Origin of the sequence: Paenibacillus algicola (assembly GCF_005577435.1) — a bacterium.
Lineage (GTDB): Bacteria > Bacillota > Bacilli > Paenibacillales > Paenibacillaceae > Paenibacillus_AQ > Paenibacillus_AQ algicola.
This window is the reverse complement of sequence record NZ_CP040396.1, coordinates 4273357-4475055: the sequence shown is the minus strand read 5'-3', so window position 1 is coordinate 4475055 and position 201699 is coordinate 4273357. Positions and strand designations below refer to the sequence as shown.

Below are 201699 nucleotides of genomic sequence, written 5' to 3'. Positions count from 1 at the left end.
AACCGTCACTCCTTTAAATCTCCAAATCCGGCGCCAGGCGCCATAGTACAATTGTCGAAAGAAAATGAATGATGTAGATTTATCCCCAGAGCTAGACCTTTATAAAAACAAAAAAAGATGGATAAATTGAAATTGTTCACAACTTTATCCACAGCCTGTTAATAATATGATGGGTACATTCACATATTCACATCCAAAAGTAATATCATCATAGCAAAAGAGCGCCCTGTTTTCAATGCATGGAAGGAATTTATCCACAAATTCAAGACGTTGTGCATAATTATTATTCACACCACTATATATTGTTTATAAGCTGTTCAGCTTTCGACATCTTTTGAGGAAGAGCGATAAAATTTGTACACAGCTTGTCCGGAACAACGGGGAGGAAATGGGGATCATGTCGTCCTGTGGATGAATGGAGTCGTGTGTGTGCCTGTGGGTAACTGAGGATCATGGGTTGAAAGAAGTGTTTGTGACGGGAGCAAAAAAAAGCGGCGGCCGCACCGAAGTGCGGCCGCCGCTTTTGGATGAATAGCAGGGGAGTCTTGAAATATTAGAAGCCGGCTTGCTCCTGGCTGCGCTGAAACTCCGCAATGGCCTCATAATCCTCTTCCAGCTTGCGTGAAATACGGATGAAAATCGGAAGCAGCTTCTTATAGACAGCGGCGTTCTCTTCTACCGGCCGATGCTCAAAGGTGCCGCCAACCATCTGGCTTACGATGTCGAGGCTGCTGCTGCGGCCGGTGGCGTACAGGCCCAGCACCACCGCTCCGAGACAGGAGCTTTCATAGCTTTCCGGCACGATCACCTGCTGATCGAAAATATCGGCCATCATCTGCCTCCAGATGGGGGAGCGGGCAAAGCCGCCGGTGGCATGAATGATGGACGGGCGGCCGACCTGTTCCTCCATGGCTAGCAGGACGGTGTACATATTGAAGATGACGCCCTCTAATACGGAGCGGATCATATGCTCCTTCTGATGATTCAGCGTCAGGCCGAAAAAGGAACCGCGGGCGTTAGGATCCCACAACGGGGCCCGTTCTCCGGTGAGGAAGGGGTGAAACAGCAGTCCATTGCTGCCTGGCGGCACCCGCTCCGCGATTTTGGTCAGAACATCATAGGCGCTGATGCCCATCCGTTTGGCCGTTTCGATCTCCGAAGCAGCCAGCTGATCACGCACCCAGCGGAAGATCATTCCGCCATTGTTCACCGGTCCGCCGATCACCCATTTGTTTTCGGTGAGCGCATAGCAGAAAATACGCCCCTTGGGATCGGTCATCGGCTGATCCACCACGGTACGAATTGCCCCGCTTGTGCCGATCGTGGCGGCTACGACGCCAGGCTTGATCGCATCGACGCCCAGATTGGACAGCACACCATCGCTCGCTCCCACCACAAAAGGGGTAGAGGGGGAGAGCAGCATGGCTGCGGCATAGCCGGCATTCAGTCCCTGCATGACATGTGTCGTCGGTACGAGCTCTGAGAGCTGTGACTCCTGAATGCCAGCAATGCGCAGCGCTTCCTGATCCCAGCGTAATGAATAAAGATTCATCATCCCCGTAGCGGATGCAATAGAGTGATCGACGACATATTTTCCAAACAGCTTGTAAAAAATATATTCCTTAATCGAAATAAATTTCTCCGTCCGCTCAAAAATTTCTTTCTCATCCTGGCTCAGCCACATCAGCTTGGTGATGGGAGACATGGGATGAATGGGTGTGCCGGTTCGGAGATACAGCTCATGGCCGTTCATCTCCTTCTTCAGGCGACTCGCCCAGTCCGAGCTGCGGTTGTCCGCCCAGGTAATACAACGGGTTAACGCTTTCCCATCCTTGTCCATCGCGATTACACTGTGCATAGCGGAGCTGAAGCTGACGAACATAACCTCTGAAGCATCAATGCCGCCCTGCAGCATGACGTCCTTCACGGAAGCAATAACCGCCTGAAAAATCTGCTCCGGCTCCTGTTCAGCAATTGAAGGAGTCGGTGTGAGCAGGGGATATTCTTCACCGGCCTTGGCGACAAAATCACCATTGTCCTTAAACAGTACCGCTTTCGTGCTGGTCGTTCCGATGTCTACGCCGATCATATATTGTGATTTCACAGCTTCATTACCTTCCTTTACTGAATGTTTAGTAGAGTTTAGTGATATGTATACTTGTCGACAACCTGAAAAGCAGTGTAGAGACTGATGAACAGCATTCTGCATGAGGGAACGCCTGTTGCGACCTAGCCGGGAAAGCTTTGATGGAGGGTACGGCGTGAATCTTCAAAATATTCCTTCACCGCAGCCTGCAGCCGGACCTCATCGCGGGATTTCAGTGAGTCCAGTAAAAGCCGGTGCTTGTGCAGCACGGCTTCAAGCCGGGTGCCGCCTTCCTGAAAAATCCGCTCGGTTGTAATGAGCATCACCGTCATAATGATGGGCCGAATGCTTTTCCATAAATGCAGCATCCGCTGATGCTTCGCCTCTAGAACCACCATCTCATGAAATGCTAAATCCTGAAAGGAAAATTCCACGGGATCGCGGTGCCTGGCGGCTAGCTCCATCCGGTCTAAGATGTGCTGAAGCTGATCCATCCATACGGTGTGACCGTTCATCAGCATCCGGCTCTGCACAAAGCTCTCGATCAGGTACCTGACATCATAAAGCTCCTCAACATCCTTTTGACTCATACCCTGTACCACCGCGCCCATTCGCTTCAGCGTGATCAGGCCTTCCGCCGACAGCGTTCTGAACGCTTCCCGCACAGGAGAACGGCTCGTTCCGAAATGACCCGCAATCCGGTTCTCTGACAACACGTCTCCCGGAGAAAGCACGCCTTTAATGATTTGCAGCCGGAGCTCGCAGGAAATTCTCTCCCCAAGCGAAGCGCCCTGCAGCCAGCTTACTGGGTATTGCACATTCATGAGCTTCCATCCATTCCTCTTTTTAAAAATAGGGATACCCTATTTTACCACACCTTGCACAAGGGCGCCGCAGCCAGGATCAAGTCATCACTGTCGCCGTATATCAGACTTTACACGTTCGGTCATATAGAACGAGTGATACCTTACCTAGACTGCCAACTTTAAATGACGACCCTGGTCTATAGCTTGTAGAAGGGATCAGGCTGCTGGCTTGAACCAGCTACGCAGCCCGGACATAGCATCCAATTCCGAAAAAATAATTATCCACATGGGGATAATTCTAAACATTGCCGGAAGGGGGGCTGAAGCTGTGGAAAACTTTTTTGGAGCGGGAGAGATACGAGCTTACTTTGGGCATTGACTTCAGTGATTTAGTATGATTAAATATATAAAGGCGTTTTCTGTGAGATGTATGGAATGTTTTCAATTGCGACGATCTCTTGAATGAAGACCGTTTATGCTTGAATATGACAAGATCAGATTCCTGTAAGGGGGTGCAACCATCATGAAACAGACTTTTAAACCGAATGTAAGCAAGCGCAGCAAAGTTCACGGCTTCCGTAAAAGAATGAGCTCCAAGAATGGACGTAAAGTACTGGCTAACCGCCGTCAGAAAGGCAGAAAAGTACTGAGCGCTTAATGCTGGGCCCTGAAGACCACTGCGGTGGTCTTTTTTTCTTGAGAGCATGGCAGCAGTCTTATAAAAGAGGAAGGACCGTTTATAAAGCTGCTGCGGTGCCGATACTATTTTATATAGTAGAAACTTGCCGGAGGCAGGGAATATTACATTTCCTTCATTACGAGCCGGCAGACCGGGAGAGACGGATGGAAAAGAAGCTGCGTTTACGGAACCGGGCCGATTTCAGCCGCGTTTATCGTCATGGTAAATCTTTTGCCAACCATCAGTTTGTGGTGTATTGGTCCCGCAAAAAAGAGGTTGAGCAGTTTCGCGCGGGGGTCTCGGTCAGCAAAAAGGTGGGCAACGCGGTTGTCCGCAACCGGATGAGGCGGCTGGTCAAAGAAATTGTGCGCCATCATCAGGATGAAATTATAGAGCAGATCGATCTGATCTTCATTGTCCGTAAGGGAGCCCTCGGCAAAACCTATCAGGAGCTGGAGAAAAGTGTACTGCATGTGTTGCGCAAATCGTCACTGTTAAAGGCTAGGAAGCGGTGAGGTTGTGTTTATTTGTGCATATAAATATGGTATGATTTACGTTGGAATGGAATGGTTAAGAGAGGGGTTATGAAGTGTCGCTAACAAAGACAAGACGAGGGAAATGGATCCTCCTCACCGCTTTGCTGGTGCTGTCCATGACGGTGCTGTCGGGGTGTGCTCCTGGTGAAGACCAGATGCGCAGTATTGACGACCTGAAGAATGGGGGCTTCTGGCAGAGCAATGTCGTGTATTACTTTACTCTAGGTCTCGACACCTTTGCCGATTGGTTTAACGGGGAATACGGTTTATCCGTCCTTGTCATGGTGTTGATTGTCCGCACCTTGATCCTGCCGTTAACGCTGAAGCAGGTTCGCAGCTCCAAGGCCATGCAGGCTATTCAGCCGGAGCTGATGAAGATTCGCGAGAAGTACAAGGATCAGCCGGAGAAGGTTCAAATGGAAACGATGAAGCTGTTCCAGGAGAACAAGGTAAATCCGATGGCAGGCTGTCTGCCGCTGATCGTACAGATGCCGATCTTTATCGCGTTATATCAATCCATCTACTTTAACGGACCGCTTCGCTCCCATGAATTCCTGTGGATGCAGCTCGGTGATCCGGACAAGCTGTTTATTTTGCCGGTGCTCGCTGCTGCAACAACGTACCTGCAAACCAAGATGATGATGAAGATGAACCCGTCTCCTCAGATGGGTGTGATGCAGTTCATGCTGTTCGTATATCCGATTCTGATCTTCGTGATGTCGTTCCAGTTCCCGGCGGCACTGCCGTTGTACTGGTTCTACAGCAATCTGTATACGATCGTGCAGAACTATTTCTTATACCGCAACAATGACAAGACTGTACTTACCGCGAATGTAGCGGCGGCCACAACTTCCTCCGTTCAGAACAAGAGCAAAGGGCCACGGAACGGGAAAAAGGGGAAAAAAGGAGCCAAGAAATCAAGATGAATAAACTCGTCGCAACAGGAAAAACCGTTGAGGATGCTGTCAACCAAGGACTTGCCCGGCTGTCTGCCAGCCGGGATCAGGTATCGGTTCAAATTTTAAGTCAGCCGTCCAAAGGATTCCTGGGATGGTTCAGCCGGGAAGCGAAGGTAGAGCTTACCCTTCAGGCTGAACCTGCCCGCGGCGACTCACTTGATCCCAATAAGGCATATGCTTCTACCCAGGATGAAGCAGCAACAGCTGTGGAAGTCCCGGATGCTTCTGAAACAGAGGCAGCTGCAGACCGCGCGCCGGCAGTATCCCCGGAAGCGGCAAAGGATAACGATCCCTTTGAGGAGGCAGTAAGCTTTCTCATAGAGACCGGAAAGGCGATGGGGCTGAGTATTACGGTGCACGTGGAGCACGGCCATGATCAAACGACCCTGAACATTTCCGGGGATGATCTCGGCATGCTGATCGGCCGTCGCGGCCAGACGCTGGACGCGCTGCAGTATCTCGCGAACATTGTAGCCAACCGCTACGCTGACCGCTACCTGCGAATCGTACTGGATGCCGAGAATTTCAGGGCCCGCCGGCAGAAGACGCTGGAGGGACTGGCGGACCGGCTCGCGAAGCAGGCAGTCAGTACGAAGAAGGAAGTGGCGCTGGAGCCGATGCCGGCTTCAGAGCGCAAGATCATTCATGCACGACTGCAGAATCACGCTGCTGTGAAGACGTACAGCAAGGGTGATGAGCCGAACCGCCGTGTTGTTATTAGCAGCCGGCGATCGTAAAGAAGATTCCATCGCAATGACTCCTTGACCAGTGAAGGGGTCATTGTTTTTTTAAGAAGACACAAAGGCAGGCTGAACAAAGAGCTTTAAGATGACAGGATAACGGCGAATTAGCCGATGATGATATAGAGAACAGGGGGCTTTACAGCATGCTCAGTGATACAATTGCGGCGATATCGACGGCAGTCGGTGAAGGCGGCATTGCTATAATTCGGGTCAGCGGACCTGAGGCTATACAGGAAGTGGAACACATTTTTAAGAGCAAAACCCCGCTGTCTTTAGCGGAATCTCACACAGTTCACTACGGTCATATTGTAGAGCCGGAGCTTGGAGAGAAGCTTGAAGAGGTGCTGGTTACTGTGATGCGTGCTCCCCGGTCGTTTACGACTGAGGATGTGGTAGAGATCAGCGCTCATGGCGGCGTTATCGCCGTTAAACGGGTTATGGATCTGCTGCTCCAGCGCGAGGTGCGGCTGGCCGAGCCGGGAGAATTTACGAAGCGGGCGTTCCTGAACGGACGCATTGATCTGTCGCAGGCGGAGGCGGTCATCGATCTGATTCGTTCGAAGTCGGACCGTGCTTTTTCCGTGGCGCTCAAACAGGTGGAGGGCAGTTTGTCCCGCCGGATTCAGGACCTCCGATATACGCTGGTGGAGACGCTCGCCCATATTGAAGTCAATATTGATTACCCGGAGCATGATGTGGAGTCCTTGACCTCCGTGTTCATCAAAGAGAAGAGCGAGATCGTCATGAATGAGATTGACAGATTGCTCAAGACGGCGCAAGAGGGAAAAATCCTGCGCGAAGGCATCACCACAGCGATTGTGGGACGCCCCAACGTCGGTAAATCCTCTCTGCTGAACACACTCGCCCAGGATAATAAAGCGATCGTAACGGATATACCGGGCACTACGCGCGATGTTATTGAGGAGTTTGTGACGATTAACAATATTCCGCTGAAGCTGCTGGATACAGCCGGAATCCGTGAAACGATGGATGTGGTGGAGAAGATCGGCGTCGAGCGCTCCAGACATGCTGTGAACGAAGCGGATCTCATTCTGCTCGTCCTCAATGCCAGTGAGCCGCTGCACGAAGATGAATTGGCATTGATGGAACAAATACGCGGTAGACAATGCATTGTGATATTGAATAAAATGGACTTACCTCAGCAGCTGGATCTGGATATTGTGCGGCGATATTATGCCGATGAGCTGATTGTGCCGATGTCGGTGAAGGCGGAGGAAGGTATTGATTCCCTGGAGGAGGCCATTTCCGGACTCTTTTTCAGCGGGAAGATTGAAGGCGGCGATTTGACCTATGTCAGCAATGTCCGTCATATTGCGCTGTTGAAGAAGGCGAGAAGATCGCTTCAGGAAGCCTATGACGCGGCTGATCAGATGATTCCGATTGATATGATCCAGATTGATGTAAGAATGGCCTGGGAGCAGCTGGGCGAGATCCTGGGTGAAGCGGTTGGCGATTCCTTGATCGACCAGATTTTCTCCCAATTCTGTTTGGGAAAATGATTGTAAACCCACATGATTTTGGGATATATGACATGACTTAGGGGCTGAGAATGACAGCCTTATATATAGATTGATCTGAGTTTCGTGAGTCAGTACAACAATATGAGGAGGATATACCATGAGTTATGCAGGTGGCACTTATGACGTGATCGTCGTTGGTGCAGGCCATGCCGGTGTCGAAGCTGCACTTGCTTCTGCCCGCATGGGTGTGAATACGTTGATGGTAACGATCAATCTGGATATGGTTGCATTTATGCCATGTAATCCATCGATTGGCGGACCGGCGAAAGGTCATGTGGTGCGTGAAATCGACGCTCTAGGCGGTGAGATGGGCCGCAATATTGACAAGACCTTTATTCAAATGCGGATGCTGAATACGGGTAAAGGTCCGGCTGTGCATGCGCTGCGTGCTCAAGCGGATAAGTTCTCTTATCAGCATACGATGAAAGAGACGATGGAGAAGGAAGAGAAGCTCACGCTTCGCCAGGGCATGGTGGACCGTCTTCTTGTCGAGAATGGGGAGTGTGTCGGCATCGTGACTCAGACCGGCACGGAGTATCGGGCGAAGTCGGTCGTGCTGACGACAGGCACTTATTTGCGCGGCAAGGTCATTATGGGCGAGCTGATGTATGAAAGCGGCCCTAACAACCAGCAGCCATCGGTCAAGCTGGCAGAGCATTTGCGGGAGCTTGGATTTGACCTGGTGCGCTTTAAGACGGGGACGCCGCCGCGAGTCCACAAGGATACGATTGATTTCTCCAAGACAGAAATCCAACCGGGGGATGATACACCCAAGTTCTTCTCTTATGAGACAAAGGGCTCGGACAATGAGCAGCTGCCTTGCTGGCTGACCTACACGTCACTGGATACGCATCAGATTATTAATGATAACCTGCATCGCGCCCCGATGTTCTCCGGTGTTATTGAGGGCACGGGTCCGCGTTACTGTCCATCGATTGAGGATAAAATTGTCCGTTTTGCCGATAAGCCAAAGCATCAGATTTTCCTGGAGCCTGAAGGTAAGAATACGAAGGAGTACTATGTTCAGGGCCTGTCTACGAGTCTGCCCGAGGATGTGCAGTTAGCGGTGCTCCGCTCCATCCCGGGGATGGAAAAAGTGGAAATGATGCGTAATGGCTATGCGATTGAATACGATGCGATGGTGCCGACTCAGCTGTGGCCATCGCTGGAAACGAAGCGCCTGCCGGGTCTGTTTACTGCAGGACAGATCAATGGCACCTCCGGCTATGAGGAAGCAGCAGGGCAGGGGATTATGGCAGGCATTAACGCTGCACGCAAGGTACAGGGTAAGGAAGCGGTCGTATTGAGTCGTTCCCAGGGCTACATCGGTGTTCTGATTGATGACCTGGTTACGAAGGGGACGAACGAGCCGTACCGCCTGCTGACCTCACGGGCAGAATACCGTCTGCTGCTTCGCCATGACAATGCCGATTTGCGTCTGACGGAAATTGGTCATGAGATCGGGCTTGTGTCCGAAGACCGCTATGCGGCCTTCCTGCGCAAGAAAGAGCTGGTCGAGCAGGAGATCGAGCGTCTGAAGGCAGCAAAAGTGAAGCCATCGGAAATAAATGTCTTGCTGGAGTCTGTGGGCTCAGCCCCAATCCAGGATGGAAGCACGCTACTCACCATTTTGCGCCGTCCAGAAGTAACCTATGGACTGGTCGAGAAGCTGTCCCCCTCGGAGGCAGAACTGGATGAGGAGATGAAGGAGCAGGTAGAAATCCAGATCAAGTATGCTGGTTATATTGAGAAGCAGCTAGGTCATGTGGAGCGCCTGCAAAAGATGGAGCAGAAGAAGATTCCGGAAAATATTGAGTATGAGGACATTCATGGTCTCGCGATGGAAGCAAGACAGAAGCTGAACAAAATTCGTCCGATCTCCATCGGCCAGGCCTCGCGGATCAGTGGGGTTACCCCGGCAGATATCTCCATTCTGCTGGTGTACCTGGAGCACTATAACCGGGTAACGGCTGCGAAAGGAACAGCTTAAATGATGGATGACATTCAGGACCATTTCAGTTCTCTATTGAAGGAGCAAGGGATTGAAGTCAGCGCTGCTCAGCTGGAGCAGTTTGAGAGCTACTACCGGATTTTGGTGGAGTGGAATCAGAAGATGAATTTGACGGGCATTACAGAACGGGATCAGGTGTACACGAAGCATTTTTATGACTCGCTGAGCCTGGCCTTTCATCTGGATGTGAAGTCGATATCTACACTTGCGGATATTGGCTCAGGAGCAGGATTTCCCGGCATTCCACTCAAAATTGCTTTTCCTCATATCAAGCTGACGATTGTGGATTCGCTCAACAAGCGTATTCAGTTTCTGAAGCATGTGAGCGAGCAGCTCGGTCTGCAGCAGGTAGAGCTTATTCACGGCAGGGCAGAGGAGGTTGCTCGGAAGCTGCCTTACCGCGATGGGTTTGATCTGGTGACTGCACGAGCCGTTGCCCGCATGACCCTTCTCAACGAATTCTGTCTCCCCTTCACGAGAGTTGGCGGTCAGTTTGCCGCTATGAAGGGCAGTGATCCTGCAGAAGAAATCAAGGAGGCTTCCCGAAGCTTAAAAGAGCTTAGAGGGAAGCTGAAGAAGGTGCACTCCTTCACCTTGCCGGTTGAAGAATCTGCCCGCCACATTGTCATTATTGATAAAACGGCCGCAACACCTGCTAAATATCCGCGAAAGCCGGGTATGGCAGTGAAGTCGCCGCTGCTATAGGAGCACCCATTAGAGAATGTTTCACGTGAAACATTCTCTTTTTTTATTGCTGATTTATGGTCGTCAGGAAGAGAGGGAGTGCCGTTAAGTGAATGGAATAGATGGCATTGTCACAGAAATGAAGGAAAAAAAGGGGAGACTCTAGAATAGGATTATCGTACAATTAGTGATAGAATAGAGTGGTAGATTGAAAGCGGAATATGTCTCTGTGCATTAGAATAGATGACTTTGAGCTTGAAGAGGCTGATCGTTCTAAAGAGTGACAATTGAGACATTCACAGCTTCATGATCAATTTGTACTGTGTCGCGCAGCTAATAGGATAGATCGTTGAACCATTTCATACAACAAGTGGAACCATGAGTAATATCAGGCAAGGCAGGCCGCGCAGGAAGCAACCGGAGCAGACACGCTTCGCAGCGTGGCAGCTGTCCATGCAATCATGAAATTAGGTGGTTATATACGGGATGAAAGAACAATTTTCGAAGTTATTTGGTTTAACGGCGGATCGGTCTCCGGGGGATGAAATTAAGCAGATACCAGTCAACGATGTGGTCAGCAGTCCATATCAGCCGAGAACCATTTTTGATGATGAGAAGATTGATGAGCTGCTTCAGACGATCCGGACTCACGGCGTAATTCAGCCGATTGTTGTGCGCATGCGCAATGGGGTCTATGAGATTATTGCTGGTGAGCGTCGCTGGCGGGCGGTGAAGAAGCTGGGTCTGGAAACTATACCGGCGATTATCCGGGATTTCAATGACTCTCAGGCCGCCTCGATTGCCTTGATTGAGAACCTGCAGCGAGAGGGGTTGACCTCGATTGAGGAAGCGGTTGCTTATCAGAAGCTGATTGATCTGCATCAGTTAACTCAGGAAAGTCTGGCACAGCGTCTGGGCAAGAGCCAGTCCACAATTGCGAACAAGATCCGTCTCCTTCAGCTGCCTGAAGACGTGAAGAATGCATTGATGGAGCGCAAGATTACGGAGCGTCATGCCCGTGCACTGCTGTCTCTGGATCAAGAGGAAACTCAGCTCAAGGTGCTGGCGGAGATTATTAGCAAGGAACTGAACGTGAAGCAGACGGAGGCCCGGATTGCTTTATACAAGGAAATGACGAAGGCGAAGAAATCAAAGCGTATTTCCTTTAGCAAGGACGTTCGATTGGCATTGAATACAATCCGTCAGTCCATTGATATGGTGTCCGGTTCAGGCATGTCGATCAAGACGACAGAGAATGATCATGAAGATCATTACGAGATCGTGATTCAAATTCCTAAGAGATAAGATGCAAATGGCCATTATAACGAATTCAAAAGCTTGAGAAGCCATGAATGGTGTGTCCCTGGGAAGGCAGGCCGTACGGGCGGGGTGAGAATCTGACCCAAGCCCGGCGGTGACGTATGACGGCTTGGCGGTCATGCTCCTGGAACGGGCGAGGACAGCATGGATTAAGACAGCAAGGCAGGAATTTGGAGATCATCAGGCCTCCTGCAGCCCATTTGAAGAGTCTTCCTACATTGAGGTGAAGTAAGTGTCAAAAACAATTGCGATAGCAAACCAAAAGGGAGGAGTCGGTAAAACGACGACCTCTGTAAATCTGGGTGCAGGGCTGGCTTCCATCGGCAAGCGGGTGCTGCTGGTGGACATTGATCCCCAGGGCAATACGACAAGCGGTGTCGGGATTAATAAAGCGGATGTGGAGAACTGCATTTACGATATCATTATTAATGATGTGCATCCGAAGGATGCGATCAAGCCGACGAACATAGAGGGACTACATATTATACCGGCGACCATTCAGCTGGCAGGAGCGGAAATTGAGCTGGTTCCGACGATATCCAGAGAGGTTCGCCTCAAGAAGGCTCTATCTCTGGTGAAGCCGATGTACGATTATATTCTGATCGATTGTCCACCCTCGCTGGGGATCCTGACGATTAACTCCTTGACTGCAGCCGATTCCGTCATCATTCCGATTCAATGTGAATATTACGCGCTAGAAGGATTAAGCCAGCTGCTGAACACGGTTCGGCTTGTCCAGAAGCATTTAAATACGTCGCTGCAAATTGAAGGTGTTCTGTTGACGATGCTGGATGCACGAACGAATCTAGGCATTCAGGTCATCGAGGAAGTGAAGAAATATTTTCAGGAAAAAGTGTACCGGACCATTATTCCGCGCAATATTCGTTTGAGTGAAGCCCCGTCGCACGGTCAGTCGATTATTACGTATGATCCCCGCTCTAAAGGGGCGGAGGTATACCTGGAATTGGCAAAGGAAGTGGTTTCTTATGAGTAAACGTTTGGGAAAAGGGCTGGATGCGCTGATTCCTTCCTTGTCGATTAACGAGGATGACAAGGTTGTTGAGATCCCGCTCAGTCAGCTTCGGGCTAATCCTTACCAGCCCAGAAAAACGTTTAATGATGAGGCAATCCAGGAGCTCGCTGAATCCATTCGTCAGCACGGTGTCATTCAGCCGATCATAGTCCGCAGTGTCTTGAAGGGCTATGAGATCATTGCCGGTGAACGCCGCTTCAGAGCTTCCCAGTATTGTGGTAAAGCAACGATTCCAGCTGTAGTTCGAGCCTTCAGTGATCAGCAGGTTATGGAGATTGCTCTGATTGAGAATCTTCAACGGGAGAACCTGAATGCAATGGAGGTGGCGGTAGCGTATCAGGGATTGATGGAGCAGTTCTCCTTAACGCAAGAGGAGCTGTCCCTTAAGGTGGGTAAATCTCGCTCTCACATCGCTAACTTTCTAAGGCTGCTATCTCTGCCCGATGAAGTGAAGGAATATGTTTCACGTGGAACACTGTCTATGGGACATGCTCGCGCTATTGTCGGCTTGAAGGAGCCCGCGCTAGTGAATCAATTGGCAAAGCAATGTGTACAGCAGGAGTGGAGCGTCAGAGAGCTGGAGGAAGCGGTTCAGAATGTAGACCGTAAAGCTTCCGAGAAGGAAAAGGCGCTCAAGACCAAGAAGCGGGACCCCTTCATCGATCATATGGAAGAGAACCTGAGGGAGCATTTTAAGACAACGGTGAAGATTAAGCACAACAAGGACAAGGGCAAAATCGAAATTAACTATTACAGCAAACAGGATCTGGAACGATTGCTGGAGCTGTTAGGAAATTAACAACGAAAGCGGAATATCACATCTGGATGGAGAAAGGCATGTCGGTGTTCCTGAAATGCAGAGGAGCCGAGATGTCTTTTTCTCTGGAATGAAGAGGAGGTGGATGGGCTTCGTGATTTATCTAGATCATGCAGCGACCTCATGGCCGAAGCCACCGGCGGTAATCCAAGCGATGAAGAAAGCGATGGATGAGGCTGGAGCAAATCCAGGGCGGGGCAGTCATAAAATGGCCGTTCAAGCCTCACGCGTGCTGTTTGGGACCCGCCAGAGTCTGGCAAGCCTGTTTGCAGTGAACAATCCCAATGACATCATCCTGACCTCCAACACAACCTCTGCGCTAAACCTGGCTATAAAGGGATATGTGAAGCCGGGAGATCATGTCATTGCTACAATGGTGGAGCATAATTCGGTGCGGCGGCCGCTGGAGTATTTAAAGCGTACGGCAGGTGTTGAAGTGGACTATGTTACGCTCAGTCCAGAGGGTGAACTGGAATTATCGGCTCTAGAGCGAGCCTTCCGCAGTAACACCTCACTGGTCGTCTGCAGCCACAGCTCCAATCTGCTGGGTTCCATTCTTCCGGTTGCGGAGATGGGTGCCTTGGCTGAGAAGCATGGGGCTGTGCTGCTGGTGGATGCCGCTCAAAGTGCTGGCATGCTGGACATTGATGTGAAGCAAATGAACATCGGGATGCTGGCTTTCCCCGGGCATAAAGGACTAATGGGACCGCAAGGAACCGGCGGGCTGTATCTCTCTCCGGAGATCGAGCTAGAGCCTCAATGGCATGGAGGCACAGGAGGGCAGTCAGAGGCCCCAGAGCAGCCCGATGTTAGGCCTGACCGTTACGAGGCAGGGACCCCGAATACTGCTGGCTTTGCCGGCCTACAGGCGGGTATAGAGCAGGTGCGGGCGTGGACGATCGAGAAGGTCTACCGGCACGAGTGGGAGCTGTCACAGCTTATGCTGGAGGGGCTGGGCTCGATCCCGGGCGTAGAGCTGCTGGGACCGGGCGCAGGCAAGCCACGGACAGGCATTGTATCCTTTGTGACGGAAAGAATGGACCCGGCGATGCTGGCCTTTCGATTAGATCGGGAATATGAGATTGCCGTCAGATCCGGGCTGCATTGCACCCCGCTGGGACATCAGGCAGCCGGAACGGAGCGCAGCGGGGCAGTGCGGGCAAGTGTAGGCATGGGGACGAGCAGGCAGGATGTCCAGACGTTAATCCAGGCTGTGAAAGAAATTTTGGCATAGACCGCAGATTTTGATGGGAGAAGGAATGAACAAGCATGTCTGAATGGAATGAATGGATTCTTGAACAGCTTCACTGGGTCGCAGCGGGAGCCGTTCTAGTCATCCTGCTGCTATGGATCATCGTGTTGGTACAAGGCTTAAAAATACGCCGCATGTCTAAAAAATATAATGCCATGATGTCCGGCAGCGGCGTAGAGGACCTGGAGTCACTGCTCCTCAATCTCAAGATTCAATTGGATGCTGTCGAGGAAGAGCAGGGGCAGCATCGTGAACACTTGGCAAGCGTTGGGACTGCGCTGCTCGGGATCAAGACCCGAACCGGTATTGTTCGTTACAATGCGTTCGGTGAACGCGGGAACGATCTGAGCTTCTCCCTTGCGCTGCTGAGCAAGAAGGGAGACGGTTTGGTGCTGACAGGGTTATATAATCGGGACAATTCCTTTGTATATGCCAAGCCGGTCAAGAACAGCGAGTCGTCACATACTCTTTCCCCGGAGGAGAAAGAGGCTATCCGTCTTGCGCTGCAAGAAGATTAGAGCGATGCCAGTCTTTCATTGCACAGAACAAGCAGCTCGCGATAATATCGGATAAACGCATAACGAGACTCAATCTTGTATTTTGCAGAACAAAATACTCCATAAAGCCGCCGACGTTCACGATACCTGTAATATGGATATCGCCAACCGGCGGCAATTCTTTATTTACGCCGGCTCCCGGCTTCAGGGGACCATCGCTGATCTGGATGGAACCGACACTTGCAGTTTGGCCTAAACATGCGTCTACACCGATAATATAGGGGTTATCGTACGTACTGTAGATCATGCTCAGTGTATCCTGCAGGTTCATGGCATGCACAGGATCATCCAAGGTTCCATACAGATGAAACATGCTGCTGTGATAGCGGGCCAGGGCGGTGCCGACGAGCGGTCCGAGACAGTCCCCTGTCGAGCGATCCGTTCCGATACATACAACCACCAGGGGACGGCAGCCCACCCCGGCTGATAAATGATAGAGCAGACGATGAATCAGAGCAGGGTGGATTTCAGGGTCGCTATGTGATAATTTCAAGCTGGGTGTAGTCGGAAGGGACGGGCTGTTTACGGGACGTTTCATGGAATCTTCCTTTCGTCTGCAAATGGTAGTATCAGTATATGGATGGCGGCTTGTTTTTATACTTGGTATAGGGGTAAAAAAAGAAAGATTGCAATATTCAATAGAGGGGTATATTAGGATAGAGAAGGGATGCAGGATGGAAGGATTATTAATTATTGCGTTTGATTCTACACAGCAGGCGCTGCGTACAGAAATGCTGCTGGAGTATAAGGACATTGATATGGACATATTTCCAACGCCCAAAGAAATAACAGCGGGCTGTGCGCTCTCGATCCAGTTTCCGGAGACGGAGCTGGAGGAAGTGCAGTCCATCATCGTTTCTGAACAGGTTGAGATCAGGGGAATCTTCAAGCCTCTTTCTAATGGAGGCTATTCAAGCATCTAAGACTTCAAAGTCAGAGGGGTAGATAGCCAATGGTGCAGTCTTCAATGTTGACCATTCAGCAGAAAGCAGAGAAAACGGTGGATGAGGCTCTCAGTATAGGCGAGCGATTCTGGAACAAAATGAGTGATCCGGATTTATGGCTGGCCATTGCTTTTGGAGCCATACGGATTCTGGTCATTATCCTTCTTACGCGTCTTATTATCGGGGTCATCAACCGGCTGATTCAGCGGTTTCTGGAGAATCAGCAGAAGAGTCGGATTAGTGTGAATCCAAGGCGCTTTGTCACCGTGGGAGAGCTGCTGCGGAATGTCACGTCCGTCGTGTGCAACTTTGTAATGATTCTGCTGATTTTGTCAGAGTTTAACTTCGATCTGGGGCCGCTGCTTGCCGGTGCGGGAGTGCTGGGACTTGCAATCGGCTTCGGGGCGCAAAGCCTGGTTAAAGATGTGATTACGGGATTCTTTATTATTTTTGAAGATCAGTTTGCGGTCGGCGATGTGATCAAGAGCGGAGAGTTCCGGGGCACTGTAGAAATGATTGGTCTTCGTACAACACGGATTAAGGGCTTAGGCGGAGAAACCTATATGATCCCGAATGGGTTGATTACAAGCCTGACGAACTACTCCTTGTCCAACTCCCTCGCGGTAGTGGATCTGCCGGTCAAGAATGAGAAAAGTGTGCAGGATACACTGGCTTTAATTAAACTGGCACTCACAGGTCTTGAAGAGCAGGTGGAGGCGATCAGAAGTCAGCCTGAGGTGCTGGGTGTTCAATCTCTTACGACAGCTGAATATGTCGTTCGGATTGCAGCGGAGTGCCGGCCTAATGGTAAGGAAGAAGTGGAGCGGGCTATGCTGCAGGCCATCAAGGAAGCGATTGAAGTGAGAGAGCTAAAGTCGATGGAGGGTTAAGACGGACAGGGCGTGGCATAGTGCGTTTTAAAGATAACAGCAAGTGAAGGGGTTTAAGAAAAAGGGGGATCTGGAGATGGAGCGGAAGGTGTTCCAGCTGGGAGATATCGTACAAATGAAGAAGCCGCATCCCTGCGGCAATAATGAGATGGAAGTTATACGGATGGGGATGGATATCCGCATCAAATGTACAAAGTGTCAGCATAGTGTAATGGTGCCAAGACTGAAGTTTGAGAAAAATATGAAAAAGGTGCTGCGCTCTAAGGAACAGCCTGCTGACGAGGGAACGCTGTAGGTTAGCGGGATCGGCGGCGCCGTGCTGGCGCCGCCGCCAAGGTGGCCGATCCACCAACCAACCCTTTGACAAGCTAAGCATTCCATGATACAATAAATCTTGCTGTGGAAAGGTACCCAAGAGGTCCAAGGGGGCTGACTCGAAATCAGTTAGGCGTCGCAAGGCGTGCGTGGGTTCGAATCCCACCCTTTCCGCCACTTATGTTACAGCCCGCTGTTATACAGCTTACAGTACGGTATGTGAGGCGTAAGCTGATCGATTTACATACGATAAGGCGCTAGCTGATTGCGAAGCACGCCTTAATAATTCCGGAATACTCTCTACGTGATTATCGCGTAGGGGGTATTTTTGCGTTATAGACAAAAAAACGGACGTAAGACGGTAAATATGCGCAATCCAATAATTAACGTTGGTCCTCCGTCATATATGCTTGCAGAGGCGGTCGACTTCGTAATAAAGGAGCGTACGATACGCGGCTATATTCAGAATATGGACCACTCCAAGAATGTTCGAGTGAACAAAGAAAAGGCCGCAGAGCATTCTTTAATGATATGTACCTTAACTTTGGAGTAACTGACGACCCTATAGGCCAAGGCACAAAGGCAGTTTCCCATGGATATTGGAAACGTCCACATAATCCGATAAAAAAGTATAGGTAAATACGCGGCCCTAGTTTTTACAAATAAAATGAAAATAGAAGAACAGCGGTCCTTAGACCTAATCAAACTAAATTTTAGTTGAGGAGAAGATGAAAGATGAAAAAGGTTTTGCTCTCGGCATTAGCAGCGATCACGCTATTAACGGGTAGTTATACGTCAGCACCACCTAAAGTGGAAGCAGGGGTAGTGGATACCGCAAAGGACATTATTACTGCCGTTACTGCGAAGTTTAAAGATGTGAAGGGTCATTGGGCTGAAAGTATTATCGCCAAGGCATATGATCTGGAGTTGATTTCTGGGTATAAGGATGGTTCGTTTAAGCCGAATGGCCAAATCACTCGTGCAGAGTTTGCAGCCATCCTCAGTCGTACTACGAAGTTACCTACGGTAACAAATAGCGAACCGTTCGCTGACCTGAAGGATCATTGGGCCGGATTTGCCGTCAATCAACTTGTCGCGCAAGGTTTTATTAACCCAAGTGATTATCCAAACGGATTTAATCCGAACACAAAGTTGACTCGCTACGAAATGATGAAATGGATTTCTAATGGGCTTATGAATTCCAATGACTCATTTAAACAGGCTTTTCAAGACACGAAAAACACGTTGCTTCCTACACCAGAGGCCATTCGCAGGGAGATTAGTGCTGACAAGGTTCCGTACCTTGCGTTGGTCCGTGGCACGGGAATCGTAGGTGGATTTGAAGACGGAACTTTGAAACCGCAAAATACCACAACCAGGGCGGAGGTATCTGCAATCCTTCTCCGTTATATGGACGTAGAAGGAAAAAGTGCATCTGCTTACCCTGAACTAAATGAACTGAGAGAGGTTGGGACAACTGGCACCAATCTTATCTCCCTCACCGGGTATCACTATACCGAAGGAAGCTTTTCTGATATCCGGAATACTCAAATTACTCTTGCCAATAACTCAGCACGATTAAAGATAAAAAACATAATCGCTGTAGATGCAAAGACTGATGATCTTAAAGGTGTATATTCCACATTATTCTACCCTAAAGTTGAAAGTCATCAAAAAGGGAAATTTATCACCTATGCGAACCTTGATATGACCTCATTAATCGACAAACCTGTCGGTAACATCTATAGTCAAGGACTTACATCGAGACTGATTTCTTTCAATAGAATTACTGATACAGATTACGTAAACTCGGTGGGAATTAAAACCTTCCCTCAAAGTGCACTATCGTATTTTAAGAAGAACGTGGAGAATTCGCTCTGGACGACAGCATTCCTAATGCCAGGTAGGGGTTATTTCATCACGAATGATAATCAAGATACCGTTGCAATTTATGAATAAGAGGTAAGTGGGTGAATTGACAATGAAAAATAGTAGAGACCGTGGTTCCTTAAACATGTTATCGTCGCTGAGAATCTTTGCTCATGTGTTTTAGGAGTAGACAGCGATGTCCAGGTGGCCGATCCGTCCCGCCAAAGTCTCAAACTATCACTGCTAAGGTTCGTTCTGTGCCTGTTTCGGCGAACCCTGGAACATACTGGTACAATTGGACAGTGGAGGGTCGGTAACAGTTTCAAATGCGGGAAATCGAAATGATCCGTTACATGCGAATGAACAAGTAATACCATATAGTGTTGATCTTTCAAACTATCTTGCAACTCCATGGGACGCACAACGTTAGTGCACAGGTGTTTTTGCATGTAGTCACATTAAGCATAACAAAGAGAGGCCCTTTCAGGCCTCTCTTGCTGGTTAGACGGTGCATGTGATGTTGTCGAATCAGAACTAACACATGCTGCGATACTTCGGTGAAGAGCATTTCACTTGTCCAGTGGTCAAGCTTTCAGCTAATTCCCTCCGCATGCTTTAAGTGCAGAGCTGGATCCTATGCGTAATTCGGCTGAATCATCCAACGGAACCACACCTCTCTCATTGCACCGCCTGATTATATTGTGACCCGTTTGACGCAGATTATACGTGCCTCAGCGCAATTATTTGGGCTGGACGTGACGTTTGTTTTTCCATACCCGATCTTCATTGGATACATCCGGGAAGGTGTCTCCTGCCTTCATCGTGATCTGATGGGGGTCCTGGATCCCCATGATATGGTCATTCTCTCCGACCTCAATATAGATACCATTGTTAGGCGCTTTGTCACCGCCACGAAATTTGCTGCGTTCACCCATCATGCATCGCCTCCTAATTTAGGATATGAATATTACCGCTTTAGGATTTCCCGGAAAGGGCAGCCTGATAGCAGGAAAGAAGAGGCAGTCCCTGAAAAGATCTTATGTAAAAAGGGAATATGATCGAAAGAAGGAGCAGAGGCTTCAGAAATAATCATGCTAAAATGGCAATTATCCTTGCTTTTCGATTATCCGTTCTGGTATTATATTATGGTGCGAGTTTACGCTCGCTCCTTGCTCCCAACCTGGATTGGGGGCCGAAGTCCATAAGGAGGTGAAAGTTATGCGCAAATACGAAGTGATGTACATTATTCGTCCTGACATTGAGCAAGAAGCTGTTCAAGCTGCAGTCGAAAAATTCCAAGGCATCATCTCCAACGGCGGAGAAATTACGAAGCATGATGTAATGGGTAAGCGCCGTCTTGCGTATGAGATCAAGAAATTCCGTGATGGTGTTTATGTTCTGGTTAACTTTACTGCAGAGCCTGCAGTCGTTACCGAGCTTGAGCGTATCATGAAAATTTCTGACGAAGTAATTCGTTATCTCATCACAAACGACGTAGCCTAAGACGTGGGTTTGTAATTGAATTCGTTCTAAGGAGGGGATTGGATTGTTGAACCGTGTCATTTTGATCGGCCGGCTAACCCGGGATCCTGAGCTGCGTTATACACCAGCAGGGGTTGCGGTCACTCAGTTTACGCTTGCCGTAGACCGTCCGTTTACTGGACAAGGCGGGGAACGCGAAGCGGATTTCATCCCGGTAGTAACCTGGAGACAGCTCGCGGAAACCTGTGCGAACTATCTGCGTAAAGGCCGTCTGACGGCTGTAGAAGGACGCATTCAAGTACGGAATTACGAGAATAACGAAGGTAAGCGTGTATACGTGACTGAAGTTATTGCAGATAATGTCCGTTTCTTGGAATCGAACCGTGACAGCGGCGGAGGCAGCGGACAACGTGAGGAATCCACGTACAACGGAGGAAGCAGCAATAGCGGCGGAAACCGGGGGAACAGTGGAGGTTACTCGCGCAACAATCAGGATCCTTTTTCCGATGAAGGAAAACCGATCGATATTTCGGATGATGATTTGCCATTTTAATAAGGAAGGACTGACTACACATGGCTTTCAAGCAAAGAGAAGGCGGAGACAACGACAAAAGACCGGCACGCCGTGGCGGCCGCAACAAGCGTCGTAAAGTATGTTTCTTCACTGTGAACAAGATCACTCACATTGACTATAAAGATATCGATCTCCTCAAGAAGTTCATCAGCGAGCGCGGCAAAATTTTGCCACGTCGTGTGACTGGAACTAGCGCGAAATACCAGCGTGCACTGACGATTGCGGTTAAACGCTCCCGTCAAATCGCATTGCTTCCATACACTACAGAGTAATAGACTCTGTAGAACGAAACAGTCTGCCATTGCGGCAGGCTGTTTTTTATTTCTTTTTGTAGACGCCCATCCGGGTTCCATTCCTCTCTTGTCTATCCCAAGTAGACAACCGGACATGCCATGTCACGCTGGAGCAGTACCTTATACATAGCGGCAACTCATGGCATCCCTGGCAGATGCTTTGCGACCGTAAACAAAGTATAGAGATGAGTAGACATTCGAGGACCAAGATCCGCTCCATTAAAGGAAGAATGGGGATTCCTAAAGATGAAATAGGAGTACCGTCAAAAATTTTCCTTCATTATATATGCCCTCAAACTAACCTCAGTCTGAATGCTGGGGTTCACCCCATAAACATGGTCTCTGACCCACACCTTCCATTGTATCATCAGTGTCCACTCAGGAAGGACATTCACAGCACATGCATAGAATTCCTCATTTATCCAAATGCTATGGAAAAAAAGGAGGACAACATCATGTGCAGACGCTTTTCCATGTCCGCGTCGCTGGACGAGATTCAGAATCATTTTGACATCAGACGGGTCATTTACCCTTACAAGAGCCGGTACAATATTAGCCCGATGCAGAGCATGCCGGTGATGATGCTGGATCACTTGGGTAATCTGGTGCTTGATGAGTATCGCTGGGGGCTGGTGCCCTATTGGGGGAAGGATGCGGTTAATGCGGACCTTCAGACGGTCTATGCCAACCCCACCTATAGCAAGAAGACGGTAGAGCAGCGCCGCTGCGTCATCGCTTGTAACGGACTGTACTACTGGAGAACGGTAGGCAAGCGAAGATATGCGGTGCGCGTTGTGACTGAGAATCACGAACCCTTTGGTGTAGCCGGCTTGTACGAGGTATGGAGAAACGCGAAGGGCGAGGAGACCCGCACCTCCACCATGCTGATGACAGATGCGAATGTGGCGATCCGCGAGTTTGAGCCGCGTATGCCGGCGATTCTGTCAAGCGAAGGCATCGCGGCCTGGCTGCAGCCGGAGAACGCCAGCATTCAGCGGCTGCAGCGCCAGCTCAGAACGTACGAGGCACCGATGAGCATGTATCCGGTAACTCCACTGATCGCCAATGATTTGCATGACCATCAGCAGTGCATTGAGGAGATGGACCTAAAGGCAGCATGGGTGAAATCGGTGTAGGACTCAGCTTCAGATGAGGAGGAGCTCCAGCGGCATTGGGGCTCTTTTTTCAGAATAATGAATTAAACGTTACACCGACAGATACAAAAGAGAACCTTTACCGCGTAAACGATGAAAATCCACACCAGAATTTTACGCAACATTTAATCTTTCTTTACATCGTCAAAATAATATGCAATTTACCAGCCAGTTTATGTTATATTAGTTAACACAGAAGTTCAAAAAAACTCAAATTGAAATGAAAGGGAGATGTATTTGCGGATAATAAGCTGCCGTTTCTGAAAACACGGAGGATCTTCATCCAGATTTATGCTCATAGAAAGAGTCTTAAAGTCGCACTGGGAAACATTTTTTATATCAAATTTCAAAAAAGTGATTGACGTCATCTAATTTTACACGTATCATAACATTAATTTTACAGAATAGAAGATATGTGAATGTCTTTGCAACTAATTGACCATTGGTATATTTTCTGAACTGTAAGGGGAGTCATGATTTCACCGTCGTCAAGCTTTCGCTTTGTCATTATGTATGGATAATTTCTAAATTATCCTGAGAAATGATAAGCACCATTATTTTGAAGGAGGATTAAGCATGAAGAAAAGAATGTCGCTGCTGCTGGTAATGCTGTTGATGGCTGTTTCTGTATTGGCTGCATGCTCCGGCGGCAACAGTGCTGAAGAGTCAGGGGACACTGGAACACAGCAAGAGGCGCCTGCTAACAACGAAGGGGAAAACACAGAGGAACCTTCCGAAGGCGAAGAAGAAAGCTATGGTTATTTCGAAGCAGAAGATCCTTCTGCAAACCCGACTACCGCTACAGATCGTACAGATACACTGATCATCGGTATGACTTCTCCAAAAGGGGTATTCAACCCTTACTTCTGGCAAACGGCGTATGACAAGTACGTTGTAAACACCATCTTTGACACTTTCCTGGAAGTTTCCGGTGACGGTACTTACACAGAGAGCCTGGCAGAGAGCGTGGACGTGTCCGAGGACGGCCTGAAGTACACCTTCAAGCTGAAGCCAGGTGTAACGTACACTGATGGCACGCCAATGACCGTAAACGACTATGTATTCGCAATGAAGATTATGCTTGATCCAGCTTACGATGGTGAGTCCGACATGATGTCTATGAAAATTGTGGGCTCCAAGGAATATAAAGAAGGAGATGCTACTGAAATCTCCGGTATTAAAGTCATTGACGATCTGACTGTAGAAGTGACTGTAGAAGAAGCTACAGCGTTGACTCGTGACTACCTGGGTGATGTTGCCCTGATTCCTCAGCACTACTATGGCAAGGACTTCAAAAAAGGCGACATGGATTCCCTGAAAACTCTGCATGACAAGCCACTGGGCAGCGGTCCTTACATTATGACCAAGTTCTCCCCAGGACAAGAGGTTGTATTCGAAGCGAACGAGAACTACTTCAAAGGCGCTCCGAAGATCAAGAACCTGGTTTACAAAACAACAACAGATGAAACTATGCTTCCAATGCTGCAGTCCGGTGAAATCGACATGGACATGATCACAGTAAGTGAAGATAACGTAGAAGAAGTGAAGACCATGGGCTTCCTGGATCTGAACATCTTCCCTACGAACGGTTACGGCTATGTAGCATTTAACCACAATGTAGAGAAGTTCCAAGACCAAAAGGTTCGTCAAGCTCTGATGTACGGTCTAAACCGTGCAGAGATCGTTGAAAGCATCTACGGCATTTATGCCAACCCGCTGAACATTCCGGAATCCAGCGTCTCTTGGGCTTTCACTGATGAGAACGTAGAAACTTATGATTTCGATCCGGAAAAAGCGAAAGAATTGCTTGCAGAAGCAGGCTGGGCTGCAGGTGCAGACGGCGTCCTGGAGAAAGACGGACAGAAATTCACCATCGACTTCTCTGCAACAGCAGACAACCCGGTTGTAGAAGCACTGCTTCCAATCATGACTGCAAACTATCAAGACCTGGGCATCGAAATCAAAGCAGAAACGCTGGACTTCAATGCCATCATGGACAAGAAAGACCAAGGCAACTTTGAAATGTTCTTCGCAGCATGGGGACTGACTCCAGATCCGGACAACACCGTTTATATTACAGATGGTGCACAGAACGATACTGGATACTCCAATGCTACAGTGGATGAGCTGATGCAAAAAGGTAAAATGGAGCTTGGCGGTCCTGAAGCACGCGCTGAGATCTACAAGCAAATGTACCAAGAAATGAACAAGGATCTTCCGAACCTGTTCCTGTATCAAAGACGTGATGGCTGGGCGATCAATAGCCGTGTAAACGGTCTGGACATTACCGCCTATAAGGATTTCCCTTACAGCCTGTATCAAGCAACACTTGAATAATAACATCTAGGAAGGATATGCTCAGTCCGCGAGGACTGAGCATATCCACTTATATGCCGGGAGGAAAGATTATGAAGCAGTATATCATCCGGAGGCTGCTGCAGATGATCCCGACACTGATCGGGATTTCCATACTTGTCTTCGCCATATCCGCTATGGTGCCAGGCGACTATATCACTGCAAAGAACAGTCCGAGTATGACGGCTGAGAAAAAAGCCGAGCTTCGGGCTATTTATGGTTTGGATAAGCCGCCGGTTGAGCGTTATTTCACCTGGGCCGGAAACATGGCAACAGGAAACTTTGGAGACTCACTCCAGCACAAACAGCCTGTAACAAAAGTAATTGATAACTATGTATGGAACTCATTCATTATTGCATTTGCCAGCTTGGTGTTAAGCTGGATCTTGGCTATATTTGCCGGGGTGTTCTCGGCTAGATTTCAGTACTCCTTTTTTGATAAAGTTGTAACGCTGCTAGTCTTCTTATTTATGTCTCTACCATCCTTCTTTATCGGTCTTCTGCTCATTAAGGTGTTCTCGCTGGAACTGGGCTGGTTCCCTGTCGGCGGAATGACAACGGCCGGCTCCAAAGCGACGGGCTTCGGGTATATTTGGGACGTTGTTGAGCATGCCTTCCTGCCGGTTCTGGTATTGACGATGCTTAGTACAGGAAGCTTGACCCGTTATTTCCGGACAAGCATGCTGGAGGTTATTCGTCAGGACTACATCCGTACCGCGCGTGCGAAAGGCTTAAAGGAACGGACAGTAATATTCAAGCATGCGCTGCGTAATGCCATGCTGCCTGCAATTACGCTGATGGGCTTCGAGCTGCCTGCATTGTTTGGCGGTGCGATTATTCTGGAGAGAGTCTTCGTATGGCCGGGTATTGGCCAGGTTTATCTGGAATCCATCAACGTGCGTGACTATCCGTTCATGCTGGGCTTCACCATCTTTTTGGCCGTGCTGACTTTGATCGGAAACCTGATTTCCGATGTATTGTATGGCGCCGCAGACCCAAGAATCCGTTTAAAGTAGGAGGAGATTATTTTGTCCCTGGAGGCTGCACCTCTTGATACGAAAACCCAAGTCCCTGTAAAGCAGCCGGATTCTCCGTGGAGAATTGCGTTTCGCCGTTTTGCGCGCAATCGTTTGGCTGTGATTGGACTTTTGATATTAGTGTTTATGTTTCTGTTCAGCTTCGTGGGACCGTGGTTCTCACCCTATGAGCTGAATGATTATAACGTCAAGAACAAGAACCTGGCACCTAATGCCGAGCACTGGCTCGGTACAGACAAGCTGGGCCGGGATATCCTGCTGCGCCTGATGCTGGCAGGCAGAATCTCTCTGACCGTAGGCTTGGTAGCGACGGGGATCTCCATCCTCATCGGCGCTACACTGGGCGCACTGGCTGGCTTCTATCGCAAGCTGACGGACACCGTGATCATGCGTCTTGCGGATATTTTCATGGCGCTTCCATCGCTCCCGATCCTGATCATCCTGGGTGCGATTCTGTCTGACCTGAAGGTAGACCCGGCTGACCGGATCTACTTCCTGATGCTGATTCTCGGTATTCTGGGCTGGACGACAATTGCCCGCCTCGTGCGCGGACAAATTCTGACCCTGCGGGAGCAGGAATTCATGCAGGCGACAGAAGCACTCGGTCTGCGGGACCGCCGGAAGATCTTCCGTCATTTGATGCCGAATACAATTCCGATTATTATCGTTACAGCTACACTGGGTGTCGCGGGGGCCATTATTTCCGAATCGGCGCTCAGCTTCCTGGGTATTGGCGTGGTACCTCCGACGCCGTCATGGGGAAATATGATCTCGGCTGCCAACAGCCTGATTGATTTCCGCAAAAGACCTTGGCTTTGGATTCCGCCCGGTATGTGTATCCTCATTACCGTGGTGGCGATCAACCTGATCGGTGACGGTCTCCGTGACGCTCTGGATCCAAAAATGAAGAAGTAGGAGATGCGCTCATGGCAAAAGATTTAGTAGAATTTCGCAATTTAAAAACGCATTTTCATACATCTGCGGGCACTGTCAAAGCCGTTGACGATGTCAGCTTCAAGATACGAGAAGGCGAAACCGTATGTGTGGTCGGTGAATCCGGCTGCGGCAAAAGTGTAACGGCCATGTCACTGATGCGGCTGATTGATACACCGCCAACGGGTGGAGAAATCCTGTTCGAAGGCAAGGACCTTCTGAAATTAAATAAAAGTGATATGAGCCAGATTCGCGGGAACGAGATTGCGATGATCTTTCAGGAGCCGATGACGTCCCTGAATCCCGTGCTTACGATCGGGGAGCAGATCATTGAACCGATCATGCTGCATGAGCTGGTGAGCAAGAAAGAAGCTCGCACTCGTGCCATCGAGCTCATCAACCTGGTCGGCATTCCGCGTCCGGAGAAGATCTATGAGTCCTATCCGCATGAGCTGAGCGGCGGTATGAGACAGCGGATCATGATCGCGATTGCGCTGAGCTGTAATCCGAAGCTTCTCATCGCGGATGAGCCGACAACGGCTCTTGACGTGACGATTCAGGCTCAGATTCTGGATCTGATGCGTGATATCAAGAAGAAATTCAACACATCCATTATGCTGATTACGCATGACCTGGGTGTTGTGGCCGAAATGGCAGACTACGTGGTAGTTATGTATGCCGGCAAGGTCATTGAGCAGGCACCGGTGATCGAGCTGTTCCAGAATCCGAAGCATCCGTACACCAAGGGTCTGCTGAAGGCTAAGCCGATTATTAACCAGCGCCAGGAGCGCTTGTACTCCATTCCGGGCTCCGTACCGAATCCGGTCGATCTTGGCAACAACTGCCACTTCCATGACCGCTGCGAGTTCTGCATGAATATTTGCGTGGAGAAGGAGCCGCCGCTCGGTACAGACCCTAATGGTCATAAAGTCGCCTGCTGGCTGTATGAAGAGGAGGGGAAAGCACAATGAGTGAAGTACTGCTCGAGGTCGATCATCTTAAAAAATACTTCCCCATCCACGGCGGCGTGTTTCAGCGTAAAGTCGGTGACGTAAAAGCCGTTGATGACGTCAGCTTCTCGATTCGCAAGGGCGAATCCTTCGGCCTGGTTGGCGAATCCGGCTGCGGCAAGAGCACCATCGGGCGGACGATTCTTCGCCTGCTGGAGAAGACGGAAGGCAAGGTCATCTTTGACGGCAAAGATCTGCACAGCCTGTCGAAGGAACAAATGCGCGAGATGCGTACGAAGATGCAGATCGTATTTCAGGATCCGTTCAGTTCCCTTAACCCGAGAATCAAGGTCGGGGAAGCGATTGGCGAGGCGCTGCTGGACCACAAGCTGGTTAGCCGCAAGGACCTGAAGGCGAAGGTCATTGAGACCCTGCAAATTTGCGGACTGGCCGATTATCACTACGACCGGTTCCCGCATGAATTCTCCGGTGGTCAGCGTCAGCGGATCGGGATTGCCCGCGCGCTTATTATGAACCCGGAATTTATCGTAGCGGACGAGCCGGTATCTGCGCTGGACGTATCCATCCAGGCACAGATTATTAACCTGCTCAGTGATCTGCAGCGCGATAAGCAGCTCACGTATCTGTTTATCTCTCACGATCTCAGCGTGGTAGAGCATCTGTGTGACCGGATCGGCGTTATGTATCTGGGCTCTATGGTGGAAATGGCGAGCAAGGATGAGCTGTTCCGCAATCCGCTGCACCCGTACACCAAAGCGCTGCTGTCAGCGATTCCGGTGCCGGATCCCACTTTGAAACGGGAACGCATCGTGCTGAAAGGCGATATCCCGAGCCCGGCGAATCCGCCGTCCGGCTGCAAGTTCCACACCCGCTGTCCGCTGGCGTCGGACATTTGCAAGCAGCAGGTGCCGGAATACCGGAACATGGGCGACGATCATTTTGTAGCCTGCCATTTTGCATAAATATATTCATAGGTTTTGAGAGCAGCGGCGAATCCTCGCCGCTGTTTTTTGTGTTCTGGCAGCGCCCATGCTCCTGCTGTCCAAAAAAACTTTAAAAAAATGTGAAAAAAAGAAGACCAAAACCGCTTTTCAACCGTCTATATAGTATGGAGGGTTACGCGATGAGGAAAAAGTGGTTTTGGGTTGTGATGATGATGTTGATTGCTTTCCCGGCAGGCTCACTGATGCTCGCCGGTGCCGATTCCGGCAAACGGCCACAGACGCAGGCTAAGGCCGTCGTACTGCTGGATCTGCAGAGCGGCCGGATATTGTATAGCCATAATCAGAATGCTCCACTGCCTTCAGCGAGCATGCCGAAGTTGATGACACAGCTGCTCGTGCTCGATGGCGTCCGTTCAGGTGTTATTCACTGGGAGGACAAGGTAAAGGTCAGCCTGGCAGCGAGTCAGTCCCAGGGCAACCGCCTGCGGCTTCAAGCCGGTGAGGTTGTGACGGTGCAGGAGCTGTTTCAAGGCGTCGCGTTCTACTCTGCCGAGGATGCAGCAATGGCTCTGGCGGAGCATATGTCTGGCACGGAGAAGGATTTTGTTCACCTGATGAATCAGCGCTCCCGGGAGCTGGGATTATCGCCGCAAACGGTATTTTATCCATCCGCACAGGCACAGCAGAAGCACCCCGGCAAGGACGGAAGTAAGCCGGCTGCAAGCAGCACCCGAATGACTGCGGCAGATACAGCCCTTTTGGCGGCTCATCTCATTACGCAGTACCCCGAAATTCTGGACACCTCAAGCCAGACCCAGATCAAGATCGCGGGCAAGGACTTATATTTAAGCAGCAACAACTGGATGCTTCCATCCATGGCCGGTCCCTATGCCTATGAAGGAACAGACGGACTGAAGGCCGGCTACTCAGAGCAGGCGGGGTATTGCTTTACAGGCACAGCCCAGAGAGGCGGCACCCGCCTGATCGCTGTCGTGCTCGGTACGGGCAGCAGGGAGCAGCGGTTTGAAGAGACGCGGAGGCTGTTTGATTATGGCTTCAGCAAGAATATGACATTGCAAGAGCGGCTGAACGACTGGCTCCATCCGGAGAAGGCGACGGCTGCTCTTTTTTAATCTATGGCAGGTACGTAATTGTGGATGAATTATGGAAGTTTTACCGATCCCTTCACAGGAAGACTCAACATCGTTTACAATAAAAGTGATGCCCCGGCGGATGGTCTTGCAGCCTGCAATGAACACGCCGGTCATGATGCGTCATCAGGGCGCATATTCGTTTAATGAATGAAAGGAGGCGGCGAAAGAGTAGCTTCCGCAAACATGGAAATCAGTCAGCCCCAAGCTATTATTTTATAAAAAAAGAAGGAATATAACTCATGAAGAGGAAAATGATATATATCACCCTGGCCGCAGTTATGCTGCTCGGCGGGCTGGCGTTTCTGTTTCGCTCCCAACTGACCGTGCTGGCTTTTGACCTGTTCATGGCTGATAAGGTGGAGAACTCGCTGCAGCACTCATACAAGCCGCTGCAGAGCGAGCAGGCCCCGGAGCCGGCGGTGATGCAAAGCGAGCCGTTCAGCGTCATGCTGCTGGGAAGCGATCAGCGGGAGGATGAGCCGGCACGCTCCGACACGATGATTATGGCGGTGGTACGTCCGAAGGAATCGAATATATTGCTGATCTCGGTCCCGCGGGATACGTATGTGGAAATGGTCGGCCGCGGACATAAAGACAAGATCACGCATGCCTTTGCCTTTGGCGGCCATCAGATGGCGCTGGACACGATGGAAGCATTTCTGGATGAGGACATTAATTATTATGCATCGATTAACTTTCAGGGCTTGAAGGACGTCATTGACGCTATGGGCGGCGTGGAGCTGCCGATTGGCAAGGACATTGTGAACAAAGGCTGGAATCACGATAAGTTCACGATCAAGGCGAATCAGCCTGTCTATTACGGAGAGGATGCGCTCAATTACGTGCGCTACCGTGAGGATAGTGATTACAACCGGACGAAGCGGCAGCAGGTATTCCTCGATGCCGTAGCCAAGCGGCTGAAGGAGCTGGATCAGATCAGCAGAGTGCCGGAGTATATCGAGGTTATGGGAGAGAACTTCCAGACGGATATGCAGCCTAAATTTATGGTGGACCTGGCGAAGCAGCTCATGGCTGGCGGCAAGCCGGAAATGACGACAATGACGATTATGGGTGAAGGTGTGCGCTATGGCGGCGTTTTTTATAATGAAGCTTATGAAGAGGATGTTCAGCTTGCCAAGGATATGATCGACAACTGGATGAACCCGGACACGCCGGAGTCCCAGCTCATGAAGCCGGAAGCAGAAGTCGAGGAACAGTCTCAGCAGCAGAACACTGTAGAAGCGGAAGAATAATGAAGCAGGCCGGATCATACGGACTGATATAGTGCAGGATGAGTTAAATCAGCAGTCCGGATTGTCTGGCTGCTGATTTTGTGTCCTGTAAGCCGATATGTGTTGGAGAAGGATTTCAATAATAAAGCGCTTGCAAATTCACGCCATACGGTGGCGTACGGTCGCATAGATTGAAAAAAGAGCGACGGCGGACATCTGAACAAGAGCGTCCGTGTTTAGAAGGAGGATTCAGGAATTATGAATATCGCGTTTTTTTTGCTGCCGAAGCAGGAGGTTGTCTGCCTGACTTGGGATTCCACGCTGCGGCAAACGCTGGAGCGGATGGAGTACCACCGATATACGGCGGTGCCGATTCTGGATAAGGACGGACAGTATGCGGGGACAGTGACGGAGGGAGATCTGCTGTGGTACATGAAAAACTCGGATGGCCAGATCACGTTTGAGAATTCCTCCCGATTCTCGCTGCGAGACGTTCCGCTGCGGATGGAGATCAAGCCGGTCTCGATCGAGGCGAATATGGAGGATCTGATCAACCTGGCGAAGGTGCAGAACTTTGTACCGGTAGTGGATGATATGAACCGCTTTATCGGCATCGTCCGCCGCAGCCAGGTCATTGAATATTGTGAAAAATTCGTTTCCCGGGAGCCTGCCGCTGAATCCAGCGGGGCCTCGTCCTGAAGACCATGAGCCAAGAATCGGGCCTGCGACCGCACTTTGAAATTCAAGCGGCGCAGGCTCGTGCTGTATGTTCGGGGTTGCTGCTCCCCGCTCGCTTGATGTGGGGAAGGCGCTTTTATGCTATAATCAGCAATAAAGCTTTTTCACGGGAGAGATGAGGCTTGCCAAAGGATTTGGATGTTGCCAAGAGAGCCAAGGTCATTGAGTGGCTGAAGACGGAGGTCGTTGACAATGTGTCCCGGCTGTTCAAGGCCTTGTGGGAAGGAAGCACCGGTAAGGTTGGGGATAGTCTGGCCAGCCTCATGATGAGCTCTTACATACTGGGGCGCAGACTGGGAATGTCCTACAAGGATTTGGATGGGCTCCTACTTGAAAAGCTAAAAAAACACCAGCAGGAAGGCCATCAGCTGGAGGACTGGTATCAGGATATTTCAGCACTCCAAGAACATTTGCGTAAGAGGTGAACCTATTGAAACAGCGCTTTGCGCCTGCAGTCTGGAGCATCATTTATTTACTCTTGCTGCTGTCGTTACTTACACCGTTTTCCATGGTAACTGCATTTCTGCTCGTTGTGCCGGTTGCCGTTCTATTCGCTGCACTGCCTCTAAAATTATTCATGCTCCACATCGTGCCGGTCTGGCTCGCAGTGGCTTTGATTCACCCGATTTTTCTAGTTATGGCTGCGTTCTTCCTGGTTCCGGGCGTCATTATGGGACAGCTGTACCGTAAGCAGGAGCCGGCGATGAAGGTGCTCCGCTACGGCCTTGCGGCGCTGCTGCTGGAGCTGGTGCTGCTGTTAGTAGTCGGAACGGCGTTTTTCCAGCTGGATGTGAACCAGTATGTAGATGAGATCGTCACCATGACCACGCAGCCTCTGGAGGATATGGGCAGCAGCGGCGCTTTGACTGGAGGCCTGACTTGGACAGCCGAGCAGAGCGAAGCCATTAGCCGCATGACCCAGATGATGCTGCCGTTTGCCATGATTCTCAGCTCGCTTCTGATTGTTGCTATTACGCATGCGATCGCTCGCCCGGTGCTGAACCGGATGGGGGTTTCGGTACCGGCGCTGAAGCGTGCCAAGGACTGGAGACTGCCGCGCTCGCTGATCTGGTATTACCTTCTGGTCGTCATTCTGGATTTTGCGAGTCAGGATTCGGACAGCCGGTTCCTGGAGGTCATTGTCGTTAACGCCACGCCGCTGCTGCAGCTGTGCTTTATGATTCAGGCGCTGGGCTTCTTCTTCTTTCTGGCCGATAACCGGAAGTGGCATCCGATCCTTCCGATCCTGTCAGCCATTCCGATTGTTCTGTTCCCGCCGATGCAGATTATCGGCATTCTGGATCTGGTGTTTCCGCTGCGCCAGGCATTTAGTAAAAACAAAAGATAGGGTGATCAGTCATGCCTAAATTTCTACAGAAACGCTGGCACGGCTATTATACCGTCTGGGCGTTTGCTCTGGTCCTTTTGCTCGTGATTTTCATATCGGCTTATAATACCTGGCTGGGCTTGATCGGCCTGTTCCTTTCCCTGGCCAGCGGCTACGGCATGCTGAAGGCGGAGATGAAGGCGCGGCGGGATCTGGTGGAATACATCGGAGATTTATCCTTTCGCATCCGCAGGGTGGAAGGGGAGGCTGTAAGCTCCCTTCCCTTTGGCATAATCCTTTATAGTGAGGACAAGACGGTAGAATGGAGCAATCAGTTCGTCGGGGGGATGTTTCCGCACCGCAATCTGGTCGGAATGCCGCTTGCAGAGCTGTTTCCGGAGCTGGTGGATACGCTGCGCGAGAAAAAGGAATCCAAGGAAGGCCTGCCCAAGGAGGTTCGGCTGGAGCTGTCGCATGATGAGGAATACTACGGCGCTACTGTCATACCGGACGAGCGGCTGATTTACCTGGATGAAATTACGGAGCTTGTGAATCTGCGTCAGACCTATGAAGAGGAACGGCTCGCCATCGGGATTATGATGATGGATAACGTGGATGAGGCCAGTCAGGGCATGGATGATCAGCAGCGGACCGCGCTGCTCGCCAGAGTTAGCAGTCAGGTCACGGATTGGGCGCGTGAGTTCAATGTGTATCTCCGGCGGCTCTCCTCCGAGCGGTTTCTCATGATGCTGAACAAGCGGTCTTTGGATGCGCTGGAGAACAGCCGGTTCGTGATCCTGGATGAGGTGCGGGAAATGACCGCGGATCTGAAGGTGCCGCTGACGCTGAGCGTCGGGCTGGCTTTTGGCGCCGATGATGTCACAGAGCTGGGTCAGCTGGCGCAGTCCAGTCTGGATATGGCGCTGGGGCGCGGCGGCGATCAGGCCGCGGTAAAAGCAGGTCAGCGCCTGTCCTTCTACGGCGGCAAATCGAACGCCGTGGAGAAGCGGACCCGGGTGCGCGCCCGAGTCATCTCACACGCGCTTCGCGATTTGATGCAGGAGAGCGACCGCGTCATTATTATGGGCCACAAGCTGCCGGATATGGACGTGATTGGAGCGTCCATCGGGGTGCTGAAGGCGGCGCAGCTGTACAATGTGGAGGCGCATATCGTGCTGGAGGGTCTGAATCCTGCCGTGCAGCGCATTATGAACGAGGTGCGCAAGGAGGAGAAGCTCTCCGGACGCTTTATTTCTCCGGAGCAGGCGCTGCAACTGCTGACGCCGCACTCCCTGCTGGTGGTGGTAGACACTCATAAAGCGTCCATGACGATGGAGCCGCGCCTTGTGAAGCAGGCGAGCAGGGTCGTTGTCATCGACCATCACCGGCGGGGCGAGGAATTTATAAACGATGCCGTACTAGTCTACCTTGAGCCTTACGCCTCCTCGGCCTGTGAGCTCGTGACCGAGGTGCTGCAGTATATTCATGAGCGGGTGTCCCTGACGCCGCTGGAGGCGACCGTGCTGCTGGCCGGCATTACCGTGGATACGAAGCATTATTCGCTGCATACAGGCTCGCGGACCTTTGAGGCCGCCGGGTTCCTGCGGCGCCACGGAGCGGACACCGCTTTGATTCAACGGGTGTTAAAAGAAGATTTGACAGAATTTATCGCTAAGGCAGAGATCATCAAACATGCTAGAATGGTATATGGACATATCGCGCTCGCCGTGACGCATTCCGGGCAGCAGATTTCACAGCTGCTTATTGCCCAGGCCGCCGATATGCTGCTAAATATGACCGATGTCCAGGCTTCCTTTGTCATTAGCGAGCGGACCGACGGACGGATTGGCATCAGCGCCCGGTCGATGGGACGCATGAACGTACAGATGGTGATGGAGCGGCTGGGCGGCGGCGGCCATCTCACCAATGCAGCGGTACAGCTGGATACAACGCTGGAGCAGGCAGAGGTGCAGCTGATGGACGTGCTGGCTGATATTGAAGCGAAAGAGGGGTTATTTGAATGAAGGTTATTTTTATAAAAGATATGAAGGGCCAAGGCAAGAAAGGCGAAGTGAAGGAAGTATCTGAAGGGTATGCAACGAATTTCCTGTTTCCACGCGGTGTGGCGCGTCCGGCGACGGACGGCAACATGAAGACGCTGGAGCAGCAGAACCTGTCCGAGGAGAAGCGCAAGCAGCAGGAGAAGGATGAGGCGGCAGCGCTCGGCAAGAAGCTGGAGGATATGACGATTGTGCTGAAGGCGAAATCCGGGGAAGGCGGCCGCTTGTTCGGCGCAATTACGAGCAAGCAGATTGCAGAGGCGCTGGCAGCCCAGAAGCTGAAAATTGACAAGCGCAAGATTGAGCTAAGCGATCCCATCCGGACATTGGGCGTTACCCAGGTACCGGTGAAGCTTCACCCTGAGGTGAAGGCGACCCTCAAGGTACAGATTACGGAGGAATAATGAGCGGAGAAGCTTATTTCGATCGGGTACCTCCCCAGAATCTGGAAGCAGAGCAGGCGGTGCTCGGCGCGGTGCTGCTGCAAAGTGAAGCGCTCATCACCGCGATGGAGCGGGTTCAGAGTGAGGACTTCTACGACAAGTCGCACCAGATGATCTATGAGGTCATGGTGCAGCTGGGCGAGGAAGGCCAGCCGATCGACCTGGTAACCCTCACCTCCAGGCTGCAGGATAAAGGGCAGCTGGAGGAGATCGGCGGCGTCAGCTATTTGGCGAAGCTGGCACACGGGGTACCCACCGCTGCGAACGTAGATTACTACGCCCAGATGATTGAGGAGAAATCGATGCTGCGGCGGTTGATCCGCACGGCGACTCAGATCGTCAGCGAGGGCTATACCGGCGGGGAAGATGTGTCGGGCATGCTGAGCGAGGCGGAGCGCCGCATTCTCGAAATTTCCAACCGCAAGTCGGGCAGCGGCTTTATTGCCATCCGGGATGTGCTGATGGAAGTGTTCGAGAAGGTAGAGACGCTTCACCAGAACCGCGGGAATACGACCGGCATTCCATCCGGGTTCGTGGATCTGGACAAGATGACGAGCGGCTTTCAGCGAAACGACCTTATTATCGTCGCTGCGCGGCCGTCCGTCGGCAAGACTGCCTTTGCGCTGAACATTGCGCAGAATGTCGCCATTCGTGCCAAAGAGACCGTCGCCATCTTTAGTCTGGAGATGTCTGCACCGCAGCTCGTGCAGCGGATGATCTGCGCCGAGGCGAACCTGGATGCGGGCGTCATGCGGAATGGAGATTTCAAGGGCGATGAGGACTGGTCGAAGCTGACGATGGGCATTGCAGCCTTGTCGGAGGCGGAGATTTATATCGACGATACACCAGGGGTAACGGTGGCGGATATCCGCGCCAAGTGCCGCCGCCTGAAGAAGGAAAAAGGGCTCGGCATGATTCTGATCGACTACCTGCAGCTGATTCACGGCCGCGGCAAGGCCGGAGAGAACCGCCAGCAGGAGGTATCTGAAATTTCCCGTACACTGAAGCAGATTGCGCGGGAGCTGGAGGTTCCGGTCATTGCCCTCTCCCAGCTCAGCCGGGGTGTCGAGCAGCGGCAGGACAAGCGTCCGATGATGAGTGATCTGCGGGAATCCGGCTCCATCGAGCAGGATGCCGACATTGTCGCCTTCCTGTACCGGGATGATTACTACAATCAGGAGACCGAGAAAAAGAACATTATCGAGATTATTATCGCCAAGCAGCGTAACGGCCCGGTCGGCACGGTCGAGCTCGTGTTTCTCAAAAATTTCAACAAGTTCGTCAATTATGAGCGCACGCATGCCGACGCCTTTGCAGCCGGATAGCGGCCTGTCCCAATTCCGAACAATCGTACATGTAAATGTGCGATTGTTCGTTTTTGATTTGACATAAAAAAAAGAGGCTGTTACACTGGTATTGCTGCCCAAGGGCGGCAGATCTGCGGCAGGTTGAATACGGTCCCAAGAGACCGGCTGCTGCGGCTACGTTCAGATTTTTATGTAGATGTGTATATGATATGAAATAATAAATAATATATGGTGAACATCACCGGGCGGAGGAATGAATATGTCAACGGTAGTCGTTGTGGGAACACAATGGGGAGATGAAGGAAAAGGGAAGATCACGGATTATCTGGCGGAAAGCGCTGACGTGGTGGCCCGCTACCAGGGCGGTAATAACGCCGGCCATACCATTCTGATTAATGATAAGAAATTCAAGCTGAGCCTGATCCCATCCGGGGTATTTTATACGGATAAGATTTGCGTCATTGGCAACGGCATGGTAATTAACCCGGCAGCACTGCTGGAGGAAATTCAGTACATTCACGAGAACGGCTTCAGCACAGACAATCTGGTGATCAGCGACCGCGCGCATGTTATTATGCCGTACCATATGGTGCTGGATGCGCTGGAAGAGGACCGTAAGGGACCGAACAAGATCGGAACGACCCGTAAAGGGATCGGCCCGTGCTATATGGATAAGGCGGCTCGTAACGGCATTCGGATTGCAGATCTGATGGATGCGAAGGAATTCGAGCTGAAGCTCCGCCATCTGATGAACGAGAAGAATCAGGTGATTACCCAGGTGTACGGCGGTCAGGCGCTGGACGTGGAAGAGGTACTGACAACCTACCTGCAATATGCCGAGCAGATTCGCCGCTATGTCAAGGACACCTCTGTTGTCCTGAACGATGCGATTGACGATGACAAGAAGGTGCTGTTCGAGGGCGCTCAAGGCGTTATGCTCGATATTGACCAGGGTACATACCCGTATGTGACGTCCTCCAACCCGTCGGCTGGCGGCGTATGCATCGGCTCGGGGGTAGGCCCGTCCAAGATTCAGCAGGTGATCGGGGTTGCGAAATCCTACACGACGCGTGTGGGCGATGGACCTTTCCCGACAGAGCTGAACAACGAGATCGGTGACTTTATCCGGGAAAAAGGACATGAGTACGGCACCGTGACCGGCCGTGCCCGCCGCGTCGGCTGGTTCGACAGCGTAGTCGTCCGCCATGCCCGCCGCGTCAGCGGCATCACCGGACTGTCGCTGAACTCTCTCGACGTCCTGAGCGGACTGGAAACGGTGAAAATCTGTATCGCTTACAAATACCGCGGTGAAGAGATCACGCATTATCCGGCAAGCCTGAACATGCTCGCCGAGTGTGAAGCGGTATATGAGGAGCTGCCAGGCTGGAGCGAGGACATTACCGGTGCGAAGACGATGGATGACCTTCCGGAGAACACTCGCCGCTATGTTGAGCGTGTCGCCGAGCTGACCGGTATTCCGATTGCTATTTTCTCCGTTGGCCGTAACCGGGAGCAGACGAACCAGATTGCACCAATCTACGTATAATGACGGTAACACTGCCGTGGACGTGAGCTTCTAGGGTCATGGCAGCATCAATCAAGATCTAAATGTAAAAGGCCTGCTTCGGATGCTTATGCTTCCGGCGGGTCTTTTTTTCGGCCGTCGATTGCGCATAAAAAATGGTTCCCCTAGACAACTTAAGAGGTTGAACCTTCAGTCGTCCGTCCATACTGAGTAGAGAGGAAGGACGAGCCGTGTACAAGAAGTACACGGGAAGGAGGGGAGTTATCTATGCGCATGCTGCGATGGCTGATCAAAATCAGCGTGGCTGCGGTACTCATCAGCAGTCTGACGATCCTGACGACAGGATGGATCGTCAGCACGTATCTTCAAGCCGTGCTGACCAGCTTCAATATCGAGCTGGAAGGACAGCCGCTGGGCTTCGGAGGAATTGTCAGCTCGATGTTCGGCTCCGGGAGTGACAAAGACCATCAAGAGCAGGGTGGCAGCGGAGCCGAGGCCGAAGCTCCTGCCGACAGCGTACCTGACGCCCCGGCAACAGATGGGGAACCGGCGGAACCTGGTGGCGGGCCGGGAGCAGATGTTCCTGCCGGCAGCGGCAGTGAGGCGGGGGATCATGATGAGGCACCGGAAGGCTCGCTGCCCGTCATGGGCAGCGTGGAGAAGGAGCCGGGCACACTGGAGGATCAGGAAATTGTCATGAGCCCGGATGATTTAGGAGAGAAGAAGAGCAGCCTGACGCCGGACGAGAAGGAAGAGATCTTCACGCTGCTGATGACCAAGCTGCCCCAGTCCGAGATGCAGCGGATTTCTGCCGCGATGGAGAATGGATTAACGGCTTCGGAGCTGGAGGAGATCGAGAAGGGCATCTCGGCGTATTTGAGCCCGGAGGAATTCAAGAGATTGATGGATATACTGAAATAGCCTGATGAAGAAGGAAGCCTGCTGAAAACGCAGGCTTTTTGTCGTTTTTTGCAGACTTGCTTCGAAACTTCGTGCTGTGGTACAGTTAACGAGGCAGTAAAAAGTTAAAATTTTGACACCTTTAAAGCAATCGTTGCAGAGACGCAGCTTAATGATAGAATATAACGGTTTCTTACATGGGATGTACAAGGAATAAAGGAGAACAGTATGAAGCGTTTCCAGATATTCAAGTGGGTTCAGCGTCTTCAGGACCGTTTGAAGACGTCATCCGCTCCATCAGAGGGGCTGCAGGAGCAGCATGGGCCACCCGTATCAAAGGCGAAGCCTGACAACAGCGCGGCTACTCCGGCTTCAAGCTCAAAGCGCCGGAAGCTAAAGGTTATTTATATTACAGCTGGGATTCTGCTGGCCGCAGGCGGAGCGTTTCTGGGGGGCCGGGAGTATGTCAATGCGAATACGGTTCCCTTTTATCAGGTCTACGTTCATGGAGATCTGGTAGGTGCCATCAACAGCGATGACGAGCTGGAGAAGCTGCTGGGGCTGAAGCAGCAGTATTATGATGAGAAATACCCCGGGGTAGATATGGTGCTGCATACGGATGCCATAACGACCCGGATGGAGCGGGATTACAAGCCGGAGATCCACGCCGAGGAGACGCTGGCGAAGCTGGACGGGATGCTGAAGGCATACGCCCGCGGCGTGGAGCTGAAGCTGGATGGGCAGACGGTCGCTATTGTGAAGGATCAGGCTGCCGCACAGGCTGTGCTGGAGGCAGCGAAGGCCAAATATGCGCCTGCAGCTAACGCTGCTAAAGAGAAGGCCGGCAGCTCTGCCAAGGCGGCGCTGCCGCTGCAGAAGACGAGCGCCGGCTCCAGCGCTGCTAACGCCTCTGTCTCTATTATGGAGGAGTTCTCGGTATCGGGCGTCAAGGCGGACCCTAACAAGGTGCTGGATGTCAAAGCGGCTGTTGCTGCATTGACGACAGCGAAGGAGCAGCCGATCACGTACACGGTGCGGGAGGGAGATACCGTATCCTCCATCGCCCAGGCGCACAGCATGAGCAGCCAGGAGGTATTCCAGCTGAATCCCGGCCTCGAAGAGAAATATGTGGGGATCGGTATGGAGCTGAAGCTGACCTCGCCGAAGGCACCGCTCACCGTCCGCACGGTAGAGACCGTGACAGAGGACATGCCGAGCAAGCCGGAGACGATTGTGCGTACCAGTGACGAGCTGCCGCTTGGCAAGCGGAAGGTCGTGCGTCCCGGACGGGATGGCGTCAAGGAAGTGAGCTATATCGTCACGAAGGAGAATGGCGAAGTTGTTTCCAAGCAGTGGGTGAGCCAGGAGGTGACGGAGCCGGCTCTGCCGGAGGTCGTATATAAAGGCACCAAGGTCGAGAAAAAGACCGTGGCCGCAGCTTCTGCGTCTTCAAGCAAGATGTTCGCCTGGCCGGTGAGCGGTGCGCGCATTACGAGCGCTTACGGCCCGAGATGGGGAAGCAAGCACGAGGGCATTGATTTGGTAGGCGGCAGCACGATTATGGCCTCGGCGCCGGGTAAGGTTATTTTTGCAGGGACCCAAGGCAGCTACGGCAAGGCCGTCTTGATCGACCATGGCAATGGCTATCAGACTCTATATGGACATCTGAGCAGCATCTCCGTTTCGGTCGGCCAATCTGTAAGACAGGGCGGCAAGGTCGGCATAATGGGCAGTACAGGGCGCTCCACCGGCGTACATTTGCACTTCGAAATTCGCAAGAACGGAAATCAACTAAACCCTATGCAGTACCTATAACTTGTGATATACTGACACTACCAAGCACGACATAAGCCATTTTTGGTTTTATATATCATAACTTAACCAGAGACAACCGCTCCCGCCAGGGGCGGTTTTCTCATTGTAAGGAAGCTTTCTGAGTGACTGCGCTCTGAGCAGAAGGGATCCCCGCCCTCCCTGATGTCAGGGACAAGCAGGTATGGTAAAATAGGGTCAACTACGGCTCAAGTGAAGGGTTGGGGTGAACAAGCACATGCAGGGAACGATTCTGGTGGTGGATGATGAGCAGCCCATCGCTGATATTTTAAAGTTTAATCTGGAAAAAGAAGGCTATGACGTCATCTGCGCGTTCGATGGCATCAGTGCTGTGGAGCTGGCGCTGTCCCGTCATCCGGACCTGATGCTGCTGGATCTGATGCTGCCGGGCAAGGATGGCATGGACGTATGCCGCGAGATACGGGCTGCCGGCCTGCAGACACCGATCATTATGCTCACCGCGAAGGACGGGGAGATTGATAAGGTGCTGGGGCTGGAGCTGGGTGCGGACGACTATGTGACCAAGCCGTTCAGCACGAGAGAGCTGCTGGCCCGGGTGAAGGCCCAAATGCGGCGGCAGCACAAGAGCCCCTCGACAGAGCAGAACGGCACGGCACCGGGCGGAGAAGAGCAGGGGCTGCGGCTGCTGGAGCTGTTCATTGATACCGACATGTATATGGTCTACAAGAGCGGGGAAGCGCTGGATCTGACCCACCGCGAGTATGAGCTGGTCTATTACCTGGCGAAGAACGCCGGCAAGGTGATGACACGAGAGCATCTGCTGCAGGCGGTATGGGGCTTTGAGTATTTCGGCGATGTTCGTACCGTGGATGTTAGCATCCGCCGTCTGCGGGAGAAAATTGAAGAGAATCCGAGCAAGCCGGAGTATATTTTGACCAGGCGGGGGCTGGGCTACGTGATGCGCAGTCCCAAGAAGTGAGCCTGTCCATGAAGTGGCTCTCCTTCTTCCGCACGATTCAGGCGAAGGTCATTATTATTTATGTGCTGCTCATTCTGATTGCGATGCAGCTGATCGGTGTGTATTTTGTCAGCGCGATGAAAAATTCACTGACAAGCAATTTTACGACGGATTTGCAGGAGCGGGCGGAGCTGATGTCTGTCCTGGCCGCGAAGACGCTGGCCGGCGGAACCGATGGTGAGGAGGATCCCGTAGAGAGCCTGCAAATTATGGTCAACAACCTGTTTAATCTCGATGGCGCTGAAATTCAGGTGCTGGATGCGACGGGGCGCGTGCTTACGACTTCCCTGTCCTCCCAGGCGGAGTATGTCGGGAACAAGAACACCCAGACGGTGGTCAGCCGCGCGCTGCAGGGGATTCGCGATAATGAAGAGAACATTCTGGATGATGACGGTATCCGCAAGAAGGTTGTGGCGAAGCCGGTCATTTACAATGGCAAGATCGTCGGAGCCATCTATATTGTAGCGAGTATGAACGAGCTGTATGAGACGATGCAGTGGATTAATAATATTTTTATATCCGGGATCTTGCTGGCATTGGGACTGACGGCGGTGCTCGGTGTCATTCTGTCGCATACGATCACCCACCCGATCAAAGAGCTGACAAAGCATGCACGGGCGGTGGCGGAAGGACGCTTTACCGAGAAAACACCGGTGTTCGGCAGCGACGAAATCGGACAGCTTAGCCAGGCCTTCAACTATATGACGAGCCGCCTGCGGGAGGCGCTCTCCCAGAACGAGGAGGAGAAGGAGAAGCTGGCGTCCATTCTGACCAACATGAGCGATGGCGTGATTGCAACCGATGAGGCTGGGCGCGTCATTCTGATGAATCGGCGGGCGGGGCAAATGCTCGGCGTCGAGGGCGAAGAGCTTGCCGGACAGGAAATATCAGCCCTGCTGGGCCTTGCCCAGCAGGAGGGAGATGCGCTCTCCCGGGGAGAAGGGCTCGATTCCCGGCTACTGGAGATTGCGCCGCGCGAAGGGGACCCGGCGCTGACGATGCGGGTGAATTTTACACCTATTCACCGGCGCGACACCGGCATTACCGGCACGATTGCGGTGCTGCAGGATGTGACGGAGCAGGAGCAGCTGGAGTCCTCCCGCCGGGAATTCGTAGCGAATGTGTCGCATGAGCTGCGCACACCGCTGACGACGATCAAGAGCTACACGGAAGCGCTGGGAGACGGCGCGCTGGAGGATACCCAGCTGGCGTCCCGATTCGTGAACGTTATTCAGAACGAGACGGGGCGGATGATCCGGCTCGTCACGGATCTTCTGCATCTATCCCGCCTGGATTCCAAAGAAGCCGCGCTGCGCAAGCAAAAGGTGGACATTGTGGAAATGCTGGAGGATGTAGAGGACCGGTTCTCGTTTCAAATGCAGCAGAAGGACATTACAGCCGTTATTGATGTGAAGGAGGGTATCTCTCACGCCATGCTGGACCGCGATGGCATTGACCAGGTGCTCGACAACCTCATTTCCAATGCGCTGAAATATACCCCGGACGGGGGCAAGATTACGATGGAAGCGGCTTTAACAGGACAGGGTATGCTGTCCCTGTCAGTCAGCGATACCGGGATCGGGATTCCGAAGAAGGATTTGGAGCGGATTTTTGAACGCTTTTACCGGGTGGATAAAGCCCGTACCCGCAATATGGGCGGAACGGGTCTGGGTCTCTCCATTGCCCGGGAAATTGTACGGGCTCACGGGGGCCATATTACGCTTCACTCCGAGCTGGAGCAAGGCACCAAGGTAACCTTTACGCTGCCGCTGGTGGTGGAAGGAGGCAAGAGCGCATGATGGAGCGCGTGAAGACGGCATTTTTGGCTTTTTTGGTGCTGTGTAGTCTGATCCAGAGCTATTTCCTCATCTACCGCCTGCCAGGCAGTGAATCGGTCGTGCAATCGGGAAGCTCCTACATCGAGACAGACGAGATGGGACCGGAGGAGCGGACCGAGAATCTGATCTATCCGAAAAATATGGTCGTTCACCTCGGGGAGGACAAGCATACGGTGTTCTATCCCGGCCAAATGTTCTATGACCTGATCTATAACCGGATCAAGGGACGCACGTTTGACAGCTTTCAGCGGCGGAGCGTCAGCAATATGGACTGGTCTGCCCTTCGCCGTGCGACACAGGGAATTGAGCTGAACTTCGGCTCCGGCATGCCGGTTACGCTGCTGCAGCGGGTGATGCAGATTACGCCGGACTCCCTGTTCGAGGGAGAAAGCATCCACAAAATGTGGCTGTACAGCGTAGAAGGCGAGCCGAAGGTGCATGTGCTCTTTTTCAGTACGGAAGGAAATGTTGTGTATGAAGCGGCTCAGGCCGATTTAACAGCGCAGGATATCGGTCAGCTCGTGGATTTCGGGCAGGATTGGGTGCCGTATACGCTAAGCGAGAATGCTGCCTACTATATTCCGGAGGAGCCGCTGCCGATCGTCTCGCTGGAGCTGACGATGAACAGCTATACGGTAGAGCAGATGCAGCGAAGCCTGTTCTTTGACCCTGGCATCACGCGGAACATTCGGGAGCGGGACGGCTCGGAAATCTACACAGACGGCAAACGGAGCCTCCAGGTGGATGAGAGCCAATACCGGATTAACTATACAGATCCCGCCGCGCCGCCTACCGGCGAGAACAATCCCGGGCGGGACGTACTGACGGCGATCAGCTTCGTTAATCAGCACGGAGGCTGGAGCGGCAGCTATCGGCTGAGCCGGACGCAAGACGTTCAGGACAGCCGCCGGGTCGAGTTTCAGCGGTACGATCTCGGTCTTCCCGTACTGGACACCCCGGGACTGAACTACGGCCTTATGACGCTGGAGCTGCAGCAGGGGACGGTGACCTCTTATGAGCGTTCACTCCTGTATGCAGAGCCGGTAGAGAAGGAGAAGCGGCTGGATCATCTGCCTGGCGGTGAGGATTTAAGGCAGGTGCTGTCACAGCTGCCGGACAATGTGTCCATTGCCGGCCTGCAGCCCGCCTACCGGCCTGCCTTGACCGGGAACACCCTCGTGCTGACGCCCGTCTGGGCCGTTGTACAGCCCGATGGCAGCTTGACGGATCTTAGTGGACTGTAACGGCAGCGGTCAGAACCCTGCTGCGCAGCAGCCTTGAACACACCTAGCGAGAAGGAGGACGGAGGATGGATTGGGGACGGGCCAAAAACGTATTGATTTACGCCTTTCTGCTGCTCAATCTGGTGCTGGGCTACCAGCTCTGGATGGATATGCGCGATCGGGCGGGCGCGAGTCCGGACTTTACCTCCTTGTCCGGGGCGACCCAGCGCATGATGGAGGAGAACCGGATTCAGGTGCTCAGTCCCATCCCGGCGGAAACGCCGCAGCTGCCCAAAATATCATATACCTACCGTCCCGGCGCACAGGGTGATCCGGTGCCGCTGGAGCAGCCGGTGGATACCCGGCTCATCTACGGAGAGCCGAAGGAGCTGCAGAGTGCGATCGGGAATCAGATTGCGGATCTGGAGCAATACCGCCATGATCCGCAGTCAGACCGGGAGAGTACATTCGTCTACCGGCCGCTCGTACATGGCCAGTGGCCGCTGTTTAATGTAGAGCTGGAGCTGTTTCACGAGAGCCAGAAGATTGAATTCTACCGTGAGCCGGTGCTGGAGATCGAGCCGACAGGAGATGTGGAGGAGCAGAAGGTGCTCTCGGCCTCCAAGGCGCTCAGTACGCTGATCGAGCGGAATGTGATCCCGCCGCGTTCGTCCGTGAAGGACATCCAGCTGGGGTACTACGGGCAGATGTTCGATACGGAAGTGGAGCTGGCAGCTCCTGCATGGCGGTTTACGCTGGATAACGGGGAAATGATTTACGTTCAGGGCATCAGCGGGGACGTGTTTACACCGAAGAAGCCATAAAGCAAACATAAAGGGAGTGGAAGAAATGGCGATATCTTTTTCCGTACTGTCGAGCGGCTCTACAGGCAATGCGACGATCGTCCGGAACGAGGATACGACACTGCTTATTGATGCCGGCCTCAGTGCCCGGCGCATTGATGAGCTGCTGAAGGAGCGGGAGATGTCCGGGGAGGAGATCGACGGCATTCTGGTCACGCATGAGCATTCTGACCATATTAAGGGTCTCGGCGCAGTCGCGCGGAAATACAATCTGCCGATCTATGCCAATGAGAAGACCTGGGAGGCCATGAACCGCTCGATTGGCAACATTGCGGAGGAGAACCGGATTGTGCTGCAGAGCGATGAGGTGAAGGATTTCGGCACCCTGCGGGTAGAGCCGTTCGAGATTTCCCATGATGCGGCCGAGCCCGTAGGCTACTGCTTCTATGACGGTGATCAGAAGCTGGGGGTCGCTACCGATCTCGGCTATGTCAGTGACAAGGTAATGCGGGCGATTGAGGGCTCGGATGTGCTCGTGATGGAATCGAACCACGATATCGAGCTGCTGCGCATGGGCCGCTATCCGTGGAACACGAAGCGCCGCATTCTCGGCGATCTGGGGCATCTGTCCAATGAATCCGCGGGCGAAGCGCTCAGCGAGCTGCTGACCGGCGATACCAAGCGGGCCTATCTTGCCCATCTGAGCCGGGATCACAACATGATGGACCTCGCCAAAATGACCGTGCGGGACACGATGGAGGACCGCGGCTGCTTTTTCAAGGACAGCGAGTTCAAGCTGTGCGATACGTACTATGACCGCTCTACCCCATGGGATGAGCTGAAGAAATAGATATTATAATTCATAGCATGAATGACAGGACATCACCCTTTCCAGGACGATGGCAATGGTAGTGGCAATGGCAATGGTAGTGGCAATGGCGGACACCCCTTTATGTTCGGAGTAGGAGCTCTTACTGCGGATGGAAAGGGGTGTTTATTCAGGTGAAGCAGGAACCTCAGGAATGCGACTGGAGGATGACGCGAGATCACTATAAACTGGATGTAATTTACATAAAATATTACACTCGCTTGACACAGAAATCACGGTCAAAGACCTGGTGTTGTGGTACAATGAACGAAGTACCGGAAGGTTGAAGAATACCGGGAAGAAATGACCACCGGGCAAGGAAGCATGCCGATTGAGGGCTTGTTTCTTTTTTCGTCCCTGGACTGGTAAAATTATGGTTGAAATGCAAGGAATTGATAGATGCTTCTGCAAGGCTGAACGGTGGTAAAGAATAGGTAAGAAGTACGCTTTTTGAAGTGGCAGCTATGAACAGTGCAACTTTTTGGCGGATGTAACAGTTATATAATAAGTACATATATTTTCGGACGGGACCAAAGGGGGAGCGGCCATATGGGGTTGTTTGATGATGATTTTTACTCAACGAGAGTATCCGGACGGGAGAGCAGGGAACTGAAGAAGGCCCCGGCCCCGGCAAAATGGCGCGTCAGCCGCCGCCGTAAACCGCTGTCTACGCTTCAAATTTCCGCGATCAGCTCGGTATGCAGTGCCCTGATTGCGGTGCTGCTGTTCAGTCTGCTGACCGGACATTCCACCGGCTCATCCCCGGCTGCAGGCCTGAGCGGCCATGAGCTTACCCCGACGAACGGCGATCCTTACGAGCGCCTGGTGAATGCAGCTGCCAAGGTAAGGCCCTCGGTCGTCAGTGTTGTCACCCATAAGGACCCGGAACCGGTGCTTCCGGAGGAGCAGGAGCTGGCTCCAGATGAGGCCTCCCCGGAGGATGAGTCGTGGCTGGAGGAGCTGCCGGAGGATTTTGATTTTGGAGAGAATTTCGATTTCGGTGAAGAGTTTGCTCCGGAAGGCGGGATGGAGGAGAACTCGCTGGGGTCGGGTGTGATTTTTAAGAAGATAGAGAACAAAGCATATATCGTGACGAACAACCATGTGGTGGAGGGCGCTGACCGGCTGGAGGTCGTGACGGTGACCGGCGAGAGCAAGGATGCGGTGCTGATCGGCACCGATAAGGTGAGTGATCTCGCCGTGCTGTCCATTGACAGCAAGGGTATCGGTGAGGTTGCCGAGCTGGGAGACTCCTCCAAGCTGCGCCTCGGCGAAACGGTGTTTGCGATCGGCAATCCGTTGGGACTGGGCGATTCGCTGACGTCCGGCATTATCAGCTACACGAACCGGGTCATCCCAGTCTCCTTGAATCAGGACGGCGTGTATGACTGGGAGGCAGAGGTCATCCAGACGGATGCCGCCATCAATGAAGGCAACAGCGGCGGCGCGCTTGTGGATCTGAACGGCCGCGTGATCGGAATTAACACGATGAAGATTGCGGAATCCGGCGTGGAGGGACTGGGATTTGCCATTCCGGTCAATGACGTGACGGAGATTGTGAAGGAGATTATGATGACCGGCAAGGTGGCGCGCTCATACCTCGGTGTCTACACGGTAGACCTGGGCAATCCGTACGCCCCTCTGAGCAAAAAGGATCTGGAAGAGCTGAAGCTGCCGAAGGATGTGCAGGAAGGCGTTGTCGTCCTGGATGTGCTGGGACCGGCCGAGAAGGCAGGACTGAAGCTGAATGATGTGATCACTCAGTTCAACGGCAAGCCGATTACGACCACCTTGGAGCTGCGCAAGTTTCTGTACCACGAAACGAAGGTCGGCGACAGCCTGAACGTGACGCTTTACCGCGAGGGCAAGCAGCAGGATTTGAAGGTGAAGCTGGAGGAGAAGCCCGGGGAGTAGGAAATAGCGGAGCTGTTCCTGCATATGCGCGGGTCGAGCCTCGAATTCCCTCTCCGCGCGAGACCGGCACCGGGTGCTGTTGACAGCGCGGTGCAGGGGGATGCCTGAGATTACGGGTTTCTTTTTAAGGTGACGTGTGTTAGAACTGAAGAGTGGCCATACTGTGAACAACAGGGATGACAGATCGGAATACATGCGACTTGGGATGGACAGAAAGGGATGCTTACCATGTACGTTGTGTGCAAAGAGCACGTAGAATTGGCAATTGAGAATTTTGTAGACGAGTTTGAGGACGCTCCGGACATTGTGGATCTGAAAGAGACCGAGTTCTCCGATTGGGATCCTCCCGTCAAGTGCGTGGAGTGCGAGCGGCATGCGGAGTTTCTGGTAGTGTAGCTTTGCAAGGCCTCTGGGCTTCAGGACGCGAAAGAGAGCGTCAGGCGTGTAAGCCAAGTCATAGAATAGATGAGGGGAGAGCGTGCTTGGGCGCTCTTTTTTGTTTTGGGGATGGGAATGGGAAGAGTGGGGTTGTGCAGGTGCGTTGGAGAGGGAGAGTATGGAGCGGGGTACAGCGTCAGTGTGAGATTGTGAATGAGAACGAGTGAGCCAATGGCTGCGGCAGCAAGGTGTTGGTTGGGTTGGAGAAGGAATGTGTGTGATTGAGAGAGTGAGAGGGACGAACGAGAGAGTGAATGGCTACGGCAGCCAGAAGTGGCTGGGTTAGAGAAGGATCCTATGAGTGTGGCTGTGATTGAAAAGGAGATGTGTACATATGCTGATTCAGATTATCGGTGTGGGCAAGCTGAAGGAGAAGTATCTGGTGCAAGGCATTCAGGAGTACGCGAAGCGCCTGACGCCGTATGTGAAGTTTGAGGTGCTTGAGGTGCCTGACGAAAAAGCACCGGATTCCCTGAGCGAGGCTGAGGTCGCTCAGGTGAAAGGGCGCGAGGGGGAACGCATCCTCGCGCTGATCCGGGAGAGCGCGCATGTGATCGCGCTCGACATTGGCGGCAAGCTCTGGAGCTCGGAAGAGCTTGCCGCTGAGCTTGACCAGCTCGGCACGTATGGGACGAGCCATGTCGTGTTTGTCATCGGCGGGAGCCACGGGCTCGCCGATGGGGTATTGCGCCGCGCGCAGCGGCGCTTGAGCTTCGGGCGCATGACGCTGCCCCATCAGCTCATGCGTTTGGTGCTGGCGGAGCAGGTGTACCGGGCGGTGAAGATTAATCGGGGGGAACCTTATCATAAGTAGGGCGAAATTTTAGGCGTGTACAACCTCTGAAATAAGGACAAACCTCCAGTATATTGATGCTGGAGCGTTTGTTTTTTACTCAGCTAATATAAATTTTTGCGATAAGTTTTGATTATTTAGCGGTATCAGTTGACTTGCGTAAGACATCGAATTTTTTGATCTCAGAGCTAATGAATTTCTTAATTGAACTCTTTGTATATTCAATATCTAAGAGGTCTGAAATTGCATACGTGAGGATATTTTTTTGATTTACATTTAGGAGCAATGTAGGCTCAGATACTACCTCGTAGTCAGGTGAGTAGAGATATTTTCTATACTTGTGAAGGGGCTTGTCTTGATTAATTTCCTTTTTGGATGTGTCGACAGTATAACGACCTTTTTTATTCTTTATTTTTAAGTTGTTGATGACTAACACATCAACGTGGAAGCCATTTGTAAGTTTGGCAGAGGCAATTTTACAAGGGTTGTTCTTCAATTTTTTTGAGATCGCATAGATTATCGATTCTGTATTTACTGTTTTCCGGGTTAATTTTATACTCGTTACTTCAGTGCTTTCTTTTTTTGGAACAATTTTAATAAGCATATACTTTCATCTCCCCGCAGTGTTGTTTTTATTTCTTGTCGATTATAGTATGATTACAATATCACAGTGCCTAATTTGTTTCAATATAGTTTTAAAATATATAACTAATCTCGTGGAGGGTGAGATGAAAAAATCAACGTTGTTAAAATACTTGGAATTTGCAGCACATTGCGATTTAAAAGCTAAAGATTATAAGGTTTTACTTTATTTATTGTCTGATCTTCTAACCATGGAAAAAATCATGATAAACCAAAATACGACTGCTGAGGAACTAGGACTTACTAAATCGGATGTTTCAAAAGCGCTTAGAAGACTTGAGAAAAATAAAATACTGTATTTTGACTGGCTTTCTGAGAGAAAGAAAAGTATCGGACTCGTTGAGCACGATGATGACGAATTGGATGAATTGATTGCTGAGAAAATTGAGGAGAAGGTCTCATTACTTGATGAATGGGAGTATTAATTTCAGTTCGTTTCTCGAAAAATGTCGAAATAGTGTGGACCAACATGCGCCTGACAAGATGCATTGATCAGATGATGGAAGACAGTCGAACCGCTCTGGTACAGGAAAAACCCCTTCCGCTGTCGCTTCAGCGGGAGGGGCAACGCTTAAAAAATGCATCTGCAATGACTTGATTTTTGGTGCTAAGGAACAGATGAGTGAAATTAAAGAATACAATTTAGAAAGGTATTGTCTTTAGTTCTTCCATGCACTTATCCTTTTTATATCCCATGTTTTCAAGAATTTTGTATTCTGCGATTTTACGAAGTCCACCCACATATCTACACAATACAATTTCCTGCCGAGATGACACAATAACATGTAGGAGACACTGTTTGACGATTTTCAGTTTAGTAACTGCATCATCATCATTTATACAGCCTACATAATTCCATGTTGCACTGGTGATATTACTATCTTTCAATGCATTTCTATATGGTATATTTCTGTACCTCTCGTCCTTATCTAGAATGTTAGTAAGAATTCGATCAGCTAAAATTGACTCCTCAATCAACATCGTTCTAGCAGGTCTTTCTTCCCAATGATGCGTTCCAACACCTAACCCACGATCTGTTCGAACGCTAGATGTCAGTTTTTTATGCACATACTTGATGATAATCTGCTGCCATTCTTCTGGATATTCTGCAGCTGTAAAAGATGAAAAGTAATTGTCCAAAATACTACTTTCTCTAGAATATGCATTATCCAGATCGGTGCGGAGTCTGTAATTGTCTTTTGTCATAACTCTATCATGGCGTTCCGCAATTACATCCTCGACAGTATATTTCTTTTCACCTGCACCAAGGCCATGCACAGGAATATTCCTCATGATATTCAGCACAAATTCTTCCGCCTGGTTCCCTAGTTCAGAGACTGTTTTTTTGAACTCCTCATCTTTACTGGTTTCATCTTCCGGTTTGAATGCTTCCAGAAGTTTTCCTTTTACATCTTCAAGAAAAAGTTCTTCCGGAAGAGTAATTCTGTCACGACTCATTGTCGGAAAAAGGATGCAGTGACTTGTTGGATCTAAAACATCTAATTCTGTAGAAATAATGTTTCCTTTTAGATCCTTAAACAACTCACTGAACGCGGCCATATCTTTACGTATTGATAATCGCTCGTCTTCATATTCCTGTTTTGTAAAGAGGATTGCTTCTTTCTTATACAAAAAGACAGCTTTACTGGTTGCAACATCTGCTTTAATTTCTGTAACAATTTTCCGTAGCGTCTGTGATTCATCGCTATTTTCTGGTTTTAATAAAAACAAGTAAATATCAGATTTAGCAATTTTGGATGCCTCTACATTACCAGATACGCCTGGTGTATCCACAATCTCGATGACCCCAAGACCACACTCTCTAAGAATCTCTTTACAAAAAACACTCGGTCTTTGAAAAGTATCAATATATGTGTTACTGTTTTTTCGATTCGGATAACGTTCTTCTACTACTCTAATTTCCCTAATGACACCTTCAATTTCAACCATCTTTTCGATATTATCCTGCCAATATGGTTGATCAACGAGAGACGATACTCTCTCCCTTAATTTCTTCAACTCGTCATCATCATCATCTGCTAGATAGATACTATTGAAATCTGAATGGAATACATAATACTCCAATGTTATATACTCGGAGATTTTAATATAGATCGGGCAGGCAGTTTTATCAGCACTATTTCCACAAAACAGGTAAACAAAGCCTGTTCTATCATAAACAAATCTTGAATTAAAGAACGACTTTCCACCGCGTGCACGACCTATTATTGCCATGCGCTTCGAGGACATGTTACCTGTCGAAATCACGTCATATCCATCACCGAACTTCTTCTGGAGATAGGTAACGATATCCTCAGCTTTCCAAATCGGGCCAGCAGACGTTTCATTATAAGGTTCGGGGAAACTTGAATCACGAGTTCTCCAATTCGAAACGTTGCTGTTACTAGTCCCGCATAATTTTGCTACATCGCTTAATGCTAACAAATCCTTTTCAATAATCACCGCAACGCCTCCTGTTAATTTTGTTCACAACTTTTATGAACTTTGTTCACAAATGGTTTAAGTGCAATATAAACCAATTGGTGGTAGATGTCAATTAAAAGTGCTTGAAATTTTTCGCCTCACTTGATATAACGCGAGGTAGAGTTCATGATACCGAATGCAAAAGCTTTCAGGTAGGCATTAGAAACCAACTTCTCAGTAGCACGGGATCGCAGTCAGGAGCTTGGATCAGAATAGCCCTTGCTCCTTGAGACTACAATATCGCTCATGACCGATAATCACATGATCCAGTAAGTCGATTCCCACAACTTCTCCTGCCTACACGAGACGCTAAGAAAAAGAGGAACGCTTGTTGCTTTGGGAGATACAGTTACTGAATTAGACAAGTCAATTGTTTATGAAGTAGTGAGCGTAATGTATCCTGGTGACGGTTCGGGAAATATAACCTTATACCCAGCTTTAAAGTGTTCAGACTCGAATCAAAATGTTGCACAATTAATCGATTCCATTTTGTAGGAGGATTTGTAATGGCTGACTATATTGAGGGTCCAGAAACATTAGAAGTGTTAGGGCTTTTTAGTCTTGGCGAAGGAGGTACTCTATCCGAAAGTAGGGCATTTGCTGATTCCAATCTATCGCTTACTTCATTAAGGGTATTGAACGATGGAAGTACCGCCCCACTGATTGACCGTATAAATTGAAATAATAAGTGAAGAGCAATTGTTCATTTCCCCCGAGGCAGTTGCACAAATTGCGATAGGTCTCATACATGGACATGTTATACTTTATGGGCCACCTGGTACAGGAAAAACCAGTTTAGTACGTGTGCTAGCCAAATTGTTTCGTACTAATATACCTCAAATTTGGACGGCCAATCCTGAGTGGACAACTTTTGATGTAATAGGAGGGTTATCTCCTGCTATTATCGGCGGCAAAGAAGTAATAATGGGGAAGCTAGGTGAAGTTACCGGGGATATGGTTCGTTGCATTGAAAATATAAAAAATTATGATGAAAAATAATAAAGATAATTTTCAAGCAGCTTGGTGTGTCATCGACGAAATGAATCGTTGTGATATTGATAAAGCTTTTGGGGATTTATTTACTGCCTTAAGTTCTGGTGATATTGAGAATAAACGAATTAACTTACCGTTTATGCAACTTGATAATGAAAAGCACTTATATGTCCCAGGTAGATTTCGCCTAATTGGGACAATTAATACATATGATAAAGATTTCATACAAGATTTTTCTGTGGCACTTTCGAGACGGTTTCGTTTCTTCCCGATTGATATCCCAGCAAAAGTTAACATAAGTAAAGAGTTGGAGTTACTTTGGGATAAAGCAAAAGGTACGATTCTACGCCGAATTGCAGAATGGGGAGTGACTGAAACAGCTCTTAATGACCTTAGAACTGCTCTGGAAAGTGTTAATGGGGTGAATTACTGGAATGAATATGAAGCACTAATTGATTATATTCGGTGGAGTCAGGATGTGGGAGTTCCTATAGGTTCTTCGCAAGTAATGGAAGTGCTTGTTGGATTAGTTACACAACTATTTATTTTCGATAAAGCAGCGCTCGTTACTACTCCGAGAGATGATGCGGAAAAAGTATCAGCACAAGAGGCTGTGCTGGAAGCTTTAGATCAGTCAATAGCCGAATCTCTAGTAAAACAGTTCGATTCCAATTCTATAGCTGGTCTTAATGAACTAATGAAGCGGTTAAGTACATCGGCGATTAAATTCAAAACTACAGGACCAACTTTAACGGAGCTACGTCGCCTAGTTAAGGAAAACGAATTAATATGAATCGCAGATTTACTGAAGACGAGCTGAAGACAATCGCAATTGAGGGACTACCTTTCGTAGGTCAGTGGCTAATGTCTGGTTCCGGTGCTCTAAAAGAGATGATGACTCTAAGAGAGTCAGGTTCGGAATTGGCAATGGATTTAGAGACAATAAGATGTATTATTCGAATAAGATTTCTACTAAGTCAATCCGAGAAACTATGCACATTGTTTAAACAGATTGAGCACAGGGCTTCGAGCCATCGAGTAACAAAACGTGAAAATGCAGTTGGTTTTATCAAAGGAAGGCTTGATGTTCCTTCATATATTAATCAACGTCATATCCGTAGGGTGCCTAGGGTCTGTCAATATGTTTGTGTAAACTCCAAATCAAGAGTACCCCCTGTTAAGAGAAGGTGGCTCTTTAAGGCAAGTGCTGGCCAATCCGTTCAGGATAAAACACGGATCGTTGAAGCAGGATCTGGCCCCAGTTTTGGACACGACCTGTCCACTTGCGAGTCACATCGACCGTCACTAAATAGAGCATTTTGAGAAGAGATTCATCCGTAGGGAAGATGCTTTTCCCTTTCGTCACTTTATGGAGTTGGCGGTGGTAGCTCTCAATCATATTGGTCGTATAAATAAGCTTGCGAAGCTCAGGCGGGTACTTAAAGAACGTGGCAAGTTCTTCCCAGTTGTTGCGCCAGGAACGGACAATGAGTGGATATTTGGCGCCCCAGATCTCCTCAAACCGATCCAATTCCAGCAGAGCCATCTCCTCTGTTGTGGCCTTGTAGATGGGCTTTAAATCCGAGGTCACCTTCTTGAGATCTTTGTAGGATACATAACGGGTGGAGTTGCGGATCTGGTGGATGATACATTTTTGGATTTCCGTGCTGGGATAGCATGCTGAAATCGCTTGTGAGAAGCCCGTAAGGTTATCTACACAAGTAATAAGAATGTCCTGAACGCCGCGATTTTTCAATTCATTGAGCACACTGAGCCAGAACTTTGCAGACTCATTCTCACCAATCCACATGCCAAGGACGTCTTTGTTTCCATCCAAATCAATGCCAATGACCATGTAAGCAACCTTGTTGACAATAGCCCCATCCTGTTTCACCTTGAAATGAATGGCGTCCAGAAATACCACAGCGTACACGCCCTGCAAAGGCCGATTCTGCCACTCTTTCACGAGAGGGATAATCTTGTTGGTCACGTTAGAGATGAAGGTCGGAGAGACATCGAGGCCGTACAGCTGCTGCAGATGGTCCTGAATCTCACGAGTGCTGATGCCTTTAGCATAGAGGGCGATAATCTGGTCCTCAATACCGGTCACATTGGACTGATGCTTCTTGACCACTAACGGCTCAAACTCGCCTTCACGGTCTCGAGGAACCAAGATTTCCTGCTCACCATATTCACTGGTGATCTTCTTTTTACTCTTGCCGTTTCGGCTGTTTGTGGTTTGCTTGTTCTTCACGACATGCTTTTCGTAACCCATATGCTGGTCCATTTCGGCCTCCAGCATCTCCTGAAGTGTTTCTGCAAACAGCTCTTTCAAGGCGTTTTGTGCATCCTGCGCGGTCACCAGATTATTCTCCTTAATGAAAGCCCGCAGCTGTTGTTTATCCCAAAGTCCCATGTGTGCTCCCAACCTTTCTACTATGTTTCATTTTAATAGTTTTGGGAGTTTACACAATCTATTTTACAGACTCATAATTCCAACTGATGGAAAGAATCTAAGGCACAAACAACTTCAGAGCATATGGGAATCTTTTTCCATTCAAGAGGACGTTCTACCAAGACCTGAAATAGGTGGTAGAATACATGAGTTAGTGGATTTAAGGAACTCCATCGCTCATGGAAATGAATCATCCTCGGAAGTTGGTAGAAGATTCACTCCAGATGATCTTCAGAAAAGGTTTGAAAATATTAATGAATATTGTTCTTATATTATTCTGGTGTTCCAAAATTATATTGAAAAAAAGCATTACTTAAAAACGGTATAAATCACTCGTAAGCTGAACTCGCCTTATATTATAGAAGCCTATAACTATAACGACGAAAAGAACGAATACACCCTCGAGTATGCCAATGGGGGAACGCTGGCTGATTATATACGTGACAATAACACTAAATTGGCGATGAAGGAGCGGCTTAAGCTTATTGGTCAGCTTTTTAGTGCTTTCATCTATATTCATGAAAAGGAAATGCTGCATCGCGATATTAGCTATCATAACGTTCTGATCCATCACTTTGATGAGATGTGGACAGTACTTAAAGTATCGGACTTCGGTTTAGTCAAAATCCCAGAAAGCTCTTTAACAAGTAAGGATTCCAGTGTTAAGGGCTCATTAAACGACCCTGATTTAACAAAAGTGGGATTCGCAAACTACGAAGTGCGACATGAAATTTACGCTCTCACTCAAGTTGTAAATTTTATACTTTGTGGGAAAAAGCATGGAAACGGGATTTACAATAAGAGCGAGGCGGTTAAGGAATTCCTTCTTAAAGGACTGGCAGCAGATATCGATGCACGCTTTAGTTCTGTTAAGGAAATGGCTGCTGCATTTAGTAGACTGAAGCATGAACTGTTGATTTAACTGCTCGTTAGATAATTATATGAAGTCTGTGCTCAAGTAAAGGGGCTTTTCCGGACAAAGGAAAAGCCCCTTCCGCCATGTTGTCAGTAGAAGGGGCTACGCTTAAAAAATGCTTCTCGGTCTCCTCGTTGAAGGCGAGCTCGACGCTGCCGACGCGCTTCCTGTCGTCCAGCGTGATCCTTTTCACTATCAGGTGCAGCAGGGTCTTACGCTGCGGGAACGGCGAGTGGCGGAGGAGGACGTGGAACCGGCCCATCAGTGAGCGAACGAGCTCGTAGGAGACGGGCTCGGCCTGGTCGTATCGGAGCTCCAGCTGCAGCTTCTACCTGCTCTATTTTTATTTATCTTTTGTGAATGTCTGTTTGTTAATTTCGCCTTTAGAATGATACGCCCAATAATACCAAAAGTGAATTAGCCTGACTTATGATAGGTGGGGACATATCATATTAAAGGCGAATCATAGTAACGCACAAGAAAGTACTATGATTCGCCATTACAGATGTAGTTGAGAGGACGACAACTACGTTTCTGACCTTTCCATCTCATATAACATTCTTTCCATAAGAGAATGAACCGTTGTGAAAGGATTCATTTTCTGGATGTCTTTTTCCAAACTAAGATTTTGATTCTTGAAACGTTCTTCGAGAGCGTATGCATGCGAAATCGCATTTCTTAAGTTATCGCCATTTCCAATGATCTGTCGAATAAGACCAGAGTCAGCTTTTGTATACTCTTTACCTAATGCAGCCTCTAGCCGATTCCCAACTTTTGTTTTTGTATCTGAGTAGATGGGTTCGACCTGTTCAAAATGCATAAGTAACCAGGTTTCAAATAACAGATTCGTTAGAGACAGTATATAATTATTAGTTGACGAGAGCATATCAATGATAACCCGCTCAATATCAGTTGGAGCATCGCAATCGAAAACAAGATGCTTTTCATACAGTGCATACTTACGAAGGTTAGTCTCCTCTTGCAAAAACTCCTCAGCGAAATTCAATACTCTTTGGGCGTTACCTTTTGCTGGGATGGATTCTATATCTAGATGTGCAAACTTATTTTGATTCCTGCGAATGATGTCAGCAAAATGCTCAAAATATAAGACCTCGGTAGGGCCTTCGCAGATAAGAAGCACCTTACCTAAGTTGCTAGGACGAGTTTCGATTTGTCTTGGAACGGAAGGATTTAACCGGGCGATGTCAGTCACCACCATTTCCATTCTCTGCTGATTGGAAAATAGGGATTGCTCCGTATTTCCCGCTGAAGTAGTCCTTGTTGTAAGTGGCATCTTGCCGGACCGTTTTCAAGTCAGCTAAAGAATATATCGTGGAGGCACCGAATTCATTCTTGTCAACAAACAGAATTTCATCTCGACGGAACTGGTCTTTATTCAAGATAGATGTATCATGAGTAGTAAAGATTAGTTGAGCTTGATTTTGATTCTTATCAGATTGGAATATATCAACAATGAATTTTGTAAGTAACGGGTGGAGTCTGGCTGACAATTCATCAATAACAAAGACCCCCCCTTTTTCAATTAGTGTTAAGATCTCCTGTATGAATGAAAGAAACCGCAATGTCCCAGATGATTCTTGAGGAAGGTCAAAAGCTTTGCTGCCTACCCTTAGGCCTGCTTCATTATACACAGAATGTATCGTTTTAATTAAAGGTTCTTGTTCTTTTTGTCCCGTTTTCTTATTTAAGACCCACTCTTTTTCAATTTTTATATCGTCAATTCCTACATCGATTTTTCTTATATATTCAGCTACCTTTGAACGAAACATGTCATCTTGAACAAGACGCTTGGAATGTGACCATGAATCTACTGTGCCTTTGATACTGGATTCGAGAATTAATTCAAAGTGGACATTAAATCGGTTACGAAAATAGTCTTTGAAACAATCAACTGTTTCTTTCATCTCATCAGTTGCAAAATAATCAAGTACAGAAAGATAAAGACGATCTTCGCGATATTTTTTAAAGTTTTTTAATTGAGCCTCGTATTTTTTACCAAAAGAAATCCCCTTATTATCACGGTCAAATACATTAGTATTATCCACAGTAAGCCATTCTGATAAGATAAGTGATTCTTGAATGGAGAAACCGTATTGAAATAATTTATTTTGATGAAGGAAAACCATTTCTAACTCAATACAGGAATCATTATTTTCGCTTAGCAAGAAAGGTTGTATTGATGTCAATTTTCTTGAGTCTAATTCTTCATTCATGTGCTCAGACTGATTTCCTTGAAATAGGTGGCTAAAAATTATCCGCTCGTACCAGTGCATAGCACTAATAAGGTTTGATTTGCCGCTCGCATTAGCTCCATAAATCGCTAACGTTTTCAATAAGTTTACTGAATCATGCTTTATTATGTGTGAAGGGTGTTGGGTATATGAAGTAGCGCGCATATCTAAAACGACCTCGTCACGAAACGAAGAAAAGTTTTTACATCGAAACATAACTAGCATAATACCACCTCCAAAACAAACTAACTTCGAAAAAATCTCTGTTATCAGTTATTATATATGATATGTCCGAAAAATAAACCTAAAATTACGAAAAAATCTAAACCGGGATATGTAATATCAATAAATAAGCAAGACTTCTCTATAGAAGTCTTGCTTATACTCAAGATCATGCATAAGATGTCATTTTCCAAAAGGCACCTTTGTCACAAGAGTTAATAGGTGGAAATACTTCGCCGTTCTCCAGCCTAATTTTCATTTCTTCGGCTGTTGGCCTAGGAGAGTTTGTTCCATCGGTGTAACCATCCCATGCGTAGTATGCATTTGCGGGAGAACGTTGTCCTGTTTTATAGCGATCTCCGATTGCCATAATTTATCACCTCCTATAAATACGGAAAATGGGAATATGTGTTCTTATAAATTGTATCGATAAACGCAAGAAATAGCAAATACGTATGTTTTTTATTCATGATGATTTAGCCTTAGAGATGATCTGCCGAACCGTATCACAACCAAGGCGAAATTTTCGTGTGATGGAGAGGGAGTTTAGGATAACGATTAAGAGTTGTTCTTTTCAAAAAAAGGAACGAAGAATTGTCAAGGAGATTGATTCGTACAAGAAAGTCTGTCTAATGGTTATATCTGAAATTTCAAAGAAGGTGGTAAGCTACTATGGCAAGGAATTTAAGAATTACGCTACCATTAACTTCAACACCCAGGACTTTAGCTATTTTAGATCTCAAGGGATTAAAGTCATTTCTGTACCTAAGTGAAAACCATGCCGTGAATACGACCTCACCTCGACTTAGAACGTCTAAAGAAAAGCAACTTTTTTGGGCACAAGTTGTTGCGAAGCTCTGCTCCATTCTGTCTATACTTATATTTGAAAGGAAGGGTTGAGATGGAGTGGCTGGAGCGGATGAATCGGGCAATAGACTATATTGAAACAAACCTGACTGCGGAGATTGAGCTGAAGGAAGCCGCCCACATGGCCTGCTGTTCTTCCTATCAGTTTCAACGAATGTTTTCGTTCATTACAGATGTGACACTGGCGGAATACATTCGACGGAGACGGCTGACGCTAGCTGCGCTGGATCTACAGCACGATGGTCTGGCTAAGGTGGTTGATGTCGCGCTTAGGTATGGTTACGAATCTCCAGTGTCGTTCGCGCGGGCGTTCCATGCGCTGCATGGAATCACTCCAACAATGGCCCGTCACGAAGGGATTGCGCTTAAAGCCTATCCTCGTCTGTCCTTCCTTATCACAGTTAAAGGGGCAGAGGCGATGAATTATCGGATTGAAACAAAGGATAGCTTTGAAGTGTTCGGCATTGAAGGTGTATTTCGCTTAGATGGTGGCGGTGAAGTTCCGCAGACTCCCGCGAAGTTGTGGGAGCAGAGCCATGCAAATGGAGAAGTGAAACGGCTTGAAGCGAATGCAGGGAATTTGCCATCGTTTGTCAGACAAGAGTTATATTCTGTAAATGCGATATGCGGCTACCGGAAGACCGGACAGGACACGTTCCCGTACATGCTTTGCGCCTTCAAAGACGAAGACAGCAATACGGACGGGTACACCTCAGTTACTATTCCCACGTATACATGGGTGATCTTCCCGTCAGATCCACATCCTTGGGAGCAGTTCGGCGAGACGATCAAATTACTCTATAAGCGTATTTATACCGAGTGGCTTCCAACCGCTGGATATGAACAAGTGGATGGGATTCAATTTGAAATGTACGGTGCGAAGGACGGACTCAACTATTTTGAGCTCTGGTTCGCAATTCAAAAAGTGTGACTGGTGTAGAAGAGGATAAGTAAATGGTCTAACAGCGATGCACTGACAATTGACATGGTATGCTTAGCATAATCTTGGATCAAAAATCGAGCCCACTTCCCTCTAACCTCAAGCCACCCTATACTAAAAAAAGCAACGTGCCTGCCCTATTTAGGACCAGCACATTGCTCCTGCGCATCAATATGGATACATCAGATTAATTTGTCCTCATTGTACTTAGCATCAAGCTTGTTCGCCACATACGTTTCATAAATCTCTCGCTCAACAGGATCATCTACGATATACACTTCGATCTTCACGACTTCATTTCGGTGATTCTTGATGGGCGAGACGGTATCCTCAAAGTGCTTCTTAATCCGCTGCCGCAGCTTCCGGGCCTTTCCGACAAAGAGCAGCTCATCCTGGTCGTTATAGAACATGAAGATGCCGCCTTTTTCCCTGGTGATGAGGTGGAAGTCCGTAAATCCGTAAATATGGCTCAACTCCGGATATTCTTGCTTGTAGATCGTTACTTCTGGGGTTGGAATCGTAATCGTTATCAGCTTTATCACGTCCTCTTTCCGTATAGAATGTTATCGTACCACAATCCCCCTCATTCGTCTCTTACAGAATAGTCTGCGCTAGGTCTTGAAAAAATAAGCGGCACCCATGCAGTCATACATGAAAGCAGCATGCATAACCCTTATCAAACCCGCAGTCTCAAGCATTGAATTTAGCAGCAAACAGTGTTAATCTGAGGTGCGGCAGACCCCCACAGTGGAGAGGCTGCAGCACTTCTAATCAACCCCATTTCAGCTACCAGGAAAGGTAAGACCATGATTAAAGTTGAACATTTATCCTTCTCGTTCCCGCAAAAGGAACTGTATACCGACATTTCGTTCACGCTCGAGGAAGGGCAGCATTGCGCCTTTATCGGAACCAGCGGCAGCGGCAAAAGCACCCTGATCGAAATTCTGATGGACCCGGACAAGCATGTGTTTGACGGCAAGCTGGAGATCGATCCCAGCTGTCGAATCGGGTACGTTAGTCAGTTCTCGCAGGTGGACCCGGCAACGGACATGACCGTTTTTGAATATATGAGTGAAGCATTTACAAGGCTCCAGGAGCAGCTTAACGCAATTTATGCTGAAATGGCGACCACTCATGATATGGATTCCCTGATGGAGAGATACCAGCTCACGCTGGACGCGCTTGAATCCATGGGCGGGGACGATGCGGAGAGCCGGATTCATAAGAAGCTGAATCTAGCCAATCTGGCGAAGCTCAAAGACGTTAGCGTAACCTCGTTAAGCGGCGGAGAGTTCAAGCTGATTCAGGTCATGAAGGAGATGCTTACAAACCCGGACCTGATGATTATGGACGAGCCTGATGTGTTCTTGGACTTCGAAAATTTGAATGCGCTCAAAAAATTAATCAACTCCCACAAAGGCATGCTGCTCGTCGTTACGCATAACCGCTATCTTTTAAATCATTGCTTCAACAAAATCATTCACCTGGAGAATACAGAAATTCAAGAGTTCGACGGAAGCTATATCGAATACCATTTCTCGCTGCTTCAGACCAAAATCGAGCTGCAGGAGATCGCCGCCGCTGAAGCCGAAGAGATCGAGCGATATGATCACATCATTGACAACCTCAGAGCGATCGCGACTTACAATTCAGAAGCATCCCGAGGCCGGGCGTTAAAGGCCAGAGTGAGGTTCCAGGAGAGACTGGAAGTGCGCAGGATCAAAGCGCCGTTCGTCGAGATCAAGCAGCGTGATATCCACTTCGGGCTGGAGCATGAAATGGAAGACGATGTACTCGTAAAAGTAGATCACTATAGCGTGGCCTTTGACGAGCTGCTGCTGGATAACGTGCACTTCGAGATCAAATCCACGGATAAGGTCGCGATCATCGGTCCAAACGGGACCGGGAAGACGACGTTGCTGCGGGATATTTTCCGAAACCAGCATCCGTCGATTCAAGTCCACAAGGATGCCAAAGTGGCGTACTTATCTCAGCTTCAAGGCGAAACACTGGAAGATGCCAACACGATCCTGCATGAATTCATCGACGCCGGATTCAACACGTATGACGAGGTCAGAGCGTATTTAGCGAGCTACGGCTTTGAGGGAGAGATTCTTGAGCAAAAGATCGAATCGCTGTCCGGCGGAGAAAAAAATATACTCCAGTTGGCCAAGGTCGCGGCCAGTCAAGCCAATCTGCTGCTGCTCGATGAACCCACAAGCCATCTGGACGTCTACACACAGATCGCGCTCGAAAAAGCCATCCTTAACTATAAAGGTGCGATTCTAATGGTCTCGCATGATTTCTATTCCGTCGTCAACGGGATGGACTATGTGCTGATCGTGGAGCATCAGACCATCCGTAAAATGAGTATGCGAAAATTCAGACAGATGATTTACGCGAGTCATTTTAATAAAGACTACCTAGAAACGGAGCAAAAGAAAAAGTCCGTTGAAATGCAAATCGAATTGGCCTTGAAAGAGATGGATTTTGAGCTAGCCAAGGGATTGGTCGACGAGCTGGAGGGATGGATCAAGCGGCTGTCTGCGCTCTAATCGCTCTCGCTCTAGTGTGCGCCACAAGCTTGGAACATTCCGGCAAGAATCATAGAATATTGGACAAGAGGAGCTCCGCTATAAGCGAAGCTCCTCTTGTTAAACTTACTCGAACAACGGAACGTTTGGCTCGAGCTTAAGGTTATGAACGATCATGGAATGCAGCTGCCCCCGGTGATGAAACAGGTGTGCCTGAGTATCCAGCAGCCATTCGTAGCGCGAATGAACCACTCCAAAGTACGAAGTTCTTTCCTGAAGCAGCTCTTCTTCGCTTAACTTGGCTATGCCTTCTTTTAGATAAGCATAATTGTGAAGCAAGGCCTCAGTGATGGCTTTCCGATTGACTTCGGGCTCAGCTTCTTCGTAGAATTGATCCATCTCCTCCTCTGAAGCTCCTGCACCGATCAGGAAATCAGCTTTACATATTACCGACATATGCGAGAGTAACTCACCCATCGACCATTTTCCTTCCGTCGGCCTAAAGTTCAGGTCTTCTTCGCTGAGCATGTCGATCAATTTGACGATAGAGTGTATTGCCAAATCCATCTCTTTCAAAACACCCATACAATAAACGTTCATCTCGTATGCTCCTTTGGTAACCATGTAGTCCGTTTTTATTTCAAGCCTAACCTACGGTAATATTATGTAATAAAATCCGCTAAATAAATAGATGGTCATTGCTATTTGAAGATAGGAGGCTTCGGTTACTGTGAAACAGAATAAATACGATGATTCAGAATTTTTCGAAAAATATAGTCAGCTGCCTCGCTCGCTTGGCGGGCTGGATGCTGCTGGAGAATGGAGCACCTTCCGCGGACTGCTTCCGGAACTGCGTGATCAAAGAGTACTTGATCTTGGCTGCGGCTTTGGCTGGCATTGTCGCTATGTGCGCGAACGTCAGGCCAGGTCCGTCATTGGTGTGGAGATCTCGGAGAACATGTTAGAGCGCGCTAAAGCAATGACCGTCGATCCTCAGATTGAGTATCGGCATCTCGCCATTGAAGACATTGATTTTGCGGAAGAGGAATTCGACGTAGTCATCAGTTCGTTAGCGCTTCATTATGTGGAGTGCTTCGACACGATCTGCCGTAAAGTGTATCACTGCCTTGCACCTGGAGGGACTTTCGTTTTCTCGGTTGAACATCCGATCTTTACCGCGTTAGCTGCCCAAGACTGGTGCTACAGCCCGGATGGTGAGAAAGTTCATTGGCCTGTCGATAACTACCACAAGGAAGGATTACGGCAGTCCAATTTCTTGGAAAAGAATGTAGTCAAATACCATCGTAGTGTTGCCACCCAAGTCAATGCATTAATAGATTCCGGTTTTAGACTGACAAGGCTTTCCGAGCTTCAACCGAGCCAAGAGATGCTGGATAACAATCCTGCCTGGCAAGAAGAATTCCGCCGCCCCATGTTCTTATTAATTTCAGCAGTGAAGAGCTAGGATAGAGCGTAGCGTATCCTCCGCATTATTACGCCTTCTTCAATACATCGAAACCAATTCCTTCGTATAGGCATGGCGCTCCTCATGAAATAACTGCTCCCGTGAACATTGATCGATCAGGCGGCCGTCCTTCATCACGAGGATGCGCGGGCACATTTGATAGACGGCCGCGAGATCATGCGAGATGAACAGATACGACAGCCCCAAGCTTTCCTGCAGGGAGGATAGCAGCTTAAGTACAGCACCTTGGGATAAGACATCGAGGCTGGCGGTCGGCTCATCGAGGATCATTAATTCCGGCTCGATGCTGATGGCCCGGGCGATGGTGACCCGCTGGCGTTGACCGCCGCTTAATTCATGCGGGTACCGGCTGCCAAGCGAGGCCGGGAGTTCAACGGCTTCCAGCAGCTGCTGCACATAACGGTCCAGGGACGGTACTGTAAAATGCTTCAGAGCAAGCTCCTGCTTAAACTGTTCATAGGGATCGACTAAGCTATCCCTGACGGTCAGCTTGGGATTGAGTGCGGCGGCCGGATTCTGCAGCACGATCTGGATATGCCGGCGCAGCGGCCGCAGCTTGCGGCCGTGCAGCTTTTCCATATGAACGCCGTTCAGCAGGATCTCACCACGGTCGATGTCCTCTAAACGCAGCAAGCAGCGGGCCAAGGTGCTTTTGCCGCAGCCGCTTTCCCCGACCAGTCCCAGACTTTCCCCGCGCTGCAGTTCAAAGGACATGTTATGCACCGCAGGCTGGCCCTGCTGATAAGACTTGGTTAACTGGTTCACTGTTAACAAGCTCATTCCGGATTCACTTCCTTCAGACCGGAAAGAAGGTAGCCCTTCGGGGTCGGTAATGTAGGCGAGCTTTGAATCAGCATTCTCGTATAAGGATGCTTGGGGTGGTCAAGAAGCACATGCTTGCTGCCCGACTCCACGATCTCCCCTGACTTCATGACGGCAATGCGGTCGGCATACCGCTTCACATGACGCCAGTCATGCGTAATGAACAGAATGGTGCAGCCGGTTTGCTGCTGCCTGCTGGCCAGTAGCTGCAGGATGGTATGGCCGGATACGCTATCCAGCGCGGTCGTAATCTCATCGGCAATCAGCAGATCCGGTGAGAGCAGAAGGGCCAGCGCAATGGACACCCGCTGCAGCTGCCCTCCACTTAGCTGAGAGGGATAGCTGCTATAGAGCTCTTCTCCTAACCCTATAGAGACCAGGGCCTCCAGCGCCTGACGCTTCCGGTCTCCAGGGGAGGCTGTCGTATGCGTCTTCAGCACCTCGTCAAAATGCTGCCCAATCCGGCGAAACGGCGTAAAGGAGCCATGGTAATCCTGGAACACATAAGAGATGGAGCGTCCGCGCAGGGCGCGAATACGCTCTGGGGCCATGCCCAGCAGCTCCTCACCTTTGAACTGAATGCGGCCGCTGGCGGTCAGATTCGGAGGAAGCATCTGTCCGAGAGCCTGTGCGAGCAAGGTTTTGCCGCTGCCGCTTTGTCCCACCAGGGCATACCACGCGCCCTTCGGAATTGAGAGGGAGGCCTGCTGAATGATATTCTGCTGTCCGCTGCGTACGGTGAGCTGGTCTATGGACAGAATCACGGCTGCACCTCCTTTTTAACATCAAAATAATCTCTGAAAAAATCACCAGCGAGGTTCGCCGCCAGCACCACGGTAACTATCGCCAGTCCGGGGTAAAGCATAAGCTCGGGCCTGGATTGAAAATAAGGGCGGGAATCATTCAGCATAGCTCCCCACTCCGGGGATGGCGGCTGAACGCCCAGGCCAATATAGGAGAAGGCGGAGATGAGCAGTATGATTTTGCCCAGATCCAGGCTGGCCATGACGAGAACGTTGCCCATGATATGCGGAAGCAGGTGCTTGTACATGATGCGAACATCCGATAAGCCGTGGCTTCTCGCCATGAGAACATAGTCCTTCTGTGATTCTGTCAGGATGGTGCTGCGCACCAGGCGGGCGTATTTAACCCATTTAATAATGACGACGGCAAGAATCAGGTTATGGATGCTGGCACCAAGCAAACCGGCGAGCAGAATCGCCACCAGGGTATCCGGGAATGACAGAAAAGCATCGGCAATCCTCATGAGGATGCGATCGGTAAGCCCCCGCCGATAGCCGGACAGCAAACCGATGGGAATGCCGATCAGCAGGGAGGCTGCTAACGCGAGCAAACTGTAGCCGACAGTCTGCATCCCGCCCAGCAAGAGCCGGGTTAGTACATCCCGTCCCAAGTGATCGGTGCCCAGCGGATGAAACCAATTAGGGGCTGACAGTTTTTGGCTTAAATCGGTCTGATTCGGGTCATGCTGCAGGTACAGGAATGTGTAAAGGGCTGCGGACATCATCGCAAAGATTACAATTCCTAATACAATGAAGCGCCAAGTGTGCTTATGGAAGCTTTTGATCCTGATCATGGTGAAATGTCCTTTGCTTTCAATGTCAGCTTCGATGTCAGTTCCGGATTCAAGAAGCGATACGACAGGTCCACTGCAGTATTCACGATGAACACAACGATCCCCATCACGAGAATATATCCTTGGATCAGCGGGTAATCACGCTGTTTAATCGCGTCTAGAGCCAGCTTGCCGATGCCCGGATAAGCGAATATCACCTCAATGACAACGACGCCGCCAATCAGGCCGCCAAGGCTGACACCAAATACAGTAATGACCGGAGGCAGGCTATGGCGCAGTGCATGAACGACAAACACGCGGGAAGGAGACAGCCCGCGCGACCTTGCTGCAGTGATGAATTCCCGGCTTAACGAATCCAGCAGACTGGAGCGCAGCAGCCGGACGTAGACGCCGGACATGGCGATGCCCAGCGTGAAGGAGGGCAGCAGCAGTGAGGTGAAGCCATCTCTCCCCATCGTGGGCAGCCACCCGAGCCGGACACCAAACAGATCGACGAGCAGCAGGCCGAGCCAGAAGCTGGGGATCGCTGCTCCTAGAATGGACAAAGCTCTGCTTGCATGATCCAGCCAGCTGTTCCGGTATAACGCAGCCAGTGACCCCAGCGGAATAGACAGAAGCAGCATGACGAGCAGCGAGCTGAAGGTTAATTCCAGCGTGGCGGGCAGCCCTGTAAGGATCATCTCCATGACCGGCTGCCCAGTAGCATAGGATTCCCCGAAATCCAGCCTGATGAAGTTCAGCAGCCACTGGCCGTATTGAACGAGCAGCGGTTCATTGAACCCCATGTCCTCGCGAAGCGCCTCCAGCTGCTCCTGGCTTACGGCCAGCTCATCCACCTTCAATAGCTGAAGGACCGGATCGCCCGGAGCAAGGCGAAGGATTAGAAAGCTGATGAAGGTAATGAAGAGGAGCAGCATCAGCATTTCTGAGAATTTACGAAAAAGCAAAGAAATCATAGATTCACATCCAGCTTGTTCGTGATCATGTAGTATTCACTTTTGGACGTCACCCAGTTCATAACTTTGTCTTCGTTATAAGCTACAATGGTGGCCGGATGGAGGACAAATGCGTTGTACACCTGATCCCGGACATAATTAGCGGCCGCTTCAGCTAGTTCAGCCCGCTTCTCTGTATCCACGGTAACGTTCAGCTCATCAATCAAGGCAGTCAGCGCCTTATCTTCAGTCCCGCTGAAGTTCAGCGCTCCCGTAGGATGATAGGTGGCATTCAAATAATAGCCCGCATCTCCGCGGGGAGCTGTCAGGTTACTGTATGTGGCAATGTCCCAATCCCGATTGGAAGCCATATACTCTTCAGGGGTATCAATCTGGCGAATATTCACCTGAATGCCGATCTCTTTAGCATCGGATTGGAATACCTGAGCAATCAGCGGCAGATCCGCTCTAGCAGAATACGTCAGCAGGGTGAGCTCGAGAGGCTGGCCCTCTTTTTGCATACTGCCGTTCTGAAGCGTATAGCCTGCCTGGCTCAAATAGTGTACCGCGGCGTCTTTACCTGATTCCAGGCTGTTGCTGCTATAGGACGGCGCGAACGGAAGTGAAGGCAGGAACGGGCCCACGGCGGTCTCGCCGTAACCCAGCAGGATCGACGCTACAATCTCCTCCCGGTTAATCAAAGCATCAACGGCGCGCCGGACATCAATATCCTGCATGGTGCTGCGTTCCAGGTTCATAGTCATCTGGTGCACCCGGAAGGTAGCTGTGGAATGTACCGCAATGCCTTTTGCTTGATCCAGCATCTCCAGTCCATTGACCTCAGGACGATAGACAATATCGACTTGTCCCGACTGCAGTGCCAGCGAGCGGGCATTGGCATCTTCATTGAACATAAAATCGACAGTATCCAGCGGAGATGCGCCGTCCCAATATTGATCATAGCGGACGAGCTCCAGCTTGCTTCCGGGGGAGAAGGATTTCAGCTGGAAGGGTCCTGTACCTACGGGACGATTCACGAAGTCGGTTTCTGTTACATCTATAATAGAAGTGTTCGGGTGGACCAGCTCGGATATAAATTCAGGAAAAGGCTGCACCGTCTTGATGCTCAGCTTCTGTCCGTCCGCTTCAATGGTATCAATCTTCAGGGCATTCTTGATCGCCACACTTTCCTTCAGCGCCCGATCCAGCGAAGCTTTGACGGCTTCTGCCGTCATCGGTTTACCGTTCTGGAAGGTGACGTCCGGGCGCAGCTCAATGCTCCAATGCTGTCCGTCCTCGCTGTCCCAAGACTGAGCGAGCCACGGCGCTACCGTAAGCTGCTCCTCGTCCAGCTTGACCAGAGTTTCCGTGATGCCTGCGTTGAGCGGGACATAGCTGGAGCCGAGGTGGGGGTCTAACGAACTTGTAGAGAAATTATAAAGGAAGCGAATATGCTTCTTATCTTCTGAAGAACCGGGCTCAGAGGTACGGGCTTGTCCGCATGCGCTTAGCAACGAAAGGGAAAGCGTAAAGATAAGGGTGAGTAAAATCTTACGGGGGTTCTTCATGTTCAAGATGTTCAAGATTGTTGCCTCCTAGAAGTAATGGTTACGATTAGGATTTGATTATAATGTAATCATTACGATTAATCAATGTAATCCATAGAAGGGGAAGGTTCAGTGAATATGATTCAAGCAGGAGCGCCGAGCCTTTTCCTTCTGGGAGCGTCTCGGATTTCACGTCATGACAGAGGAGTATCATGAATGGCAGCTTATGCATATGGGGCAGCACTTGCGTAAGTACGCATGGCCTTCATCAGAGGGATAAGGAAAAAGAATATGGAAGCAGCTGAAACTATTGTTCATCCTTCCATATAGTGCTACACTACCATATAGTGGTACATTAGTACCTAATACTTGGTAAAGTGAGGAAGTACATGAAGAAGCTATTGCTGTTACTACTGTCGGTTTCCTTCTTATTCGTTTCGATGCCTGCATCTGCAGCCAGCCCGATTCGAGTGAAGGTGAACGGAGCCCTGCAATCCTATGACCAGCCGCCGGAGATGATTAATGGAAGTGTCCTGGTTCCCTTGAGAGGGATATTTGAGTCCCTTGGCGCAAGCTTGAGTGTAACCGGTAAAAATATTAAAGCCGTTCATAAGGACACCGTCGTCCATCTGACCATCGGCTCCGCTGCGGCCACGATCAATGGTGCAGGGGTCAAGCTGGCGCAAAAAGCAGTCGTGATGAACGGTCGAACCCTCGTCCCGATCCGCTTCGTCAGCGAAGCGCTCGGTGCAGAGGTGAAGTGGAGCAGTGCCGACCGTATGGTATCTGTATCCAGCCGCGGAGCTGCGCAAGCAACCCCGGAGCCTGTACCACCGGCTGCCGTTCCAATCGAAGACATGAGCAAAATTGATCCATTGAATGAAAAGCTGTACAAAGGCCAAGCCCTGGTTACGTTTTCATACGATGACGGTTTTCTGAGTTCGTATAACAATGCACTGCCATTGCACTCGAAGTATAACATGGCGGGGACGTTTAATATTATCGGGGGTAAGGTTTACTCCGGCGAACAGAGATTTATGAACAGCTCCCAAATCTGGGCCGCGCATGATCTCGGGATTGAGATTGCATCACATACACAGACCCATCCGTTTTTGACGAGCAGCACGGAAGCGGAGATCCGCGAAGAGTTTAAGACCAGCAAATTTATATTAGAAGATTTAGTTGGAGAGGTGTCCACCATTGCGATCCCGAACTCTGACTATAATGATGCGGTGAGAGCCATCGCGGTAGAATACTTTGATGGTGTTCGTGTCTATAACAGGGATACCAACCGCGCGGACAACTACGATCCGCACTGGCTGAAATCCTTTGCTGTTGTGAATACGACAGAGTTCTCCACGATTCAGGGCTGGATCGATCGGGCGATTGAAGAGAAATCCTGGGTCATTATTATGCTGCACGGTATTACAGAAGAGCGTTTAGGGGAATATGAGACGACTCCGCAAATTCTGGGGCAAGTGATGCAGTATATTAACGATCAAGGAAAAGACAAGATTATGCCGGTAAGCACCCGGGATGGCGTACGATTGATGAATAAGGAATTCAAATAATACGGAGATCAAGTAACACGGAGCTTATGCAATATCAGCCATGATATGAACGACATGGCCTGGGCTAGAAATCAATAGCGCCCTGTGCGCTCCCATGAGAATAAAGGGGATGCTTCTCCCAAGTGCGAGTCTGATGAGACCAGCAAGCACTTGGGGAGCATCCCCTTTTTTACGGCGTCAAGATTTATTGATAGGCTCCTGAAGAGTAGGTTACCTCATAGCTGTGGCTGTAGACCTCGAAGATAATCCCGAAGGGATCCTCCACATAACACATTCTGTACGGCTTCTCATTCGGATAATATTCTCGGATAGGCATTCTTTGCTTGCCGCCATGGTCCACGATCTTTTGTACCAGCCCTTCAATATCTGGATCCTGAACACAGAAATGGAATACGCCCGACTTCCAGTACTGAAAGTTATGGTCCGGCTTCTCGTGATTCGGAAATTGGAATATCTCGATTCCAATCCCATCGGAGGTCACCATATGTGCAATACGGAATGACCCCCAGCCCTTGCCGAATACGTCGGAGCACATGATTCCGATCGCGGTATCGTTGTCCTCCACAATGTCTGACGGCGGCATAACGACATACCAGCCCATCACGTCACGATAAAAGGTGACGGCTTGCTCTACATCGCTCACGGATAAACCGATGTGTGAAAATGCTCTTGGATAAGTCATGGTTCATCTCCTTTATCTTTAGCGGTTGTTGATTGGCCTAAACCTCCATAGTATATACGCTCGGGCTTGCCGTCAAACGGCGGCGGTGGAATAATTCCTATGACCTGTTTACGGTGTCCACTCATCATGCACGATCCCGACGAGGGAGCGGTCCATATCGTTCTTCTCGAACACAAGGCGAAGGCTGCGCCAGTCGATACCCTCGTATTGGGGATCAACCCCATCAATATAGAACTCTACATAATCATGCGTTTCTTCAGGGTACACCTCGTTCAGATTGTTCACGGTCGTCCCCTTGCCGATGGACTGGTTGACATGGACCTCCGCATCCTCCAGGAAGCGGGCATCATACACAAATTGTTTGTGGTATTCCGCGTAGGGCAGCTCAATGACATGTCCGCTTCCCGCGAAATGCCCCCACACCCGGGCTGTATCTCTGGACAGGGCCTCAGTCAGCTCCTCCCGGCTCAGCGTCTGGTCGTTCTCGAGATCGACGTGCGCATAAGGAGAGAAGCGCACGCCCTTCTCCGGGTGAGCCCAGGCCGCCACAGCTTCCATATCGCCTGACTTCAAGGCTCGCATTACGGTGACAGCAGCCTCTTTGGCTGTCGGGGGCATGCCCTCGTCAGGTGCTTTTTCCTCATCCGGTTTCTCAGCCGATGGCTGATCGGACTCCTGATCCCGCTCTTCCTCCGCGGCGACTTCCTCATCCGGCACTGCGTCGGGGCTTTCCGCCGGCGGGTCGGATGGACTTTCTTGCTGCGGGGGAGGCGGCGCTCCTTGGGGGCTTTGCGCTTCACTGCAGCCACTGAGCAGCAGTGCCCCGGCAAACACAGCCATATATCCGTATCTGTTCATGCTTCTCATCCCCTTTCTTCTATTATAAGCTGTAACTAGACGCGGGTTTGTTCCTTTTTACCTTCACCGAGTGTTGCCTTGTGCATCATTAACCACTCCCCAGATCGTATAAGCACCGGCCAAAGGGGCTTAGAGTCCCTTCATCTTACCCCGCACCAGCGAGAACAACGGTTGCCGCTAGGGCACGAATATGATATATGTAACACAAACTGACAACATTCGCGTTTTGTAGAGGGAGATGGGTTGGGTTGCTGTCGTTAATCAATGATCTGTTTATCAATCTTTGTGTTCTTATTGCGTTGATCTTTATTTACTTACAAATCAGATGGAGGTTTGTTCCGCTGGGGCAGCATTTTCAACTCTACCCGGCTGTTGTCGATGGGGTCGCGGGAGGGGTTCTCGGGTACGTGTTGATGAGCTTTTCCATCCAAGTCACGGCAGAAACGATCGTTGATCTGCGGTTTATCCCACCGATGCTGCTCATTTTGTTCGGAGGCGTGATGTCAGCGGTGGTCAGCGCCGTCCTCATCATCGCGGGTCGATTTGAATTCGGATTTACAACCTCGGCGGTAGCGGCGATGGTTCTGATGGCTATTCTGGTGATCGGATTTATATGGGTTCAGCAAGTACATCGAAAAAAATATCCCGACCTGAATCAATACAAGCAAGGCTTGCTGATGATTATTTTTTCCAACGTCGTATTTAGTGTAATTATTACTTATTTGGTGCAGGACGCCACAATTCTGGCCTCTTTAATTCCTACCTACTGGGTTATTTCGATGATCGGCGGCCTGACCTCCGTGTTCTTTGTGGAGTATATTCTGAAAACCCAATACCTGCTCCTGAAATATGAAAAAGAATCCACGACCGATTTCTTGACGGGTCTCAATAATGTGCGTCAATTCGATGCAATCTGGAATGAGCTGATGCACCAGGCGATGGATAAGAAGGAGCGGCTGTCGCTATTTATCATCGATATTGATCACTTCAAGCATGTGAACGATACATACGGCCATCCGATCGGCGATAAGATCTTGGTCGAGCTGGGAAAAATCCTGAAGAGCACCACGCGCTCCTTCGATGTCGTCTCCCGAAACGGCGGCGAGGAATTTTCGGTCATTCTGCCGGACTGTCCTCATCCACAAGCCCTGGACATTGCAGAGCGGGTTCGGCAGACGGTAGAGGCGCACTCTTTTCCAGTCTCATCCAAAGAAAGGATCAACATCACCATCTCCATCGGCGTGGCCACGTACCCGGAAACCGTGGGCGATCCCAACCAGATGGTCGACAGCGCGGACGAGTGCTTGTATGAAGCCAAGCGCGCAGGGCGCAACCGGGTGTGCGGGAGTTATGAGGGGAAATAATTGCGAAACCAGAAGTATGTAGAAAAAGAAATGGCAACAGGAGGTCTGCACAACGATGAATGAAATTGTGGATATGACCCTGAGAGATTTCATGGACCAGCATGTGAAGGTCATGGAGCCTACCCTCTTTTTTTCAATGGCACTGCAGATGGCAGACCTCATCCATGAGCGGCACCAGTGGTCTGCAGGCCCTTGCGGGATTGACCCCGAACAGATCGGCTTGCAAAGGGACTTGAGCGAAGCGAAGCTCTATTGGCTAAATTCACCGCCGGAGATCTCGGAGCGGAGATATGCTTATATGTCTCCAGAGCAGACCGGACGCATGTTCAGGCAGCCGGACCATCGGAGCGATCTGTACGGGCTCGGCGTTCTGTTCTACGAGTGGCTGACCGGAGAGACGCCATTTCAGGCCGCCACGATGCATGAATGGACCCATGCTCATATGGCGATGCTGCCCGTTCCGGTGGTGTCCAGGCAGAGACAGGTCCCGAAGATGCTGAATGATCTCGTAATGAAGCTGCTCGCCAAGTCGCCGGAGGAGCGGTATCAGAGCGCGCGCGGGCTCCAAGATGATCTCCGGATCTGTGCTGATGCCTGGGTTACAGAGGGAACGATTGCTTCTTTTTCACTGGGGGCTCTTGATGATCGGAGTGTGCTGCGTCTGCCTTCCAAGCTCTATGGCCGGGATTCGGAATGGCAGGCGTGGCAAAAGATATACGGCCGCTCCATTCGCGGCGCCAAGGAATTGCTGCTCATCGGCGGCCATACAGGAAGCGGCAAATCTGCACTTCTGAGAGCGTTTCAGAACGATGCATCGCAACAGGGGGGCTACAGCGCGTCAGGCAAGTGTGAGCCGCTGCTGGAATCGAAGCCCTATGCTCCGTTTATAGCGGCCGTGACGAAGCTGATCCGGCAGAGGATGGCTGCAGGTGAAGCGCAGCGGGAGCCATGGAGAAGAAGGCTTCTGGACGCCGTAGGAAAAAGCGGAAGCGTTCTGGTTCAGGTCATTCCTGAGCTATCCTGGCTGCTGGGAAAGCATCAGCCCCTGGAGCCCTTGTCTCCCCTGGAGGCGACGAACCGTTTCCGAAGTCTGTTCGGCAAGGTGATTCAGGCATTTGCGGATGAGAAGCACCCGCTGGTGCTGGGGCTGGATGATCTGCAGTGGGCGGACTCCGGCACGCTTCATCTGCTGTCCGAGCTGTGGCAGCACTCTTCCCTGAAGCATGTTGTCATCATCGGTACGTATCGGGAACATGAGGTAAGTCAGGGGCACAAGCTCCAGGAGCTGCTCTTGAAGACCTCGGAAGCAGACGCAGCCGGGGTTTCGGTCATGAACGTTCACGGCCTCACCTATCACGAGGTTCTGCACTACCTCTCCGACTTGCTCCAGGAAGAGGGCGATGCACTCCAGCCGTTTGCGGATGTACTGTACCGGCAGACGGCTGGTAACCCGCTGTATATCCACAAGATGGTAGAGACCTGCCATGAGAAGCAGTGGCTGTGGTTCCATGCGGATGAGATGTGCTGGAGATGGGACCTTCAGGCGATGACTGAAATGGCCGGCTATGGACAGGTAGCGGATCTGATCCGCAGCCGGGTGCAGGATCTTCCCGCACCTACTCACAAGGTTTTGCGTGTAGCGGGTTGCCTTGGTGCGTCGTTCGAGCTGGACAAACTCGCGCTCGTGACAAAAGACAGTCTGGAGCAGCTGATCCAGGCTCTGTCGCCCGCGGTAAGCGAGGGATGGCTTATGCCGGAGCCGGGCCGAATGAGATTTCTCCATGATCAGGTGCAGATGGCGGCCTATGAGCTGAATCCGGAAGAGCTGAAGGCGCAGGCTCATCTGGACATCGGCCGCTCACTGCGGGAATCACTTCACGCCGAAGGGGATGAGGAGCGGCTGTTTGAGGTCGTGCATCATATGAACCTGGGCCGGGAGCATATTGCAGAGCAGGCAGAAGCGGAGCAGCTGGCGGTCCTGAATCTGAGATCCGGGATAGCTGCTAAAGCTGCAGCTGCCTATGGACAAGCGCTGGAGCTCTTGACAGCAGGGGTGCAGCTGGCAGAGGCAGGAGGCTTGGCAGAGCCGGACTGGCTGTATGTTCAGCTTCTGCTGGAGCGTAGTGAATGCCTGTATTTCTGCGGACAATGGAAGCAGGCTGAAGAGGATCTGCATCAGCTGCTTCTACATACTGAGGCTGTAGAGGTACGAGCACGGATTTACACGATTATGATTATGATGTATGCCTTCCATCGGAGCCTGGAGAAGGCGGCAGACACCGCGCTCCATGCCATGCAGGAATTCGGCTTCTCCATCCCCTCCTCCACATCCCGCGCCTCCATTCTCCTGGAAGTCGCCCGCACCCAGCTCGCGCTTACGCATAAACGCATGGAGCTGAGCACCCTGCCGAGCCAGAATGATGCCGCGCATCAAGCGCTGTCTGATATTGTGATGGTCTCGAGCACTGTGATTTATGTCGTGAACCCGGAGCTCGCAGTCGTCATGTTCGCCAAATACGTACGGCGTTCCTTGCAGCAGGGTCTTGGGGATGCATTCGCTATTGCACTGGGCTCCTATGCTATTGCGCTGGCCTTCGGCCTTAGAAATGACAAGCAGGCGCTGCATCTTGCCGAGACCGCCTGGCATTATGCCGAGCAGTCGGACAGCCTGCTGCTGAAGGGCAAGATTCGGCTGATTACTGCGCTGGTAAAGCAGCATGCCCAGGCCGAGCAGATTGCACCTCTTTTTCAGCAGGCTGTACAGCTGAGCCTCGAATGCGGAGATCTCGTGAGTGCGGGCCATGCAATGTCTTGTCACGTGATGGTTTGTGATGGGGAGCTCAAGCACCTGGACCGTCTCGTGCATGCCTATGAGGAGCAGTACGGACAAGTGCTGGATCAAATCACATTACGAGTGCTGTATATCTCTAAACGCTACGTCGAGCTGCTGCAGCATGGCATTGAAGGACAGGCGCTGCAATTCCGTATCCCTTATATGGCGGAGGAGAAGCTTCACCCCGGAGCAGAGGTCGGCCGTCAAGAGAAGGGCAATTGGTTCTATTATTATACATGCAGGCTGGAGGTCGCCTTTATTTACTCCCGGTATCCCGAGGCGGTGACTCTGGCCGAAAAGGCCGGGCGCTTCAAGAGAGAAATTATGGTGACGATTCATCAAAAATATAGCTTTTATCATGCCCTTGCCCTCATGGCCGAAGCTGCGCCATTATCCAGACTGCAGCCGGATCAGCGAACGACCCTGCGCCGATTGATGAACCGGATGCGAGCATGGAGCAAGTCCTCGCCAGACACGACACTGGTCAAATACGAGATCATGCAGGCCGAGTACGCGAGAGTGAGCCGCAAGAACGAGAAGGCATTACGCCTTTACGACCTGGCGATCGAGCATGCCCGGCAGGCCGGCGATGCTCGGGAAGCAGCCATTGCGGCGGAATTGGCTGCGTGCCTCTGTCGGCGAATGGGGGATCTAACCTCGGAAGCAGCCTATCTGCAAAAAGCTTGCGAAGCCTATGCGGCTTGGGGCGCATTGGGAAAGGTGAGGCTGCTGCAGGCTTCACACCCTGCGCTGACGGTTCAAGCATCCGGCGAAGCGGAGCAAGGCGAAGCCCCGGACTTACAGCCAAGCCTGAAGCTCGCTTTGGCATCAGCAGCTCTTCATAGTGCTAATCTCGGCAGGGAGCTCGATTTGGAGCTGCTGCGGCAGATGGCGGGTCTTTCGCATCACGATCACTCCGAGCGGCGCCTGCCGGAGAAATTCCTGCAGCTGGCGCTGCATACTACCGGCGCCGAGCGGGGAGTAGTCTTGTTATGCGAGTCCGGGAGGATGACGGTTGAAGCGAGACTGGAGCTGAACGGAGGAGGGCATGGCTGCGAGATCCAGGACTGCTACGCATCCAGTGTGGTTCAGTTCGTTCAGCAGACAAAAGAACCGGTCGTCGTGAGCGATGCCAGGAGCAGCATATTTGCGAAGGATGACTACATTGTGCAGCAGAAGCCGCGCTCCATGCTGTGCATGGCGATTCGGGATGCTAACCATCAGGAGGGCATTCTGTATCTGGAGAACAATTTAACGGCGGGTGCTTTTACCAATGAGCGGGTGGATATGCTGGAGCTTGTATTTTCGCGAATGGTGTACGGAGAGCTGAAGCAGCTGGGGCGTCTGGAACGTGACGTTCAGAAGCCGCAGGCCATGAAGGCACAGACGTCTGAGCCAGCCGTATTGGTCGATCCGTTGACCCGCCGGGAGATGGAGATTGTTCAGCTGCTTGCAGAAGGCTTGTCCAACAAGCAGGTCGCGGCCTCTCTCCATATCACGGAAGGGACGGTAAAATCTCATGTGAACCGAATCTATGGCAAGCTGCAGGTGAACAGGCGTGTGCAAGCCATTCAAAAAGCAAGAGAGCTTCAGCTCATAGAATAAATGCATAGGGTCATGCAAGCAGGTGTTTTTTTGTCGAAACTATAACTTTCGGTAGATGCGGTAAACCCTCTCGAACTCTACGATGTAGGTAGGAACAGAAGCAGGCAGCCTACAATATCGTCTAGCGGGAGGATTCAATTTGAAAACATGGTATACGCGCTATATTAGTCTATTATTGCTCATTTGCATGACGGTATCGCTGCTGCCGGCCGAGGCAATGTCCGCCTCCATAGGCACGGTGAATTCATCCGGCTCAGCACAGGGGGTGCCGGAGCCGCACATCAACTGGCATGATGTCTCTTTGGCTCCTTCGAGTTTGAGCTCAGAGATCAAACCATCGTTTCAGGATGTGAAGGCGGCAGACTGGTATTATCCTGCCGTTCAGTATGTGCAGCAGCACGGTATTTTCAGCGGGACAGGCAACGGGAACTTCACCCCTCAAGGCACAATGACAAGGGCCATGTACATCACCGTGCTGGGGCGGATTGCCGGGGTTGATATCAGCGGCTATACGGCTCCGGTGTTTGAGGATGTACCGCCGGACTCCTGGTATGGACCTTATGTGGCCTGGGCCGTGGAGAAAGAAATAACGACCGGGACAGGCGGCGGCAGGTTTTCCCCGGAGGGGATCGTGTCCAGGGAACAGATTGCTGTGTTGACGCTGCGGTATTTTGAAACAGTCAACGTGCATTATGAGAAAAACGGCAGGATCGAGACGAAGCCGAAGGATATCGCTGCGATTTCTCCATGGGCCGTCGATGCTGTCATCAAGCTTTGGCAGGCTGGCGTGCTTAAGGGCGATACCCAAGGCCGATTCAATCCCAAAGCCAAAGCAACCAGAGCAGAAGCTGCGGTTCTCAGCATGACGAGCCATGAGGTGATTCTGGCCTTCAAAGAGCAGGAGGAAGCTGCAGCGCCGCCCGCAGTACCGGAAGCTCCGGCTATTCCTGCGGCGCCATCGCCAATCGTTGAAAGCCCGGGCAATCCCGGTGGCGGCAGCCCTTCGGCATCGACATACATCATTTCATTTGAAACGAATGGAGGCACTGCAATCCAGAGCCTGTCCTATGCAGCAGGTGCACCGGTAAGTCAGCTTCCGGTTCCTGTGAAGGCCGGGGCTATCTTTCAAGGCTGGTTCAAAGATGCCGCGCTGACTCAGCTGCTCCGGGATGGAGAGCCGGTGACAGGCAGTATGATGCTGTATGCCAAGTATATCGACAGCGTTCATGAAGCGGTGCAGAGTATTCCAAGTGTCACGGTGCTGGATCAGTCCCCCCGTTTCACGCTGGGGATCCAGGAAGCTACCGGGTCCCTGACGGCCGAGCAGGTGAGGGCAGGCATGACGTTTGAAGCCCCGGCGAATCCAGGCTTTGCCGGTATTCAGGTGACCGGCTCGCAGGGCACATTTACGGCAGCGGCCCAGGAAGGGGCTTTTGAAGAAGGGAATACATATCAGGTTACGCTAACGGACGACAAGCTTTCTTTTACCGGACAGGATCCCTCGACGCGGGTTTATGTCTTTAGCATTAGCAAGCAGGAGGTTGCGCAGCTGCCTCTGAATCCTAAGCTGATCTATGTCCCGGCCTCCGAAGTGCAAGGCATGTCCCGGGAGGGGACACCCATGTCATTACATTCGGTACCGGTGATGCGCGCCAGCGTGACGAACGGTGGGGCGGCGCTGTCAGCGGCAGATGTTACGAACGGGACGTTTAACTATGCCGGCAGCATGAGCATTGACGTGGGAGATACAGTGTCCATTTACGAAGGGACTCGGCCCGATCAGCGTACGGTTAACACGACCGAGGCCGATAACGGTGAAGTCGCGTATGTAGAAATTACAGCAAAGAATGGAACGACCTATACATACACCAGCGCTGATGCGGAGGAGGTGCTGCTTAAACCGGATGTGCTGCCTGTCAGCAGTGCTTCGGATATAGACGGCGATCCTGACAATAACTCTATTACGGTAGATCACGCTGCGCTCAATTTTCAGGACAGCAAGTATGCACCGCTGGGACTCAGTGAGCTGACTACCGTACAAGAAGGGGATTACATCGCCTTTTACGAGGGAGAATTCGGAAGTCAGTCCAGCTCTGCGGGCTACGCCAGAATTACCTCTGTCACCTCAGCAGGTTCAGAGGATATTATTACCTATACTGAAGTGACCTCTGAGGACATTGCGAGTGCGCTGGATTTCTATCAGAAGCAGCGTATAGATGGCGATGAGCTGTTAGAGGATGCCCAGGAGGAGAGGCTTGAGGCGCAGATCAAGCAGCAAGCGATCGAAAGCGGATTTGTACAGGAGGCCGCTGATTATCTGTCAACCATGGCTCTGCAGACCGACGGGTTCAAGCAGCGGTATGATGAGCGCAGCATCGCGGCATCCAAAGGCTCAGATATTGAGGTTAGTGTGGAGAATCTGACCGTTGTGCCTTCCATCGGCACGAAGCTGAAGCACTTCCCCGGACATACCGGTGCTAGTGTAACACTTCAGGTACAATGCGATATTATCATTGATACCGATGAGGGCAATGATGACAGCTTTATCATCCACATGACGAGCACATTTGAGGAAGAGATCCGCTTTGAGCTCGGGATCAACGGCGATACTCAGGTGAAATGGTACTGGTTCATTCCGATCATTCAAGACTACACCATTACCGCCAATCTGGATGCTTATACGTATACAGGCATCAATATTACAGCAGAGATGGGCACCATCGAAAAAGATAAAGGCCCGGACTGGTCACAAGCCAGCGACATCACGAACATAGCGCAGCAAATGCAGGCGCTGATGGATGGCGTGCAGATGAAGGAGACATTAAACGCGTCAACCCTGAAGCAGATGTATCAGGAGCTGCTCCAGAACGAGACCGAGTGGGTACCGCTCTTGAGCCAGGAGCTTCTGCAGCAGAAAAAGAGAATCTGCTATGGCGTGATCGAAATCGAGTTCACGGTCAATTTCGTCATCAGTCTGAATCCCAATATTACGCTCGGCAGTGATTTCGGCTATAAAAGTGCGAAGCGGTATTCCGTTACTGTACGTGTACTGAGCAGAACGGGTGCCAGCAATACGGTCAGCTTGTCCGGAGATGGCGAATATCATATCAAGCTGTATGTACTGGGAACGCTGGGGCTGCGGGCAGGCATCCAGATGCAGCTGAAGGCTGGCCTGTTCAGTGTCGATTTGAACAGCGTCGGGTTTGAAGTAGAAGCAGGGCCTTATTTGAAGCTTATGGGGTATTTTTACTATCAGCTGGTGTATACAGCGGCAGCCGGGACACAGACCCAATCCGCGGGAGCCATGTATATGGAGATCGGGATTTACCTGGAGTCTATTTTTGCAGCTCAGCTCGGAAATGGAGCTCTTTCAGCGCAGGTTCCGCTCTATTCCAATGAGTGGCCGCTCTACTCTGCAGGATCGCAGCTGAGTGTGGATGATTTTGTATATGTGCAGGAGGATACGCCTGTGATCCAAATGGTCAAGCGGCTGGAAAGTGAGAGCCTGCCATCCCGGCTGTTTACCATGAGTGCGATGGATTTGAAGTCGGGAGAGGTGATCGAGAAGGTCTATGATGCATCCCAGTTCACCATCGAGATGACAAACCCTGAATTTAAGTATGATGCGGCCAAAAATGTAATTACGGTGACGACGAACAAAGGGGCTACGCATGGAGAAATGGTGCTCACCTGGAAGCAGGCGCCGTTAGCGTTCACCTCCGCGCCCATCAAGCGGGTCGTTGAATTGAGCTGGATTAACAATGATTATACGAAGTTTCTGCAATTTTACCCGGGGAATGGAGATTCTTCGCTCCTGCTGAGAGGTCAGTATAATGAGAAGATAGTGCCTCCGGCGCCTCCGGTGAGGGCTGGTTATACGTTCAAGGGCTGGTACACAGAGGATGGCAAAGAGTTTATTGTCCCTGACCGGATGCCCGAAAATCCGGAGTGGCTGTACGCCAAGTGGGAGCCGAGAACCGATACACCGTATAAGGTCGAGCATTATTTGATCGATCCCAATACGAATGAAGCTTCCCTTGCAGCTACAGAGAATTTGAAGGGGACCTCAGGGACGGAGCTCCGCATTTCCTCCAATAAATATCAAAGTGAAGGGTATTTGTCCGGATATGTTGGAGGTGTATACATCAAGGGAGACGGCTCGACGGTAGCCAAAATCTATTATGAGCGCCATTATGCAACGCTTACCTTCAGCCTGGGCTACCGGGATTCCCGCGGCAATGAGTTGTTCACAAGGTCGATCACCGCGAGAAACGGGAAGAACATTTCGACGCAAATCCCGGGGGCGTTCAGAGCGGGATACACATTTACAGGCTGGTCGTCAGCAGTGCCAGCGGTGATGCCGACGAAAGACATGACGTTCACGGCGACCTGGCGAGAGAATGAGGATACCCCTTATAAGGTGGTGCATCTGCTTCAGGATCTGCCAATTCTTAGTGCTAATGCTGCGGGTCAGGTAAGCTATACCGATGCTCTGACTTACAGCGTCGCGGAATCCAATTCGTTTAAGGGGACGACGAATGCGGCCATTCAGGCAGCCCCGAAAAGCTTCGATGGCTTTACGTATGACAGCAGTGCCCCGAACACCTTGACTGCAAGTACAATTAACGGGGACGGCAGCAGTGTGTTAAGGCTGTATTACAAACGGAACCGATATCAGGTTACATTCGATGGGAACGGCGGTGCCCTGTCCAGCTATCCATCCATGATTCCACATGGAGCCAGTATACGGACCCCGTCGGCTTACCGCCAGTATGCGCAGTTCGAAGGCTGGTCGCCGGAGATTCCGGCTGTCATGCCGATGAGAGATATGACCTTCCAGGCGGTGTGGACATTTGCCGACGGACTTTACCTCGCCTATCACTCGAAGGAGACGCTGCAGGGCGGGGCGTATGAGCCGCTGGACAATCCGGAGAAGCTGTACGCTCAGGCAGGCTCAACCGTAACGGCAGCGCCAAAAGAGTACGTGGGCTTCACCTATGACACCAGCGTGCCGGAAAGTGTGTCCAGCGGCACGGTCAATCTGGACAGCACCAACCCGCTTCGCTTGAAGCTCTATTACAAGCGGAACAGCTACAATCTGACCTTTGATGCGAACGGAGGGACAGGCGGCTCGGTCATCCCGGTGAAATACGGAGCGTCAATCCTTGCATCAGACATTCCAAGACCTGTGGTTACCCGGGAAGGGTATTTGTTCCGGGGCTGGATTCATCCTGATCCGCCAGCGATTATGCCGGCTCAGGATGTCACATTCATCGCCGATTGGAGTCTGGCTGCTCAGGTCGCTACGGCCGATATCAACAATACGGCTCCGGCAATTGGAGATACCCTTGCGGTTACGGTTCGTATGAGTGACAGCAGCTCGCCAGACGGTCAGGTGATCTATCAATGGCAGGTAGAGACGGCCGTCGGCAGCGGAGTGTATCAGAATGCTGTCGGTTCTGGCAGCACAGCAGCAAGCTACACCGTCACCGCCGCAGAGTCACACAAGAGGCTGCGCGTCGTTGTGACCGGTGTCGGTCAGGCTGTGGGAGAACAGATTAGTGCCGCGACCGAGCCCGTACTTGTTCTCGTTACCGGTGTTACGACAGATCACGTACAGCCTGCCGCCGGGGAGGCTGTGACCGCCCTTGTTACGATGAATGACGGTCAGCCTGCGGGCGGGCGTATCAGCTATCAGTGGCAGGTGGAGACGACTGCAGGAAGCGGGAGCTATACCGCAGCTGCCGGGACAGGGAACGAGAGTCCGGTTTACACGGCAGCGGCTGACGATGTAGGAAAGAAACTGCGCGTAGTCGTGTCGGGAGTGAGTCCCGTGGCGGGATCACACACAAGTACAGCAACCCGGGCAGTAGCCGCAAAGGTATCCCGGGTTACGATCGATAATACGACCCCATCACTTGGGGACATCCTAACGGCTGATGTCGTGATGAGCGACAGCAGCATCGCAGGCAGCCAGGTGTCTTACCAGTGGGAGGTTGAAACGACAGCAGGCAGTAGCATCTATCAGCAAGCGCACGGGGCAGGCAGCAATACGGCAAGCTATACAGTGGCTGCCGCTGATTCGGGCAAGAGGCTTCAAGTGACTGTTCGAGGTGTAGATCCGGCAATCGGCACGGAGACTGCCGTCACGAGCGCGGTTACGGTACGTGTACTAGGTGCAGTCATTCAACCCTCAGATCCATGGGTGGGCACCACCATTCATGCCGATGTGACCATGGCAGACGGACTTCCGGCAGGCAGCCGGGCTGCCTATCAGTGGCAGGTGGAAACGGCCCCTGGAAGTGGAGTCTATCAGGATGCATCCGGTCAGGGAAGCAGTACGTCAGCCTACATGGTTGCCGCAGCAGATGGCGGTAAGAGGTTGCAGGTTGTCGTAACAGGCATCCATCCCGGAGTCGGTACGGTCATTAGCGCTGCGACGAATGCAGCTACGACGTCCCCAGCGGATGAGTTTATTTCGAATGCGAAGGCAGCAGGGCTTACCAGCATCACCAAGCTGTCCAGCACTGAAACGGTTGTTGCCAGCGACCATAGCTTGAGTGCCAGTCTGCGGGTGCCTGCAGGCATTACGATGAACGTCAACGGTAATCTGCGAGTGCTTGCCGGTACTACCCTTGCCATTGATGGAACGGTTCACGTTTACGGCAATTTGGGCGAGCTTAGAAATTCAGGCACGGTTCTCGTCGAAAGCAGCGGTACAGTCGTCATCAATTCTGGCGTCAGCAATAGCGGGACCTGGACCAACAACGGCACGATTCAAATTCCAGCGGGACAGGGCGGGACCATGCGGTCGGAATACAGCTCCACGCTGAATGGATCAGGCCGCATGGATGTGTCCGGCAGATTAGAGTTTGACTTTGCCAATGTTAATCTGACGGGCCCGGTAGAGTTTACCTCATCTGCGCTGCATGTCGTAAACGGCTTTTCTGTCATCAGCAAAGATCCTTCTTATCTGACGCTGTCTACAGGTGCAGGTGTGACCTTAACGTATGTAAACGGTGTAGCCGAGTATACGTTGAACGGCAATGCGACCGTAATGGTTAACTTTAGCATAAAGCCTGACCAAAAATACTTGATCGCAAGCACTTCAGCCCTTCGGATTGTGAGCGGCCGCACGCTGACCATTGATGCCGGCGCCCTTATGGTTAACCAGGGGACACTGACGAACGATGGCACCATCACGAATCATGGAACACTGAATTCAACCCAGGGTACGATCGTCAACAATGGCTCTATAAACGGCAATACACCAGAGACATAGGCTTCACCCCAACACAACCAGGATGTCCTCCTGCCGCTAACGCGGTCGGAGACATCCTGTTTTTGTGCGGGTTGCCTCGCTTTATCTGTGATATTGTGGAAGAAACGTTCAAACGGAGGAAAAGTAAACCGAACCTTTTCCCGGCATCCGGCCAATATAAGGTGAAGTTCAGTATATAGGGAGGGCCCCCCATGAAGGAAGTGAAGATCCAAGAGTTGTTAACGCGGATGCTGCAAGAGGAAGACTCTGCGTTCGAGGAGTTATACAGGGAAACCCGAGAGGATGTCTACCGGATGGTGGCATGCTTGATTCCGAACCGTCAGGATGCGGTGGAAGTTGCCAATGAGGTATATGTCCAATTATGGAGGTCTTATCGTGACTATGATCACACTCGGCCGTTTCGCTTCTGGCTCCACGGCATTGTGATTCGAGTGAGTAATCAACACCGGAGAAGCCTGTGGCGCAGCTTTCGCCGATATGATGTGCTGAAGCGGGCGATGTCCACAGCCCCGGCACAGGACGAGCCCATAAGCCGTCTGGAGACGAAGGATGAGCTGCTGGAGCATGTTATGAAGCTGTCAAGTAAACTGCGCACCGTAGTAGTGCTGCGCTGCTATCACGATTACAGTTTGGAGGAGACGGCCTCGCTGCTGCAGGTTCCGGTCGGGACCGTCAAATCGCGTTACCACGCTGCAATTATGAAGCTGCGTCAAGAGTGGAATCACATTTCAGATGAAAAGGTGGAGAGTACACATGACTATCGAGCAACACATTCGTAAGTCCCTTGGGCATTATGCGCACAGCATCGACGTTCCATCAGAGCTCGATGCAGCCGTTGCCAGGCATCTTAACAAAAGATATAGAGGCCGAAGAACCACACCCTTCCGGCGTGCGGTCCTTGTGGCGCTGATCAGTGTTTTTGCAGTGACGGCCACAGCCTTTGCGGCCAGCCCAGAGCTGGCTGATCGGATTTATGGTTCATTTGCAGAGCTGAAGAAGACGGTCGTGACGGTGACCATGCAGGAGTACCAGAAGCTGGGTATGAAGCTCGGCGGCGCGAAAAAAACACTGGGTGAGGATTACCCTGCCTTCGAGCAGCAGTTAAAGCAAGTGGTCGCTGCCAAGGTGGAGTATGCCAACAAGCATTATCAGATCGACTTTCTGGCTCTGCCGCCCGAGACCTATACGGAATTAAAGATGCTGTATGCAGAAATACAGCCCTATCTTGACCAGCTGAATGGCCAGCCGATTGCTCAAGAGGTGCTTAGTGCTGAACAGTATGATCGCTACATGGAAGCACAGCTGCAGAGGGAATCAATCCTGGCTCAGTCGGGGGTCAATCCGAGCGATGGACCGGTGGAGCTCGGTGAGCTGCCGGTCGAGCTGCAGCCTGCGTATAAGGAGGCTCAGCAGACGATTTTCGAGCTGGAAGAGAGCATGAACAAGGGAAAATAAAAGCTATCATTCAGGAAAGAGGCACTCTCAACAGAGTGCCTCTTTCCACTTTACATATGAATCTATTATGATAAAGATACTACATAGATCAATCTCCATACCATCCAATGTATAGGAGGAAATGATGAACGATACGACAGCAGAGCTGGAATATTTTCAAGAGATCAAGCAGGAGCTCACTTACTACTGCTACAGAATGCTCGGATCCATGGAGGATGCCGACGATGCCGTGCAGGAGACGCATATTCGGGTATGGCAGCACCGGAGCTCATTTCGAGGGGAAGCCTCCTTCAAGACCTGGGTTTACCGGATCGCCTCTAACCTGTGCCTGGATAAGCTCAGGCAGGCGAAGCGCCGGATTCGTCCCGTGGATCATTTCGATCCCGCTGCCGACATTGTAGAGCCCCGCGATACGCTGCCGCCTTCCCAGTGGGTATGGCCAGCCCCGGATTTGGCGGAGAATCCGGAGGACCGGATGATTCGAAAGGATACGCTGCAGATCTGCTTTATTGCGCTGCTGCAGGTCCTGCCTCCCCGTCAGCGGGCAGTATGGATCTTCAAGGACGTCTTTGAGTGGCCCACCAAGCACATTGCTGAGGCTCTGGACATGTCTCCCGCTGCGGTAAACAGCGCACTTCAGCGAGCAAGAGCGGCGCTGGATCAGGAGCAGCTCCGCTCGGATGAATATGCCAGGACCGGCATGGAGCCGGATCAAGAGCTGCTTAACAGATATGTAGACGCATTTGAGCAGTTTGATATAGATACTCTGGTGGCGTTATTCCATGAGGAGGGCCGCATGTCGATGCCGCCGTTCAATATGTGGATCAAGGGCAGAGAAGATCTGCGTCAATTTTTCTCCCTTACGCGGTGGCATTGTGAAGGGTCCCGGTTTATCCGGACCACGGCCAATGGTGGCGTTCCTGTATTGGCGCAGTATGTACCCGGCCGTATCCCAGACGTTCTCGTTCCCTGGGGCATTCATATGCTGGAGGTGCGGGAGGGGCATATTGATCATGTTCAGAATTTTATTCATACGCCTTTATTTAGAATATTTGGTCTTCCACTCGAAATACAGCGATGAATTTTCACCACACCATACGTCTATAGGAGTGAGAGCTGTATAAACCAACAATTTGATGAAAGAGGTGTTGATCCATGAACAATCCATCTGCTCCTAAAGTAACGGTAGAAGCGACGGTTCAGGCTCCGATTGAGAAGGTATGGACGTATTGGACCGAGCCGGTCCACATTATGAAATGGAGCTATGCGACGGAAGAGTGGCATGTGCCGAAAGCGGAGAATGACCTGCGGGAAGGCGGGGCTTTCCTCAATCGGATGGAGGCGAAGGACGGCAGCATGGGCTTCGATTTTGATGGTGTATACGACACTGTGAAGCCTCATCAGGAGATCACCTACACGCTGGGAGACGGCAGAAAGGTTGAAATTCTCTTTGAGGATCAAGGTGGCGTGACGAAGGTCGTTCAGACCTTTGAAGCAGAAGCCACGCACGCTGTGGAGATGCAGCAGCAGGGCTGGCAGGCGATCATGAACCATTTCAAGCAATATACGGAGCAGGCATGAAGATGAAGCTGGTTCCATACATCACATTAGAGGGGCGAGCGAAGGAAGCGATCCAGTTCTACAAAGAGGTATTTCACGCCGAGGTGCTCTCCAGCATCACGTACGGTGAAATGCCGGGCATGTCTAATACATTTACAGAAGAATTAAAGGATCTGGTGGCGCATGCCAAATTAAAAATCGGTGATACAGAGCTTATGCTTTCTGATGCGCCAGCCGGATCACTGTCACTTGGAACGGGAAACCGGGTTACTATTTGTATTACGACGCACGCTGTCGAGCATGCTAGGGATATTTATGAAGCTCTGCGGCAAGGCGGGCAAGTCAATATGCCTTTCAGCGAAGAAGCTTTCAGTCCTGGGTTCGGTGATGTCACAGATCCATTCGGCGTAACTTTCCAGATTTATACGGAAATTGAAACCTTCTAAATAAGTTCTGGAGTCGGCCTGCTTAGGGCTCGACTCCTTTCTTTTTGCTTGAGTAAATCATGGTATAATCAATGAACGGAGCGCTCCAAGCCGGTAATGCTAAGCTATGAAAAACGTTGTCTACACAAAGAGGTGTGTTTATGAATGAACGAAGTTTTCAGGATTACCAATTAAGCGAGGATATTCTCCGCGCCTTGGATAATTTGGGATATCAAATGCCGACAGAGGTTCAAAGCAGTGTAATTCCCTCTGCGCTTAAGCAGAAGGATATGACCGTGAAATCCCGCACAGGAAGTGGGAAAACGGCAGCTTACGGCATTCCAATCTGCCAAATGGTAGAGTGGGATCAGAATCGGCCGCAGGCCTTGATTTTGACGCCGACGCGAGAGCTTGCCGATCAGGTTAAGCAGGATATGATGAATATCGGGAAATACAAACGAATCAAAGCAATTGCGATTTACGGCAAGCAGCCATTTGCTAGACAGAAGACGCAACTGACATACAGAAATCATGTGGTTGTGGGCACGCCAGGACGGATTATGGACCATATCGAGAAGCAAACGATCGATCTGGAGCAAGTGAGATTTCTCGTGATTGACGAAGCCGATGAGATGCTAAACATGGGATTTATTGAGCAGGTGGAGAAAATTATCCGCGAGCTGCCCAAGAATCGGTTGACTATGCTGTTCTCCGCCACACTGCCAAAGGATGTCGAGAATTTATGCCACCGATATATGAACCATCCGTTGGATATTGAGGTGAAGGCAGGCTCCGAAGCGACAAATCAGATTGAGCATTCGTTATATATGGTAAAGGATGAGGACAAGCTTCAGTTACTCCGGGCAATCACCGTGATCGAGAATCCGGATCGTTGTATTATTTTTTGCCGAACGCAGACTAGAGTCGAGGTCGTTTATAAAGAGTTGGAAAAACAGGGATATCCCTGTAACAGAATCCATGGAGGCATGGAGCAGGACGAACGCACTCAAGTGATGAACAAGTTTAAGTTAGGACACTTCCGCTATCTGATTGCTACGGATGTAGCCGCAAGAGGGATTGATATCGAGAACATCAGTCACGTCATGAACTATGATCTTCCATTGGAGAACGAGAGCTACGTACACCGCACGGGTCGAACGGGAAGAGCCGGGCAATCCGGGAAAGCGATCTCCTTTGCCAAGCCGAATGAAGAGAAATTCATTCTGAATATTGAAGCCTATATCGGGTTTGACATCCCTAGGAAATCAAATCCATCCGCAGAAGCAGTGACACGGGGAAAGGCGGCTTTTGAAGCGAAGTCAGGGAAGCAGCCATCGATTACAAAAGGCCGCGGCTCTCGCCTGGGGCAGGATGTAATGAAATTGTATTTTAATGGCGGAAAGAAAAAGAAGATCAGAGCTGTGGACTTTGTAGGTACTATAGCCAAAATCGAAGGTGTGTCGGCAGCGGACATTGGGATTATTACCATAGAAGATCATGCTTCCTATGTGGATATTCTTAATGGCAAAGGCCGAATAGTGCTTCATATGATGAAGGATACGACCGTTAAAGGGAAGCTTCTCAAGGTGCAGGAAGCGAACAGAAGCTAACATTTAAATGAGGCAGCAAGAGAAGGTCCCGGGAGCGATGATAACTCTCCGGGACCTTTATAGTTTCTCTATCCAAACCACAGTACAGGTAATGTGATAAAAAAAAGAGGTTGCTATTATTTTGGATCCTGCTATACTTTAAAAAGAAATTGTCATTGATAATAATTATCATTATCACTGATAACCGGGACATCGCGATGAGTTTCGAAAGTATACATACGAAGGAGAGGGAAAGAGAAATGAAAAAGTTCAAATTTAGTATTGTAATGCTGGTGTTCGTACTGGTGCTGGCGGCATGCTCCACCGGGAACGATACGACAGGCAGTACAGAAAGCAACAGCGCCAGTGAGAATACAAGCACCACCACGACCACCGAAACGACGCCAGCCGCCACAGAGCCGGCTCAGCCAACGACCGTTGAAATTACTGATGCTCATGGCAAGGTTACCGTGCCTGTAAATCCCGAGAACGTTGTCGCGCTGGACAACCGGACGTTTGAAACGCTTGCGAACTGGGAGATCGAGCTGGCTGCGGTTCCTAAAGGCGTTATGCCTGCGGACTCCCCCTATGTAGCAGATGAGGGTGTTCAGGACATTGGCAATCACAGTGAGCCCAACCTGGAGATTCTGGCGGCTGCCAATCCGGAGCTAGTCATTGTAGGGCAGCGGTTTGCTGATTACTATGAAGATATCAAGAAGCTGGTGCCGAATGCAGTCGTCATCGATCTGAACTTCGACGTCTCTGCCGAATCCGGCGCCCCGGGTGACAACCTGGTCAACGGACTGAAGGATGCGACGCTGAAGCTGGGACAGATTTTTGACAAAAATGCAGAGGCAGAGCAGCTGAATGCTGAATTCGATCAAGCTATTGCAGATGCAAAAGCAGCCTACCAGGATACCGAAACGGTAATGAGCGTCATTGTTTCCGGCGGCAACATCGGCTTCTCGGCTCCGGTCTCTGGACGCGTCTGGGGCCCGATGTACGAAATCTTCGGATGGACATCGTCCCTGGACATCGACAACACCTCGTCGGATCACCAAGGGGATGAAATTTCTGTAGAAGCGATCGCGCAGAGCAATCCGGATTGGATTTTTGTCCTGGACCGTGATGCTGCTATTAATTCAACCGATCCAAAGGTTCCGGCTCAGGATGTTATTGATAACGCCCCGGCGCTTCAAAATACAACCGCGGTCACTGAAGGAAATATCGTCTATGCACCGAATGATACGTACACGAATGAGTCCATTCAAACGTACATCGAGCTGTTTAACAATCTTGCTAATAAGCTAGCCGAGTAGTATAAAGGAGCACGCTATCGTGTCTAACCATATCGTCATGGGGGCTGAGAGAACATCTCAGCCCCATCTTTCTAACCATAATAAAATATGGAGCACGCCTTTTGTCCTGGCGGTCATTACGGTCCTCATCCTGGGCGTAATCTCTCTATTTACGGGCGTCTACGATATTTGGGGTCAGGAGGACGGCTGGGAAATGTTCTGGATTACCCGGGTTCCGCGGACGATTGCGCTCATGCTGACCGGTGCCGCCATGGCGATGTCTGGGCTGGTCATGCAGCTGGTGACTCAGAATCGCCTGGTAGAGCCCACAACAACCGGAACGATCGAATGGGCGGGTCTGGGCCTTCTGGTCGTATATGTGCTGATTCCTGCGCCAACTTTGGTTGAGCGGATGACCGGTGCCATTTTGTTCTCCTTCGTCGGCACGATGGTTTTCTTTCTATTCTTGAGGCGGGTGCGGCTGCGTTCGTCCTTGATTGTGCCTATTATCGGGCTTATGCTGGGCGCCGTCATCTCGGCGGTCTCTACGTTTATGGGTCTGTTTTTTCAGATGCTGCAGGTCATTGAAGGATGGTTCGTCGGCTCTTTCGCAGCGGTACAGGCGGGAAGATATGAGTATCTATGGATTATTGTCATCATTACGATCCTGATCTTTATCTTTGCTAACCGGCTGACGCTGGCAGGCTTGGGAGAGGATGTGGCGACGAGTCTCGGGCTGAATTATAACCGGCTTATTATACTAGCGAATGCGTTGATTGCGGCGGCGGTGGGCATTGTGGCTGCGGTGATCGGTAATCTGCCCTTCCTGGGATTAATTGTGCCGAACATCGTCTCGATGTTCCGGGGGGATGATCTCAGAAGCAATCTGCCGTGGGTATGTGTGCTGGGCATGGGCACCATTATGCTGTGTGACATTATTTCGCGCACGATTATCATGCCGTTCGAGGTACCGGTGTCCTTAATTCTGGGAACATTAGGTGCGGTTGTATTTATTGCGATTTTACTGCGGCGCCGCAAACCGAGGAGGAGGCCACGATGAACACCCATGTAAACACTTCGGCCTCTCGCAGCGTCAAGGCTGCCCGATCCGTGAGCGCCTTTCGCTCCCCCAAGGAACAAAAGCGCTACTGGCTGCTGCTTACCAGCCTGATGATGCTAGGTCTGCTGTCCACTTACGGACTTCTCGTATATAACAATCCGGTGCCGGTAGACTCGCCATCGTTCATTCCGGTCGTCGAGAGAAGAATTGTCGCTGTCGTGGCCATGCTGATCGCGGCCGTATGCCAAGGGCTATCGACAGTAGCTTTTCAGTCCATTACGAACAATCGGATTATTACGCCTTCGCTGCTTGGCTTCGAAACCCTGTACTCTACGATTCAGACGAGCACGATCTTCTTATTTGGCGCGGGAACCCTGGTCAGCTTTACCGGTACCGGTCCGTTTCTGCTTCAGGTGGGCATCATGGTCTTGATGAGCTTGATCCTGTACGGGTGGCTGCTCTCCGGTAAATACGGCAACCTGCAGCTTATGCTTCTGGTCGGGATTATCATCGGGGTGGGTCTCAGATCTGTCTCCACGTTCATGAGAAGAGTGCTGACGCCATCGGAATTCGATGTGCTGCAGGCAAGGCTGTTCGGCTCGGTCAACCATGCGGATGCTGCATATTTCTCTATAGTCATTCCAATGGTTCTTCTCATTGCCGTGCTGCTGTTTGTCAGTGCAAAAAAGCTGAATGTGTTATCGCTCGGGAAGGATGCCGCCGTTTCTGTGGGCGTCAAATATCAGCCGAGCATCATCTATATTCTGATCCTGGTCGCTATTCTGATGTCCATCTCTACGGCGCTGATCGGCCCCTTAACCTTTTACGGCTTTCTGGTGGCCATGCTTAGCTATCAAGCGGCGCCAACGTATGATCACCGATATATTTTTTCGATGGCGCTGGCGGTAGGCTTCTTCGTCCTGACAACCGCATATTTCTTGATGTATCATGTGTTTGATTCGCAGGCTGTCGTCTCGGTCATTATCGAGCTGTTCGGCGGCATACTATTCTTAATCGTACTTTTAAGGAAGAGGGCGCTATGATCCAAATCAATCAGGTTAAAAAATCATACACCGCTCAGGTCCACATTGGTCCTTTGAACCTTGAGATTCCCAAGGCGGGCCTGACCTCTTTAATCGGTCCTAACGGTGCCGGAAAGTCAACCACGCTGCTGATGATCGGTCGGCTTCTGAATATGGATGAAGGCCAGATCCAGGTGGCGAATATGGATGTGTCCACATCCAAATCCAAGGACCTGGCGAAGATCATTACAATTTTGCGGCAGGAAAATCACTTTGTGACGCGGCTTACTGTAAGGCAGCTTGCCGGCTTCGGACGCTTCCCGTACTCCAACGGGCGGCTGACGAAGGAGGATGAGCGGATTATCTCCAAATATATTGATTTTCTGGACCTGACCGAGCTGGAGGACCGCTATCTGGATGAGCTCTCAGGCGGTCAACGGCAGCGGGCCTATGTCGCCATGGTGCTGTGTCAGGAAACGGAATACGTGCTGCTGGACGAGCCGCTGAACAATCTGGATATTGCCCGGTCCGTGCAGATGATGCAGTATTTAAGGCATGTAGCGGATGAATTCGGCCGAACCATACTGACCGTAATGCACGATATTAATTTTGCGGCTAAATACTCCGATAGCATCTGTGCGATGAAGCATGGGCAGATTGCGGCGTTTGGTACGGTAGCGGAGATCATGAAGCCGGAGCTGCTGACGGATATTTTTGAGACGAGGATTGAGATTATTCAAGGTCCGTACGGGCCGATCGCGGTGTACTGAATGTACAGCGAGGCTCTCCACAGCCATCCCTTGAGAGGGGTGGCCTGACCCCGGAGAGGTGAGCCTCTGAAGCTTCAGAAGCGTTAAGTCCACGCCCATAAAAATCCATCACGATCCCAGGCGATGCGGCCGCCATGAAGCTTGCGAAAAGCCTTTTTGACCTCCTTGGACAGTGAGGCATTGCCGTTCTCATTGACAAAGACAAAGCTTTCCCCGAAATGCGCCTTCACATAGGCAATGGCATCGCTTTGATGCAGCTGCCCCGTAGATCTGATCTCCTGCACCATCCATGCTGCGACCTCTTGAGCGGTTGCTTCCATGCTGCTGCTCCTCTCTAATGACTAGTATTCTCCTTTAATAACTAAAAAAGATCCCCGGATCGTTCCAGCCAGCTTGGACTTTTGCCTCGCAAACTTGAATCGTCCTTCCAGCTCTGCCGGGATCTTCATCCCTTCGAACCTGAAATCGTGACGTTTGAAGCGGTGTCGCCGCAAATTCCAGCTGACGTTCTTCCTTTAGAATTCGCTGGACATATTCCAACGTATCCAGGCTCTCTTTGGCCTGCAATACGGTAAATTTGTGCTTTGGGTTGCTAGGTACAGCCTCATTATATATGAAGTGCTGTAAATAGGAATACATAAATCTTTAGAGCAAGGACGGAGACTATTTAGCTTGGGGAAGTGATGAATCCTTGATCTCAGCAGTGGCTTTGTTGCATGATGTACTACATTTCACTTCAAGAAAACATTTCTTTAATACTCGAGTGATACAGTGGTGGAGGGGCAAATCGGAGTGTCCATGGCTGAAAGGTGGGTCGGCAGCCGCTGTGCTTTAGTTTCATGAGAAGCTTTCTTTATGATAGTATAGACATAGGCAAGCGTCGATTTTATCAGGAAAGGAACGAAAGGCATGATTTATATATGGATCGTTCTTGCAGCAGTTATTTTGGGAGCGGTGTTGTTTATGAGCCTGCATCCTGTGTTTGGGGGCAGTCCAACTCGGGGACAGGTGGCCCGGTACAGCGAGATGAAGAACTATACCGGTAACCGGTTCAGAAACCTGGAGACGACCCGCATGAGCATGAATGTCTCGGATTTATTGTCCATGACGAGGGATTCAATGATCGGGAGGAAGGAGCGTACGCCCAAGGCTGCCCTGCCCATGGTTAAGACGGATTGGAGCCGTATAGATCGTGCAGAGGATCATGTGACATGGTTTGGGCACTCCGCTTTTTTACTTCAGATGGATTCCAAGCATATTCTCGTTGACCCCATGCTCGGTATGATGGCTTCGCCGGTCTCCTTCGCAGGAAGTAAGCGGTACAGTCAGGATGTGCTGCAGATGATACACGAGCTTCCGCCGATTGATGCGGTTCTGATTACGCATGACCATTACGATCATCTGGACTATCCGTCGATCTCCAAGCTGCGGCATAAGGTCCGTCATTTCTTCGTGCCCTGCGGTGTCAGCGCACACCTAATCCGCTGGGGGGTTCCGGAGGATGCCATTACGGAATTGAACTGGTGGGAGGAGCGGGAGTTTGAGGGCCTGCGCCTTGTGCTGACACCGTCGAAGCATTTCTCGGGCAGGGGATTGCTGAATAAGGACACGACTCTTTGGGGAGGCTGGGTCATCCTGGGACAACGGACGCGCGTATTCACGAGCGGGGATGGCGGATACGGGGCTCACTTTAAAAAGATCGGGGAGACATACGGCCCCTTTGACCTGGCGCTGATCGAAGGCGGTCAATATGATCATCGCTGGTCTTGGGTTCACATGACTCCCGAGGAGGCCGTGCAGGCAGCAAGGGATGTGCAGGGCGCGCAAATGATGCTAATCCACTGGGGGGCATTTACCCTGGCTTATCACGGCTGGACCGAGCCGATCGAGCGTGCGCTGCCAGCTGCGGAGCAGCTGAACATGAAGCTGGTTACTCCCCGGCTGGGCGAGACCATTCCTCTCATTCAGCAGGATAGAGGCGAGGCGTCCGGGTGGTGGAGAGACGTTGTAGAGAAGCCATAAACAAACAATCCGATCGGATACAGCAGCACTAGCAGGAAGCTCCATTCAGAGATGAATGGGGCTTTTTGATGCGCTTTTTACAGAAACCGGCCTCATATTTAACATCGCTATGACCTGAGCCTAGCTTTTTTTCACTATGATAGATGAAGTGAACGCTCACATGGAATCTTTGAAATCGCCATGATCGTTGCAGTTGTGGGCAGACCAGATCAAGCAAAGGGGAAGGTGTGCAAAATGATAAATTCAAGGCTGCCCAGAAAAAGAAAACTCGGCTTCATCGCCGGGCTGCTTGTGTTTGTCCAGCTTGTAGTCAGCTTTGGGGGCGTGCATGCAGCAGAGGAGAGTGCTGTCGGTCCCGATACGATTTTGATTCACCAGGTGTACGGAGGTGGCGGCAAGAGCGATACACCGATCAGCCATAGCTTTATTGAGCTGTACAATCCGACGGAAGCGCCGATCAGCCTGGAGGGCTGGAAGATAGAATATTCATCTCTACGCAGCGCGGGGAACCCCGGCACCACGGCTGGGGAATGGGTGGCGCTGGAGCTTAGCGGCATCATTCCATCACATGCTTCTTATCTAATTCGGGGGGCGGCTGAAACGACCAGTGTCAGCCTGCTTCAGATGGATTCCTTTGATCTAGATTGGACAGGCCGTTATATCGACAATGACCAATATAATGTGCGTCTTGTGAACGGCAGCGGTGGCGTCGTGGATCAAGTGACTGTGAAGGAAGCGGGTAAGGACGGGGTCGAAGGCCAGGTAATCCCGTCTATCTCCAAGCAAAAATCAATCCGGCGCATTAATTTTAACGATACAAATCAGAACAACACCGATTTCGAGGTTCTGGAATACAAAAGCCAGACGCCGGAATTCATAGCGTTACACCGTCCCCGCAGCCTGGCTGACGGAGCTTGGGGGCTGACGGCGCCGACCGAGCCAACTCCGAATCCGGTACCCAACCCGGCGCCAACTCCGCAAATCCCTGCAGTGCCAGCCGTGGGCGGAGAGCCGGCGGTCCCTGGTGGCCTATCTTACTGGGGCAGCTTCTTCACGGGCAGCCAGAATGAGGACGGCGGCGCGGCCGAAATCGTCAAGTACAACCCGGATAACGGAAATATGTATCTAGTCAACGGTAATGCTCAGACGATCGACATCATCAGCCTCGGAGATTGGAGTGCTGGCAGCGCGTCCTTTTCACTGAAGAAGCAGGTGAGCCTGAGCAGCATGATTCCCGGCTTCACCTTCGGAGATGTGACGAGCGTTGATATCCACACCGGGCACCAGCTCATTGCAGTCGCTGTTCAGGAACAGGATTACGCGAAGAATGGTGCTGTGCTGCTGCTAAATTATGATGGAGATTACGTGACCCATCTGGAGGTAGGCGTACAGCCGGATATGATTACCTTTACGCCGGACGGGCAGTATGTTCTGACTGCCGACGAAGGGGAGCCGCGCAGCGGCTACGGACCGGGAGCCGTAGATCCTAAGGGCTCGGTGTCCATCATCGACCTGCGTGACGGCATCAACAGCGCCAAGGCGGTTCAAGTTACCTTTGAAGCTTGGGATGCAGCCCGAGCTGAGCTGGTGAATCATCAGGTTATTTTGAAAAAGAACACCCTGCCTTCTGTCGATCTGGAGCCGGAGTACATTGCGGTCGCAGATAACAGCAAAACGGCCTATGTGACCCTTCAGGAAGCCAATGCCGTTGCGGTGCTGGATATCGGGAGCATGAAGTTTACGAGCATCAAGGGACTCGGATTCAAGGATCACAGTCTTCCTGGCAACGAGCTGGACATCCACCGGAACGGCCAGATTGAAATCCATAATTACAGCGTATTCGGTGCGTACATGCCGGATGGAGCCGCTACGGCAAACATTGGCGGCGTGACCTACCTGCTGACCCCGAATGAAGGAGATGCGAGAGAGTGGGCAGAGTATGCGAACATCGGCAGCACTTCGGTAAGCGGCGGTTCCATAGATACACTGAAGAATGAAGAACATGACGGATTAGAGAATGACAAGACGTACATTCTGGGCGGTCGCTCCTTCTCCATCTGGAATGCAGAGACGCTGGAGCTGGTGTATGACAGCGGGAGTGATTTTGAAAAAATCACAGCGGAGCGCTATCCGCATCAGTTCAACGTATCCAATGACAATCTGACGCTGGATCACCGCAGCTCCAAAAAAGGGCCGGAGCCCGAGGATATTAAGGTGCTGGAGGTAGAAGGCAAGGTGTATGCCTTTATCGGGCTGGAGCGGATCGGTGGAATTATGGTCTATGATATTACGAATCCGGCTGAGGCTAAATTTTTCGATTACATGAACACCCGGGACTATAGCGCCAAGATTAAAGGAGATGTCGCGCCGGAAGGCCTGGCGGTCATTAAAGCGGCCGACAGCCCGACCGGATATCCGCTGCTGCTGGCTGCTCATGAGGTCAGCGGAACGGTCGCCGTGTATCAGCTTCATCAGGGCTATGTGGAGCCGGACAACGATGTGCGTCCGCTGAAGCTGGACGTGCAGAAGTCCACCGCATCCGGCATGTCGGTCTATCAGTATTCGGTATCACAGACTCCGGGCGCGCCTGTCTACAGCTCAGGCTATGATCTTGTTGTTCAGGTGTATGAGGGTGCAGACTACACAACGCCGGGCCTGACGCTGATCAAGCATGTCCAGAACGGAACAGACATGGTTTCTGAAGAAATTCGTATCGGCCAGAACAAGAAGGTCAAGATTATGGTGGTATCTGCCGTGGACGGCGAAAACATTCAGGTGCTTGCCGATGCTTACGGGGTGCAATAAAGATGAGAAATCTACAACGAAGAGGAACAGGCATGCGCAATTGGGTCGCTGCCTTGGTGATGGTTACATTCGGCGCAGCTTGCCTGCCGCCTGCCGCCCACAGTTCAGCACTTCTGCCTGAGGCAGGCGCGGTTTCGGCCCCTTTACAGGCCGTGAGCCAGGCATCCACGCTGACGCTGGAGGCTCCGGCACAAGCTGCAGCGGGTAAGGAGCTTGTCTTTTCCGGAGGGTCCCATTCCTCCGATGTTATTCTCACTGTGCGCAATACGGCAGGTGAAATACTCTATTTCGATACCGTAAAGACGTCATTGAACCAGTATCGCAGCGCGATCACCGTCCCGTCGGCTTGGGCTTCGGGTTCATACGAGGTGTCTGCTGCCTCTGGCGACAGCCGGGTGACCCGGCCGTTAACGATCCTGGCCTCCAGCCCGCAACATCCCAACAACCCAGATACAGGCTCACCGGGCGGGTCCACGGGCAGTCCCGGTCCAACCGGGATCGCCGTCCCCTTCGCCGTCCCTGCCGGGACAGACCGGAGTTAGCCCGGATGGAGCGAAGGTGTTCCTTCAAGTGCCTGGAAGCCAGGTGAGCGGAGTCACGAAGGCCGTCGTCTCTGGAGATCAGATGAAGTCGCTGATTGAGCTGTGGAAGCAGGATGCCGGAAGTTCTTCCAAGAAGAGAATGCTGGAGCTTCAGCTGTCTGCAGGAGCGGCATCAGCTAACCGGGTCTCCCTGGAGCTGCCGGAAGGTACAGCCGCCTTGCTGAGCGGCAGCGGAATCCCCCATTTGTCCATCACCACGCCTCTTGCACAGCTGTCGATGGACACGAAAGTGATTCAGGCCTTCCAAACCCAGGTGCGCGGAGCCATGCAGATTGAGGTGTCCAAGATCGAAACCGCTGCAATGCCAGTCCTCGTGAAGACGGTGACAGGGAATCGGCCTGTACTTGATCTAAGCATCCGTCACGAAGGAGGCACCGTTGCCGACTTTGGCGGCGGCACCGTCAAGGTGTCCATTCCATATTCGGCTGCAGCGGGCGAAGTTCGTGACGCTCTGGTTGTATATCATATTGCCGAGAACGGCACCCTGACGGCCGTACCAAATGGATGGTTAGATTCAACCAACGGGATGTATACCTTTGCCGTTAAGCATTTCTCCATTTATGGGATCGGGTATAACAAGCAGGAGTTCCGTGATGTTTCCGGGTGGTCGCAGAGTTATGTTACGTACCTGGCCGCGCGTGGTTTGGTGCAGGGCTATGGAGCAGACCGCTTTCAGCCTGGTTCTTCCATGACACGAGCGGAGTTCCTGAGCGTGCTCGCGAGGATGTCCGGGGACAGCCTGAGCATTGCCGGGGAGCAGCCGTTCAAAGATGTGATTGCCAGTCACTGGTATGCGGACATTATTCACTGGGCTTCCCGTGAAGGTATTGCTTTGGGCAAAGGCCCGGATACCTTCAAGCCTCATGATCTCATCACCCGGGAAGAGCTGGCCGTCATGCTGGGCCGCTATGTCCGGCATATCGAATATGAGCTGCCTGTGCCGGACGCCGAGGGCAGTCTCGAATCGTTCCGTGATCGCAGCGCGATCAGTGCCTGGGCGCAGGCGGATGTCGAGCAGCTTCAACGTGCAGGTATGATTCAGGGCACGCCGGGTGGATTGTTCCAGCCGAAGGCGGCTGCAAGCCGCGAGGAAGCTGCGAAGCTGCTGGCGCTGCTTCTGCAGGGTATGAGTAAGTAAGACAGTAAATGATAGGTCGAAATTTCACAGCCCCTCTGCACGTTCAGTCGTGCAGGGGGGCTGTGTTTTCGTTGCTTGTGAGTATTTTGTGAGTATGCCTCTGTATAATTGTCGAAATATACATGATTCTGATGTTTATTGTCGTAATAGTGCTATATAATGGAACTAAAATCAGAAGAAGAGTTACTCCTGCCGTGGAATGAAGTCAAATTTAACAAAAGCGAGCTGAACACAATGGCTGAACTATCGATTATTATTCCGGTGTACAATGTGGAACGTTATATTCGTAAATGTCTGGATTCGATCCAGCAGCAATCCTATGCGGATTTTGAATTACTGCTGGTGGATGATGGCTCGCAGGACGAGAGCTTCTTCATCTGTCAGGAATATGCGCAGCGGGACAGCCGAATTTCTGTATTTCAGCAGCATAATCAGGGTCCGTCCGCGGCCCGTAATCTGGGTATTCGCCACGCGCGCGGGAATTATATTTCCTTTATTGATGCCGACGATTACATTATGCCGACGATGTTCGCGGAGCTTATTCACGGAATGAAGGAGAGCGGGAGTGATCTGGTGATCAGTCCAATGACGGTTGAGTATGTGTACTTCAAGAACAAGAGAATGCTGCGCCCCGAGCTCGCCTTTGACGGCAAGATCAGCATCTCGAAAGAACATGCTGCAGAAATTCTTTCTCTGTTTGAAACCGCACTCATTAACAGTCCCTGTGCGAGACTCTATAAAGCTAGCATCATCCAGGACCATGATATCAAGATGCCGGATGGAGTTCATTATGCGGAGGACCTTATTTTTAATATAGAGTATCTGAAATACTGCCGCTCGGTGTTTATTCTGAATCAATCCCTGTACTACTACACGAAGAAAAAAGAAGGCTCCCTCACGACCAGCTACCGCCCTCAGCAGTTTCACTCTGTCAACCTGGCACATGATAAGGCGCTGGAATATTTGCTGGGGAGCGTTGGCATTCAAGGGGAACTGGAGCCGAAAGCGTATTATATTTTCGTGCCGAATACGATCATCAGCTTCATTAATCTGTTCTATAAAGACTGCCCCCTGACCCGGTCCGAGAAGCTGGCATATATCCGCAGCATCCTGAACGACCAGAAGGTGATGGACAAGATCGATAAGGCATACAAGCCGGGGCTTCTGCCTCAATTGTACAAGACGCTGCTCCAAACCAGGCGTACCCGGTTCGTGTATTATACCTGCAAGCTATACCGCTATTACAAGCTTTCGCTTCAGGACCTCAGCAGGAGGACGTCTTGAGAAGCGTTCGTTATATTTCCTGCGACGAACAGACCGGTTACGGAACGGCCGCGGCCGGTCTGATCACTGCGCTGAAGGCCGCCGGCATCAGGGTAGAGCAGACCTTGATCCGCTCCGGACGCGTGAACCGCGGCGGCATTCTGGTGCGGGAGGAGCGCTTCCCTGCCCGAGCCTCCGCCGAGGCGGTGATCATTCACACCGTGCCGGAATATTATCCGTACTGGCTGGAGAAGACAAGCCGCACGCACCCGCACGCACCGGTCTGGGGCTACACCGCCTGGGAGACCGATCGCATTCCGCCGCACTGGGCGGGACTGCTGAACCGGCTGCACGGCGTGTTTGTGCCAAGTCAGTGGAACCGGGAGGTGCTGCTGGCTTGCGGCGTGGAAGTGCCGGTGGTTGTGCTGCCGCATGTGTCAGAGTTTGGTGGGGCGACCCCGCACACAGCGCCAAGTCATGATCTGCAAAAGGTGCTTGCAGAGGCGGAAGGCCGCTTTCTCTTTTATAGCATTGGCATGTGGAATGAGCGAAAGAACCAGCCTTTGCTGATCGAGGCTTTTCGGGAGGAGTTTCACCAAGATGAGAAGGCCGTCCTTCTCTTGAAGACAGACGCCTTGGACTGGACGACCTGCCGCCGCAGCTGGAAGAAGCTGTTTCTCCGGCCGACCTTTGACTCCAGCAGCTCCAGCTTGAAGAAGCTGACGGAAGCGCAGCCTGAAGGAGGACGTATACTGCATGTGACGAAGGAATGGTGTGCCGGCGATCTCGCCTGGCTGCATCAGCAGGGAGACTGCTTCGTCTCCTGCACGCGCGGCGAAGGCTGGGGTATGGGCGCGTATGAAGCCGCCTGGTACGGCAAGGCCGTTGTGATGACCTCCCACGGCGGACAGCTGGATTATTTGTCTCCGGAGGATGCTTATCTGCTGCCGTTCCAGCTGGAGCGTGTGGCCACCGCGTTCGGCAAAGGCTCCTATACCCAGGAGCAGCAATGGGCGGCCGTGGACAAGCAGGAGGTACGCAAGGTATTACGGGCAATCTATCAGGACCCGTCCCGGGCGAAGCATAAAGGCGAGCAGCTTCGGGACAAGGTGTCGCGTGCCTTCCATCCTGAGCGTATTGCCAATACATGCATAGAGGTGCTTTTTCCATGACGATGATTCCCAAGGTGTTTCACTTTGTGTTCGGCTTGAAGCCGCAGACCGAGCCCTTCCATCTCTCGCACTATATGGCGATTGCCTCCTGTATAGAGGTGAACCGGCCGGAACGGGTGTATTTTCACTATGAGCACCTTCCGTATGGGGAGTGGTGGGACCGTATCAAGGATTCCCTGGTGCTACACCCCATTCAGCAGGATGAATCTATGGCCGCCTATGATTATAAAGACCCTTCGCTTGAGCAATACCGTTATGCGCACCTGTCTGACATCTCCCGGCTGGAGATGCTGCTGGAATACGGCGGGGTGTATGCAGATATTGATACGATGTTTGTGAGGCCGATTCCGGAAGAGCTGTACCGCCATCCCTGTGTCATGGGCCATGAAAAAGTGGATCTGAACGTTTCCGCTGCCCGGGAAGCCGGCGGCTCGCTGTGCAACGCTTTGATTATGGCGGAGCCGGGCTCGCGCTTTATTCAGTACTGGCTGGATTCCATCATGCAGGAATTTGACGGCTCGTGGAGTGCGCACTCGACGTTTCTGCCGTACCGGCTCAGCCGCAGCTTTCCGGAGCTTGTTCATGTGGAGCCGGAGTCGTCCTTTTTCCATCTGGACTGGAGCCGGGAGGGCATACGCCGTCTGTTCCACCAGCAGGTGGAGCTGCCGGAGAATGTATACAGTCTGCATTTATGGAGCCATCTGTGGTGGAACAAGGAACGCAATGATTTCACGTATTTTCATGCAGGGCGATTGACGCCGCATTTTATCGCGCACGGCAGCAGCACTTACAGCGCGCTGGGACGTCCTTTTTTGCCGCAGGATGAGGTTTATGCACGGAGCGTGTATCAGAGAGAGATCTGGAGAAATCGGGTGGAGAACCTGGCTCTTTTCTTCCGCCGCATACAGAGGGCATGGCATGACTGAGGTGTTGAAGCTGAAGGCGCAATGCTACCGGCTGCGGGAAATTTATGCAGCGGCTCCAGCGGCGCTGAAGTCCAGGCTGCAGCTGGCACTGGGACTGGCCTGCGTCCTGCCGGCTGTGGATCTATTGATCGTATACGTGACCTACGTCCTCGTTATGACGCTGCAGGCAGAGCCTGCCGCGATGGGAGGATGGTCCTTCGGGCAAGAGGATCTGTCTGGACTCATGGGGCTGTTCATTGGGGTAACGCTCCTCAGGCAAATCCTTGAATATATTTCCGTGTGGCAGTCCCGCACCTTCACCCAGCGTTTGTACCGGGAGTATTCGAGCCGGCTGTTACATATGTACATGAATATGTCCTGGAAAGATTTCACCGCCGGGACCCGAGCCGTGAAGGCAAAGCATCTGACCGCAACGGCGCTGGACAGTGCATTTTCGTACCAGGTGTTTTTTAATTTTATCGGCTCGGTCATGAATCTGGTGCTGCTGGCGGGAACGATGCTGGTTCTGGCTCCGGGAGCGGTGCTGGCGGGGCTCGCGGTGCTGCTGCTGTTCGGCCGGCTGACGAGCCGGGTGATGAAGCCCCGGATCAACCGGGCTGCCCATGAGCATAACGTGCATGAGCAGAGCTATTATAACCGCCTGCATGAGAATCTGAATTTGTTTCGGGAGATTCGGGTATTTGGAGCCGAAAAGGTGATGGAGGAGCGGGCGGTCAAGGAGCTGGACCGGCTCAGTCAGGCCAAGATCTCCCTGTCGGTGCTGCCGCATATCCCCAAAATCGCTCTGGAATCGCTGTTCACCCTCGCCATCGGACTCGGCATTCTGTACGTTATTTCGGTCGATCAGGCTGGCACACCGCAGCTTATTGCCGGCCTGGCGTCGTTTACCATTTTGTCCCGCCGATTGATTCCGTCCATGTCCCTGCTCATTTCCTCCTACGCCGAGCTGGAAGGGACACACAGCCAGCTGAGTATCCTGAAGCAGGAGCTTGCACAAGGGGAGCAGGGAGCTGACGCTCCTTCTCACAGCGTGTCCCTTCAAGAGCCGGAGCTGCTGAGACTGGAGGGAATTTCTTTTGCCTACGAAGACGACAGGGCGATGATGAAGCAGCTGTCTGTGAGCATCTGCGAGGGTGACCGCATTTCGATCTCCGGGGATTCCGGCCGGGGCAAAAGCACGCTCATGATGATTCTCGCCGGCTTCATCCCGCCCTCTCGGGGGCAGGTGCGTACCTCACGGAGTATAGAGCCGGGTGCAGGGGGGATTGCGTATGTGCCGCAGGAAACGGCGCTGCTGAGCGGGACGATTGCGGAGAATATCAGCTTTACGCAGGAGAGGGCGGATGAGCAGAGGATGATGAAGGTGCTGTCTCTGGTGAAGCTGGAGAGCCTGGTCCGAAGCTTGCCCCAGGGGCTCAACACGCTGGCCGGGGACAACGGCATCCTCCTCTCTGGCGGACAACGGCAGCGGCTAGGCATCGCGCGGGCGCTGTATCATCAGCCGCGTCTGCTGCTGCTGGATGAAGCGACCTCCGCGCTGGATGAAGAGACCGAGCGGCAGGTGATGTCCAGCATTTGTCATGCCATGGGAAAGGGCGCGGTTGTGTTCATCTCGCACCGAAAAGAAAATGCTAAAGCGTTTGCCACCCAGGTCATTGAGCTATAGAGGAAGGGGAGTTTCCATGGATCTGCTGACATCGCGGCCGAGCTTGGCAGTTTGGCCGCCGGAGGTGCCTTGTTCACAAGGCCGGAGGAGAGTGCCTCTGCCACCTCAATACCGGCGCAAGACAACGCATAATGCCCTGCCTCTGGCAGGCCCGGACAACGTGACGGACTGCGCCGCGCCGCGTCCCCGGCTATTGCTGATCTCTCCGGTGTTTCCCGATCCGAACGGAGCCGGCAGAGAGAAGCGGGCTTGTCAGTGGACACAGAAGCTGGAGGAGAGCTATGAGGTTCATATGCTTGTCGTTCTCTCAGGCAGTCAGGCTCCCCCTGACCATGCCATGCTGAGGCTTCACCCCCGGCTTCGCTATATCCATGCCAGCCCGAAAGAGCACTCCAGGGGAAAGCAGCTATGTCAAGCGCTCGTGTCTCTGTGCAGTGGACAAATCTCTCATGCCTCTCTGTCCGGCTGGCCGACAATGGGAGAGGAAGAGCAGGAGCAGCTAAGACCCTATTACAGCGGTATGAAGCTGGACAAGATTGTATGCTTCCGGCTCTACCTGAGAGAGTACGCTGTATACCTGCAGCGTTTGACAAGCTGTCCGGCGATGGAGCTGGACCTGGACGATATGGAATCCTCGACGCATTACAAAATCGCGCGCTTGTACCGGCAAGAAGGGCAATGGCCAAGATCTCTCCTCTATATGCTTCGGGGAATGCATTTCAAGCGGGAAGAGGAGCGCATGGGGCGCGACTTTGAAGCCGTGTATGTCTGCTCGGAGGAGGATCAGGCCCTGCTCCAGCACAGGCTGCCGCAGCTGCGCCTTCATGTCATGCCTAACCGTCTGGCCGGCACGCCGGTGCGCCTTCCGCTTCCGGATACGCCTCGCAGCCTGCTGTTTATCGGCTCGCTCGATTATTTCCCGAATGAAGAGGCGGTCTCCTGGCTGCTTCGGGAGGTGCTGCCCCGCCTGAGAGGAGTCAATTCGGCCTGGACACTTCATGTAGCGGGACATACGAGCAGCGAGGACCTGCGAAGACGGCTGAATGACAGTGAGGGCGTCCATTACTATGGACGGGTTGAGCGGGTTGAAGAGGTATACCGCCCAAGCTATATCGTCGTCTCTCCGCTTCATGCCGGCGGCGGCACAAAGCTGAAGATTCTGGAAGCGATGGGCTTCGGGCGTCCGATCGTGGCTACAGGGGAGTCGGTATACGGGCTAGGCTTAACGCCGCAGGAGCATTATGTGCCGGCCGAGACCGCCGAGGAGTTCGCGGCGGCCTGTGAGCGGCTGGCGGAATCGCCGGAGCTGGCCTTTCGTCTCTCGGATCAGGCGCGGCAGGTATTCATAGAGAAGTATACGTTTGAGATGACAGACTACCCGGGCGGGTCGAAGTCGTCACTGTAAGCTTACGCAGCAGGAAAGTGAGGTGGGAGTGGGACAACATGAAGGTATTGATAGATCCGGAGATTTTTTTCTATGGCCGGTGCGGCATGGTCCGCTACTATAGCGCGCTGTTTCAAGAGCTGGAGCGAAGAGGGGTAGAGATGGATCTGCCGCTGCTGCGGTCACAAAGCGACTTTATCTCGGGCAGGCTTCAGTGGCTGGATCGCGCCAAGCCGCTTCTGGACCGACTGCCTTATGGCGGCAAGCTCTATACGTTCGTAAACAAGATGTCCAAGGCGTGGTACCGCCAAAAGGTGAAGCAGGGACATTACGATGCGCTGTTCATGACGTCGCCCGTGTTCGAGGATTCCTTTCTGAACGACCTGCCTGGTGGCAAGCCTTCCTTCATGGTCGTCCACGATACGATGCGCTGTGTGCTGGGTCCTGACGGATTGTATGATCCTGCAGGCAGTAATGCCGATCGGCTGGCAAGCCTGATCCACCGGGTGAGTAAGGTGTTTGCCATTTCGCATCAGACCGCGCAGGATATCGTGTCTTTGACGGGGACAGAGCAGCCTCATATGACGGTGATCCATACCGGGAATTTGCTGTCCATGAAGGCAGAAAGAGCAGTAGAGGGCCTGCCTTCCCGGTATTTGCTGTTTGTAGGAGACCGTACCGGCCGCAAAAATTTCCGTTTCCTGCTGCACTCTCTCTCCCGCTGGCTGCGGGAGGAGGAGAGAGACCTGCAGCTGGTCTGTACGGGACCAAGCAATCCGTGGGAGCAGGATCTGCTGGGACGTCTCGGCCTGCAGGAGCGAGTGACCTTCGTGGAAGCGCCGGATGAGGTGCTGGTGTACTTGTACCGCCATGCGGAGGGATTATTATTCCCCTCCCTGTATGAAGGGTTTGGGCTGCCGGTGCTGGAGGCCATGTCTCTCGGCTGTCCGGTGGTTACCTCCGGTCAGGGCGCTCTGCTGGAGGTCGGAGGTGAGGCTCCGATCTATGTAGATCCCTGCGATGCGGCCTCGATTCTGGAGGGCGTGAAGCAGCTGATGCAGGATGAACATCGGCAGCAGAGGATAAAGGCCGGGCTGGAGCAGTCTCGCAGGTTTACCTTGTCTCGCATGGCGGATCATTTTCAACAGGAAATGGAAGAAGTGCTGCGAGGCGGTGACAGAGTAGAGCGTTCAGGGCAGGAGGAACAGACATGATCGCCTTTTGTACCGTCATTACAATGGACTATATGGACCAGGCTGCGGTGCTGTTTCAATCGCTGGCGAAGCACCAGCAGGACTACCAAGGCTTTGCGCTGGTGATTGACGCCGATTCCGTAAGCGACCTCCCTGCGGACTTGCCGTATACGGTCATTCTGCTCGAGGAGCTGGACATTCACAATCTGGACCAGATGGTCATTTACTACAATGCATTTGAATTGTGCAATGCGGTAAGGCCATCATGGATAAAGCACCTGATGCTGCATTACAACAGCAGTAAGGTCATCTATCTGGATTCCGACATTTATGTCACCTCGTCGTTCGACGAGGCGCTGAGCCTGCTGGATACCTGCCTGTTCAGCTTCACACCGCATATTACGAAGCCGCTGCCGCTGGATGGTCAGCAGCCGGATGATCTGCAGCTGCTGCAGGTAGGGCTGTATAACAGCGGCTTCTGGATGTTTAGGCAGCATGAACGCTCTTTAGAAATGCTGGACTGGCTCATCAGCCGGTTTGAAATTTACTGCTTCGATGACTTGAGCCGGAGAATGTTCTGCGACCAGAAGCTGCTGCCTATGCTGGTCCACCACTACGCCGAGGATTTCAGGAGGCTGGATGCGCCCCAGTACAATATTGCGCACTGGAATATGTTCCAGCGGGAGCTGTACCGTGAGGATGGCCGGTATTGGGTGGACGGAAAGCCGGTCGTATTTGTTCACCTCAGCGGGTTCAAGCCAGAGCAACCCAAGGTGCTGACACACCATCTGCACCGCATGAGTCCGGAGCTGCTGGAGGTCATCCAGCCTCTTCTGCAGGAATATGCCAGCCTGCTGACTCGCGCCGCCGCTGTGTTACAAGAGAAATCGGTCCCGGAGCCTAGGGGCTCCAAGCGGCTTGGCCGATCGCCAATCCCCGAAGTCACCAGGGAATACAAATACCTGCGCGAGCCTCGGACGGGATGGATTCTGACGGATTTTCGCAGAAGATATTATTTCCAGCATCGAAGTCTGGAAGGAGTTAAGAGACTGGAGCGGCGGGCATGGTTAAAGAAGGCGATAAAGCGCGGTCTGATCGGCTGGATTATCCGGCGATAACAGAAATTTAAACAAACAAGCAGCCCCGCCAAAAGTGCTTCCACTTCGCGGGGCTGCTGTTATAGAGAACCGGCACGGCGCCTGTGACGAACCGCTAGTCCGCAGCGTTACAGGCCTGCGTAACGCGCCTGTCTATTATAGCTGTCCGGGTGTTCCCGGACTCTAGTGCATACCTTGTCCCGTTTGCGGGGCCTTGGTGTACCCGTTCAGCATGCTGTTCATATCCTGCTGCATCAGCTGCGGCACCTGATAGTAGCCATGCTTGTTCTGATACAGGAAGATCTCATAGCTCATCTCGATAAAGTTCGGCACACTGTCCGCCATAATGCGGCGCAATACCGGGTTAGTCATCTCCAGCGCGGTCATGGCGAGCAGGGTAGACATGGCTTTCGTGTTGCCTAGCATATAAGCCGACAGCCCCTGATCAGACAGCTGATTGACCGAGGCATTCGGCTTCTTCGGCTGGCTGGGCTTGATGCCGTACACGATCTCGTTATTCTGCGTCATTGTATACTGCTGCGTGGGCACTCTTGGGTCCTGCCCTGTGGAGAAGGAGTCTACCATAGTGTTGTACGCCTGAATGACGAAGCTGTGCTGCCGCTCGTTGATTCCCTTCAGCTCAGGGTCCTGGATGTGCTGCTGGTACATTTGATACTGATCCAGCATATTGATCATGCCGGCCAGCACCTCATGAGCGTCAAAAATCTCATGCCCCCCGTGATTGTTAAACTGCGATGTGCCGGGCTGCATGTTCGGTGTCATGGCGGACTGGGGGCTGTTATTCTGCATATGCATGGATGGTGTGTTCCTCCTTGAGTTGAGTGATGTTCCCCTCTATCCTCTCCCGGTTTCACATATCCATGCATGAACATTGTGTACATAAAATAACGCTCTTGAGCCACGATAAAAGCAGATCAACTGAAGAAAGGCAGGTCAAATCATGCTACCCACCAAGCCCATTCAGCCCAGCTGCACGTCCGAGCACGGCGAACTGGAGGCCGTGCTGCTATGCTCGCCATCGGTACTGGATGTTCCGGATTTACAAACGGCAGAGGATGTACAATGGAATGCGCCTGTCGATCAAGCCAAGGCTCATGAAAGCTTTGCCAGCGTGCGGGATACCTTACGGGCCGAAGGCGTCCATATTATTGATTATTCTACCGAGCTGACGGAGGAGGAGAGCCAGCTGAGCCGGCAGCTGATCAATCGGTTTTTTGTGCGGGATCTGGCCTGTGTATTCGGCGAGATCATCCTTCCAGGCGAGCCGGGCATCTCTATGCGCCGGCCGGAGTATATCCATGCACACCGGCTGCTGGAGACATGGTTCCCGAAGCAGTTTCACATCACGGCTAACAATAATATGCCTGCCCTGGAGTTTGGCGATTGCCTCGTGCTGAACCAGGATGCCGTCTGGATTAACGTGGGCCTTAGATCCAACGTCACGAGTGTAGACGTGATCAAGGATACCCTGTTTCAGGCCGGCTTCTCCGAGATCGGTATCATAGATCTGCCGCGCCGTCCTGATACCCTGCACCTGGATATGAACTGCAATGTGGCTCATGAGGATCTCATTCTGTCCAAAAGCTATGTGCGCTACTTTCCTCTTCATGTGCTGACCCGAAGCGGCGCGCGGTACGAAATGCCGGAGCAATTCCTGAAGCGCCACGGCTTTGAGGTGTACTGGATCAAGGACTGCAAGACCGTACCGGATATTAACTTCCTGAATGTAAATCCCGAGACGCTGCTGATCAGTAAGGATGCACACAAGCAGATGCTGACTCGCCATGACAAGCTGCACAAGAAAAACATTATTGAAGTGGACGTCACAGAGCTCGAAAAAGGCGGCGGCGGCATCCGCTGCATGACACTGCCCCTGGTGCGAAAAGCTACTTGAGAATACGGGATATGGTTTGCTTCATCCGGTTGAACGGGCATTTGGACGGGCTGCTGTTATCATCGCTGAGAAAATATTGCTTCCATTCATGATTGTCATCCTGGCCGTACCATTTCAGATCGGGATGACCGGGGAACCCGTCGTATTCCACCAGACGCTTGCGGATCAGCTGCTTCATCTTGCGACCCAGCACGGTGGAGGCGTTCATCTCATCAAACACCCAGCGGGGCTGAAACGCCAGCAGCATGCCCGGAAAATGACGGCTTCGCCGCTCCACATGCGCCGGGGTCGCGCAAAATGCAAAGTAAGGCTCCCCCTGAAAACAGAACTCCCAGCCCGGGTCGGTCGGATCGGTCGGGATGCCTTCGGGCCACTCCCGGGGATCCAGTGAGGTGACCTCATTCAAAAGCTTCCAGAACAGCGACCGATAATCCTCGACAGTGCTATCCTGCAGCAGCTCTTCTGGCGTCTCCACAAATACCGCTAATGAAGCGTAGTTACCGGTGCTGCGGGATATTTCGCCGTAGGCTCCGAGCGCCTGAGCCAGCTGTTCGGCCGAGCCGGGATTCCGGGGATCGCCGATAAATGCGTACCGCAGATGATTCATCAGAAAGCCCTGTCTTCCCGGAATGCAGGGATACGTATTGTCACTGTCCGCAATGATGGAGGCGAAGGATGTGAAGGCTTCCCGCTTCCAGGGAGGCAGGGTGTCCAGCTGCGCCTCCAGCTCTTTTTTATCCACGAGGATTTCCACTTAGTATTCCCTCCTTCTTTATACCGATACGATATTAAGAAGGGGCGGAATGGGTGACTGTCTATACATAGGTTTTTCAATGGGGAGTCGAAACAGAAGATTTGAAATTCACCGAGATAGGAAAAATTTACTGTTGGAGTGCCGAATTCTGTAGTAGACTACCAATGTTAATTTGAACAATGCTTGCTGAATCGCTAGCTAGAGGAGAGGACAACATGATGAAAAAGCTTATACTGCCCATGATGGCGTCTGCTGTACTGCTTGCAGGGTGCTCGTCCGGGGATACGGCTTCCCTTGAGAAAGAAGTGGAAGATCTGAAACAGGAGGTCGCGGCGCTCAGAGACATCCTCGGCGTCACACCGGTTGTGTCCGCAGGGGGAAGCGGGGACCAGAGTGAAGCCAAAGCTCCAGCCGGAAAGGGTGAATACGTGGCAGGACAGCCTTTTGAATTTGAAGGTGTAACATATACCTTCACGGTAGGTGAGCGCCAATCGCAGTTAAGCGATAAGGTGCCCGCGGATGACGGCAAGGAATTTTATATCGTGAATGCAGACATTCATAATACAAGCAATGAGGACTATGCTTACAGCCAGGCCAGCTTTAGCGTGGTCACCTCATCTGGTGAAATAGAAGACAATTATTTCTTCATCGATACAAAAGATCAACATGATGAGCTGGGTCATGGCGATCTGGCACCGAACGGAAAGAAATCGGGATGGATCGCGTTCCATATCCAAAAGGGCGACCAGCCGTCCGAGCTTCGATACGAAGCCAGAACCTTTGCCGAGAACAGCAAGTTCAAAGTCCAGCTGCCATAGAACAAGAACCTCCCTTGCGGATGACGGGTCAGAGCGTGAAACCCGGTGCAGGGGAGGTTTTTTCATGCTTCTCAAGGCGCTGTCGCGGGTGACTAGATGCTGAGCATACCGACCAAAGGCCAGATGCTCTTGACGACGTTCATTCCGATCTTGATCATCGGCATATAACGGTTGACCGTATTGAACAGGCCGCCCATGCCGCCCGCCGCGCCTGCTCCAGATGGATTTGCCGTTGCGCTGCTCTCCGGCGTTCCACCGGGATTGCCCTGCGGCGGGCGTCCCGGAGGCCCGAACACTGGCCCACCGGGGTAGCCCCCGAACGACGGCCCGCCAGGGCCGGGGCTTCCCATTGGCGGGCGCCCGCCGTATCCGAACGGGGTGAGGCCGGGATAGCCGCCAAACATCGGCCCTCCTCCTGTGAAGCCCGGCATCGGACCGAACAGGCCGGAGGTGGATGCCCGTTTCTTTGCGCGTTTCTTCGATTTGCGTTTGCGGGGATTGGGGTGTCTCGGCGGGCTTCCCGTGGCCTGAGATAAGGTGACATGCTTCTTGGTTAGAGTCTCCAGGGTTCCGATGCAGTAGCTTCCATCGTCCAATAGCAGACAGACCGGCTGCCCGATCCACTGCTTTGCTGCTGTGTACGTCACTACACTTCCTCCTTTCTCGCCAGTACACCGGTTACATGAGCATTTTATTCGAATCAGCGCACACTTGTATGGACGCTTGTACGTAGCGAGCCAAAGGTTGGGCCGCGGCGGCAGCACAATCCTGAGGATAAGGTTGCCAAAATCTCACGGTTTCGTTATGCTACATTTAGAGCTGAATAGCGCGGGTGCTGGATGAAGTCCGGCTGAGATGGAAGCCTTGTGCTCCGGACCGTTCATCTGATCCAGGTAATGCTGGCGTAGAGAAGTCCATTCGAATTGTTCAAGCCATTCGTGTATTCTCGAATGGCTTTTTTTGCATATTTCAGCGTGTAGATCTGCTGCATGAATATCCAGCACAGAAAGGAACATGAGTATGAATGAGCGTTATTCCAGGCAGATGCTGTTCCCGCAGGTGGGTGCTGCAGGTCAGGAGAAGCTGCAAGCCAGCAGGGTGTTGATTGTCGGCATGGGGGCACTGGGCACGGTACTGGCGAACCATATGGTCCGCTCGGGGGTAGGCCATGTACGTATGGTGGACCGGGATTATGTAGAGCCCAGCAATCTGCAGCGGCAGATGCTGTTTGATGAAGAGGATGCGGCGCAGGCGCTGCCCAAGGTGATTGCGGCCCGAAATAAGCTGGCGCGCATCAACTCCGAGATCCAGATTGAGGCCGTATTCACGGACGTAACGCCTGATAATGTGGAAGGGCTGCTGGAGGGAATGGAGCTGGTGCTGGACGGCACGGACAACTTCCAGACCCGCTTTCTGCTGAACGATGCCTGCTTCAAGCAGGGCGTTCCTTTTGTATATGGGGGAGCGGTCAGCTCGCGGGGCATGAGCGCCATTCTGGTGCCGGGCGTTACGCCATGCCTGCGCTGCTTCATCCAGTCCGCAGACTCTGGCGGCCAGACCTGCGATACGATCGGGGTCATCTCGCCCATCGTTGATATTGTGGCTTCCTACCAGGCGGTGGAGGCGCTGAAATATCTCGTCGGGGACACCGGGGCGCGGCGAGAGAGCCTCATTACGATGGACGTGTGGCATAACCAGTACCATGCCATGAAGCTGGGCAAGGCCAGGGAGCAATGTCCATGCTGCGGACTTCATGAATATCCTGCGCTTACGCAGGAGGCCAATACAGAGCTCAGCCTGTGCGGCCGGGAGTCGGTACAAATCTCGGGCCACGAGCCGTTCTCCCTGTCGGTGTGGGAGGAGCGGCTAAGACCTGCCGTGCGTGAGCTGAAGGTGAATGAGTACTTGCTGCGGGCGTCGTTAGCCGATGGGGAGCGGCTGGTGCTGTTCGCCGATGGGCGGGTGCTCATTCAGGGAACCGATGATTTGGTTCGGGCGAAGAGTCTGTATGCCCGTTATGTGGGCCATTAAACAATCGTGACAGGGGAGAGGAAGCAAATGATGCCAGATTTCAGGCTGTACGCTATTACAGGCGAGAATTTTCACCCTGGACGGAGCCTTCTTGAGGTCATGGAGGAAGCGATTCAGGGAGGAGCCGATATTATTCAGCTTCGGGACAAGACAAGTCATAAGGATGAGCTGCTGCAAAAAGCGAAGGCGCTGCGGGCACTGACGCGCAAATACGGCATCCCGTTTATCGTGAATGATCATGTGGAGCTGGCTCTTGAAACCGATGCCGATGGCATTCATCTGGGACAGGGAGATATGCCGATCCTGCAGGCGCGTCAGCGGGTAGGGAACAAGATTATCGGCATTTCTACCCATGCGGTGGAGGAAGCGCTGCTGGCGGGACAGCAGGGAGCAGATTACATCGGCGCGGGGCCGGTGTACGCGACACAGACTAAGGCGGACGTGGTGGCTCCGGTCGGACTATCGTATATTCGCGAGGTGGCGGAGAAGAGCCGGGTCCCGTTTGTAGCGATTGGGGGCATTAAGCTGAGCAATGTGGACGAGGTGATCCGTGCGGGCGCAACGCGCATCTGTGCCGTCAGTGAAATTGTCGGCAGTGAGAATGTGGCGGGCACGTGCCGGGCATTTTTGGCCAAGCTGGATCAAGGAGGCCAAGGAGTATGAAGCTGATAATTAACGGCGGCGAGCGTGAGGTGGATGCCCGGACGATGGCGGAGGTGATCGACCGGCTCGGCCTGAGTGGCAAGCCGGTGGTGGCCGAGGTGGACGGCCATGTGCTGGTGGCCGAGGAGTGGGAAGCTTTTCCGGTTTCGCCGGGCATGGTGATTGAGCTGGTTCATTTTGTGGGAGGGGGCTAGAGATATGCTCAAGGATACATGGCGTATTGGAGAGTGCGAGATGACCTCGCGCTTCTTTCTCGGAACAGGGCTGTTTCCGAGTCCGTTCGTGCAGCAGGAAGCGATTGCGGCTTCGGGAGCCGAGGTGCTGACGTTTGCGATTCGCAGAGTCAATCTGGAGTCGGTGGAGGATGACTCGATCCTGCAGCATGTGGAGCCGGGTTCATTCACGTTTCTGCCCAATACATCGGGAGCCCGTACCGCCGATGAGGCAGTCCGGATTGCAAGGCTGGCGCGGGCGTCCGGTCTCAGTGACTGGGTTAAGGTCGAGATCAGCGCGAGCGACAAGACCCTGCTGCCAGACCCTATCGAGACGCTCCGGGCGACAGAGCAGCTGGTCAAGGAGGGCTTTACGGTGCTTCCTTATATTTCAGATGACCCCGTCATCTGCCGCAGGCTGGAGGAGGCGGGGGCGGCCGCGATTATGCCGGGCGGAGCGCCGATCGGCACGGGCCTGGGCATCCTGAATTCGTACAACCTGGGCCTGATTATCGAGGAAGCATCGGTTCCGGTCATTGTGGACGCAGGCCTTGGCACCGCGAGCGATGCAGCGCTGTCGATGGAGCTGGGCGCCTCTGCGGTATTGATGAATACGCCGGTAGCGAAGGCCAAGGATCCGGTCGGCATGGCGCTGGCGATGAAGCTTGCGATTGAGGCCGGGCGGCTGGCCTACCTATCCGGCCGGGTGCCGAAGAAGCGCTATGCATCTGCAAGCAGCGGCCTGGAGTCCATGATGCTGAAGCCTGCTTCGGCCGGCGACTTCGGGAGCTAGGAGGACCCCATGAACGATTGGATCATTATGGGCGGCGGCATTGTCGGCTTATCCTGTGCGCTGGAGCTGCGGCTTCGCGGAGCCCGTGTTCAGCTGCTGGAGACCGGAATCTGCGGCGGCCAGGCCTCCGGCGCGGCGGCTGGCATGCTGGCCCCGTATTCCGAGAATCCGGAGTATCCGGATGAGTTCTTCATGCTCTGCCGGGAAAGCCTGGACCGGTATCCGGCCTGGCAGCAGCTGGTGCGTGAGCTGTCGGGCCGCGATTTTGAATATACCGCCTGCGGCAGCCTGTATGCGGTCTATCATGAAGCGGATCTGCTAGGCCTCAGAAGCCGCATGAATTGGCAGCGGGAGTATGGCTCAAGCGCCGTTATTTTGCAGGGAGCAGAGCTGCGGGAAGCGGAGCCCGGCTTGTCGCCTCAAGTGGCAGCCGCACTGTGGACACCGGAGGAGAGCCATATCTATGCACCGGATTTTGTGGCTGCGCTGAAGGATGCTTGCCTCAAGGCCGGGGTTCTCATTCGGGAGGGACTGGAAGCGGTGCAGCTGAAGGAATGGGAACAGGGCATCAAGGCAGTGGCCCAGGGTGGAGAAGTCTTTCAGGGAGACCAGCTGCTGGTCTGCACGGGAGCCTGGGCAGGCGAGCTGGCAGATGAGCTGGGCATTCGGATTCCAGTTCAGCCGATCCGGGGACAGATCTGTGCGTATGCCTGGGGAGAGGAGCGCACGCCCCTGCGCCACATGGTGTTCTGCAATCAGGGCTATCTGGTGCAGAAGAGCAATGGGACTCTGGTGTGCGGAGCTTCCGAGGATATTGCGGGGTTCGATACCAGCGTGACGGACAAGGGCATCCAGCGCCTGCTGAAGTGGAACAAGAAGGTGCTGCCTGCTCTGGAGCAGGCCGAGCCGTTCCACCGCTGGGCGGGCCTGCGCCCGTCCACGCTGGACGGTCGCCCGCTGCTGGGCCGCCTGCCCCAGGCGGAGCGCGTGCTGTTTGCGGCAGGGCATTACCGCAACGGCATTCTGCTGAGCCCCGTCACCGCGGCACTGGCGGCCGATTACGCGGAGGGCAAGGAAATGCAGGCTTGGCACGAGGCGTTCCGGCCAGACCGGTTTGGAGCAGCCACCCGGGCTTAGTGAAGCGGTGAACGTTCTTTATAAGGTGGAGAAATGAGGCTCTTGCGTTGCGGAGCACAATCTCCGCCTTTTTTTAGCTGTATCGGTACCCCGGGTTCGATATGTCAAGGGTCTCGCTATATTTTACCGACGAATCAGATAAGGCATCCGGGAGCTATGCTATGATTGTCAGGAGCACAACGATATCTGAGGGTAGGTTGAGGTAGCAATGAATCGATTAACCATAGGCATGTTCGCACATGTGGATGCAGGCAAGACCACACTGGCCGAGCAGATGCTGTACCATACAGCGAGTATTAAGGAGCGGGGGCGTGTCGACCATCAGGATGCGTACCTCGACAGCCATGCTATTGAACGGGCACGGGGCATTACGGTGTTTGCCGATCAGGTGATGATGACCTATCAAGGGACGGTCTATGATCTGGTAGACACCCCGGGACACGTCGATTTCTCCCCGGAGATGGAACGGGCCGTGAGCATTATGGACGCTGCCATTCTGGTGGTCAGTGCCGTTGAAGGGGTGCAGGGCCATACCGAAACGGTATGGCAGCTGCTGCATCAGCACGCTATTCCGGTGTTCTTCTTCATCAACAAAATCGATCGGGAAGGCGCAGATGTCGCCCGGGTGATGGACGAAATCCGGCAGCATCTGACCCGGGATGCCCTGCTGCTGGAAGGGCCGCTAGATGACAACAGCCTCAGCGAGTCGGAGACTCTGCTTGAACAGCTGGCCGAGCGGGATGAGGAGCTGCTGGAGGCGTATTTGGCCGGAGAGCGGGACGGGGCCTTCTGGCTGCAGGCACTTCAAGGCCTGGTGAGGGGGCACCGGCTCTTTCCGTGTGTCCAAGGCTCTGCGCTGCAGGATCAAGGGATACAAGAGTTTTTAGAGCAGCTTCATCTGCTCGCCACAGCACATTATAACGAGGCGGCCGACTTCGGAGGACGCGTCTACAAGATCCGCCATGATGACAGCGGCATCCGCTGGACGTATATCAAGGCAACGAGTGGGATCCTAGCGGTGCGTGATGAGCTGCGTTGCTGTGTGGAGGCGAGTGATCCGTACGAGAAAGTGACACGTCTGGCAAGAGTTAACGGCAGCAAGCTCCAGATGGTCGAGCAGGTCCGGGCTGGCGAGCTGTTCGCGGCCGCCGGGCTTTCCTGCCCAGCGGCCGGGGATGGTGTAGGCATTGTGAAGAACAAGCTGCATTATGATATGGTGCCGACACTGACCTCCAAGGTGATATTTGAGGCATCGCTGAACGTGAAGGAGGTGCTGCAGGCCTTTTACATGCTGGATGCCGAGGACCCTTCGCTGGCCGTCATCTGGGAGGAGAGCCTGAAGGAAATCCATATTCATGTGATGGGAGTCATTCAGCTGGAGGTGTTGCAGCAGCTGGTGGAGGAACGTTTTGGCTTACGAGTGAGCTTCGGTCCACCGGAAATACTGTACAAGGAAAGTATTATGGAGCCGGTCATCGGCTACGGTCATTTTGAGCCGCTTCGGCATTATGCGGAGGTGCATCTGCGGCTGGAGCCGGGAGCGCGGGGCAGCGGTATCACATTCGAGAGCGTCTGCCATGTCCAGCAGCTCAGCAGCGGGCACCAGAATCTGATCCGGACGCATCTGTATGAACGGGAGCATCATGGCCTGCTCACTGGCATGCCGCTGACGGATGTGCATATTACTCTGCTGCAAAGAGCCGGTCATCTGGAGCATACCCATGGCGGCGATTTCCGGGAAGCGACGTTCCGCGCGCTGCGGCAGGGGCTGGAAAAAGCGCATAATGTGCTGCTGGAGCCGTATTACGATTTCAAAATCAAGGTGGAGCTCGAAGCCATGGGACGAGTGCTGTCGGATGTTCAGCGGTGCTCCGGCACCTTTGAAGCACCGGAAATGTCGGCTTCCCATGTCGTCATCCGGGGCAGGGTGCCGGTGTCTACGTTTATGAATTACAGCACGGAGCTGGCTTCGTTCACGCACGGCAAAGGGGTACTGCAGCTTCGGTTCGGCGGCTATGGCGACTGTCATAACGAGCAGGAGGTCATTGAGCGCAAGGGCTATATTAAAGAGGCTGATCCGTTGTATACTTCCACCTCGATTTTTTGTGCGAAAGGCAGCGGATATGCAGTTCCTTGGTTTGAAGCGGAGGCTAAAATGCACCTGCTGTAGCCACAAAAGCCAAGATGAAAAACATCAAAAAACAGCCTCGAGGCAGCAATCCTGCGTTCGAGGCTGTACTTGTTCTACGGCTGCATGCCGTTATCAATCCGGTTCATGAACTCTTCTGCCGCACTGTAGCCCAGCTGCTTCAAATACCAGCTGTTCGCAGCAGCTTCAATCAGGCCGCCGACGTCGCGGCCGGGCTGCAGCTGAATCTCGATGTAGGGAACCTTGACGCCAAGATAATCGCTGTACTTCTGCTCGACCTCCAGCTCATTGTTCAGCGCCCGGTCCTGCCAGGACGTCAGCTCGATATCCAGCACGATGCGGGATTCATCCTGAAAGGCCGTGCGTCCGTATTGCCGCACCACATTAATGAGACCAATGCTGCGCAGCGCGAGAAATTCGCGGGACGTCTCGTTATGAGTACCCAGCAGGGTAGCCGGTCCCAGCTTCTTCAGCACAACAATATCGTCGGCGACCAGCCGGTGACCCCGGCGGATCAAGGTGTGGGCGGTTTCGCTTTTGCCAATGCCTGATTTGCCGCGGAGCAGAATACCGATGCCTGCCACATTGAGGCAGACCCCGTGGATGGAAATTTCCGGTGCGAGCTCCTTCGTCAGATAACGGTCGAGCTTCGCGATAAATTCGGTCGTGGACTCTTTCGTCCGCAGCAGCGGAATGCCTTCCTCCTCACAAAACAGTGTAAGATACGGAATATCCTGCTGATCAGCCGTGACGATAAAGCAGGGTGGATGATAATGAACAATATTCCGGATATGCAGCACGCGCTCCTCCACCGTGAGCGTGAGCAGATAGGTAATCTCCTTGCGTCCAAGCACCTGTACCCGTTCCATTGGAAAAAAATCAAAGTAACCGACAAACTCCAGCCCCGGCCGGTGCACTTTGGAGCGGGCAATGCTTCGGTCGGTATGACCGCTTCCAGCCAAGACCTCCAGTTGAAAGGCGTTGGCCAGGCTCTGAACCGTGATGGATTTCATGGTGACTCCCTCCTGCAGCTTGTCTTTCTTCTCACTTCCCTATATTCCACAGCCAGGACGCAGATTCCTGCCGGGTTCACGTTCTTTGCAGGAGCGGTCCGTGCTGGTCTGGACGGCAGAACATGGTATAATCACAGCAACAGCACTAACATGTAGGAGGCAAAGGGATGAGAGAAGAGCTATTGACACAGCTTGAGGACTGGCATGAGGAGGACGAGTTCCAGCGCATTGCAGAGGCTATTGAAGAGATTCCGGTTGAAGAACAGGATTATGAGCTGATCAGCCAGCTCGGCAGAGCGTACAGCAACCTGGAGCGCTATGAGGATGCCATTACCCAGTTTCTGCGGATCGAGGAGGAAGGGCAGGAGGATCCCTTGTGGCATTACCGGATCGGACTGGCCTACTACTATGCGGAGCGCTATGATGAAGCCGAGCAGGCCTTTCGGGAAGCGGACCGCCTTGAGCCGGGCGATGAGGATACGCTGGAGTTTCTGGAGTGGATTGAACAGGAGCGGGAAGCGTCTGCGGAGCCGGACCTCGATGAAGAGGAGGCAGAGCCCGCCGAGCAGGCTGTGACAGCCGGAGCTCCATCCTTCCGCACCTATCAGCCGGCGGCTGCGCTGGACCTGGAGAAGGACCCGCTCAGCTTCTGGAACGATGACGCTCCGGCGGCAGAGCTGTACCGATCAGACACTCCCTCAGAGGAGCTGATCGCTTCCGTGGAGGAGGAGCTGGTCTTCAAGCTGCCAGAGTCCTACGTGTCCATGATGAAGCTCCACAATGGCGGAGCGCCCCGAAACCGGTTCTACCCCGTGGAGGCTGCGCCGGGACAGGCCATCGAGATCACCGGCATCCTTGGCATCGGACGGGAGAAGAAGCACTCTCTGTGCGGCTCCTTTGGCAGCCGCCATATCATTGAGCAGGGCGGCTACCCTGAAGTCGGAGTCGTGATCGGCCAAGGTCCTTCAGGCTATGATTGCATCATGCTGGATTACCGCGAGACCGGCAATGACGGCGAGCCGGCAGTGATCCATGTGGATCGGGGTCATGGCTATGCGGTGACGAAGCTGGCCGAGAGCTTTGCGGATTTCATCAACAGGTGGGCCCGGGGCTAAGCCGAGGGGGATAGAAGCTCCTTATTCTTGTATACACCGTGCGTGAACAATAACAGGCTGTCTCCCAAGGGTTTTAGGTCCCGGGGGACAGCCTGTCCGCAATTAAGGGGTCAGTACGTCGAAGCGGACAGCTGAAACAGCCGGGCGACCTCTCCGATGCGAAATCGATTTTTCATAGTCACAATGCTCCTTGGGTGTACAGGTTCAATACTTTAAGGTGAAGTGGAGGGATGCAGCATGGCGCTGTCACAGGTTGATCATGATGGACGGAAGGATAAAATGCAAGTCGCCCGCTTGGCCATGGGCTGCTTCTGGTCCCCGGAGGCATTGTTCGGTGCGCTGCCAGGCGTCATATCCACCCGGACGGGCTATGCCGGCGGCAAGCTGAAGGGGCCAACCTATCGGCAGATGGGAGATCACAGTGAAAGTGTGGAGCTTTATTTTGATCCCGGCCTGATTTCTTATGAGGAGCTGCTGCGTATCTTCTGGAGGCATCATACTCCAGAGGTCATTAATGACTATAAGGGCCGGCAGTACCGCTCTCTGCTTCTGTACAGTGGAGAGAATCAGCGGAAGGCGGCGCTGGATGTTTTGCAGGAGCTGGCAAGCGCAAGCGGCAGAGCGCCTGCAACGGAGCTTCTGCCCTTTGAGGCCTTTTATCCTGCCGAGGATCGGCATCAGAAGTACTATTTGAAGCGATTTCCGGATGCGATGGGTAAGCTGGAGCAGCACTTTGCTTCTCTGGAGGACCTGCAGCGCTCTACGCTTGCAGCACGGTTAAACGGCCTGGCGAAGGGCTTTACGAACCGGGAGCGCATCCTGCTGGAGCTGCAGCAGTGGGATGTGAGCGGTGAGGAGAAGGAGCGGATACAGCGGCTGATTACCTCGATCCGGTGGTAGGTAGCCTGGAGCAAGGAAGCCTCATTGGCTTCCACGCATAGAAGCAAGCAGTGCAAAGCCCCGCGGGACCGCCCTAAGATCATCAGATCCAGGGACGGCCCCGCGGGGCTTGATCGGTTTACAGTCCAGGCAAAATGCCGGAGAACAGGCTAAGGACAAAGACGGTAGCCAGAGCGGTCAGGCCGGCAATGAAGCCGCCGAGCGTCCAGGCTTGAAGCGTCTGCGGCACGGTCAGCTTGCCGAAGCGGCTGACTACCCAGAAGCCGGAATCGTTCGGCAGGGACAAGCCGATGCCGCCTGCACAGATGGCGAGACCGAGCAGAATCGGGGATACGCCCAGATCGACAGCCATCGGTCCGAGGATGCTGGAGGTGGTCACAAGAGCCACCGTCGCCGATCCCAGCGAAGCACGCAGAATTTGCGAGAAGATAAAGGCCAGCAGCAGGACTGGAATGCTCCAGCTCTGCATCGTCTGAATCAGATAGTCGCCGATGCCGCTCTTGTTAATGACGGCTCCGAACGCTCCGCCGGCTCCTGTAATCAGGATAATGATCCCGGCCGAGTTGATAGCCTCAGAATAGAGGCGGCTGTAAGGAATCGAGATATAAGGGCGGAGCAGGAACAGAGCAGCGAATACACTGATCAGCAACGCGACATTTTTCTCACCGACGAAGCCGAAGAAGCTGGAAATGGACGTATCAGGCAGCAGCAGCTTGGACACGGTGTTTGCCAGAATGAGTACGATGGGTAGCGCTAACATAAAGAAGCTGAGGCCCGTGCCGATTTCCTTCTTCGGCTGGTCTGCGGGATCGACCGCAATTTCTTCCATGTCTCCGGAATGCTTCATGCGCTTGCCAATCAGCATCCCGTACAGGTAGCCGCCCACCAGTGTGGCGGGAATGGCCACGATGATGCCGTACAGGATGAACAGGCCAAGCTCTGCGCCGGTATTCTCCGCAACGACCAGCGGTCCGGGAGTCGGAGCAATCATGTTATGGGAAACGATAAGGCCGACACCCAGCGCGGTGACGAAGGAAACGACCGTAATGCCGGTCTTGGAGGACAGACTGCGAATCAGGCCGCTCAGAATGACAAAGGCAGCATCAAAAAATACAGGGATCGATACCGCGGTGCCTGTCAGCGCAAGACCGGCGGGAGAACGCTTCACGCCGAACACCTTCAGCACGGACTGGGCAATTTTCTCCACCGCTCCGGACGCGCCGAGGAACTGGCCGAAGATTACGCCAAGGCCAATCAGAATCCCGACGCCGGTCAGCGTGTTGCCGAAGCCGGTCGTTACGGTGGATGCCACTTCATTCAGCGGCATGCCAATGACAAGAGCAGTTACGAGGGCGACGCTGACGAGCGCGAGAAAGGGCTCGATTTTTAACTTCAGAATGGCAAAGAACAGTGCCGCCAGCGATAACAGGAAAATAACAATGAGCAGGTTACCAGTAACCATGGATAAGCCCCCTTAAATATGAGTCAACGTATATTACGGCTGGTTCGTGCCTTCCAGCATGGCTGCAACATCCCGCAGCGTTGTAACCGCCCCGACATTGCCGGGAAAAATAATGTAAGGCAGATGAGGGAATTTGCTCTCCTCCCCTGTCGTCCATACCGGGATGCCGGGAGCTACCTGCCCGGCTACCGTCGCTCGGCGAACGCCCAGGCCATTCGTGCCGATATCACTGGAGGTGATGCCTCCCTTGGCGATCAAGTAACGCGGAGTGACGGCAAAGCGCTGGACAATGGAGGTTACCGCGCGGGAAATATCGACCGACAGCTGCAGCTCCTTCTCCTTCATGTTCTGACCCAGGTCAAGCCGCTCGCGCCGCGTATAAATGACGGTGGTCACACCGGCCTGAACCTTCTCTTCCGCTTCCCGCTGAACACGGTCAATTTCTTCCTGAAAGTCTTCCGGCTCCAGTACGAGATGGGCATCCAGCTCCAGAAAATGCAGAGTGGATAGCTCTTTGAGCTTCTCCAGCTGATCGGTCGTCTTCTGCACATGGGACCCGATCATGATGAGGCCGCCGGTGGAAGCTTCTGGATTTACGAGCTCGGGTGCGGTAAGCAATGGCCGGAAAGAGATGTTCCCGATCACCTTGGTGAAGGCTGCCGCTGTGCGGTACAGGAACGTCTTGCCCTGGCGCAATGCGCGCATGAGAGCGATAGTAAATACACGCACGTCCTGCTCCTCAGCGGCATCGACCACGACCTTGTTGAAGCGACTCACATTCATGAGTAGAGACGTGATCTCGTCGATCGCCAGACTGCGGATCATGGAGAGCGGAATCAAGGTGACGTCCTTCGCAGAAAACCGTCCGTCCGTCTTCTCTTCTACATATTCCGCAAGGGAGCTTGAGCGGTAGCCGAAGGTGCGGTCTTTCGCAAATTCGGTTTCGCCCGCCGGAATCAGCTCATCCTCCTGACGTACATAATGCACGCCTTCAAGCGTTAGCCGTCCGCCTTCAAAGAAGAAGGGAAGCAGGATTTCGCCGTCGATAGGATTTCCTTCTCCTTGCAGCGTCTCATACAGCACCTCGGTCTCCAGCGGATAATGCCCTCTCAGCGTGGAATCTCCCCGGCTGATGAGCAGGAAGGGCTGATTCAGCTTGCGGCTGACTGCGGCCGCGCGCTCCGCGATATCCTGATGCACCTGGCGCGTCTCCTCTTCGGAGAAGGCGCGGGAGTTCGTCAGAATAAAGAACAGGCTGCCAGGCTCAAGAAATCCTTGCTCGATCGATGCCTCGCTCCAATCGGTGTACACGGACACGCCGTGCACCGTCTGGACTCCGGTCGGATCATCATCCAGCACGATAATCTGGTGCTTGAAGGAAGAGATCTCTTTCTCCCAAAGCGCCTTCACCGCATCCGGAGAAAGAGAAGGGTAACGGGACAGGGCTGTACTGGCCTGGATCCTCATTGGCTGTCACCGGACACTTGGAAATTGGCAATTTTCTCATAGTATTGGACCAGACCGCCGTGATCATCCGCAGCCTTTCCATCCGCCTTCAGGGAGTGGAACATTTCCAGCACCTGACTGGTGAGCGGTAATGGAACGCCGATGGCATGCGCAGTGTCCATGACGTTCGTCAAGTCTTTCGCGTTGATGTCAATCCGTCCGCCGGCTACGAAATTACGCTCCAGAATGAGCGGCACCTTGGCATCCAGCACGGCGCTTCCAGCGAGACCGCCGCGGATGGCTTCATACATCTTCTGCAGATCAATGCCGGCCTTAGCTGCCAGAATGAGCGCTTCGGACATGGCTGCAATATGGACATTGACCAGGATCTGATTCGCCAGCTTGGCCGTGGTTCCGCAGCCATGCCCGCCAACGAGCGTAATATCCTTGCCCATATGCTCCAGAACCGGCTTCGCCTGCTGGAAAGCGCTTTCCGGTCCGCCGACCATAATGGCCAGCGTGCCGTCTACGGCCTTCGGCTCGCCGCCGCTGACCGGCGCATCCAGCATCTCCATGCCTGCAGCCTGCAGTGCATCGGCAATTTCCTTCGATACGACAGGAGAGATCGAGCTCATGTCTACGACGATGGCTCCCGGCTTCGCGCCGTGAATAACCCCGTGCTCACCCAGGATTACGCTCTTCACATGCTCCCCGTTCGGCAGCATCGTAAAGATCAGCTCACTCTGCTCGCCGACCTCCTTCGGAGAAGCTGCGGCAATAGCACCGCTTGCGGCCAGTTCCTCAACAGCGCTTACATTAATATCGTATACGGTCAGCTTATAGCCGGCGCGGATCAGATGCTGTGACATCGGCTTTCCCATGATGCCAAGTCCAATAAATCCAATTTTCACAGAAATAACCTCCTTAGTACTATCCATAGATTCTGCTTCGAACATATCGTCCGGCAGATTTATTTGTTATCGCTTACAAATGATATTGTACACAAATATAAATATTTTGTATACAAAAATATTTAAAAAGTATACATATTTTATTCTGTTAAACATTATGTCCACGCATTATACTGGAAATGACAGGCTTTTTTTCAAGCTGTATGACTTCCTAAGGTGCTTTCTCTTGAGGAATGGTAATGAAGTTCAAGTTCAATGAAGAATGAAGCAGGTTCGTCACAATTGACAATTAAAGAATATAAGATTTAGGAGACGACAAGGCATATGATCAAGAAGTCATCTGTAGCGTTTATCAAAGCCTACGAAACGATCCGGGACCAGATTCTGAACGGCGAGCTGCCGCGAGGCACCAAGCTGATTGAAGAAAAGCTGGCTGAAGAGATCGGGGTCAGCCGCACCCCCGTGCGCGAATCCATCCGCAAGCTGGAGCAGGAGGGCCTGATTCAGCAGAAAAGAGTGGTGAATCCCACGGAAACGGATCTGCGCAACCTGTTTCAGGTCCGCATATTGTTGGAAGGCTTTGCCGCGCGCAGTGCCGCGCAATTTCTGGGCGAAGAGGAGCTGGTGGAGCTTCGCAGCTGCGTCGATATCGGACGCCATGGAAGCCCGGAGGAGATTATGACGGCGAACGCGCGCTTTCACGATATTATTGTCCAGGCTACACATAACCCGTTCATGATTGATACGATTGCAAGAATGCAGTCGATCATTTACCTGTTCCGCAAAACGGTCGTGTACCACAAGCGCCCCTTCCTCATTGATGAGCATGAACAGATTTGCGAGGCGATCTCGTCCCATGACGGCGACCTGGCTGAGCGGCTGATGAAGGAGCATTTGCAGTCGGATCTTGAGTTTTGCATTCATTTATTGAAATAGCTGTATCTGAAGCGTCCTCTATATTTGCGGGAGGGCGCTTTTTTATGTTTTTTTTACAGCTTTAACGCAGATCTTTACCCTTTGTTTATGGAGATCCGTATTATGATGACCTCAGCAAGCCATGGAGGACAACAAGGTCATCCGCTTGCAGGGCACTATCCATATAGCTGGGACTGGAAAGGAGAACAATCAGATGCGGGATGTGAGAACAGAGGGGGAAGCTGTATTTACGCTCGTATCCGCTCATACACGAGCCGGGCTGGCATTCGTACAGACGTTAGCAGAGCATCATATCCCCGTGGCTTTGCTGAACGGAGGCCCGGAGGAATGGGCAGGCTTGGCATCCATGGCAGAACATGAACGGCTGCTGATTTCTGTGAACGCCGCCGATTCTTTTCCCGCCTATCCCCCAACGCCCATCGGCAGCGTGTTTCTCTTCGAGAATTCTCTGCCCATGATCTGCAGCTACCTGCAGTCCATTAAAGGCTGGACCGGGAATTCGATTTATGTGATTACGGAGCATTGCCGCTACCGTACTCTTTACAGTCAGCTGGGTGCGGATTATGTCATTTACAGTCAAAGCGGGGACGTATCCTTTTTGCTGGATGCTGTCCGCTAAATGAAATCGGGAGGAAGCTTATATGCTGGATATCATGATGGTGCTATGTCTGCTGCTATTGTTTACGCTGGTGTGGGGACTGCTGAGTTGGGCGAAGAGAACAACAGAGGAAGGGAGCTGGACCTCGTGATGTGGCTTCTGGGCATTGTCACTTTCTTGGTAGCCGTATACCTGGTATATGCGCTGATTTCACCCGAGAAATTCTAGGCAGGATCTGAAGAAATGGAGCTGAAAATATGTTTGCATTGCTAAGCATGGGTATCACGCTGGGCCTTGTGCTGCTGTTGGCTCAGCCGGCCGGGCACTATATGGCTTCTGTTTTTAATGATGCTCCGTCTCGGCTGGACCGCTGGTTTCGCTGGATTGAGCGTCCCCTGCTGAGTCTGGGCGGAGTGAAGCACAGCAACCAGACCTGGAAGCAGTATGCCGGGTCTGTGCTAGTCAGTAATTTGGTCATGATCCTGATGGTGTATACACTGTTCCGCTTGCAGCAGTATTTGCCGCTGAATCCTGCAGGGATCCCCAACATGGAACCGGCGCTGGCTTTCAATACAGCGATCAGCTTTATGACAAATACAAATTTGCAGCATTACAGCGGGGAGAGCGGCTTATCTTATTTCTCCCAGATGGTTGGGATTGTCTTTATGATGTTTACCGCACCGGCTACGGCATTGTCTGTATCCATCGCTTTCATTCGGGGGCTGGCGGGTCTGCCTCTAGGGCATTTCTTCTCTGATCTGGTTCGCTCGATTACCCGGATTCTGCTGCCCGTGTCGTTTCTGTTCTCCCTCATCTTTGTTGCGCTGGGGGTTCCTCAGACGCTCGATCCGCCTGCGGTCGTTCAGACCTTGGAGGGAGGAGTGCAGCATATTGCCAGAGGGCCGGTCGGATCTTTTCTTTCTATTAAAGAGCTGGGCAATAATGGCGGCGGCTTTTTCGGAGTAAATTCAGCGCATCCGTTCGAGAATCCGAATGCGCTTAGCAACGCTCTTCAGATTATTCTTATGCTATTTATCGGCACAGCACTGCCCTTCACTTATGGAATCATGGTAGGCAGCATCAAGCAGGGAAGGATTCTGTTCATGTCGATGGGCCTGCTGTTTCTGCTGCTGCTGGGTGGTGCCCTGGGTGCGGAAAGTCAGGGTAACCCGGTGTTCGACAGCTATGGCTTTCAGCAGGCCGGAAGTATGGAAGGCAAAGAAGCCCGGTTCGGCATTGCCCAATCCACACTGTACGCTGTCGTTACGACGGCCTCGGAAACGGGTGCAGTCAACACGATGCATGATACCCTAACCCCGCTGGGGGGGATGGCTGCTCTGTCTGCTATGCTCCTGAATACGGTCTTTGGCGGTGCAGGTGCCGGGCTGATGAACGTATTGATGTATGTCATTGTAGGCGTTTTTTTGTGCGGCTTAATGATCGGGCGTACCCCGGAGTTTCTCGGTAAAAAGATTGAAGCGCGTGAAATGAAGCTGCTCGCGGTCACCTTGCTGATTCATCCTGTGCTTATTCTCATCCCCACTGCGGCAGCACTGGCGGCAGTGCCGGAAACGATATCCAATCCCGGATTTCATGGCATTACACAAGTGCTTTACGAGTATGCCTCGTCTGCAGCAAATAACGGCTCCGGCTTTGAGGGGCTTGCGGATAATAATCTCTTCTGGAATATGTCGACAGCAGCGGTGATGTACCTTGGCCGGTTCTTGTCAATGATTACGCTGCTGGCGGTCGCCGGTTCGCTGGCCTCCAAAGCAAGAATTCAGGAAACCTCGGGCACTCTCCGTACAGACAGCCGAGGGTTTATGGTTATTTTGTTGGGAACCGTCCTGGTAGTAGGAGCTTTGACCTTTTTTCCGGTTCTCGTACTGGGTCCCATCGCAGAGTATTTAACGCTTTAACCATGATTGTCTGGAGGACATCCGAATGAAAAATGAGACCTTTAACACCAAAGCGCCCCTGCTGCGCAACGCCTTGAAAGAATCCATGATTAAGTTGAATCCAGCCGTTATGATCCGTAACCCGGTCATGTTTGTCGTGGAAATCGGCTTGCTGATTACCTTGATCCTTGTGATCGCCCCGGATGTATTCGGAGGAACCACATCCCGGGGGTTTAACCTGGCTGTAGCGCTTATTCTGCTAAGCACACTGCTGTTTGCTAATTTCTCGGAGGCTCTAGCGGAAGGGCGGGGGCGGGCTCAGGCAGACGCCTTAAAGAAGACCAAGCAGGATCTTCTGGCCCGCAAAATAAGCAGCAGCGGCGCAATTCAACAGGTGCATTCGTCAGAGCTGCGAAAAGGAGATATCGTGATTGTCTCTCAGGGAGAGTGGATTCCGGGAGATGGTGAAGTCATCGAGGGACTGGCCTCCGTGGACGAATCAGCCATTACTGGAGAATCCGCGCCGGTCATTAAGGAATCCGGGGGCGACTTCAGCTCGGTGACTGGCGGAACACGAGTAGTGAGTGATCAGATCAAGATCATGATGACCGCTGACCCCGGAGAGTCTTTTCTCGATCGGATGATTCTATTGGTGGAAGGGGCTAAAAGACAAAAAACACCTAATGAAATTGCACTAAACACAGTATTGACCAGCCTGACGCTGGTGTTCCTGATGGTGGTCATTACGATCCCCTGGATCGCGTCTTATGTAGATATCCGGCTGGAGGTGCCGATTCTGATCGCCTTGCTGGTTTGCCTTATCCCTACCACGATCGGAGGGCTCCTGTCTGCCATCGGGATCGCTGGTATGGACCGTGTCACCCAGTTTAATGTGATTGCCACTTCCGGCAAGGCGGTTGAAGCATCCGGTGATATTCAAACGGTCATTCTGGATAAGACCGGCACAATTACGTACGGTAACCGGATGGCCAGCGAGTGGATTCCCGTGGGGGACAGTGATGAGCAGTCTCTGGCACGATGGGCAGGCATCTGCTCCTTCATGGATGATACCCCGGAGGGGCGCTCGGTACTAGCGCTGCTGGATACACAAGGCATAGCTCTGGATATGACGGCTTACAAGGAAGCGGAGTGGATTCCGTTCAGCGCGGAGACTGCAATGAGCGGCGTCCAACTGGCGGATGGCCGCAGCATTCGAAAAGGCTCTGTACAAAGCATCAAGCGGTGGGTTCTTTCTCAAGGCGGGCTTGTGCCCCAAGATCTGGAGCTTAAAGCAGAAAAAGTGGCTCGCGCAGGTGGAACGCCCTTGGCGGTGGCAGTGGATCAAACCATATACGGACTTATTCATTTGAAAGATACTGTTAAGCCAGGGATGAGGGAGCGGTTTGAGCAGATGCGCCGCCTTGGGATCAAGACCATCATGTGTACAGGCGATAACCCCGTGACGGCAGCAACGATTGCATTGGAGGCTGGGGTAGATGACTTTATCGCAGAGTGCCGGCCGGAGGACAAAATATTAGTCATCCGCAAGGAGCAATCGGAGGGCAAGCTTGTGGCGATGACCGGTGATGGTACCAATGATGCGCCGGCATTAGCTCAGGCAGATGTAGGCATTGCCATGAACAGCGGGACGGTGGCCGCGAAGGAGGCAGCCAACATGATCGACTTGGATTCGGACCCCTCCAAGCTGATCGAGGTCATTGCGATTGGCAAGCAGCTGCTGATGACCCGAGGAGCGCTGACTACGTTTAGTATTGCGAACGATATCGCTAAATATTTTGCAATTATTCCCGCTATGTTCATGATCGCGATCCCTGAGCTCGAGTTGTTGAATGTGATGAGGCTGGGCTCGCCGCAAACGGCGATTTTGTCCGCGCTGATCTTCAACGCCGTGATCATACCGCTGTTAATTCCGCTCGCCACGAAGGGCGTAGCTTACAAGCCGATGTCATCCTCCCGGCTGTTGCAGCGCAACTTGATTATCTATGGCCTGGGCGGGGTTGTGGTGCCTTTTATCGGGATCAAACTGATTGACGAAATCATCTCATTATGGATATGAGAGAGGAGAACGCTATGAAAATGGTATTGTCCAGTATCCGTCTGAGTCTGTCCCTTATGCTGTTATGCGGCCTCGTCTATAACGTCGCGGTTACTGTGATTGCACAGACGATGATGGCGAAGCAAGCGGACGGCAGTCTTATTTATAATCCGCAGGGAACCGCAATCGGATCAGAGTTAATTGGTCAAAGCTTCACGGACCCATCCTGGTTCCAGGGACGACTGTCTTCTATAGAATACGCTGCTGAGGGCTCGGGAAGCCCCAACTATGCGCCTTCTCATCCGGAGCTGCACCGCCGGATGCAAGAGCTTTCTCTGGAATGGAGGAAGAGTAACCCGGACGCAGGGGAGAGCGGCCTGCCCCAGGAGCTGATGACGAACTCGGCCTCCGGCCTGGACCCTCATATTCATCCCGAAGCCGCGCGGGCTCAGGTGCCCCGCATCAGCGAGCTCAGAGGCCTGTCGGACTCGGTGCTTTATCAGCTGATCCGGGAGCACACTTCGGGTCGTCAGCTTGGATTTTTGGGTGAGCCGGTTGTGAATGTGACTTTGCTCAATCTGGCGATGCAGGAGCTGAATTAAGCCTGCCATCGTGGTCGGTCTGAACGGGTTTATTTTTGATAGTAGAGTAGGTGACTTGATATGGAAGCCTTCCGCAGGAAATCACCGGAAGAAATTCTGCAATCCATTCAGGCCTTGCATAAAGGAAGACTGAAACTCGTGATCGGTCCTTTTCGCGGGGCAGGCAAAACCTATCAGATGCTGCTGGAAGGACATACTCTGCTGAAACAAGGCATTGACGTTGTCTTCTGTACAGCCACCAGCCTGCGCCATCAGGAAACGATGGAGCAGCTCGGTGAGCTGGAGCAGATTGAGGGCATTGCCTGGATGCGGAATGGAACTCTTCAGAAGGATCTGGATCTTGAAGCCATCCGGAAGCGCCGTCCAGAGGTCGTGTTAATTGATGAGCTAGCTCATCAGAACCGTCCTCAGGCCTTGCTCCCTACACGCCTTCAGGAGATCGAGGAGCTGCTGAGCCAGGGCATCAGTGTCATTACAACCGTAAATGTATTCGAGCTTCATGGTTATGCACAATGGGCGCAGCAGCTTACGGGCATGGTAATTCGGCAAACCGTATCCAGCCGCATTCTGGACATGGCGGATGAGCTTCGTCTGATTGATGTCACCCCGGAGACCATTCTGGCCCGCCTGGCCGACGGCACCCTTGTGACGGAGCACCCTGAAGCCGCCTGGCATGAGCCCGGCCACTTAGCCAAGCTGAGAGAGCTGGCACTGCGGCTGGTAGCGGAAGAGGTTAACGAACGGCTGGTAGAGCACAGGAAGGAGCAGGGGCTTGGGGGACCTTCCGGAGCCTCGGAGCATATTTTGGTATCTATACAGTATCACTGGAACGGATCGATCTATATACGGCGGGCGCAGCAAATCTCAAAGCGGCTGAATGGCCGTTTGTCCGTGGTTACATTTGTACATGCTCAGAAGCCGCTCACCCCTGACCAGGAAACGTTCAAAAGCTCGCTGCTGAAGCTGGTGCATAAATTACAAGCGGGCTTTGAGGAGCTTCAGCTGCCTTCAAGGAGACAGATTGCGAGGGCTCTCGTTGATTATGCGCATAAGCATGGGGTGACCCGAATTGTACTGGGGCATTCCCGGCAAAGCACTTGGCAGGAGCTGATCAGGGGTTCAGTGGTTCATGCACTGCTGGACCGACTTCAATATGCAGATCTGTACTTTATGGCGGATACAGCAGAGAACTACGGAGAGCGGATTCTGCCAGCGCCCAGCGTGACTGCACCTGCTCATCACTCCTACCGGCGTCTTAGCGGACTTGAAATCCAAGAGCGCATTCATCAGATTACGCGGGGAAAATTTAAGGTTTATATCGGTGCCGCCCCAGGTGTAGGCAAAACGTACACCATGCTGAAGGAAGGAAATTTGTGGAGTGAGAAAGGCATTAAGGTCGTGGTGGGATTCTTGGAGACCCATGGACGACAGGAGACGGCGGATCAAGTCGGACGCCTGCCGGTCCTCCCACGAAAGGTCATCGCTTACCGCGGGGCTCTGCTGGAGGAGCTCGATGTATCGGCTATCTTGGAGTGCAATCCCGAGGTCGTGTTGATTGATGAGCTGGCACACAGCAACGTACCGGGAAGCAGCAACCAAAAGAGATATCAGGATATTCAGGATATTCTGAACGCAGGCATTTCGGTCATTTCTACAATGAATGTACAGCACCTTGAGAGTCTTCAAGACCGAGTGGAGCATCTGACGGGTGTCAAGGTGCGGGAAACGGTGCCTGATGGCTTGCTTCAGCTCGCCGATGAGGTTCAGCTGGTGGATGTAGCACCGGACGCCCTGCGTCAGCGGATACGAGAAGGCAAAGTATACGCTATGGACAAGGTAGAGCAGGCGCTGCAGCATTTTTTCAAAATGGGCAATCTGATTGCACTGCGAGAGTTGGCCCTCCGGGAGCTGGCGGATGATGTAGATGAACGGCTGGAGGCCTGGGAAGAGGGCTATTCCCTGAGGGGGCCCTGGCGGGGGCAAGAAGCTATTCTGGTCGTGCTGACCCCGAATGAGCACGCAGAACGGCTGATTCGTCACGGCTTCCGTATTGCCTTTCGGCTGAAAGCCAGCTGGCGCGTCTTGCTGGTTACCACGCAAGAGCTTACGGCAGAGCAGAAGCAGCGCTGCCTGAAGCTGGAGGAGCTTTCCGAGCGTCTTGGCGGCAGGTTTGAGGTGCTGCAAGCGAAACATCGCCGTGAAGCTGTTCGGGAGCTGTTATATCAGGCCCGCGCCTGCTGCTGCACTCAAATTGTCATTGGGCATACCCCCGGATCAGGAGGATCCGGCGTGCTGTCGCGAAGTCTGGTCAAGCCGCTCTTGAAACATGCACGACATCTGGATATTCTGGTCGTTCTGCAGACGGCTGGAATTCATCAAAGAATCATGAACTAGCATTTGATGGGCGCACCGTATCGAAAAGATTGCCATATTGACATAAAATGTATATGATGTTGCTGACGCTGGTTCGAGGTGGGAATGATATGAGTTATCGAAGAACAGCAGGTGCATATGCCTGCGTCACTTTGCTGGTGGCCAGTCTTACTTTCTTGCTATGGATGCTTGGATTTTCCTTTGATCTGGTCAATATTGCCCTGATCTATTTATTACCGGTCCTCTTGAGCGCTGTTTATGCGGGCAAGGGACCTTCTTTGTATGCGGCGGCTCTGAGCGTCCTGGCTTTTGACGTTTTCTTCGTGCCGCCGGTGCTGAGTGTCACCGTGGAGGATCTGCGGTATTTGATTTCGTTTGTTATTTTTCTTGCGGTGGCCGGATTGACAGCCAGCCTGGCAGACCGGTTAAAGCAGCAGCTGCAGTACGCCAAAAGAAGAGAAGCACAAACGGCCCTGTTATTGGCACTTAGTAAGGAGATGGGCCAGCTGACAGAGATTCCGTCTCTGTTGGCCAGCTTATCGGCACAGATTGCACGGCATGTGGAATGTGAAACTGCCTTTTACCTAGTCCATGAAGGGCGAGGACTGGAGCGGGTCGTTCAGGCGCCGGGCTTCTCCCGCTGGGAGGTTACGGAGAAAGAAGCCGTCCTTGCAGAGTGGGTGTTCACGCATAGAACGACAGCAGGCCGGGGCGCGGAGACTTTACCGGAGGCATCCGGTCTGTTTCTGCCGATTTCTTCTGAGGACAGCATCTTCGGCGTCATGGCGGTGAACTTGAAAGGGAAAAAGCTGGCGGAAGATGCACGGCCGCTGCTGGAGGCACTGGCAGGCTTGGCGGCCAACACCATGGCCAGAATCCGGCTAAGCGAGGAGGCCAAGCTTGCCCAGCTGACAGCAGAGTCAGAGAAGCTCCGTAACGCCATCCTGGACTCGGTCTCCCATGAGCTTCGGACTCCGCTGGCGACCATTACCGGCTCTGTGACGGCTCTCATTGAGGGGGAGCGCATCTTCTCTTCCAGCGACCGCTTAGAGCTCCTGAGCACGGTTGAAGAAGGGGCGAGGCGTATGAACCGCTTGGTCTCCAATCTTCTAGGGATGGTACAGCTCGAAAGCGGCATGCTGCAGCTGAGGCAAAGCTGGTGCGACATCGAAGATATTGTCGGCGTGGTGCAGCATCAGGTGAAGGAGCTTCAGCGGAACCGGATGCTGCACATTAGGCTTCAGCCGGATTTGGGATGGCTTCGCGGGGACCAGGGACTGCTGGAGCTGGTGCTGGTCAACATTTTGAGCAACAGCTTCAAATATTCCCACGATTACAGCCTAGTGACTGTAGACGTTCGCTTGGAGCAGGGCTCTATGAATATCAGGATTGCTGATGAAGGGATCGGGGTTGATAAATCCGACCAGGAGAGGATTTTTGATAAGTTTTACCGTGCCAAGCATAGCCAAAATGTACCGGGAACGGGGCTTGGCCTGGCTATTTGCAAAGGAATTATTGATCTTCACGGGGGGAGCATTAAGGCCGAGACGAACGATCAACAAGGACTTACCGTGACCGTTCGCCTTCCGGTTCATGACCGCTGCACGGCGGTGCCCCTCGTACCATAAACCAGGAGTGAAGCTTGATGAGTACCGGGCAAGGAGCCAGAGTGCTGATTATTGATGATGAGCTGCAGATTCGAAGGCTGTTAAACGTGGCGCTGCAGGCTCACGAATACGAGGTTGTTCAAGCGGAGACGGGCATTCAAGGCCTGGAGAAGGCTTCGACCTGCCTTCCTGATCTCATTCTGCTGGATTTGGGTCTGCCTGATCTGAGTGGATTGGAAGTGATGGAACGGCTGCGAGAGTGGACAACGGTTCCGATTATCGTGCTGACAGCGAAGGAGCGGGAAGAAACGAAGATTGAAATGCTGAACGGAGGAGCAGATGATTACGTTACAAAGCCCTTTGGCATGGGGGAGCTTATAGCACGCATTCGCGTCGCCCTGCGCCATGCAGCAAGGACCGCTCAGGAGCCGGTGCTGCAGTTTGAGGGCTTGACCCTGGATTTGGCACATCGACATGTCGAGCTGGGGGGAAAAAGAATCAAGCTTACGCCCACAGAATACGATCTTCTTAAAGTGTTGGCTTTGAATGCAGGAAGAGTCATGACGCAGCGGCAGCTGCTGCAGCAGGTGTGGGGCAAGCATCATTATGAAGCGGAAAGTCATTATCTGCGCATTTATGTCGGCCATCTCCGAAAGAAGCTGGAGCAGGACTCTACCCGGCCTCAGTACATTGTTACTGAACCGGGCATCGGATATCGGTTTATGGAAAGAAAGCATAGTGACTAGCAGGCTCTTAAACAAGCACATCACATGCTAGAGGCATAAACTATAATGATAGCCAGGTCTAATGCAGAGGCTAGACATAGACGATATTAGAGTAGAACACACAATTTAAGGAAAATGGTGAACAGACATGCGCAGATTAAGTATTATCTTGAAGTTCTCCCTTGCGATGACCGCATGGTTTGGGCTGACCGGGGCGGAGGCAGCCTCCCGATTTGACCAGTCGACGACGATCTCAACCTGGCTGTGGGATACGGCCACCATTGTAGAGGAAGAGCAACAGGAGACCGTGATCTCCAATCTGGTCAGTCACCATGTGGATGTGCTCCAGCTTCAGATTCAGACTGATATTCAGCTGGAGGTGTATCAGCGATTTATCCGCAAGGCTCATGCGGCCGGCATTGCAGTCCATGCTCTTGACGGCAGTCCGTATTGGGCGGACCGGAATGGTCCCAAGCTGCAGCAGGCTTTTTTGTCATGGCTGACGACATATCAGAACCAGGCCGCTCCGGAAGAAAAGTTCAAAGGCATTCACCTGGACGTGGAGCCTTACGGCCATGACAAGTACGAGCAGAAGAAGAACATGCTGTGGACAAACTACCAGACGATGATGCTGACCTTTAAGGACTATACGGACCGGCATGATCTCGTGTTCGAGATTGATATTCCGTTCTGGCTGTATGGCATTCCATATAACAATCAATATGGCAAGGGCAATGTCGCAGAATGGGTTTGCGGCCATGTGAAGCATATTACAATTATGGCTTATCGGGATACGGCCTTCCTGAATGATGGCGTTGCAGGAGTCGCTGCGGCAGAGATGAAGCTGTTTCGCAAGTATGGGGTACAGGGCGTGATTGCCGTCGAGACCGGCAAGCTGCCGGAGGGGAACGACTTCGTGACCTTTTATGGAGATGGCAAGGAATATATGTATGGACAGCTGGAGCAGGTTTACCAGAAATATAAGAAGGATCCTGCCTTCCACGGGATCGCGATTCATCACTATGAAAGCTGGATGGAAATGAAGTAGTTGTTTTCAGAAAAAGTTTGTCAATCTGGTATTAAATGATGTTTTGGCATACTTATTCACATCTTCGCATATTGACACCTGAGTCCTACTACCTATAAGATGTGGTAGGAGGTGTCTTATGAAGTCGAAAGCTAGATATATATTACTGATCTTGTCTATTTTTCTGGCAGGGCTTGTGACTGCCGTTGTCCTTATACCTGAGAGAAATTCAGATGTCACAACCGATGATCAACCCGAAAAGATCCGGTTTCCCTATGTCAGCAAAGTGGAAAACGGTTCTTTTCATGTGCGCACAAATGCGGGCTGGGAGCCGTTTTTCGTCAAGGGTGTCAATATTGGGGCCGGCAAGCCGGGCGCCTTCCCGGGTGAGCTGGCGATTACCTATGAGGAATATCTTCGCTGGTTTCAATACATATCAGACATGAATGCCAATACGATTCGTGTGTACACCACGCTCAGACCACAGTTCTACAATGCGCTGCTCGATTTTAACCAGAGCAATGAGGCTGCCGGCAAGGATCCCCTGTACCTCATTCACGGGGTGTGGGTAGATGAGAATGACATCCTGACGATTGAGGATGCGTTTGGCGAAGAAGACAAAATTGTGAATGATGTGATCCGCAGCGGGAAGGAAATCGTAGATATTTTACACGGTGACCGCTATCTGGCTCCGAACAAGGGGCATGCAGATGGAACGTATACATCGGATGTATCAAGCTATGTGATCGGCTGGATCCTGGGGATCGAATGGGAGCCGGCTTTTGTAGTGGGCACAGATGAAAATAATACAGCACGTGACCAATTTGAGGGCAAGCACCTTTTTACAGAGAATGCCTCCCCGTTTGAAATTTTCCTGGCCGAGATGGGCGACGGCATTATGGCCTATGAGCAGGAGAAGTATGGAATGCAGCGTCCGGTGGCCTTTTCCAACTGGGTTACTACCGATCCGCTGACGCATTCAAGCGAGCCTTATCCGAACGAGGATTTGGTAGAGGTTAATGTCGAGCATATCAAGACCAAGGAATCCTATGAGACGGGGATGTTTGCATCGTATCACGTGTATCCATACTACCCGGACACCTTTAGCTTTCAGAAGGAATACATTGAATATATGGATGAGCGGGGACAAGCCAACCCCTACCGTGCTTATCTGGAGGACCTGAAGCAGGTGCACAGCATTCCGATTGTCATCTCCGAGTTCGGCATTCCAGCCTCCCGCGGTAAGGCTCATGAGAACAGGGTGACCGGCTTTAACCAGGGCTTTATTGATGAAAAGACCCAGGGCGATATGATTATGCACATGATGACCGATATTCATGATGCAGGTCTCGCCGGAGGCATTGTATTTGCCTGGCAGGATGAATGGTTCAAGCGAACCTGGAATAACAATGATCTGGATTTGCCGGACTCCCGTCCGTTCTGGAGCAACACGCAGACCAACGAGCAGCATTTCGGCCTGCTGGCGTTTGACCCGGGCAGCCCGGGCAATCTGGTGGAGGTAGACGGAAATGCGATGGAGTGGCAGGGGGAGAAGCCTTTTTACGAGGATGAGCGGCTGAAGCTGTACGTCCGGAGTGATGAAGCTTATATGTATTTTAGGGTGGAAGCCGAGAATTATAATTTTGAGCAGGATACGCTGCTGCTGCCGATGGACACGATATCGGGGCAGGGCAATGACGGGATGAAGGATATGAAGGTATCCTTCAGCGAGGCCGCGGATTTTGTGCTGCAGATTCAGGGGCCGGACAACTCGCGCCTGCTTGTCGATGCCTATTATGACAATTATTATTTCCGCTATGCGGTGCTGACGGATCTGTTAGAAAGACAGGCTGAATATCATACCAAGAACTCGGGCCTGTTCAATCCCATCTTCCTTGCGCTGAACAAGCAGATCAAGATTCCGACAAGCGGAGAAGTTATTCCGTTTACCGGCTATGAGACGGGGAAGCTGCTGTACGGCATCAGCAATCCGGAGCATCCGGAGTATAACTCATTGAGCGATTTCTATTACCAGGACGGCCAGCTGGAGATCCGTATTCCATGGCAGCTCCTCAATGTGATGGACCCTTCGCGCAAAATGATCATGGATGACATGCATGCACGTGGAACCATCGCTTCATTAAAGACAGACAGCTTTCACATTGGCATTATGCAGCCTGATGAGAATGCCCCTTCGAACGTGCCGATGTCCCGCTATACCTGGGAGGATTGGGAGCGACCTAGCTACCATGAGAGGCTGAAGCCGTCCTATTATATTTTGCAGGAAGGCTTTAAGGGCCTGTCCACGGTAAAGGAGTAGGAAGACATGAAGAACAGAGCCTTCAAGCTTCGCTATATCCTGCTCGCAGTGCTTGTCATTCTAGTTCTTACGCCCTTTGTCTGGTGGCTGCTGAAACCGGCCAAGGCGCTGGATGTCGTCGTGGTCAACAAGACCTTCCCGATTCTGCAGGACAGCAAGGACAAGCCACAGCTGGATTATAGCAAACAGCGCGGGCTGTACTGGGTGCTGAATCATCAGCGGATTGACAATCCCAAGACCGGCAAGGCCTACAGCATGGATACGGATTACTCCGGCAATGCCCTGAGCAATGGCAAGCTTGTTCATAAGCCGCTGCAGATCAATAACGTGCCCGACATGATCTATCTGCTGGATGCCTACGGCACCGGAGGCTCCAGAGAGAGTGGAGTAGAGGAGCCGGGAATATCCGGTCTCACCCGGGACGAGATCGCTTGGGTATCGAACAGCTACGCCAGAGGCACCACGCTGCTTGGCGAATATAATATTGCCGGTGAGCCGACGAGTGACGCGGTATCCAAGGAGCTAGGCCGCTTGTTCGGCGTGTCCTTTACCGGGATGGCCGGCAAATTCTTCTCGGATTTATCCTCCGAGATCGACGTTCCGGACTGGATCCGCAACATTTATCAGAAGCAGTACGGCAAGGCCTGGTCTCTGAGCGGCGCCGGCATCGTGATCGCCGGCAACGACCAGATTGTCATTCTGCAGCGGGATATCGGGTTTACGGGAAGCTCGCTGCAGGTTGGGATGAATGAGGACCTGAACGGGAAATACGAAACGGAAGCAGTGAACTACTATAACTGGTTCGAAATCGTGGAGCCGGATGCTCCTGAGGATGTGATCGCCTGGTATAGCCTGGACCTGACGGAGGAGGGCAAGAAGCAGCTGGAGCCTTACGGGCTGAAGGGAACGTTTCCCGCCATCGTAGACCGCCGCGAAGGGGAACAGCGCTCAGTGTATATGGCAGGAGACTTCTCGGATTACAGAGGTCCGGATAAGCTGCATGGCTTTATCGGGGCAGCACCCTTGTACAAGCTCTTCAGCATTGAAAGTGAAGGGGATTTGGGCTACTTCTACTGGCGCTTCTACGTTCCCTTCATCACTAACGTGATGGAGGAGATCGAGGCTCAGGAGGAGCCCCAGTCCTTTGTCGTCAAGGCAGATGAAGCCTCCGGCGTGAAGCTGGTTTCCGCCATTGAGGAGGGCCAATTCTCGGTCTACCGAAACGGAGTATGGGAGAAGAGACACATCCAGGGCGTTAATGTAGGCTCAGGCATTCCTGGCTACGCTCCGGGCACTTTCCCGGAGGATGCTGCTTTTTATACCGAGTGGTTTCAGCAAATGGCGGATATGAATGCCAATACGTTGCGCGTGAAGGACCTGATGCCGCCTGTTTTCTACCGGGCTCTGGATAATTTCAATGTCAGCCATCCGGATCAGACGCTCTATTTAATTCAGAACATATCACTTGCATCCGATCCGGCTCCGCAGGATGTCTTAAGTAAGGAGGAGCAGGGTGCGTTCCAGCAGATCATGGAGAACACGGTACATGCTCTGCATGGCAATCATGAAAGCTCGGGTTCGAACGAGACAGAACGTTATAGTAATGATGTGTCAGGTTATGTCCTTGCCTATACGCTGGAGCCGGCATGGAGCAAGAGCTCGGTAGCAGCTGCCAATACAGCGCATGCCGGCTACACCTATGAAGGTGACTTCATGTATTCAACGGATGGAGCGACGCCGGTCGAAGCCTGGCTGGCTTCCATGCTGGATAAGCTGGCAGGCGTAGAGCTGCAGCAGTACGGCATGCAGCATCCATTGGCAGTCGTGCTAAACCCGGAGCTGGATCCGGTGTATGTCCGTAAGGCCGGGCTTACGTCCACGCCTGACGGACAGGTGGAGCTGGACCATATAGGCACCACAGCCCAATTCAAGGCACAGCTGTTTGGTGCTTATAATATTTATCCATCCAAGCTTGAGGAAGACGGCAAAGCAGGCTTCTTTGCAGGCTATCTGAATGACTTGGTGAAGGAAGAGGACCGCTATCACATCCTGGTCAATGAATTTGGAATTCCGACCACGAACGGCATCACGGAAGAGGATCAGGGCCGGGAGCTGGCGGATATGATTCAGAGCATTCAGGATAGCGGAGCTCTGGGCGGACTCGTTTACGAATGGGCAGACGAATGGGGAAGCAGCAGTCCGGACACTGCGCCGTACATGATTCCCAAGAAGCGGGGAGCGTTGTGGCATAACACGGACGATCCCGCGCAAAATTACGGCATTGTGGCGATGGAATCGGATCGCAATGTGCCTTTGACCTTAAATCTGAAGGGCTCAGGTCCGCTGGATTCTATAGGCATGGGTGCGGATGAATCGTATTTCCACATTCAAGCACAGTTCAAGCAGCTGCCGGATTGGGACAAGCAGCAGCTCATGATGTATATCGACACGATCGACCGCAAAAAAGGCGAGTATATGCTGGAGCCAAACGTCAATGAAAACTGGTCAGGGACTGAATTTAAGCTGGTCATCCCTCAGCCGGATCAAGCTGAGCTGCTGGTGATCCCTACGTACAACAAGAGCCGCGGCACTTATTTTACAAAGGTTACGACAGACGGCATCTTTGAGCGGCTATCACCGCTCCCGGATCAGGGAGCTTCCGCTCGCGCCAAAGATCTGTCTGTCCTTACAGCAGGCAGCTTTGAACGAGGGGATACGCATCTAAACCTCCAGGAGAACACTTTAAAGGTAAGAATTCCATGGGCCCGGCTCAATTTCACCGATCCTTCCAGCCTGCTTGTGATCAGTGACGAGCAGCAGCAGGGAGTGCCGGGATCAGATGAGGCTATCTCCGTCAAGATGACGGACGGCATGGTAGTTTCACTGGTGGTCATGGACAAGCAGACACGTAAGGTAGAATATCAATTTCCGGAAAGTGTCACCTCACAGGGATACCGCACGTTCACCTGGAAGACTTGGGACGTGCCCCAATACACCGCTCGAAGCAAGAGCAGCTATGAATGGATTCGTGAGGCATACCAGGATGAATTCAGCCCCTGAAGCGGCTGAAGAGGAGCGGAGAGAGAGGCGGTAGGAGTGAGAGAAGCATTTATATTACTGTGGATATCTTCCGGGCTTGTCATGGTCTTTTTCATAGCCATTGTTCTTATGTGGATGAGCGCGCATCATCGAATGAAGAAGGAGCAGCAGCTGAGTGCAGTCTTTGAACAAGAGCTGAACGAGCTGCTTAACGGCAAAGGACGGGAGTCACGAATCCGAACCGGCGAGTGGAGCCGGCTGCTCCGCGGCAAGGCATTCCGCTACGAGCTGCTGATCTCCTGTCTTGCCCGCAGAGGGGAAGACGAGCTCTACAAGCACCAGGAGCTGCTGTATACGTTCTACGACAAGGTCGGCATTATAGATTTCTTGGAGCGGCGGCTGCACTCGAATCAGGAGCATCTGCAGGCGCTCGCCTGTCAGTATATTGGTGATCTGCGGCTGAAGTCATTCGGAGACGAGATGTCGAGGCTGTCTTCAAGCAAGAGCAATCATGTGGTGTATCATGTGCTGCTGGCCCTGGCCAAGCTGGGAGATCTGGAGCGCTTGTCGGGTACGCTGGTGAAGCAGTCCTCTACCCTGTCCCTGTCGTTCCGTACCCTGCTGGAGGTACTCTCCGAGTTTAAAGGCTCCAAGCGGGACCTGTTCAAGCTGACGCTGGATCAGAGTGATGATTATCTGAAGAGCATCCTCATTAAATCCGCGGCCGATGAACAGCTGGAGGGCTTGGAGGAGTATTATCTGGAGCACCTGAACAGCAGCAATATCAATCTGCGCATTGCTTGTATCCGAGCTCTCGGCGGGTGGAAGGATTCCTCCATAGAGCCGGAGCTTGTCCGGCAGCTGGAGGACCCGGCCTGGGAGGTTCGAGCGGCGGCGGCCAAGAGCCTGGAGGGTACAAGGACACGCGCTAGCTTGCAGGCGCTGGTCCAGGCGACTGGCGACCCTGAGTGGTGGGTCCGGCATAACGCCGCCAAGACGCTTGCAGCTTCACCGGACGGAGAAGAGTATGTTCGGCGCATTATTAACGGCGAGGACCAGTTTGCCCGTGAAGCAGTTATCGGTGTAATGGAGATCTCTGTATAACGATCAACATGACGAATAGGGAAAGTTGGTAGCGATCTAATGTATTATTTCTGGAAGTTCTTGTTGTATTTCAGTGAATTCTGCATGATTTATACGATCGGCATTAATTTGTTTTATAATTTTCAAATGTTTATTTCGGTCCTGGATTTGTCCAGCTACAAGAAAAAAATGAAATCCTCGGATTATGAGCGGTATACCGAGTCCAAGAATATGGTGCCGATTTCCGTACTCGTGCCTGCATACAACGAAGAAATGACGATTGTAGATAACATTAAATCGCTGCTGGCCTTGAACTATTTTGAGTATGAAATCGTGATTGTCAATGATGGCTCGCAGGATGCCACAATGGCCCGGATCATTGATGAGTTTGGCCTGGTACAGGTCAAGCAGCCCTATAAGAAAAGTCTCGAAACTCAAGAAATTCTCGGCATTTACCGGAATCCGCAATATGAGAAGCTGGTGCTGGTGGACAAGCTGAACGGCGGTAAGGCGGACGCGCTGAATGCGGGGATTAATGTTTCGGCGTATCCGTTTTTTGCAAGCATTGATGCCGATTCTGTGCTGGATCAGGACGCGCTGGTCAAGCTGGCGATGATGTTCGTTGAGCGCCCCGATACTGTAGCCCTGGGCGGCATTGTCCGCCTTGCGAATGGCTCAAAGCTGCACAACGGGGAGCTCGTGGAAATGAAGCTGCCCAAGAGCAAGGTGGCCGGGCTTCAGATTGTGGAGTACCTGAGAGCTTTTCTGACGGGCCGTACCAGCCTGAGCAAGCTGGATTCCATTCTGATTATATCGGGGGCCTTCGGGGCCTTTAACAAGCAGGCAGTCATTGATTGCGGCGGATATAAATTGAAGTCGATCGGCGAAGATATGGACATTATTATGAGGCTGCACAAGTTCATGAAGGACCGCAAGCAGCCGTATCAGATCAAGTTTCTGGCGGATGCAGTGTGCTGGACCCAGGCGCCGGAATCGCTTAAAGACCTGCGGGTACAGCGCCGCAGATGGCAGATTGGCCTGTTTGATAACCTGTTAAGCTATAAGCATATGATGCTTAATCCTAAATACGGCAAAATCGGTCTGATTACGCTGCCATACTACTGGATTTTTGAGCTGATTGGTCCTGTTATTGAATTTCTGGGATATATCTTTATTCCATTAGCTTATTTATTCGGCCTGCTGGAATTCAGCAGCTTCCTGATGTTCTTTATGATTGCTTTCCTGCTGGGCACGACCTTGTCCCTGGGAAGCATCCTGCTGGAGCAATTCTCCTTCCGGAGATATTTGCGCTTCAGCGATCTGATGAAGCTGGTTGGCTATGCATTTATCGAGAACCTGGGCTTCCGGCAGCTGACCATTCTTTACCGCGTAGAAGGCATTATCCGCTTCCGCAAAACCCGTCATGCCTGGGGACAAATCAAGCGTCAGGAGTTTGCCTCTGGCAAAAACAACGCTGCAGGATAACAGAGAACAGACCTGAAGGGGCCGCATGCGGCTCCTTTTTTTACTGCTGCTGGCGTGATGATGGTCAGAAGGACGCAGATCCCGCCGGCCGCTGTTGCGATCTTTCCTCCTGTTCCGGGTATAATAGAGCATAGATGTGTATTCACATAGAAATGACTCCATGTAAGAACGACTGTGGAATTTCAATACGAGGATCGCAAAGGAGCCTAGAACGCCATGACACAATCACAGCAGCCGGCAGCAGCCGGATGGAAGCTTGATAACAGCTATAGCAGGCTGCCGGACCTCCTGTTCACGAGACAGGAGCCAGCGCCTGTCAAGGCACCGAAGATCATCCTGTTTAATCGTGAGCTGGCAGAGACGCTGGGGCTGGATGCCTCCAGCCTTCAGAGCCCGGAAGGAGCGGCCGTGCTGGCCGGAAACGAGCTGCCTCAAGGTGCGGAGCCTCTGGCTCAGGCCTATGCAGGGCATCAGTTCGGCTATTTCAATATGCTGGGGGATGGACGGGCAGTGCTGCTCGGGGAACAGCTTACGCCAGCCGGAGGCCGCTATGATATACAGCTGAAGGGATCGGGGCGTACACCTTACTCCCGGGGCGGAGACGGGCGGGCAGCCTTGGGGCCCATGCTGCGGGAATATATCATCAGTGAGGCGATGCACGGCCTGGGCATCCCGACGACCAGAAGTCTGGCCGTGACGGCTACCGGTCAAGAGATTCAAAGAGAGCTGTCGCTGCCGGGGGCTGTATTGACCCGGGTGGCGGCCAGCCATATCCGGGTTGGAACCTTTCAATATGCCGCGCAGTGGGGAACATCGGAGGATGTACGCACCCTGGCAGACTATACGATTGCCCGGCACTATCCTCATGTAAAGGATGCAGAGCAGTCTTATCTTTCTTTATTGCAGGAGGTCATCCGCCGCCAAGCCTCACTCATCTCGCAGTGGCAGCTGGTCGGCTTCATTCATGGCGTGATGAATACGGACAATATGACGCTGAGCGGAGAGAGTATTGATTACGGACCCTGTGCCTTTATGGATGCTTACCATCCATCGACCGTGTTCAGCTCCATTGATTCGCAGGGCCGCTATGCCTATGGCAAGCAGCCGTACATTGGAGCCTGGAATCTGGCGCGGCTGGCAGAAGCGCTGCTTCCCTTGATCCATGAGGATGTGAACAAGGCTGCGGAGCTCGCAGAAGAAGAAATTGCAAAGTTTGGCGTCTGGTTTGAGGATAGCTGGCTGCACGGCATGAGAGCCAAGCTGGGCCTGTTTAACGAACATCAGGACGACCAGGAGCTCATAACCGACCTGCTGGATCTGATGGCTGAGCACCGGGCTGACTTTACCAACACCTTCCGCGCCCTGACTCTGGGAGAAGACACGGAGATGCAGGCGATCGAGGCGTTTCAGCGCTGGCAGGAGCGGTGGAAGAAACGGCAGCGCCAGCAGGAGGAATCTCTGGAAGCGGCCTGGCGCTTGATGCGGGGCAGCAATCCGGCAGTCATTCCGCGGAATCACCGCGTGGAGGAAGCGTTACAGGCAGCAGAACAGGGCGATCTGAGTGTGATAAAGCGGCTGCTGGAGGTGTTGTCCCATCCCTATATCTATTCTTCGCTGCAGCAGCCCTACTGCGATCCCCCTGAGCCGACCGGCCGCGCCTACCGCACCTATTGCGGGACATAAACATAATCCCCCCCAGAAAGAAGCAGACCATTGCGGTCCGCTTCTTTTTTTGTGCGGCGTGCCCAGCTAAGCACGCATTCTCTAGCCGGTGAAAGTCCGGTCACAGGAGGGACCAAGCCCCTGTGTAGCTAGGATACCTGCGTATGGCGAAATCTGTGCGTAGAAGCGTATCGACATAAGTACCTGTCAGAGACAGGGCGAGCAACATACCAGGCTGTAACATAAAGTGAATCCTGCCGCGTCGTCAAAAAGGCCTCGCAAGAGGGGAAGAGGAAGCCGAGTCTCGCGCATATGGACGAAGGCCATGGAAGCTGTTCAGAACTTGGAACGACAGTGAAGAATCCTCCGGCGTAAGGGGATCGGCATGGTATGAAAGAGGATGCAGTGAACTGGGGAGGCCCTCCCCTGCACGTTTTTTTTTTTGAAACCGTAAAGAGACGCTCTATAAGCCTAAAAGGTGAAGTGAACCGTCTGCAGGAAGGGAGTCCGAGGGGCTCATAGTACCGAAGAATGCAGGACAACACAACCTGCAGGAGGGAAGGAGCCCTGCTTTGTTCAAGTTTCTTAAGGAGGTACGAGTCAGTGAATGCCAAACGGCTAACAACACCAAAGGAAAACGTTCAACAACTCCAAGAGAAACTAGGTCATGCGGCCAAGGAAAACAAGAAGCGAAGGTTTCACGCGTTGTACGACAAGGTCTACCGGCTGGACATTCTTTGGGAAGCATGGCGAAGAGTACGAGCTAATAAGGGCTCGGCAGGAATAGACGGAGAGACACTGGCAGACATCGAGAAACAAGGAGAAACATGCTTTGTACACGAATGTCAACGGCTTCTTAAAGAAGGCGAGTATCATCCGCAACCCGTAAGGCGCTACTACATTCCGAAGAAGGATGGCAAAAAGCGACCGCTCGGCATTCCCACAGTGAGAGACCGCGTCATCCAGATGGCAGCGAAACTCGTCATGGAACCGATCTTCGAGGCGGATTTTCAGGAAACGTCATTCGGATTCAGGCCAAAACGAAGTGCAAAGCAAGCGTTAGATCGCATTCGGAAAGCATGCAACCGCAAAGGGAATTGGGTGGTCGACGTCGACATCCAAGGGTACTTCGACAACATTAATCAGGAGAAACTCATCAAGCTGGTAGAAATGCGAATCAGCGATAGACGAATTCTGAAGCTGTTGAGGAAGTGGCTAAGTGCGGGTGTCATGGAGGAAGGCAATGTCAGACGCTCAGATTTGGGTACACCACAAGGTGGGGTCATTTCACCACTGCTGGCGAATATCTACCTGAATTACTTTGATCTCCTGTGGGAACGGCATGGCAGTAAAATGGGGGAACTCACACGTTACGCGGACGATCTGGTGGTCATCTGCAAAACAAAGAAGGATGCAGATCGGGCGTACGAACTCATTAGAGTTATTATGGACCGCCTAGAGCTAACGTTACATCCAACCAAGACACGCATCGTTGGACTATGGACAGGAGAAGAAGGCTTTGATTTTCTAGGCATGCACCATCGAAAGACGAAAGCCGAGACATCCAAAGGCAAAGTATACTATACGACCCAGCAGTGGCTGTGTCGCAAGGCGGAAGAGCGAATCCGAGAGGTCGTGAAGGAGCGACTTGCTCCGCCGAATATGCGTCACAAGACTTTCCAGGACCACCTGGAATACTTAAACCCTAAAATACAGGGGTGGCGCAACTACTACTACACAGCTTACAGCCAAAAGAAGATGGCGAAACTGGACTGGTACATCCTCCAGCGACTAGCCAAATGGGTTGCCAAGAAACGTCAACGCACGCGATGGATGAGCTCATTACGCGAAGTGAAAGCACTGTCCTCACAATGTGGACTTAAAACGCTCTTGTGATCTGCATGCACATGAATGACGAACATCGGAAAGCCGTATGAGGGAAAACCTCACGTACGGTTTGATGAGGAGGGGCAGAATTTATCTGCCCTTTACTCTAGCAGCAGGCGAAAATGTTCCTTGTTCATGCGAGGATATTCCGATGCGCTGGGATATTCTGTAATGCTATAACTAAACTATAGAGCCGCTAAGGAGCGGGAATCTTATACGGAGTCATTTTAAACCATACCTATAAAGGGGGCATACACGTGAAAAAGAGTAAAAAATGGATGAGCCTGATTCTCGGGCTGACACTGACCATGGGTCTGGCGGCATGCGGAGGCGGGACCGAAACCGGCTCCACCGGCACGACAGAGCCGAACAAGGACAGCGGCAAAGCACCGGCCGAGGAGCAGACAGCGAAGGTGGATGAAATCTACTTCCTGAATTTCAAGCCGGAAATTGCACAGGTGTATGACAAGATTGCCAAGGATTACGAAGCGGAGACCGGCATTAAAGTGAAAGTGGTGACCGCTGCTGCCGGCACCTACGAAACCACGCTGAAGTCCGAGGTGGCCAAATCCGATCCTCCGACGATTTTTCAGATTAACGGTCCGGTCGGATATAACAACTGGAAGGACTATGCCAGCGATCTGAAGGACACCAAGCTGTACAGCTTCCTGTCTGACCCAAGCCTTGCGGTGACGAGCGGAGAGGGTGTATACGGCATCCCTTATGTGGTTGAAGGCTATGGCATCATCTACAATGACGCTATTATGAAGAAATATTTCGAGATGGCCGACAAAGCCGTCAGCATCTCTTCCGCCGCAGAAATCAACAGCTTCGACACCCTGAAGGCCGTGGTTGAGGATATGACCGCGAAAAAGGATGCTCTGGGCATCAAAGGCGTATTCGCCTCCACGTCCATGGCTCCGGGCGAGCAATGGAGATGGCAGACGCACCTGGCGAACCTGCCGCTGTATTATGAGTTCAAGGATATGGACGGCTATGACAGCACCGTGCTGGCCGGACTTGATGCCAAGGAAATCGAGTTCAAGTATGGAAGCAACTACAAGAATATTTTTGACCTCTACATTAACAACTCTGTCAGCAAAGGCACGATGGTCGGAAGCAAGTCCGTAGCTGATTCCATGGCAGAATTCGCGCTGGGTCAGGCAGCCATGGTACAGAACGGAAACTGGGCATGGTCCCAGATTAACGAAGTTGGCGGCAACACGGTGAAAGCCGAGGATATCAAATTCATGCCGATCTATACCGGCGTAGAAGGCGAAGAGAACCAGGGTCTGGCTGTCGGAACCGAGAATTATTTCGCCATTAACAGCAAGGTATCCCAAGAGAAGCAGGAAGCTTCTATCGCATTCCTGGAGTGGCTGTTCTCCAGTGACAAAGGCAAGCAGTATATCGTGAACGAGCTCGGCTTCATCGCACCATTCAACACCTTCGGAGATGATGAGAAGCCTGCAGATCCACTGGCAAAAGAAGTGACACGCTGGATGGATGAAGGCACAACGTCCGTAGCCTGGACCTTTGCCGCCTTCCCAAGCGAGGAGTTCAAGAACCAGTTCGGTGATGCGCTGCTGCAATATGCCCAGGGCAGTGCAACATGGGAGCAGGTCGCCAGCACGGTAACAGAAAGCTGGAAAGCCGAGAAGGCCAGAACAAGCCAATAACCCTGTGAAATTTTCGGGCCACTGCGTACAGTATGCTGCGCAGTGGCGCTTCTTTACTCTTTTTGGATTCTATGTGATCGGAGCGTCGATATGGAGAAATCAATCAAAAGATACGTCTTGTTCTTTACCCTGCCGACCCTGCTTGCCTTTGCTGCCCTGTTCGTGGTTCCCTTCGCGCTGGGCATCTATCTGTCCTTTACCGAGTTCACGACCGTTAATGATGCGACATGGGTAGGGCTGAGCAACTATGGCAAAGCCTTTGCCAATCCGGATTTTCAGAATGCACTCTGGTTTACAAGCAAGTTTACCGTCGTCTCCATCATTACGGTCAATGTGCTGGCCTTCCTGCTGGCCTTGCTGCTGACACGGGGCAGAAAGGGCACGAATCTGTTCCGGACGGCTTTTTTCATGCCGAATCTGATCGGGGGCATCGTGCTGGGCTACATCTGGCAGCTGATTCTGAACGGAATTCTGTACCGCTATGAGGTGACACTGACGTTTGACGCCAAGTACGGCTTCTGGGGACTGGTCATTCTCATGAGCTGGCAGATGATCGGGTATATGATGGTTATTTACATCGCGGGCATCCAAAGCATCCCTAAGGACCTGTTCGAGGTCGCCAAAATCGAAGGCGCAGACCGCTGGGCAACCGTGCGGCACGTGACCATTCCGATGATTATGCCGGCCATTACCATCTGCCTGTTCCTGACGATGATCAATTCCCTGAAGCTGTTTGACCAGAACCTTGCGCTGACCGCAGGGGCTCCCTCCAAGGAGACCGCAATGCTTGCCCTGGACATTTACAACACCTTCTACGGCACGCCGGGCTTTGAAGGAGTGGGGCAGGCGAAGGCTGTCGTGTTCTTCGTGCTCGTGGCCCTGATCTCCATGATCCAGCTGTCTATCACCAGAAGAAGGGAGGTTGAGCAGTAATGCAAAGAGAAACGGTCCGCGACAATACGATCTTTGTGCTGTTTCTGGTTCTGATGGCCGTGTTCCTGTCCCCGATCCTGATTGTGCTCATGAACTCCTTTAAGGGAAAATTTTTCATCAGTGATGCGCCGTTCAAGCTGCCGGACAGCACCACCTACGTCGGTCTGGAAAACTATATCAGCGGCCTGGAGAAAACAGGCTTTCTGAACGCGTTCGGCATGTCCCTGCTCATTACGGTGCTGTCGGTGCTTGTCATTGTCTGGTTCACGTCCATGACGGCCTGGTACATTACACGGGTGAAGACCGGGTTCACCAAATCCTTGTATTTTGCTTTCGTCTTCTCCATGATCGTGCCCTTTCAGATGGTAATGTTCACGATGACCAAGGTGGCCAATGTGCTGCACCTGGACAATCCGCTCGGTATTGTCATCATTTATTTAGGCTTTGGCGCGGGGCTGTCTGTCTTCCTGTACTCCGGGTTCGTCAAGTCCATCCCTGTAGAGATTGAAGAGGCCGTGATGATGGACGGCGGCAATCCGCGGCAGATGTTCTTCCGGGTTGTGTTTCCGATCCTGAAGCCGATCGCGATTACGGTCGCCATCCTGAATGTGATGTGGATCTGGAACGACTATTTGCTGCCCTATCTCGTGATTGGTACAGAGTACAAAACCATTCCAATTGCCATTCAGTACCTGCGCGGCGGCTATGGCTCGATTGATATGGGTGCGATGATGGCGATGCTGACGCTTGCTATTGTGCCTGTGGTCATATTTTATCTGTTCTGTCAGCGCTATATTATTGAGGGCGTTGTGGCGGGGGCAGTCAAGGGATAAAGGGTGCGGCCTTCAGGCCGCCCTTTTTTTGTAGGGCGTGCCCAGAAGCACGCATCTTCTAGCCGGTGAAAGTCCGGTCGCGGGAGGGGCCAAGCCCCCGCGTAGCTAGGATACCTGCGTACGGCGAAATCTGTGCGTAGAAGCGTATCGACGAAAGTACCTGTCGGAGACAGGGCGAGCGAAATACCAGGCTGTAACATAAAGTGAATCCTGCCGCGTCGTCAAAAAGGCCTCGCAAGAGGGGAAGAGGAAGCCGAGTCTCGCGCATATGGACGAAGGCCATGGAAGCTGTTCAGAACTTGGAACGACAGTGAAGAATCCTCCGGCGTAAGGGGATCGGCATGGTATGAAAGAGGATGCAGTGAACTGGGGAGGCCCTCCCCTGCACGTTTTTTTTTTTTGAAACCGTAAAGAGACGCTCTATAAGCCTAAAAGGTGAAGTGAACCGTCTGCAGGAAGGGAGTCCGAGGGGCTCATAGTACCGAAGAATGCAGGACAACAAAACCTGCAGGAGGGAAGGAGCCCTGCTTTGTTCAAGTTTCTTAAGGAGGTACGAGTCAGTGAATGCCAAACGGCTAACAACACCAAAGGAAAACGTTCAACAACTCCAAGAGAAACTAGGTCATGCGGCCAAGGAAAACAAGAAGCGAAGGTTTCACGCGTTGTACGACAAGGTCTATCGAATAGACATCCTGTGGGAAGCATGGCGAAGAGTACGAGCTAATAAGGGCTCGGCAGGAATAGACGGAGAGACACTGGCAGACATCGAGAAACAAGGAGAGGTGCTCTTTGTACACGAATGTCAACGTCTTCTTAAGGAAGGCAATTATCATCCGCAACCTGTAAGGCGCCACTACATTCCAAAGAAAGATGGCAAAAAGCGACCGCTAGGCATTCCCACGGTGAGAGACCGCGTCATCCAGATGGCAGCGAAACTCGTCATGGAACCGATCTTCGAGGCGGATTTTCAGGAAACGTCATTCGGGTTCAGGCCAAAACGAAGTGCAAAGCAAGCGTTAGATCGCATTCGGAAAGCATGTAACCGCAAAGGGAATTGGGTGGTCGACGTCGACATCCAAGGGTACTTCGACAACATTAATCAGGAGAAACTCATTAAGCTGGTAGAAATGCGAATCAGCGATAGACGAATTCTGAAGCTGTTGAGGAAGTGGCTAAGTGCAGGTGTCATGGAGGAAGGCAATGTCAGACGCTCAGATTTGGGTACACCACAAGGTGGGGTCATTTCACCACTGCTGGCGAATATCTACCTGAATTACTTTGATCTCCTGTGGGAACGGCATGGCAGTAAAATGGGGGAACTCACACGTTACGCGGACGATCTGGTGGTCATCTGCAAAACAAAGAAAGATGCAGATCGGGCTTACGAACTCATTAAAGTCATAATGGGTCGCCTGGAGTTAACGCTGCATCCGACCAAAACGCGTATTGTCGGATTATGGACAGGAGAAGAAGGCTTTGACTTTCTAGGCATGCACCATCGAAAGACGAAAGCGGAGACATCTCAAGGCAAAATATATTATACGACCCAGCAGTGGCTGTGCCGCAAGGCGGAGGAGCGAATCAGAGAGGTCGTAAAAGAGCGACTGGCTCCTCCAAATATGCGTCACAAGACCTTTCAGGACCACCTGGAATACTTAAACCCTAAAATACAGGGGTGGCGCAACTACTACTACACAGCTTACAGCCAAAAGAAGATGGCGAAACTGGACTGGTACATCCTCCAGCGACTAGCCAAATGGGTTGCCAAGAAACGTCAACGCACGCGATGGATGAGCTCATTAAGCGAAGTGAAAGCACTGTCCTCACAATGTGGACTTAAAACGCTCTTGTGATCTGCATGCACATGAATGACGAACATCGGAAAGCCGTATGAGGGAAAACCTCACGTACGGTTTGATGAGGAGGGGCAGAGATGTCTGCCCTTTACTCTAGAGAGCGGGGCAGGAGGACTGCTGTTTTTGTCGAAAAAGAGATAGAGATAGGCCGGAGGAGGTTTCGCCGTATGTGGCTTCAGAAAAGCTTACAGTCCAAGTTGCTGCTCGGCATGATTGTATGCGCTATCATCCCATTGACCATTTCCATCATCATTTCCTACCGCACGACCTCCAACTCGGTCCAGAGTCAGATCGTGGATATTAACCAGCAGGCGATGGACAGCAGCACCTACTATGTCAAAAGATATCTGGATAACCTGGATCAGATTACGCTGTCCTTTTATTTTGATCCCGTGCTGATGGGGTATCTCCGGTCCCCGTCGTCTGCGGATTACGCCGAGCGAATGTATATATCGAACCAGGTGTACTCCATCTCCAAGGAGCGCCCGGAATTTCGGGCTGTCCGCTTCGCCAGCTCCCAGACTGGAGAGGTGTATTCGGACTCGGCTTTTTTGAGGCTGGGAGAGGGGGATCCGCCCGGCTCGATCTCCACGCCGGAGGACGATCAGGCCGGCTGGGGGGAAACCTACGGCTATGAGGTCGTGACGATGAACGGGGAGCGCCTGCTGGCATTCCACAAGCCGATCATTGATTATCCGCGGACGCATCTGCTCGGCATTCTGACGATTTATATCGGTCCTGATGAGCTGGGACAGCTCGTCCGACCGGGCGAGGTTTCCACAACGGAAGGAGAGCAGGTCTTTCTGCTGATCCGGCGGGATCATGAGCTGCTGTATGCTTCGCAGGAAGGACAAGAGTCTTTGCTGGGCCTGGAGATGGACCCTGCTCCTTGGAACGGGGACAAGGGCTATGTCCAAGGGAAATGGGCGGGACAGGAGGGCGTGCTTGTCTATGTTACTGACGATTACAAAGGGATGCCGCTGACGCTGGTAAAATATATCCCGTCTGCAGTCATGCACGAGGCGGCCAATGAAGCACTGCGGAAATCGCTTGCGATTCCCTTGATGATGACCCTGCTGGTGCTCCTCTGCTCCTCGCTCCTGTCCTACATGTTTATGACGCCGATCAAGCGGCTGGTGCGCAGCATCGCCCAGGTTCAGGCTGGCAACTTCGACATGCAGCCGATTCCGGCACGGCAGGATGAGCTGGGCGTACTGGAGCATCGGTTTCAGAGCATGGTCCGGGGTCTGGATGATCTGATGAACCGGGAATACCGGCACCGGCTGGAGCTGACGACCGCGCATTTAAAAATGCTGCAGGCGCAGATCAATCCGCACTTTTTATACAATTCGCTGCAGTCCATCGGTACTCTGGCGCTGCGCCAGGGCGCACCGGAGGTGAATGAGAAGATTGCGGAGCTGGGATATATTTTGAGATACAGCATGGATCTGAAGACGGAAAGCGTACCGCTGCACAAGGAGATTGAGCATATTGAGAATTATATGTCCCTGCAGCTGGGAAGGTTCAGAGACCGCCTGTCGTATGAGCTGTCCTGTCCGCCGGAGGCACTCTCTATCCTGGTACCGAAGATGATTCTGCAACCGCTGGTGGAGAACAGTATCGTACACGGCATGGAGAAGGGCACCGGCAGAGGCGCCATTCATATGGTGATGGAGCTGAAGGCGGAGGCGCTGATCATTTCCGTCATGGATAATGGAAAAGGAATTGAGGCGTCCGTGCTGGAGGGGCTGCAGCGGGAATACGGGGGAAGGCAGCCGACATCCGGCAAGGAATCCGGTATTGGGCTTATCAATGTATTGGAGCGGCTGCGCCTTCGCTACGGCAGCCAGTTTACTTGGGAAATTCGAAGCATTCCTTATGAAGAGACGATCATTCAATTACATATCCCGCTGGAGGAGCGGAAGGACATGCAGCCCGCTGCTTCAGCACAGGAGGTGCACTCGGTATGAAGGTACTCATTGTCGACGATGAAGAGCATGTACGGGAGGCGATCGAGCTCTCGGTAGATTGGGGACATTACGGCATTGACCAGCGCCTGCTGGCTTCCAATGGAGCAGAAGCCCTGGAGCTGCTGCGTGAGCATCGCCCGGAGGTCATGTTCTGTGATATGAGCATGCCCCGGATGGACGGGACGGAGCTGCTGCAAAGGATTCGGGAGGAGAACGAGAATGTGCAGGTCATTGTCATCAGCGGCCATGATGATTTCCGGTACACCCAGGCAGCAATTCGCGCCTTTGGTATAGATTACTTGCTGAAGCCGTTCCGCCGCGCAGACCTGGAGAAGGCGCTGGAGAAAGCCATATCGGTGTGGGAGGAGAAGGAATCCCTGCGCTCCGGCCTGCGGGAGTCCGCATACCGGATGAAGCAGGTGGACGCGATGCTGGAGGAGCAGCGGCTTGCGGGCTACTTGCGGGGAGAGATTGCATATCATGACGGCATCCGTCCCTGGTTCCGGAAATGGTGTGATACCGAGCAGCTGTGGGTAGCGCTTATGCTGCCAAGGAACCAGCTCGAAATTATAAACCGGCGATTCGATGGAGATGCCGAGCTTTATGCGTTTGCGGTCAGCAATATCGTAGACGAGGTGCTGCACTCCTGCAGGGTCTGGAGCTTCTGCCGGCTGGATGCCTATCAGTGGGTGCTGCTGATTGGAGCGGACTCGCAGGGAGCCGACGGGTCCATGTTCCAGCTGTATGTCCGGCGGATTTCCGCCGCTTGGGAGCGCACTTTCGGATTAACCGTATTTACAGGGCTATGTGAGGAGAAGACCATCGTGAAGGACCTTCCCGGAGCACTGGGCAGCGCCCGGGTTTCCCTGCTCAAATCCCCGGTGCTGCCGGGAAGCGCTGCTCCTTCCGGACCTGCACCTCGGCTGTCCGAGCAGCAGCAGCTGCTGGAGGCCGCGCTGCAGAGCGGCAACAGAAGCTATGCGGCCGAGCTGATCCAGTCCTTCGTCCGCTCGGTGCGGCAGCGGGGCGCGTTGACGCTGAAGGAGCTGCAGGCCTACACGCTGGAAGCCAACCTGATGCTGGACCGAGCGGGCGGGCACGATCCCGCGGGACGGGAGCTTCCCGGCCTGCAGCTTCCGCTGTGGATCAACGATCTGGAGGAGTGGGGGCGCCTGCTGCTTCAGCAGTGGTGGCGGCTGATGGAGGAATCAGGAAGCGAGGGTGGCGGTAGCCGCGGCGTAGAAGCGATGCGGGAGTACATGAATGGGCATTATTACGAGGACATCTCGCTGTCGAGCCTGTCTGAGCGGTTTCATTTCAGTCCGCAGTATATTTCCAAGAAGTTTAAGGAGATGTATAACACTACGGTCGTGACCTATTTGACCGAGCTTCGCATGGAAAAGGCGGCATCGCTGCTGTCCCATACCGAGATGACCGTGCATGATATTGCACAGCGGGTCGGGTACGGAGATGAGAACTATTTCGGCAAGGTGTTCAAAAAGCACACCGGCTTCTCACCGCTGCAATACCGGAAGCAGCGGCCGCAGCAGGAGGCTCACATATGAGCCGAAAAGCTTGGGCTATGCTGACAGCCGCACTGCTGCTGCTCGCAGCGGGCGTGTATGCCTGGACGCTGCCACCATCCCCGCCTCAGGCTGCCACAGGCGCAGAGCAGGAGCGGAAGCCCCGAACGACGCTGCGCCTGCTTCAGTTCAAGGTTGAGATACGGGAGCAGGTGCTGGCCATGGCAGAGGATTATATGCGGGAGCACCCCGATATTGTCATTGAAGCCCAGGTGCTGAAGGACTATGATACGACGCTGATCACGCGGTTTGCGGCGGGAGAAGCACCGGATATTTTCACGGTCAAATCCTACTCTGATATTCAAGACTGGGCTCCGCGCCTGGCAGATCTGTCCGGGGAGCCGTGGATGGAGCAAATCTCACCGGCTGCCGTGCAGGGCATGACGGTTGATGACCGAAAGCTTGGCTTCCCGATGTCCATTGAGGGCTACGGATTTATCTATAATAAGGAGCTGTTCGCTCAAGCCGGCATTAAAGAGGTTCCGCGCACGCTCGGTCAGCTTCGGACGGTCAATGAGAAGCTGAAGGCAGCGGGTATTCGTTCCTATGCGGAGGGCTATAAAGAGTGGTGGATTCTGGGCCAGCACTTGTTGAACCTGCCGTTTGCTTATGAGGAAAACCCGGGGTCTGCGATTCAAAGCCTGAATCAAGGCACCCGGCAGCTGGGTGAGCTGAAATATATGGACGGCTTCTTCGATGTGCTGGATATGACGGTGAAATACGGGCAAGGCAGCCGCTCGACCTTGATCAGCTATGATGATCAGGTGGCTGATTTTGCCGCAGGGCGATCTGCGATGATGCAGCAGGGCGTGTGGACGATGGAGACGATCGGGCGGATTAACCGTGAGCAACACATCGGCATGTTTGCGATTCCGCTCAGTGAGAATGCGGAGGAGACCGCGCTGCCGGTCGGCGTGCCCGGTTATTATGTGCTCAACCAGAACTCCCCGCATCTGGAAGAGAGCAAGCAGTTTTTGGCATGGCTGCATCAGAACGGGGACAAATATCTGGTGCAATCCTTCAACAGCATACCGGCCTTCACAGACCTCACCGCTGACAATCTGGGTCCGCTGGCCGCGGATTTGGCGGACTATGTTCGTAGAGGGCAGACGATTCCATGGGCTCATGCCCTCTGGCCTTCGGGCTCGCAGACGGAGCTGGCGAAGCCGCTTCAGGATTATGTTGGCGGCGGCGTAAGCCGGGAGGAGACGCTGCAGCGGCTGCAGCAGGTCTGGGACACGCAGGCGCGCTTGTCTGGTAAGGGGGAAGCGGTGGAGGGGCCGTGAAGGGTCGGTACGATTCTTGGCAGACTGCCCTTAAATGCCTGTAACGGGGGAAAAGCTCCGGATGCGGTTCCCTTGAACCGCATCCGGAGCTTTTAGAGCTGTAAAGGTGAAGTGTCATGCATCCTGGCTGTGTACTGTCGCAGAAGCGTAAAGTCTCTCTGAACTTCTTACGGCACCAGCACCTCTAGATGCCGTGGCAGGATGCTGAGCGTGATGGGCAGAATCGGCCCTTCTTCGCCGTCTACGTTGGTGCGAACCGGCTCTGTGGAGGAGACGGTCACGCTTTTGGCGGTGAAGTAGTGGACGTCCTTATGATTCTTGAGGCTGCCAAATAGCAGCGAGAGGCTGGCGGTCATCGTCTTGAACAGGTTCAGATCCTTGATGACAAAGCAATGCAGCAGTCCATCGTCCACCGAGGCCTCGGGAGCAAGCCGTTCAAATCCTCCCACCGAATTGGTCAAGGCAGCCAGAAACAATGGAGATTCGCCTTCCCACACTTGATTATCGTAATGAATCGTCATGGGCACCGCATGGCTGTGGACCAGCTCCTTCAGTCCCTCTTTCAGATAAGCGAGCGAGCCCAGGCGTGATTTCTCCTCGGAGGTCACCGCGGACAAAGACTCTGCCAGTGCACCGGCAGCAGCGACGTTGGCAAACAGCTGATTGTTGATCGTGCCCATGTCTACCCGCTGTACTTTGGAGGAGGCCAGCGTCTGGATCGCATCCTCGGGACGCAGCGGAATCGACAGCGCCCGGGCGAAATCATTCACCGTACCCAGCGGAACAAGCCCAAGACGCGGTCGGTGACTCTGGTTCATCATGCCGTTGATCGTCTCATGCAGGGTTCCGTCGCCGCCAATGGAGACGACGAGATCAAATGCTTCGGTACAGGCCGAGATGCAGTACCGGGTCGCATCAAGCTCCTGCGCCGTTTCCTGGATCAGGACCTCATAGCCTTGCTCCGCCAGCACACGTTCCACCTCTACGACTCGGCGCGGAGCTTCTTCTTTTCCGGAAGATGGATTGACAATGATCATAGCCCGTTTCTGGTTCATATACACGTTCCTCTCTGCATACGTTCTAATGATCATATACCCTCTTTTTCACTCTTTGATGAGGTGCCTTCTAAATAAGTAGGTGCAAGGGAATAAGGGGGGTGATATGATAGAAATAAATCCAATATTAAGATGAGGTGACAGCATTTGATAGGTCGCAGCGGTAACCCTACATTAAGCGATAATACGTTTGAGCGGCAGCAGTCTCAAGCGGGAGACAAGGTCATGACCATTGACGGCACCGTCCACAGAACGATGATTACTTTGGTCTTGCTGCTGGCAGGCGCGTTTAGCTCCTGGAAGATGTATTTTGACGGGGAGAATGTGTTCCCTTTCATGATTGGCGGCCTGATTGCCGGCTTTATTCTGGCTCTGATTGTATCCTTTGTACCGAGAACCGCACCATTTCTTGTTCCGCTTTATGCCGTAGCCGAGGGCTTGTTCCTGGGAGCGCTGTCTGCAAACTATGAATATGTCTATGACGGCATTACCCTGCAGGCTGCTCTGCTGACCATGGGCGTATTCGTGGCGCTGCTGCTCGTGTACAGACTGCGGATTGTGAAGGTTACGGAGAACTTCAAGCTGGGCGTCATCGCAGCAACCGGGGGCATTGCACTGGTGTATCTGCTGAGCCTGGTGCTGGGCTTTTTTGGTGTCAGCATTCCTTATCTGCATGAGAGCAGCCCGATCGGCATCGGGATCTCGGTCGTGATCGTCATCGTGGCCGCGCTGAATCTCGTGCTGGACTTTGACTTTATCGAGAACGGTGCCCGCAGCGGGGCTCCGAAATATATGGAATGGTATGGCGCGTTCGGCCTTGTCGTTACGCTGGTATGGCTGTATATTGAGATGCTGCGCCTGCTGTCCAAGATTTTTAGCCGTGATTAGAGGGCAGGGGGTGGGTGATATCTTCACCTGCCGGTAAACATAAAGAAGCAGTGGATCTAGGGGTGACCCTGGTCCACTGCTTCTTTGCTATATGATCTCCGCAGTCCCACTCTAACTGGCGCGGGACGGGGGCGCAAACTGCTGCGCCAATTCCTCCGGCGGCATCGGCTTGCTGTAGAAATAGCCCTGCGCGTTGAAGCAGTTCATTTCCTTCAGCAGCCCCACCTGATCCTCTGTCTCTACGCCTTCGGCGACAATGCTGAGATTCAGCTGCCGGGCCATGGAAATAATCATCTCCGCAATGGCCCTGCTGTCTTTATCCGTGGTCAGCTTGTTGATAAAGGAACGGTCGATCTTCAGACATTCAATCGGCAGACTCTGTAAATAACTGAGCGAGCTGTAGCCTGTACCGAAGTCATCCATGGATACGGCGATCCCCGCCTTCCTCAGATCATTCAGAATGTGAATAACGTGCTCCTCATTATACATCATCGCGCTTTCGGTAATTTCCAGCTCCAGCAGATCGGTGTCAAACTGAAGCTCAGTAATGGTATCCATAATCGATTCAAAAATGGTCGGCTTCATTAAATGCACCTGTGAAATGTTCACCGCGACCGGAACGACGCTCAAGCCTTCAGTCTCCCATTGCTTCACCTGGGACATGGCGGTGCGGAGCACCCAGAGCTCCAGAGGCACAATATACCCCGACTTCTCCGCGACCGGAATGAATCGAGCCGGCGAAACCATGCCCAGCTGTGGGTGATTCCAGCGCAGCAGAGCCTCCACCCCGATCATTTCTCCGGTCCGCATGTCCATCTTGGGCTGATAGTAGAGCTGCATTTCCTGCCGGGCAATGGACCCTTCAAGATCATTCTCCAGCGTAATTTGTTCAATGCTGCTCTGATCGCGCTGTGCATCATAGAACCGGTACTGGGAGCTGCCGTTCTGCTTGGCATCATACATGGCGGCATCCGCCCGCTTAATCAGCGCGTCGGCATCGGTTCCATCCTCAGGATAGCGGGCAATGCCGACAGAGGCCGACAGCTTGACCGTATGATGGCCGACATGAAAGGGCTGCACGAACTCCTCTACAAAGCGTCTGCCAACAGCCTCGATGTCTTCTTTGGCGGAGAGCTCCGGGACGAGCACCGTGAATTCGTCACCGCCCATGCGCGCGATGGTGCCTTCTGGAGGAAGACAGCTCTGGAGCTTGCGGGCTGCGGTCTTGATGACCTCATCCCCGAATGCATGTCCGAACAAGTCATTGACTCGCTTAAAGCGGTCCATGTCAATAAAGAAGACCGTGAATGCCTCATACGGCCGATTGGCTTCCTCGGCAGTACAGGAGGACAGGAAGTTTTGAAACGAGCGGCGGTTGGACATGCCTGTCAGCTCGTCCTGATACGCCAGCTGCAGGATCGTTTCCTGGTCTTTTTTGGCGGAGGTAATATCCTTGATGATGCTGTACGCGCCGCGGAGCACACCCTCCACCATAATAGGAAGGGAGGTAACGCATAGCGTCAGCAGGGTGCCGTCGGCCGCTTTAGCTTCAACGTCAATGACAGCCGATTTGCCCTGCAGCACCTGACGGTAATGGGCTTCAGCCGCTGCGCGGGAGCCGGGCTCCACCAGATCCACGAGCGGAGAGGAAAGCAGCGGCTTGCCCAGGCGCCGGGACAGCAGCTCGCCCTGATGATTAAGCATACTCACATGTCCTTGAGCGTCAAAGGCCAGCACGCTGTCCGGGTTATGCTCAAAGAGAGACATGTAATGCTGTTCGGCCTCCATCAGCCTCTGATTCTGCCGCAGCTGGCGGCTTACACTCATCGTGTCAGGAATCATAAATATACCAATCGCAATAAACATCATCACGAGATGAGGCACCAGCACGGAAAGTCCGCCCATGGCAGCCCCCTGTCCGACCGGCAGCACCGAAAAGGCCGTCAGCATCGGAAAGCCGGTCAGAGCCAGCGCTACCAGGACCACACCGGGAATGGTTGCTACTGAGTACAGCTTCAGCTCTCGGTTCCGGTTCGAGGTGGCCAGCAGCCGCAGCACGCACAGGCAGAGAGACAGCACAATGACTACGGTCATCAGCAGCATGAGCGGCTGGAATACGATATAGCTGCGGAACAGAAATAGCGTGTTTATGTAATCGAAAATTAATATGATCGCTCCCATAGCAAAGCTCGCGGTCCAGTACGAATGACTCCGGCTTCGCGGGAGACGGGCGTACCAGACGCCGAAATGCATTGCTGCATAGCAGCCAGCCAGCGTAAACAGCACGTGAATAACATAGTAGCTCGTAGCCGTCGGAACGTTCAGGGACAGGGGGACCAGAATATGAGACAGGCTGAAGGCTACCGCGCCGGTCCAGACAATCAGATGCATCGAAGGCGAGGCGATGACTTTTCTGGATCTAGGGGCTGGAGCAGACCCTGATTTGCCAGGCACCATGCCAAAGGTAATGATAGCGGTACCAAGCAGGCTTGCCAATACGGCGAGAATAAGGAGCGGCCAATGAAGCTGAGACGGTTCTAAATAAGTCATGATCAACCTTCTTTGTCTGGATATAATGTTTAAAAAAGGAAATGGGTCTTTCAGACTACAGGACGCGATACTTATTAAACCAATTGACCATTGTTTAAAACATGACTTTTAGTCTATTTTATAGATTGCGCAGGACATTGTCCATCCACATTTTACATGAATATGACAATATGACCAGCCGCCGCCAGCGACACAGGGTCAACAAAAACCAGAGCTTCACGAAGGAAGCCCTGGCTGCGCTAGGTTGGAACATATTTCTACTCTCAATAAATAATCCCCCGCGGTTCCCCGCGGGGGGATTATTGTACATTCAGCGGCCTTCCCTATGGAAGAATATTGCCTGCCGCCCGGTAGATGTCATACCATTCTTCCCGGGTTATGGTGATGTCGGCGGCCTCGCAGCAGTCCTTCAATCGCTCCAGGTTCGTCGTGCCAACCACAGGCTGCATGCCCGCCGGATGGCGGAGAATCCACGCAATCGCCATGGCCGTGCTGCTGACATTGTAGCGCTGTGCCACTTCATCAATCCTTGCGTTCAGTTCCGGGAACTTGTCACTTCCCAGGAATACGCCTTCGAAGAATCCGTACTGGAACGGAGACCACGGCTGAATCGTGATGTCATGCAGTCGGCAAAAATCCAGTACACTGCCATCGCGGTTGACCGCAGCTTCGTTCTCCATATTGACGTTCAAGCCGCTGTCAATCATGGTTGTATTTGTTATGCTGAACTGAAGCTGATTCGCGACCAGCGGCTTCTTCACATATTTTTGCAGGAGCTGGATTTGCATCGGATTCTGATTGGATACGCCAAAGTGCCGCACCTTGCCGGAGCGCTCCAGCTGATCAAAGGCCTCGGCAACCTCCTCCGGCTCTACCAGAGTGTCCGGGCGATGCAGCAGCAGCACATCCAGATAATCGGTACGCAGGCGCTGTAAAATCCCGTCTACCGAGCTCAATATATGCTCCTTGGAGAAGTCGAAGCTGCCCGGACGAATTCCGCATTTGGATTGCAGCAGGATGCGTTCGCGCACGTCACTGTTCATATGTATGGCATCGGCAAAGATTTCTTCGCACTCGCCGCCGCCATAGATATCCGCATGGTCAAAAAAATGAGCTCCCTGCTCCATCGCGGTCTGTACAAAGGTTTCGGCTTCCTTGGGACTTAGTGCATTGATCCGCATGCAGCCCACGGCGACCGCCGGAACCTTTAGCTGGCTTGCGCCTAATGTTATGGTTCTCATGTTGTGTTGTCCTCCTCATTCCTCTTCAACGTCAAGCGTCTTCATTGTGGCATACCGGGGTCAGCCCTTGCAATGGCAACAGACTTGATAATCCATGTTAAATCCGCCAAACTAGGAACATCTATAAAGAAGCTTACTTGATGTAAGTGACTTGAACAGGAGGAATACAGATGGAAATTGGAATCAGTACATTTGTCGAGACATTGCCTGACGTGCATACCGGAGAGACGATCAGCCATGCCGAGCGCCTGCGGGAGGTCGTGGAAGAGATTGTGCTGGCGGATCAGGTCGGCCTGGATGTGTACGGCGTGGGCGAGCATCACCGTAAGGATTACGCAGCATCCTCTCCTGCAGTCGTGCTGGCGGCCGCCGCAACGCAGACCAAGTCTATTAGGCTGACGAGTGCGGTCACGGTGCTGTCTTCTGCCGACCCGGTGCGGGTCTTTCAGGATTTTGCCACTCTGGATGGCCTTTCAAACGGACGGGCAGAGATTATGGCGGGCCGCGGCTCCTTCATCGAATCTTTTCCGCTGTTCGGCAACGATCTGGACGATTATAACGAGCTGTTCGAAGAGAAGCTGCAGCTGCTATTGCAGCTGCGGGAAGCGGAAACGATTACATGGGAGGGCAAGTTCCGTCCCTCGATCCAGGAACGGGGCGTATACCCGCGCCCGGTGCAGCAGCCGTTGCCGGTATGGATTGGAAGCGGGGGCAACCAGGAATCGGTTGTCCGTGCAGGACTGCTGGGCTTGCCGCTCGTGCTCGCTATAATCGGGGGGCGTCCGGCGCAGTTTGCTCCGCTGGTAGAGCTCTATCAAAGAGCGGCTGCTCATGCCGGGCATGATCCCGGCAAGCTGACAGTTGCATCGCATTCCCACGGCTTTGTGGGCGATGTGGAGGAAGAGGCTGTGGAGAAGTTCTTCCTGCCCACGCAGGCAGGCATGAATATCATTGGCCGCGAGCGCGGATGGGGTCATTACAGCCGTGCCACTTACGACGCCGCTAGAAGCCCGGAGGGCGCCCTGTATGTAGGAAGCCCGGACACGGTAGCGAGCAAGATTATCGCCCTGCGCAAGCAGGTCGGAATCACCCGCTTTCTGCTCCACGTTCCGCTGGGCACCATGCCGCATAACGAAGTGATGCGGGCCATTGAGCTGCTGGGAACCGAGGTAGCGCCAAGAGTACGCAGAGAAATCGCGGAATGGGAAGCAGCGCAAGCCCGGTAGGACTCTTGCTGGAGCTGGATAAAGCACAAAGAACGGCCCCTTTGCAGGCCGTTCTTTGTGCTTTAAATGTTTCAGATGGATTTAGAGGTACGCCACAAGACTTCTACCGACACACTATGAAGCGGCGATAGCTGCTTTATGGCCAATCGGGCCATGAGAGGGTTGCTTGCTTCCACGAAGCCTATCCAGTTCTCATACAATCCCTCCCGCTCCAGAAGCCGGCAGGCCTCCAAAGCCAGCACGAGGCCCCAGCCCTTAGAACGGCAGGAATCCTTTACATACATGGTTTTTAGCAGCACGGTATTGTTGTTAAATCGTTCTACCGTAATCCAACCTGCGATATTTCCGTTCTGGCGAAGAATCAGGCTGTGTTCCTGATCTATGACATGCTCCTCTATAAAAGGGTCAAGAATAGACGGATAAGGAAGCTCTACCCTGTTCTTTATGGAAGCTCTCTCGATGTCGCTGAGCTCATAAAAAGGGGTGACCGAAAAGGATGAAGTCAGCTGCAGCCTGTTCCCGCGGGGCTCCTGTACCAGCTCTTTCAAGGACCCTTTCCACACATATATGCCGGGCTGCGGGATGTGAAAGCCGCAGGCCTGCAAGAAGCGGGCTGGCACCGAGACGGTATCCTGCAAGCCTGCAGCCGGTTTCGCCTTGCTTTCTTCAAGCTGGGCGGCTGCAGGTGCCAGATATTCCACATGAATCTGCTTCAGCTGCTGCTGTTGTGCCCAGTTCTCCAGCAGCGTGTACAGCTGGCGTCCGAGGCCGCGCCGTCTCCATGCTGGAGCGACGACGAAGCTTTGCAGCTTGCCTTCAGGGCTTCCGGGATCTCTGTAGAGAACCGCAAGTGCAGCTGGCTTCTCTCCACAAGCAATCCCGATAGCGAAGCACTCTGCTGGCAGCTGCTGGAGGTAGGCGTAATGCTCGGGAAGCAACAGCTGCCTATAATCTCCAGGTATCCGTCCTTGAAAGGCGTATGCTTTAAAGGGGGTTGGCATAGATATCGACAGGTATCATAATAACCGGAAGACCTGCAGCAGTCATGTTGTTGAGGCGAATTCGGAACTTACTATTCGGAGAAGAAGACAGGAGGCTTTGGGCTTCTTCGGTCAGCTTAATACGAACAATAGACTCGTCTGTAAAGGAAATAATACCATCTTGTTCATAATCCAGCGTGATCGGGCTGTCAAATGTTCCATCAGCCGAATATTCGATCGTAGCACTCAGATCTGATGAGCTTACTGCTTTGCTAAATTGGAATTGAAATTCACCGGCTGCCGAGTTGTAGGTAGAGCTGGTGACCGTCATATCGGGATGAATGGTAACCGGAATCTTTACGGATGACGTTGCAGCGTCGTTCTGAACAATCTGGAACTAGAGAGAGGCTATTGCTTCTTCTGTGAGTGCGGCTGCTCTACTGATAGTAAACCCAGATGGTCTATCGTAAGGCGGCGTTATGAATAACAGATCCGTATCCTCGGTTGTGATTTTAAGCTCGCCAAGAACAATATAACCTTGACTACTGTAGTATGGAAATTCAATATTAAAATCATTTTCGACAGAGTCATATTGGGGTAAAGCCTCTTCAGATCCATAATATACACGTACTAAGTTTCTAATGTCGATCTTATTATTACTACTTGGGTAACTAGTAATAATAATGGAATCCTGTTCCCCTTTTATTTCTAAAGCAATATTCTCAATAGCAGAAATCGTGATGTCAAATTCGTTTATTTTCTTAAACTTTTCGATGGATTTACCGCTAAGGCTGCGGATAGCTTGCTCAAGATTTAAAGAAGCCCCATAGTTCATTATAATAAGGTCGTCCTGCGCAAGCGGATTTGTAATATGAAGCTGAACTACATTTCCGGACACTTCAATACGGTCAATATCCACGGCTTCGGTAATTTGGCCGTTCATATATTTTAAGAGTTCAAAGGAGCTTGAGCTCGGAAGGTAAGCCGCATCTAGCTCTTCATCGAACGTGAGAGTCAACATATTTAAAGATTCGCCGATGGTCAACATCGGGGTATTCAGAGCTTCGGTGGTGTTGAACACAAGAGTGATGGCTGCAGATGAAGAAGATACGTTCCCGGCGGCATCTATCGCAATAGCTTTGTACTCTCCGGGGAGTAACCGGTTCGTTGAAATGCTGGTTTCTACATTAGATGAGGAGACCGTTGCTTTGGCAGCTTTTTTGGTGTCTTGAACAAGAGCTTCAAGCTGTTCGCGTGTAGAAGGATTCTGAGATGCAGAAATAACATAGACCGTACCTGCTTCGGAAGTACGTACCTGGATAGGAGATGTAACGGAAAGAGAAGTTTCAGATATTAATGTGAGCACGGGGGCAGTGCGATCAACCGGTGGAGCCGGTTTGGGATCGCTCGGTGCCGGAGAAGGAATATAAGGGACAGATCCGATAGGGGCTTCAGGCTTTTGCGGCACGGGTAACTCTGATGGCGGAGTTGCAGCATTGTCCAGCTCTTGCTTGGTTTTCAGAAAACGGCTGGACATCAAAGCGACCGACTGCCGGTCAGCACTGCCTTTCGGATTAAAGGTACCATCGGGATTGCCCTGAATCAGCTGAAGTTCAGACGCTAAGCCGACCGCATCCTTGGCGTAACCGGAAATCTCGCTGGAATCTGTAAAAAACAAATTCTCTCCCTTGCCATAAGCGTCAACACCGAGAGCACGAGTGAAAAGCACGGCCATGTCCTGTCTTGACAGCTGCTGTCCAAAACCAAATTTTTGGTTTCCTTGTCCTTGCAGCAGTCCGGCCTTGACGGCAGCCTCCACGTAAGAGTAGGCATAGTTTCCTGAAGGTACATCAGTGAAGGTGGGTGCGGACGGCTTGGAAGTCACGTCGAGCTGAAGCGCTCTAGCCAAAATAATGGCGAAATCTTGCCTTGAGATTTCAGCCTGCGGGTCAAATCGATCCTCTGATTTTCCTTTGAGAATGCCTTTCTGCGTCAACTCTATAATCGCATCCTTTGCATATGAATGCTGAATATCCATGAAGTTCGCTGATGCGCTGTAGGCAGGTAATGCACAAGCACTGAGTAAGGCTGCCGTGGTCATAACCTTAACTAATAATTTTGTTTTCAATCCAAATCCTCCCCAATAGATCGTTCTTGATGCCCATATCATATAATTCGAGGTGGTTTACTGGCAATCATTTTATTTCATCTAACAATTAATTGACCAACGTTTATTTTTGGATATTGATCCTGTGAAGCCTTCTTGTTGACAAACCGTGATAAATTCATTACGATGACTTTAATCGTAATTCTTACGAATAAATAAACAAACAATACGGAGGAATACCCATGAGAGTGATTGTTACCTTGGCTTGCACAGAGACCGGTGATCGAAACTATACAACGACGAAGAACAAGCGGACACATCCGGGCCGCCTGGAGATGAAAAAGTACAGTCCCCGGTTGAAAAAGCATACCCTCCATCGCGAAACCCGATGACATCAGCTCATTTGCCGAGTTCTGAGGGGGAGGTTCTGCTCAGCCGGCATCCCTCTCGTTTCTGGCAATGGAGAGAGAGGGAGCTGGCTGCATGGGCTTCGCTGTCGAAGCCAAAGAAAGGCAAGAAACGGCTTGCTCTGTTCGGCGGTGTGCATGTGGACGCTGAGATGCTTCCGGTGCTAGAGCAATTCAGAGCCATCCATGTTCAGACAGAGTTTTCCTGCGCGGGCGTAAGTCTTGCCGATGAACCGGAGGAGCATTCGTTATATGCCTACATTACCGTGATGGATTCCGAGCCAGCTCGCAGGCTCGTGGCCTATCTCATGAACAGCATGCGGCATCGGCTGCTGGTGACGTACGAACCGGAACGGGGCCGCTACGATCTTTCCTCATGGATGATTGGGCATAACCGCTCCTTCTGTTATTTGTTAGAGCAATACACTAAACGCTTTAGGATTGAAAATGATAAACGGAGTTGAAGCATAATGTCACAGCCTAAAATACCGGTAACGGTATTGAGCGGGTACCTGGGAGCCGGCAAAACCACATTATTGAATCACGTTCTAAACAACCGCGAAGGCCTCCGGGTGGCCGTCATTGTCAATGATCTCAGTGAGGTCAATATTGACGCAGAGCTCATTAAGGGTTCCGGCGGGTTATTGCGGACGGAGGAGAAGCTTGTTGAGATGTCCAACGGCTGCATCTGCTGCACCCTGAGAGAGGATTTGCTGAAAGAAGTAGCCCAGTTAGCGAAGGAGAATCGGTTTGATTATATTCTCATTGAATCAACGGGTATTGGCGAGCCCCTCCCGGTGGCTCAGACCTTTACGTATGTGGACGAAGAGAATAGCATCGATCTGACACAGCTGTGCCGACTGGATTGCATGGTTACTGTCGTAGATGCTTATCGCTTCTGGCATGATTTCTCTTCCGGGGAGAGTCTGCTGGACCGCCAGCAGGCCACCGGGGAGGATGATCTGCGTGATGTGGTCGATCTGCTTATCGATCAGGTTGAATTCTGCGATGTACTGATACTGAATAAATGCGATCTGGTGGAGGAGTCTGAGCTGCAGCGGCTGGAAGGAGTGCTTTCCAAGCTGCAGCCGAAGGCGAAGCTGGTACGCAGTGCTCACGGTAAAGTAGATATTCATGAAATTCTAAATACGAATCTCTTCGATTTTGAAGAGGCCAGCCAGTCTGCGGGGTGGATTCAGGAGCTGCAGAAGGAAAGCCACACTCCTGAGACCGAAGAATACGGAATTTCCTCCTTCGTCTATGACCGCAGCCGCCCGTTTCATCCGGAGCGCCTGCTGGAGTGGCTGGAGAACTTCTCTGAGGATGTGGTGCGGGCCAAGGGGAATATGTGGCTGGCTACACGCCCTGATATGGCTACGAGCATTTCCCAAGCGGGACCTTCCATTCGGATCGGCCCTGCCGGGCACTGGATTGCTGCGCTTCCTGTGGAAGAGCAGGAGCTGCTGCGTGCGGAAGAGCCGGAAGCCTTTCAGGGCTGGGATGAGGTATGGGGGGATCGCTCGACGCGAATCGTATTGATCGGCATAGATATGCCGGTCAAGGAGCTGACGGATTCCCTGGATCGCTGCCTTTTGACAGAGGAAGAGATGGGTGCGGACTGGAGCCTGTTACAAGATCCTTTGCCGAATTTTGAGATCCAGGAAGTTCAAGCTTAGACCTTAACCGCATCCAGCCTTATATTTGAGTTCATACGGCACACATGCTATCGTAAAGCATAAGACCCTCTCCTAGAGCGGAGAGGGTCTTTCTGTATATATGACTCGGAGGTGCAAACGAATGAAAGCGCTGTTTATCGGAGGTACCGGAACGATTAGCTCGGCGATCACCACTTCTCTGCTGGAGCAGGGCTGTGAGCTGTATCTACTGAATCGGGGCAACCGCAACGACCAGCTGCCGGAGGGAGCACGCCTTCTTCAAGGTGATATTCATGATGAAGACCATGTACGCGGGCTGATCCAAGAGCTGGAGTTTGATGTGGTTGCGGACTTCATTGCGTTCCATCACTCAGACGTTGAACGGGATTATCGTCTGTTTCAGGGCAAAACCAAGCAGTTTATATTCATCAGCTCTGCCTCGGCCTATCAGACGCCGCTCTCGCATTATCACATTACAGAAGGCACTCCATTATCTAATCCGCATTGGGAATATTCCCGCAACAAGATCGCTTGTGAAGAATATCTGATCAAGCAATATCGGGAGCACGGCTTTCCGGTCACCATTGTCCGGCCCAGCCATACCTACGATGAGCGTGCACTCCCGCTGGGCGTGCATGGAAGCAAAGGCTCGTGGCAGGTTGCGAAGCGCATGCTGGAGGACAAGCCGGTCATTATTCATGGAGACGGAACATCCCTGTGGACCATGACGCACAACCGTGATTTTGCAAAGGGCTTTATCGGGCTTATGGGCAATATTCACGCGATCGGGGAGGCCGTTCACATTACGTCTGATGAAACGGTCACCTGGAATCAAATTTATGAAATGATTGCGGATGCGCTGGGCGTCAAGCTGCACGCGGTTCACATATCCTCTCATTTCCTTGCTGCCTGTGATCTGGAGTTCCAAGGCTCTCTGCTGGGGGATAAGGCGAATTCCGTCGTCTTCGATAATAGCAAGCTCAAACGACTCGTTCCAGGCTTTGCGGCAACGACCCGGCTGGATCAAGGAATTCGGGAGACGGTAGCTCATATTTTGCAGCACGAGGAGCTCCAGCCATCCGATGAAGCCTTTGACGCCTGGTGCGACCAGGTCATCTCTGCCATTCAGGCTGCGGCCCGGAGTCTGCAGAGCTAGAGTCTCTCGACATGACAAGACCGCCTTTGGCAGATGGCCAAGGCGGTCTTTGGGCTGTCTCGTCCTTATGCGTCAGGCCGGGATGCTCCAGATCCTTTGCCGAAATAGAAGATGCCCAGCGCGCCCCAGATGACCATGAGCAGGGCTGCGCCAATGAGCACCGGCACCGGACCGAAGGTGGCGATCAGCGGCATGGAAGCCGCAGTGAACAGGCCGCCGCCGAGAAACGGCTCAAAGATGACCTGCTTGTACCCAAAGCTGTCAAAGGCCGGCGTTTTTTTCTCCGGATCGACCATCTGCAGCAGTAAAAGTCCCGTTGTCGTCATCGCGGTGGACTGTCCGTATTCCAGGGCGGAGCGCTCGGCCCAGTGGTCGGGCATCATTTTTTTGGCGATAACAAAGATTCCGAACCAATTCCAGCCAAGGCCGAACAGCAGCAGAATGAGAAATACGAAAATATGCTGGCCGATTTGCGACAGCGAGATGGAGACAATGGCGGAGACGATCATGAGATCCAGAGCGACGCCCTGAATACGAAGCATCATGCCCCGGTCGATGAGCGGAAAAGGGAGAAAGCGGCCGTACACCCACTGCACGAGCACGCCTCCCACCAGCGCCAATGGAAACAGCGGAATATGCTTCACAATGTAAACCTCGTAGGCACTGCCCCAGGTGACCTGCTCCAGCCATACGAGACTCTGCTGCAGCAGCATCCCGGCCCCAATGGCCAGAAATACGGCCACGAGATTGGCGGTCAGGGAGTCCATGGCTTCAGCACGGGTTGTTTTTTCAGCGGCAGGGATATGCTCCTCCTCGAAGCGCCCTTCCTTCTCCGCCTGTGTGCGATCCTCTGCTTTTTTGGCATGAGAGGTGTAGCCCTTGCGGACCGTGTAGTTCACAAACAGCACGCCCGTGACCAGTCCCAGAATAATGCTGGAGGCAGACAGGCCCATCGCGATGTCCACGCCCTCCGGGAAGCCGAGGCTTTCGAAGGTGCTGCGCAGGCCCGCCGCCGTGCCGGTTCCGCCCTGCAGGCTGATTTCAATCAAGGCTCCCGCTAGCGGACTGATATCAAATAAAGGACCAAGAATAAGGAGGAATAACAGCAGCCCCAGTACATACTGTCCCCAGCCGATCGTCATGCCGTAGGATAGATGGGGCCCGGCCTGGTTCCACATTTTTTTCAGGCGAGGAATGGGCTTCCCCAGAAACAACGCGGCAAAAATCAAGGTGATCGAAATGTCTGTAATCCCCGTCATCACCTGCAGGACATCCTCCGAATACAATCCCCCGGACAGCGCGGACAGGCCCAGCAGCGAGGCGCCCTGACCGAGCACATCTTTCCCCAGCAGCAGGCCAAGCAGGCCGGCGATTAACGAGGCGGGAATGAAATAACGCTGCAGCAGAGCGGACCTGACTCTCAGTGCATGCCCGGCGGCCAGCAGAATGCCAAGAATGACGAAGGCTACAAGTACCGGATTGAGTTCCATGTAAGATTAACGTCCTCCTGTTCTTTAAGAAACATGCTCACATGACCTATACCCGCTCACTCAAAAGGCAAACATGACATGGCAAACGGAACAGCTTGCCAAGACCGCTGTCCTGCCCGTAATAGCACTTAGCAAGGAGGCTTTGGGAAAGGGGGAGGGAATGCTTTTTCTCGTTTAACATGAACAGCATCCGGGTACAGGTAGGGCATAACCAACTTTAAGGCAAAGGAGCGAGTAGACATGGATACACCGATTCAATCGTTTTATGTGCATGATGATGGAGAAGTCCCGAATCATCCCGAGCTGCCGGTGATGGTTTATAAGGGCGTGTTCCAGGACGGAGCGCTCAGTATGGAAGCAGCCTTTAAACGCCACGGCTGGAGCGGGAGCTGGAGTGGCGGGATCTATGAGGAGCATCACTACCATAGCAATACTCATGAGGTGCTGGGCGTGAAAGCCGGCAGCGCTACAGTGCTGGTCGGTGGAGACGCCGGACAGCGGCTGGAGCTTCTGGAGGGCGACGTGCTTGTCATTCCGGCAGGTGTAGCGCACAAGAAGCTGGAGAGCAGCTTTGACTTTGAGGTCACGGGTGCTTATCCGAACGGAGCCTCTCCAAATCTGCGCAAGCGTGATCCCGCGCAGCGGGCACAGTCCATCTCCGAAATTCAGAACGTGCCGATCCCTGACCAGGACCCCGTCTTCGGCGAAGAAGGACCTCTGCTGCACAAGTGGGTGAAATAGATATCTCCATGCGGAACATGTTCAGGCATAACAAAGGACCGTACCTCAGGACGCTGGCGTCTTGCGGGTACGGTCTTCTTCTCATGATTTCCATGTAGAGCGTTTAATCGTTCAGTGTGAGGATGCCGGAGGAGTGCAGCAGGACCAGCAGCATAAGCACGGGAGCGACATAGCGCATCATAAACAGCCATATCTTGAACCAGCCTGCCCGAAGCCCTGCGGCTTCAGACGCGCCTTTCCAGAAATAGCCGACATAAATCGTCGTTGCAAGTCCGCCAATCGGCAGCAGGACATTGGAAGCGATAAAGTCGAGCCAGTCAAAAAATGATTTGCCGCCCGGATTCGTAAACAGCTCCGACAGTCCGAAGGAGAGCAGTGACGGCAGGCTCACCAGCAGAACAAGCGCCGAGACCAGCAGCACGGCGGGCGTTCTTTTCATCCGCAGACGCTCCATGGTATACGAAACCGGTACCTCCAGCAGTGATACCGTCGAGGTTAGTGCTGCAAAGGCGAGCAGAATGAAGAACAAGCCTCCGAAGAAGGAACCCAGCGGCATTGCGGAGAACGCAGCCGGAAGAGCCTTAAATACCAGAGACGGTCCGCTGTCCGGCGCAATGCCGAAGGAAGCGATCGTCGGAAATACGATCAGGCCGGCAATAAAAGCATAGATGAGATCCCCGGCGCCAATGGCTGCACTGGCCGAGCCCATAGATTGGCGCTTATCCATATACGCGCCGAAGGTCAGCATAATTCCCATCCCGAGAGAGAGGGAGAAGAAGGCATGCCCCAGCGCTACGAGCGCAGCCTCGGCAGAGAGCCGCGAGAAGTCGGGCTTCAGGAAGAAGGAGACGCCTTCTGCAGCGCCCGGCAAGGTCAATGCCCGGATCATCAGGATGATGAGCAGCACGATAAGGGCGGGAATCAGCACCTTATTGAATTTTTCAATGCCGCCGGCAATGCCTTTAATGACGATCAGCGCGGTTAACGCCATGACAACGACGTGCCACACCAATGGCATATAGCCGCTGACGAAGCCGCCAAATTGTCCATCAAAGTCCGTACTTTGGAACAGCTCGCCGCTAAAGGAGAGCACAGCGTAGTGCACCGTCCAGCCGGCGATGATGAAATAAAAGGACAGGATCAGAAAGGGTGCCAGCACCTGCAGCAGTCCGAAGAAACGGAATGCCTTGGGCCCACCGGCCTTACTATACGAGGAGGCGGCGCTGCCGCGTCCGGTACGGCCGATGGAAAGCTCTGCGACCAGCACAGGCAGACCGACCAGCACGAGACAGAGAATAAACAGCAGGAAGAATGCTGCCCCGCCGTTCTCTCCCGTAATATATGGAAACTTCCACATGTTGCCGAGGCCGACTGAGCTGCCGATGGCAGCCAGGATAAAGCCTCGGGACGAAAAGCGCTCGGTCTTGTCCGAGGCCAGGGAATGCTGAGGTTGTTGCTGCTTCATAAAGGCCTCCTGTCAGGCATGAAATCATGCTCTTCATTTCTCTTCTTTCTAGATAAATACTATTAGTCACCACAGAGGTCAGTGAAACAGCCACGAAGCAAAAAATGCTTATGATTTAAATCATGCTGCCTAGATGTCATGATCATGTTTTCATGATAACGAAAAAGCTCGCTTTTGTCTCGACAATTTTCGCACTTGTTACGTATTCTTCATGAAACAGTACCTTATCATATCATTATACAGCCCGATGAGGAAAAATATGCTGCCGTTTATGGGCCCCGCACATGCTTGGGCTGCAGCAGCCTGCAGAGAGCATCCCTGCACGCCAAAAAACCAGCCCCGTCAAAGCGGGGCCGGCATTTGAGATCACAAAGCTTATTTATTACTTGCGTTATACGCCGCGGTGAATTCGTCCATAATTTGCTGACCGCCGTCTTTTTTCCACTGATCAATAGCAGCCTGCCAGGCGGCTTCATCAATCTCACCCAGTATGAATCGGACGCGGGCATCCTCAATGATTTTCTTCAGCTGCGCACCCTTCTCGGTATTCGTCTCGGAATCCAGGGTCAGGGCGGGATTGGCTACAGCCACCGCTTCATTTTCCTTATTCATATCCAAAGCTAATTGCTCCAGGGGATGCAGCACACCAGGGGTAGCGTTTTCAGTAAGCATACCTACGGAAAGCTGCGTGTATGGAGACATCAATCTGGAGAAGCCCTCTTTATCCGTGTGCTCTGCCTTTCCGTCCTTGATGGCATAGGTTTCGCCTTCAATACCCCAGGTGAAAATGTTAGACATCTCTTCGTCCATCAGCTTGTCGAAGAAGTCCAGCACTTTCTTCAGCTCTTCTTCTGTCTTGACGGCAGACTTGGAGATCAGGAAGAAGCCGTTGCTGCCGCTCTCGGAAAAGATCTGAGTGCCACGCGGTCCCTCAATCAAAGAAACCATGCCGACCTTCGCGTCCGGATCGATCTTCTGTGCACCACGCTCACGATGGAGCGCTACCGTGGTTACCTGCTTCATGGCGCCGGCTTTCGCGGTATCCCACAGTTTGAACCAGTTCTCGTAGGACGTAATCGGGAAATCCTGATTAATAATTTTCTCGTCAAAGAGCTTCCGGTAGAATTGCAGCGCTTCTAAATAGGCTTCGGTCTGGAAGGATGGGATCAGCTTGCCGTCCTCTACGCCCCATTGATTCGGGGCGCCAAAGAAACCGGCAATCATATCAAAGTTGGCCAGAGAGTTGCTCTCGATCAGGCCATAGGTGTCATCCTTGCCGTTGCCGTCCGGATCCTGCGTTGTAAACGCCTTCAGCATATTGTAAAACTCATCGACGGTGGCTGGCTCTGGCAGTCCGAGCTTTTCCAGCCAGTCTTTCCGGTAAGTGATGGTGTTTCGGGCTAAATCGCGGACCGACGGAATCCCGTAAATTTTGCCTTGAACCTTCAGGTTGTCATAGACCTGCGGCTTGATCGCAGACAGGTTCGGGTAATCCTTCAGATAGGGCCCGATCTCCCAGAATACGCCGCTCTTGATCGCATTAACCACCGGGACTTCATAAAAAGCTTTGATCGCGGAAGGGAAGTTGCCCGAGGCCACGGTAACGCTAAACTTCTCGGTGTTACTTGAAGAAGGGACGCCGATGACGTTAATGTTCGTGTTGGTGTATTCTTCGATCATTTTCAGAATTCTGGAATCGTTCTCCGGCACTTGGGACTCGTGGTGAAACTGGAGGCTCAACTCAAAGGGCTCGGATGAACTGGAATCGGGGGTCTTGGCTGGTGTGGCTGAAGAGCCGCCATTGCTGCAGCCGACAACACCAACCAGGACGGCGGTAGATAACAAAGTGAATGCTTTCGTTTTCTTTTTCATAAAATAACCTCCCTATAATAGTGAATGAGCAAAGGGGCATCGCAGAAGAGACCCTAAGAGATCAGATCAGCAGCTGCGCCGCGAGAACTTCAGGTGCATAGATTCCCTCCTTTTTCCTGTAGGTACATTTACTTTAAATGCATCTCGTACGGACGTCTATGTACACCTTTATCACATCTAGAGGGTATTCTGGTGCATATTAGAAATTACATACAATAATCCCTTCCTTGGGTGAAAAAGCGTTGGAAAGCCTGTGGCTGCGCGCTCTGCGTCACTTGTCGAGATGATGATTATAGACAGATCAGCATGCAGAGCATCCCTGAACGACAAAAAACCGGCCCCGCCAAAGCGGGACCGGTATTTCGTGCAATCTAGAAGGAAGCTTACTTGTTCACTTCACTGTAAGCGGCAGTGAATTCATCCATGATTTGCTGACCGCCGTCTTTCTTCCATTGGTCTACAGCAGCCTGCCAGCCGGCTTCGTCGATTTCACCCAGGATAAACTTGATGCGGGCATCCTCGATAATCTTCATCAGCTGAGCACCTTTCTCGGTATTCGTTTCGGAATCCAGAGTCAGGGCCGGGTTCGCCAGAGCGACCGCTTCGTTCTCTTTGTTCATATCCAGTGCTTGCTGCTCCAGTGGCTGCAGCACGCCTGGTGTCGCGTTGTCGATCAGCTTGCCTACAGCCAGCTGGGTGTAAGGGGAGAGCATTCTGTCAAAAGCTTCTTTGTCGGTATGCTGAGCTTTACCATCCGTAACGGTGTAGGTTTCACCTTCCAGACCCCAGTAGAAGAGGTTGGACATTTCTTCATCCATCAGCTTGTCGAAGAATTCCAGTACTTTCTTCAGCTCTTCTTCGGTTTTCACCGCAGACTTGGAGATCAGGAAGAAGCCGTTGTTCCCTGCTTCGGAGTAGATTGCAGTGCCGCGTGGTCCTTCAAGCAAGGAAACCATATCGACCTTTGCATTCGGATCTACCTTCTGTGCACCGCGTTCGCGAGCTAAAGCTGTGCTGGTTACCTGGCGCATGGTGCCGGCTTTACCGGAATCCCACAGCTTGAACCAGTTATCACGGGATGTAATCGGGAAGTCCTGGTTAATGATCTTCTCGTCAAACAGCTTGCGGTAGAATTGCAGCGCCTCCAGATAAGCTTCGGTTTGGAAGGATGGAATCAGCTTGCCATCTTCCACGCCCCACTGGTTCGGTGCACCGAAGTAAGCGGTGATCAGATCCATGTTGAACAGTGCATTATTTTCGATCAGGCCGTAGGTATCGTCTTTCCCGTTACCGTCCGGATCCTGGGTTGTGAACGCTTTCAGCATGTTGTAAAATTCATCTACTGTTGTTGGCTCTGGCAGACCGAGCTTTTCCAGCCAGTCTTTACGGTACGTCATGGTGTTCCGCGCCAAGTCACGAACGGATGGAACGCCATAAATTTTACCTTGAACCTTCATGTTGTCATACACCTGCGAGTTGATGGCAGACAGGTTCGGGTAGTCTTTCAGGTAAGGGCCGATTTCCCAGAAGACGCCGGTTTTGATCGCATTGACAACCGGTACATCATAGAACGTTTTGATCGCAGTCGGGAAGTTGCCGGAAGCGACAGTAACATTGAACTTCTCTGCGCCGGTCGAGGATGGAACTGATTGAACGTCAATATTGGTGTTGGTGTACTCTTCGATGATCTTCATGATTTCGGAGTCATTCTTTGGCGGCTCCGTCTCATAGTGGAACAGCAGGCTCATTTCAAATGGCTTCTCAGGCTCCGCCGTTTTCTCAGTGCCGGAACCGGGATCCGGGGTGGTGTTGTTGGACGGGGTGGCGGTGGAGCCACCGTCGCTGCAGCCTACAACGCCAACAAGCATAGCCGTGGATAACAAACTGAACACTTTACCTTTCTTTTTCATGAACATGACCTCCCTATTCTATTGGTAAGCAGATCAGGTCACAGCATTGAAGATAAGTCTGAGGTGGTGTCGGCCGCTTCATCCGATGGTACCGGATGTGCCGCTTAGGACCGCCTGCTGTTTCCTGTTGTATATCACGTTAAACGCAGTTAGCTCCATAGTCTATGTACATCTTCCGCACACCTTGCAAGTGTTATAATGCATATTGGAAAAGAGACATATCATGATAAAGCTGGGAAATGGAGCGGTGAAAAACCTTAATATGAAAGGGTTTACATGGATCTGTACAGATAATGATTATATAAATGATAACGCTTCCTCTTGACAAATTGATTGCGCTTACATGACTACAAGCTTATGATTATTGAGGTCTGTGGAGCTCAAACACAAAAAACCGGCCCCGCCAAAGCGGGACCGGTTTTTCGTTAATCTAGAAGGAAGCTTACTTGTTCACTTCATTGTAAGCGGCAGTGAATTCATCCATGATTTGCTGACCGCCGTCTTTCTTCCATTGATCTACAGCAGCCTGCCAGCCGGCTTCGTCGATTTCACCCAGGATAAACTTGATGCGGGCATCCTCGATAATCTTCATCAGCTGAGCACCTTTCTCGGTATTCGTTTCGGAATCCAGAGTCAGGGCCGGGTTCGCCAGAGCGACCGCTTCGTTCTCTTTGTTCATATCCAGTGCTTGCTGCTCCAGTGGCTGCAGCACGCCTGGTGTCGCGTTGTCGATCAGCTTGCCTACAGCCAGCTGGGTGTAAGGGGAGAGCATTCTGTCAAAAGCTTCTTTGTCGGTATGCTGAGCTTTACCATCCGTAACGGTGTAGGTTTGACCTTCCAGACCCCAGTAGAAGAGGTTGGACATTTCTTCATCCATCAGCTTGTCGAAGAATTCCAGCACTTTCTTCAGCTCTTCTTCGGTTTTCACCGCAGACTTGGAGATCAGGAAGAAGCCGTTGTTTCCTGCTTCGGAGTAGATTGCAGTGCCGCGTGGTCCTTCAAGCAAGGAAACCATGTCGACCTTCGCATTCGGATCTACCTTCTGTGCGCCGCGTTCGCGGGCTACTGCTGTGCTGGTTACCTGGCGCATGGTGCCGGCTTTACCGGAATCCCACAGCTTGAACCAGTTATCACGGGATGTAATCGGGAAGTCCTGGTTAATAATCTTCTCGTCAAACAGCTTGCGGTAGAATTGCAGCGCCTCCAGATAAGCTTCGGTTTGGAAGGATGGAATCAGCTTGCCATCTTCCACGCCCCACTGGTTCGGTGCACCGAAGTAAGCGGTGATCATATCCATGTTGAACAGTGCGTTATTTTCGATCAGGCCGTAGGTATCGTCTTTCCCGTTACCGTCCGGATCCTGAGTAGTGAACGCTTTAAGCATGTTGTAGAATTCATCCACGGTTGTTGGCTCCGGCAGACCGAGCTTTTCCAGCCAGTCTTTACGGTACGTCATGGTGTTCCGCGCCAAGTCACGAACGGATGGAACGCCATAAATTTTACCTTGGACCTTCATGTTGTCATACACCTGCGGGTTGATCGCAGACAGGTTCGGGTAGTCTTTCAGGTAAGGGCCGATTTCCCAGAACACGCCGGTTTTGATCGCATTGACAACCGGTACTTCGTAGAACGTTTTGATCGCAGTCGGGAAGTTGCCGGAAGCGACAGTAACGTTGAACTTCTCTGCGCTGGTTGAAGATGGAACCGATTGAACGTCGATATTGGTATTGGTGTACTCTTCGATCATCTTCATAATGTCGGAGTCATTCTTTGGCGGCTCCGTCTCATAGTGGAACAGTAAGCTCATTTCAAATGGCTTGTCAGAATCGGCATTCGTGCCGTTACCCTCGTTGGCTGTGGAGCCTCCATTACTGCAGCCTACAACGCCAACAAGTAACGCAGTGGACAATAAGCTGAAAACTTTACCTTTCTTTTTCATGAACATAACCTCCCTTATCTATTTAGCCCTTCACAGAGCCAAGCATGACGCCTTTGGCAAAATGCTTCTGTAAAAACGGATACACGAGCATGATTGGAATCGTTGCAAACACGATTACGGCCATTTTGATGGACTGTGGTGGAAGCACCGTTTCATCCAGGGATGAGCTTGAGCCTACGGAGCTTTGGGACAGGATAACAATCTGTCTCAGGAGCACCTGAATCGGCCACTTGGTGTTATCGCTAATGTACAGGATTGCCTGGAAGTACATGTTCCAGTGACTGACCGCATAGAACAGCGCGAAGGTAGCCATAGCGGGCAAAGACAACGGCAGGACGATACGAACGAGCACGACCAGGTCGTTGGCGCCGTCAATCTTGGCGGATTCTTCAAGTCCATCCGGAATTTGCTGGAAAAAGTTCTTGAGAATGATCAGATAGAAGGCACTGATCGAGGTCGGGATGATAACCGACCATAGGCTGTCAAGCAGTCCGGTCCATTTTACCACGAGGAACGTCGGGATCAAGCCACCGCTGAACAGGATGGTGAATACTACGAACATCAGGATCAGTTTACGTCCTCTCAGATGTACCTTCGAAAGCGGGTAAGCCATCAGGCTCGTCATGACCAGGTTGACGATGGTTCCGCCGACGGTGATCAGAATCGAGTTATAGAGACCCTGCATCAAAGTGTCTGTCGAGAAAATGTATTTATAGGCGGCTAGAGAGAAGCCCTTGGGAAACAGGATCAATCCACCCTCGGCAATGCTCTTCTCATCGGAGAAGGACAGGGCCGTAATGTAAACGAACGGGAACAGCATGACTAGTGAAATGACGAGCAATAGAAACATATTGACCCAGTCAAACGCCTTTTCACCTGCAGTTTCTTTCATTGCACTGTTAGACATGATCTAAAACACCCCCTCTTCGCCTGCCTTCTTGGCTGTATAATTCGCAACAAGTACGAGGATCAGGCCGACGAGTGATTTGAATAGTCCGACCGCGGCGCTGTAACTGAAGTTACCTTGCAGCAAGCCCACCGTGTAGACATATGTGTCAAAAACTTCACCAACTTGACGGTTAAGCGCGTTGAGCAAGAGCAAGATATGCTCGGCGCCCTGCTCCAGAATATCGCCAAGTCTCAGGATAAACAGGATAATGATGGTGCTCTTCAGCGCAGGCAGTGTAATGTGCCACAGCTGTCTCCAGCGGTTTGCACCGTCCATCCGGGCTGCTTCATACAGCTGAGGATCGACACCGGCCAAGGCTGCCAGGAAGATGATTGTACCCCATCCAGCTTCTTTCCAGATGACCTGGCCGATTTGAAGCGTTCTGAACCAGTCTTCACTCATCAGGAAGTTGACCTTGTCATTCCCCGTTGCTGCGATGGCTTCATTGATGAAACCGCCTTCAGGTGTGAGGAACAAATAACTGATACCGACGATAACGACCCAGGATACAAAGTGCGGAATGTAGATGATCGTCTGTACGAACCGCTTGAACACCTGATTCTTCAGCTCATTCAGCATGAGAGCGAGAATGATCGGAATCGGGAAGAAGAAGACGATCTGGTACAGCGACAATAATAAGGTGTTGCGGAACAGCTGCCAGAAGGTAGGCTCGGAGAACAATCGATTGAAGTGCTTCAGTCCGACCCAGGCGCTGTCCAGAATGCCCAGTGCAGGGGAATAGTTTTGAAAGGCAATGATCACGCCCCACATGGGTAAGTACTTATAGACTAGAAAATAAATAATGCCGGGTAACAGCATTACATATAACCAACGGTCTCTCAGCAAATCACGCCGCCAGCTTCGTTGATTGTTTTGAATGCGCTGCATGTGGCTTCCTCCTCTTTGCTTTTGTACACCAACCTTAACCCCATCCGGATCAATAGTCTATATGCACCTTCATCACATCTCGGGGGTCGTCTGGTGCATATGAAATAGGCATAATAATCCCTGGAATGGCCAAAAAAGTGCCGAAAAGCCCGGTGTGAAGGTCATCTGCTGCACATGTCGAGATAATGATTATAGACACAAAAGCGCATCCCCTGAGTGGAAGAGGATGCGCTTTCAGATGCTATTCGTTCATTTTCCGGTAACTGGAAGGGGTCATGCCTTCCATTTTTCGGAAGTACCGGATGAAGGCAGTGGTGCTCTGATAGTGAAGCTTCTCGGCAACCTCCTGCACCTTCAGATCACTGGTCGTCAGCAAATGCTTGGCCATCTCCAGCTTGGTGATCGCCATATATTCGCTGAAGCTCATGCCTACTTCCTTCTTGAAGACGCGGCTTAGATAATTGGCATTGAAGTTCATCAGATCGGCAATGGCTTCCAGCGTTAAATTCTCTTCAAAGCGGCTTTGTACCAGCTGCTTGATCTGCTGGGCAATCTGGCCTTGATGCGATTCTTCCCGGGTGGAGAGCAGCTGGAATAGCTGCTCCATGCCGACGGAGGTAAACCACTGACCCAGCTCCTCGAACGTAGTGGTACGGAACATCGCCTGAACGTACTCCACATCCAGCAGCATTTTCTTCAGCGACTGCTCATCCCATTGCAGCAGGCTCATCATCTTGACCAGCAGCTGGTAGAACAGCACCTGGGCTTCCATCAAGGTGTACTGCCGGGTCTCGACCTCTGTCAAAATGCGGTCCACCAGCTCTTTTGCAGCCTCGCGGTCTTCACTTTGCAGCGCCTCCAGCAGCTCCTGCTCCCAGTGGGCCGGATAAGTCATTTGCGGAAGTCTGCCAGGATCCACGTCCTCAGACTTCATCACACCGCGGTAACCAGTCCGCTGACAGAAGCGCAGCGCAGCGGTGGATTCGGCGAACGCCATAGACACCTGCTCCAGCTGGGTGTGCGGCCGACTGACTCCAAGCTGGATGTCCAGTCCCAGGAAGGCTTGGATTTTGTCCTCAATCTCCTTGCAGGTCTGCATCAGAAGCTCCTCCGGTGCCGGGCCCTCTGCGCTGCGAGGACTGACGAACACTGCGGCACAGCTTTCATTCATAATGACCGGCTTAAAAGGCTGTGACGGCGTGAGAATTTCCTCCATCATGTTTAGAATGGCGTAAAGAATCAGGCTTGAATCCTCTTCGTCGAAGCGGGAATGCTCCAAAGAATAAATCTTGAGGGTAAATACACTGAATTGCTCCCAATCCGAATCAATATTGTATCGTTCAATATGCTCCTGAATCTCCTTGTTGCTCCATTGACCGAGAAACAGCTTCATTACAAACAGCTCATGCAGATAAGGAAACTGCTTCTGCAGCTGCTTTTGCAGCTCCAGCTTGTTCCCGAGCAGCCCCTGAATCCCGGTGCGGATATATTGCAGCTCATCGGAGGCCTGCGGATGAGCATCGTCCGAATCCGCCACGAGATCCCGAAGCACGCGAATGGGAGAGTAGAACATCTTCGAGCCCTGCCAGGCAAGCCCCAGCGTAATGCTCAGAATGACCAGGCACATCAGCAGAGTGACCCAGCCAATGGCCTTCGATTCCTCGGTAATATCGGACAAGTGTACGAGGGATACATATTTCCAGCCGTTAAAGACAGAGTCCTCCACCATAGCCAGAGCAGGAGCACCGGCCAGCTCGAACCGAACGTTCTCCTGCTGCGAGGTTTCTCCGGACTCTGCGCTTAGCTTCAGCTCCAGCTGATCCTGCTGCTCCGGAGAGCTCAGCGTTTCTGAATTCCGGAATATTAGCTCCATATTCTCGTTATAAATGACGGTATCCCCGTAGCTTTCACTGCGGACGAGCGAGTTAAACAGCCGCGGGGAGAACCGCATGACAAAGGCCCCTTGGGGAGGTGACTTCGTGGTCAGAAAAGGCAGCGGCTTGATCAGGCTGATGCCGCCGCTGGCGCTGGTCACCCATTGTGTATTTCGGGGCTCTGACAGCAGCGCCGTCCATTCGGCCAGCTCTTCCTCTTCGTCCAGGCGCTCCAGTCCTTTATTGGTAATAACCCAACGCTTCTCCAGATTCACAAAATGGACACTCGCCACATAATCAAACACTTGAAATCCCTGAATCGTCTTGATCAGCTCGGAGACGGTTTCAAATTGGGACCGGTCAAGGTCCATATTCAGGGCGGAAACGGCCTGGGTAGAATTGGTGAACTGTGTTGCCATAACATATGCGGTTTCCAGTTTATGATCAATGCTATTCATGGCCGAGCTCAAAATCTGCCGGTTGGCCTCATTGACCTTTTGCTCAACCACGGTTGAGGTCCGGTCATACGAGAATACACCCATGACGATGACAGGCAGGGCACCCAAGAATAAACTGTACATAAACAATTTTTTCAAGTAGCTGTATTTCATCACATTTTGTGTCTCCCCGTGGATAAATTGTCGTGGTATACAAACGGCCGGGTTCCCCTTACCTCGTCATGGCAGGGTGCTGCAGCAAGAAGCTACTCTGCCGATGAAGAGGCGTGAAGGCCTGAGCCCATCAGATAATCCGCGATAAATTCAGCTTGGCGGCGCTGGACCTCCTCGGTGAAATGAGCATGGTCCCGATAAGCGTCAGCTCCGAATTGCAGCGTAAACGTGTACAAATCAATGATCGGCACCTCATGCTGCTCCATGACCTGCGATGCAATCTCGTTATATTCCAGCACATCCCGGTGAAAGCGGTGAAAGGAGGTGCTCTGCGAATTATGAATATCATCAATAATGTCAGTGGTGCTCACCCAGATCAGGGCCTTGGCCATGCTGCGCGCTGTTTGGATAATCCGCTCCAGGTTATCCCGGTAACGGGCAGGAGATATTTGTCTCTCGCCGGTGAGCGGATCGGTCTTGATATCATGCAGTCCACAGTTAAGCAGCAGCAGATCATAGGACACGCCCTGGTGCTGTTCCTGGGTTAGATAGTCCAGCACCCGGCTGCTGTCGCCTCCGTTGGCGCCTACGGGCTGGTCGAGATCGGCCAGTGCCTGCTTCTCTCCGCGCTTGCGGTCATAATGAAAGTACGATTCCACCAGCGGCTTCAAAAAAGGACCGTACTGGATAGAGATGCTGTCTCCCACAATGAACAGATGTCTCAACCTAAGCGCCTCCCTTGGGCTCATTTACGATGGCCGGGCCATATTCGCCGGTCGTTACCGGGATATAGGAGACAAAATGATTATCTTCATACCGGTATCCGTTCTCCCACATCAGCCGGTACATCTCCTTCAGCACTCCGCTCATCTCCGGCTGCTCTGCAATGTTGACCATTTCGTGAGGGTCCTGGTTCAGATCGTACAGCTCGTCGATGTCCGTCGGGTTGTACACAAATTTATAATCTTTGGTTCGCACCATACGGTTTGTATAGTAGAGCTCAGTGCCGTAGCACTGGGTGTAGATGGATTCCCGCCACTCCGTGGGCTGCTCATTCTGCAGGAAAGGCACGAGGCTCTGTCCGCTGCACTTGGAGAGCGGCTCTGCGCCTGCCAGCTCAATCAGTGTCGGCGCAATATCCATCAGCATCACGAAATCGTCCACGCTTCTGCCCGGCTCCTGAATCAGCTTCGGATGGCTGATAATGAGCGGAACCCGGTAGCCTTCGTCAAAGGTGCTGATGCCCTTGCAGTACAAGCCGTGGGCTGCACCCAGCTCTCCATGGTCGGAGACGAATACGATGAGCGTGTTGTCCCGCTGGCCGTTTCGATCCAGCGCGTCCAGCACCTCGCCAAACAGATCGTCCATCATCGTGCAGTAGCCCCAGTAGTGGGCAAGGGATTCCTTGACCTCCTGCTCGGTCAGCTGGCTGAATACCTTCTTCATGCGTCTGTAGATGCCCGGCTTATCGGTCATGTCATCCCGGTAGTTGGGAGGAAGCTCAATGTCGTTCGGGTCGTACATCGTAGCGTATTTCTCCGGAACGATGAACGGATCATGCGGTCCCAGTACGCCAAGATACATACACCAAGGATCCTCCTGATCCTTCATCGCATTCAGCTGCTGAATGCCGGCGTTTACACAGTGGTAATCCGGGTGGTCATGATATTCCACCTTGGACGTGCCGTACAATTGAAATTTGGACCATCCCGGACGAAGGATCTCTCCCCGGGCCCGTTCGCGCGTGCCATGCTCGCTCTGAAGCTGGGCATAATGGTCCCGGCGCGAGCCGCGGTCGAAGCCCTGCTCCTTCATGTACAGCTCCGTCCAGCCGCGGTCACTCGGATTCTCCTCAGCCGATACATGCCATTTCCCGCTGTAATACATCTCATAGCCGGCATCCTTCAGCTTCTCGGAGAACATTTCCACTCCGGGGTTGACGGTGGAGTTGATGGCCTGGTCATTGCGGACGTTATTGTAAACGCCGTGCTGGGACGGGTATAGGCCGGTCATAAAAGAGGCTCGGGCCGGACAGCAGTGGGCCATCGGCGGGTACGTGTACGTAAAGCGCACGCCTTGACCGGCGATTTCATCAAGATGAGGCGTACGGCAGGGATGATCCTGCATCGTGACCTGGGCTTGCTGCTGATCGGTCATAAAGATCAGAATGTTCGGTTTGCTGGACGTTGCTGACATGGTTGACACCTTCCGTTTTCAAGTATTTCCTCGAAGTCATCGAAGATCAGGGTGATTTGCTTCTCTCAAGCTGTACATCATCATTCCTTCATTGTAAACGTTATCTCTATCTATTTTAACGTATATTACGGCAGGTTAGTAGAAAAGATTGGCCGCAAGCCTTCATTTCGTTTCTCTAAGGGCGCATTTGGGGGTATAAATGCTTAAAGGATGAGAAGAAGCGAACCCAGTGCCTTAATAGGGGGCAAGCAGAAGGAGGAAGCAGAATATGCAGTGGAAAGGGAGAAGAGCATCCTCAAATGTAGAGGATCGAAGGGGTCGCAAAGGGCCCGGCCTGATTGGCGGCGGCATTGGAGGCATTATCATCGTGCTGGTCATCACCTTGCTGGGCGGAAATCCGGGAGAGCTGCTGGGCAGCCTGGGCGGAGCTTCCGAACCGAGTGGAGCTTACACGGAAACGGCTGAGGAGCAGGAGCTGGCCCAGTTCGTGTCGGTGGTGCTGGCGGATACCGAGGAGGTATGGCAGGAGGTGTTCCGCAAGGAAGGTATGGAGTATGAAGAGCCGACGCTGGTGCTGTACACCGGCAGCGTACAGTCTGCCTGCGGCACCGCCGGCGCGTCGGTGGGCCCATTCTATTGCCCGGGAGACCGCAAGCTGTACATTGACCTGAGCTTCTATGACGAGCTTCGCCGCGAGTTCAATGCGCCGGGTGACTTCGCCATGGCCTATGTGGTTGCCCACGAGGTGGGGCATCATGTGCAGACACTGCTGGGCACCTCCGCGCAGCTTAATCAATACCGGCAGCAGCTGAGTGAAGAGGAATATCGGAAGTATCAGGTACGCTTCGAGCTGCAGGCTGATTATTTAGCCGGAGTCTGGGCGCATCATGTGCAGGGTGAGAATCTGCTGGAGGAGGGCGATCTGGAGGAGGCGCTGGCTGCTGCCAGTGCGGTTGGGGACGATACAATTCAGAAGAAGGCCCGCGGCTATGCAGTACCGGAGAGCTTTACCCACGGCACCTCGGAGCAGCGGAAGAGCTGGTTCTATAAAGGCTTTGAGCGTGGAACGCTTCAGGGCGGAGATACCTTTACTTTGCCGGATCCATAAAAAAACAAATAAAAGTCCCTTCAGAGACTGCAGCCGCAGCCTCTGAAGGGACTTTCTATTTATTATAGAAGAACTGCTTAAGCGCCAACTCCGACGGCAATGCGTTCCTCAGCGATCGCTGCAGCATGCACCGGCTCTTCCTTCAGTAAATTATACGTCAGGCACATCGGCTTGCCGGTGCGGGGATCCCGTCCGATCGCCGCGTCGATGTGAAATACCTCACGCAGCACGTCGGCATGAATAACCTCTTCACAGGAGCCGGATTGAACAATCTGGCCGTCCTTCATGGCAATGATGTGATCGGCGAAGCGGGCTGCCTGGTTCAAATCGTGGAGCACCATCACAATGGTACGCTCCTGTTCACGATTCAGCTTCTGCAGCAACTCCAGCACTTCCAGCTGATGGGCAAGATCAAGATATGTTGTTGGCTCATCCAGGAATATAATTTCGGTTTCCTGAGCGAGAGCCATGGCGATCCACACACGCTGGCGCTGTCCGCCGGACAGGGCATCCACGGAGCGCTGTTTAAATTCCAGCGTGCCGGTCACCTCCATGGCCCAGTCGATCACCTCGTGATCCCGGGCAGTCAGGCGGCCGAAGCCCTTCTGGTACGGGAACCGTCCATAGGATACCAGCTCGCCGACCGTCAACCCGCTTGCGCTCTCCGGTGACTGCGGCAAAATCGCCATCTTGCGCGCAAGAGCCTTCGTATCCTCTTTGACGATTTGCTTGCCGTCAAGCAGGATCGTGCCGTCCTGGTGGGAAATGATGCGGGTCATCGCTTTCAGCAGCGTGGACTTGCCGCAGCCGTTCGCACCAATAATGGTCGTGATCTTCTTGTCAGGGATCTCGGCACTCAGCTGTTTAACAATCAGACGTTCACCGTAGCCGACGCTCAGGTTTTCCGTATATAGGCGAGACATGGGTACCCTCCAATAAATGAATTGATAATAGATTGCTTGCTTACTTAGTGATAATCATTCTCAAATATCTGCTAACCTTACTTTAAAGGCTGTTTCATCCTGTTGTCAACTATAATTTAGGTTGTAATGAGCACAAATTCATCGTATATTACAATGAGAATGATAATCAGTGAACCAATGTCCTGATCAGGGAGATGAATATTCGTGGAGCAAGCAAATGTGTTTGATGTGACGATTATTGGTGCCGGTCCGGCAGGGTTGTATTCTGCCTTTTACAGCGGTCTGCGGGAAATGAAGACGAAGATTATTGAGTTTCAGCCACAGCTGGGCGGCAAAATTCATGTATATCCGGAGAAAATGATCTGGGATGTCGGCGGGCTCGCCCCTCTTCCCGGTGCCAAGCTGATTGAGCAGCTTGTTCAGCAGGGCTTAACCTTCTCCCCGGAGGTTGTCCTGAACGAGAAGGTGACCTCCATTGTCAAAAATAGCGACGGGATTTTCGTCCTCGATACGACCTCCGGGACGAAGCATTACTCCCGAACCGTCATTGCGGCTTCCGGCCGGGGCATTCTGACGCCGCAGAAGCTGCAGATTGAAGGGGCCGAACGGTTCGAGGTGTCCAATCTCAATTACACCGTCAAATCACTGAAGCAGTTCAAGGATAAGACCGTGCTCGTCTCGGGCGGCGGCCATTCTGCAGTAGACTGGGCCAATGAGTTGTGTCCGGTCGCGAAACAGGTGTATGTCGTATGCCGGAAGGACACCATGACCGGCCATGAAGCACAGGTGAACCAGCTGATGAACTGCGATAATTCCAGCTGTATGCTGCAGCAGAGCATCAGCAAGCTGATTGCCTCGGATAACCATGAGCGGATTGAGCGGGTTCAGCTGACCTGCCTGAAGACCGGGGAGGTATCCGAGATCGCAGTTGATGAGGTAGTGATCAATCACGGCTACGACTGGGACAAGGAGCTGATCCAGAACAGCCGTCTGGACATCAGGGTGGCAGAGGACGGTTACATTGAAGGCTCCGTGCTGGGAGCCTCCTCCGTGCCGGGGCTGTTCGCTGCCGGTGACGTGCTGAAGCATGAGGGCAAGCTGAATCTGATTGCCGGTGCTTTTCAGGACGCTGCGAACGCAGTCAATCAGGCGAAGCTGTACATCCAGCCGGATGCGTCCAAGATCGCCATGGTATCCTCGCACAATGAGCAGTTTAAGGAACGGAACCGCGAGCTGGTCAAGCAGATGATGTCCACCTAGAAAGGATAAAGTTCAGACAGTGCGCCGCTAAGCGGTGCACTGTCTTTTTGTTATGGAATCTTGCGTGTTAAAAGGTATGGAAATTTCAGGACAGGTGGGGTTTAATAAAGATCTACGTAACGTGAAGCATACTGCTGACCGGCACCGGCTGCCGGCGGGAAAGAGGACCTGGGATGATACCACGTAAATGGCTGACGCTGATGATTGGCTTGACTCTTGTCGTTGTAATTCCGCTGTACTCCGGCATCCGCTTCGATCTGAAAGCCGGCATGACGCCCTCTGCGATGGAGGGAATGCTGAACTTGCAGGAATGGGATTTTGCGGAGGACGGTGCAGTGCCTCTGAAAGGGGAATGGGAGTTTTATCGCGGGCGTCTGCTGAATCCGCCGGATTTTGAGAACCCGGGATCGGGGGTGGAGCACGGCGGGCAGGGTTCCCTTGAGCCTTCCGCGATCGTGAAGCTGCCGGGAGCATGGAATTCCTATATATCTCAAGAAGGGGAGGCGGAATCCGCCTGGGGCTACGGAACCTATCGCCTGATCATTCAGGTTCCTGATGGGGAGGAGAACGCCCTCTACGGTATCAAGACCGGCAACATCCGCACCGCGAACCGGATATTTCTGAACGGGCATCAGATCGGAAGCAGCGGAGAGCCCGCGGCAAGCCGTGAGCAGGAGACGGCCTCCAACATTCCGTACCTGTCCTTCGGACCGCAGCAGGCGGGACAGATTGAGCTTGTCGTTCAGGTATCCAATTATGCCTACAGCTCCGGGGGCATCTTTACGTCGATCTGGTTCGGGGATGTTGAGTCGATTCTGCAGGCCCGGGAATTGTCTCTGTTTCTGGACATAATGACGCTCGCAGGCTTTCTGCTCCCGGGCGCTTATGCGCTGATGCTGTACCGGCTGCGGAAGGAACGTGCGCTCTTGTACCTGGGCCTGGCCTGCACCGCGATGCTGATCTACACAGCCACCCACGGGGAGAAGCTGCTGGCCGCCCTTTTTCCGGGGCTTGGCTACGAATGGTTTACCAAGATTCAGATGATGTCCTCGGCGCTGCTCTATTACTTTCTGATCTATTATGTGGCCGTCTCCCTGCCGGGCATCATTCATCGGTATGCTCTGCGGGCCATACAAATGCTGACCGCGGCCAGCCTGCTGACGGCATGGCTCACGCCAGTGCGTGTCTTCTCGCAGCTGGAGTCTATCATCTTTATGACCTCCCTGGTGAGCGTCCTGTACATGTTCTGCCGTATGATTGTCAGCATCAAGGGCCGGAGTGAGGAATTCGGGCTGCAGGTTATTGGAGTGATCAGCATTCTGATGCTAATTGTCATGAATATTGCCAGTCTGCTGGGCAGCCAGCATTTTCAAACCTTTGGCTCCCTGGAGCTGGTGCTGTTCGTGCTGACCCAGGCTATTTTGCTGGCCCGGCGCTTCTCGGAATCCTTTGAAGAGGTGCAGCATTTGTCCCGCCGGCTGCTTACACTGGATGGGCTGAAGGATGAGTTTCTGGCGAATACGTCGCATGAGCTAAGGACCCCGCTTCACGGCATGGTGAACATCAGCCAATCGCTTGTCGATGGTGCTGCAGGACCGCTGACCCCCAAGCAGACGGCGGATCTGCGCTTGATCGTATCCACGGGGAAAAGACTGTCTTCCCTCATTAATGATATCCTCGATTTTAACAAGCTGAGGAACAATCAGATCACCCTGCAGCCAAAGCGGGTGGATTTATCTGCAGTAACGACCTCGGTGCTGGAGGTCATGGCGCATGTGTCAGGGAACAAGCAGCTCGTGCTGCGGCAGGAGCTGCCAGAGCGGCTGCCTCTGCTCTATGCCGATGAGGAGCGGCTGCGGCAGGTGCTGTACAATCTGGTCGGCAATGCGGTCAAATTTAGTGATCAAGGACAGATTATCGTCACGGCGCAGCAGGACGAGGAGGACTGGATCACGGTCTCGGTCCGCGATACCGGAATCGGGATAGAGGAGCAGCGGCTGGCGTTGATTTTTCAGTCCTATGAGCAGCTGGAGCAGGAAGGCCGCGGAGATCATCAGGGCACAGGGCTGGGCCTGAGCATCACGAAGAAGCTGGTGGAGCTTGGCGGGGGCAGGCTCTGGGTCCGCTCAAAGCCGGGGGAAGGCTCCACCTTCTCCTTCACGGTGCGATCGTCCCGGGAGGAGAGTCTGCCCGTGCCGGAACCGGTGCGGGAGTATCCCGGACAGGAAATGCTGGAGACCGAGCCGGACCGTGAACAGGCCGGGACAGCGGCTGCCCGGATTCTGGTCGTGGACGATGATCCCGTCAATCTGAAGGTCATTCACAATCTGCTGGGAGGAGGGGGAATCCGCATCCTTACTGCATCAAGCGGAGAGGAGGCCTGGCGTATGCTGAGCACCGGAGAAGCCGTCGATCTTGTGATTACAGACTGGATGATGCCGGGCATGTCCGGCCCTGCGCTGTGTTCCCGAATTCGGGAGCGGTTCACGCTGTTTCAGCTGCCCGTGCTGATCCTGACGGCCCGCAGCCTTCCGGAGGACGTCAAGGTGGGGCTGCAGGCGGGGGCGAATGATTTTCTCAGAAAGCCGGTGGATGCCGACGAGCTGAAATCCCGCGTACGGACTCTGCTGGAGCTCAGGAAAACCGTGCGGCAGGCGATTGCGTCGGAGCTGGCTTTTTTACAGGCACAGATCAAGCCGCACTTTCTCTTTAATGCGCTGAATACGATCATGTCTCATTTGCCGGATCACCCGTCGCTGGCGAACCAGCTGCTGCTGGAGCTCGCTCGTTATCTCCGGCGCAGCTTCGATCTTGAGGGCCGGGATCAGCTGACCACGCTGGGTCATGAGCTGGAGCTGGTCACCTCTTATCTCAATCTGGAGAAAGCCCGCTTTGAGGAACGGCTTCATGTGGAGTACCGCCTGACTGCCGGCAGCCAGCTTCTGGTGCCGCCGCTGAGCATCCAGCCCATCGTCGAGAATGCGGTCCGGCACGGTCTGATGCGCAAGGAGGGCGGCGGAACGCTGGTGCTGGAGATCACAGAGAGCAAGGAAGCGGTGCAGATTACAGTGAGCGATAACGGAACCGGGATGCCGCAGAGCCGGCTTAGCTCTCTGCTTCGGGATGGAGGAAGCCAAGGAATCGGGCTGCGAAATATTCACTCCCGCCTGCTGTCCATGTTCGGGAGCGGCCTTAAGCTTGAAAGTGCGGAAGGGCAGGGCACAACGGTTTCTTTTGAAGTGCCGAAGCATAGGGGCTGAGAAGGAGTGGGAAGAGCGGAGGGTTTCTGTTAAGAAAAGTGTCCCTTAGGCTTGCCTACAGGCTTCTTTCCTGTAACTCCCCTTGTGTTATAGATGGAATTTTGGGACAATGGGAGAGGAATCTGGACAACGGATGTCATAGAAAGGAAACAGAAATGAATACACCATCCATTTATGGATTAACCTTAGAGCACCTGAAGAGCTGGCTGGAGGCTCACGGACAGAAGCCGTCGCGCGCGGCGGCCGTCTGGCATGCGCTGTACCGGGAGCGCGTGACCTCCTTTGATCACATGGCGGACGTACACCCGGAGACGGCAGCGCTGCTGCGGGAGAGCTTTTCTATTTTGACGCTGGCCGAGCATACGAAGCAGGAATCGGTTGACGGAACCGTGAAATTTCTGCTGAAGCTGACAGACGGCAATCTGATTGAAACGGTGCTCATGCGCCATAAATTCGGATTATCGGTCTGTGTGACAACCCAGGTGGGCTGCAATATCGGCTGCAGCTTTTGTGCCAGTGGACTGCTCAAGAAGAGCCGGGATTTGACAAGCGGCGAAATTGTTGAGCAGGTGATGAAGGTGCAGCTGTACCTGGATGCAGCGGGACGGGAGGAGCGGGTCAGCCATATTGTCGTGATGGGCATTGGAGAGCCGTTTGACAACTTTCAGCATATGTCGAATTTTATTAAGGTCATCAAGGATCACAAGGGGCTCGCAATCGGCCCGCGCCATATTACGGTATCGACCAGCGGACTGGCTCCTAAAATCAGGGAGTTTGCCGACAGCGACCTGCACGTGAACCTTGCGCTTTCGCTGCATGCGCCGAACAATGAGCTTCGTACCCGAATTATGAAGATTAACCGCGCCTATCCGCTGGAAGAGCTGATGCCGGCCGTGGATTACTACCTGGAGAAGAGCAACCGCCGCATTACCCTGGAGTATATTCTCCTTAAAGGTGTCAATGATCAGAAGGAGCATGCCCTGGAGCTGGCTGAGCTGGTGGGACCCCGCCGCCATACGGCGAACGTCAACCTCATTCCATACAATCCGGTGGATGAGCACAGTCAGTATCAGCGAAGCACTCCGGACGATATTACGGGATTCTATGACACGCTGAAGAAGCAGGGCATTAGTGTCAGTGTACGTCTGGAGCATGGCACCGATATTGATGCCGCCTGCGGCCAGCTGCGCAGCAAGCAGATCAAGGCACAGTAAGGCGCGGCAATACGCTGCGTATGAATTTATAGAGGCAAGGGAGCTGAAGCGATATGGCCAATGAGGAAGAAGTTATTGTGACCGCCGAAGGATTTGCGAAGCTGGAAGAGGAGCTTCAATATTTGAAGGAGGTCAAGCGCAAGGAGCTGGCCGAGCGCCTGAAGGTTGCTATCAGCTATGGCGATTTGAAGGAGAACAGCGAGTATCATTCCGCGAAGGATGACCAGGCCTTTATGGAAACCCGGATTCTTGTGCTGGAGAAAATGCTCCGCAAAGCGCGTGTGGTGGATGCCGGCAAAATGGATTTGAACCGGGTCAGCGTCGGGGCGATCGCCGTCCTGAACGATCTGGAGTTCAACGAGAAGGTAGAGTACCAGATCGTTGGACCGGCGGAGGCGGACGTAGTGAACAACAAGATTTCCTATGAAAGCCCGCTCGGCAAAGAGCTGATGGGCAAGGAAGTCGGAAGCATCGTTCACGTTACGGCTCCGGTGGGCATTATTAAATACGAGCTGCTGGACATCAAGATGAACTAAAGCGGCTGTGCTGAGTCAGCGATTGAACAGGCCTCCCGGGAAGCGGGGGGCCTGTTTGTGCGGTGCGTTGCTGCAGACATGGCTGGGGCAGCGCCAAAACGTGTATAATGAAGCATAACGGACGTTGACGAGAGGGAAGGATGAGAGCATGCTGGAAATTATTGAATACACAGCGGAATACATTAAAGATCCATTCGGAATTTTGAGCGGGAAGCGCTATGAATTTGTGCTGGATCTGAACGTTCCGGAGGATGACGAGCTGTACCGGGAGCAAGGGGTATACCTGCGCGCCATTTATCTGGAGGATGAGAACCGGATTGTAAAGTATGATTTTTATGAGCGGGTCAGTGATCAGTATCTAGATTTCGATATGGAGCCGGAGGAGGAAGAAGAGCTGACGCGCTTCTGCCGGGAGCATTTGCCGGCTTAAGGGTTCAAGCAGGCGCACACTACACTGAGAAGACACCGCTACGGTGTCTTTTTTGTTTTTATGGAGCCCACCCTCCATGTAAATCATTGACGCTTCCCTCTTGTTTTGGTCATGATGAAGGCTTTGTTTGTATTGTGAAAATCTGCTCACCTCGTGATCACTTATCTGCTTCTAACGCTGGTAATATTTATCTGCGATACAGACAATAAAGAGGCTTAAGGGCAGTTAGGTCCAAAATATGATGCCACTCTGTCCACTTATCCATTCTATTGATGTATTTGAGTGGAGTATTAGTTCATATGGGGTCGAGAGGATTCCAGTCCGGCTTGGTCTGCAGTCCCAGCTCCAGCGGTGGTTGCGGGGTATATTCTGCTAGCAGATGATGCATCGACCAATGAGTGGTCGCGCGCCGTCCGATGAGCGGTCCTGCAGCTTGGTCCGCCGGATGATCAGAATGGCCTGCAGATTGACCGTGGGTTCCTGGGCTGGTTCGGTGTTTTCTGTTGCTGTCATGATTTCCGCTCCGTTTCGTGACCGTAGGCCAGCTGCATGCGTCCGGTAAGTGGATTGGTGAAGCTTTGAGCCCGGATCCCAAAGACCTTATGTAGCAAATCCGGTGTCAAGGTTTCGCTAGGCGTTCCTGAGGCGACCACCTGACCTTTGGAAAGGATGACGAGGCGGTCGCAGTATGCTGCGGCCAGATTGAGATCGTGAAGGGTCACCAGCGTCGTCACCCCCAGTGTTCGAACAAGTGTCATCAGTTCGAGCTGGTGACGAATGTCCAGGTGGTTGGTCGGCTCATCGAGCACGAGAATGCGCGGCTCTTGTGCGAGGGCACGAGCCAGCTGAACTCTCTGTCGCTCTCCACCGGACAGCGAACTCATGTCTCGACTTGCCAGATCGTTGACACCGGCCCGCCTCATCGCTCTTTCAATCGCGAGCATGTCATCCGGCTTGTTGGAAGTCCCGAAGAGGGGGCCGTGGGCAATGCGTCCTGTTGCGACACACTCCGCTACTGTGAGTTCGAGATCGCTAGGTCCGTCCTGCACGACGGCTGCTGTCACGCGGGCCGCCTCTCGCGGACGTAACTCCCAGACGTCACGATCTGCTGCCATCACCCGTCCGGAGGCAGGACGAAGCATGCGGTAAATGGCACGCAATACCGTCGATTTTCCGCTGCCATTAGGACCGATGAGTCCGACGACGTTTCTTTCGGCGGATAAAGAGATGTCTTCGACGATCGTGCGTCCCGCGATTTCGACCGTGATCTTGTCGACGTAGAGTGCAGCGGCTTTCATACCGCCTTGAGTGCTCATGCTTCTCCTCTGCTGGATCGCTTCAGCATCCAAAGAAAGAACGGTGCACCGATGGCGGCGGTGAGCAGCCCGACTGGCAGTTCAGATGGGGCAATGATCAGTCGTGCTGCGATATCGACCACGACGAGCAGCAGCCCGCCGGCTAGAGCAGATATAGGCAAGACCCACCTGTGGTCTGAGCCCACGAACATCCGGACGGCA

175 protein-coding genes, 1 tRNA gene and 1 pseudogene (1 of these 177 only partly in view) are annotated in these 201699 nt (G+C 52.4%); 128 read left to right on the top strand and 49 right to left on the bottom strand.

Features of this window, described 5'->3' with window-relative positions; translation table 11 throughout:
- Nucleotides 1-553 precede the first annotated feature (553 nt).
- A complete protein-coding gene (gene gntK, locus E6C60_RS20760; protein ID WP_138227938.1) occupies nucleotides 554-2089 on the bottom strand; it encodes a gluconokinase in 1536 nt (511 codons plus the stop codon).
- A 140-nt stretch (nucleotides 2090-2229) separates the two neighbouring features.
- A complete protein-coding gene (locus E6C60_RS20755) occupies nucleotides 2230-2904 on the bottom strand; it encodes a GntR family transcriptional regulator (RefSeq protein WP_138227937.1) in 675 nt (224 codons plus the stop codon).
- A 511-nt stretch (nucleotides 2905-3415) separates the two neighbouring features.
- Here E6C60_RS20755 and rpmH point away from each other — a divergent pair.
- From rpmH to E6C60_RS20695, 13 genes are all read left to right on the top strand, one after another.
- The gene (gene rpmH, locus E6C60_RS20750; protein ID WP_138227544.1) at nucleotides 3416-3550 is read left to right on the top strand and encodes a 50S ribosomal protein L34; all 135 of its coding nucleotides are present in this window, start codon (nucleotides 3416-3418) and stop codon (nucleotides 3548-3550) included.
- A 185-nt stretch (nucleotides 3551-3735) separates the two neighbouring features.
- Nucleotides 3736-4086: a ribonuclease P protein component gene (rnpA, locus tag E6C60_RS20745; RefSeq protein ID WP_138227543.1), complete on the top strand. Its 351-nt coding sequence runs from the start codon at nucleotides 3736-3738 to the stop codon at nucleotides 4084-4086.
- Between the two features lie 74 nt (nucleotides 4087-4160).
- Complete coding sequence (locus E6C60_RS20740) at nucleotides 4161-5033, top strand: YidC/Oxa1 family membrane protein insertase (protein WP_138227542.1); 873 nt, start codon at nucleotides 4161-4163, stop codon at nucleotides 5031-5033.
- Complete coding sequence (gene jag / locus E6C60_RS20735; protein WP_138227541.1) at nucleotides 5030-5803, top strand: RNA-binding cell elongation regulator Jag/EloR; 774 nt, start codon at nucleotides 5030-5032, stop codon at nucleotides 5801-5803. Before E6C60_RS20740 ends, jag begins: the two co-directional genes overlap by 4 nt.
- A 149-nt stretch (nucleotides 5804-5952) precedes the next feature.
- Nucleotides 5953-7329, top strand: coding sequence for a tRNA uridine-5-carboxymethylaminomethyl(34) synthesis GTPase MnmE (gene mnmE, locus E6C60_RS20730; protein ID WP_138227540.1), 1377 nt, complete (start codon nucleotides 5953-5955; stop codon nucleotides 7327-7329).
- A gap of 118 nt (nucleotides 7330-7447) precedes the next feature.
- A complete protein-coding gene (gene mnmG, locus E6C60_RS20725; protein WP_138227539.1) occupies nucleotides 7448-9340 on the top strand; it encodes a tRNA uridine-5-carboxymethylaminomethyl(34) synthesis enzyme MnmG in 1893 nt (630 codons plus the stop codon).
- Nucleotides 9341-9343: 3 nt separating this feature from the next.
- Nucleotides 9344-10066: a 16S rRNA (guanine(527)-N(7))-methyltransferase RsmG gene (rsmG, locus tag E6C60_RS20720; protein WP_138227936.1), complete on the top strand. Its 723-nt coding sequence runs from the start codon at nucleotides 9344-9346 to the stop codon at nucleotides 10064-10066.
- A gap of 465 nt (nucleotides 10067-10531) precedes the next feature.
- The gene (gene noc, locus E6C60_RS20715; protein WP_138227538.1) at nucleotides 10532-11350 is read left to right on the top strand and encodes a nucleoid occlusion protein; all 819 of its coding nucleotides are present in this window, start codon (nucleotides 10532-10534) and stop codon (nucleotides 11348-11350) included.
- 109 nt (nucleotides 11351-11459) lie between these two features.
- Nucleotides 11460-11597 carry a hypothetical protein gene (locus tag E6C60_RS21230; protein ID WP_217496361.1) on the top strand — a complete coding sequence of 46 codons (138 nt, stop codon included), beginning with the start codon at nucleotides 11460-11462 and terminating at the stop codon, nucleotides 11595-11597.
- Nucleotides 11598-12359 (top strand): ParA family protein, encoded by a 762-nt coding sequence (locus tag E6C60_RS20710; protein ID WP_138227537.1) that lies wholly within the window; start codon nucleotides 11598-11600, stop codon nucleotides 12357-12359. It abuts the gene before it with no gap.
- Nucleotides 12352-13197, top strand: a complete 846-nt coding sequence (locus E6C60_RS20705; RefSeq protein ID WP_138227536.1) for a ParB/RepB/Spo0J family partition protein — start codon at nucleotides 12352-12354, stop codon at nucleotides 13195-13197. The genes E6C60_RS20710 and E6C60_RS20705 overlap by 8 nt, the downstream gene beginning before the upstream one ends.
- 103 nt (nucleotides 13198-13300) lie before the next feature.
- A complete protein-coding gene (locus E6C60_RS20700; RefSeq protein ID WP_138227935.1) occupies nucleotides 13301-14449 on the top strand; it encodes an aminotransferase class V-fold PLP-dependent enzyme in 1149 nt (382 codons plus the stop codon).
- Nucleotides 14450-14484: 35 nt separating this feature from the next.
- On the top strand, nucleotides 14485-14985 hold the full coding sequence (locus tag E6C60_RS20695; RefSeq protein WP_138227535.1) for a DUF4446 family protein: 501 nt from the start codon (nucleotides 14485-14487) through the stop codon (nucleotides 14983-14985).
- On the opposite strand, the gene yyaC is transcribed toward E6C60_RS20695, so the two are convergent.
- Nucleotides 14957-15562, bottom strand: a complete 606-nt coding sequence (gene yyaC / locus E6C60_RS20690) for a spore protease YyaC (RefSeq protein WP_138227534.1) — start codon at nucleotides 15560-15562, stop codon at nucleotides 14957-14959. The two genes, E6C60_RS20695 and yyaC, sit on opposite strands and share 29 nt — an antisense overlap.
- Before the next feature lie 136 nt (nucleotides 15563-15698).
- Here yyaC and E6C60_RS20685 point away from each other — a divergent pair, with 136 nt between their 5' ends.
- The 5 genes from E6C60_RS20685 (at nucleotide 15699) to E6C60_RS20665 (ending at nucleotide 19132) form a co-directional block, all read left to right on the top strand.
- Nucleotides 15699-15947 carry a putative Se/S carrier protein gene (locus E6C60_RS20685; RefSeq protein WP_138227533.1) on the top strand — a complete coding sequence of 83 codons (249 nt, stop codon included), beginning with the start codon at nucleotides 15699-15701 and terminating at the stop codon, nucleotides 15945-15947.
- 29 nt (nucleotides 15948-15976) lie between these two features.
- Nucleotides 15977-16858 (top strand): mechanosensitive ion channel family protein, encoded by an 882-nt coding sequence (locus E6C60_RS20680; protein ID WP_138227532.1) that lies wholly within the window; start codon nucleotides 15977-15979, stop codon nucleotides 16856-16858.
- A 76-nt stretch (nucleotides 16859-16934) separates the two neighbouring features.
- The gene (locus E6C60_RS20675; RefSeq protein ID WP_138227531.1) at nucleotides 16935-17153 is read left to right on the top strand and encodes a DUF951 domain-containing protein; all 219 of its coding nucleotides are present in this window, start codon (nucleotides 16935-16937) and stop codon (nucleotides 17151-17153) included.
- 106 nt (nucleotides 17154-17259) lie between these two features.
- Nucleotides 17260-17350: transfer RNA gene (locus E6C60_RS20670), tRNA-Ser, on the top strand.
- Nucleotides 17351-17908: 558 nt separating this feature from the next.
- Nucleotides 17909-19132 carry an S-layer homology domain-containing protein gene (locus E6C60_RS20665; protein ID WP_138227530.1) on the top strand — a complete coding sequence of 408 codons (1224 nt, stop codon included), beginning with the start codon at nucleotides 17909-17911 and terminating at the stop codon, nucleotides 19130-19132.
- A gap of 650 nt (nucleotides 19133-19782) precedes the next feature.
- Here E6C60_RS20665 and E6C60_RS20660 read toward each other — a convergent pair.
- Nucleotides 19783-19980: a YjzC family protein gene (locus E6C60_RS20660; RefSeq protein WP_397333208.1), complete on the bottom strand. Its 198-nt coding sequence runs from the start codon at nucleotides 19978-19980 to the stop codon at nucleotides 19783-19785.
- A 280-nt stretch (nucleotides 19981-20260) separates the two neighbouring features.
- Here E6C60_RS20660 and rpsF point away from each other — a divergent pair, with 280 nt between their 5' ends.
- From rpsF to rlmH, 29 genes are all read left to right on the top strand, one after another.
- On the top strand, nucleotides 20261-20545 hold the full coding sequence (gene rpsF / locus E6C60_RS20655) for a 30S ribosomal protein S6 (RefSeq protein ID WP_138227529.1): 285 nt from the start codon (nucleotides 20261-20263) through the stop codon (nucleotides 20543-20545).
- Between the two features lie 43 nt (nucleotides 20546-20588).
- A complete protein-coding gene (ssb, locus tag E6C60_RS20650) occupies nucleotides 20589-21077 on the top strand; it encodes a single-stranded DNA-binding protein (RefSeq protein ID WP_138227528.1) in 489 nt (162 codons plus the stop codon).
- A gap of 20 nt (nucleotides 21078-21097) precedes the next feature.
- Nucleotides 21098-21370, top strand: coding sequence for a 30S ribosomal protein S18 (gene rpsR / locus E6C60_RS20645; protein WP_138227527.1), 273 nt, complete (start codon nucleotides 21098-21100; stop codon nucleotides 21368-21370).
- A 476-nt stretch (nucleotides 21371-21846) separates the two neighbouring features.
- The gene (locus E6C60_RS20640) at nucleotides 21847-22527 is read left to right on the top strand and encodes an SOS response-associated peptidase (protein ID WP_138227526.1); all 681 of its coding nucleotides are present in this window, start codon (nucleotides 21847-21849) and stop codon (nucleotides 22525-22527) included.
- 594 nt (nucleotides 22528-23121) lie between these two features.
- The gene (locus tag E6C60_RS20635) at nucleotides 23122-24882 is read left to right on the top strand and encodes an ABC transporter substrate-binding protein (RefSeq protein WP_138227525.1); all 1761 of its coding nucleotides are present in this window, start codon (nucleotides 23122-23124) and stop codon (nucleotides 24880-24882) included.
- Between the two features lie 71 nt (nucleotides 24883-24953).
- Complete coding sequence (locus E6C60_RS20630) at nucleotides 24954-25916, top strand: ABC transporter permease (RefSeq protein WP_138227524.1); 963 nt, start codon at nucleotides 24954-24956, stop codon at nucleotides 25914-25916.
- Nucleotides 25917-25928: 12 nt separating this feature from the next.
- Nucleotides 25929-26852: an oligopeptide ABC transporter permease gene (gene opp4C, locus E6C60_RS20625; protein WP_138227523.1), complete on the top strand. Its 924-nt coding sequence runs from the start codon at nucleotides 25929-25931 to the stop codon at nucleotides 26850-26852.
- Between the two features lie 11 nt (nucleotides 26853-26863).
- Nucleotides 26864-27841, top strand: a complete 978-nt coding sequence (locus E6C60_RS20620; RefSeq protein WP_138227522.1) for an ABC transporter ATP-binding protein — start codon at nucleotides 26864-26866, stop codon at nucleotides 27839-27841.
- Complete coding sequence (locus E6C60_RS20615) at nucleotides 27838-28803, top strand: ABC transporter ATP-binding protein (protein WP_138227521.1); 966 nt, start codon at nucleotides 27838-27840, stop codon at nucleotides 28801-28803. Before E6C60_RS20620 ends, E6C60_RS20615 begins: the two co-directional genes overlap by 4 nt.
- 161 nt (nucleotides 28804-28964) lie before the next feature.
- Nucleotides 28965-29918: a D-alanyl-D-alanine carboxypeptidase family protein gene (locus tag E6C60_RS20610; protein ID WP_138227520.1), complete on the top strand. Its 954-nt coding sequence runs from the start codon at nucleotides 28965-28967 to the stop codon at nucleotides 29916-29918.
- 260 nt (nucleotides 29919-30178) lie between these two features.
- On the top strand, nucleotides 30179-31192 hold the full coding sequence (locus tag E6C60_RS20605; RefSeq protein WP_138227519.1) for an LCP family protein: 1014 nt from the start codon (nucleotides 30179-30181) through the stop codon (nucleotides 31190-31192).
- A gap of 237 nt (nucleotides 31193-31429) precedes the next feature.
- On the top strand, nucleotides 31430-31870 hold the full coding sequence (locus E6C60_RS20600; RefSeq protein WP_138227518.1) for a CBS domain-containing protein: 441 nt from the start codon (nucleotides 31430-31432) through the stop codon (nucleotides 31868-31870).
- Nucleotides 31871-32031: 161 nt separating this feature from the next.
- Nucleotides 32032-32334, top strand: a complete 303-nt coding sequence (locus E6C60_RS20595; RefSeq protein WP_138227517.1) for a MazG-like family protein — start codon at nucleotides 32032-32034, stop codon at nucleotides 32332-32334.
- Between the two features lie 5 nt (nucleotides 32335-32339).
- On the top strand, nucleotides 32340-33257 hold the full coding sequence (locus tag E6C60_RS20590) for a DUF2232 domain-containing protein (RefSeq protein WP_138227516.1): 918 nt from the start codon (nucleotides 32340-32342) through the stop codon (nucleotides 33255-33257).
- 11 nt (nucleotides 33258-33268) lie between these two features.
- Complete coding sequence (locus E6C60_RS20585) at nucleotides 33269-35260, top strand: DHH family phosphoesterase (RefSeq protein ID WP_138227515.1); 1992 nt, start codon at nucleotides 33269-33271, stop codon at nucleotides 35258-35260.
- Entirely contained in the window at nucleotides 35257-35700 is a 444-nt protein-coding gene (gene rplI / locus E6C60_RS20580; RefSeq protein ID WP_138227514.1) for a 50S ribosomal protein L9, read from the top strand. Before E6C60_RS20585 ends, rplI begins: the two co-directional genes overlap by 4 nt.
- Nucleotides 35700-37064 carry a replicative DNA helicase gene (gene dnaB / locus E6C60_RS20575; protein WP_138227513.1) on the top strand — a complete coding sequence of 455 codons (1365 nt, stop codon included), beginning with the start codon at nucleotides 35700-35702 and terminating at the stop codon, nucleotides 37062-37064. Before rplI ends, dnaB begins: the two co-directional genes overlap by 1 nt.
- 241 nt (nucleotides 37065-37305) lie before the next feature.
- Entirely contained in the window at nucleotides 37306-38592 is a 1287-nt protein-coding gene (locus E6C60_RS20570; protein ID WP_138227512.1) for an adenylosuccinate synthase, read from the top strand.
- A gap of 246 nt (nucleotides 38593-38838) precedes the next feature.
- Nucleotides 38839-39492: an ICP22 family protein gene (locus tag E6C60_RS20565; RefSeq protein ID WP_138227511.1), complete on the top strand. Its 654-nt coding sequence runs from the start codon at nucleotides 38839-38841 to the stop codon at nucleotides 39490-39492.
- 207 nt (nucleotides 39493-39699) lie between these two features.
- Nucleotides 39700-41286, top strand: a complete 1587-nt coding sequence (locus E6C60_RS20560; protein WP_138227510.1) for a M23 family metallopeptidase — start codon at nucleotides 39700-39702, stop codon at nucleotides 41284-41286.
- Nucleotides 41287-41521: 235 nt separating this feature from the next.
- The gene (gene yycF, locus E6C60_RS20555; protein ID WP_138227933.1) at nucleotides 41522-42244 is read left to right on the top strand and encodes a response regulator YycF; all 723 of its coding nucleotides are present in this window, start codon (nucleotides 41522-41524) and stop codon (nucleotides 42242-42244) included.
- Nucleotides 42245-42252: 8 nt separating this feature from the next.
- Nucleotides 42253-44082, top strand: a complete 1830-nt coding sequence (gene walK, locus E6C60_RS20550; protein WP_138227509.1) for a cell wall metabolism sensor histidine kinase WalK — start codon at nucleotides 42253-42255, stop codon at nucleotides 44080-44082.
- Nucleotides 44079-45365, top strand: a complete 1287-nt coding sequence (locus E6C60_RS20545) for a YycH family regulatory protein (RefSeq protein ID WP_138227508.1) — start codon at nucleotides 44079-44081, stop codon at nucleotides 45363-45365. Before walK ends, E6C60_RS20545 begins: the two co-directional genes overlap by 4 nt.
- Nucleotides 45366-45430: 65 nt before the next feature.
- The gene (gene yycI / locus E6C60_RS20540; RefSeq protein WP_138227507.1) at nucleotides 45431-46168 is read left to right on the top strand and encodes a two-component system regulatory protein YycI; all 738 of its coding nucleotides are present in this window, start codon (nucleotides 45431-45433) and stop codon (nucleotides 46166-46168) included.
- Nucleotides 46169-46193: 25 nt separating this feature from the next.
- On the top strand, nucleotides 46194-46997 hold the full coding sequence (locus tag E6C60_RS20535; RefSeq protein WP_138227506.1) for an MBL fold metallo-hydrolase: 804 nt from the start codon (nucleotides 46194-46196) through the stop codon (nucleotides 46995-46997).
- Between the two features lie 567 nt (nucleotides 46998-47564).
- Entirely contained in the window at nucleotides 47565-48929 is a 1365-nt protein-coding gene (locus E6C60_RS20530; RefSeq protein WP_138227505.1) for a S1C family serine protease, read from the top strand.
- Between the two features lie 228 nt (nucleotides 48930-49157).
- Entirely contained in the window at nucleotides 49158-49325 is a 168-nt protein-coding gene (locus E6C60_RS20525; protein ID WP_138227932.1) for a CxxH/CxxC protein, read from the top strand.
- A 205-nt stretch (nucleotides 49326-49530) separates the two neighbouring features.
- Entirely contained in the window at nucleotides 49531-49653 is a 123-nt protein-coding gene (locus E6C60_RS21485; protein WP_267900161.1) for a hypothetical protein, read from the top strand.
- Nucleotides 49654-49701: 48 nt separating this feature from the next.
- On the top strand, nucleotides 49702-50181 hold the full coding sequence (gene rlmH, locus E6C60_RS20520; protein ID WP_138227504.1) for a 23S rRNA (pseudouridine(1915)-N(3))-methyltransferase RlmH: 480 nt from the start codon (nucleotides 49702-49704) through the stop codon (nucleotides 50179-50181).
- Between the two features lie 112 nt (nucleotides 50182-50293).
- On the opposite strand, the gene E6C60_RS20515 is transcribed toward rlmH, so the two are convergent.
- Nucleotides 50294-50764, bottom strand: coding sequence for a hypothetical protein (locus tag E6C60_RS20515; RefSeq protein ID WP_138227503.1), 471 nt, complete (start codon nucleotides 50762-50764; stop codon nucleotides 50294-50296).
- Between the two features lie 124 nt (nucleotides 50765-50888).
- Here E6C60_RS20515 and E6C60_RS20510 point away from each other — a divergent pair, with 124 nt between their 5' ends.
- Nucleotides 50889-51227 carry a helix-turn-helix domain-containing protein gene (locus E6C60_RS20510; RefSeq protein ID WP_138227502.1) on the top strand — a complete coding sequence of 113 codons (339 nt, stop codon included), beginning with the start codon at nucleotides 50889-50891 and terminating at the stop codon, nucleotides 51225-51227.
- Between the two features lie 217 nt (nucleotides 51228-51444).
- Here the strand turns inward: E6C60_RS20510 and E6C60_RS20505 are convergent, their stop codons facing one another.
- A complete protein-coding gene (locus E6C60_RS20505; protein WP_138227501.1) occupies nucleotides 51445-53265 on the bottom strand; it encodes a hypothetical protein in 1821 nt (606 codons plus the stop codon).
- Between the two features lie 228 nt (nucleotides 53266-53493).
- Entirely contained in the window at nucleotides 53494-53571 is a 78-nt protein-coding gene (locus E6C60_RS21225) for a JAB domain-containing protein (protein WP_217496415.1), read from the bottom strand.
- Between the two features lie 221 nt (nucleotides 53572-53792).
- On the opposite strand from E6C60_RS21225, the gene E6C60_RS21070 reads away from it, so the two are divergent.
- The 3 genes from E6C60_RS21070 to E6C60_RS20490 are packed head-to-tail and all read left to right on the top strand — an operon-like array spanning nucleotide 53793 to nucleotide 55072.
- Entirely contained in the window at nucleotides 53793-53966 is a 174-nt protein-coding gene (locus E6C60_RS21070; protein WP_175415392.1) for a hypothetical protein, read from the top strand.
- Nucleotides 53967-53985: 19 nt separating this feature from the next.
- Nucleotides 53986-54285, top strand: a complete 300-nt coding sequence (locus tag E6C60_RS20495) for an AAA family ATPase (protein ID WP_175415391.1) — start codon at nucleotides 53986-53988, stop codon at nucleotides 54283-54285.
- Nucleotides 54272-55072 (top strand): hypothetical protein, encoded by an 801-nt coding sequence (locus tag E6C60_RS20490; protein ID WP_138227499.1) that lies wholly within the window; start codon nucleotides 54272-54274, stop codon nucleotides 55070-55072. Before E6C60_RS20495 ends, E6C60_RS20490 begins: the two co-directional genes overlap by 14 nt.
- Before the next feature lie 402 nt (nucleotides 55073-55474).
- On the opposite strand, the gene E6C60_RS20485 is transcribed toward E6C60_RS20490, so the two are convergent.
- Complete coding sequence (locus E6C60_RS20485) at nucleotides 55475-56695, bottom strand: IS256 family transposase (RefSeq protein WP_138227498.1); 1221 nt, start codon at nucleotides 56693-56695, stop codon at nucleotides 55475-55477.
- Between E6C60_RS20485 and E6C60_RS21640 the strand changes: the two genes are divergently transcribed.
- The 3 genes from E6C60_RS21640 to E6C60_RS21060 all read left to right on the top strand — a co-directional run bounded on the left by E6C60_RS21640 (nucleotide 56658) and on the right by E6C60_RS21060 (nucleotide 57918).
- On the top strand, nucleotides 56658-57062 hold the full coding sequence (locus E6C60_RS21640) for an MAE_28990/MAE_18760 family HEPN-like nuclease (RefSeq protein WP_175415390.1): 405 nt from the start codon (nucleotides 56658-56660) through the stop codon (nucleotides 57060-57062). The two genes, E6C60_RS20485 and E6C60_RS21640, sit on opposite strands and share 38 nt — an antisense overlap.
- Nucleotides 57063-57656 (top strand): protein kinase domain-containing protein, encoded by a 594-nt coding sequence (locus E6C60_RS20480; protein WP_138227497.1) that lies wholly within the window; start codon nucleotides 57063-57065, stop codon nucleotides 57654-57656. It begins immediately after the preceding gene.
- Nucleotides 57657-57765: 109 nt separating this feature from the next.
- The gene (locus E6C60_RS21060) at nucleotides 57766-57918 is read left to right on the top strand and encodes a hypothetical protein (protein WP_175415389.1); all 153 of its coding nucleotides are present in this window, start codon (nucleotides 57766-57768) and stop codon (nucleotides 57916-57918) included.
- A 258-nt stretch (nucleotides 57919-58176) separates the two neighbouring features.
- On the opposite strand, the gene E6C60_RS20475 is transcribed toward E6C60_RS21060, so the two are convergent.
- The 3 genes from E6C60_RS20475 to E6C60_RS20465 all read right to left on the bottom strand — a co-directional run bounded on the left by E6C60_RS20475 (nucleotide 58177) and on the right by E6C60_RS20465 (nucleotide 60494).
- On the bottom strand, nucleotides 58177-58875 hold the full coding sequence (locus E6C60_RS20475) for an RloB family protein (RefSeq protein WP_217496359.1): 699 nt from the start codon (nucleotides 58873-58875) through the stop codon (nucleotides 58177-58179).
- Complete coding sequence (locus E6C60_RS20470; RefSeq protein ID WP_138227495.1) at nucleotides 58856-60127, bottom strand: AAA family ATPase; 1272 nt, start codon at nucleotides 60125-60127, stop codon at nucleotides 58856-58858. Before E6C60_RS20470 ends, E6C60_RS20475 begins: the two co-directional genes overlap by 20 nt.
- A gap of 166 nt (nucleotides 60128-60293) precedes the next feature.
- A complete protein-coding gene (locus E6C60_RS20465; protein ID WP_138227494.1) occupies nucleotides 60294-60494 on the bottom strand; it encodes a YjzC family protein in 201 nt (66 codons plus the stop codon).
- Nucleotides 60495-61025: 531 nt separating this feature from the next.
- On the opposite strand from E6C60_RS20465, the gene E6C60_RS20460 reads away from it, so the two are divergent.
- Nucleotides 61026-61922, top strand: a complete 897-nt coding sequence (locus E6C60_RS20460; protein ID WP_138227493.1) for an AraC family transcriptional regulator — start codon at nucleotides 61026-61028, stop codon at nucleotides 61920-61922.
- Between the two features lie 191 nt (nucleotides 61923-62113).
- Here the strand turns inward: E6C60_RS20460 and E6C60_RS20455 are convergent, their stop codons facing one another.
- Nucleotides 62114-62464 carry a nucleotide excision repair endonuclease gene (locus E6C60_RS20455; RefSeq protein WP_175415444.1) on the bottom strand — a complete coding sequence of 117 codons (351 nt, stop codon included), beginning with the start codon at nucleotides 62462-62464 and terminating at the stop codon, nucleotides 62114-62116.
- Nucleotides 62465-62737: 273 nt separating this feature from the next.
- Here E6C60_RS20455 and E6C60_RS20450 point away from each other — a divergent pair, with 273 nt between their 5' ends.
- Nucleotides 62738-64486, top strand: a complete 1749-nt coding sequence (locus tag E6C60_RS20450; protein ID WP_138227491.1) for an ABC-F family ATP-binding cassette domain-containing protein — start codon at nucleotides 62738-62740, stop codon at nucleotides 64484-64486.
- Nucleotides 64487-64591: 105 nt separating this feature from the next.
- Here E6C60_RS20450 and E6C60_RS20445 read toward each other — a convergent pair whose 3' ends face one another.
- On the bottom strand, nucleotides 64592-65032 hold the full coding sequence (locus tag E6C60_RS20445; protein WP_233281271.1) for a DinB family protein: 441 nt from the start codon (nucleotides 65030-65032) through the stop codon (nucleotides 64592-64594).
- A gap of 163 nt (nucleotides 65033-65195) precedes the next feature.
- On the opposite strand from E6C60_RS20445, the gene E6C60_RS20440 reads away from it, so the two are divergent.
- A complete protein-coding gene (locus E6C60_RS20440; RefSeq protein WP_138227489.1) occupies nucleotides 65196-65930 on the top strand; it encodes a class I SAM-dependent methyltransferase in 735 nt (244 codons plus the stop codon).
- A gap of 39 nt (nucleotides 65931-65969) precedes the next feature.
- Here the strand turns inward: E6C60_RS20440 and E6C60_RS20435 are convergent, their stop codons facing one another.
- The 5 genes from E6C60_RS20435 to nikA are packed head-to-tail and all read right to left on the bottom strand — an operon-like array spanning nucleotide 65970 to nucleotide 70873.
- Nucleotides 65970-66731 carry an ABC transporter ATP-binding protein gene (locus tag E6C60_RS20435; protein ID WP_138227488.1) on the bottom strand — a complete coding sequence of 254 codons (762 nt, stop codon included), beginning with the start codon at nucleotides 66729-66731 and terminating at the stop codon, nucleotides 65970-65972.
- Complete coding sequence (locus tag E6C60_RS20430; protein WP_138227487.1) at nucleotides 66728-67537, bottom strand: ATP-binding cassette domain-containing protein; 810 nt, start codon at nucleotides 67535-67537, stop codon at nucleotides 66728-66730. Before E6C60_RS20430 ends, E6C60_RS20435 begins: the two co-directional genes overlap by 4 nt.
- Nucleotides 67534-68370: a nickel transporter permease gene (gene nikC, locus E6C60_RS20425; protein WP_138227486.1), complete on the bottom strand. Its 837-nt coding sequence runs from the start codon at nucleotides 68368-68370 to the stop codon at nucleotides 67534-67536. The genes E6C60_RS20430 and nikC overlap by 4 nt, the downstream gene beginning before the upstream one ends.
- Nucleotides 68367-69326, bottom strand: coding sequence for a nickel ABC transporter permease (gene nikB / locus E6C60_RS20420; protein WP_138227485.1), 960 nt, complete (start codon nucleotides 69324-69326; stop codon nucleotides 68367-68369). The genes nikC and nikB overlap by 4 nt, the downstream gene beginning before the upstream one ends.
- The gene (gene nikA / locus E6C60_RS20415; RefSeq protein ID WP_138227931.1) at nucleotides 69323-70873 is read right to left on the bottom strand and encodes a nickel ABC transporter substrate-binding protein; all 1551 of its coding nucleotides are present in this window, start codon (nucleotides 70871-70873) and stop codon (nucleotides 69323-69325) included. Before nikA ends, nikB begins: the two co-directional genes overlap by 4 nt.
- A gap of 368 nt (nucleotides 70874-71241) precedes the next feature.
- On the opposite strand from nikA, the gene E6C60_RS20410 reads away from it, so the two are divergent.
- The gene (locus tag E6C60_RS20410) at nucleotides 71242-72423 is read left to right on the top strand and encodes a stalk domain-containing protein (RefSeq protein ID WP_138227484.1); all 1182 of its coding nucleotides are present in this window, start codon (nucleotides 71242-71244) and stop codon (nucleotides 72421-72423) included.
- Nucleotides 72424-72607: 184 nt separating this feature from the next.
- Here E6C60_RS20410 and E6C60_RS20405 read toward each other — a convergent pair whose 3' ends face one another.
- Together E6C60_RS20405 and E6C60_RS20400 are read right to left on the bottom strand one after the other, a co-directional pair.
- Nucleotides 72608-73105, bottom strand: coding sequence for a lactoylglutathione lyase family protein (locus tag E6C60_RS20405; protein WP_138227483.1), 498 nt, complete (start codon nucleotides 73103-73105; stop codon nucleotides 72608-72610).
- Between the two features lie 108 nt (nucleotides 73106-73213).
- Nucleotides 73214-73963, bottom strand: coding sequence for a hypothetical protein (locus tag E6C60_RS20400; protein WP_233281082.1), 750 nt, complete (start codon nucleotides 73961-73963; stop codon nucleotides 73214-73216).
- Between the two features lie 248 nt (nucleotides 73964-74211).
- On the opposite strand from E6C60_RS20400, the gene E6C60_RS20395 reads away from it, so the two are divergent.
- The 13 genes from E6C60_RS20395 (at nucleotide 74212) to E6C60_RS20335 (ending at nucleotide 96226) form a co-directional block, all read left to right on the top strand.
- Nucleotides 74212-75327 (top strand): GGDEF domain-containing protein, encoded by a 1116-nt coding sequence (locus tag E6C60_RS20395; protein WP_138227481.1) that lies wholly within the window; start codon nucleotides 74212-74214, stop codon nucleotides 75325-75327.
- 55 nt (nucleotides 75328-75382) lie between these two features.
- Nucleotides 75383-79765, top strand: a complete 4383-nt coding sequence (locus E6C60_RS20390) for an AAA family ATPase (RefSeq protein ID WP_138227480.1) — start codon at nucleotides 75383-75385, stop codon at nucleotides 79763-79765.
- Between the two features lie 139 nt (nucleotides 79766-79904).
- Nucleotides 79905-87047 carry an InlB B-repeat-containing protein gene (locus tag E6C60_RS20385; protein ID WP_138227479.1) on the top strand — a complete coding sequence of 2381 codons (7143 nt, stop codon included), beginning with the start codon at nucleotides 79905-79907 and terminating at the stop codon, nucleotides 87045-87047.
- Nucleotides 87048-87238: 191 nt separating this feature from the next.
- Entirely contained in the window at nucleotides 87239-87826 is a 588-nt protein-coding gene (locus E6C60_RS20380; protein WP_138227478.1) for a sigma-70 family RNA polymerase sigma factor, read from the top strand.
- Nucleotides 87801-88502, top strand: a complete 702-nt coding sequence (locus E6C60_RS20375; RefSeq protein WP_175415387.1) for a DUF3600 domain-containing protein — start codon at nucleotides 87801-87803, stop codon at nucleotides 88500-88502. Before E6C60_RS20380 ends, E6C60_RS20375 begins: the two co-directional genes overlap by 26 nt.
- A gap of 121 nt (nucleotides 88503-88623) precedes the next feature.
- A complete protein-coding gene (locus E6C60_RS20370) occupies nucleotides 88624-89583 on the top strand; it encodes a sigma-70 family RNA polymerase sigma factor (RefSeq protein WP_233281081.1) in 960 nt (319 codons plus the stop codon).
- Nucleotides 89584-89657: 74 nt separating this feature from the next.
- On the top strand, nucleotides 89658-90083 hold the full coding sequence (locus tag E6C60_RS20365) for an SRPBCC family protein (RefSeq protein ID WP_138227476.1): 426 nt from the start codon (nucleotides 89658-89660) through the stop codon (nucleotides 90081-90083).
- Nucleotides 90080-90508, top strand: coding sequence for a VOC family protein (locus E6C60_RS20360; RefSeq protein ID WP_138227475.1), 429 nt, complete (start codon nucleotides 90080-90082; stop codon nucleotides 90506-90508). The genes E6C60_RS20365 and E6C60_RS20360 overlap by 4 nt, the downstream gene beginning before the upstream one ends.
- 140 nt (nucleotides 90509-90648) lie before the next feature.
- On the top strand, nucleotides 90649-92097 hold the full coding sequence (locus E6C60_RS20355) for a DEAD/DEAH box helicase (RefSeq protein WP_138227474.1): 1449 nt from the start codon (nucleotides 90649-90651) through the stop codon (nucleotides 92095-92097).
- Nucleotides 92098-92336: 239 nt separating this feature from the next.
- Nucleotides 92337-93395, top strand: a complete 1059-nt coding sequence (locus E6C60_RS20350; RefSeq protein ID WP_138227473.1) for a siderophore ABC transporter substrate-binding protein — start codon at nucleotides 92337-92339, stop codon at nucleotides 93393-93395.
- A 37-nt stretch (nucleotides 93396-93432) separates the two neighbouring features.
- Entirely contained in the window at nucleotides 93433-94434 is a 1002-nt protein-coding gene (locus tag E6C60_RS20345) for an ABC transporter permease (RefSeq protein ID WP_243896035.1), read from the top strand.
- A 107-nt stretch (nucleotides 94435-94541) separates the two neighbouring features.
- Nucleotides 94542-95477: an iron chelate uptake ABC transporter family permease subunit gene (locus tag E6C60_RS20340; RefSeq protein WP_407669176.1), complete on the top strand. Its 936-nt coding sequence runs from the start codon at nucleotides 94542-94544 to the stop codon at nucleotides 95475-95477.
- Nucleotides 95474-96226, top strand: a complete 753-nt coding sequence (locus tag E6C60_RS20335; protein ID WP_138227470.1) for an iron ABC transporter ATP-binding protein — start codon at nucleotides 95474-95476, stop codon at nucleotides 96224-96226. Before E6C60_RS20340 ends, E6C60_RS20335 begins: the two co-directional genes overlap by 4 nt.
- Before the next feature lie 83 nt (nucleotides 96227-96309).
- Here the strand turns inward: E6C60_RS20335 and E6C60_RS20330 are convergent, their stop codons facing one another.
- Complete coding sequence (locus tag E6C60_RS20330; RefSeq protein ID WP_138227469.1) at nucleotides 96310-96546, bottom strand: DUF6953 family protein; 237 nt, start codon at nucleotides 96544-96546, stop codon at nucleotides 96310-96312.
- A 21-nt stretch (nucleotides 96547-96567) separates the two neighbouring features.
- Nucleotides 96568-96811: pseudogene (locus tag E6C60_RS20325) on the bottom strand (phage tail protein); the annotation flags it as partial.
- Nucleotides 96812-97135: 324 nt separating this feature from the next.
- Between E6C60_RS20325 and E6C60_RS20320 the strand changes: the two are divergent.
- The 11 genes from E6C60_RS20320 to E6C60_RS20270 all read left to right on the top strand — a co-directional run bounded on the left by E6C60_RS20320 (nucleotide 97136) and on the right by E6C60_RS20270 (nucleotide 111515).
- Complete coding sequence (locus E6C60_RS20320) at nucleotides 97136-98248, top strand: MBL fold metallo-hydrolase (protein WP_138227468.1); 1113 nt, start codon at nucleotides 97136-97138, stop codon at nucleotides 98246-98248.
- Nucleotides 98249-98482: 234 nt separating this feature from the next.
- On the top strand, nucleotides 98483-101053 hold the full coding sequence (locus E6C60_RS20315; protein WP_175415386.1) for a choice-of-anchor I family protein: 2571 nt from the start codon (nucleotides 98483-98485) through the stop codon (nucleotides 101051-101053).
- A 32-nt stretch (nucleotides 101054-101085) separates the two neighbouring features.
- Complete coding sequence (locus tag E6C60_RS20310; RefSeq protein ID WP_138227466.1) at nucleotides 101086-101595, top strand: hypothetical protein; 510 nt, start codon at nucleotides 101086-101088, stop codon at nucleotides 101593-101595.
- A 28-nt stretch (nucleotides 101596-101623) separates the two neighbouring features.
- The gene (locus E6C60_RS20305; protein ID WP_138227465.1) at nucleotides 101624-102793 is read left to right on the top strand and encodes an S-layer homology domain-containing protein; all 1170 of its coding nucleotides are present in this window, start codon (nucleotides 101624-101626) and stop codon (nucleotides 102791-102793) included.
- 159 nt (nucleotides 102794-102952) lie between these two features.
- Nucleotides 102953-104077 (top strand): glycosyltransferase family 2 protein, encoded by a 1125-nt coding sequence (locus E6C60_RS20300; protein ID WP_138227464.1) that lies wholly within the window; start codon nucleotides 102953-102955, stop codon nucleotides 104075-104077.
- Nucleotides 104074-105228: a glycosyltransferase family 4 protein gene (locus E6C60_RS20295; protein WP_175415384.1), complete on the top strand. Its 1155-nt coding sequence runs from the start codon at nucleotides 104074-104076 to the stop codon at nucleotides 105226-105228. The genes E6C60_RS20300 and E6C60_RS20295 overlap by 4 nt, the downstream gene beginning before the upstream one ends.
- Entirely contained in the window at nucleotides 105225-106154 is a 930-nt protein-coding gene (locus E6C60_RS20290; protein ID WP_175415383.1) for a glycosyltransferase, read from the top strand. Before E6C60_RS20295 ends, E6C60_RS20290 begins: the two co-directional genes overlap by 4 nt.
- Complete coding sequence (locus E6C60_RS20285) at nucleotides 106147-107820, top strand: ATP-binding cassette domain-containing protein (protein ID WP_175415382.1); 1674 nt, start codon at nucleotides 106147-106149, stop codon at nucleotides 107818-107820. Before E6C60_RS20290 ends, E6C60_RS20285 begins: the two co-directional genes overlap by 8 nt.
- Before the next feature lie 16 nt (nucleotides 107821-107836).
- A complete protein-coding gene (locus E6C60_RS20280) occupies nucleotides 107837-109225 on the top strand; it encodes a glycosyltransferase (protein WP_175415381.1) in 1389 nt (462 codons plus the stop codon).
- A gap of 38 nt (nucleotides 109226-109263) precedes the next feature.
- A complete protein-coding gene (locus E6C60_RS20275) occupies nucleotides 109264-110418 on the top strand; it encodes a glycosyltransferase family 4 protein (protein ID WP_138227459.1) in 1155 nt (384 codons plus the stop codon).
- Nucleotides 110415-111515: a glycosyltransferase family protein gene (locus E6C60_RS20270; protein ID WP_138227458.1), complete on the top strand. Its 1101-nt coding sequence runs from the start codon at nucleotides 110415-110417 to the stop codon at nucleotides 111513-111515. Before E6C60_RS20275 ends, E6C60_RS20270 begins: the two co-directional genes overlap by 4 nt.
- 162 nt (nucleotides 111516-111677) lie before the next feature.
- On the opposite strand, the gene E6C60_RS20265 is transcribed toward E6C60_RS20270, so the two are convergent.
- A complete protein-coding gene (locus tag E6C60_RS20265; protein WP_138227457.1) occupies nucleotides 111678-112310 on the bottom strand; it encodes a spore coat protein in 633 nt (210 codons plus the stop codon).
- A gap of 145 nt (nucleotides 112311-112455) precedes the next feature.
- On the opposite strand from E6C60_RS20265, the gene E6C60_RS20260 reads away from it, so the two are divergent.
- A complete protein-coding gene (locus tag E6C60_RS20260) occupies nucleotides 112456-113409 on the top strand; it encodes an arginine deiminase family protein (RefSeq protein ID WP_138227456.1) in 954 nt (317 codons plus the stop codon).
- Here E6C60_RS20260 and E6C60_RS20255 read toward each other — a convergent pair.
- Nucleotides 113402-114163 (bottom strand): YqcI/YcgG family protein, encoded by a 762-nt coding sequence (locus E6C60_RS20255; protein WP_138227455.1) that lies wholly within the window; start codon nucleotides 114161-114163, stop codon nucleotides 113402-113404. The genes E6C60_RS20260 and E6C60_RS20255 overlap by 8 nt on opposite strands.
- A gap of 215 nt (nucleotides 114164-114378) precedes the next feature.
- Here E6C60_RS20255 and E6C60_RS20250 point away from each other — a divergent pair, with 215 nt between their 5' ends.
- The gene (locus E6C60_RS20250; protein WP_175415380.1) at nucleotides 114379-114981 is read left to right on the top strand and encodes a DUF4352 domain-containing protein; all 603 of its coding nucleotides are present in this window, start codon (nucleotides 114379-114381) and stop codon (nucleotides 114979-114981) included.
- Between the two features lie 92 nt (nucleotides 114982-115073).
- Here the strand turns inward: E6C60_RS20250 and E6C60_RS20245 are convergent, their stop codons facing one another.
- Nucleotides 115074-115628: a hypothetical protein gene (locus tag E6C60_RS20245; protein WP_138227453.1), complete on the bottom strand. Its 555-nt coding sequence runs from the start codon at nucleotides 115626-115628 to the stop codon at nucleotides 115074-115076.
- A 373-nt stretch (nucleotides 115629-116001) separates the two neighbouring features.
- Here E6C60_RS20245 and E6C60_RS20240 point away from each other — a divergent pair, with 373 nt between their 5' ends.
- The 6 genes from E6C60_RS20240 to E6C60_RS20215 all read left to right on the top strand — a co-directional run bounded on the left by E6C60_RS20240 (nucleotide 116002) and on the right by E6C60_RS20215 (nucleotide 121987).
- The gene (locus E6C60_RS20240) at nucleotides 116002-117012 is read left to right on the top strand and encodes a ThiF family adenylyltransferase (RefSeq protein ID WP_138227452.1); all 1011 of its coding nucleotides are present in this window, start codon (nucleotides 116002-116004) and stop codon (nucleotides 117010-117012) included.
- Between the two features lie 30 nt (nucleotides 117013-117042).
- Nucleotides 117043-117675, top strand: coding sequence for a thiamine phosphate synthase (gene thiE, locus E6C60_RS20235; protein WP_138227929.1), 633 nt, complete (start codon nucleotides 117043-117045; stop codon nucleotides 117673-117675).
- Entirely contained in the window at nucleotides 117672-117869 is a 198-nt protein-coding gene (gene thiS / locus E6C60_RS20230; RefSeq protein ID WP_138227451.1) for a sulfur carrier protein ThiS, read from the top strand. The genes thiE and thiS overlap by 4 nt, the downstream gene beginning before the upstream one ends.
- Nucleotides 117870-117873: 4 nt before the next feature.
- The gene (locus E6C60_RS20225) at nucleotides 117874-118680 is read left to right on the top strand and encodes a thiazole synthase (RefSeq protein ID WP_138227450.1); all 807 of its coding nucleotides are present in this window, start codon (nucleotides 117874-117876) and stop codon (nucleotides 118678-118680) included.
- 9 nt (nucleotides 118681-118689) lie between these two features.
- Entirely contained in the window at nucleotides 118690-119817 is a 1128-nt protein-coding gene (gene thiO, locus E6C60_RS20220) for a glycine oxidase ThiO (RefSeq protein WP_138227449.1), read from the top strand.
- A 208-nt stretch (nucleotides 119818-120025) separates the two neighbouring features.
- Nucleotides 120026-121987 (top strand): elongation factor G, encoded by a 1962-nt coding sequence (locus tag E6C60_RS20215; protein ID WP_138227448.1) that lies wholly within the window; start codon nucleotides 120026-120028, stop codon nucleotides 121985-121987.
- A 74-nt stretch (nucleotides 121988-122061) separates the two neighbouring features.
- Here E6C60_RS20215 and hprK read toward each other — a convergent pair whose 3' ends face one another.
- Complete coding sequence (gene hprK / locus E6C60_RS20210) at nucleotides 122062-122979, bottom strand: HPr(Ser) kinase/phosphatase (RefSeq protein ID WP_138227447.1); 918 nt, start codon at nucleotides 122977-122979, stop codon at nucleotides 122062-122064.
- A gap of 167 nt (nucleotides 122980-123146) precedes the next feature.
- On the opposite strand from hprK, the gene E6C60_RS20205 reads away from it, so the two are divergent.
- Entirely contained in the window at nucleotides 123147-124094 is a 948-nt protein-coding gene (locus E6C60_RS20205; RefSeq protein WP_138227446.1) for an SMI1/KNR4 family protein, read from the top strand.
- 237 nt (nucleotides 124095-124331) lie between these two features.
- A complete protein-coding gene (gene msrA / locus E6C60_RS20200; RefSeq protein WP_138227445.1) occupies nucleotides 124332-124994 on the top strand; it encodes a peptide-methionine (S)-S-oxide reductase MsrA in 663 nt (220 codons plus the stop codon).
- A gap of 118 nt (nucleotides 124995-125112) precedes the next feature.
- On the opposite strand, the gene E6C60_RS20195 is transcribed toward msrA, so the two are convergent.
- The 3 genes from E6C60_RS20195 to garR are packed head-to-tail and all read right to left on the bottom strand — an operon-like array spanning nucleotide 125113 to nucleotide 128840.
- Complete coding sequence (locus E6C60_RS20195) at nucleotides 125113-126456, bottom strand: GntP family permease (protein ID WP_138227444.1); 1344 nt, start codon at nucleotides 126454-126456, stop codon at nucleotides 125113-125115.
- A 33-nt stretch (nucleotides 126457-126489) separates the two neighbouring features.
- Nucleotides 126490-127923, bottom strand: a complete 1434-nt coding sequence (locus tag E6C60_RS20190; RefSeq protein WP_138227443.1) for a four-carbon acid sugar kinase family protein — start codon at nucleotides 127921-127923, stop codon at nucleotides 126490-126492.
- Complete coding sequence (garR, locus tag E6C60_RS20185; RefSeq protein WP_138227442.1) at nucleotides 127920-128840, bottom strand: 2-hydroxy-3-oxopropionate reductase; 921 nt, start codon at nucleotides 128838-128840, stop codon at nucleotides 127920-127922. The genes E6C60_RS20190 and garR overlap by 4 nt, the downstream gene beginning before the upstream one ends.
- Before the next feature lie 297 nt (nucleotides 128841-129137).
- Here garR and E6C60_RS20180 point away from each other — a divergent pair, with 297 nt between their 5' ends.
- From E6C60_RS20180 to E6C60_RS20070, 23 genes are all read left to right on the top strand, one after another.
- Nucleotides 129138-129749, top strand: a complete 612-nt coding sequence (locus tag E6C60_RS20180) for a GntR family transcriptional regulator (RefSeq protein ID WP_138227441.1) — start codon at nucleotides 129138-129140, stop codon at nucleotides 129747-129749.
- A 193-nt stretch (nucleotides 129750-129942) separates the two neighbouring features.
- The gene (locus E6C60_RS20175; protein ID WP_138227440.1) at nucleotides 129943-130368 is read left to right on the top strand and encodes a hypothetical protein; all 426 of its coding nucleotides are present in this window, start codon (nucleotides 129943-129945) and stop codon (nucleotides 130366-130368) included.
- A gap of 129 nt (nucleotides 130369-130497) precedes the next feature.
- Entirely contained in the window at nucleotides 130498-130575 is a 78-nt protein-coding gene (gene kdpF / locus E6C60_RS21635; RefSeq protein WP_407669175.1) for a K(+)-transporting ATPase subunit F, read from the top strand.
- A gap of 29 nt (nucleotides 130576-130604) precedes the next feature.
- A complete protein-coding gene (kdpA, locus tag E6C60_RS20165) occupies nucleotides 130605-132266 on the top strand; it encodes a potassium-transporting ATPase subunit KdpA (RefSeq protein ID WP_138227439.1) in 1662 nt (553 codons plus the stop codon).
- A 25-nt stretch (nucleotides 132267-132291) separates the two neighbouring features.
- Nucleotides 132292-134322, top strand: coding sequence for a potassium-transporting ATPase subunit KdpB (kdpB, locus tag E6C60_RS20160; RefSeq protein ID WP_138227438.1), 2031 nt, complete (start codon nucleotides 132292-132294; stop codon nucleotides 134320-134322).
- A 14-nt stretch (nucleotides 134323-134336) separates the two neighbouring features.
- A complete protein-coding gene (gene kdpC / locus E6C60_RS20155; protein ID WP_138227437.1) occupies nucleotides 134337-134903 on the top strand; it encodes a potassium-transporting ATPase subunit KdpC in 567 nt (188 codons plus the stop codon).
- 60 nt (nucleotides 134904-134963) lie between these two features.
- Nucleotides 134964-137297, top strand: coding sequence for a histidine kinase (locus E6C60_RS20150; RefSeq protein ID WP_138227436.1), 2334 nt, complete (start codon nucleotides 134964-134966; stop codon nucleotides 137295-137297).
- Nucleotides 137298-137386: 89 nt separating this feature from the next.
- A complete protein-coding gene (locus E6C60_RS20145; RefSeq protein WP_138227435.1) occupies nucleotides 137387-138904 on the top strand; it encodes a DUF4118 domain-containing protein in 1518 nt (505 codons plus the stop codon).
- 17 nt (nucleotides 138905-138921) lie between these two features.
- Nucleotides 138922-139629 carry a response regulator gene (locus E6C60_RS20140; protein ID WP_138227434.1) on the top strand — a complete coding sequence of 236 codons (708 nt, stop codon included), beginning with the start codon at nucleotides 138922-138924 and terminating at the stop codon, nucleotides 139627-139629.
- Between the two features lie 127 nt (nucleotides 139630-139756).
- A complete protein-coding gene (locus tag E6C60_RS20135) occupies nucleotides 139757-140656 on the top strand; it encodes a hypothetical protein (protein ID WP_138227433.1) in 900 nt (299 codons plus the stop codon).
- 118 nt (nucleotides 140657-140774) lie between these two features.
- A complete protein-coding gene (locus tag E6C60_RS20130; protein WP_138227432.1) occupies nucleotides 140775-142955 on the top strand; it encodes a family 2 glycosyl transferase in 2181 nt (726 codons plus the stop codon).
- 6 nt (nucleotides 142956-142961) lie between these two features.
- Nucleotides 142962-146015 carry a hypothetical protein gene (locus tag E6C60_RS20125; protein WP_138227431.1) on the top strand — a complete coding sequence of 1018 codons (3054 nt, stop codon included), beginning with the start codon at nucleotides 142962-142964 and terminating at the stop codon, nucleotides 146013-146015.
- Nucleotides 146016-146129: 114 nt separating this feature from the next.
- Entirely contained in the window at nucleotides 146130-147098 is a 969-nt protein-coding gene (locus tag E6C60_RS20120; RefSeq protein ID WP_217496357.1) for a HEAT repeat domain-containing protein, read from the top strand.
- Nucleotides 147099-147137: 39 nt separating this feature from the next.
- Complete coding sequence (locus E6C60_RS20115; protein WP_138227429.1) at nucleotides 147138-148562, top strand: glycosyltransferase family 2 protein; 1425 nt, start codon at nucleotides 147138-147140, stop codon at nucleotides 148560-148562.
- A 216-nt stretch (nucleotides 148563-148778) separates the two neighbouring features.
- Nucleotides 148779-150245, top strand: a complete 1467-nt coding sequence (locus tag E6C60_RS20110; RefSeq protein WP_138227428.1) for a protein adenylyltransferase SelO — start codon at nucleotides 148779-148781, stop codon at nucleotides 150243-150245.
- Between the two features lie 582 nt (nucleotides 150246-150827).
- On the top strand, nucleotides 150828-152120 hold the full coding sequence (gene ltrA, locus E6C60_RS20105; protein WP_138226044.1) for a group II intron reverse transcriptase/maturase: 1293 nt from the start codon (nucleotides 150828-150830) through the stop codon (nucleotides 152118-152120).
- A gap of 248 nt (nucleotides 152121-152368) precedes the next feature.
- Nucleotides 152369-153790, top strand: a complete 1422-nt coding sequence (locus E6C60_RS20100; RefSeq protein ID WP_208203763.1) for an ABC transporter substrate-binding protein — start codon at nucleotides 152369-152371, stop codon at nucleotides 153788-153790.
- 90 nt (nucleotides 153791-153880) lie between these two features.
- Complete coding sequence (locus E6C60_RS20095; RefSeq protein WP_138227427.1) at nucleotides 153881-154723, top strand: carbohydrate ABC transporter permease; 843 nt, start codon at nucleotides 153881-153883, stop codon at nucleotides 154721-154723.
- Nucleotides 154723-155556 (top strand): carbohydrate ABC transporter permease, encoded by an 834-nt coding sequence (locus E6C60_RS20090; protein ID WP_138227426.1) that lies wholly within the window; start codon nucleotides 154723-154725, stop codon nucleotides 155554-155556. The genes E6C60_RS20095 and E6C60_RS20090 overlap by 1 nt, the downstream gene beginning before the upstream one ends.
- A 560-nt stretch (nucleotides 155557-156116) precedes the next feature.
- Complete coding sequence (gene ltrA / locus E6C60_RS20085; RefSeq protein WP_138227425.1) at nucleotides 156117-157409, top strand: group II intron reverse transcriptase/maturase; 1293 nt, start codon at nucleotides 156117-156119, stop codon at nucleotides 157407-157409.
- A gap of 170 nt (nucleotides 157410-157579) precedes the next feature.
- Nucleotides 157580-159382 carry a sensor histidine kinase gene (locus E6C60_RS20080; protein ID WP_175415377.1) on the top strand — a complete coding sequence of 601 codons (1803 nt, stop codon included), beginning with the start codon at nucleotides 157580-157582 and terminating at the stop codon, nucleotides 159380-159382.
- On the top strand, nucleotides 159379-160947 hold the full coding sequence (locus E6C60_RS20075) for a response regulator (protein ID WP_138227423.1): 1569 nt from the start codon (nucleotides 159379-159381) through the stop codon (nucleotides 160945-160947). The genes E6C60_RS20080 and E6C60_RS20075 overlap by 4 nt, the downstream gene beginning before the upstream one ends.
- Nucleotides 160944-162251, top strand: coding sequence for an ABC transporter substrate-binding protein (locus tag E6C60_RS20070; RefSeq protein WP_138227422.1), 1308 nt, complete (start codon nucleotides 160944-160946; stop codon nucleotides 162249-162251). The genes E6C60_RS20075 and E6C60_RS20070 overlap by 4 nt, the downstream gene beginning before the upstream one ends.
- Before the next feature lie 167 nt (nucleotides 162252-162418).
- On the opposite strand, the gene E6C60_RS20065 is transcribed toward E6C60_RS20070, so the two are convergent.
- Nucleotides 162419-163306 carry a diacylglycerol/lipid kinase family protein gene (locus E6C60_RS20065; protein ID WP_138227421.1) on the bottom strand — a complete coding sequence of 296 codons (888 nt, stop codon included), beginning with the start codon at nucleotides 163304-163306 and terminating at the stop codon, nucleotides 162419-162421.
- A 147-nt stretch (nucleotides 163307-163453) separates the two neighbouring features.
- Here E6C60_RS20065 and E6C60_RS20060 point away from each other — a divergent pair, with 147 nt between their 5' ends.
- Nucleotides 163454-164194: a Bax inhibitor-1/YccA family protein gene (locus E6C60_RS20060; RefSeq protein ID WP_138227420.1), complete on the top strand. Its 741-nt coding sequence runs from the start codon at nucleotides 163454-163456 to the stop codon at nucleotides 164192-164194.
- A 111-nt stretch (nucleotides 164195-164305) separates the two neighbouring features.
- Here E6C60_RS20060 and E6C60_RS20055 read toward each other — a convergent pair whose 3' ends face one another.
- Entirely contained in the window at nucleotides 164306-166744 is a 2439-nt protein-coding gene (locus tag E6C60_RS20055) for a putative bifunctional diguanylate cyclase/phosphodiesterase (protein WP_138227419.1), read from the bottom strand.
- 323 nt (nucleotides 166745-167067) lie between these two features.
- Nucleotides 167068-167985 carry an aldo/keto reductase gene (locus E6C60_RS20050; protein WP_138227418.1) on the bottom strand — a complete coding sequence of 306 codons (918 nt, stop codon included), beginning with the start codon at nucleotides 167983-167985 and terminating at the stop codon, nucleotides 167068-167070.
- Nucleotides 167986-168155: 170 nt separating this feature from the next.
- Between E6C60_RS20050 and E6C60_RS20045 the strand changes: the two genes are divergently transcribed.
- The gene (locus E6C60_RS20045) at nucleotides 168156-169211 is read left to right on the top strand and encodes an LLM class flavin-dependent oxidoreductase (RefSeq protein WP_138227417.1); all 1056 of its coding nucleotides are present in this window, start codon (nucleotides 168156-168158) and stop codon (nucleotides 169209-169211) included.
- Between the two features lie 71 nt (nucleotides 169212-169282).
- Here the strand turns inward: E6C60_RS20045 and E6C60_RS20040 are convergent, their stop codons facing one another.
- From E6C60_RS20040 to E6C60_RS20030, 3 genes are all read right to left on the bottom strand, one after another.
- Nucleotides 169283-170212 (bottom strand): GNAT family N-acetyltransferase, encoded by a 930-nt coding sequence (locus E6C60_RS20040; protein ID WP_138227416.1) that lies wholly within the window; start codon nucleotides 170210-170212, stop codon nucleotides 169283-169285.
- Entirely contained in the window at nucleotides 170196-170522 is a 327-nt protein-coding gene (locus E6C60_RS20035) for a hypothetical protein (RefSeq protein WP_138227415.1), read from the bottom strand. The genes E6C60_RS20040 and E6C60_RS20035 overlap by 17 nt, the downstream gene beginning before the upstream one ends.
- A 66-nt stretch (nucleotides 170523-170588) precedes the next feature.
- Entirely contained in the window at nucleotides 170589-172319 is a 1731-nt protein-coding gene (locus E6C60_RS20030; protein ID WP_175415375.1) for an S-layer homology domain-containing protein, read from the bottom strand.
- A gap of 221 nt (nucleotides 172320-172540) precedes the next feature.
- Here E6C60_RS20030 and rpmG point away from each other — a divergent pair, with 221 nt between their 5' ends.
- The 4 genes from rpmG to E6C60_RS20010 all read left to right on the top strand — a co-directional run bounded on the left by rpmG (nucleotide 172541) and on the right by E6C60_RS20010 (nucleotide 175516).
- The gene (gene rpmG, locus E6C60_RS20025) at nucleotides 172541-172690 is read left to right on the top strand and encodes a 50S ribosomal protein L33 (RefSeq protein ID WP_138227413.1); all 150 of its coding nucleotides are present in this window, start codon (nucleotides 172541-172543) and stop codon (nucleotides 172688-172690) included.
- 11 nt (nucleotides 172691-172701) lie between these two features.
- Nucleotides 172702-173169 carry a hypothetical protein gene (locus tag E6C60_RS20020; protein ID WP_233281080.1) on the top strand — a complete coding sequence of 156 codons (468 nt, stop codon included), beginning with the start codon at nucleotides 172702-172704 and terminating at the stop codon, nucleotides 173167-173169.
- A 6-nt stretch (nucleotides 173170-173175) separates the two neighbouring features.
- The gene (locus E6C60_RS20015; RefSeq protein ID WP_138227411.1) at nucleotides 173176-174381 is read left to right on the top strand and encodes a GTP-binding protein; all 1206 of its coding nucleotides are present in this window, start codon (nucleotides 173176-173178) and stop codon (nucleotides 174379-174381) included.
- 121 nt (nucleotides 174382-174502) lie between these two features.
- Entirely contained in the window at nucleotides 174503-175516 is a 1014-nt protein-coding gene (locus tag E6C60_RS20010) for an SDR family oxidoreductase (RefSeq protein WP_138227410.1), read from the top strand.
- A 65-nt stretch (nucleotides 175517-175581) separates the two neighbouring features.
- On the opposite strand, the gene E6C60_RS20005 is transcribed toward E6C60_RS20010, so the two are convergent.
- The gene (locus tag E6C60_RS20005; RefSeq protein WP_138227409.1) at nucleotides 175582-177006 is read right to left on the bottom strand and encodes a sodium/glutamate symporter; all 1425 of its coding nucleotides are present in this window, start codon (nucleotides 177004-177006) and stop codon (nucleotides 175582-175584) included.
- A gap of 240 nt (nucleotides 177007-177246) precedes the next feature.
- Between E6C60_RS20005 and E6C60_RS20000 the strand changes: the two genes are divergently transcribed.
- Entirely contained in the window at nucleotides 177247-177747 is a 501-nt protein-coding gene (locus E6C60_RS20000) for a cupin domain-containing protein (RefSeq protein ID WP_138227408.1), read from the top strand.
- A gap of 103 nt (nucleotides 177748-177850) precedes the next feature.
- Here the strand turns inward: E6C60_RS20000 and E6C60_RS19995 are convergent, their stop codons facing one another.
- The 9 genes from E6C60_RS19995 to E6C60_RS19955 form a co-directional block, all read right to left on the bottom strand.
- Nucleotides 177851-179212 (bottom strand): sodium-dependent transporter, encoded by a 1362-nt coding sequence (locus E6C60_RS19995; protein ID WP_138227407.1) that lies wholly within the window; start codon nucleotides 179210-179212, stop codon nucleotides 177851-177853.
- Nucleotides 179213-179587: 375 nt separating this feature from the next.
- Complete coding sequence (locus E6C60_RS19990) at nucleotides 179588-181084, bottom strand: extracellular solute-binding protein (protein ID WP_138227406.1); 1497 nt, start codon at nucleotides 181082-181084, stop codon at nucleotides 179588-179590.
- 383 nt (nucleotides 181085-181467) lie between these two features.
- Nucleotides 181468-182994 (bottom strand): extracellular solute-binding protein, encoded by a 1527-nt coding sequence (locus tag E6C60_RS19985; protein ID WP_175415374.1) that lies wholly within the window; start codon nucleotides 182992-182994, stop codon nucleotides 181468-181470.
- 442 nt (nucleotides 182995-183436) lie between these two features.
- The gene (locus tag E6C60_RS19980; RefSeq protein ID WP_175415373.1) at nucleotides 183437-184933 is read right to left on the bottom strand and encodes an extracellular solute-binding protein; all 1497 of its coding nucleotides are present in this window, start codon (nucleotides 184931-184933) and stop codon (nucleotides 183437-183439) included.
- A gap of 22 nt (nucleotides 184934-184955) precedes the next feature.
- The gene (locus E6C60_RS19975; protein ID WP_233281079.1) at nucleotides 184956-185840 is read right to left on the bottom strand and encodes a carbohydrate ABC transporter permease; all 885 of its coding nucleotides are present in this window, start codon (nucleotides 185838-185840) and stop codon (nucleotides 184956-184958) included.
- Between the two features lie 3 nt (nucleotides 185841-185843).
- Nucleotides 185844-186770, bottom strand: a complete 927-nt coding sequence (locus E6C60_RS19970) for an ABC transporter permease (RefSeq protein ID WP_138227403.1) — start codon at nucleotides 186768-186770, stop codon at nucleotides 185844-185846.
- Nucleotides 186771-187011: 241 nt separating this feature from the next.
- On the bottom strand, nucleotides 187012-189225 hold the full coding sequence (locus tag E6C60_RS19965) for a helix-turn-helix transcriptional regulator (protein WP_217496356.1): 2214 nt from the start codon (nucleotides 189223-189225) through the stop codon (nucleotides 187012-187014).
- A 122-nt stretch (nucleotides 189226-189347) separates the two neighbouring features.
- Nucleotides 189348-189980, bottom strand: a complete 633-nt coding sequence (locus tag E6C60_RS19960; protein ID WP_175415372.1) for an SGNH/GDSL hydrolase family protein — start codon at nucleotides 189978-189980, stop codon at nucleotides 189348-189350.
- A gap of 1 nt (nucleotide 189981) precedes the next feature.
- Complete coding sequence (locus E6C60_RS19955; RefSeq protein WP_138227400.1) at nucleotides 189982-191451, bottom strand: sulfatase family protein; 1470 nt, start codon at nucleotides 191449-191451, stop codon at nucleotides 189982-189984.
- A 268-nt stretch (nucleotides 191452-191719) separates the two neighbouring features.
- Here E6C60_RS19955 and ypfJ point away from each other — a divergent pair, with 268 nt between their 5' ends.
- Nucleotides 191720-192559, top strand: a complete 840-nt coding sequence (gene ypfJ / locus E6C60_RS19950; protein ID WP_138227399.1) for a KPN_02809 family neutral zinc metallopeptidase — start codon at nucleotides 191720-191722, stop codon at nucleotides 192557-192559.
- Between the two features lie 77 nt (nucleotides 192560-192636).
- Here ypfJ and E6C60_RS19945 read toward each other — a convergent pair whose 3' ends face one another.
- On the bottom strand, nucleotides 192637-193482 hold the full coding sequence (locus E6C60_RS19945) for an ABC transporter ATP-binding protein (RefSeq protein WP_138227398.1): 846 nt from the start codon (nucleotides 193480-193482) through the stop codon (nucleotides 192637-192639).
- Nucleotides 193483-193686: 204 nt separating this feature from the next.
- Here E6C60_RS19945 and E6C60_RS19940 point away from each other — a divergent pair, with 204 nt between their 5' ends.
- The 5 genes from E6C60_RS19940 to E6C60_RS19920 all read left to right on the top strand — a co-directional run bounded on the left by E6C60_RS19940 (nucleotide 193687) and on the right by E6C60_RS19920 (nucleotide 200182).
- Nucleotides 193687-194742 carry an NAD(P)/FAD-dependent oxidoreductase gene (locus E6C60_RS19940; protein WP_138227397.1) on the top strand — a complete coding sequence of 352 codons (1056 nt, stop codon included), beginning with the start codon at nucleotides 193687-193689 and terminating at the stop codon, nucleotides 194740-194742.
- A gap of 173 nt (nucleotides 194743-194915) precedes the next feature.
- The gene (locus E6C60_RS19935; RefSeq protein ID WP_233281078.1) at nucleotides 194916-198002 is read left to right on the top strand and encodes an ATP-binding protein; all 3087 of its coding nucleotides are present in this window, start codon (nucleotides 194916-194918) and stop codon (nucleotides 198000-198002) included.
- A 155-nt stretch (nucleotides 198003-198157) separates the two neighbouring features.
- Nucleotides 198158-199216, top strand: a complete 1059-nt coding sequence (gene rlmN / locus E6C60_RS19930; protein WP_138227396.1) for a dual-specificity RNA methyltransferase RlmN — start codon at nucleotides 198158-198160, stop codon at nucleotides 199214-199216.
- Between the two features lie 53 nt (nucleotides 199217-199269).
- On the top strand, nucleotides 199270-199752 hold the full coding sequence (greA, locus tag E6C60_RS19925; protein ID WP_138227395.1) for a transcription elongation factor GreA: 483 nt from the start codon (nucleotides 199270-199272) through the stop codon (nucleotides 199750-199752).
- A gap of 148 nt (nucleotides 199753-199900) precedes the next feature.
- Nucleotides 199901-200182: a DUF6509 family protein gene (locus E6C60_RS19920; protein WP_138227394.1), complete on the top strand. Its 282-nt coding sequence runs from the start codon at nucleotides 199901-199903 to the stop codon at nucleotides 200180-200182.
- 372 nt (nucleotides 200183-200554) lie between these two features.
- On the opposite strand, the gene E6C60_RS21050 is transcribed toward E6C60_RS19920, so the two are convergent.
- The 3 genes in view from E6C60_RS21050 to E6C60_RS19910 are tightly spaced (each overlapping or abutting the next) and all read right to left on the bottom strand, a layout consistent with a single transcriptional unit that may run on beyond the window.
- Nucleotides 200555-200695: a hypothetical protein gene (locus E6C60_RS21050; protein ID WP_175415371.1), complete on the bottom strand. Its 141-nt coding sequence runs from the start codon at nucleotides 200693-200695 to the stop codon at nucleotides 200555-200557.
- Nucleotides 200692-201498: an ABC transporter ATP-binding protein gene (locus E6C60_RS19915; RefSeq protein ID WP_208203786.1), complete on the bottom strand. Its 807-nt coding sequence runs from the start codon at nucleotides 201496-201498 to the stop codon at nucleotides 200692-200694. The genes E6C60_RS21050 and E6C60_RS19915 overlap by 4 nt, the downstream gene beginning before the upstream one ends.
- Nucleotides 201495-201699, bottom strand: partial view of a FecCD family ABC transporter permease gene (locus E6C60_RS19910; protein WP_233281077.1) — the final stretch only. Its footprint extends 794 nt past the window's final position; only the last 205 of its 999 coding nucleotides appear in the window; the start codon falls outside the window, past its right edge; the stop codon is at nucleotides 201495-201497. Before E6C60_RS19910 ends, E6C60_RS19915 begins: the two co-directional genes overlap by 4 nt.

Bases quoted from the DNA above. Each gene is read 5' to 3' on its own strand.
- gntK (WP_138227938.1), bottom strand. From the start codon at position 2,089: ATGATCGGCGTAGACATCGGAACGACCAGCACGAAAGCGGTACTGTTT.
- rpmH (WP_138227544.1), top strand. From the start codon at position 3,416: ATGAAACAGACTTTTAAACCGAATGTAAGCAAGCGCAGCAAAGTTCAC.
- rnpA (WP_138227543.1), top strand. From the start codon at position 3,736: ATGGAAAAGAAGCTGCGTTTACGGAACCGGGCCGATTTCAGCCGCGTT.
- jag (WP_138227541.1), top strand. From the start codon at position 5,030: ATGAATAAACTCGTCGCAACAGGAAAAACCGTTGAGGATGCTGTCAAC.
- mnmE (WP_138227540.1), top strand. From the start codon at position 5,953: ATGCTCAGTGATACAATTGCGGCGATATCGACGGCAGTCGGTGAAGGC.
- mnmG (WP_138227539.1), top strand. From the start codon at position 7,448: ATGAGTTATGCAGGTGGCACTTATGACGTGATCGTCGTTGGTGCAGGC.
- rsmG (WP_138227936.1), top strand. From the start codon at position 9,344: ATGGATGACATTCAGGACCATTTCAGTTCTCTATTGAAGGAGCAAGGG.
- noc (WP_138227538.1), top strand. From the start codon at position 10,532: ATGAAAGAACAATTTTCGAAGTTATTTGGTTTAACGGCGGATCGGTCT.
- E6C60_RS20705 (WP_138227536.1), top strand. From the start codon at position 12,352: ATGAGTAAACGTTTGGGAAAAGGGCTGGATGCGCTGATTCCTTCCTTG.
- E6C60_RS20700 (WP_138227935.1), top strand. From the start codon at position 13,301: ATGGGCTTCGTGATTTATCTAGATCATGCAGCGACCTCATGGCCGAAG.
- E6C60_RS20695 (WP_138227535.1), top strand. From the start codon at position 14,485: ATGTCTGAATGGAATGAATGGATTCTTGAACAGCTTCACTGGGTCGCA.
- yyaC (WP_138227534.1), bottom strand. From the start codon at position 15,562: ATGAAACGTCCCGTAAACAGCCCGTCCCTTCCGACTACACCCAGCTTG.
- E6C60_RS20685 (WP_138227533.1), top strand. From the start codon at position 15,699: ATGGAAGGATTATTAATTATTGCGTTTGATTCTACACAGCAGGCGCTG.
- E6C60_RS20680 (WP_138227532.1), top strand. From the start codon at position 15,977: ATGGTGCAGTCTTCAATGTTGACCATTCAGCAGAAAGCAGAGAAAACG.
- E6C60_RS20675 (WP_138227531.1), top strand. From the start codon at position 16,935: ATGGAGCGGAAGGTGTTCCAGCTGGGAGATATCGTACAAATGAAGAAG.
- E6C60_RS20665 (WP_138227530.1), top strand. From the start codon at position 17,909: ATGAAAAAGGTTTTGCTCTCGGCATTAGCAGCGATCACGCTATTAACG.
- E6C60_RS20660 (WP_397333208.1), bottom strand. From the start codon at position 19,980: ATGATGGGTGAACGCAGCAAATTTCGTGGCGGTGACAAAGCGCCTAAC.
- rpsF (WP_138227529.1), top strand. From the start codon at position 20,261: ATGCGCAAATACGAAGTGATGTACATTATTCGTCCTGACATTGAGCAA.
- rpsR (WP_138227527.1), top strand. From the start codon at position 21,098: ATGGCTTTCAAGCAAAGAGAAGGCGGAGACAACGACAAAAGACCGGCA.
- E6C60_RS20640 (WP_138227526.1), top strand. From the start codon at position 21,847: ATGTGCAGACGCTTTTCCATGTCCGCGTCGCTGGACGAGATTCAGAAT.
- E6C60_RS20635 (WP_138227525.1), top strand. From the start codon at position 23,122: ATGAAGAAAAGAATGTCGCTGCTGCTGGTAATGCTGTTGATGGCTGTT.
- E6C60_RS20630 (WP_138227524.1), top strand. From the start codon at position 24,954: ATGAAGCAGTATATCATCCGGAGGCTGCTGCAGATGATCCCGACACTG.
- E6C60_RS20620 (WP_138227522.1), top strand. From the start codon at position 26,864: ATGGCAAAAGATTTAGTAGAATTTCGCAATTTAAAAACGCATTTTCAT.
- E6C60_RS20615 (WP_138227521.1), top strand. From the start codon at position 27,838: ATGAGTGAAGTACTGCTCGAGGTCGATCATCTTAAAAAATACTTCCCC.
- E6C60_RS20610 (WP_138227520.1), top strand. From the start codon at position 28,965: ATGAGGAAAAAGTGGTTTTGGGTTGTGATGATGATGTTGATTGCTTTC.
- E6C60_RS20605 (WP_138227519.1), top strand. From the start codon at position 30,179: ATGAAGAGGAAAATGATATATATCACCCTGGCCGCAGTTATGCTGCTC.
- E6C60_RS20600 (WP_138227518.1), top strand. From the start codon at position 31,430: ATGAATATCGCGTTTTTTTTGCTGCCGAAGCAGGAGGTTGTCTGCCTG.
- E6C60_RS20585 (WP_138227515.1), top strand. From the start codon at position 33,269: ATGCCTAAATTTCTACAGAAACGCTGGCACGGCTATTATACCGTCTGG.
- rplI (WP_138227514.1), top strand. From the start codon at position 35,257: ATGAAGGTTATTTTTATAAAAGATATGAAGGGCCAAGGCAAGAAAGGC.
- dnaB (WP_138227513.1), top strand. From the start codon at position 35,700: ATGAGCGGAGAAGCTTATTTCGATCGGGTACCTCCCCAGAATCTGGAA.
- E6C60_RS20570 (WP_138227512.1), top strand. From the start codon at position 37,306: ATGTCAACGGTAGTCGTTGTGGGAACACAATGGGGAGATGAAGGAAAA.
- E6C60_RS20565 (WP_138227511.1), top strand. From the start codon at position 38,839: ATGCGCATGCTGCGATGGCTGATCAAAATCAGCGTGGCTGCGGTACTC.
- E6C60_RS20560 (WP_138227510.1), top strand. From the start codon at position 39,700: ATGAAGCGTTTCCAGATATTCAAGTGGGTTCAGCGTCTTCAGGACCGT.
- yycF (WP_138227933.1), top strand. From the start codon at position 41,522: ATGCAGGGAACGATTCTGGTGGTGGATGATGAGCAGCCCATCGCTGAT.
- walK (WP_138227509.1), top strand. From the start codon at position 42,253: ATGAAGTGGCTCTCCTTCTTCCGCACGATTCAGGCGAAGGTCATTATT.
- E6C60_RS20545 (WP_138227508.1), top strand. From the start codon at position 44,079: ATGATGGAGCGCGTGAAGACGGCATTTTTGGCTTTTTTGGTGCTGTGT.
- yycI (WP_138227507.1), top strand. From the start codon at position 45,431: ATGGATTGGGGACGGGCCAAAAACGTATTGATTTACGCCTTTCTGCTG.
- E6C60_RS20535 (WP_138227506.1), top strand. From the start codon at position 46,194: ATGGCGATATCTTTTTCCGTACTGTCGAGCGGCTCTACAGGCAATGCG.
- E6C60_RS20530 (WP_138227505.1), top strand. From the start codon at position 47,565: ATGGGGTTGTTTGATGATGATTTTTACTCAACGAGAGTATCCGGACGG.
- E6C60_RS20525 (WP_138227932.1), top strand. From the start codon at position 49,158: ATGTACGTTGTGTGCAAAGAGCACGTAGAATTGGCAATTGAGAATTTT.
- rlmH (WP_138227504.1), top strand. From the start codon at position 49,702: ATGCTGATTCAGATTATCGGTGTGGGCAAGCTGAAGGAGAAGTATCTG.
- E6C60_RS20515 (WP_138227503.1), bottom strand. From the start codon at position 50,764: ATGCTTATTAAAATTGTTCCAAAAAAAGAAAGCACTGAAGTAACGAGT.
- E6C60_RS20510 (WP_138227502.1), top strand. From the start codon at position 50,889: ATGAAAAAATCAACGTTGTTAAAATACTTGGAATTTGCAGCACATTGC.
- E6C60_RS21070 (WP_175415392.1), top strand. From the start codon at position 53,793: ATGGCTGACTATATTGAGGGTCCAGAAACATTAGAAGTGTTAGGGCTT.
- E6C60_RS20490 (WP_138227499.1), top strand. From the start codon at position 54,272: ATGATGAAAAATAATAAAGATAATTTTCAAGCAGCTTGGTGTGTCATC.
- E6C60_RS21640 (WP_175415390.1), top strand. From the start codon at position 56,658: ATGAAAGCCCGCAGCTGTTGTTTATCCCAAAGTCCCATGTGTGCTCCC.
- E6C60_RS20485 (WP_138227498.1), bottom strand. From the start codon at position 56,695: ATGGGACTTTGGGATAAACAACAGCTGCGGGCTTTCATTAAGGAGAAT.
- E6C60_RS21060 (WP_175415389.1), top strand. From the start codon at position 57,766: ATGCTTCTCGGTCTCCTCGTTGAAGGCGAGCTCGACGCTGCCGACGCG.
- E6C60_RS20475 (WP_217496359.1), bottom strand. From the start codon at position 58,875: ATGGAAATGGTGGTGACTGACATCGCCCGGTTAAATCCTTCCGTTCCA.
- E6C60_RS20470 (WP_138227495.1), bottom strand. From the start codon at position 60,127: ATGCTAGTTATGTTTCGATGTAAAAACTTTTCTTCGTTTCGTGACGAG.
- E6C60_RS20465 (WP_138227494.1), bottom strand. From the start codon at position 60,494: ATGGCAATCGGAGATCGCTATAAAACAGGACAACGTTCTCCCGCAAAT.
- E6C60_RS20460 (WP_138227493.1), top strand. From the start codon at position 61,026: ATGGAGTGGCTGGAGCGGATGAATCGGGCAATAGACTATATTGAAACA.
- E6C60_RS20450 (WP_138227491.1), top strand. From the start codon at position 62,738: ATGATTAAAGTTGAACATTTATCCTTCTCGTTCCCGCAAAAGGAACTG.
- E6C60_RS20445 (WP_233281271.1), bottom strand. From the start codon at position 65,032: ATGGATTTGGCAATACACTCTATCGTCAAATTGATCGACATGCTCAGC.
- E6C60_RS20435 (WP_138227488.1), bottom strand. From the start codon at position 66,731: ATGAGCTTGTTAACAGTGAACCAGTTAACCAAGTCTTATCAGCAGGGC.
- nikC (WP_138227486.1), bottom strand. From the start codon at position 68,370: ATGATCAGGATCAAAAGCTTCCATAAGCACACTTGGCGCTTCATTGTA.
- nikB (WP_138227485.1), bottom strand. From the start codon at position 69,326: ATGATTTCTTTGCTTTTTCGTAAATTCTCAGAAATGCTGATGCTGCTC.
- nikA (WP_138227931.1), bottom strand. From the start codon at position 70,873: ATGAAGAACCCCCGTAAGATTTTACTCACCCTTATCTTTACGCTTTCC.
- E6C60_RS20410 (WP_138227484.1), top strand. From the start codon at position 71,242: ATGAAGAAGCTATTGCTGTTACTACTGTCGGTTTCCTTCTTATTCGTT.
- E6C60_RS20405 (WP_138227483.1), bottom strand. From the start codon at position 73,105: ATGACTTATCCAAGAGCATTTTCACACATCGGTTTATCCGTGAGCGAT.
- E6C60_RS20400 (WP_233281082.1), bottom strand. From the start codon at position 73,963: ATGAACAGATACGGATATATGGCTGTGTTTGCCGGGGCACTGCTGCTC.
- E6C60_RS20390 (WP_138227480.1), top strand. From the start codon at position 75,383: ATGAATGAAATTGTGGATATGACCCTGAGAGATTTCATGGACCAGCAT.
- E6C60_RS20380 (WP_138227478.1), top strand. From the start codon at position 87,239: ATGAAGGAAGTGAAGATCCAAGAGTTGTTAACGCGGATGCTGCAAGAG.
- E6C60_RS20375 (WP_175415387.1), top strand. From the start codon at position 87,801: ATGACTATCGAGCAACACATTCGTAAGTCCCTTGGGCATTATGCGCAC.
- E6C60_RS20370 (WP_233281081.1), top strand. From the start codon at position 88,624: ATGATGAACGATACGACAGCAGAGCTGGAATATTTTCAAGAGATCAAG.
- E6C60_RS20365 (WP_138227476.1), top strand. From the start codon at position 89,658: ATGAACAATCCATCTGCTCCTAAAGTAACGGTAGAAGCGACGGTTCAG.
- E6C60_RS20360 (WP_138227475.1), top strand. From the start codon at position 90,080: ATGAAGATGAAGCTGGTTCCATACATCACATTAGAGGGGCGAGCGAAG.
- E6C60_RS20355 (WP_138227474.1), top strand. From the start codon at position 90,649: ATGAATGAACGAAGTTTTCAGGATTACCAATTAAGCGAGGATATTCTC.
- E6C60_RS20350 (WP_138227473.1), top strand. From the start codon at position 92,337: ATGAAAAAGTTCAAATTTAGTATTGTAATGCTGGTGTTCGTACTGGTG.
- E6C60_RS20345 (WP_243896035.1), top strand. From the start codon at position 93,433: ATGGGGGCTGAGAGAACATCTCAGCCCCATCTTTCTAACCATAATAAA.
- E6C60_RS20335 (WP_138227470.1), top strand. From the start codon at position 95,474: ATGATCCAAATCAATCAGGTTAAAAAATCATACACCGCTCAGGTCCAC.
- E6C60_RS20330 (WP_138227469.1), bottom strand. From the start codon at position 96,546: ATGGAAGCAACCGCTCAAGAGGTCGCAGCATGGATGGTGCAGGAGATC.
- E6C60_RS20320 (WP_138227468.1), top strand. From the start codon at position 97,136: ATGATTTATATATGGATCGTTCTTGCAGCAGTTATTTTGGGAGCGGTG.
- E6C60_RS20315 (WP_175415386.1), top strand. From the start codon at position 98,483: ATGATAAATTCAAGGCTGCCCAGAAAAAGAAAACTCGGCTTCATCGCC.
- E6C60_RS20310 (WP_138227466.1), top strand. From the start codon at position 101,086: ATGCGCAATTGGGTCGCTGCCTTGGTGATGGTTACATTCGGCGCAGCT.
- E6C60_RS20300 (WP_138227464.1), top strand. From the start codon at position 102,953: ATGGAACTAAAATCAGAAGAAGAGTTACTCCTGCCGTGGAATGAAGTC.
- E6C60_RS20290 (WP_175415383.1), top strand. From the start codon at position 105,225: ATGACGATGATTCCCAAGGTGTTTCACTTTGTGTTCGGCTTGAAGCCG.
- E6C60_RS20285 (WP_175415382.1), top strand. From the start codon at position 106,147: ATGACTGAGGTGTTGAAGCTGAAGGCGCAATGCTACCGGCTGCGGGAA.
- E6C60_RS20280 (WP_175415381.1), top strand. From the start codon at position 107,837: ATGGATCTGCTGACATCGCGGCCGAGCTTGGCAGTTTGGCCGCCGGAG.
- E6C60_RS20275 (WP_138227459.1), top strand. From the start codon at position 109,264: ATGAAGGTATTGATAGATCCGGAGATTTTTTTCTATGGCCGGTGCGGC.
- E6C60_RS20270 (WP_138227458.1), top strand. From the start codon at position 110,415: ATGATCGCCTTTTGTACCGTCATTACAATGGACTATATGGACCAGGCT.
- E6C60_RS20265 (WP_138227457.1), bottom strand. From the start codon at position 112,310: ATGCATATGCAGAATAACAGCCCCCAGTCCGCCATGACACCGAACATG.
- E6C60_RS20260 (WP_138227456.1), top strand. From the start codon at position 112,456: ATGCTACCCACCAAGCCCATTCAGCCCAGCTGCACGTCCGAGCACGGC.
- E6C60_RS20250 (WP_175415380.1), top strand. From the start codon at position 114,379: ATGATGAAAAAGCTTATACTGCCCATGATGGCGTCTGCTGTACTGCTT.
- E6C60_RS20240 (WP_138227452.1), top strand. From the start codon at position 116,002: ATGAATGAGCGTTATTCCAGGCAGATGCTGTTCCCGCAGGTGGGTGCT.
- thiE (WP_138227929.1), top strand. From the start codon at position 117,043: ATGCCAGATTTCAGGCTGTACGCTATTACAGGCGAGAATTTTCACCCT.
- thiS (WP_138227451.1), top strand. From the start codon at position 117,672: ATGAAGCTGATAATTAACGGCGGCGAGCGTGAGGTGGATGCCCGGACG.
- E6C60_RS20225 (WP_138227450.1), top strand. From the start codon at position 117,874: ATGCTCAAGGATACATGGCGTATTGGAGAGTGCGAGATGACCTCGCGC.
- thiO (WP_138227449.1), top strand. From the start codon at position 118,690: ATGAACGATTGGATCATTATGGGCGGCGGCATTGTCGGCTTATCCTGT.
- E6C60_RS20215 (WP_138227448.1), top strand. From the start codon at position 120,026: ATGAATCGATTAACCATAGGCATGTTCGCACATGTGGATGCAGGCAAG.
- hprK (WP_138227447.1), bottom strand. From the start codon at position 122,979: ATGAAATCCATCACGGTTCAGAGCCTGGCCAACGCCTTTCAACTGGAG.
- E6C60_RS20205 (WP_138227446.1), top strand. From the start codon at position 123,147: ATGAGAGAAGAGCTATTGACACAGCTTGAGGACTGGCATGAGGAGGAC.
- msrA (WP_138227445.1), top strand. From the start codon at position 124,332: ATGGCGCTGTCACAGGTTGATCATGATGGACGGAAGGATAAAATGCAA.
- E6C60_RS20195 (WP_138227444.1), bottom strand. From the start codon at position 126,456: ATGGTTACTGGTAACCTGCTCATTGTTATTTTCCTGTTATCGCTGGCG.
- E6C60_RS20190 (WP_138227443.1), bottom strand. From the start codon at position 127,923: ATGAGGATCCAGGCCAGTACAGCCCTGTCCCGTTACCCTTCTCTTTCT.
- garR (WP_138227442.1), bottom strand. From the start codon at position 128,840: ATGGATAGTACTAAGGAGGTTATTTCTGTGAAAATTGGATTTATTGGA.
- E6C60_RS20180 (WP_138227441.1), top strand. From the start codon at position 129,138: ATGATCAAGAAGTCATCTGTAGCGTTTATCAAAGCCTACGAAACGATC.
- E6C60_RS20175 (WP_138227440.1), top strand. From the start codon at position 129,943: ATGCGGGATGTGAGAACAGAGGGGGAAGCTGTATTTACGCTCGTATCC.
- kdpF (WP_407669175.1), top strand. From the start codon at position 130,498: ATGTGGCTTCTGGGCATTGTCACTTTCTTGGTAGCCGTATACCTGGTA.
- kdpA (WP_138227439.1), top strand. From the start codon at position 130,605: ATGTTTGCATTGCTAAGCATGGGTATCACGCTGGGCCTTGTGCTGCTG.
- kdpB (WP_138227438.1), top strand. From the start codon at position 132,292: ATGAAAAATGAGACCTTTAACACCAAAGCGCCCCTGCTGCGCAACGCC.
- kdpC (WP_138227437.1), top strand. From the start codon at position 134,337: ATGAAAATGGTATTGTCCAGTATCCGTCTGAGTCTGTCCCTTATGCTG.
- E6C60_RS20150 (WP_138227436.1), top strand. From the start codon at position 134,964: ATGGAAGCCTTCCGCAGGAAATCACCGGAAGAAATTCTGCAATCCATT.
- E6C60_RS20145 (WP_138227435.1), top strand. From the start codon at position 137,387: ATGAGTTATCGAAGAACAGCAGGTGCATATGCCTGCGTCACTTTGCTG.
- E6C60_RS20140 (WP_138227434.1), top strand. From the start codon at position 138,922: ATGAGTACCGGGCAAGGAGCCAGAGTGCTGATTATTGATGATGAGCTG.
- E6C60_RS20135 (WP_138227433.1), top strand. From the start codon at position 139,757: ATGCGCAGATTAAGTATTATCTTGAAGTTCTCCCTTGCGATGACCGCA.
- E6C60_RS20130 (WP_138227432.1), top strand. From the start codon at position 140,775: ATGAAGTCGAAAGCTAGATATATATTACTGATCTTGTCTATTTTTCTG.
- E6C60_RS20125 (WP_138227431.1), top strand. From the start codon at position 142,962: ATGAAGAACAGAGCCTTCAAGCTTCGCTATATCCTGCTCGCAGTGCTT.
- E6C60_RS20120 (WP_217496357.1), top strand. From the start codon at position 146,130: ATGAGCGCGCATCATCGAATGAAGAAGGAGCAGCAGCTGAGTGCAGTC.
- E6C60_RS20115 (WP_138227429.1), top strand. From the start codon at position 147,138: ATGTATTATTTCTGGAAGTTCTTGTTGTATTTCAGTGAATTCTGCATG.
- E6C60_RS20110 (WP_138227428.1), top strand. From the start codon at position 148,779: ATGACACAATCACAGCAGCCGGCAGCAGCCGGATGGAAGCTTGATAAC.
- E6C60_RS20095 (WP_138227427.1), top strand. From the start codon at position 153,881: ATGGAGAAATCAATCAAAAGATACGTCTTGTTCTTTACCCTGCCGACC.
- E6C60_RS20090 (WP_138227426.1), top strand. From the start codon at position 154,723: ATGCAAAGAGAAACGGTCCGCGACAATACGATCTTTGTGCTGTTTCTG.
- E6C60_RS20080 (WP_175415377.1), top strand. From the start codon at position 157,580: ATGTGGCTTCAGAAAAGCTTACAGTCCAAGTTGCTGCTCGGCATGATT.
- E6C60_RS20075 (WP_138227423.1), top strand. From the start codon at position 159,379: ATGAAGGTACTCATTGTCGACGATGAAGAGCATGTACGGGAGGCGATC.
- E6C60_RS20070 (WP_138227422.1), top strand. From the start codon at position 160,944: ATGAGCCGAAAAGCTTGGGCTATGCTGACAGCCGCACTGCTGCTGCTC.
- E6C60_RS20065 (WP_138227421.1), bottom strand. From the start codon at position 163,306: ATGAACCAGAAACGGGCTATGATCATTGTCAATCCATCTTCCGGAAAA.
- E6C60_RS20055 (WP_138227419.1), bottom strand. From the start codon at position 166,744: ATGACTTATTTAGAACCGTCTCAGCTTCATTGGCCGCTCCTTATTCTC.
- E6C60_RS20050 (WP_138227418.1), bottom strand. From the start codon at position 167,985: ATGAGAACCATAACATTAGGCGCAAGCCAGCTAAAGGTTCCGGCGGTC.
- E6C60_RS20045 (WP_138227417.1), top strand. From the start codon at position 168,156: ATGGAAATTGGAATCAGTACATTTGTCGAGACATTGCCTGACGTGCAT.
- E6C60_RS20040 (WP_138227416.1), bottom strand. From the start codon at position 170,212: ATGCCAACCCCCTTTAAAGCATACGCCTTTCAAGGACGGATACCTGGA.
- E6C60_RS20035 (WP_138227415.1), bottom strand. From the start codon at position 170,522: ATGACGGTCACCAGCTCTACCTACAACTCGGCAGCCGGTGAATTTCAA.
- rpmG (WP_138227413.1), top strand. From the start codon at position 172,541: ATGAGAGTGATTGTTACCTTGGCTTGCACAGAGACCGGTGATCGAAAC.
- E6C60_RS20015 (WP_138227411.1), top strand. From the start codon at position 173,176: ATGTCACAGCCTAAAATACCGGTAACGGTATTGAGCGGGTACCTGGGA.
- E6C60_RS20010 (WP_138227410.1), top strand. From the start codon at position 174,503: ATGAAAGCGCTGTTTATCGGAGGTACCGGAACGATTAGCTCGGCGATC.
- E6C60_RS20005 (WP_138227409.1), bottom strand. From the start codon at position 177,006: ATGGAACTCAATCCGGTACTTGTAGCCTTCGTCATTCTTGGCATTCTG.
- E6C60_RS20000 (WP_138227408.1), top strand. From the start codon at position 177,247: ATGGATACACCGATTCAATCGTTTTATGTGCATGATGATGGAGAAGTC.
- E6C60_RS19995 (WP_138227407.1), bottom strand. From the start codon at position 179,212: ATGAAGCAGCAACAACCTCAGCATTCCCTGGCCTCGGACAAGACCGAG.
- E6C60_RS19990 (WP_138227406.1), bottom strand. From the start codon at position 181,084: ATGAAAAAGAAAACGAAAGCATTCACTTTGTTATCTACCGCCGTCCTG.
- E6C60_RS19985 (WP_175415374.1), bottom strand. From the start codon at position 182,994: ATGAAAAAGAAAGGTAAAGTGTTCAGTTTGTTATCCACGGCTATGCTT.
- E6C60_RS19980 (WP_175415373.1), bottom strand. From the start codon at position 184,933: ATGAAAAAGAAAGGTAAAGTTTTCAGCTTATTGTCCACTGCGTTACTT.
- E6C60_RS19975 (WP_233281079.1), bottom strand. From the start codon at position 185,840: ATGTCTAACAGTGCAATGAAAGAAACTGCAGGTGAAAAGGCGTTTGAC.
- E6C60_RS19970 (WP_138227403.1), bottom strand. From the start codon at position 186,770: ATGCAGCGCATTCAAAACAATCAACGAAGCTGGCGGCGTGATTTGCTG.
- E6C60_RS19965 (WP_217496356.1), bottom strand. From the start codon at position 189,225: ATGTACAGTTTATTCTTGGGTGCCCTGCCTGTCATCGTCATGGGTGTA.
- E6C60_RS19955 (WP_138227400.1), bottom strand. From the start codon at position 191,451: ATGTCAGCAACGTCCAGCAAACCGAACATTCTGATCTTTATGACCGAT.
- ypfJ (WP_138227399.1), top strand. From the start codon at position 191,720: ATGCAGTGGAAAGGGAGAAGAGCATCCTCAAATGTAGAGGATCGAAGG.
- E6C60_RS19945 (WP_138227398.1), bottom strand. From the start codon at position 193,482: ATGTCTCGCCTATATACGGAAAACCTGAGCGTCGGCTACGGTGAACGT.
- E6C60_RS19935 (WP_233281078.1), top strand. From the start codon at position 194,916: ATGATACCACGTAAATGGCTGACGCTGATGATTGGCTTGACTCTTGTC.
- rlmN (WP_138227396.1), top strand. From the start codon at position 198,158: ATGAATACACCATCCATTTATGGATTAACCTTAGAGCACCTGAAGAGC.
- greA (WP_138227395.1), top strand. From the start codon at position 199,270: ATGGCCAATGAGGAAGAAGTTATTGTGACCGCCGAAGGATTTGCGAAG.
- E6C60_RS19920 (WP_138227394.1), top strand. From the start codon at position 199,901: ATGCTGGAAATTATTGAATACACAGCGGAATACATTAAAGATCCATTC.
- E6C60_RS21050 (WP_175415371.1), bottom strand. From the start codon at position 200,695: ATGACAGCAACAGAAAACACCGAACCAGCCCAGGAACCCACGGTCAAT.
- E6C60_RS19915 (WP_208203786.1), bottom strand. From the start codon at position 201,498: ATGAGCACTCAAGGCGGTATGAAAGCCGCTGCACTCTACGTCGACAAG.